The organism is Halospina denitrificans, from assembly GCF_004364635.1.
GTDB lineage: Bacteria > Pseudomonadota > Gammaproteobacteria > Pseudomonadales > Oleiphilaceae > Halospina > Halospina denitrificans.
In genome coordinates this window covers 455,008-682,761 of sequence record NZ_SOAX01000002.1, presented here as the reverse complement: position 1 = coordinate 682,761, position 227,754 = coordinate 455,008, and the positions used below count along the sequence as shown (strand labels likewise).

214 protein-coding genes, 1 tRNA gene and 5 pseudogenes (2 of these 220 cut by a window edge) are annotated in these 227,754 nt (G+C 59.2%); 108 read left to right on the top strand and 112 right to left on the bottom strand.

Annotated elements, in window-relative coordinates; genetic code table 11:
* On the bottom strand, positions 1-298 hold the beginning of the coding sequence (lon, locus tag DES49_RS06825; protein ID WP_133735624.1) for an endopeptidase La. It extends 2,153 nt beyond the left edge of the window; the window shows 298 of its 2,451 coding nt (coding positions 1-298); the start codon lies at positions 296-298; its stop codon lies off the left edge, out of view.
* Between the two features lie 129 nt (positions 299-427).
* On the opposite strand from lon, the gene DES49_RS06820 reads away from it, so the two are divergent.
* The 8 genes from DES49_RS06820 (at position 428) to DES49_RS06785 (ending at position 7,112) form a co-directional block, all read left to right on the top strand.
* Positions 428-1,291, top strand: a complete 864-nt coding sequence (locus DES49_RS06820) for a tetratricopeptide repeat protein (RefSeq protein ID WP_133735623.1) — start codon at positions 428-430, stop codon at positions 1,289-1,291.
* A gap of 111 nt (positions 1,292-1,402) precedes the next feature.
* A complete protein-coding gene (locus DES49_RS06815) occupies positions 1,403-1,855 on the top strand; it encodes a hypothetical protein (protein WP_133735622.1) in 453 nt (150 codons plus the stop codon).
* A gap of 393 nt (positions 1,856-2,248) precedes the next feature.
* A complete protein-coding gene (locus DES49_RS06810; protein WP_133735621.1) occupies positions 2,249-2,728 on the top strand; it encodes a DUF3015 domain-containing protein in 480 nt (159 codons plus the stop codon).
* 86 nt (positions 2,729-2,814) lie between these two features.
* Complete coding sequence (locus DES49_RS06805; RefSeq protein ID WP_133735620.1) at positions 2,815-3,294, top strand: DUF3015 domain-containing protein; 480 nt, start codon at positions 2,815-2,817, stop codon at positions 3,292-3,294.
* A 65-nt stretch (positions 3,295-3,359) separates the two neighbouring features.
* Complete coding sequence (locus DES49_RS06800) at positions 3,360-5,186, top strand: Lnb N-terminal periplasmic domain-containing protein (protein ID WP_133735619.1); 1,827 nt, start codon at positions 3,360-3,362, stop codon at positions 5,184-5,186.
* Positions 5,165-6,001, top strand: a complete 837-nt coding sequence (locus DES49_RS06795) for an alpha/beta hydrolase (RefSeq protein WP_133735618.1) — start codon at positions 5,165-5,167, stop codon at positions 5,999-6,001. Before DES49_RS06800 ends, DES49_RS06795 begins: the two co-directional genes overlap by 22 nt.
* 79 nt (positions 6,002-6,080) lie before the next feature.
* Entirely contained in the window at positions 6,081-6,599 is a 519-nt protein-coding gene (locus tag DES49_RS06790; protein ID WP_133735617.1) for a GNAT family N-acetyltransferase, read from the top strand.
* Between the two features lie 9 nt (positions 6,600-6,608).
* Positions 6,609-7,112, top strand: coding sequence for a hypothetical protein (locus DES49_RS06785; RefSeq protein ID WP_133735616.1), 504 nt, complete (start codon positions 6,609-6,611; stop codon positions 7,110-7,112).
* Here the strand turns inward: DES49_RS06785 and DES49_RS06780 are convergent.
* Positions 7,109-7,684, bottom strand: coding sequence for a hypothetical protein (locus DES49_RS06780; protein WP_133735615.1), 576 nt, complete (start codon positions 7,682-7,684; stop codon positions 7,109-7,111). The genes DES49_RS06785 and DES49_RS06780 overlap by 4 nt on opposite strands.
* Before the next feature lie 221 nt (positions 7,685-7,905).
* Between DES49_RS06780 and aceE the strand changes: the two genes are divergently transcribed.
* The 5 genes from aceE to cysI all read left to right on the top strand — a co-directional run bounded on the left by aceE (position 7,906) and on the right by cysI (position 17,486).
* Positions 7,906-10,578 (top strand): pyruvate dehydrogenase (acetyl-transferring), homodimeric type, encoded by a 2,673-nt coding sequence (gene aceE, locus DES49_RS06775; protein WP_133735614.1) that lies wholly within the window; start codon positions 7,906-7,908, stop codon positions 10,576-10,578.
* 29 nt (positions 10,579-10,607) lie between these two features.
* Complete coding sequence (aceF, locus tag DES49_RS06770; RefSeq protein WP_133735613.1) at positions 10,608-11,936, top strand: dihydrolipoyllysine-residue acetyltransferase; 1,329 nt, start codon at positions 10,608-10,610, stop codon at positions 11,934-11,936.
* Positions 11,937-11,989: 53 nt separating this feature from the next.
* A complete protein-coding gene (gene pyk, locus DES49_RS06765; protein WP_133735612.1) occupies positions 11,990-13,438 on the top strand; it encodes a pyruvate kinase in 1,449 nt (482 codons plus the stop codon).
* A gap of 545 nt (positions 13,439-13,983) precedes the next feature.
* Positions 13,984-15,783, top strand: a complete 1,800-nt coding sequence (locus DES49_RS06760) for an assimilatory sulfite reductase (NADPH) flavoprotein subunit (RefSeq protein ID WP_133735611.1) — start codon at positions 13,984-13,986, stop codon at positions 15,781-15,783.
* A complete protein-coding gene (cysI, locus tag DES49_RS06755; protein ID WP_133735610.1) occupies positions 15,783-17,486 on the top strand; it encodes an assimilatory sulfite reductase (NADPH) hemoprotein subunit in 1,704 nt (567 codons plus the stop codon). Before DES49_RS06760 ends, cysI begins: the two co-directional genes overlap by 1 nt.
* A 277-nt stretch (positions 17,487-17,763) precedes the next feature.
* Here the strand turns inward: cysI and DES49_RS06750 are convergent, their stop codons facing one another.
* Positions 17,764-18,423 carry a peroxiredoxin gene (locus DES49_RS06750; protein ID WP_133735609.1) on the bottom strand — a complete coding sequence of 220 codons (660 nt, stop codon included), beginning with the start codon at positions 18,421-18,423 and terminating at the stop codon, positions 17,764-17,766.
* 204 nt (positions 18,424-18,627) lie between these two features.
* Here DES49_RS06750 and DES49_RS06745 point away from each other — a divergent pair, with 204 nt between their 5' ends.
* From DES49_RS06745 to DES49_RS06735, 3 genes are all read left to right on the top strand, one after another.
* Complete coding sequence (locus tag DES49_RS06745) at positions 18,628-19,143, top strand: ABZJ_00895 family protein (RefSeq protein WP_133735608.1); 516 nt, start codon at positions 18,628-18,630, stop codon at positions 19,141-19,143.
* A 131-nt stretch (positions 19,144-19,274) separates the two neighbouring features.
* Entirely contained in the window at positions 19,275-20,696 is a 1,422-nt protein-coding gene (locus DES49_RS06740; RefSeq protein WP_133735607.1) for an exonuclease domain-containing protein, read from the top strand.
* A gap of 167 nt (positions 20,697-20,863) precedes the next feature.
* Complete coding sequence (locus DES49_RS06735) at positions 20,864-22,072, top strand: acetylornithine/succinyldiaminopimelate transaminase (protein WP_133735606.1); 1,209 nt, start codon at positions 20,864-20,866, stop codon at positions 22,070-22,072.
* Here DES49_RS06735 and trhO read toward each other — a convergent pair.
* A complete protein-coding gene (gene trhO, locus DES49_RS06730; RefSeq protein ID WP_133735605.1) occupies positions 22,058-23,038 on the bottom strand; it encodes an oxygen-dependent tRNA uridine(34) hydroxylase TrhO in 981 nt (326 codons plus the stop codon). The genes DES49_RS06735 and trhO overlap by 15 nt on opposite strands.
* 136 nt (positions 23,039-23,174) lie before the next feature.
* On the opposite strand from trhO, the gene DES49_RS06725 reads away from it, so the two are divergent.
* The 3 genes from DES49_RS06725 to DES49_RS06715 all read left to right on the top strand — a co-directional run bounded on the left by DES49_RS06725 (position 23,175) and on the right by DES49_RS06715 (position 24,575).
* A complete protein-coding gene (locus tag DES49_RS06725) occupies positions 23,175-24,164 on the top strand; it encodes a lysophospholipid acyltransferase family protein (RefSeq protein WP_166646015.1) in 990 nt (329 codons plus the stop codon).
* Position 24,165: 1 nt separating this feature from the next.
* Positions 24,166-24,438 carry an oxidative damage protection protein gene (locus DES49_RS06720; protein WP_133735603.1) on the top strand — a complete coding sequence of 91 codons (273 nt, stop codon included), beginning with the start codon at positions 24,166-24,168 and terminating at the stop codon, positions 24,436-24,438.
* Between the two features lie 61 nt (positions 24,439-24,499).
* A tRNA-Phe gene (locus tag DES49_RS06715) sits at positions 24,500-24,575 on the top strand.
* A 70-nt stretch (positions 24,576-24,645) separates the two neighbouring features.
* Here the strand turns inward: DES49_RS06715 and DES49_RS06710 are convergent.
* Positions 24,646-24,846 carry a hypothetical protein gene (locus DES49_RS06710; protein ID WP_133735602.1) on the bottom strand — a complete coding sequence of 67 codons (201 nt, stop codon included), beginning with the start codon at positions 24,844-24,846 and terminating at the stop codon, positions 24,646-24,648.
* 4 nt (positions 24,847-24,850) lie between these two features.
* Positions 24,851-25,147: a BrnT family toxin gene (locus tag DES49_RS06705; protein WP_133735601.1), complete on the bottom strand. Its 297-nt coding sequence runs from the start codon at positions 25,145-25,147 to the stop codon at positions 24,851-24,853.
* Positions 25,148-25,795: 648 nt separating this feature from the next.
* Between DES49_RS06705 and DES49_RS06700 the strand changes: the two genes are divergently transcribed.
* On the top strand, positions 25,796-26,206 hold the full coding sequence (locus tag DES49_RS06700) for a PH domain-containing protein (RefSeq protein WP_133735600.1): 411 nt from the start codon (positions 25,796-25,798) through the stop codon (positions 26,204-26,206).
* 57 nt (positions 26,207-26,263) lie between these two features.
* Here DES49_RS06700 and DES49_RS15605 read toward each other — a convergent pair.
* Positions 26,264-26,407: pseudogene (locus DES49_RS15605) on the bottom strand (phage integrase); the annotation flags it as partial.
* 155 nt (positions 26,408-26,562) lie between these two features.
* Here DES49_RS15605 and DES49_RS06690 point away from each other — a divergent pair.
* The gene (locus tag DES49_RS06690; RefSeq protein WP_133735599.1) at positions 26,563-26,820 is read left to right on the top strand and encodes a hypothetical protein; all 258 of its coding nucleotides are present in this window, start codon (positions 26,563-26,565) and stop codon (positions 26,818-26,820) included.
* Between the two features lie 90 nt (positions 26,821-26,910).
* Entirely contained in the window at positions 26,911-27,159 is a 249-nt protein-coding gene (locus tag DES49_RS06685; protein WP_133735598.1) for a hypothetical protein, read from the top strand.
* A gap of 325 nt (positions 27,160-27,484) precedes the next feature.
* Here DES49_RS06685 and DES49_RS06680 read toward each other — a convergent pair whose 3' ends face one another.
* From DES49_RS06680 to DES49_RS15600, 3 genes and pseudogenes are all read right to left on the bottom strand, one after another.
* Positions 27,485-27,736, bottom strand: coding sequence for a hypothetical protein (locus DES49_RS06680; protein WP_133735597.1), 252 nt, complete (start codon positions 27,734-27,736; stop codon positions 27,485-27,487).
* Positions 27,733-28,554 (bottom strand): enoyl-CoA hydratase, encoded by an 822-nt coding sequence (locus DES49_RS06675; RefSeq protein ID WP_243864933.1) that lies wholly within the window; start codon positions 28,552-28,554, stop codon positions 27,733-27,735. Before DES49_RS06675 ends, DES49_RS06680 begins: the two co-directional genes overlap by 4 nt.
* Positions 28,540-28,866, bottom strand: a pseudogene (locus DES49_RS15600) (CoA-binding protein); the annotation flags it as partial. The pseudogene DES49_RS15600 and the gene DES49_RS06675, both read right to left, overlap by 15 nt.
* Before the next feature lie 361 nt (positions 28,867-29,227).
* On the opposite strand from DES49_RS15600, the gene DES49_RS06670 reads away from it, so the two are divergent.
* From DES49_RS06670 to DES49_RS06660, 3 genes are all read left to right on the top strand, one after another.
* Positions 29,228-29,650: an MAPEG family protein gene (locus DES49_RS06670; RefSeq protein WP_133735596.1), complete on the top strand. Its 423-nt coding sequence runs from the start codon at positions 29,228-29,230 to the stop codon at positions 29,648-29,650.
* 240 nt (positions 29,651-29,890) lie between these two features.
* A complete protein-coding gene (locus DES49_RS06665) occupies positions 29,891-30,256 on the top strand; it encodes a DUF4174 domain-containing protein (RefSeq protein ID WP_166646013.1) in 366 nt (121 codons plus the stop codon).
* A 128-nt stretch (positions 30,257-30,384) separates the two neighbouring features.
* Positions 30,385-30,645 (top strand): TIGR02647 family protein, encoded by a 261-nt coding sequence (locus DES49_RS06660; protein ID WP_133735594.1) that lies wholly within the window; start codon positions 30,385-30,387, stop codon positions 30,643-30,645.
* A 134-nt stretch (positions 30,646-30,779) separates the two neighbouring features.
* On the opposite strand, the gene DES49_RS06655 is transcribed toward DES49_RS06660, so the two are convergent.
* Positions 30,780-31,892 carry a porin family protein gene (locus tag DES49_RS06655; RefSeq protein ID WP_133735593.1) on the bottom strand — a complete coding sequence of 371 codons (1,113 nt, stop codon included), beginning with the start codon at positions 31,890-31,892 and terminating at the stop codon, positions 30,780-30,782.
* Positions 31,893-32,136: 244 nt separating this feature from the next.
* Between DES49_RS06655 and betI the strand changes: the two genes are divergently transcribed.
* From betI to DES49_RS06635, 4 genes are all read left to right on the top strand, one after another.
* Positions 32,137-32,742 (top strand): transcriptional regulator BetI, encoded by a 606-nt coding sequence (gene betI / locus DES49_RS06650; protein ID WP_133735592.1) that lies wholly within the window; start codon positions 32,137-32,139, stop codon positions 32,740-32,742.
* Positions 32,733-34,196, top strand: a complete 1,464-nt coding sequence (gene betB / locus DES49_RS06645) for a betaine-aldehyde dehydrogenase (RefSeq protein ID WP_133735591.1) — start codon at positions 32,733-32,735, stop codon at positions 34,194-34,196. The genes betI and betB overlap by 10 nt, the downstream gene beginning before the upstream one ends.
* Before the next feature lie 159 nt (positions 34,197-34,355).
* Positions 34,356-36,041, top strand: a complete 1,686-nt coding sequence (betA, locus tag DES49_RS06640) for a choline dehydrogenase (protein WP_133735590.1) — start codon at positions 34,356-34,358, stop codon at positions 36,039-36,041.
* Positions 36,042-36,164: 123 nt separating this feature from the next.
* Positions 36,165-37,367 carry a BCCT family transporter gene (locus DES49_RS06635; protein ID WP_133735589.1) on the top strand — a complete coding sequence of 401 codons (1,203 nt, stop codon included), beginning with the start codon at positions 36,165-36,167 and terminating at the stop codon, positions 37,365-37,367.
* An 86-nt stretch (positions 37,368-37,453) separates the two neighbouring features.
* On the opposite strand, the gene DES49_RS06630 is transcribed toward DES49_RS06635, so the two are convergent.
* From DES49_RS06630 to DES49_RS06610, 5 genes are all read right to left on the bottom strand, one after another.
* Positions 37,454-37,900 carry an SRPBCC family protein gene (locus tag DES49_RS06630; RefSeq protein WP_133735588.1) on the bottom strand — a complete coding sequence of 149 codons (447 nt, stop codon included), beginning with the start codon at positions 37,898-37,900 and terminating at the stop codon, positions 37,454-37,456.
* 115 nt (positions 37,901-38,015) lie between these two features.
* Positions 38,016-38,300 (bottom strand): hypothetical protein, encoded by a 285-nt coding sequence (locus DES49_RS06625; RefSeq protein ID WP_133735587.1) that lies wholly within the window; start codon positions 38,298-38,300, stop codon positions 38,016-38,018.
* Positions 38,301-38,391: 91 nt separating this feature from the next.
* On the bottom strand, positions 38,392-39,201 hold the full coding sequence (locus tag DES49_RS06620; protein WP_133735586.1) for a sterol desaturase family protein: 810 nt from the start codon (positions 39,199-39,201) through the stop codon (positions 38,392-38,394).
* 44 nt (positions 39,202-39,245) lie between these two features.
* On the bottom strand, positions 39,246-39,854 hold the full coding sequence (locus DES49_RS06615) for a hypothetical protein (protein ID WP_133735585.1): 609 nt from the start codon (positions 39,852-39,854) through the stop codon (positions 39,246-39,248).
* A gap of 84 nt (positions 39,855-39,938) precedes the next feature.
* Positions 39,939-40,175 carry a DUF5062 family protein gene (locus DES49_RS06610; RefSeq protein ID WP_133735584.1) on the bottom strand — a complete coding sequence of 79 codons (237 nt, stop codon included), beginning with the start codon at positions 40,173-40,175 and terminating at the stop codon, positions 39,939-39,941.
* 148 nt (positions 40,176-40,323) lie between these two features.
* Here DES49_RS06610 and DES49_RS06605 point away from each other — a divergent pair, with 148 nt between their 5' ends.
* Complete coding sequence (locus tag DES49_RS06605) at positions 40,324-40,581, top strand: DUF4031 domain-containing protein (RefSeq protein WP_133735583.1); 258 nt, start codon at positions 40,324-40,326, stop codon at positions 40,579-40,581.
* 38 nt (positions 40,582-40,619) lie between these two features.
* Here DES49_RS06605 and DES49_RS06600 read toward each other — a convergent pair whose 3' ends face one another.
* On the bottom strand, positions 40,620-40,838 hold the full coding sequence (locus DES49_RS06600) for a hypothetical protein (protein WP_133735582.1): 219 nt from the start codon (positions 40,836-40,838) through the stop codon (positions 40,620-40,622).
* Between the two features lie 4 nt (positions 40,839-40,842).
* Complete coding sequence (locus DES49_RS06595; protein ID WP_133735581.1) at positions 40,843-41,076, bottom strand: hypothetical protein; 234 nt, start codon at positions 41,074-41,076, stop codon at positions 40,843-40,845.
* 108 nt (positions 41,077-41,184) lie between these two features.
* On the opposite strand from DES49_RS06595, the gene DES49_RS06590 reads away from it, so the two are divergent.
* Positions 41,185-41,721, top strand: coding sequence for a 3'-5' exonuclease (locus DES49_RS06590; RefSeq protein WP_133735580.1), 537 nt, complete (start codon positions 41,185-41,187; stop codon positions 41,719-41,721).
* A complete protein-coding gene (locus tag DES49_RS06585; protein WP_133735579.1) occupies positions 41,718-42,416 on the top strand; it encodes an SIMPL domain-containing protein in 699 nt (232 codons plus the stop codon). Before DES49_RS06590 ends, DES49_RS06585 begins: the two co-directional genes overlap by 4 nt.
* A gap of 66 nt (positions 42,417-42,482) precedes the next feature.
* Here DES49_RS06585 and DES49_RS06580 read toward each other — a convergent pair whose 3' ends face one another.
* Positions 42,483-43,292 carry a substrate-binding periplasmic protein gene (locus DES49_RS06580; RefSeq protein WP_133735578.1) on the bottom strand — a complete coding sequence of 270 codons (810 nt, stop codon included), beginning with the start codon at positions 43,290-43,292 and terminating at the stop codon, positions 42,483-42,485.
* A 170-nt stretch (positions 43,293-43,462) separates the two neighbouring features.
* Between DES49_RS06580 and DES49_RS06575 the strand changes: the two genes are divergently transcribed.
* Together DES49_RS06575 and DES49_RS06570 are read left to right on the top strand one after the other, a co-directional pair.
* Positions 43,463-43,975, top strand: coding sequence for a shikimate kinase (locus DES49_RS06575; protein ID WP_133735577.1), 513 nt, complete (start codon positions 43,463-43,465; stop codon positions 43,973-43,975).
* 104 nt (positions 43,976-44,079) lie between these two features.
* The gene (locus tag DES49_RS06570; RefSeq protein WP_166646012.1) at positions 44,080-44,541 is read left to right on the top strand and encodes a DUF1499 domain-containing protein; all 462 of its coding nucleotides are present in this window, start codon (positions 44,080-44,082) and stop codon (positions 44,539-44,541) included.
* A 5-nt stretch (positions 44,542-44,546) separates the two neighbouring features.
* On the opposite strand, the gene DES49_RS06565 is transcribed toward DES49_RS06570, so the two are convergent.
* Positions 44,547-45,812, bottom strand: a complete 1,266-nt coding sequence (locus DES49_RS06565; protein ID WP_133735575.1) for an NAD(P)/FAD-dependent oxidoreductase — start codon at positions 45,810-45,812, stop codon at positions 44,547-44,549.
* Positions 45,813-46,057: 245 nt separating this feature from the next.
* Here DES49_RS06565 and DES49_RS06560 point away from each other — a divergent pair, with 245 nt between their 5' ends.
* Entirely contained in the window at positions 46,058-46,966 is a 909-nt protein-coding gene (locus DES49_RS06560) for an MBL fold metallo-hydrolase (protein ID WP_133735574.1), read from the top strand.
* Between the two features lie 65 nt (positions 46,967-47,031).
* Here the strand turns inward: DES49_RS06560 and DES49_RS06555 are convergent, their stop codons facing one another.
* The 4 genes from DES49_RS06555 to DES49_RS06540 all read right to left on the bottom strand — a co-directional run bounded on the left by DES49_RS06555 (position 47,032) and on the right by DES49_RS06540 (position 50,900).
* Positions 47,032-47,658 (bottom strand): peroxiredoxin, encoded by a 627-nt coding sequence (locus tag DES49_RS06555; protein ID WP_133735573.1) that lies wholly within the window; start codon positions 47,656-47,658, stop codon positions 47,032-47,034.
* A 148-nt stretch (positions 47,659-47,806) separates the two neighbouring features.
* Complete coding sequence (locus DES49_RS06550; RefSeq protein WP_133735572.1) at positions 47,807-49,555, bottom strand: SulP family inorganic anion transporter; 1,749 nt, start codon at positions 49,553-49,555, stop codon at positions 47,807-47,809.
* A 13-nt stretch (positions 49,556-49,568) separates the two neighbouring features.
* On the bottom strand, positions 49,569-50,021 hold the full coding sequence (locus DES49_RS06545) for a protein tyrosine phosphatase family protein (protein ID WP_133735571.1): 453 nt from the start codon (positions 50,019-50,021) through the stop codon (positions 49,569-49,571).
* Between the two features lie 12 nt (positions 50,022-50,033).
* Complete coding sequence (locus DES49_RS06540; protein WP_133735570.1) at positions 50,034-50,900, bottom strand: MBL fold metallo-hydrolase; 867 nt, start codon at positions 50,898-50,900, stop codon at positions 50,034-50,036.
* A 213-nt stretch (positions 50,901-51,113) separates the two neighbouring features.
* Between DES49_RS06540 and DES49_RS06535 the strand changes: the two genes are divergently transcribed.
* Positions 51,114-51,611, top strand: coding sequence for an ankyrin repeat domain-containing protein (locus tag DES49_RS06535; RefSeq protein WP_133735569.1), 498 nt, complete (start codon positions 51,114-51,116; stop codon positions 51,609-51,611).
* 105 nt (positions 51,612-51,716) lie between these two features.
* Positions 51,717-53,777 (top strand): bifunctional diguanylate cyclase/phosphodiesterase, encoded by a 2,061-nt coding sequence (locus tag DES49_RS06530; protein WP_133735568.1) that lies wholly within the window; start codon positions 51,717-51,719, stop codon positions 53,775-53,777.
* On the opposite strand, the gene DES49_RS06525 is transcribed toward DES49_RS06530, so the two are convergent.
* Positions 53,766-54,362, bottom strand: a complete 597-nt coding sequence (locus tag DES49_RS06525; protein ID WP_166646011.1) for a biliverdin-producing heme oxygenase — start codon at positions 54,360-54,362, stop codon at positions 53,766-53,768. The two genes, DES49_RS06530 and DES49_RS06525, sit on opposite strands and share 12 nt — an antisense overlap.
* A gap of 192 nt (positions 54,363-54,554) precedes the next feature.
* On the opposite strand from DES49_RS06525, the gene DES49_RS06520 reads away from it, so the two are divergent.
* Complete coding sequence (locus DES49_RS06520; RefSeq protein WP_133735566.1) at positions 54,555-55,961, top strand: hypothetical protein; 1,407 nt, start codon at positions 54,555-54,557, stop codon at positions 55,959-55,961.
* A gap of 4 nt (positions 55,962-55,965) precedes the next feature.
* On the opposite strand, the gene mutY is transcribed toward DES49_RS06520, so the two are convergent.
* Both mutY and DES49_RS06510 read right to left on the bottom strand, forming a co-directional pair.
* Complete coding sequence (gene mutY, locus DES49_RS06515) at positions 55,966-57,009, bottom strand: A/G-specific adenine glycosylase (protein ID WP_133735565.1); 1,044 nt, start codon at positions 57,007-57,009, stop codon at positions 55,966-55,968.
* A 3-nt stretch (positions 57,010-57,012) separates the two neighbouring features.
* Positions 57,013-59,187, bottom strand: a complete 2,175-nt coding sequence (locus tag DES49_RS06510) for an AsmA family protein (RefSeq protein WP_133735564.1) — start codon at positions 59,185-59,187, stop codon at positions 57,013-57,015.
* 148 nt (positions 59,188-59,335) lie between these two features.
* Here DES49_RS06510 and DES49_RS06505 point away from each other — a divergent pair, with 148 nt between their 5' ends.
* From DES49_RS06505 to hisF, 5 genes are all read left to right on the top strand, one after another.
* Positions 59,336-59,800, top strand: a complete 465-nt coding sequence (locus tag DES49_RS06505) for an SRPBCC family protein (protein ID WP_133735563.1) — start codon at positions 59,336-59,338, stop codon at positions 59,798-59,800.
* 72 nt (positions 59,801-59,872) lie between these two features.
* Positions 59,873-60,466 (top strand): imidazoleglycerol-phosphate dehydratase HisB, encoded by a 594-nt coding sequence (gene hisB / locus DES49_RS06500; protein WP_133735562.1) that lies wholly within the window; start codon positions 59,873-59,875, stop codon positions 60,464-60,466.
* A gap of 1 nt (position 60,467) precedes the next feature.
* Positions 60,468-61,109 carry an imidazole glycerol phosphate synthase subunit HisH gene (gene hisH, locus DES49_RS06495; protein WP_133735561.1) on the top strand — a complete coding sequence of 214 codons (642 nt, stop codon included), beginning with the start codon at positions 60,468-60,470 and terminating at the stop codon, positions 61,107-61,109.
* The gene (gene hisA, locus DES49_RS06490) at positions 61,109-61,849 is read left to right on the top strand and encodes a 1-(5-phosphoribosyl)-5-[(5-phosphoribosylamino)methylideneamino]imidazole-4-carboxamide isomerase (protein ID WP_133735560.1); all 741 of its coding nucleotides are present in this window, start codon (positions 61,109-61,111) and stop codon (positions 61,847-61,849) included. Before hisH ends, hisA begins: the two co-directional genes overlap by 1 nt.
* Positions 61,846-62,616 carry an imidazole glycerol phosphate synthase subunit HisF gene (gene hisF, locus DES49_RS06485; protein WP_133735559.1) on the top strand — a complete coding sequence of 257 codons (771 nt, stop codon included), beginning with the start codon at positions 61,846-61,848 and terminating at the stop codon, positions 62,614-62,616. Before hisA ends, hisF begins: the two co-directional genes overlap by 4 nt.
* On the opposite strand, the gene DES49_RS06480 is transcribed toward hisF, so the two are convergent.
* Genes DES49_RS06480 through gpmI form a run of 4 tightly spaced genes read right to left on the bottom strand, consistent with a single transcriptional unit; the run spans position 62,617 to position 67,624 of the window.
* Complete coding sequence (locus tag DES49_RS06480; protein ID WP_243864917.1) at positions 62,617-63,432, bottom strand: divergent polysaccharide deacetylase family protein; 816 nt, start codon at positions 63,430-63,432, stop codon at positions 62,617-62,619. It abuts the gene before it with no gap.
* Between the two features lie 23 nt (positions 63,433-63,455).
* A complete protein-coding gene (locus tag DES49_RS06475) occupies positions 63,456-64,922 on the bottom strand; it encodes a S41 family peptidase (protein ID WP_133735558.1) in 1,467 nt (488 codons plus the stop codon).
* Positions 64,923-64,942: 20 nt separating this feature from the next.
* On the bottom strand, positions 64,943-66,070 hold the full coding sequence (locus DES49_RS06470) for a murein hydrolase activator EnvC family protein (protein ID WP_133735557.1): 1,128 nt from the start codon (positions 66,068-66,070) through the stop codon (positions 64,943-64,945).
* A 3-nt stretch (positions 66,071-66,073) separates the two neighbouring features.
* Complete coding sequence (gene gpmI / locus DES49_RS06465; protein WP_133735556.1) at positions 66,074-67,624, bottom strand: 2,3-bisphosphoglycerate-independent phosphoglycerate mutase; 1,551 nt, start codon at positions 67,622-67,624, stop codon at positions 66,074-66,076.
* Positions 67,625-67,779: 155 nt separating this feature from the next.
* On the opposite strand from gpmI, the gene DES49_RS06460 reads away from it, so the two are divergent.
* The 3 genes from DES49_RS06460 (at position 67,780) to DES49_RS06450 (ending at position 69,504) form a co-directional block, all read left to right on the top strand.
* On the top strand, positions 67,780-68,199 hold the full coding sequence (locus tag DES49_RS06460) for a rhodanese-like domain-containing protein (protein ID WP_133735555.1): 420 nt from the start codon (positions 67,780-67,782) through the stop codon (positions 68,197-68,199).
* Between the two features lie 92 nt (positions 68,200-68,291).
* Positions 68,292-68,822 carry a protein-export chaperone SecB gene (gene secB, locus DES49_RS06455; protein ID WP_133735554.1) on the top strand — a complete coding sequence of 177 codons (531 nt, stop codon included), beginning with the start codon at positions 68,292-68,294 and terminating at the stop codon, positions 68,820-68,822.
* Between the two features lie 19 nt (positions 68,823-68,841).
* Positions 68,842-69,504, top strand: a complete 663-nt coding sequence (locus tag DES49_RS06450) for a DUF3047 domain-containing protein (protein WP_243864916.1) — start codon at positions 68,842-68,844, stop codon at positions 69,502-69,504.
* Positions 69,505-69,566: 62 nt separating this feature from the next.
* Here DES49_RS06450 and DES49_RS06445 read toward each other — a convergent pair whose 3' ends face one another.
* Entirely contained in the window at positions 69,567-70,424 is an 858-nt protein-coding gene (locus DES49_RS06445) for a hypothetical protein (protein ID WP_133735553.1), read from the bottom strand.
* 204 nt (positions 70,425-70,628) lie between these two features.
* On the bottom strand, positions 70,629-71,390 hold the full coding sequence (locus DES49_RS06440; protein ID WP_133735552.1) for an ElyC/SanA/YdcF family protein: 762 nt from the start codon (positions 71,388-71,390) through the stop codon (positions 70,629-70,631).
* A gap of 74 nt (positions 71,391-71,464) precedes the next feature.
* Here DES49_RS06440 and DES49_RS06435 point away from each other — a divergent pair, with 74 nt between their 5' ends.
* Positions 71,465-72,676: a DUF418 domain-containing protein gene (locus tag DES49_RS06435; RefSeq protein ID WP_133735551.1), complete on the top strand. Its 1,212-nt coding sequence runs from the start codon at positions 71,465-71,467 to the stop codon at positions 72,674-72,676.
* Between the two features lie 3 nt (positions 72,677-72,679).
* Here DES49_RS06435 and DES49_RS06430 read toward each other — a convergent pair whose 3' ends face one another.
* The 6 genes from DES49_RS06430 to DES49_RS06405 all read right to left on the bottom strand — a co-directional run bounded on the left by DES49_RS06430 (position 72,680) and on the right by DES49_RS06405 (position 81,610).
* Positions 72,680-74,659 carry a nucleoside-diphosphate sugar epimerase/dehydratase gene (locus DES49_RS06430; RefSeq protein WP_133735550.1) on the bottom strand — a complete coding sequence of 660 codons (1,980 nt, stop codon included), beginning with the start codon at positions 74,657-74,659 and terminating at the stop codon, positions 72,680-72,682.
* A 98-nt stretch (positions 74,660-74,757) separates the two neighbouring features.
* Complete coding sequence (locus tag DES49_RS06425; protein ID WP_133735549.1) at positions 74,758-76,524, bottom strand: SLC13 family permease; 1,767 nt, start codon at positions 76,522-76,524, stop codon at positions 74,758-74,760.
* A 3-nt stretch (positions 76,525-76,527) separates the two neighbouring features.
* Positions 76,528-77,139, bottom strand: a complete 612-nt coding sequence (gene cysC, locus DES49_RS06420; protein WP_133735548.1) for an adenylyl-sulfate kinase — start codon at positions 77,137-77,139, stop codon at positions 76,528-76,530.
* 78 nt (positions 77,140-77,217) lie between these two features.
* Entirely contained in the window at positions 77,218-79,089 is a 1,872-nt protein-coding gene (locus tag DES49_RS06415; RefSeq protein ID WP_166646010.1) for a sensor domain-containing diguanylate cyclase, read from the bottom strand.
* Positions 79,090-79,227: 138 nt separating this feature from the next.
* Complete coding sequence (locus DES49_RS06410) at positions 79,228-80,607, bottom strand: MBL fold metallo-hydrolase RNA specificity domain-containing protein (RefSeq protein WP_133735546.1); 1,380 nt, start codon at positions 80,605-80,607, stop codon at positions 79,228-79,230.
* Between the two features lie 40 nt (positions 80,608-80,647).
* Positions 80,648-81,610 carry a DUF4351 domain-containing protein gene (locus DES49_RS06405; protein ID WP_133735545.1) on the bottom strand — a complete coding sequence of 321 codons (963 nt, stop codon included), beginning with the start codon at positions 81,608-81,610 and terminating at the stop codon, positions 80,648-80,650.
* Between the two features lie 403 nt (positions 81,611-82,013).
* Here DES49_RS06405 and DES49_RS06400 point away from each other — a divergent pair, with 403 nt between their 5' ends.
* Positions 82,014-82,361, top strand: a complete 348-nt coding sequence (locus DES49_RS06400; protein ID WP_133735544.1) for a hypothetical protein — start codon at positions 82,014-82,016, stop codon at positions 82,359-82,361.
* A gap of 2 nt (positions 82,362-82,363) precedes the next feature.
* On the opposite strand, the gene DES49_RS06395 is transcribed toward DES49_RS06400, so the two are convergent.
* The 19 genes and pseudogenes from DES49_RS06395 to DES49_RS06305 form a co-directional block, all read right to left on the bottom strand.
* Positions 82,364-83,545, bottom strand: a complete 1,182-nt coding sequence (locus tag DES49_RS06395) for a DegT/DnrJ/EryC1/StrS family aminotransferase (protein ID WP_133735543.1) — start codon at positions 83,543-83,545, stop codon at positions 82,364-82,366.
* A 5-nt stretch (positions 83,546-83,550) separates the two neighbouring features.
* A pseudogene (locus DES49_RS06390) lies at positions 83,551-83,866 on the bottom strand (sugar transferase); the annotation flags it as partial.
* A 20-nt stretch (positions 83,867-83,886) separates the two neighbouring features.
* Entirely contained in the window at positions 83,887-84,540 is a 654-nt protein-coding gene (locus DES49_RS06385) for an HAD family hydrolase (RefSeq protein ID WP_133735542.1), read from the bottom strand.
* The gene (locus DES49_RS06380; protein ID WP_133735541.1) at positions 84,533-85,507 is read right to left on the bottom strand and encodes an ATP-grasp domain-containing protein; all 975 of its coding nucleotides are present in this window, start codon (positions 85,505-85,507) and stop codon (positions 84,533-84,535) included. Before DES49_RS06380 ends, DES49_RS06385 begins: the two co-directional genes overlap by 8 nt.
* Positions 85,508-85,523: 16 nt before the next feature.
* On the bottom strand, positions 85,524-86,198 hold the full coding sequence (locus DES49_RS06375) for a hypothetical protein (RefSeq protein WP_133735540.1): 675 nt from the start codon (positions 86,196-86,198) through the stop codon (positions 85,524-85,526).
* Between the two features lie 83 nt (positions 86,199-86,281).
* Positions 86,282-86,929: a sugar transferase gene (locus tag DES49_RS06370; RefSeq protein ID WP_133735539.1), complete on the bottom strand. Its 648-nt coding sequence runs from the start codon at positions 86,927-86,929 to the stop codon at positions 86,282-86,284.
* Positions 86,930-86,995: 66 nt separating this feature from the next.
* Positions 86,996-88,237 carry a glycosyltransferase family 4 protein gene (locus DES49_RS06365; protein ID WP_341776793.1) on the bottom strand — a complete coding sequence of 414 codons (1,242 nt, stop codon included), beginning with the start codon at positions 88,235-88,237 and terminating at the stop codon, positions 86,996-86,998.
* A gap of 168 nt (positions 88,238-88,405) precedes the next feature.
* Entirely contained in the window at positions 88,406-89,506 is a 1,101-nt protein-coding gene (locus DES49_RS06360; protein WP_133735537.1) for a glycosyltransferase, read from the bottom strand.
* A gap of 651 nt (positions 89,507-90,157) precedes the next feature.
* A complete protein-coding gene (locus DES49_RS06355) occupies positions 90,158-91,264 on the bottom strand; it encodes an EpsG family protein (RefSeq protein ID WP_133735536.1) in 1,107 nt (368 codons plus the stop codon).
* 76 nt (positions 91,265-91,340) lie between these two features.
* Positions 91,341-92,381: a glycosyltransferase gene (locus DES49_RS06350; RefSeq protein ID WP_133735535.1), complete on the bottom strand. Its 1,041-nt coding sequence runs from the start codon at positions 92,379-92,381 to the stop codon at positions 91,341-91,343.
* Positions 92,382-92,545: 164 nt separating this feature from the next.
* Positions 92,546-93,412, bottom strand: coding sequence for a sulfotransferase domain-containing protein (locus DES49_RS06345; RefSeq protein WP_133735534.1), 867 nt, complete (start codon positions 93,410-93,412; stop codon positions 92,546-92,548).
* A 16-nt stretch (positions 93,413-93,428) separates the two neighbouring features.
* On the bottom strand, positions 93,429-94,115 hold the full coding sequence (locus DES49_RS06340; protein ID WP_133735533.1) for a sulfotransferase: 687 nt from the start codon (positions 94,113-94,115) through the stop codon (positions 93,429-93,431).
* An 8-nt stretch (positions 94,116-94,123) separates the two neighbouring features.
* Positions 94,124-95,155, bottom strand: coding sequence for a sulfotransferase (locus DES49_RS06335; protein ID WP_133735532.1), 1,032 nt, complete (start codon positions 95,153-95,155; stop codon positions 94,124-94,126).
* Positions 95,156-95,352: 197 nt separating this feature from the next.
* On the bottom strand, positions 95,353-96,546 hold the full coding sequence (locus DES49_RS06330; protein WP_133735531.1) for an ATP-grasp domain-containing protein: 1,194 nt from the start codon (positions 96,544-96,546) through the stop codon (positions 95,353-95,355).
* A 27-nt stretch (positions 96,547-96,573) separates the two neighbouring features.
* On the bottom strand, positions 96,574-97,647 hold the full coding sequence (locus DES49_RS06325) for a DegT/DnrJ/EryC1/StrS family aminotransferase (RefSeq protein ID WP_133735530.1): 1,074 nt from the start codon (positions 97,645-97,647) through the stop codon (positions 96,574-96,576).
* Complete coding sequence (gene rfbA, locus DES49_RS06320; protein ID WP_243864914.1) at positions 97,644-98,513, bottom strand: glucose-1-phosphate thymidylyltransferase RfbA; 870 nt, start codon at positions 98,511-98,513, stop codon at positions 97,644-97,646. Before rfbA ends, DES49_RS06325 begins: the two co-directional genes overlap by 4 nt.
* Before the next feature lie 8 nt (positions 98,514-98,521).
* Positions 98,522-99,556, bottom strand: a complete 1,035-nt coding sequence (locus DES49_RS06315) for an NAD-dependent epimerase/dehydratase family protein (RefSeq protein WP_133735528.1) — start codon at positions 99,554-99,556, stop codon at positions 98,522-98,524.
* Positions 99,557-99,574: 18 nt separating this feature from the next.
* Positions 99,575-101,359 carry an ABC transporter ATP-binding protein gene (locus DES49_RS06310; RefSeq protein ID WP_133735527.1) on the bottom strand — a complete coding sequence of 595 codons (1,785 nt, stop codon included), beginning with the start codon at positions 101,357-101,359 and terminating at the stop codon, positions 99,575-99,577.
* Positions 101,360-101,426: 67 nt separating this feature from the next.
* Positions 101,427-101,756, bottom strand: coding sequence for a MarR family EPS-associated transcriptional regulator (locus DES49_RS06305; protein WP_133735526.1), 330 nt, complete (start codon positions 101,754-101,756; stop codon positions 101,427-101,429).
* Positions 101,757-102,197: 441 nt separating this feature from the next.
* Between DES49_RS06305 and DES49_RS06300 the strand changes: the two genes are divergently transcribed.
* From DES49_RS06300 to DES49_RS06260, 9 genes are all read left to right on the top strand, one after another.
* Complete coding sequence (locus DES49_RS06300) at positions 102,198-103,313, top strand: polysaccharide export protein (protein WP_133735525.1); 1,116 nt, start codon at positions 102,198-102,200, stop codon at positions 103,311-103,313.
* Between the two features lie 11 nt (positions 103,314-103,324).
* Positions 103,325-103,759, top strand: coding sequence for a low molecular weight protein-tyrosine-phosphatase (locus DES49_RS06295; RefSeq protein ID WP_133735524.1), 435 nt, complete (start codon positions 103,325-103,327; stop codon positions 103,757-103,759).
* A 16-nt stretch (positions 103,760-103,775) separates the two neighbouring features.
* Complete coding sequence (locus DES49_RS06290) at positions 103,776-106,016, top strand: polysaccharide biosynthesis tyrosine autokinase (protein WP_133735523.1); 2,241 nt, start codon at positions 103,776-103,778, stop codon at positions 106,014-106,016.
* Positions 106,017-106,275: 259 nt separating this feature from the next.
* On the top strand, positions 106,276-107,220 hold the full coding sequence (locus DES49_RS06285; RefSeq protein WP_133735522.1) for a Gfo/Idh/MocA family protein: 945 nt from the start codon (positions 106,276-106,278) through the stop codon (positions 107,218-107,220).
* Between the two features lie 4 nt (positions 107,221-107,224).
* Positions 107,225-107,803, top strand: coding sequence for an acyltransferase (locus DES49_RS06280; protein ID WP_133735521.1), 579 nt, complete (start codon positions 107,225-107,227; stop codon positions 107,801-107,803).
* 3 nt (positions 107,804-107,806) lie between these two features.
* A complete protein-coding gene (locus DES49_RS06275) occupies positions 107,807-108,094 on the top strand; it encodes a hypothetical protein (RefSeq protein WP_133735520.1) in 288 nt (95 codons plus the stop codon).
* On the top strand, positions 108,081-109,670 hold the full coding sequence (locus tag DES49_RS06270; RefSeq protein ID WP_279591378.1) for an aminotransferase class I/II-fold pyridoxal phosphate-dependent enzyme: 1,590 nt from the start codon (positions 108,081-108,083) through the stop codon (positions 109,668-109,670). The genes DES49_RS06275 and DES49_RS06270 overlap by 14 nt, the downstream gene beginning before the upstream one ends.
* 5 nt (positions 109,671-109,675) lie before the next feature.
* A complete protein-coding gene (locus tag DES49_RS06265; RefSeq protein ID WP_243864931.1) occupies positions 109,676-110,656 on the top strand; it encodes a sulfotransferase family protein in 981 nt (326 codons plus the stop codon).
* Between the two features lie 9 nt (positions 110,657-110,665).
* Positions 110,666-111,856: a glycosyltransferase gene (locus tag DES49_RS06260; RefSeq protein WP_133735518.1), complete on the top strand. Its 1,191-nt coding sequence runs from the start codon at positions 110,666-110,668 to the stop codon at positions 111,854-111,856.
* Between the two features lie 330 nt (positions 111,857-112,186).
* On the opposite strand, the gene DES49_RS15865 is transcribed toward DES49_RS06260, so the two are convergent.
* A complete protein-coding gene (locus DES49_RS15865) occupies positions 112,187-112,651 on the bottom strand; it encodes an IS5 family transposase (RefSeq protein ID WP_481808318.1) in 465 nt (154 codons plus the stop codon).
* A gap of 69 nt (positions 112,652-112,720) precedes the next feature.
* A pseudogene (locus DES49_RS15860) lies at positions 112,721-112,908 on the bottom strand (transposase); the annotation flags it as partial.
* 295 nt (positions 112,909-113,203) lie between these two features.
* Between DES49_RS15860 and DES49_RS06250 the strand changes: the two are divergent.
* The 9 genes and pseudogenes from DES49_RS06250 to wecA all read left to right on the top strand — a co-directional run bounded on the left by DES49_RS06250 (position 113,204) and on the right by wecA (position 122,273).
* Entirely contained in the window at positions 113,204-113,851 is a 648-nt protein-coding gene (locus DES49_RS06250) for a PIG-L deacetylase family protein (protein WP_133735517.1), read from the top strand.
* A 71-nt stretch (positions 113,852-113,922) separates the two neighbouring features.
* Entirely contained in the window at positions 113,923-114,834 is a 912-nt protein-coding gene (locus DES49_RS06245) for a sulfotransferase family protein (RefSeq protein WP_166646009.1), read from the top strand.
* 27 nt (positions 114,835-114,861) lie between these two features.
* On the top strand, positions 114,862-115,974 hold the full coding sequence (locus tag DES49_RS06240) for a glycosyltransferase (protein ID WP_166646008.1): 1,113 nt from the start codon (positions 114,862-114,864) through the stop codon (positions 115,972-115,974).
* Between the two features lie 165 nt (positions 115,975-116,139).
* The gene (locus DES49_RS06235) at positions 116,140-116,559 is read left to right on the top strand and encodes a transposase (protein ID WP_133735514.1); all 420 of its coding nucleotides are present in this window, start codon (positions 116,140-116,142) and stop codon (positions 116,557-116,559) included.
* Between the two features lie 309 nt (positions 116,560-116,868).
* The gene (locus DES49_RS06230; RefSeq protein WP_133735513.1) at positions 116,869-117,960 is read left to right on the top strand and encodes a glycosyltransferase family 4 protein; all 1,092 of its coding nucleotides are present in this window, start codon (positions 116,869-116,871) and stop codon (positions 117,958-117,960) included.
* Positions 117,961-118,803: pseudogene (locus DES49_RS15595) on the top strand (asparagine synthetase B family protein).
* A 77-nt stretch (positions 118,804-118,880) separates the two neighbouring features.
* On the top strand, positions 118,881-119,921 hold the full coding sequence (locus tag DES49_RS06215) for an EpsG family protein (RefSeq protein ID WP_133735510.1): 1,041 nt from the start codon (positions 118,881-118,883) through the stop codon (positions 119,919-119,921).
* A 21-nt stretch (positions 119,922-119,942) separates the two neighbouring features.
* Entirely contained in the window at positions 119,943-121,049 is a 1,107-nt protein-coding gene (locus DES49_RS06210; RefSeq protein ID WP_133735509.1) for a glycosyltransferase family 4 protein, read from the top strand.
* Between the two features lie 126 nt (positions 121,050-121,175).
* Entirely contained in the window at positions 121,176-122,273 is a 1,098-nt protein-coding gene (gene wecA / locus DES49_RS06205) for a UDP-N-acetylglucosamine--undecaprenyl-phosphate N-acetylglucosaminephosphotransferase (protein WP_133735508.1), read from the top strand.
* Here wecA and DES49_RS06200 read toward each other — a convergent pair.
* On the bottom strand, positions 122,261-123,733 hold the full coding sequence (locus tag DES49_RS06200) for a capsule assembly Wzi family protein (RefSeq protein ID WP_133735507.1): 1,473 nt from the start codon (positions 123,731-123,733) through the stop codon (positions 122,261-122,263). The two genes, wecA and DES49_RS06200, sit on opposite strands and share 13 nt — an antisense overlap.
* 81 nt (positions 123,734-123,814) lie before the next feature.
* On the opposite strand from DES49_RS06200, the gene waaA reads away from it, so the two are divergent.
* Both waaA and DES49_RS06190 read left to right on the top strand, forming a co-directional pair.
* Positions 123,815-125,086: a lipid IV(A) 3-deoxy-D-manno-octulosonic acid transferase gene (gene waaA / locus DES49_RS06195; protein ID WP_133735506.1), complete on the top strand. Its 1,272-nt coding sequence runs from the start codon at positions 123,815-123,817 to the stop codon at positions 125,084-125,086.
* A gap of 103 nt (positions 125,087-125,189) precedes the next feature.
* Complete coding sequence (locus tag DES49_RS06190; RefSeq protein WP_166646006.1) at positions 125,190-126,080, top strand: Wzz/FepE/Etk N-terminal domain-containing protein; 891 nt, start codon at positions 125,190-125,192, stop codon at positions 126,078-126,080.
* Positions 126,081-126,085: 5 nt separating this feature from the next.
* On the opposite strand, the gene DES49_RS06185 is transcribed toward DES49_RS06190, so the two are convergent.
* From DES49_RS06185 to vapB, 4 genes are all read right to left on the bottom strand, one after another.
* Complete coding sequence (locus DES49_RS06185) at positions 126,086-127,135, bottom strand: GSU2403 family nucleotidyltransferase fold protein (protein WP_133735504.1); 1,050 nt, start codon at positions 127,133-127,135, stop codon at positions 126,086-126,088.
* Positions 127,136-127,220: 85 nt separating this feature from the next.
* On the bottom strand, positions 127,221-127,703 hold the full coding sequence (gene rfaH, locus DES49_RS06180) for a transcription/translation regulatory transformer protein RfaH (RefSeq protein WP_133735503.1): 483 nt from the start codon (positions 127,701-127,703) through the stop codon (positions 127,221-127,223).
* 41 nt (positions 127,704-127,744) lie between these two features.
* On the bottom strand, positions 127,745-128,146 hold the full coding sequence (gene vapC / locus DES49_RS06175) for a type II toxin-antitoxin system tRNA(fMet)-specific endonuclease VapC (protein ID WP_133735502.1): 402 nt from the start codon (positions 128,144-128,146) through the stop codon (positions 127,745-127,747).
* Positions 128,146-128,376, bottom strand: a complete 231-nt coding sequence (vapB, locus tag DES49_RS06170; RefSeq protein WP_133735704.1) for a type II toxin-antitoxin system VapB family antitoxin — start codon at positions 128,374-128,376, stop codon at positions 128,146-128,148. The genes vapC and vapB overlap by 1 nt, the downstream gene beginning before the upstream one ends.
* Positions 128,377-128,621: 245 nt before the next feature.
* On the opposite strand from vapB, the gene DES49_RS06165 reads away from it, so the two are divergent.
* The 5 genes from DES49_RS06165 (at position 128,622) to DES49_RS06145 (ending at position 134,759) form a co-directional block, all read left to right on the top strand.
* A complete protein-coding gene (locus DES49_RS06165; protein ID WP_133735501.1) occupies positions 128,622-131,135 on the top strand; it encodes an acyl-CoA dehydrogenase in 2,514 nt (837 codons plus the stop codon).
* Positions 131,136-131,186: 51 nt separating this feature from the next.
* Positions 131,187-132,365 carry an acetyl-CoA C-acetyltransferase gene (locus DES49_RS06160; RefSeq protein WP_133735500.1) on the top strand — a complete coding sequence of 393 codons (1,179 nt, stop codon included), beginning with the start codon at positions 131,187-131,189 and terminating at the stop codon, positions 132,363-132,365.
* Positions 132,366-132,370: 5 nt separating this feature from the next.
* Complete coding sequence (locus DES49_RS06155) at positions 132,371-132,841, top strand: tRNA (cytidine(34)-2'-O)-methyltransferase (RefSeq protein WP_133735499.1); 471 nt, start codon at positions 132,371-132,373, stop codon at positions 132,839-132,841.
* Positions 132,841-133,950 (top strand): tRNA nucleotidyltransferase/poly(A) polymerase-related protein, encoded by a 1,110-nt coding sequence (locus DES49_RS06150; protein ID WP_133735498.1) that lies wholly within the window; start codon positions 132,841-132,843, stop codon positions 133,948-133,950. Before DES49_RS06155 ends, DES49_RS06150 begins: the two co-directional genes overlap by 1 nt.
* Before the next feature lie 62 nt (positions 133,951-134,012).
* Positions 134,013-134,759, top strand: a complete 747-nt coding sequence (locus DES49_RS06145; protein WP_133735497.1) for a pteridine reductase — start codon at positions 134,013-134,015, stop codon at positions 134,757-134,759.
* On the opposite strand, the gene DES49_RS06140 is transcribed toward DES49_RS06145, so the two are convergent.
* The 9 genes from DES49_RS06140 to DES49_RS06100 all read right to left on the bottom strand — a co-directional run bounded on the left by DES49_RS06140 (position 134,760) and on the right by DES49_RS06100 (position 143,243).
* Positions 134,760-136,106 carry a conjugal transfer protein TraF gene (locus tag DES49_RS06140; RefSeq protein ID WP_133735496.1) on the bottom strand — a complete coding sequence of 449 codons (1,347 nt, stop codon included), beginning with the start codon at positions 136,104-136,106 and terminating at the stop codon, positions 134,760-134,762.
* Between the two features lie 153 nt (positions 136,107-136,259).
* Positions 136,260-136,718, bottom strand: coding sequence for a SufE family protein (locus DES49_RS06135; RefSeq protein ID WP_133735495.1), 459 nt, complete (start codon positions 136,716-136,718; stop codon positions 136,260-136,262).
* The gene (gene sufT / locus DES49_RS06130; protein ID WP_133735494.1) at positions 136,715-137,254 is read right to left on the bottom strand and encodes a putative Fe-S cluster assembly protein SufT; all 540 of its coding nucleotides are present in this window, start codon (positions 137,252-137,254) and stop codon (positions 136,715-136,717) included. The genes DES49_RS06135 and sufT overlap by 4 nt, the downstream gene beginning before the upstream one ends.
* 17 nt (positions 137,255-137,271) lie before the next feature.
* A complete protein-coding gene (locus DES49_RS06125; RefSeq protein WP_133735493.1) occupies positions 137,272-137,628 on the bottom strand; it encodes a HesB/IscA family protein in 357 nt (118 codons plus the stop codon).
* 10 nt (positions 137,629-137,638) lie between these two features.
* A complete protein-coding gene (locus tag DES49_RS06120; protein WP_133735492.1) occupies positions 137,639-138,886 on the bottom strand; it encodes an aminotransferase class V-fold PLP-dependent enzyme in 1,248 nt (415 codons plus the stop codon).
* The gene (sufD, locus tag DES49_RS06115) at positions 138,883-140,190 is read right to left on the bottom strand and encodes a Fe-S cluster assembly protein SufD (protein WP_133735491.1); all 1,308 of its coding nucleotides are present in this window, start codon (positions 140,188-140,190) and stop codon (positions 138,883-138,885) included. The genes DES49_RS06120 and sufD overlap by 4 nt, the downstream gene beginning before the upstream one ends.
* Positions 140,191-140,201: 11 nt before the next feature.
* The gene (gene sufC, locus DES49_RS06110; protein ID WP_133735703.1) at positions 140,202-140,963 is read right to left on the bottom strand and encodes a Fe-S cluster assembly ATPase SufC; all 762 of its coding nucleotides are present in this window, start codon (positions 140,961-140,963) and stop codon (positions 140,202-140,204) included.
* 196 nt (positions 140,964-141,159) lie between these two features.
* Positions 141,160-142,671, bottom strand: a complete 1,512-nt coding sequence (gene sufB / locus DES49_RS06105; RefSeq protein WP_133735490.1) for a Fe-S cluster assembly protein SufB — start codon at positions 142,669-142,671, stop codon at positions 141,160-141,162.
* A gap of 116 nt (positions 142,672-142,787) precedes the next feature.
* Positions 142,788-143,243 (bottom strand): hypothetical protein, encoded by a 456-nt coding sequence (locus DES49_RS06100; protein ID WP_133735489.1) that lies wholly within the window; start codon positions 143,241-143,243, stop codon positions 142,788-142,790.
* A gap of 309 nt (positions 143,244-143,552) precedes the next feature.
* Here DES49_RS06100 and DES49_RS06095 point away from each other — a divergent pair, with 309 nt between their 5' ends.
* The gene (locus tag DES49_RS06095; protein ID WP_133735488.1) at positions 143,553-143,900 is read left to right on the top strand and encodes a hypothetical protein; all 348 of its coding nucleotides are present in this window, start codon (positions 143,553-143,555) and stop codon (positions 143,898-143,900) included.
* 113 nt (positions 143,901-144,013) lie between these two features.
* Positions 144,014-144,352 (top strand): tRNA-binding protein, encoded by a 339-nt coding sequence (locus DES49_RS06090; RefSeq protein WP_133735487.1) that lies wholly within the window; start codon positions 144,014-144,016, stop codon positions 144,350-144,352.
* Positions 144,353-144,360: 8 nt separating this feature from the next.
* Here the strand turns inward: DES49_RS06090 and DES49_RS06085 are convergent, their stop codons facing one another.
* Both DES49_RS06085 and DES49_RS06080 read right to left on the bottom strand, forming a co-directional pair.
* Positions 144,361-145,527 (bottom strand): MFS transporter, encoded by a 1,167-nt coding sequence (locus DES49_RS06085; RefSeq protein ID WP_243864912.1) that lies wholly within the window; start codon positions 145,525-145,527, stop codon positions 144,361-144,363.
* A gap of 82 nt (positions 145,528-145,609) precedes the next feature.
* The gene (locus DES49_RS06080) at positions 145,610-146,155 is read right to left on the bottom strand and encodes an outer membrane beta-barrel protein (protein WP_243864929.1); all 546 of its coding nucleotides are present in this window, start codon (positions 146,153-146,155) and stop codon (positions 145,610-145,612) included.
* Positions 146,156-146,392: 237 nt separating this feature from the next.
* Between DES49_RS06080 and DES49_RS06075 the strand changes: the two genes are divergently transcribed.
* Positions 146,393-147,427 carry a hypothetical protein gene (locus tag DES49_RS06075; RefSeq protein ID WP_133735485.1) on the top strand — a complete coding sequence of 345 codons (1,035 nt, stop codon included), beginning with the start codon at positions 146,393-146,395 and terminating at the stop codon, positions 147,425-147,427.
* A 45-nt stretch (positions 147,428-147,472) separates the two neighbouring features.
* On the opposite strand, the gene DES49_RS06070 is transcribed toward DES49_RS06075, so the two are convergent.
* Entirely contained in the window at positions 147,473-148,234 is a 762-nt protein-coding gene (locus DES49_RS06070; RefSeq protein ID WP_133735484.1) for a hypothetical protein, read from the bottom strand.
* A gap of 201 nt (positions 148,235-148,435) precedes the next feature.
* Here DES49_RS06070 and DES49_RS06065 point away from each other — a divergent pair, with 201 nt between their 5' ends.
* On the top strand, positions 148,436-149,044 hold the full coding sequence (locus DES49_RS06065; protein WP_133735483.1) for a hypothetical protein: 609 nt from the start codon (positions 148,436-148,438) through the stop codon (positions 149,042-149,044).
* On the opposite strand, the gene DES49_RS06060 is transcribed toward DES49_RS06065, so the two are convergent.
* The 4 genes from DES49_RS06060 to ilvD all read right to left on the bottom strand — a co-directional run bounded on the left by DES49_RS06060 (position 149,045) and on the right by ilvD (position 155,976).
* Positions 149,045-150,562 carry a SpoVR family protein gene (locus DES49_RS06060; protein ID WP_133735482.1) on the bottom strand — a complete coding sequence of 506 codons (1,518 nt, stop codon included), beginning with the start codon at positions 150,560-150,562 and terminating at the stop codon, positions 149,045-149,047. It lies immediately after the preceding gene.
* A 10-nt stretch (positions 150,563-150,572) separates the two neighbouring features.
* Positions 150,573-151,868 (bottom strand): YeaH/YhbH family protein, encoded by a 1,296-nt coding sequence (locus DES49_RS06055; protein WP_133735481.1) that lies wholly within the window; start codon positions 151,866-151,868, stop codon positions 150,573-150,575.
* A 15-nt stretch (positions 151,869-151,883) separates the two neighbouring features.
* The gene (locus tag DES49_RS06050; RefSeq protein WP_133735480.1) at positions 151,884-153,806 is read right to left on the bottom strand and encodes a PrkA family serine protein kinase; all 1,923 of its coding nucleotides are present in this window, start codon (positions 153,804-153,806) and stop codon (positions 151,884-151,886) included.
* Between the two features lie 490 nt (positions 153,807-154,296).
* A complete protein-coding gene (gene ilvD, locus DES49_RS06045; protein ID WP_133735479.1) occupies positions 154,297-155,976 on the bottom strand; it encodes a dihydroxy-acid dehydratase in 1,680 nt (559 codons plus the stop codon).
* A gap of 161 nt (positions 155,977-156,137) precedes the next feature.
* On the opposite strand from ilvD, the gene DES49_RS06040 reads away from it, so the two are divergent.
* The 3 genes from DES49_RS06040 to DES49_RS06030 all read left to right on the top strand — a co-directional run bounded on the left by DES49_RS06040 (position 156,138) and on the right by DES49_RS06030 (position 160,833).
* Positions 156,138-158,744 (top strand): EAL domain-containing protein, encoded by a 2,607-nt coding sequence (locus DES49_RS06040; protein ID WP_208297022.1) that lies wholly within the window; start codon positions 156,138-156,140, stop codon positions 158,742-158,744.
* A 64-nt stretch (positions 158,745-158,808) separates the two neighbouring features.
* On the top strand, positions 158,809-160,131 hold the full coding sequence (locus tag DES49_RS06035; protein ID WP_243864910.1) for a YihY/virulence factor BrkB family protein: 1,323 nt from the start codon (positions 158,809-158,811) through the stop codon (positions 160,129-160,131).
* 81 nt (positions 160,132-160,212) lie between these two features.
* Positions 160,213-160,833 (top strand): response regulator transcription factor, encoded by a 621-nt coding sequence (locus DES49_RS06030; protein WP_166646004.1) that lies wholly within the window; start codon positions 160,213-160,215, stop codon positions 160,831-160,833.
* 6 nt (positions 160,834-160,839) lie between these two features.
* Here the strand turns inward: DES49_RS06030 and DES49_RS06025 are convergent, their stop codons facing one another.
* The 11 genes from DES49_RS06025 to DES49_RS05975 all read right to left on the bottom strand — a co-directional run bounded on the left by DES49_RS06025 (position 160,840) and on the right by DES49_RS05975 (position 173,999).
* Positions 160,840-162,582, bottom strand: coding sequence for an ATP-binding response regulator (locus DES49_RS06025; RefSeq protein WP_133735476.1), 1,743 nt, complete (start codon positions 162,580-162,582; stop codon positions 160,840-160,842).
* A gap of 75 nt (positions 162,583-162,657) precedes the next feature.
* Positions 162,658-163,758, bottom strand: coding sequence for a lipase secretion chaperone (locus DES49_RS06020; RefSeq protein WP_133735475.1), 1,101 nt, complete (start codon positions 163,756-163,758; stop codon positions 162,658-162,660).
* Positions 163,759-163,856: 98 nt separating this feature from the next.
* Positions 163,857-164,780 (bottom strand): esterase/lipase family protein, encoded by a 924-nt coding sequence (locus DES49_RS06015; RefSeq protein WP_133735474.1) that lies wholly within the window; start codon positions 164,778-164,780, stop codon positions 163,857-163,859.
* Positions 164,781-164,885: 105 nt separating this feature from the next.
* Positions 164,886-165,638 (bottom strand): substrate-binding periplasmic protein, encoded by a 753-nt coding sequence (locus DES49_RS06010; protein ID WP_133735473.1) that lies wholly within the window; start codon positions 165,636-165,638, stop codon positions 164,886-164,888.
* Positions 165,639-165,777: 139 nt separating this feature from the next.
* A complete protein-coding gene (locus DES49_RS06005; protein ID WP_133735472.1) occupies positions 165,778-167,007 on the bottom strand; it encodes a DUF445 domain-containing protein in 1,230 nt (409 codons plus the stop codon).
* A complete protein-coding gene (locus tag DES49_RS06000; protein ID WP_133735471.1) occupies positions 167,004-167,756 on the bottom strand; it encodes a 16S rRNA (uracil(1498)-N(3))-methyltransferase in 753 nt (250 codons plus the stop codon). Before DES49_RS06000 ends, DES49_RS06005 begins: the two co-directional genes overlap by 4 nt.
* Before the next feature lie 6 nt (positions 167,757-167,762).
* On the bottom strand, positions 167,763-169,115 hold the full coding sequence (locus DES49_RS05995) for an adenosylmethionine--8-amino-7-oxononanoate transaminase (protein WP_279591377.1): 1,353 nt from the start codon (positions 169,113-169,115) through the stop codon (positions 167,763-167,765).
* 200 nt (positions 169,116-169,315) lie between these two features.
* Complete coding sequence (gene metF / locus DES49_RS05990; protein ID WP_133735470.1) at positions 169,316-170,197, bottom strand: methylenetetrahydrofolate reductase [NAD(P)H]; 882 nt, start codon at positions 170,195-170,197, stop codon at positions 169,316-169,318.
* A gap of 104 nt (positions 170,198-170,301) precedes the next feature.
* Positions 170,302-171,684 carry an adenosylhomocysteinase gene (gene ahcY / locus DES49_RS05985; RefSeq protein ID WP_133735469.1) on the bottom strand — a complete coding sequence of 461 codons (1,383 nt, stop codon included), beginning with the start codon at positions 171,682-171,684 and terminating at the stop codon, positions 170,302-170,304.
* Between the two features lie 81 nt (positions 171,685-171,765).
* Complete coding sequence (gene metK, locus DES49_RS05980; protein ID WP_133735468.1) at positions 171,766-172,953, bottom strand: methionine adenosyltransferase; 1,188 nt, start codon at positions 172,951-172,953, stop codon at positions 171,766-171,768.
* Between the two features lie 53 nt (positions 172,954-173,006).
* Positions 173,007-173,999, bottom strand: a complete 993-nt coding sequence (locus DES49_RS05975; protein WP_133735467.1) for a metalloregulator ArsR/SmtB family transcription factor — start codon at positions 173,997-173,999, stop codon at positions 173,007-173,009.
* 174 nt (positions 174,000-174,173) lie between these two features.
* Here DES49_RS05975 and tkt point away from each other — a divergent pair, with 174 nt between their 5' ends.
* From tkt to DES49_RS05950, 5 genes are all read left to right on the top strand, one after another.
* On the top strand, positions 174,174-176,180 hold the full coding sequence (gene tkt / locus DES49_RS05970; RefSeq protein ID WP_133735466.1) for a transketolase: 2,007 nt from the start codon (positions 174,174-174,176) through the stop codon (positions 176,178-176,180).
* Complete coding sequence (locus tag DES49_RS05965) at positions 176,177-177,211, top strand: glyceraldehyde 3-phosphate dehydrogenase NAD-binding domain-containing protein (RefSeq protein WP_243864908.1); 1,035 nt, start codon at positions 176,177-176,179, stop codon at positions 177,209-177,211. The genes tkt and DES49_RS05965 overlap by 4 nt, the downstream gene beginning before the upstream one ends.
* Positions 177,212-177,579: 368 nt before the next feature.
* Positions 177,580-178,740, top strand: coding sequence for a phosphoglycerate kinase (locus DES49_RS05960; protein WP_133735465.1), 1,161 nt, complete (start codon positions 177,580-177,582; stop codon positions 178,738-178,740).
* Positions 178,741-178,772: 32 nt separating this feature from the next.
* Positions 178,773-179,837, top strand: coding sequence for a class II fructose-bisphosphate aldolase (gene fba, locus DES49_RS05955; RefSeq protein WP_133735464.1), 1,065 nt, complete (start codon positions 178,773-178,775; stop codon positions 179,835-179,837).
* A gap of 127 nt (positions 179,838-179,964) precedes the next feature.
* Entirely contained in the window at positions 179,965-181,728 is a 1,764-nt protein-coding gene (locus tag DES49_RS05950) for a sensor domain-containing diguanylate cyclase (RefSeq protein ID WP_166646003.1), read from the top strand.
* On the opposite strand, the gene DES49_RS05945 is transcribed toward DES49_RS05950, so the two are convergent.
* Positions 181,719-182,804: an AI-2E family transporter gene (locus DES49_RS05945; protein WP_133735462.1), complete on the bottom strand. Its 1,086-nt coding sequence runs from the start codon at positions 182,802-182,804 to the stop codon at positions 181,719-181,721. The genes DES49_RS05950 and DES49_RS05945 overlap by 10 nt on opposite strands.
* Before the next feature lie 216 nt (positions 182,805-183,020).
* On the opposite strand from DES49_RS05945, the gene DES49_RS05940 reads away from it, so the two are divergent.
* The gene (locus DES49_RS05940) at positions 183,021-183,632 is read left to right on the top strand and encodes an IMPACT family protein (RefSeq protein ID WP_133735461.1); all 612 of its coding nucleotides are present in this window, start codon (positions 183,021-183,023) and stop codon (positions 183,630-183,632) included.
* A gap of 4 nt (positions 183,633-183,636) precedes the next feature.
* Here the strand turns inward: DES49_RS05940 and DES49_RS05935 are convergent, their stop codons facing one another.
* Positions 183,637-184,302 carry a hypothetical protein gene (locus DES49_RS05935; protein ID WP_133735460.1) on the bottom strand — a complete coding sequence of 222 codons (666 nt, stop codon included), beginning with the start codon at positions 184,300-184,302 and terminating at the stop codon, positions 183,637-183,639.
* Positions 184,303-184,500: 198 nt separating this feature from the next.
* Between DES49_RS05935 and DES49_RS05930 the strand changes: the two genes are divergently transcribed.
* From DES49_RS05930 to DES49_RS05885, 10 genes are all read left to right on the top strand, one after another.
* On the top strand, positions 184,501-186,807 hold the full coding sequence (locus DES49_RS05930) for a putative monovalent cation/H+ antiporter subunit A (RefSeq protein WP_133735459.1): 2,307 nt from the start codon (positions 184,501-184,503) through the stop codon (positions 186,805-186,807).
* On the top strand, positions 186,804-187,238 hold the full coding sequence (locus DES49_RS05925) for a Na+/H+ antiporter subunit B (RefSeq protein WP_133735458.1): 435 nt from the start codon (positions 186,804-186,806) through the stop codon (positions 187,236-187,238). Before DES49_RS05930 ends, DES49_RS05925 begins: the two co-directional genes overlap by 4 nt.
* An 18-nt stretch (positions 187,239-187,256) precedes the next feature.
* The gene (locus DES49_RS05920; RefSeq protein WP_133735457.1) at positions 187,257-187,604 is read left to right on the top strand and encodes a Na+/H+ antiporter subunit C; all 348 of its coding nucleotides are present in this window, start codon (positions 187,257-187,259) and stop codon (positions 187,602-187,604) included.
* The gene (locus DES49_RS05915) at positions 187,604-189,106 is read left to right on the top strand and encodes a Na+/H+ antiporter subunit D (protein ID WP_133735456.1); all 1,503 of its coding nucleotides are present in this window, start codon (positions 187,604-187,606) and stop codon (positions 189,104-189,106) included. The genes DES49_RS05920 and DES49_RS05915 overlap by 1 nt, the downstream gene beginning before the upstream one ends.
* The gene (locus DES49_RS05910) at positions 189,103-189,576 is read left to right on the top strand and encodes a Na+/H+ antiporter subunit E (protein ID WP_133735455.1); all 474 of its coding nucleotides are present in this window, start codon (positions 189,103-189,105) and stop codon (positions 189,574-189,576) included. The genes DES49_RS05915 and DES49_RS05910 overlap by 4 nt, the downstream gene beginning before the upstream one ends.
* A gap of 26 nt (positions 189,577-189,602) precedes the next feature.
* Entirely contained in the window at positions 189,603-189,875 is a 273-nt protein-coding gene (locus tag DES49_RS05905; RefSeq protein WP_133735454.1) for a monovalent cation/H+ antiporter complex subunit F, read from the top strand.
* Positions 189,868-190,260 (top strand): monovalent cation/H(+) antiporter subunit G, encoded by a 393-nt coding sequence (gene mnhG / locus DES49_RS05900; protein WP_133735453.1) that lies wholly within the window; start codon positions 189,868-189,870, stop codon positions 190,258-190,260. Before DES49_RS05905 ends, mnhG begins: the two co-directional genes overlap by 8 nt.
* An 82-nt stretch (positions 190,261-190,342) precedes the next feature.
* Positions 190,343-191,566 (top strand): GTPase family protein, encoded by a 1,224-nt coding sequence (locus tag DES49_RS05895; RefSeq protein ID WP_133735452.1) that lies wholly within the window; start codon positions 190,343-190,345, stop codon positions 191,564-191,566.
* Positions 191,563-193,086, top strand: a complete 1,524-nt coding sequence (locus DES49_RS05890) for a GTPase family protein (protein WP_133735451.1) — start codon at positions 191,563-191,565, stop codon at positions 193,084-193,086. Before DES49_RS05895 ends, DES49_RS05890 begins: the two co-directional genes overlap by 4 nt.
* Before the next feature lie 26 nt (positions 193,087-193,112).
* Positions 193,113-195,137: a TonB-dependent receptor family protein gene (locus DES49_RS05885; protein ID WP_166646002.1), complete on the top strand. Its 2,025-nt coding sequence runs from the start codon at positions 193,113-193,115 to the stop codon at positions 195,135-195,137.
* A 9-nt stretch (positions 195,138-195,146) separates the two neighbouring features.
* Here DES49_RS05885 and DES49_RS05880 read toward each other — a convergent pair whose 3' ends face one another.
* A complete protein-coding gene (locus DES49_RS05880) occupies positions 195,147-195,692 on the bottom strand; it encodes a superoxide dismutase family protein (protein ID WP_243864906.1) in 546 nt (181 codons plus the stop codon).
* Between the two features lie 84 nt (positions 195,693-195,776).
* On the opposite strand from DES49_RS05880, the gene DES49_RS05875 reads away from it, so the two are divergent.
* Both DES49_RS05875 and DES49_RS05870 read left to right on the top strand, forming a co-directional pair.
* Positions 195,777-197,117: an MFS transporter gene (locus DES49_RS05875; RefSeq protein ID WP_133735449.1), complete on the top strand. Its 1,341-nt coding sequence runs from the start codon at positions 195,777-195,779 to the stop codon at positions 197,115-197,117.
* 211 nt (positions 197,118-197,328) lie between these two features.
* On the top strand, positions 197,329-198,096 hold the full coding sequence (locus DES49_RS05870) for a helicase-related protein (RefSeq protein ID WP_133735448.1): 768 nt from the start codon (positions 197,329-197,331) through the stop codon (positions 198,094-198,096).
* Here DES49_RS05870 and DES49_RS05865 read toward each other — a convergent pair.
* The 3 genes from DES49_RS05865 to DES49_RS05855 form a co-directional block, all read right to left on the bottom strand.
* The gene (locus DES49_RS05865) at positions 198,087-198,539 is read right to left on the bottom strand and encodes a CopD family protein (RefSeq protein ID WP_133735447.1); all 453 of its coding nucleotides are present in this window, start codon (positions 198,537-198,539) and stop codon (positions 198,087-198,089) included. The two genes, DES49_RS05870 and DES49_RS05865, sit on opposite strands and share 10 nt — an antisense overlap.
* 18 nt (positions 198,540-198,557) lie before the next feature.
* On the bottom strand, positions 198,558-199,514 hold the full coding sequence (pbpG, locus tag DES49_RS05860; RefSeq protein ID WP_133735446.1) for a D-alanyl-D-alanine endopeptidase: 957 nt from the start codon (positions 199,512-199,514) through the stop codon (positions 198,558-198,560).
* A gap of 74 nt (positions 199,515-199,588) precedes the next feature.
* Positions 199,589-201,928 carry a helicase-related protein gene (locus DES49_RS05855; RefSeq protein WP_133735445.1) on the bottom strand — a complete coding sequence of 780 codons (2,340 nt, stop codon included), beginning with the start codon at positions 201,926-201,928 and terminating at the stop codon, positions 199,589-199,591.
* Positions 201,929-202,101: 173 nt separating this feature from the next.
* Between DES49_RS05855 and DES49_RS05850 the strand changes: the two genes are divergently transcribed.
* Positions 202,102-203,325: an ATP-grasp domain-containing protein gene (locus tag DES49_RS05850; protein ID WP_208297021.1), complete on the top strand. Its 1,224-nt coding sequence runs from the start codon at positions 202,102-202,104 to the stop codon at positions 203,323-203,325.
* Here the strand turns inward: DES49_RS05850 and DES49_RS05845 are convergent.
* A complete protein-coding gene (locus DES49_RS05845; RefSeq protein WP_133735444.1) occupies positions 203,322-204,368 on the bottom strand; it encodes a PA0069 family radical SAM protein in 1,047 nt (348 codons plus the stop codon). The two genes, DES49_RS05850 and DES49_RS05845, sit on opposite strands and share 4 nt — an antisense overlap.
* A 214-nt stretch (positions 204,369-204,582) precedes the next feature.
* On the opposite strand from DES49_RS05845, the gene DES49_RS05840 reads away from it, so the two are divergent.
* The 5 genes from DES49_RS05840 to DES49_RS05820 all read left to right on the top strand — a co-directional run bounded on the left by DES49_RS05840 (position 204,583) and on the right by DES49_RS05820 (position 212,225).
* Positions 204,583-205,989, top strand: coding sequence for a cytochrome ubiquinol oxidase subunit I (locus tag DES49_RS05840; protein WP_133735443.1), 1,407 nt, complete (start codon positions 204,583-204,585; stop codon positions 205,987-205,989).
* Entirely contained in the window at positions 205,989-206,990 is a 1,002-nt protein-coding gene (gene cydB, locus DES49_RS05835) for a cytochrome d ubiquinol oxidase subunit II (protein ID WP_133735442.1), read from the top strand. The genes DES49_RS05840 and cydB overlap by 1 nt, the downstream gene beginning before the upstream one ends.
* Complete coding sequence (gene cydD, locus DES49_RS05830; protein ID WP_341776779.1) at positions 206,974-208,653, top strand: thiol reductant ABC exporter subunit CydD; 1,680 nt, start codon at positions 206,974-206,976, stop codon at positions 208,651-208,653. Before cydB ends, cydD begins: the two co-directional genes overlap by 17 nt.
* A complete protein-coding gene (gene cydC / locus DES49_RS05825; RefSeq protein WP_133735440.1) occupies positions 208,646-210,325 on the top strand; it encodes a thiol reductant ABC exporter subunit CydC in 1,680 nt (559 codons plus the stop codon). Before cydD ends, cydC begins: the two co-directional genes overlap by 8 nt.
* 193 nt (positions 210,326-210,518) lie before the next feature.
* The gene (locus DES49_RS05820; protein ID WP_166646001.1) at positions 210,519-212,225 is read left to right on the top strand and encodes a tetratricopeptide repeat protein; all 1,707 of its coding nucleotides are present in this window, start codon (positions 210,519-210,521) and stop codon (positions 212,223-212,225) included.
* Here DES49_RS05820 and DES49_RS05815 read toward each other — a convergent pair.
* The 13 genes from DES49_RS05815 to DES49_RS05755 form a co-directional block, all read right to left on the bottom strand.
* Positions 212,222-213,916 (bottom strand): complex I subunit 5 family protein, encoded by a 1,695-nt coding sequence (locus tag DES49_RS05815; protein WP_133735438.1) that lies wholly within the window; start codon positions 213,914-213,916, stop codon positions 212,222-212,224. The genes DES49_RS05820 and DES49_RS05815 overlap by 4 nt on opposite strands.
* Positions 213,913-215,409: a complex I subunit 5 family protein gene (locus DES49_RS05810; RefSeq protein WP_133735437.1), complete on the bottom strand. Its 1,497-nt coding sequence runs from the start codon at positions 215,407-215,409 to the stop codon at positions 213,913-213,915. The genes DES49_RS05815 and DES49_RS05810 overlap by 4 nt, the downstream gene beginning before the upstream one ends.
* Positions 215,406-216,878, bottom strand: coding sequence for a complex I subunit 5 family protein (locus DES49_RS05805; protein WP_133735436.1), 1,473 nt, complete (start codon positions 216,876-216,878; stop codon positions 215,406-215,408). Before DES49_RS05805 ends, DES49_RS05810 begins: the two co-directional genes overlap by 4 nt.
* Entirely contained in the window at positions 216,875-217,198 is a 324-nt protein-coding gene (locus DES49_RS05800; protein ID WP_133735435.1) for an NADH-quinone oxidoreductase subunit K, read from the bottom strand. The genes DES49_RS05805 and DES49_RS05800 overlap by 4 nt, the downstream gene beginning before the upstream one ends.
* Positions 217,198-217,896: a Na(+)/H(+) antiporter subunit B gene (locus tag DES49_RS05795; RefSeq protein ID WP_133735434.1), complete on the bottom strand. Its 699-nt coding sequence runs from the start codon at positions 217,894-217,896 to the stop codon at positions 217,198-217,200. Before DES49_RS05795 ends, DES49_RS05800 begins: the two co-directional genes overlap by 1 nt.
* A complete protein-coding gene (locus DES49_RS05790; protein ID WP_133735433.1) occupies positions 217,893-218,183 on the bottom strand; it encodes a Na(+)/H(+) antiporter subunit B in 291 nt (96 codons plus the stop codon). Before DES49_RS05790 ends, DES49_RS05795 begins: the two co-directional genes overlap by 4 nt.
* Positions 218,176-218,496, bottom strand: a complete 321-nt coding sequence (locus tag DES49_RS05785; RefSeq protein WP_133735432.1) for a cation:proton antiporter — start codon at positions 218,494-218,496, stop codon at positions 218,176-218,178. Before DES49_RS05785 ends, DES49_RS05790 begins: the two co-directional genes overlap by 8 nt.
* Positions 218,489-218,764, bottom strand: a complete 276-nt coding sequence (locus tag DES49_RS05780; RefSeq protein WP_133735431.1) for an MrpF/PhaF family protein — start codon at positions 218,762-218,764, stop codon at positions 218,489-218,491. Before DES49_RS05780 ends, DES49_RS05785 begins: the two co-directional genes overlap by 8 nt.
* The gene (locus tag DES49_RS05775) at positions 218,761-219,282 is read right to left on the bottom strand and encodes a Na+/H+ antiporter subunit E (protein WP_133735430.1); all 522 of its coding nucleotides are present in this window, start codon (positions 219,280-219,282) and stop codon (positions 218,761-218,763) included. The genes DES49_RS05780 and DES49_RS05775 overlap by 4 nt, the downstream gene beginning before the upstream one ends.
* Positions 219,283-219,356: 74 nt before the next feature.
* Positions 219,357-220,490 carry a GNAT family N-acetyltransferase gene (locus DES49_RS05770; protein WP_133735429.1) on the bottom strand — a complete coding sequence of 378 codons (1,134 nt, stop codon included), beginning with the start codon at positions 220,488-220,490 and terminating at the stop codon, positions 219,357-219,359.
* A gap of 10 nt (positions 220,491-220,500) precedes the next feature.
* Positions 220,501-221,856, bottom strand: coding sequence for a magnesium transporter (gene mgtE, locus DES49_RS05765; RefSeq protein ID WP_133735428.1), 1,356 nt, complete (start codon positions 221,854-221,856; stop codon positions 220,501-220,503).
* Positions 221,857-221,871: 15 nt separating this feature from the next.
* Complete coding sequence (locus DES49_RS05760; RefSeq protein WP_133735427.1) at positions 221,872-222,930, bottom strand: FAD:protein FMN transferase; 1,059 nt, start codon at positions 222,928-222,930, stop codon at positions 221,872-221,874.
* A gap of 123 nt (positions 222,931-223,053) precedes the next feature.
* On the bottom strand, positions 223,054-224,223 hold the full coding sequence (locus DES49_RS05755) for a TRAP transporter substrate-binding protein (RefSeq protein ID WP_133735426.1): 1,170 nt from the start codon (positions 224,221-224,223) through the stop codon (positions 223,054-223,056).
* 174 nt (positions 224,224-224,397) lie between these two features.
* Here DES49_RS05755 and DES49_RS05750 point away from each other — a divergent pair, with 174 nt between their 5' ends.
* The 4 genes from DES49_RS05750 to DES49_RS05735 form a co-directional block, all read left to right on the top strand.
* On the top strand, positions 224,398-225,345 hold the full coding sequence (locus tag DES49_RS05750; protein WP_133735425.1) for a TRAP transporter small permease: 948 nt from the start codon (positions 224,398-224,400) through the stop codon (positions 225,343-225,345).
* Positions 225,346-225,412: 67 nt separating this feature from the next.
* A complete protein-coding gene (locus tag DES49_RS05745) occupies positions 225,413-226,672 on the top strand; it encodes a TRAP transporter large permease (protein ID WP_133735696.1) in 1,260 nt (419 codons plus the stop codon).
* Positions 226,673-226,698: 26 nt separating this feature from the next.
* Positions 226,699-227,607, top strand: a complete 909-nt coding sequence (locus DES49_RS05740; protein WP_133735424.1) for an alpha/beta hydrolase — start codon at positions 226,699-226,701, stop codon at positions 227,605-227,607.
* On the top strand, positions 227,604-227,754 hold the start of the coding sequence (locus tag DES49_RS05735) for an alpha/beta hydrolase (protein WP_133735423.1). Its footprint extends 887 nt past the window's final position; 151 of the gene's 1,038 nt are visible here — the first part of the coding sequence; its start codon is at positions 227,604-227,606; the stop codon falls past the right edge of the window. Before DES49_RS05740 ends, DES49_RS05735 begins: the two co-directional genes overlap by 4 nt.

The following is a 227,754-nucleotide window of genomic DNA, read 5'->3' as shown; positions in this document are numbered from 1 at the left end:
CCGGCGCGGCCAGGTCCTGCTCCTCGTCGCTCTCGTTCTCCACGAAACACAGGCCGACGGTCATATGGTCCGTGTTTTCCAGGCGCTGCAGCGTTTCCTCCCAGGGATCCTGGTTCAGGACAACAGGCTGCACCTGTGCCGGCAGAAAGGGTCGCCCAGAAAGGGGCATGACGTAGAGGCGCTTGGGCAGGACATCATAGGGCAGCGCCAGCCCCCGGTTATCACCGTTGCCGTCGTCTTTGCCGATGTACTCAATGGATTCGTCGTCGGTCATGATCCCTTCCGTCTGCGTGAACATCAGATGCCTCTCTTTACATGAAGACGGAAAGTCTTAAATCAAGGGGTTGAGGCCCGATACTTGAAGGTTTCGCCCCGAATCCCCATATAACGCGCACATCCGGAATTCCAGAATCAGAAGGTTATTGCCATGGCTGAATCCCAGTACAGTTTTGACGCGACGCTCGAGAACTTTCAGCAGGAGGTGGCGCAGGCGTCCATGTCCGTGCCGGTGCTGATCTATGCCTGGGCGGACTGGGCCGAGGGTTGCCAGCAGATGACCCAGGTGCTGGAGAACCTGGCCGAGGCCTACCGGGGCAGCTTCCGGCTTGCCCGGGTCAACGTGGACCAGAACCGGGAGCTGGCAGGGCATCTTGGGGTCCAGAACCTGCCGGAGGTGAAAATCGTCAAGCAGGGCCAGCTTGTGGATGAAATTACCCAGGCCCTGCCGGAGGCACAGCTCCGGGAAGTGATCGACAAATACGTTGAGGCGCCGCCGGAAACCGACCGCGAAAAAGCGGGCCGACTCTGGCAGGAAGGCAACCTTGAGGAAGCCGAAGCGGTGCTGACAACGCTGAACCAGGAAAACCCCAAGGACTACGATATCCTTATCGACCTGGCACGGGTGCAGAGCGAGCAGGGCAAGCTCGACAGCGCCCGCCAGATTCTGGACAGCCTGCCCGGGGAGGAAAAGCTCAGACCGGGTGCGAAACAGCTGGCTGCCCGTTTTGAATTCGAGGAACAGGCCCGGGATTTACCCTCCGAAGCCGACCTGCAGGCGAGGCTGGAGAAGGACCCCGCCGACGTCCAGGCCATGAACCAGCTGGCCACTCACCGCATCATGAAGGGTGATAACGAAGCGGCCATGGAGCTCCTGCTGCGTTCGGTACAGACGGAGAAGGACTTCGAGGATGGGGCGGCCAAGGATACCCTGGTCAAACTCTTCGATCTGCTCGGTAACGAGGATCCGCTGGTGCGCCAGTACCGCCGCCGCCTTTTTGCAATGATGTACTGAAGCCGTGCGGCTCTTGCAAGGTACTGTATTTTCAGATTAAATGCGCGGCGCGCTTCAAGGGCGCAATGTATGGAAACTTAACATGGAGTTTTAATGATTAAAGGAGTTAGTATGGATAAGCGTGTAATCGCACTTTCCCTGGCCTCGGTAATGGTCCTGTCTGGTTGCTCAACCACAAGGATGAGTTCCGGGTCCATGTCACTCGACGGCCAGATCAAGTCTGACGTTGAAGCTGATGTGGAAGTAGGGGAGCGGATCAGCGGAAAATCGGAATTTTCGACGCTGTTTTCAGTGATCACGCTTGGCGATGCCCCGACCCAGTTTGTTGATGGTGTCACCTATGGGGCCGCTTCCGGTAACGGTGGTGGACTTCTGGGGAGCGTCCTGGGTGGTGGTCCCGTTGCAAAGGCGAAATCCGCGGCGGCCTATCAAGCCATCTCCAAGTCGGGTGCCGATGTGATCGTGGCGCCTCAATACAGTATTGAGAAGCAGGATTACATGGTCTACAAGACCCTGAAAGTGGAAGTGGAAGGCTATAAGGGAACCATCAACTCAATCGAGTGATCCCCTGGTGTAGAGCTGATATGGGCTGGAAGCCAGGACGCTTCTGGCCCATATGGAGAAAGTGCCTCCCCCCACCCCCTCATTTCGACCTGCTGTCCACACAGGCCTTCCTGGAAAGCCTCGCCTGACCCTTTCAGAAATTGATTCAGTACAGCGGTTGGCTTGAACCTATCGGCCCATAGTAATAGCCAGGTTATTGTATTTTGGCCTTTTTTCAGGTCAAGGAAGGGATGTTTGCCTATTCGGGGCTTTCAGCTTGCCAGACCGTTACAAAACTCCTATCGTTTCAGTAGATTCCTTCCCTCTGAGAAGGAATTTAGCCTTTGCCGTGGCGTGCTTTATCGTTCCACGGTGATGAACCAAGGATGTTTGAGACAGAATCTGGAGATCATCATGAAAAAAACACTATTAGCTCTCGCTCTGGTCGGCACTTCTTTCGGGGCTCAGGCCAATGCGCCCGGCGGTCCCGGTTGTGGTTGGGGCAACATGGTTTTTGAGGGTCAAAGCGGAATGCCGGTGCACCTGGTTGCCACTATTGTTAATGGCACATCCGGCAACAAGACATTTGGCATGACATCCGGAACCAACGGCTGTGACACCAGTGGTGCTCTTGCTTACCATGGCGAGAACATGCTGGCTCAGCAGGGCGTCATGGAAGAGGTTGCCCAGGATATGGCCGTTGGTGATGGTGAGGCGCTGACAGCGCTTTCGGTTTCCATGGGCATTGCGCCGGAAGACCGTGGCCGCTTCAAGCAGACCATGCACGAGAACTTCAGCAGCATCTTCTCTCAAGAAGATGTAACCGCTGACGAAGTCATGAGCAATATCCGCAGCGTAATGAAGAGTGACGAGACGCTGGCAACCTACAGCTGATCGGCTTTTTTCGGGACCGTCCGGTTTCATGGCTCCAAGGCGATGAATCAAGGACACGAGAGACAACAAATTAATTGGAGATCATCATGAGAAAAATGCTGTTAGCTGTTGCTCTGATAGGTAGTTCCTTCGGGGCTCAGGCCAACGCCCCCGGCGGTCCCGGCTGTGGCTGGGGCAACATGGTTTTTGAGGGGAAGAGTGGTTTGCCGGTGCACTTGGTTGCCACCATTGTTAATGGCACGTCCTACAACAAGACCTTTGGCATTACATCCGGCACCAACGGTTGCGATACCAGTGTACCGCTTGCGTATCAGGGTAAGAACATGCTGGCTCAGCAGGGTGTTCTGGAAGAGGTTGCGCAGGATATGGCCGTGGGTGACGGTGAGGCGCTCACTGCGCTGACGGTTTCCATGGGTATCCAGCCCAGGGATCGTGGCCATTTCAAGCAGACCATGCATGAAAACTTCAACACCATCTTTTCCGAAGAAGATGTGACTGCTGACGAAGTCATGACCAATATCCGCAATGTAATGGAAAGTGACGAGAAGCTGGCAACCTACAGCTGATCCGCTTCCTTTCGAGTCCCGCCCGGCTTCCGGGCGGGACTTCTCCCCGCTTGAGCTTCCAGACAATGAAAGGCATTTTTACACTATTGGCGCTGTTGGTGGCCGGGTCCGCCGTTGCCGCGCAGGCCTCCGAATCCGGACTCGCGGACCACCCGCGTTGGAAGGCGCTTCTTCACATCAACCAGGGCACCACCTGGCGTTACCAGGGGCGCAGCTACGTTGATGACCCGGACTTCTTTCTCCATGAAGACGGGGCTACCGAGCCGCAAGCCGAGCTTGAGGCCAATATCGAACAACTCAGGCCACCGGAAAGTGAGGCCCGGTGCCGTTTCCCGGCGCGTTACCGGTTTCTGAGTCAGCAACTTGATTGGACGGACGATGGCGGGCTCTCCCATTGCGCGGATTACGTTGAGTGGCGCAAGGCGATGCCGCAGGCGCGTGTCGCGCTGATCTTTCCGGCTTCCTATCTGAACAGTCCGTCGTCTATGTTCGGTCACACCCTGCTGCGCCTCGACCGTGGCAATGACGAGGACGGGGTCTGGCTGTCCCGGGCCATCAATTTCGGTGCCACGGTTGGCGGCGAAGAGAACTCGATCCTTTATATCTATAAGGGCCTGGTTGGGGGTTACCCCGGCTATTTCAGCAACGTCCCCTACATGAACAAGATCCGTGATTACGCGCATCTTGAGAATCGGGATATGTGGGAGTATCAGCTGAATCTCAATGAAAGCGAGCGTGAATGGCTCGTGGCCCACCTCTGGGAGCTGCAGGATATCCGGTTTGATTACCTTTTCCTGGACGAAAACTGTTCATTCCGCCTGCTTGAGTTGATCGCGCTGACCCGCCCGGAATCCGATCTGATGGACAGTTTCCGGATTGCGGAAATACCGGTTAACACGGTCCGGGCTTTGGACGAGTCCGGGTTTATCGAAAGCAGCAAGTATCGGCCTTCCAAGGCGAAGGAATTGGACGCACTGATCCAGCGGTTGAGCGAGGTTGAGAAGGATCTGGCCCTGGGGTTGTCGCAGGAGGAAAGGGTTTCCGAAACCGAGGCATTCCAGGCGCTGGCTCCCAAGAGGCGTCACCTGGTGGCGAGAACCGCCTATGCGTACCTTCGGCTTAACAACCGCGAAGGGGAGCGCACGCAGGACGTCGCCGCGCGTTCCCTGGCGCTGCTGCGACTCGTGAACAGAACCCCCTCTGTTAAGGAAATTGAGCCGGAACGACCGGTTTCGCCGAAAAAAGGCCACGGCACCAAGATGATTGCGGCCACCGGCGGCACTATGGGTGAGTCCGGTTTCGGAGAATTCCAGGCTCGCCTTTCCTACCATGACTGGCTGGATGCGCCTGCGGGCTTTCTAAAGGGAGCGACCATCGAGGCCTTCAATCTGCAGGTACGGAAAGCGGAATCGGATGACCTGGCACTGGAACGCCTGGACGTGGTGAATGTCCGCTCTCTCGCGCCCCGCAACCAGTTCCGCAAGCCGGTATCCTGGTTTGTGAACGTCGGACTGGACAGGCGTTTTATCGGCAACAAGCGACACCTGACACGGCAGGTTCAGGGCGGTGGAGGACTCAGCTGGGCGCTGGGTCCGGTGATGCCCTACGCTTACGCCACGGGGCGAGCGGAAAACAACAGTGCGCATGACCCGTTCGTCTCCACGGCGGCGGGGGCCAAAACCGGTATACTCTGGTATGCCGGAGCTTTCCAGGCCGGGCTGGATGCCGAAGGCCTCTATTACCAGAACGATGATGTCAGTTTCACGGCATCAGCAACCCTGAACCTGCCCCTGGGGTCGGACCACGCGATTCGTGCCAGCATTGAGCGCGAGGGTGGCCGTGAGCGGGCGGAAACGGAGTTCAGTCTGTCATGGCGTTACTACTTCGATTGAGTGTTATAGCTGCATTACTGCTCCCTCTGGGCGGTTGCAGCGGCCTTTTCTTCTATCCCATGAGTGACTGGGTCCAGAACCCCACGCGTCAGGGGTTGGCCTACGAGGATGTTGTACTGATTCACCCGAGCGGATTGCGCCTCCATGGGTGGTGGCTTCCGTCGGCTACCGATGAGGTCAGGGGCACCGTCTATCACCTCCACGGCAATGCCCAGAACATCAGTACGCACCTTATGAATGTGGCCTGGCTGCCAGAGCAGGGTTACCAGGTCCTGCTCCTGGACTACCGTGGCTATGGTCTTTCGGAGGGCGAAGCTTCCCTGCCGGAGGTCCAGGAGGATGTGCAGCTGGGGCTCGACTGGCTCTATGCGTCCGGGCGCGTTGAGCCGCCACTGGTCGTTTTCGGCCAGAGTCTCGGGGCTTCCCTGACAGCCGGCGTTGTCGGGCGGGATTCGAATCAGGGCAAGGCCGATTGCGTCATCCTTGAGGCGCCCTTTACCGGCTATCAGGACATCACGCGGGATATCATGCGCCAGAGCTGGCTTCTCTGGCCGTTCAGTTTTGTTGTGGCGCCCTTGATGCCGGATGAGGGGCGGCCTCTTGATCGGGTTGCCGGCATTTCACCGCGGCCCCTGCTGGTGATGCACAGCGAAGAGGATCAGGTGATTCCCTTTGAGCACGGGCGTGCGCTTTTTGAGGCTGCCGAAGCGCCTAAAACCTTCCAGCGGCTCAAGGGGGGGCATATCCAGAGCACCCGTTCCGGGGATGTTCGCCAGCGTCTGCTGGATTTCATGGAGAATGACTGCTCCCTTTAATCTGATGAGGAGGTCCCGGGGTGCGAATGGACCGGGTTTTGGCTATGCTTCGGATTCACTCCCGTTATGGTCCGCAGCAATGTCAGAAATTCGAGCCGCGATAAGCGAGGATGTGGCACCGGTTCACAGCCTCGCGGAAGACTGGGTCCTGCAGGATCTCTCACCCAGCGAGGCGGCCGAAAAAGGGTTTCTTGTCTCCAATTTCACGCCAGCGGAATACCGCTGCTTTGTGCAGGTCGCCAATGGTTTTTTCGTGCTTGAGAGCGATGGCCGGATCGAGGCGTTCATCCTTGCATACACCGATGACCGGATCTGTCCGAACGATTCCGTGAGCCTCTCCATCCGCGATTTCCATCCCGGGCCCTTTCTGCTGATCAAGCAGATCTGCGCCCGCAGGGGCAGCCCCCTCAGGGGCTCGGCCGGCCGTCTCTACGAGCATGCGACCCGGGCATTCCCCGGTCTGGCCCAGTATGCTGCCGTGGTCCTGGAGCCGGAAAACACGCGCTCCATCCATTTCCATGAACACCATGGATTTCACAAGTGCTACGAAATCCAGGCGCCCGATGGCCGTATCAGGGGCATCTGGGGCCGTGACTGAGAGGCCGTTATGGACGTAACCCCGCCGGTTCAGCGGCGCAATGTTGAAGATGACCGGGTGGATATACTCATTCACCAGTTCTATATCGCGGCCAGTCTTTATCTCCATGAAGACCAGCTCAACTGGCAGAAACTCCACCACCTGCTCTACATCAACGTGGGGCTGGGCGCGGTAACCGGGTTTGTGCTCGAGAATGGGGTTGGCGACGTCGGCCGTATTGGTCTGAATACCGTTTTCCTGATTCAGGGCACGCTCGGGATTATGGTCGCACTCGCCTTTGGTGTGGCGATCTGGTTCGGAACCCTTTACCTGCAGAATCGAAAGGCAGCCCTGGTCGCGCTTGAGGAGAGTTTGGGAGCACACGGCGGAGAGGCCGTCGTGAATCTTCCGCCCCACCTTCAGGCTATCAACCCGCGTTTTGCGCGGGTCTCACCAACGGTTTGGGTGCTCAGGCTCTTTCCCGTGCTCCTGGCCCTGCTATGGTCCGGGCTGCTGTTGCGGGGGCTGCTCTAGTTACCGGCTGCTTCCCTGAGCAGGCCCCGGGCCTGGAAGTTGAAACCGCGCATAATGGTGGTGTTGCCATTATCAAATACCACCTGCTGGGGAAACCGGACATTGTCCCATTCCAGCTGTTCAATGCGGGTATCGATGGAGAGGCGCAGGGCCGGCCGGTTATCGATCATAACCGGCGTGCTTTGGATAAGCTGCTGGCCGGGCAGGATCACGAAGCTGGTGCTGCCTTCACTGTTAGGGCTTGGTACGCGGCGCTGGGCGGGAACCTCCAGGGTCAACTGCGGGAAGACCAGCGAGAGGATATTCCGATCGCGACGGATATTATCCTCTTCCGGGCGGTTGCTATCCGCGTTCCGCAGGTTAAGTGCCATGGTCAGGCTACTCTGGGTACCGGACGTCTGCTGGATCGGCGGCTCATCACCACCGGCCGCCGTGGGGCCGACAATGTTCAGGACATTGCCGGACTCGATATGGACGCCGCCCATATCCGAATCATTCATCATCTCAACCGCCATGACTGGCTGGGCAAGCAGTGCAGCCAATGCCAGTAGTATGGGTCCCTGGATTTTCATGGCGGATAACCTCGTGTGATTTCAGTGAATGGGAGCCGAAAACCGCCCGCTTTGACTCCATTTCCTACGACATTTCTTTATTGTAACCTTTTGTTAAATCCGGTCAAACAATAACCAGTGATGATCTTCTGAATTGTGACGACATGCGCGCATGTTTTCTGCCATGATCTATGCTTACACTGGTGTCTCCATACCAATAACGTCGCAGGAGGAAAGGCCTGATGAGTCAGGATGATGATCCGGTTGAAACCCGGGAATGGCTCGACGCACTGGAATCCGTAATTCAGTACGAGGGGGTGGAACGGGCCGAGTATCTGCTGGGCAAACTCTCGGATCGAGCAAGTCGCGCCGGCACCCCCATGCCCTACGCCATTACCACGCCCTTCCGCAATACCATCCACCATACTGATGAAGCCCGAATGCCCGGCGATATGTTCATGGAACGCCGCATCCGTTCGCTGGTGCGGTGGAACGCGCTGGTCATGGTATTGCGTGCGAACATGAAGCCGGGCGACCTGGGTGGGCACATCTCCACCTTTTCCTCCGCGGCAACCCTTTACGACATTGGCTTCAATTACTTTTTCCACGGTGGTGACGAGAAGCGGGAGGCGGACCTGGTCTATTTCCAGGGGCACGCCTCTCCGGGCATTTATGCGCGCTCCTACCTTGAGCGGCGTTTTGATGAAGAGCACCTGGATCACTACCGCCAGGATGTGGGCGGTGAGGGCAACGGCCTGTCGTCCTACCCCCATCCCTGGCTGATGCCGGACTACTGGCAGTTCCCGACTGTTTCCATGGGCCTGGGTCCCATCCAGGCGATCTACCAGGCCCACATCATGAAGTACCTGCACGGCCGCGAACTTATCGAGAAGGCGGACCGCAAGGTCTGGTGTTTCCTGGGCGATGGCGAATGTGACGAGCCCGAGAGCCTGGGCGCGATCGGGCTGGCCGGGCGCGAGAACCTGGACAACCTCATATTCGTGGTCAACTGCAACCTGCAGCGCCTGGATGGGCCGGTGCGCGGCAATGGCAAGATCATCCAGGAGCTGGAAGGCATCTTCCGCGGAGCCGGTTGGAACGTGCTGAAGGTGGTCTGGGGGCGCAACTGGGATTCGCTGTTCGAGAAAGACACCAATGGCGTCATGCAGGACGTCATGGACCAGGCCTGCGACGGCGACCTGCAGAATTTCAAGAGCCAGGGTGCGGCCTATACGCGCAAGCACTTCTTTGGTCAGTCACCGGAACTCCAGGAACTGGCGAAGGATCTGACGGACGAGGACATCAGCCAGCTCAACCGCGGCGGGCATGATCCCTTCAAGGTGTACGCCGCCTATCATCAGGCGGTGCATCACAAGGGCCAGCCCACGGTCATCCTCGCCCATACCATCAAGGGCTATGGGTTCGGCAAGGCCGGCGAGGCCCAGAACACGGCCCACCAGCTCAAGAAGCTGGACAAGGAAACCCTCAAGGCCTTCCGGGACCGCTTTGGCGTTCCGGTGAACGATGATGAACTCGAGAACCTGCCGTATTACCGCCCGGCCCTGGACAGCCCGGAAATGGAGTACATGCAGAAGCGCCGCCGGGAACTGGGCGGGCGGATGCCCAGCCGTCGGCGCGATGCGCAGCCGCTGAAGATTCCCGAACTGAAGGCTTTCGACAAGCTGCTTGAGGGCTCCGGGGACCGGGAGATGTCCACCACCATGGCCTATGTGCGCATGCTCACCATCATGGTCAAGGACAAGCGAGTCGGGCAACGGGTAGTGCCCATCGTGCCCGACGAGGCCAGGACCTTTGGCATGGAGGGGCTGTTCCGCCAGATGGCCATTTACACCTCGGAAGGGCAGCAGTACACGCCCCAGGACCGGGACCAGATCATGTATTACCGGGAGGACAAGAAGGGCCAGATCCTGCAGGAAGGGATCAACGAGGCCGGTGCCATGTCCGCCTGGATGGCCGCCGCCACCTCCTACAGCAACCATGATTACCCACTGATCCCGTTCTACATTTTCTACTCCATGTTCGGCTATCAGCGGGTGGGCGACCTCTGCTGGGCCGCCGGCGACATGCGTGCGCGCGGCTTTTTGCTCGGCGGCACCTCCGGCCGGACCACCCTCAACGGCGAGGGACTCCAGCACCAGGACGGCCACAGCCTGGTCCTGCATAACGTGGTGCCCAACTGCCTGACCTATGACCCCGCCTTCAGCTACGAGGTGGCGGTGATCATCCAGGACGGCATGCGCCGGATGTACGAGGAAAACCAGAACGTCCACTACTACATCACGCTGCTGAACGAGAACTACCATCACCCGGCCATGCCCAAGGGGGCCGAGGAAGGCATCATTCAGGGCATGTATCAGCTTGAATCCATTAATGTTTCAGGTAAGGCGAAGACAAAAACGCCCCGGGTACAGTTGCTGGGCAGCGGCGCCATCCTCAATGAGGTGCGTGCGGCTGCGGAACTGCTCAAGGATGACTTCAAGGTGGGGTCGGATGTGTGGAGCGTCACCAGCTTTGGCGAGCTCGCCCGGAACGGGAATCACATCGCACGCTGGAATCGGCTTCATCCGGATGAGAAACCCAAGACCTCCTGGGTGCACGATTCTCTGGCGAAGGCCCAGGGACCGGTCGTGGCCTCAACCGACTACATCCGTCTCCAGGCGGACCAGATCCGTTCCTTCGTGCCAGCCGCTTATCATGTGCTCGGCACCGACGGCTTTGGTCGCAGTGATACCCGCGAGCAACTGCGCGCCTTCTTCGAGGTGGATCGCTACCACGTGGTTGTCGCCGCCCTCAATGCGCTGGCCGAGGAAGGCGAAGTGGACAAGAAGCAGGTGCTTGATGCCATGCGCCGGTACAACATCGACCGCAACAAACCCAATCCGGCGTTCAGCTGATCCGGCGGGCGACAAGGAGACACTGAATCATGAGTGAGCAAGAGATCCGTGTTCCCGAGCTTGGCGGCGCCGATGAGGTTGAGGTGGTCGAGGTTCTGGTCAAGGCGGGTGACAAGGTCAATGCGGAAGATCCCCTGCTTGAGGTGGAGTCTGACAAGGCGACGGTGGAACTACCCGCGCCGGCATCCGGCACCATCCAGCGAATCGATGCCAAGGTGGGTGATAAACTCAAGGAAGGCGACCTCGTTGGGACCATGACAGCGGAAGAAGGGGGCGGTGATGAAGAAGCCGCCGCCGAGGCCGAGGAGGCGCCTGAACCGGAGCAGCCTGAGCAGGAAGCGCCGGAGCCGGAACCTGAAAAAACCGAGCCCGAGAAGAAACCCAGCCCGCAGCCCCAGCCTGAACCATCGACACCGCCACCCGCCGAAACCGGGGAGGCAGCGGCTTCTGGCGGGGCACAGGTGCACGCCGGCCCGGCGGTTCGTAAGATCGCGCGCGAGTTTGGTGCGGACCTGACCCAGGTCCAGGGCAGTGGGCCCAAGGGGCGTATCCTCAAGGAGGACGTGCAGGACTGGGTCAAGCGTCAGCTTCAGTCCGGGGGCGGGGCGCCCGCCAGTGGCGCCGGCATTCCCGGGGTTGAGCTGCCGGACTTCACGAAGTTCGGCGAGATCGAACGCCAGCCCATGAACAAGATCCAGAAGCTGACCGCCACCGGCATGCAGCGAAGCTGGCTCAACGTGCCCCATGTCACCCAGTTCGAAAAGGCGGACATCACCGATCTGGAAGCCTTCCGCAAGGGCCACAAAGCTGAGGGCGAATCCAGGGGCGTCAAGATGACACTGCTGCCTTTCCTGATGAAGGCCTGCGCCTACGTGCTGCAAGCCTATCCCCAGTTCAAGGCCTCCCTGGATATGCAGAACCAGGAGTTCATCCACAAGCACTACTGCCACATCGGCATGGCCGTGGATACGCCCAATGGTCTGGTGGTCCCCGTTATCCGGGATGTGGATCAGAAGAGCATCTGGCAGCTGGCCGAGGAGGCGCAGACACTCTCGGGCAAGGCCAGGGACAAGAAGCTTACCAATGACGACATGAGCGGCGCCTGTTTCACCATCACCAGTCTTGGTGGCATTGGGGGGACCGCATTTACACCGATCGTGAATACGCCCGAAGTGGCGATCCTTGGCGTGTCAAAAGCGGCCACCGAACCCGTCTGGGATGGGTCAGCGTTCCAGCCCCGGCTTATGCTGCCACTGTCGCTCTCCTATGATCACCGGGCCATCAACGGCGCGGATGCCGCCCGCTTCACCACGCTGCTGTCCAGGGTGTTGGGCGATCTGCGTGAGCTGGTGATGTAACGCGGAAATGCGCCGGCAACCGCCGTGCCTCAGCCAATCACAGGAGCAATACCATGCTCAGGCGCACCAAAATAGTGGCGACGCTTGGCCCGTCCACGGACTCCGACGAATCCCTCGCCGCGATCATCAGGGCCGGTGTGGACGCGACCCGGCTCAACTTCTCCCATGGCAGCGCACAGGAACATATCGATCGGGCAACCCGCGTCAGGGAAGCGGCCTCCGCGCAGGACCGGTTTGTTGCGGTACTGGCGGATCTTCAGGGACCCAAGCTTCGGATCTCAAGGTTCAGCGACCATAAGGTAACCCTGGTGACCGGTCAGCACTTCGTTCTGGACGCCGCCATGGACAAAGAGGCCGGTACCGATGAAAGGGTGGGTATCGACTACGAGCAACTGATTGATGACGTGGCACCCGGTGACGTGCTCGTTCTGGACGATGGCCGGATCGAAATGGAAGTGGAGTCGGTCGGCGAGCAAAGCATTACGTCCCGGGTCCTGAACGGCGGCGTGTTATCCGATAACAAGGGACTGAACAAGCGCGGCGGTGGCCTGTCCGCCGATGCCCTGACGGAAAAGGACAGGCAGGATATCGTGACGGCAGCCCGCCTGGGCGCGGACTACGTCGCGGTATCCTTTGTCCGCACTGCGGAGGACCTTCATACGGCCCGTCGCCTGCTGAACGAAGCCGGCTCCGAGGCTGGGCTGGTGGCGAAGATCGAACGGGCCGAACTGGCTCACGATAATGCCGCCCTGGATGCTGTCATCGAGGCCTCCGATGTGGTCATGGTTGCCCGGGGGGATCTGGCGGTGGAGATCGGTGACGCGGAACTGGTGGGGGTGCAGAAACACATCATCGAGCGGGCCCGGGTTCTGAACCGCGGCGTCATCACCGCCACCCAGATGATGGAATCCATGATCACCAGCCCCATGCCGACCCGCGCCGAGGTCTCGGACGTGGCCAACGCGGTTATGGACTACACCGATGCCGTCATGCTGTCGGCCGAAACCGCGGTCGGTGACTACCCGGTGGAGGCGGTGAAAGCCATGGTCCGGATCTGCCTGGGGGCTGAAAAACACCCCTCCATGCACCAGTCCCAGCATCGCATTCACGAGACCATGACACACGTGGACGAAGCGGTTGCGTTGTCCGCGATGTACGCGGCCAACCATCTCACTGGCACTGCGGCCATCATCTGTATGACGGAGTCCGGGGCAACGCCCAGATTGATGTCCCGGATCAAGTCGAGCCTCCCTATCTTCGCTTTTTCCCGGCATCACACCACGCAGCACCGCGTTGTCCTTTTCCGGGGCGTCCAGACGATCCCCTTTGATACGGTGAGCATTCCCAATGAACGGACCAATGCACTGGCTGTCTCCGAGCTGGTGAGTCGAGGGGTGGTTCAGGACGGCGATCTGGTCGTTATCACCAAGGGTGATTACGTGAATGCCCAGGGTGGAACCAATTCGATGAAGGTTGTTCGAGTCGGATCGGAAATCAACTGAGACGAATGCCCCCCGGAGGTGCATCCAGCCACAGGGCTGCCTTTCCATGGCGCAGTGGACGCCGGATGCACTCTTCCCGTGGTTGTTGAAAATCGTTTAAAAACATATAATTGAAGTGTGAGTGGCAGTTGGCACAAGGTATGCAACTTTCAGGGCGTGGGGCCGGGGAAGGCAACCGGCGCGGGTTGGAAACGGAATGTCTTTCCCGGCCTCGCATCCCAGTGTGACAACACAGGCCGTCTCAGGAGGTGGTTATGAAAGCAGCAAGCGACAAGAGTGTCCTTTTCGAACTGACCCACGCCTATGAAGAAAAGGTTGTGAACGAGCTCCATGAATACTTCGACTGGGCTTACCTGAACAACTGATCGAAGCCCGGTCTGCAGTACAGAACCCCGGATCATCCGGGGTTTTTTGTGTCTACCCGCCCAGCCATTAATGCATATCGGTAAAACCCATAACAAAACCCCATAAAATGGGTTAAGTCGATAACTGTACGCTGTTACCATGCGCGCATTAGGTTATTTGGTAACAGGTGCTTATTCCGGATGGAACTAACGACACAGAATTCTCCACTAACGGACGAGCAGGCTCGTCAGCTCAACGAACTGCTCAAGGGGCTGGAAGGCCACCAGGTGGACTGGCTTTCGGGCTATCTGGCTGGTTGGCGTGCGTCCCAGGTGGGCCAGCCGGCAGCGGCGGGCAGTGCGCCTGCGGCCAGCACGGAAGGCCCCAGCCTCACGGTGCTTTACGGCTCCCAGACGGGCAATGCCGAAGGCGTGGCCGAAATGCTGGGCGAGCAGGCCAAGGCCCGGGGCATCAAGGCCAATGTGGTGGACATGGCGGACTACAAGCCGCGCCAGCTCAAGAACGAGTCCTTCGTGGCCATTCTGGCGTCCACCCATGGTGAGGGTGACCCGCCGGACAGCGCGATCGACTTCCACGAGTTCCTGCATGGGCGCAAGGCGCCGGGGCTCAAGGGCGTGCAGTACGGTGTGCTGGCGCTGGGGGATACCAGTTATGAGCACTTCTGCCAGACCGGCAAGGACTTTGATGCCCGCTTCGCGGAGCTGGGCGCCACGCCCCTGACGGATCGGGTCGACTGTGATGTGGACTATGACGATGCGGCGGAAGCCTGGGTCGAGTCCATGCTTGCAGCTATCGAGGAGCAGGCGGGTGCTTCCCAGGCAGCGGCAACGGCCGCTGCTGCCAGTGGCCCTGCGGCCAAGTCGAAGTACGATCGCAGGAACCCCTTCCCGGCGCCGGTTCTGGAGAACCTGGTTCTCAATGGCCGTGGCTCCAACAAGGAAACACGCCATATCGAACTGTCGCTTGAGGACTCGGGCCTGACGTATCGGCCCGGCGACGCCGTTGGCGTCTACCCGCAGAACAACCCGCGACTCGTGGCCAGCATCATCGAGAACCTCGGCCTTGATCCGGAAGAGAGCGTGGGCCTTGGCGAGACCTCGGCCACGCTGGCCCAGGCACTCCAGCATTATCGTGAGATCACGGTACTGACGCGGCCACTGATGGAACAGTGGGCGGGCCACAGCGGTGATGCGGAACTGCAGAAGCTGGTGGAGGACCATGCCGCCCTCACGGAGTGGATGCGTGGCCGCGATCTTCTGGACCTGATCGAGGCCTGGCCCATCGCGGGTCTGGGCGCCGACACGCTGACCGCCATGCTGCGCAAACTGCCGCCCCGGCTCTATTCCATCGCCTCGAGCCAGGCAGCCGTGGAGGAGGAAGTGCACATGACCATCGCGGCGGTGCGTTACGAATCCAACGGTCGGGAGCGTGAAGGCGTGGCTTCAACCTGGCTCTCGGATCGTCTCGAGGAAGACGAGACCGTGCCCGTCTACATTGATCCGAACAAGAACTTCAAGTTGCCGGACGACGATGACGCGCCCATTATTATGATAGGGCCGGGGACCGGCGTGGCGCCGTTCCGGGCCTTTGTACAGGAGCGTGAGGAGCGCGGCGCCAGGGGCCGGAACTGGCTCTTCTTTGGCGAGCAGCATTTCCACACGGACTTCCTGTACCAGAGCGAGTGGCTCAACTGGCGCCGACAGGGCCTTATCGAGCATATCTCCGTGGCCTTCTCCAGGGACCAGGAAGAGAAGATCTATGTGCAGAACCGGATCCGCGATAATGCGACCGAGATCTGGAGCTGGCTGCAGGACGGCGCCTACATCTACGTCTGTGGCGACGCGGATGCCATGGCGCCGGACGTGAACGAGGCCCTGATCGATGTGGTTGCCCACGAGGGCAACAGGAACCGTGATGAGGCCACCGAATACCTGCGGGACCTGGCCCGCGAGAAACGCTACCAACGGGATGTGTACTGATGGCTGATAAACTCCCAGAAGGCGAGATCATCAAGCGCGAAAGCCGCTACCTTCGCGGCACGATTGCGGAAAGCCTGGCCGACGAGGCCACGGGCGCGATTGCCGAGGCGGACACCAAGCTGACCAAATTCCACGGCAGCTACCAGCAGGACGACCGCGACGTGCGCGACGAGCGCCGCAAGCAGAAGCTGGAGCCGCTTTACATGCACATGGTGCGCCTGCGCCTGCCCGGCGGTGTGCTCACGCCGACCCAGTGGCTCGGCCTGGACGAGGTGGCGGACGAGTGCGCCAACCACACCCTGCGCCTGACCACGCGCCAGACCTTCCAGTTCCACGGCGTGTTCAAGCATAAGATGCGAACCCTGATGCAGCGCGTGAACGCCCTGGGCATCGACTCCAAGGGCGCCTGCGGGGACGTGAACCGGAACGTGGTCTCCAACGTGAATCCGCACGAATCCCAGCTGCACGCCGAGATCCATCGTCTGTCGGACGAAATCAGCGAGCGGCTGATGTGGCGCTCCGGTGCCTATGCCGAGATCTGGCTGGGCGAGGAATGCGTGCACCGCGTGGGTGAGGAGGAAGAGCCCTTCTACAGTTATTACTACCTGCCGCGTAAGTTCAAGATTGCGCTGGCGGTGCCGCCGGAGAACGACGCGGATGTGTTCGCCAACGACATCGGCCTGATCGCCATCGTCGAGGGTGGCGAGCTGCGCGGCTTCAACATCGCCGTGGGCGGTGGCATGGGCACCACCTACGGTGAGCCGGAAACCTATCCACGCCTGGGTGAGGTTGCCGGTTTCGTGCCGGCGGACCAGGCGGCGGATGCCTGCGTGGCGATCACTGCCATCCAGCGGGATCACGGCTGCCGGACCAACCGTTCCCATGCGCGCTTCAAGTACACCATGGATGACTATGGCATGGAGTGGTTCCACGAGAAGTTCCGTGAGTACCACGGCCAGGCCATGGAAGACGCACGGCCCTACGAGTTTGACCACAACGGCGACCGCTTCGGCTGGGTCGAGGGCGAGAACGGCAACAGCCACCTGACCCTGCACATCGACAGTGGCCGCATCGCGGACTGGGATGGCTACCCGCTTCGGACCGGTATGCGGGAAATTGCGAAGGTGCATACGGGCGAGTTCCGGATCACCTGTAACCAGAACCTGGTGATCGCGAATGTGACGCCCAGGCAGAAGGACAGGATCCAGTCCCTGGTCGACCAGTATGGGCTGCGCGATGGAACCCGGAGCACACCGCTGGCGCGTAATGCGATGTCCTGTGTGGCGTTTCCGACCTGTGCCCTGGCGATGGCGGAGTCGGAGCGGTACCTGCCGGAACTGGTGGGTAAGCTGGATGAGCTGATGGCGAAGCATGGGCTTTCGGATCAGGCCGTTAACGTGCGCGTGACCGGGTGCCCCAATGGCTGTGCGCGGCCCTACCTGGGTGAGATTGGTCTGACCGGGAAGGCGCTTGGCAAGTACAACCTGTATCTCGGGGCCGACCATAAGGGTGAGCGGATGAACCGGTTGTACCGTGAGAACATTGGCGAGGAGACCATTCTGGGGATTCTGGATCCGATGTTGGAGCGGTATGCGAAGGAGCGGGAGTCCGGGGAGTACTTTGGGGATTTTCTGGTTCGGGCCGGCATTGTTGAAGCCGAGCGGACACCGGCTATGTTCCATGAGGCTCTGGCTACCGAGTGAGGGTTCTGGCATCCCGGGGAGGTTGGTAGTGCTCTCCGGGAATCGCCACGAGTACCTTTCAGCTACGCTGTCCTGCTCCGCTGAAAGGTCCAGGCTCTACCTCCTGTAGACCCGTTTGCGCTCATCCGCGCAAACCCCTGTAGGCTGCCCTCCGCCATCCATGGCTCCGGAGCTTCCCGGAGAGCACTACCAACCTCCCCTCTCCAGTCTGCTAATTAGGTTTCGACCAATAAAAAAACCCGGCCTTGGCCGGGTTTTTGTGTTGCTGCCGGAAGTTTTACTTCGGCTGCTTGACGGTACGCAGGTATGGCTTGAGGGTTGTGAAGCCTTCCGGGTACTTTTTCTTGGCGTCTTCGTCGCTGACGCTCGGTGGGATGATGACGTCTTCGCCAAACTTCCAGTTCACCGGTGTTGCCACGGTTTCCTTGGCGGTGAGCTGGCAGGACTCGAGCAGGCGCAGGACTTCGTCGAAGTTACGGCCGGAGGTCATCGGGTAGGTGAGCATGGCCTTGATCTTCTTGTCCGGGCCGATGATGAATACGGAGCGCACGGTGGCGTTGTCGGCCGGGGTGCGGCCTTCGGCTTCGCCTTCTTCGTCGGCCGGCAGCATGTCGTACTTCTGGGCGACGTTGAGGTCGGTGTCACCGATCATGGGGTAGTTCGGTGCGCAGCCCTGGGTTTCCTCGATGTCCTTGGCCCAGCTGTCGTGGTTGTCCACCGGGTCGACGGAGAGGCCGATGATCTTGGTGTTGCGCTTGTCGAATTCCGGCTTCAGCTTGGCCATGTAGCCGAGCTCTGTGGTGCAGACCGGCGTGAAGTCTTTCGGGTGGGAGAACATGATGGCCCAGCTGTCGCCGATCCACTCGTGGAAATTGATCTTGCCTTCGGTGGTTTCAGCGGTGAAATCCGGTGCGGTCTGTCCGATTCTTAGTGTCATTAAACGTCCTCCTGCGGGTTGTCGATTCCCCTAGGGTATATGGGTCCTGATTTTAATCAAAATGGGATTTATAAATAAGGTTATGCGGTTCCTGTGATGGAACTGGTTTCTGAATACAGCATGCGGGTGCGGCGCTTGTCACCCGGAGCGAGGCACACTAGAATCTGACCCGCTCGCAATAAGTCCCAGGGAAGGAGAAACCTTATGGAAGGACGTTCCAGTTTTGCCCGCTATGTGTGGTTTTTTACCGCCATCAATGTCGCCATCATCATTCTTCTGGGCGCGATCAACGCGATATTCGCAATTGACGCGGGATCCGGCCCGGCGATTGCCGCTTTTTTCGTTTCAACAGCTGCGCCAGCCCAAGCTTTCGTCAAGGACCATCACCGTTTGCCGACCCAAGCCGAGAGAAAGCGGCTGGTGCGCTGGTGCTTTGTGGCCTATCTGGGTCTGACGGCGGTATGGCTCTCCCTTCTGCTCATCCTCCTGATGGCCCAGCCGGGGCCGCTATTGCCGGAACAAGCGCTACCTGAATCCGTCGGGATGGGAAGCATCATCCTGATCCTCCTGATCTCCCTCGCCTTCGGTCTGTTGCTTGCCTACGGCCTTCTGGTGCTCGGTATAAAGATATTCAGCAAGCAGGCTGTAAAGGCGCTGGAGAAGCAGGGTGTGATTGAGCGCCAGGAAAATGAAACCACGGAAAGCCCTGAAAAATCCTGATCATGTCAGGCGACCGGCACAGTCACGCCTCAAACCTGCTTCCTGGCTGGGCTCAATTGGTTTTTTAGCCCAGTATTGGGTGTTGCAGTGACAACGAATACCACTCAGCCCCAGGCAGGTCCGTAACCATCATGAAGCTCGCCTTTATCGACCTTGAAACCACCGGCGGCAGCTCGACCGGCGACCGGATCACCGAGATCGGGCTGCGTCTCTGGGAAGAAGGGGAGGTGATCGAGGACTGGCAGACGCTGGTGAATCCGCAGCAGTCGATTCCGCCCTTTATCGAGTCATTGACCGGTATCAGTAATGCGATGGTGGCGGATGCGCCGACCTTTGAGGAGGTGGCGGAACGGTTTGAGGAGAAGATCGGCGATGCGGTTTTCGTTGCGCACAATGCCCGCTTTGATTATGGCTTCGTGAAGTCGGAGTTCCGGCGGATCGGGAAGGCCTTTGCGGCGCCGGTATTGTGCACGGTGAAACTGTCCCGGCGGCTTTATCCGGAATACCGGCGCCATAACATGGATGCGCTGATCGAGCGCCACGGGCTGGATCCCGGCCCACGTCACAGGGCCATGGGCGACGTGGAGTCGATGTTCCAGTTCTTTGAGCGCACCCGCTCGGAGCATGGTGTGGAGCCGGTGGCGGAGGCCATTCAGGCGCTTCTGAAACGTCCGAGCATTCCTTCCCACATGTCGCCGGATATTCTGGATGAGCTGCCGGACAGTCCGGGGGTTTACCGGTTCTACGGCGAGAATGACGTGCTCCTCTATGTCGGCAAGAGTACGGATATCCGTCAGCGCGTGGCGTCCCACTTTTCCGGAGACCACAACACCAGTCGTGGCGTGCAGCTGTCCCAGAGTATGCGCTGGGTAGACTGGACGGAGACCGCCGGTGATCTGGGCGCGCTGCTGCTGGAGCTCAAGCAGATCAAGGGCCTGAAACCGCTCTATAACCGGCGTTCGCGGGCGGCCAAGCGGCTTGTGACCATTGCGCTGAATCCGGGGGAAGAGGGGTATCTGCAGGCTTCCTTGTGCTGGGGCGTGGATCCCAACAACCTTGGCCAGTACTACGGGTTGTTCAAGAGTAAGCGCGATGCGCAGAAGGCGCTTCAGGGGATTGCGCAGAAGAATGAGCTGTGCAACCAGATGCTGGGGCTGGAGTCGACCCATGGGCCCTGTTTCCAGCGGCGGCTGGGGCGTTGCAAGGGGGCCTGTGAGGGGCTGGAGGATGTGACGCGGTATAACCTGCGGGTGCAGATTGCCTTTCATGAGCTTCAGTTGAAGGCGTGGCCCTGGGAGGGGCCGATTGGGGTGGTGGAGGAGAATGGTTCTACGGGTAGAACGGATATCCATGTGATTTATAATTGGGCGCACATTGCGACGGTGCATGATGAGGCGGAGCTGAGTGAGCTTGAGCCGGGGCGGGAGGCGCTGGCGTTTGATCTGGATTCCTACAAGCTGCTGATCAAGCATGTGTTGGCGCCGGGGCATCGGCTGAAGATTATAGAATGCCCGGGTATGTCCAGGCCTGATGTGGTCTGGCCTGATGAATGAAGAAGCCTGTTGGTTTCGTGCAGGATGCAATGAGGTACCGCTTCCCGGGAACCGCCACGAGTACGTCCCTGTAGGCTGCCCTCCGCCATCCATGGCTCCGGAGCTTCCCGGGAAGCGGTACCTCATTGCATCCTTCAAATCCTTTGCAGATCCGAGAATGAGTTTTTATGAGCGAACAGTCTGTTGACCGCACTACCTTTGATGATGTCATGGTTCCCACCTATGCCCCGGGCGATGTGATTCCCGTTCGGGGTGAGGGGGCCCGGTTCTGGGATCAGGAGGGGAAGGAGTATATTGATCTGGCCGGGGGGATTGCGGTTACCGCGCTGGGGCATTCCCATCCGGGCGTGATGGCGGCGTTGCAGGAGCAGGCGGCGAAGATCTGGCATGTGAGTAATATCATGACCAATGAGCCGGCGCTGAAGTTGGGGCAGTATCTGTGTGAGAACACCTTTGCGGAGAAGGTGTTTTTTGCCAACTCGGGGGCCGAGGCCAATGAGGCGGCGTTCAAGTTGGCGCGGCGGTACAGCTGGGATCATTACGGGGAAGGGCGCCATGAGATTATTGCTTTTGAGGGCAGTTTTCATGGGCGGACGCTGTTTACCGTGGCGGTTGGTGGGCAGCCGAAGTACCTGGATGGGTTCAGGCCCGGGCCGGAGGGGATTCGGCATGCGCGGTTCAATGATCTGGATTCGGTGAAGGAGCAGCTGAGTGACAGCACCTGTGCCATCGTGGTGGAGCCGGTCCAGGGCGAGGGCGGTGTTCGGCCGGCGGATCCGGATTTCCTGAAGGGGCTGCGTGAGCTCTGTGATGAGCATGGTGTGCTGCTGGTGTTTGATGAGGTGCAGTGTGGGGTGGGGCGGACCAGTGAGCTTTATGCTTACCAGTATTACGGTGTGACGCCGGATATCCTGACCACGGCCAAGGCGCTGGGTAATGGTTTTCCCATCTCTGCCATGCTGACGCGCAGTGAGATTGCGGCCAGTCTTACCACCGGGACCCATGGCACTACCTATGGCGGTAATCCGCTGGCGTGTGCGGTCGCTAAGCGGGTGCTGGAGCTGGTGAATACCGGGCAGATCCTGGATGGCGTGGCCGAGCGGCATGTCATGCTGCGTGACTGGCTGATCGGCATGAAGGAGCGTTACGGCTTCTTTTCGGATGTGCGCGGGCTTGGTCTGTTGATGGGCGCGGAAATGGCGGAGCCCTGGTCGGAGCAGACCAAGACTTTCGTGTCCGAGGCGCTCAGGGCCGGGGTCATGGTGCTGGTGGCCGGCGGCACGGTGTTGCGGTTCGCGCCGCCGCTCAACATTCCCCTGGCGGACCTGGAAGAGGCCCTGTACAAGCTGGAAGACGCCTGGTCAGCCCTCGCCTGAGGCCTGTTGCTGGGCCTTCTTGGCCTGGCGCCGCGCCTCGATTACTTCGGCGGCCTCCGCCCCCACGTGGGTCTCGCCGCGTTCGCGGGCAAGGCGGATCTGCTTTTCGCGCTCGGCGAAGCGGGCCTTCTGCTCCTCGGTGAGTGCGTCGTAACAGCGGGGGCAGCTGATGCCCTTCTGGTACTTCGGGGACGCCTTGTCCTCGTCCGTAATCGGGCGCCGGCAGGCGTGGCACTGGTCGTAGTTGCCGCGCTCCAGGTTCTGATTCACCGCCACGCGGTCATCGAACACGAAACACTCGCCATCCCAGAGCGACTCTTCCTCGGGCATCTCCTCGAAGTAGCGCAGGATGCCGCCTTCCAGGTGATACACCTCCTCGAAGCCCTGTTCCTTCAGGTAGGCCGTGGACTTCTCGCAGCGGATGCCCCCGGTGCAGAACATGGCCACCTTGCGGTGCTTGTTCGGGTCCAGGTTTTCCTTCACGTACTCCGGGAATTGGCGGAACGCCTCGGTGTTGGGGTTCACCGCATTGCGGAAGGTGCCCACCTCCACCTCGTACTCGTTACGGGTGTCGATCAGGGTGACTTCCGGGTCCTGAATCAGGCGGTTCCATTCCTCGGGCTTCACGTAGGTGCCCGCGGAGCGTTTGGGATCGATGCCTTCCACGCCCATGGTGACGATCTCTTTCTTGAGCTTCACCTTGGTGCGGTTGAACGGCATGATGTCCGTCTCGGAATCCTTGTAATCGATGCCATCGAAACGGAAATCCTCGGCCAGGCGTGCCTTGAGCGCGGCGATGCTCTCGTGGGGGCCGGCGACGGTGCCGTTGATGCCCTCGCGGGCGAGGAGCAGGGTGCCACGGATCTCATGGTCGAGCAGGAACTGGCGAAGGGAGTCGCGCAGCTGTTCATAGTCGTCCAGGCGCACAAACCGGTATAGTGCGCACACGGCGTAATTCATCTTCATCTCCTTCCATTGCGGACTGGAACGTAAAACCAGAGCAAAGTGAGGGCGGATTGTACCGAAGATACTTCCCCCGTATCCACTGAATGGGTACGCTGACTGTCCCTGAATCACAGACACTGATTGGAAGCCCGCGACCTTGCGACCGATTCATCCGAAGTATTACTACCGCAATTTCATTCACCCGAAGTACTGGCCCACGTGGATCTCGATCGGAATACTGCGCGTGCTGGCCTGGCTTCCCGATTCCGTACTCCAGGCAATCGGGCGTGCGCTTGGCTGGTTGAGTTATCTGGTCGGGGCCGAGCGGCGTCATATTGCGGAGACCAATATCCGACTCTGCTTTCCCGAGCTTTCGGAAAAGGAGCGAAAAAAGCTGGCCCGCGAAAGCATTATTGCCACCATGAAGGGCTATGTGGAAAGCCCCAAGGGCTGGTGGGGGAACATGAAGCCCTATATCGACCGGCTTGAAGTCCATGGCCAGGAGCATCTGGACGAGGCGCGCCGCCGGGGCAAGGGCATTCTGATGCTGGGCGGGCATTTCAGCATCCTGGATTTTGCCGGCCCGCTGGCAAACGCGGTGTTTGAGTTCAACCACATGTACCGCCCCCAGGACAACGCGCTCTTCGATGCCATGATCGAGCGCAATCGGCGTAAGTTCAGCGGTGCGGCCTTTGATAAGCGCCAGCTCCGGGAGATGATCAATTACATCAAGAAAGGCAACATTGTCTGGTACGGGTGTGATCAGGATTTCGGGCGGCGCTACAGTGTATTCGCGCCGTTCTTCGGGATTGATGCCGCGACATTGACCACCCCGGCATGGATTGCCCGTGAAACCGGCGCCAGCGTTATCTTCCTGAGCCAGTTCCGCGAAGGCAACGGGGTCTACAGCATCCATTTCTCGGAAATTTTCGAGAACTACCCGGAAGAGGACGAAGTCGCGAACGCCACGCGCCTCAACCAGGAGATTGAAAAGGCGGTCATGCGCCACCCCGAGCAGTATCTCTGGGTGCACCGCCGCTTCAAGACGCGCCCCAAGGGAGAGCCGAGCCTCTACCCGCCCAAGAAGAAGAAACTCAAGAAACAGAAGCAGAAAGCCAAAGCACGCAATACCCAAGACGGAGCCTGAAATGAGCCGCACCGTATTCTGCCGCAAGTACCAGAAGGAAATGGAAGGGTTGGACTTCGCCCCGCTTCCCGGCGAGAAGGGCCAGGACATCTACAACAACGTCTCCAAGCAGGCCTGGGAGGAATGGCAGGCGCGCCAGACCCGCCTGATCAACGAAAAGCACCTGAACATGCTGGACCCCAAGGCACGGGAATACCTCCAGCAGCAGATGGAAGCCTTCTTCAACAACGAGGGATCCGACGAGGCCGACGGCTTCGTACCCCCTGAAGAATGAAAGGAATCCGGCCATCGCCTCTTGACGATGGCCGGCGAAATCGGTTTAATAGCGCCCCGTTGCCCGGATAGCTCAGTCGGTAGAGCAGTGGATTGAAAATCCTCGTGTCGGTGGTTCGATTCCGCCTCCGGGCACCACTAGATATCAACAAAAAAGCCCGCCTTGTGCGGGCTTTTTTGTTTCTGGGCGCCGTGTCGTGTACTGGCCTTACTTTATACCTTCGATTAAATCGATGTCTTTTTTCAGCAGATCATTAATAAGAGTATTGAGGTCGACGCCTTTGGATTCTGCTTTAGCGGTGAAATACTTGAGGACCTCTTCTTCCAGATAAAGCGGCATATTGTGCCGGGCATTTGGGTCGTAGAACTTACCTCTTTCGGCTTTCGAGAAATCGTATTCGTCCTGCATATCGTCACCCCTGCTCGTATTGCCTGATCTCGTGCCTGGTCGCCCGCCGAGCCGATATCACTCTGATGGTTACGCTTTTTTGGTCCTGGGCTTTATACGTGTGAGCTACAACAAGGTAGTGTTGGCCAGCCACCACTCCCAATGTCACCCAGCGGTCTTCCCCTGGATCAGAGTCTTCATCGTCAAGCTGACTCATAGCCATCGGATCCTTGAAAACCGCCGCAGCCTGTTCAAAGGTAACACCATGTTTTCTAAGGTTTGCGACGGCTTTAGCCGGATCCCATTCAAAATTGTATTCCATCAGCCGTAACCCGTCCGCTCTCGGGCGGTTATTCCTTCGTGCTGTCGCTTTTTCTATAGCATATCAGATGCCGAGTTTACCTTGCTTTGATGATCCATGAACCTGTAATTCATCCGCTCGTTTCAATACCTCTGCCCCTCGGATTGCGCGCCGGAATACAGTCGAATAGCTGACGAAGGGCACTTCCTGGATCAGCTCCAGTCCACGAGCTGTCACCGCAACTGCGGCTCTTTGCGGTCTTGGGTAGTCGTAAGATTCTGGCTGCGCAGAATTATGGTTTGATGTGGTCTTTTTTGGCGGATTGAAAACCCACGTGTCGGTGATTCGATTCCGCCTCCGGGCACCACCAAATTAAGAAGACTCAGCCCGCCTTGCGCGGGCTTTGTTTCTGGCCGTCCACATTTCGTCCACGCCGCTTAGACTTCCGATCACAACGAAGCAGCGTTTACCTCTCCGTCCAGTCTAATCGAATGGGCACAAGCGACAGGCCAAACGATTACGCGGCATAAACTCCCTTTATGCGCTAGGCTGTTCTCCAACGCAGTTTTCTCGGATAGCTGGTGCTATATAGACGTCACAACTATTGAGATCGGTGAATTCCAGCGATTACCTGTTAGAACGAAAAGTAGATCAAAAAGGAGAGGTTTAATGTCATATATCGAGGAGTCGCTTTCGGCGAACGAGGAAGTTGTTGCGAGATTCAAACTCCACTGGTTTGCCTGGGTTCCGATGGTTATATGGATAATCTTGGGGCCTGTTACTGTAGGGATTACCTGGTTGCTAGCGATATACGAATACCTTCGGCTCAAGTTTCTGGAGCATGGATTGACGAATAAGCGCGTTATTCTGAAAAAGGGAATAATTAGTAGGAACACCGAAGAAATGAAACTCCAATCCATAGAGACGGTAGAAATCCTGCAAGGTATTATAGGGCGTATATTTGGGTTCGGAACCGTCAAAATTACTGGTCGCGGAATTAGTGATTTCGTGTTTAAAAACATCGATGACCCAATGTCCGTAAAGCGACGTATCGAAGGCGTGAGCAATCCCGCAGATTAAGCGCTAGCAATGCACTCAAGGTGACGCTCGCAAAATCGAGCGCGCCTGAGTGCAGCATTAAACCGCAGGTCCATATTCTACCGCGTCCCTCAAATGGTCCGGAGAAAGGTGTGCGTAGCGCATCGTGAGCTTAATATCCGAGTGTCCTAGGATTCGTTGAAGCGTCAGGATATCGCCCCCGTTCACCCTGAAGATGCCGGCAGGTATGGGTCATATTGTTCCTGGTGACGTTTGAATTGAGCATGGTTGGTCCTTCTAAACTACGCTTTATTTCACGCCGTTGATTGTGATCACCACCGGGGAAGTGGTCTTACCAGAAGTGATCAACGCGATTCGGTTTAGGGGCGTAAAAAGGAATGGCTGACTCAGGCGGTGATCTGTTTAAGAGGATTATGCTGCGTGGTTTGGGCGTTGGCGCCCTTGTCCACGCATTCTATGCGTTGATGGAAGGCGCGGTCCGCTTTCCTGGTGGTCGTGGGGGAACTGGCGGGGGCTGGGTGTACTGGTCAGAAGATCCAGGTGTATTCCTCGTCATGTTTATCATGTTTGTGGGCCTCGGTGTGACAGGCTTGATTATCAAACCTGTTGGGGAGGATGGTCTCCCGCCTGATTGAGGCCATTGGTAACCCTATAACCATCATCTCAAATCGTTATTTGCTGAAGGGAAACACGGTCAAAAATTCCTGAATTCTGAGAGTGTCGGTATGAAAACAGGAGATTTTGAGTTTTCGGTGTTTCTTTCCTTCAGTGGTTTGATCGTCTTGAGCACCGTTATCTATGGCTTGGCCACTGGAGATATTGTGACCGTTGGAGGTGGGCGATACAGCGCTGACATCATCTGGCTCTCATCAGATAATGAGTCCGACAGGTTCTGGTTTGCTGTTTGTTTCCATCTTTTTATTGCCGGTTTTTGTGCGTACCAAGCTGTGCAAACTGCCAAAGGAAAAGATTAAGCTATTAGCCGAGAAGCGGCAGGTCGCACACCGGTAGCTCAGCGCTTGAAGGTGTCCATGAACTGTCAACATAGCTGGTGGTTATTGCGGGTTTCTGCGGTCTTCGAGAGCTTTAAGTATCTGATTGTGCAGCACTATGGTTTAGCGTGGCTGTCTTTCACTGGATTGAAAATCCTCGTGTCGGTGGTTCGATTCCGCCTTCGGGCACCACCAAATTAAGAAGACTCAGCCCGCCTTGTGCGGGCTTTGTTGTTTCTGGTCCGGAAGATGCTGCCGGCGTGATGCTTCGATGCCCCGCCTGGGTGAGCAGCGAAATTGCTCCGATTTATCCCTGAGTCGTCTTTTCCCAGTAGTCGTAGTACCAGTCTGCCAGGTCGATATCGGCCTCGACGCCTTGTCCGTTCTTGTAGGCCATATGCAGAATCATGGCGGCCCATGGGTAGAGCTCATAGCAGCTTTTGGCGTGGGAAACGGCTTCTTCGTACGCTGAATGCCGCCACAGAACGCCAGCCAGAACGTGTCTTGCTGCTGCCTCTTGATCCGGATATTCCACGGCCTGTCTCAGATACGGTTTCATTCATCCGACCATTGCGGTGTGCGCTTATCGATGAAAGCGTTGATGCCCTCTTCAGCGTCAGGTTTCAGAAGATTATCGACCATGACGTTGGAGGCGTATTCATACGCCTCGGCGAGCGGCATTTCACGCTGCCGGTAAAACGCTTCCTTGCCGGTTTTCAGGATCATGCTGGATTTGGCGGCAATCGTCTGTGCAGTGCCATGGGTGTAGTCACTGAGTTGTTCCTCCGGCACCGTTCGATTGAGCAGCCCAATTGCCGTCGCGTGCTCCGCATCAATCATCTCACCGGTCAGGAGCATCTCCATGGCTGCCTTGTTTCCAACATTGCGGGAAAGCGCCACCATCGGGGTCGAGCAGAACAGGCCGATGGTGATGCCGGGCGTTGCGAAACGCGCAGAGTGGGATGCATAGGCCAGGTCACAGCTGGCAACCAACTGGCAGCCGGCAGCCGTGGCAACGCCGCCAACCTCCGCGATCACGGGTTTGGGATTGGTCACGATCGCCTGCATGACGCCACAGCAAGCGGCCATGGTTTCCTTGAAGAAGGCCCGGCCGCCATCGGGTGCCTGCCGCGCCCGTGTCATCTCCCTCAGGTCGTGGCCGGCGCTGAATGCCCGGCCTTTGGCAGCCAGGATAATGACCCGGATTGAGGCATCCTCTGCGGCCTCGTCCAGAGCCGTCCGCAGTCGTGTCAGCATGTCCATGGAGAGGGCATTGCGCCGCTCGGTGTCATTCAGGGTCAGGCGCAGGACGCCCTCGCTGCTTTTTTCCCGTAAAAGGATGGAGTCAGTCAGTTCGATCTTGGGGCACCGGTCCATCACCACTTTCATGCCATTCTGCTCAGCAATGCGCTCGGCCTCCTCGTCGTGGATTCCGAGCTGCGCCCAGAGTACGCTGGCTCCGATTTCCTGCGCTTCGCGGGCAATGCCTGCCAATTCACCGGATGGCCGGAAGACGTCCACCATATCCACGGTCTGTTCGATGGATTTCAGTGAGGGATAAACCTTGAGGCCACAGATTTCGGTCACGTCCGGGCGGGGATTGACCGGTACAACATCGTACCCGGCCTCGACCAGAAACTGCAGGACCTTGTTGCTTGGCTTGCTCGGGTCAGCGCTGGCTCCGACCATCGCAATGCACCTGACTGAGCCCAGAATCTGCTGAATATAGTCGTTAGAATACTTGTCACCGAACCTGGTATTGGTCATGCGCTCACTCTCAAAATAAGCTGTTCTAGGAATTCGGGGCACTACATAAAGCGGCGTACTGCTCACTTTTTAATGGTGTCACTTCTGCTGGAACTTACGTTTTACTTTGGGTGGTCTCGATGGGTCAAATCATTCAGAGTTTTCCTCCGGCTCAACATTCCCTACCAGCTGTAATGCCATCGCTAGTATCATGCCTTCCCGATCAAGAGACAGGTGTGGCCGCTGAATTCCAGCTATCACCTGTTATGCCGTATTCGTCATTTTGTCATGCAGGAGGTAGGTAATGACTTTTCCAATATGGATGCTGCTGGGTTTTGCTGTTTGGACAGTACTCATTCTGCTTTTCACGGTAGGTATCTACCGTTGGAGTCGTATCCTGCGGGGCAAAACGGAGATCAAATCATTCCGCGCTGACGTCATAGAGGGCGAGGATTGGTATCTTCGTTCGATGCGGGCACACGCCAATTGTGTGGAAAACCTGCCGGTGTTCGGCGCGATAGTTTTTGCACTCTATGCGAGTGGGATTTCAGGTACCGCCACAAACGTCCTGGTCGCGCTTGTGCTGGTCGCTCGGGTATGCCAGTCGATTACCCATGTGGCTCTTACGCAGACAAATGCCGTGGCTTTCGTCCGCTTTATTTTCTTTTTTATTCAACTTATGAGTTTTCTTGGCCTGTCGGGCATTATCCTGTGGGAGTCGCTGTAAAGGGCTTTATGGATGGCGCCGCCACCGGCAGGTGCGGGTAGTGGCGACCTTAGCCGTCTGGATCAGAGGTACTTTTACGGGCCTGAAAAGTGCCTTTCAACCGGTTTTGGCTCTCCGGCGTAAGTTAATGGTGGAGCGTCATGTTTTCCGCTGAAATGGAGTGCCTTATCCATGTTCGTTACAAGGTCCTTGACCATCATCTTGAGCCTGTTTCTGGTTTCGACAGCTGGAGCACAATCAATGGAGTCCCTTTCCGATCTGCAGTGGGAAAATCGAATCATCCTGGTGAAAGCTTCCAGCAATCCTGAAGAAGCGGTTGGACTATTGCACAAGTTCCGCGATGGGGTGGCCGAACGGGATGTCCTGTGGTTCGTTGTTACTGACCAGGCCATTGAATCCAACCTGCAGACCATGACTGCCGGTATGGCCGAGAGTGTCCGTCAGAAGCTTGAAGTCCAGCCCGAGGGTGCAAGCGTAATTCTGGTTGGCAAGGATGGAGGCATAAAGGATCGCGGTAGTGAGCTGGACCTGGAGCGCCTCTTTTCCAGAATCGATCAGATGCCAATGCGACTCAGGGAAATGCGCGAACAGGATGAGGGCGAATAATTAAACCGAGGGAAGAGGCCCTCACTTGCCAGACCGGTCGAAGCCCTCATCAACTTGGGAATTATCATTGTCGCCTGGCGTTTTCTGGCGTACACATGGACATGTGAGCCAAAAACAGGAGTAAACCCATGCCTTTTTCCTCCGAGCACATCGCTGAACTGAATCTGCTGGCGCGGTTTGAGTCACCCTCCTCGCTGGCGGGTATCAAGGTCCACAGTAATCAGGCTGATCCAGAGACCGTTGCTGCGGCTGAACGTCTGTACAGGAAGGGGTTGATTACACAAAAGGACGGCGGCTACCTCACGAGCCAGGGGTGCGAGGCTTTAGAGCACTCGCAGAAGCTGCAGGGTATTCTTTCCAGTGAGCAAACCAATCGGCTTGAGCTATGAGTTGAAGATCGCGTGGCGTCGCTTTTGCTCCGCTTGGCTTACCCTTGCCAGATCCCGAGCATTGCCCCAGTGCCCAGAACGAGGGTGGCGCCACTACCGGCATCTACCGGTAGTGGCGTCCTGAGTCGGCTGGCTCAGAAGTAGTAGTCCATGGTCACGTACATGGCATCGAAGTCGGCTTCGTAGATATCACCATTGGCATCGATATCGCCGTCTGACTTCAGGTATTCAAGGTAGATCCAGCCGGGACCATAGTCATAGGTAACACCGGGCGAGAAGGCGTAGACGGTATCGGCCTGGTTGCCGTCCGTGTCCGTGTTGGCTGCCGTTGCGTCCAGGAACATAAACCAGTTGCCGACGCTGTAGCCGCCCTGGAGGGCATAACGGGTGTTCTCGATGTCATTGGCCACGTTGGGAACATCCCGGTTCACCTGCATGGCCTCCGCCTTGGCCGTGAATGGGCCGTACGCGCCTTCGTAGTAGAGCGCGAGAGCGTTGTGCGAGCCATCATCCAGGTCGGTACAGCTGGTTGTGCAGGCGTTGGCGTGATCCGTTAGGTCCTGGAGCTTGCCGGCCTGGGCCGAGAGGCCGAATGCACTGCTGCCGCCATCACTACCAAAGGTGTAGCTGGCGTCCGCCACGCCGGTCTGGATCTTGCGGTAGGTTGTGGACGAGCCCCAGTGGCCGTTGTCGTCGATAGTGTCCGTGCTGGTCTCGCCCCAGTCATCCTGGTGGTAATAGGCCGCTGCAAGATCCCAGCCGCCAACGTCGCCGGTGAACTTGGCACCCACGTCCATCTGGTCGCCGTAGCCCCCCAGCAGGAGATCGCCGGGCCAGAAGTTCACGGTTTTCCAGCCGAAGGGAACTTCGCTCTTGCCGATCTTCATGTCCCAGTTCTCACCGATGCTGCGACCTGCCCAGAGCTTGTGGACGGCGGTAAAGGAACCGGTTGAGTTATTGTCCGGGTCCGAGAAGCTGCCCGGGCCAAACCGCACTTCGGCGGAAAGGCGCCAGGGGCCGTCCTCCTGGGTGTGATCCCCGTAGAGAATCAGGGACTCACGGCCGATATCGCCGCCGGTTTCCTCGTCCAGGTCGCTGTTGAAGGCGGGCGCTGCAAAATCAGAATCCGTTACATACCGATAGCTGGCCCAGACCCCCGCGGAGATGTTGGTCGATGCCACGGCCAGCGAGGGTGCTGCTGCGGTGACGGAGGCTGCTACTGCTGCCGCTAACAGGTTTCGATTCATTGCTTAAGCTCCTTTGTCTAAGGGATTTCCGAGACGTTCGAGTTGCAGGAGGGTAATTTTATTTTAATTGAGCGTCCAGTTAAAAAAAGAAATATGATCCGGACCGATTTTTTACATTGCGGACAGGTTCCTGATCACACGTCAGTTTTGGGGTTGGGGTACAATCGTTGGAGAACCGGCCTGTTGATTCAGGGTGAACAGCAGGCTATCCTTTAAATTAATTGAACGGTCAATCAATAAAACTATGCCTAAAGTCGGAGTCCAGGAAGAGCGCAGACGCCAGCTGATCGAAGCCACGCTCGAGGTGGTGGGGGAGCTGGGTCTCCAGAGTGCAACCATCGGTGCCATCAGCCGTACGGCGGGGATGTCGTCGGGGTTGATCAGCCATTACTTCGGTGGCAAGCAGGCGCTGATCGAGGCCACGCTGCGCCAGTTGCTCGAAGAACTGAAGATTGCGCTACTGGCGCACACCAAGGCGGCATCCCTCACGCCCCAGCAACGGCTGGTGGCGATTGTTGAGGCCAACTTCAGCGACTTCCAGCGTTCCACTGCCACCACCGGAACCTGGCTCAGTTTCTGGGCGCGCGCCATCCACGAACCCGGATTGGCCCGCCTCCAGCACATCAACAACCGCCGTCTCTACAGCAACCTCTGCTATTCCTTCCGGCAGCTGTTGCCGGCGGAGGTGGCCCGGGATGCCGCCAAGCAGACCTCGGCGCTGATCGACGGGTTCTGGCTGCGCAGTGCTCTCTGGCCCGACCAGGAGCAGGGTTTCCGGGAGAGTGAGGCGCTGTGCAAGGCATTCATCAACGACACACTGAAACAACACGGAGTCGAACCATGCCACTGACCCGCTACCAGAATTTTGTGGCCGGCAAGCCCATGCCCAACAGCACCGGCGAAACCTTCGAGGTGGTCAACCCCGGCACCGGGGAAGTGATCTACGAAGTGGAGGTGGCGGACGAAGGCGTGCGCCAGGCCGCCCTCGAGAGCGCGCGCTTAGGCTTCGCCACCTGGTCCGCCATGACCGGAATGGAACGGGCCCGCATCCTCAACCGGGCGGTGGCGCTGCTGCGCGGGCGCAACGACGAACTCGCGAAGATCGAAGTGCTCGACGCCGGCAAGCCCTGGCAGGAAGCCAGCGAGGTGGACGTGAACACCGGCGCCGACTCCCTGGAATTCTATGCCGGCCTGGCCCCGGCACTGGAAGGCAACCAGCAGGATCTGGGCGGCGACTTCTACTACACGCGCCGCGAGCCTCTGGGCGTGTGCGCCGGCATCGGCGCCTGGAACTACCCGCTGCAGATCGCCTGCTGGAAGTCCGCCCCGGCGCTGGCCTGTGGCAACAGCATGATCTTTAAGCCCTCTGAGGAAACCCCGCTGGGCGCGCTCAAACTGGCCGAGATCTTTATGGAAGCGGGCATGCCGGCGGGCGTGTTTAACGTCGTCCAGGGCGCCGGCGAGGTGGGCGCCTGGCTGAGCCACGAACCGGGCATCGACAAGGTCTCCATCACCGGCGAAGTGGGCACCGGCAAGAAAGTCATGGCCGGCGCTGCCACCACCCTGAAGGAAGTCACCATGGAGCTCGGCGGCAAATCGCCGCTGATCATCTTTGACGACGCCGAGATCGACAACGCCGTCTCCGCCGCCATGCTCGCCAACTTCTACACCCAGGGCGAGATCTGCACCAACGGCACCCGCGTCTTCGTGCACGAGGACCTGTACACGACCTTCATGGAGAAGCTCCTCGAGCGCACCCGCAACAACATCATCGCGGGCGACACCCTGGACCCCGAAACCAACTTCGGTGCCCTCATCTCCAGCAAGCACCGCGATCGGGTCATGGACTACATCCGCAAGGGCATCGATGAAGGCGCAACCCTGGCCTGCGGCGGCGAGGAACTCTCCCCGGCCGGCGTCGAAGGCGGCTACTTCGTCGCACCCACCATCTTCACCGGCTGCACCGATGACATGACCATCGTGAAGGAAGAAATCTTCGGCCCCGTCATGAGCGTGCTCACCTTCCGCGACGAAGACGACGTCATCCGCCGTGCCAACAACACCCACTACGGCCTGGCCGCCGGCGTCTTCACCCGCGACATCAAGCGCGCCCACCGGGTCATCCACCAGATGCAGGCCGGCATCTGCTGGATCAACGCCTACAACGAATCACCTTCAGAAATGCCGGTGGGCGGCTACAAACAATCCGGCATCGGCCGGGAAAACGGTCTGGCAACCATCAACCACTACACCCAGCTCAAATCGGTTTACGTCGGAATGGGAGATATTGAGGCGCCGTTCTGACGGCGTTTTCCCCTGAATTTGATCAGGGGAGGGCGGGGTAGCCTGATCGGGAGTGTCTTGAGCCATGGATGGCGAAAGCAAGCCTACATGGATGTATTCACGGCGTCTCCCGATCAGGCTACCCCGCCCTCCCCGGCACCAGAACCCCGGGTAACTAAAATGAGTAAACACCAATACGACACCATCATCGTCGGCGCCGGCTCAGCCGGCTGCGTACTGGCCAACCGGCTCACCGAGGACCCCCACCACAAGGTCCTCCTGCTGGAAACCGGCGGCAGCGACCGCAGCATCTTCATCCAGATGCCCACGGCGCTGTCGATCCCGATGAACACCAGAAAGTTCGCCTGGCAGTTCCATACCGAGCCGGAACCCTACCTGGACGGCCGGCGCATGCACTGCCCACGCGGCAAGGTACTGGGCGGCTCCTCGTCCATCAACGGCATGGTCTATGTACGCGGTCACGCCAAAGACTTCGATGAGTGGGAAGAACACGGCGCCGAAGGCTGGAACTACCAGAACTGCCTGCCGTACTTCAAAAAGGCCGAAACCTGGGTCTTCGGTGGTGACACCTACCGTGGCGATTCCGGCCCTGTGGGTACCAACAACGGCAACAACATGAAAAACCCGCTCTACCAGGCCTTCATCGACGCCGGCGAGCAGGCGGGTTATCCCGTGACCAGGGACTACAACGGTCACCAGCAGGAAGGCTTCGGCCCCATGCACATGACGGTGAAGAACGGCGTGCGCTCGTCCACCGCCAACGCCTACCTGCGCCCGGTCATGGATCGCCCAAACCTGACGGTCATGACCGGAGCCCTGGTCCACAAGGTGCTGCTCAACGGCAAGCAGGCCGTGGGCGTGCGCTACGAGCGTGGCGGCAAGGTGCAGGATGTGAAGGCCAACAGCGAGGTGATCCTCTCGGCCGGTTCCATCGGCTCACCCCAGATCCTGCAGCTCTCGGGCATCGGCAACCGGGAAGTGCTGGAGAAGGCCGGCATCGAGGTGAAGCACGAGCTGCCGGGCGTGGGCGCGAACCTGCAGGATCACCTGGAGTTCTACTGCCAGTTCCGCTGCAAGCAGCCCACCTCACTGAACGGCAAGCTCAACCTCTGGAACAAGTTCCTGATCGGCGCGCGATGGATCCTGAAGAAGGACGGCCTGGGCGCCACCAACCACTTTGAGTCCTGCGCCTTCATCCGTTCCAAGGCGGGTGTCGAATGGCCCGACCTGCAGTATCACTTCCTGCCGGCAGCCATGCGCTATGACGGTAAGGAGGCCTTCGACGGCCACGGCTTCCAGGTGCACGTAGGGCACAACAAGCCGAAAAGCCGGGGGCACGTGTACGTGCGCTCGGCCGACCCGAAGGCAGCACCGGAGATTCTGTTCAACTATCTGGAACACGAGGACGACCGCGAAGGCTTCCGGGACTGCGTGCGCCTGACCCGCGAGATCATCCACCAGCCGGCGATGGACGACTATCGCGGCGAGGAGATCCAGCCCGGGGCGGACGTGACCACGGACGAGGCGATTGATGCGTTTGTCCGCCAGGCGGTTGAAAGCGCCTACCACCCCTCCTGTACCTGCGCGATGGGCACGGACGAGCAGGCGGTGATCGACCCGGAGACCCGCGTTCGCGGCATCGGTGGCCTGCGCGTGGTGGACTCCTCGGTATTCCCAACCATTCCCAACGGCAACCTGAACGCGCCCACCATCATGGTGGCCGAGCGGGCGGCGGACCTCATCCGGGGGCGTGAGCCCGAGGCGCCGCCTGATGTGCCGGTGGGTATGGACGAGCACTGGCGGGAGCGCCAACGGGCCGGAGAGCCTGCACGCGCGATCCGCTGACCCTTCCCCCCTTCCTGGTGTAACCAGCGCTGAACTGGGCGGCCTGTCAACGGCTCCAGGCCGCCCGGAAGGGGGACTATGTGCATAAAAAAGAGACGCCGCAACCAGCAAAGGAGTTGGTTTATGTTGACCTGGTTAAGTATCGGACTGGTGTTTACCTTCACCATGATCGTGGTAATCCTGCTGCGGTGGGGGAATCTTCAGGTGGTGGGTGTAACCCCGGTCCGCACCTTCACCTTCATGGCAATCCTGTTCACATCCGGCCTCGACGTGGGCCTTATCATGTTCCCGCTCACCGAGTTCGGTGGCTATGCGGAGGACTACAGTGTGACCAACCCGCTCGCCGTCGAGTTCGGGTTCTGGGCCTTCCTGATCTGGGGGTTCTACTTCCTCACCTGCTTCTACTTCTGCGTGATCGAACCACGGGTGAAGTTTTTCGAGATTCCAGTCGTAAAGGTCATCAACAACGTGGTGATCATCGGCACCTGTGCCTTTACTGCCTTCCTTCTGCTGAAGAACCTTCCCTGGTACCTGCCGGAAATGGGCGATAACGAAACCGCGCAGACGGTTTTCTACGGCATTGTCTTTATCTCCATCGGGGCGGCCGTCTACTCCAGTACCAGCCTCAAGTACGTGCGGGTTCTGAGCGTGAGCACAAGCTGGATGTTCATCGGGTTGATCGCGCTGTTCTGGTACTACGCGTTCATGACCGAGCAAGGGAGCTTCGGGGACTTTGCCGGAACCCTGAGCCTGCTGGGCGGTTACTTCGGCAATATCCATGAATTCATGCTGCCGCTGAGTGACTATCACGCCTTCTACCTGTACTGGTGGTTTGCCTGGTCCATCATGATTGGCCAGTTCACCTCCCGCTTCGTGGGTGGTCTGCGCACCTGGCAGCTGCTGCTGGCAATGCTCTTCCTGCCGTCGATCGCCATCGGCATCTGGTTCACGGTGCTCTACTACTACCATCTGGAAGACATCGGCACCACGGGCGTGTTCAACATCCTCATGGTCACAGTAGGCATCACCATGGTCATCAACTCACTGGACTCGCTGATCCGCCTCTATACCGACAACCTGAACCTGACGGTGAAGCGCTTCGGCAAGGGCCGCTACTTTGCGGGCAACCTGGTGGCGATGATCGGCCTGACGCTGCTGTTCCAGCTGGAATTCATCAAGATCCAGTGGGTCGGCGCACTGGTGATCGGAATCTACTTCGCGTGCATCCTGTACATCGTCACTCGCTACTGGAATACGGTGCGTACCATCAACAGCTCGCCGGAAGAGAACAAGCTGGACTACAGCCTGGTCGACTCCGCGAATTGATGAGCTGATGTAGCCCGTGAGGCTGGAATGGCTGGATGACGTCTGAATCCTAATGGCGGGATAGGGCGTTATCCAGCTCCCTCCCTTCAGCCGCCGGCAGTCAGCCGCCGGTCAATCGCCTTGAGCATACTGCCAAAGGCCTTTGTTCCCGCCTTCGCCGCAACCGGTGACAGAACCCGCCCAATCAGTGGAATACGAATGCGGAAGACGGACGTCCAGGTGACCTTCGTTCCCTGCCCGGTCTCTTCCAGGCGGATGCGTCCGCTTTCATGCTCAATCGGTGGGCGTGAGCGCAGGATCCGATAATCCATGGTCGTGGGTCTGTGGAAATTACTGATCTCCTCCTCGAACCAGACCGCGCCCAGATCAATGCGACGCACGGCGCCATCCCCGTTGCGTTCCCGGGGGCCTTCTTTGATAAGCCAGGAATCACGGATGCCGTCGAACTCCCTGTAGTTTGCGTGGTCACTCAGCAGCTCGAAGACCTGCTCGATGGGGGCGTTGATGGTGCGTTCAACGACGATTGTCTGCATTGTGTGCTCTTTTCGGTCTGCGGACGTGGGGTTTCGAAGGTAAGGGGCTGAAAGGAAAGCCGATGACCTGCTTTAACTGCGCAAGCAGCGTCATCGGAACCGGCTGGCTCAGTGTTTACCAGCTGGAATCACCGGCGTGTTCGTCCTCCTCGTCGGATTCAGCCGCCTCGCCGGCATGCTCGTCGGATTCAGCTTTTTCCTCGTCGCGTTTGTCGGACTTGCGCTTCTCATCATGCTCGGACTTTGCTTCATCACCGGCATGCTCGTCTTCCGCCTGCTCTTCGGTTTCGGCACTGTCACCGGCGTGTTCATCGCCGTGGCTGGACGCCAGCGCCGGGCCACCGAATGCAAGACCCGCGAGAATCGCGAGCACTGTCGCTATGGAATGGAAACGTTTCATGCTTTCTTCTCCTTATTGATGGAAAGTATCCTTCGGTCATGCACTTCAGACTGTCGGGGCCTGCGCCTCTTCAGTCAAGCACTTACAGGTTCTACGTCGTTGATTGTCGCTCCGGATCATCCTGGTTCTGGTTGCGCTGGGCGAATGGCTCGGTCAGCCAGGTGACAAACGACAGGTAGTCGTCACGCCCCTCGGCCAGACCGAGTTCCTTCATTTCCGTTTCATCGGGCTCCCTGTAGGTACCGAAAAGGTGATCCCAGATGATGAAGATGGTGGCAAAGTTGGCGTCCCCGGTTCGCCGGGAAACCGTGTGGTGGCTGGTGTGGAAGCGCGGCGTCACGATGAACAGGCGCAGGACACGTTCCCAGCGGTCCGGGAAATCAATGTTCGAGTGATGGAACTGGCTGGCCATGCTTACCGCAATCTCGAACGCGGCGAAGGCCACCAGGCTCGGCCCCCAGACGGCGATCCAGACCAGTTTCACGAAAAAGGAGATGAAGAGCTCACCCGGGTGGAAACGCAGGGCCGTGGTGACGTCCACATGGGTATCAACATGGTGCACCTTGTGGAAGCGCCAGAGCAGTCCAACCCGATGATTGAAGCGGTGCCACCAGTAGTCGAACATATCCAGCACGATGATGGTGGCAATGATGCCGCCAAAACCGCTGTAGCCCAGCATGGGCGCCAGTCCCCAACCCTGGCTGGCAATGTATTCCGTCCAGTACAGGAAGGGCGCCAGGATGATGAGCTTGAGGGCCACAGTGTTGAATACCGCCATACCGGCATGCATCCGGAGCCGTTGTCCGCGCGGTTCCTGCCAGGGGCGTTTGGCCGCCAGGCTCTCGATCAGGAAGAAGAGCGCGAATCCGCCGAGAAAGAGGGGCAGCTTCAGGTCGTCCATAGTGCCAGCTCCGATACGCTCCAGTGCCGCTCGTTCAAGGGCGGCTACCGGAGCAGGTTGATCCGGTCATTCACGAAGTTATAGCGCGGTTGCTGGACCCATTCGCCATGCTCATGCACGGGCAGCTTGTGGACGTTCTCCTCATAGACCACCAGCTCACCGTCATGGACCTGTAGCCAGAAATCCAGGTCATAGGTCTTGTAGGGATCACCAATGGCGGCGAAGTTGGTGCACGCGAAGTAATGGCCATCGCCCATGGTGCGCACCGGGTCATGGATCTTCTGGAAACGGAGCTCGAGCGTCTGGCTGGTTCGCGGGTCCGTGATCTCGAATACGCCGGGGTTGCCCATCTGCGTGCGGTTTTCAATGTGCTCGCGCATCGCGGCCTTGATCTCGCCGGCAGTGAATTCCTCCGGGTCCCGTTTCTTTGTTGAGTCCCCGGTCTGCGCCTGGGTGTCCTGTTTCTCCGGCTCCGGCTCCGGCTCCGGCTCAGTAGCCTGCTGGCTTGCGTTTGGTTCACTTGACTCTTCGGTGGTGGTCTCTTCGCCACTACCGGCCGTGTCACCGCCGCACCGTGCCAGTGCCAGAACCAGTATGACGGGCAGGGCAAGCATCCCCTTTCGAAGCAGCCAGGTTAAGCGGTCCTCCTGCATGGTGTCGCTCCTTTTCCAATCCAGTACCAACCCTGTACGAACAATAGGCGGGCTTCGTGCAATACGTCGCGGTGAATACCCGGTTTACTTGAGCTTGGAGGCCCAGATCGCCAGCTTGTGCTTCATGGCCTTCTGCGAGATCTGGTCTTCCGGAATGGGCTGGATCACGTTGTCGTGCACCAGGAGTCGGTAAATGTACTCGATTTTCTCCTCCTGGGAATCCGTGGCCTCGAACTCCACAACACCCCGGTTTTCGCCATACTTCATGCCTTCATCAATGGCTTTCTTGACCATCTCTTTTTCATTTTTCAGTTTTTTCATGGTCGCCTCACAGGTGAGCTCCGCTATACGCCTGAATCCACTGTAACGCCGTGACTGACGATCAGCCAGCCATTATCCTCTGGGCTCAAGGAAGCCGGGAAGGCATAGTACCGGTGAAGAGCCTTGTTGAGCGGGAAGGGGGAGTTGCTTGGCGGTTTATGTAGATGATGCCGGAATCTGGTGGCGCCAGAAGCGCCGCTACCACATGAGCGCTGATTATCTCAGCGAACTCCATGAATTTGCCCGGCAACTCGGGGTGAACGTACTCTGGTTCGACGGCGTTGAGCGCCACCCCCATTACGACATCACGGCGGAGCAGCGACAACGGGCCATTGCCCGGGGCGCCGTGGCGGTGAGCAAGAGGGAAATGGTGGTTATCGCGCGGGAAATCCGCCGCGATGGGTGAGCGATCCCCGGTTCGGCAACTCTGGCTTGAGCCTGGATTCAGAAAGAGGAGGCAATTTGCTGCTCAACGCTCTCGGGCAATGGCATCCGTATGAACCATGAGGCCGGATAGAGGTAATCTTCACCTGACTCATCGACCACGCGGATCATTTCCTGTTTCTCGGCGCTGGCATCCGGAAGTACTTCATAGAGCTTGCGCGGTTCCAGAGACGCTTCGTAGCCTTCGTTTTTCAGACACATGGCGAAATGATGACTCATCGTGTCAGTCCAGTAATCGTTTAATCTTGAATTCTTTTCTGCCGATTCCGTGAGCTTCGTACCAGTGAAGTTCCGCAAAAGCCCTGGCGCCAGATTCCAGTTCGATTATCGCATGGCCCTTACGCTTTCTCCAATTGCCAGGTCCGTAGACCTTTTTCAGCCGAGCCAGCTCATGTATACCCTGACCGCGAGCAAAGGTTTCAATATTGCGTAATGGGCTGACGATTCGGAAATTCATGGCGCCGTCCCTGGCATTTCAATGTAATGGCGTCTGGTATTGGTACCTTGAAGGCCCGTAGGATACCAAGTCGGGTGCTGAAGGGGCGAGCTTCGTCCTGCGCGACTGATGAGTCATGATACGGGCAAGCTGAAGGACGGTTGTTCCATGTATATTCTCGATATTGAAGCCAGCGGCCTGGGCCCCGAGTCCTATCCCATTGAGATCGCCTGGTGTTCGCTGGACGGCGAGCAGTCCTGGAGTGTGTTTATCAATCCGGAGACAGCGGGCGACTGGGAGGACTGGGATGATTATGCCGAGGAGGCGATCCACGGCATCTCGCGTGATGAGCTGCTGCGTGAAGGTCAGGATGTTGTGACGGTGGCGCGTGAGCTTGAACAGCGGCTGGGCGGGGAGGAGGTGTTTTCGGATGCGGTGCCATTCGATGATTTCTGGCTGCGCCGGCTGTTCGGGGCTGTTGGTAGCCATAACCCGGTGCGGCTCCAGCAACTGGAAACCATCTACTGCAGCCGTTATGCCATTGAAATCGGGGAGGCGCTATCGCGGTTCGAGCCACCCCATCGCGCCCTGGCGGACTGTCGGGGCATGGCGGAACTGGTCCGGTCCGTGATCGGGCAAAAGGGATTTCATGAGGAGGAAGTATGAGTCACCGATTGGTTATGGTGGTTGCTGCCGTGGTGATGCTGGTGGGCTGCAGCGGAGACAAGGGCGCCGAAACGCATAGCGTCGAAGTGAGCGGCACCGGTGAAATCACGCTGCCCGCGGAACTGGCGGATCTGCACCTGGGGTTTGAGGTGACGGCTGATGGCGCCTACGAGGCCAGTGAGCGCCTGCGGGCGAAGGTGAATCCCTTGATCGAGGAATTGCGGGGTTCATTGCCTGAAGGTGCGGAACTGCAGGCGCGCTCCCTGTCTGTTTCCCCGCAGTACCGGTGGGACGAGGGTGAACGGAGCCTGGCGGGCTACCAGGCAACGCGCACTGTTGAGTTGTTGGCGCTGCCGGTTGGCGAGCTGGGGGAGTGGACCGCCCGACTGTCCGAGGCTTCGCCCCAGAGGCTTTCCGTAGCGAACTTCCGGCTGGAGGAGGGCGATACCGCTGAGCAGCAGGCGCTGGCCGGGGCCTTCCGCAGCGCCCGCCGACGTGCCGGCTCCCTGGCGGAAAGCGCCGGCCGTGAACTCGGGCAGGTGATTTCGATCAAAGAGCAACAGGTATCACAGCCCGGACCGCGCCCCATGATGATGGCCGCTGACACCAGGGAGAGCGCCAGTGAGCCGGATGAATTCGAGGCGGGTGAGGTGAGTGCGCAAGCCGAGGTGCGCGTCACTTTCGCCCTTGAGTAACAGCGAACCCCAGTGCTGGCGCATGCCGACCAGCTGCTCGCCAATGTGGATGAGCTTTGAAGGGCGCTACTGCGCTGAATTGGCATCGAAGCGGTCGAACACGGACTGGATGCGACCGTTGGCTTTCATGCGTGCAATCTGTTCATTCAGTGTGCTGACCACTGATTGCGGGTCTGGAAGCGCTCTGGACACCATGATGTGAACAGGGGTCTCGATAGTGCGGCTCAGGATGAAGAAGTCCTCATGAGCCAGCTCCTGTTCGTGGTTGATGATGAATTCGCCCACGCGCTCCGAGACAAGCACCAGATCCACGCGGCCAAACCTGAGCATGTGCATGCAGTTCACCATGGCCCTGGGGCGCTTGATCACGAGACGGGTCTGCTTGAAAAGGCTTTCCGCGACACGGGTGTTATAACCCTGGGGTAAGCAGACGCTGGGGTCCTTAATTGCCTTCAACCGCGTATTCGGCTCGATGTGTTTGCGTGTTGCGAACAGACGGATGGACGTCGTGAAGAGGGGGGCCGTGAACAGGAAGTCCTCGGCGCGCTCCTCGTTGTAGGCGTAAGGGAATGCCCCGAGGTGCATTCCCTTGCGGGCCTCTCGATAGGCACGATTCCAAGGCCGAAACTGGACTGAGACATCCTTGTCAATCGGGGCGAATGCCTCCCTGGCAATGGCGCTTGCAATGCCCCGGTCCGGAAGCTGCTTGCCAACATAGGGCCCCCAGTCTTTCCAGGTGACAATGGTTGAAGGGCGGGCGGCCTGGGCGGGGAGCGCTGTTAACAGCAATATTGCGGCAGCCGTCAGGACTAGGGGGCTGCGACGGATCAAGGGGCGCCAACCGGCAATGGCTCTGTATATTCTGTGCATGTCCATTTGTCTAGATTCCCGCTGATTAATGGAGCAAGTCAAGCTGGTTCTGGTCTCGTGCCCATCTCTATGCGTACGACAATCCGTGGGTCCGCGACCAATCCGTGCTTAATGGGTATCCTGGAATGGGGTTACCATGAAGGTCTCCCTGAGACGCCGCCTGAGGTGCAGCCGTCATGGCAGATAAAAGCAACATCGTTCTGATCGGGATGCCGGGCTCCGGCAAAAGCACGGTTGGGGTCCTGCTGGCCAAGGCAAGCGGAAAAGGCTTTGTGGATACGGACCTGCTGATCCAGAGCAGTACCGGCTGCACCCTGCAGCAGATCGTCAACACGCGCGGCTATGAGGCGTTGCGTGATGAGGAGGAGCGGGTGCTGAGCTCACTGGCGGTGTCCGATCACGTGATCGCCACGGGCGGCAGTGCGGTCTACAGCCACAGGGCCATGGAGCACCTCGGAAAAGACGGCGTTATCGTCTTTCTCGACGTATCGCTGGCCTCAATCAGGCAGCGGATTGGTGATTACAGCCTTCGCGGCATATCCAAGCGCCCGGATCAGACACTTGATGAGCTTTTCGGTGAGCGCCTCGCACTCTATCAGCAATATGCAGACCTGACGGTTGATGGCAACGGTCGGACGCAGCAACAGGTCTGCGATGCCATCCTGGCGCGGTTGAGCCAGGTGCAATAACCCAACAGATTCCCTTATCACAGGAAACCGGAGACAACATGGAGAGACAGGCGAGTACATTCAGTGCAATCCCGGGCAGTAGTGCAGCCAGGAGGCTTCTGCTGATGGCCTTCGTTGGCGCTGGGCTCCAGGGCTGCATGACCACGTCACCGCTGGAAATGGGAAGCGGCGAGCTCACACTGAGCGAATGCCCATCACTTCCAAACTGCGTATCCACTGAGGCGGAAGAAGGCTCCATGCACGCTATCCCGGCCTTTGAGCTTGCCATGCCCGTGGATCAGGCCTGGCCCGAGGTCAGGCAGGCCGTGGCTGAGCTGCCAAATACCAGCATCGTCGAGGAAGATGAATCCAGGCATTACCTTTATGCCAAGGCTTACAGCGATCTGTTCGGCTTCGTTGACTACTTCGAGGTGCTGGCCCAGCCCCAACCGGTTCCGGAATCGGGCGCAGAGCGCCTGGCGGTGCGTTCAGCGGCGATGCTGGGAATCAGCGATATGGGTGTCAACGAGGCGCGTGCCGAACGGTTCCGGGAAGCCCTGCGCCACAGAGGCGTGATCAGGCCCTGACCCCCCTAGCCCCGCGCTGCCGGTTTGGCCAACCATTCCAGGCCTTTCAGCATGAAATACCAATAGAGCGCCGGCAGTTGCTTGGCCTTCAGGAACCAGGCTGCCCGGGTCGCCCTGGTGCCGTCATTGATCCACCTGGGGAAGGTGGGTTGCAGCTGGCCACCGTACCCGAATTCAGCCAGCACGATACGCCCCTTTTCAACGGTGAGCGGACAGGAGCCGTAACCGAGGTAAGCCGCTTTCATCGGCTTGCTGTGCAGCGTCGATACAAGGTTCTCGGCCACCACAGGCGCCTGTTTGCGCACCGCTGCCGCCGTCTTTGCATTGGAGGTTCCGCTTGCATCCCCCAGCCCAAAGACATTGGGGTAATTCCTGTGGCGAAGGGTGTCATCCTCCAGGTTGAGCCATCCGGCATCATTCGCCAGCACGGAATCCCGTATAAACGCCGGCGCGCGCTGGGGTGGAACGGCGTGGAGCATATCGAACTCGACCTCACGGTCCCAGCTGTTGCCTTCCCCGTCCGTCACGCGGAATGTGGCTTTCTTTGCCGGACCGTCCACGGCAACCAGGTTGCTCTGGAAGTTAAGGCCGATGTTGTACCGACGGATATACTCTTCAAGGGCGGGCACGTAATCGCTCACGCCAAATAGCACGGCACCCGCGTTATGGAATTGCACGTCAATGTTGCCAATAGCGCCGCTCCTCAGCCAGTGATCCGATGACAGGTACATGGCTTTCTGGGGAGCCCCGGCGCACTTGATGGGCATCGGCGGTTGGGTGAACAGGGCCCGGCCCCCTTTCAGCGACTGGACCAGTTGCCAGGTGTATTCGGCGCAGCCCAGCCTGTAGTTTGAGGTTACTCCATTCTTTCCGATGGTTTCCTCAAGGCCATCAATGGCGCCCCAGTTCAACTCCAGGCCTGGAGCAAGCACCAGCGCGTCATAAGCCAAGTTTGAGCCATCCTTCAACTGGACCTGGTTCCGTTCAGGATCAACGGAAGCGACAGTGTTCTGGTACCAGTGGACGAATTTCGGCATCACGGTGCGCATGGGCTTGGATGTGCTTTCGGGCCGGAAGACACCGCCCCCCACCATTGTCCAGCCGGGCTGATAATGGTGGACGGATTCCGGCTCAACAACCGCAATATCCAATGAGCGGTCCCGCTTGCGAAGGCTTGAAGCGACCGATATCCCGGCAGCGCCGCCGCCGACGATGACAACGTTGTGTTTTTTTTCGGAAGAACCCGTTGAGCCTTTACTCAAACTACTCATGCTGGAGAGCCTCACTTTTCCGCCTTGATATTGCTCAAACAGTACCAAATTAACGTGCATAACGATAGATTGAAACGTTATATATAGCTTGGTCGTTATTTGAAGAGTGAGGCTATACGGAATTTTTCATCGATAGATTTTTCGAATGGGAGGCATGCCTGTGGCCAATCGATTTATTGAGTAGAATGGTTATAACGTAAGAACAAAATGAAATTAATCGATACGCACAGGCAACAGGAGAAACCATGAGAACCTTCCAGCTTTCCGAGTCCAACGGAAAACAGTCACCCAATGTGGCTGGGTTCTATGACCCGCGCACGTTCAGCGTGCAATACATCGTCAGTGATCCAGAGACAGACCAGTGCGCCATCATCGACCCCGTGCTGGACTACGATGAGAAGTCCGGCGCCACGGCCACGCACCACGCCGATGAACTGCTGGCGTACGTGCGCGAGCACAATCTCGACGTCCAGTGGATCCTGGATACCCACCCCCACGCGGACCACTTCTCGGCGGCCCATTACCTCAGTGAGCAGACCGGCGCGCCCAAGGCCATCGGTGGTTATGTCACGGACGTCCAGGAACTCTGGAAAGGCATCTACAACTGGCCGGATTTCCCGGCTGATGGCCGCCAGTGGGACCAGCTCTTCCGTGCCGGTGACGAGTTCTCCGTGGGCAACCTGAGGGGGCAGGTACTGTTCTCCCCGGGGCATACCCTGGCGTCGATTACCTACGTGCTGGGTGATGCCGCCTTTGTGCACGACACCCTGTTCCAGCCTGATTTCGGCACCGCCCGAGCGGACTTCCCCGGCGGCGATGCGCACCAGTTATGGCAGTCCATCCAGGATATCCTGGCGCTGCCCGATGAGACCCGCGTGTTTACCGGCCACGACTACATGCCCGGCGGTCGCGAGCCTGAATGGGAGAGCACGGTGGGTGAGCAGAAACAGAAGAACCCGCATCTGGTGGGAACCACGGAGGAAGACTACGTGGCGCTTCGAAACAAGCGCGACAGTGAGCTGCCGATGCCCAAGCTGATCCTGCATGCACTGCAGGTCAATACCCGGGGCGGTCGGCTTCCGGAGCCTGAAAGCAATGGCCGGCGCTATATCAAGATTCCTTTGGATACGCTTGAAGGCGCCGCCTGGGATTGATTCACTAAACGATCAACCACAAAAAACCGGGCCCTCGGGCCCGGTTTTTTATTGCCTTTCCGGTATCAGACTTTGGTCAGGCGCAGATAGGGACGAAGCTCTTCCCAACCGTTCGGGAACTTTTCCCTGGCCTCTTCATTGGAGATGGAAGGCGGAATGATCACCTCGCCACCCTTGCGCCAGTCGGCGGGCAGGGCGCAGGTGTACTCATCGCTTGTCTGCAGTGCGTCGATCGCACGGAGGATCTCGTCGAAGTTCCGCCCCACGGTCATCGGGTAGGTCATTGTCAGGCGGATCTTCTTGTTCGGGTCAATGATGAAGACGCTGCGAACCGCGGAGGTCTCACTTTCGCCCGGGTGAATCATGTCGTACAGCTGGGCGACTTCACAGTCGGCATCGGCAACGATGGGGAACTCCAGGTTCGTGTGCTGGGTGTCATTCACGTCTTCAATCCACCGCAGGTGCTCTTCAGTCGAGTCGGTCGAGAGGCCCAGCGGCTTAACGTTGCGTGCGGCAAACTGTTCGGCCAGTTGGGCGGTACGACCCATTTCAGTGGTGCAGACTGGCGTGAAGTCAGCCGGATGGCTGAAGAAAAACACCCAGGAATCCCCAATCCAGTCATGGAAGTTGATGGTTCCCGCGGTGCTGTCCACGGTGAAATCAGGTGCGGTATCGCCAAGTCGAAGTGTCATGATTGCTTTGCCTCTCGCGTAAGGATGTGAATGGAGCAACAGAAAAGCGGGCGATTGCCCTTTCTTTTCATGTATTTATGATAACCGTTCCGACCCATTTATAGAATATGGTTCTATATATAGCATAAATAGTTTTAAAGCATTACGTTCAAGCGGAACTCATGGCTCCAACGGCTGACTTCTGTTGTCTGAGCGTCGTCCAGGCCTCGTAAGTGCTGAGGAAGATCTCGCCTGTCAGCTCCTGGCAGAACGGCGTCGTGCGCAGACGGTCCATCACGGGGCCTTTGACTTCAGCGAGATGGAGCCTGATCCCGGCCTCCTGGAGGCGCCGGTTAATGGCCTCCAGGCTTTCCAGTGCCGAGGCATCAATTTCGTTGACCGCCTGGCAGGCCAGCACGAAATCCTGGACGCTGGTATTTTCCGAGCTCAGCTCCAGGACGGTGTCCTCAAGGTAGCGGGCGTTCGCGAAATACAGGCTTTCGTCGACCCGAAGGATGGTGATTTTGTCGTCGGTTTCCACATCAAAGCGATTGATGTTGCGGAAGTGTTCGGTGCCCGGAATGCGGCCCACCACCGCGCTGTGCGGTTGGCTGGTGCGATAGAGGTGCAGGCCGAGTGATGCAGCCACGCCGACCAGGATGCCCAATTCCACGCCGTGGGCCAGGGTCAGCACAATGGTCGCAATCATCGCCGTTGCATCGGCCCTGGAGTAGGCAAGCGTGCGCCGGACTGCGGCGAAATCGATGAGTGTGCCCACCGCTATGATGATGATCGCGGCAAGGGTGGCCTTCGGAAGGAAAGCGAGGAAGCCGGTTAACGTAAGCGTTGCAAAGGTGATCCCGATAGCGGTCAGTGCCCCGGCCACGGGGGTCCGGGCGCCTGCCTCGAAATTCACCACCGACCGGGAAAAGCCACCCGAGACCGGAGCGCCGCCTCCAATTCCCGCACCCACATTCGCGAGCCCCAGAGCAATCAGCTCGGAGTTGGGGTTGATCCGCTGGCGTCGTTTTGCAGCCAGGGTCTGGGCCACGGAGACGGATTCCACGAATCCGACCAGGCTGATAAGGACTGCCGCTGGCACCAGGGTCGCCCAGAGGCTGGGGTCCAGTGGCGGAAGGCCAACACTTGGCAGCCCCGAGGGAACCTTGCCCACAAGGGCAACGCCATGGGCGCTGAGGTTGAAGAACCAGGCCGCGACGGTCGTGATGATGACCGAGGATACAGGCGCCGCCTTGGTGATCAGGTCGGACAAGCGCTCCGACAGGCCCAGTTTCATCAGTAGATTCTTGAGGTAATTGCGGCAGAGATAGAGATAGATCAGCGCCCCGAGGCCAACAACCAGCGTCAGGGGGTTGATCGCTCCAAGGGTCTGCCACATGTCATGGCCCATCTCGAGGAGATTGCTTCCACCACTTTCAATGCCCAGGATCTTGCCGACCTGGCTGGTGGCAATCAGGATTCCCGAGGCGGTCACGAAACCCGAGATGACCGGGTGGCTGAGAAAGTTGGCGAGAAACCCGAGGCGCAGCAGCCCCATGCCGAACAGAACCAGGCCGGAGAGTGCTGCCAGCACCAGCGCGGCCCCCACATATTCCGGCGACCCGACTTCGGCAACGCCACCCAGCGCGGATGCGGTCATGAGGGAGGCAACAGCAACCGGGCCCACGGCGAGTGTCGCACTGGTGCCGAACAGGGCATAGACAACCAGCGGAATCATGCTCGCGTAGAGGCCAACCTCCGCCGGAAGACCTGCAAGCATGGCGTAGGCGAGTGCCTGCGGGACCAGCATCAGGGTGACGATCACCGCGGCCAGGGCATCGCGGACAAAGGTCTCGGTGGTATAGTCCTGGAGCCAATCCAGAATCGGAAAATATCTGGAGAAACGGTTTACCTTCATGCTGGCCCTTGAATCATCGGGTGTCCGGGTCGGTTACCTGCTCGTCGCTCGCCTGCAACAGCTTGCGGATTGGCTGCGGATCCTGTCCCGCTTCACGCGCCGCCTTGAGCAGCATGGGAATGTTGCACTGGGGCTGCTGCGCTCGGGCCTGGGCCCACAGGTGGGTTGAGCGCCTGCCCGAGCGGCAGAACGCGAGGATGGGGCTGGGCGCCTCTTCCAGGGTGCGCCTGAAAGCGGCCACGTCAGCCTCCGAGTACTCACCCGAGGCGACCGGGATACAGACCCAGTTGAGGCCGAGACGCTCGGCCTCTCTGGAAAATGGCTCCTCACCAGGGTGATCCTCGGCTTCGCCGGGGCGGCGGTTACAGATGACAGTACGGAACCCCTGTCTGCTGACCGTTTCAAGGTCCTCGGGCGAGAGCGCATCCGCAATGGCGAAACCGGGTTCAAGGATTTGCAGATTCATTGGCGACTCCCCTCAGAAACGGTTAACGGGAACCTTGAGATAGACCTGGCCATTGTCCTCGGCGGGCGGCATGTCGCCGGCCCTCATGTTGACCTGCACCGAGGGCAGTATCAGGCGGGGCATCCCAAGTGTGGCATCACGCTCGGTTCGCATCTTCACGAACTCGTCCTCGCTGACACCCTCGCGCACGTGAATATTGCGCTCGCGCTGCTCCGCCACCGTGGTCTCGTGGACGAATTCATCACGCCCCGGCGCCTTGTAGTCATGGCAGAGGAAAAGGCGTGTCTCGCCCGGCAGCGCGAGAACCTTCTGCACCGACTGGAAAAGCGTGTGGGCGTCACCGCCGGGGAAGTCGCAGCGGGCGGTGCCGGCATCCGGTGCAAAGACGGTGTCGCCAACAAAGGCGGCATCGCCAATCACGTAGGTCAGGCAGGCCGGTGTATGGCCCGGTGTGTGCAGGACTTCGCCTTTCAGGTTGCCGATCTCAAAGGTGTCGCCTTCGCTGAACAGTTGATCGAACTGGCTCCCGTCCCGGGCAAACTCGGTCCCGGCATTGAACGCCTTGCCGAAGATTTCCTGGACCTCGATGATCTTCTGGCCGATGCCGGTCTTTCCGCCAAGCTTCTCGTGGAGGTAGGGCGCAGCGGATAGATGGTCCGCGTGGACATGGGTTTCCAGGATCCATTCGACCTTCAGTCCATTGTCCTGAATGAACTGGATGATCTCGTCCGCGGAGCGCACATCGGTGCGCCCCGCCGCATAATCAAAATCCAGAACGGAATCAATGATCGCGCAGGAGGAGCCGTCCGGGTCCTGCACAACGTAGCTGAAGGTGTTGGTTGGTTCATCGAAAAAGTGTTTAACGATTGGGCTTTGCATCGTTGTCCCTCCTGGCTTTGGCCGGTAATTGGCTTTTATTTAACCACAAATTGGGTTATAAGCATAGATTGATATGGAATATTGTGTTGAATGGCTTGCAGGGGTTGGTTTTATCAGTTCTGGCAGGCCCGGCATTGACCCTCGTCATGCGGGTTTGACCGGCGCTGATGCTAATCTGGTCACGACGGGCAGGGGCCCCGGGAGAGGTTGTGCATGAGGTTTTTTGAGCGCTGGGCAGGAACGCTGGGAGTGGTAGCGGCGCTGGCGCTGGTGGGTGCCTTTGTCCTGGTGATGTTCAGCGGTGAGGATCTTGAGGCCCGTGACAACCGGGGGCGCACGCCTTTGATCGTGGCGGCCGAGGAGGGGAATGCGGCGCGTGTGAGGGACCTGCTTGCCAGGGGCGCCCGGATCGAGGCCGAGGACGACTGCCAGTGGACTGCGCTGATGCGTGCGGCGTCCCAGGGTCATACAGAGGTTGTCAGGATGCTCATTGACCAGGGCGCCGCAGTGGACAACCGGGGAAAAATCGGGTTTACCGCCCTTATGGCGGCGGCCATGAACGGCCATTACGACACGGCTGAATTACTGATCGCCCATGGCGCGGACCTGTCGCCAAGGGAAACCGAAACCGGAAAGAACGCCCTGGAACTGGCCATAATGAACGGTGACCAGCGAATGATCGAGCTCCTCATCGAAGCCCGCGAAGGGTGAGCGCGGGGCGCTAGCTCCGTGGCGGTAAGCAGCAGCTTCCATGTATCCCGGCACACAGGCATGCTGTATCCTTGAGTGTGAGATTCATGTCGTAACGGAAGCGAAATGAGCGCGAATTCCAGGCATCAGACTCAGGTTGACCTGAGCGTCTGCGAGAACGAACCCATCCAGGTCCCGGATGCGATACAGCCGCACGGATGTATTCTGGTTGCGGACGCCCAAACCCGGAAAGTGCTTCAGGTCAGCGCCAACATTGGGGCCTACCCGGGGCTTGAGCTTGCGGACCCGGTGGGGCATTTGCTGGATGATGTGTTGCCGGAGACCCTCCTGCGCGAGCTGGAAGCGGCGGGGGAGCTTTCCGGGACCTACCCGCCCCACCGGTGTGATCTCGACCTGACCGCCCGGGGCGGCGCCACCATCCCCACCATGGTGTCCTTCTACCGTTCCGGAACCCGTCTGGTTATCGAGACCGAAGCCTGCCCCGCCCGGTCGGAAACCAGCGCAACGAACTTCCGCTCCCTGGAGCGCTTTCTCTATGAGCTTCGCGCCATCGCGCCCAGCATGGGCGTGCTCCAGGCCGCGGTGGATGAAGTGGCACGCCGCACCGGCTATCAGCACGTTATGGCCTATCGCTTTGACAAGGACTGGAACGGCGAGGTGATTGCGGAGAACAGGCAGGGCGACCAGAATTCGTTCCTGGGCCACTGTTTCCCCGCCTCGGATATCCCTGCCCAGGCGAGGGCCCTCTATGCCGTCAATCCCATCCGTCACACGCCGGATGTGGACTACGAGCCTGTTCCGCTGGCCCCACAAACCGGGCAGTCGCTGGACATGACCTGGTCAGCCGTTCGCAGCATCTCGCCCGTCCACCGCGAATACATGCGCAACATGGGCGTGCGGTCGAGCCTGTCACTGTCGCTGATGGTGGATGGCCGGCTGTGGGGCATGATCCTGTGCCACCATGCAACGGCGCATCAGGTTTCCCCCATGCTGCGCTCCTACCTCCAGATGATGGCCCAGGTAACCGGGGATGCCCTCAGGGTCACGATCCAGAAAGAGGTGGAAGACGACGCTGAGGCGATCTCCGCCCGTATGCGGCACGTCCTCAACGAACTGGATTATGAGGATAAAAGCCTTCTTGAGGCCCTGGAACAGCGCGAGGAACTGCTGGATGCCTTTGAGGCGGACGCGCTGATCGTGCGCCTGCATGGCCAGAAGATCGCCGTGGGGCGGGACGCGCCGTCGGGCACCATGACCCTGGTGGAACAGGAGGTGGCCGAGGAGGCCAAGGAGGCACCGGTTTTCAGTGACCGCATTGGCGAGCGTATTCCGGTGCTGACCGACCCGACGCGCCGTGACTGGTTGGGCGGGTTCCTCTATGCCCGATTGTCCAGCGGGCGCGATGATTCCCTGCTTTTCCTTCGTGCTGAACGGGTGCGCAGTGAAACCTGGGCGGGCGACCCGGACGAGCACCATACGATTGAGAGCGACGGCGAACTTCCCCGCATTCACCCGCGTCGCTCCTTCGAAGCCTGGCAGAAAGAGGTGCGGGGCTGCAGCCTCCCGTGGAGCGAGGGCCACCGCATGGCGGCCGAACGGCTCATGAGCGGGCTGGCTCGCCACCTGGCGGGGGAGGTCGAGCGGCTTCTCCGCCATCGTGCCAACCACGATGCGCTAACCCAGCTCCCCAACCGGGCCCTGCTTTACGATCGCCTGCGGCAGGTTTTCCGGCGGGCCAAGCGGACCAACGAAAAGGTGGTGGTGCTTTTCCTGGACCTGGATGGGTTCAAGCCGGTGAATGACCAGTATGGGCACGAGGTCGGTGATCGGATCCTGCAGGCGGCGGCCCAGCGCTTTGATGATGTGCTGCGCGACGCGGATACGGTTGCGCGGGTGGGAGGGGACGAGTTCGTCTTCCTGCTCGAGGGCTTCAAGGACCTGGATTCAGCCCGTGACGACGGCGCGGCCTGTGCCGAACGGCTGGTGAATGAACTGGAATCCCTGCGGTTTGAATATGACGATATCCGCCTGTCCTGCAGCATCGGCATCGCCATCCACCCGTTGGACGGGGGAGCTCCGGATTCGCTGCTGCGGGCAGCGGACGAGGCCATGTACAGCATCAAGGGCCGGCCGGGTCAACGCTATGCCTTTGCCTCACCGTTCTAGCCAGCGCTGGAGTTCCCGGAATGTTGCCCTGGCTGAATGGATTACACGGTCCTGGTCGGCGCTGCTGCAGCCCTCTCCAAACCCGTCCACTGCCTGTCTGAATTGGCGCCACATCGAGCCACGGTTTTCCCCGTAGCACTGGTAATAATGGTCCTTGCCGCTCAGCCAGTCCTCGAAGCGGGTGCTGAGTTCGCGATGGATCATCGCGCCGCCAAGGGTGGCACCCTCCATGACATACAGGCATCCGAACCCCTCCGCCAGGCTGGAGCAGGGTGGCAGAGTGGGGCACTGGGGTACTGAATCCGCATCGGCGCCACAGGCTTCAAGATCGGTCCTGATCAGCGGCGCCTTGAGGCGTTCGTTAAGGTCAATTCCAGTGCCCTCCCAGTCCAGCCTCAGCAGTGCCTGCTCCAGGGGTAGATAGAATCCATGGAACCCCGAGAGCAGCCTGGTGTAATCCCCGGCGTCCTGAATGGATTGCGGCAGATCCAGCGCAGTCTCGATGGCATTGTGCTCGGGACGGGTTTCGGCGCGTAAACGGTCCGCAAGGGAGCGGGTCTGGGTGGGGGTGTTACTGCTTATCACCTGGGGGCACTCACAATGACTTTCTTCCAGATTCGCACGAATTGCCCGCCGAGCAAAGGGTTGCCGCAATGAGTCGTTTTCCAACATTACTGAAAATTTAGTCTAGACTTCCCTGAGGGCTGCAGAGTTGGACCATCCAGGGTCGGGTGGTGATATCTGCGTACAGGAAATCCAGCATCCCGGGGCATTCCCATGAAATACATTCTGATTGGCGCTGTCGTTGCGATTGGCGGGGGCGTATTCGTAGCCAACTATATGATTGCGGAAGAGATCCGCTCGGACCTGGACCAGGCCAGCGCGGCAATGGCCATGTTCGGTAATCTGACCTATGGCGACGTGTCGGTAACACCCTTTGGCGACGCCAGGGTCGATCAAGTCCGGTTTGAGCCTCATGAAAGCGATGAGAACTACCGTGTCGACAGGATTGCGGTGAAGACCAGCAACCTGTGGACCCTCTACGCGATGACCCACGACATGCAGCAGGGTGAGCCGCCGGACCACCTCCAGGTAGCGTTCGAGGGAATCCACCTGGATCTGGGCGGTGAGCTCATGCAGGCCATTGCCAGGGACATGGAAGCCAGCGGTTCGCGCGTTCCGGCCTTCGACGCGGCTGGCTGCGGGGATCGCACGCGCTTTACTTTCGCCGACATGTCGGCCATGGGATACGGCACAACGGTCTCGGATCTTCTGTTTGAGTACCGGATCAAGCGCGGTGGCGAGCGTTTTGAGTTCAGCGGAACCGTCAGCACCGAGGAGATGCACTCCATCGGCTTCTCGGCGGAGCTGGGTATCGACAGGGAAGCCGCCAATGCCATGGCGGAGCAGGGCGCTGGCGCCAGCATGAATCCCCAGATGGCGGCAGCCATGGGGCTTGCGGCCGTGAATCTGCGCTCGGCGCGGGTTGATGTTGAGGACTGGGGCTATGCTTCCCGCTTTATGGACTACTGTGCCCAGGAAGCGGGCATGGATGCGGAGGCTTTCCGCAGCCATCACCTGGACGCCTGGCAGGCCAACTGGAAGAAACTGCACCTGGAGCCGGGAGAGAATGTGCTGGCGGCCTATGAAACCTACCTCGATGACCCGCAAACCCTCTCGGTGGTGCTCGATCCCCGCCCGCCACTGGAATTGGCTCGTTTCATGGGGCAGCCGGATGGCGGTGAGATCCATGATCGTCTCGACCCCCGGATTGTCGCGAACGGCGGTGAGTCGCGCCCGCTTGATTTCGCCCTGACTGGCGGTATGGATCTGGCCCAGCTGCAGAAGAAGCTGGAGGCGGAGCGTGGAGGCAGTGCCTTTGGCAACATTGAGGAGCAGGAGAGCCTTGCCAGGGAGAATGCTGATTCCACGGAGGCCGAAACGCCGTCGGCCACGCCTGAACCCGAGGAGAGCAAACCTGAAACGCCGAGCGTGATCAGCATCAAGGAGCTACCAAAGCACATGGGTCGGCGGGTAGTGGTTGAACTCAATGACGGTAGTACCGTGGTGGGGAGGGTTGAGGCGCTCGAGGATCAACGGCTCAAGCTGCGCCGGGAGCTTCATGGTGGCGAGATGGTCCAGCCCATCTATTTCCGCAGGATCGACGGGATCGAGTTGCTCTGACGCCCTATTGGCGGATCAGGCCGCGGATGGGCGCGGGCAGTCCGGCCTCCAGGGCCTGCTCGCGGGTCAGCCAGCGCAGCCGCCCGTGCTCCTGGATGCTGATCGTGCGCCGGGCGGACAGCCTCAGCGGCCGGATCCAGAGGTGGTAATGGCTGAAGGTATGCCGGAAGGGCTCCAGGGAATCCGGCATGTTGGTCTCCACGCCCAGCGCCGACTCGCAGTGATCCGGAACTTCCTCCGGCTGCAGGGCCGGGTCCGCCTCCGGCAGGCTCAGAAGCCCGCCCCAGATGCCGGTCGGTGGGCGTTCCTCCAGTAACAGCCGGCCCTCGCCATCCTCGATCAGCAGCATCCAGAGCGTCTTTTCCGGTTTTTCCTTCTTCGGCTTGCGTCCGGGATAGGCTTCCGGATCGTTCCGGGCATAGCCAATACAGCCCGTTCGCACCGGGCAGGAAGCGCAGGCCGGGTTGCGTCGGGTGCAGACCATGGCGCCCAGGTCCATGATCGCCTGGGTGTAGTCGCGAATCCGTTCATGGGGGGTGTGCTCTTCCGCGTGATCCCAGAGTTCGTTGGCCACGGCTGTTTTACCGGGCCAGCCTTCAACGCCGTGGTAACGGGCGAGCACCCGCTTGGCGTTGCCGTCCAGGATGGCCGCGCGTTGGTCGAAAGCCTGGGCGGCGATGGCGGCCGCCGTGGAGCGGCCGATGCCGGGCAGGGATTGCAGCTGTTCCGGGTCCTGCGGAAACTCCCCCTCGAACCGCTCAACCACTTCTATGGCCGCCGCGTGAAGATTGCGCGCCCGGGCGTAATAACCGAGCCCGGACCAGTAACCCAGCACCTCTTCCCGGGCCGCCGAGGCGAGGTCATGCACGGAGGGAAAGCGCTCCATGAAACGCTCGAAATAGGGAATAACGGTGGTGACCTGGGTCTGCTGGAGCATGATCTCGGAGACCCAGACCCGGTAGGCGGACCGGTCACGGTGCCAGGGGAGTTCCTTGCGCCCGTGCCGGTCGTACCAGTCCAGAAGCTGTTGAGAGAACCAGTCACCCATGGATCAGTTGAACAGCCCTTCCAGCTTCTCCTTCGCCTTGTCTTTCAGCTTTTCCTCGCCGCGCTTGATTTCCTTTTCCGCCTTCTCTTCAACTTCCTGACGCTTACGCTCGATCTCCGCCTCGCCCATGGATTTGAGCACTTCGGAGAAACGCGCGCTGTCGAAACCGCAGAGTCCGCCCGGGTCGTCGCTGAACGCGCCCTCGCAACGCACGGGGATCACCACATTCTGGATGCGTTCATTGACGCGGCACGCCTGGTCGCGATGGATCTCGCCCACAATGCGCAGGCCCAGCCGGTAATCCAGGTTCGACTGGATCAGGTCGACCACGCCATCGCCCTCAAGGCGGATGCCCGCGACATCCGCCGTCAGGTTGTCATTGCGCAGCCGCCCCGAATCGATGGTGAAGTTGCCGCTCATGTCGTTGAAAGGTGTGCTCTCGCCCCAGTCGTCATTCTCCAGCGATTCCCCGTGGATGCGGGAAATACCCTGGCAGGCCATGCGGGTGAGGTTGGTGTTCTCCAGGGCGCCTTCCTCGATGTTGAAGTCCGCCTTGCCGCCGGAGTTCTCCAGCAGGGCGTTCACGCTGTTGCCCGTGCTCCGGCCCTCGGCGTTGACGTTGACCCGGCCGGAGATCAGGTCCAGCTCGATCAGGTCCACCAGAAGGGGTTGGCTTTTAACGCCGGAGAGCCGCTCGGTGAAACGCCATTGTGGGTTGTCGGTGCGGGCATCGATCCCGGCGGTCAGTTCAAAGTCACCCTCGTAGAGCTTGCCGCTGACCTCATCCAGCGAGAGCTGGCCCTCGTCGCCGGTGGCGCGGATCAGGATGTCGTTGATGGTCAGGTTTTTGGCGATGAGCTGGTCCAGGCCCAGGCGGATATCCAGGGTCAGGGCGCGGAGCGTTTCCAGCGGCAGGAGTTCGTTATCCCGGTTGCCGGCCGCAGGCTCATCGCCCCCGGTATCCGTTTCGGTTGCAGCCGTTGCCTCGCCGTCCTCTTCCGGTTCCGGTGGCAGGTAACGGTCCAGGTTCAGGCTGTTGCCCTGCAGGTCCGCGCTGATCGCACCGCCGTCCAGGCCATAGCCGGCCGTGCCCTTGAGTTCCGTGTCGTCCATTCGCAGGGTGAAGTTCTGCAGCTGGACGGTCTGTTGCTCCGTGCCGATGTTGGTGTTCATGGCGATGCGTTTCAGAACATCCTCATCCTCGGTCTCGATGGCCGGTTGGCCAAGGTGCTCGAGAAGCTCCACGGCCGAGAATTCGGCAATGGCCAGGTCGCCACTGATGTCCGGGGTGTCCCCGAAACCCTGAATATCGAGGTTGGTGGTCAGTTCCAGATTTTCGAAGGAGGCGACCAGATCGGACACCGAGGCGGTCTCATCGTCCAGGTCTGCCGAAGCCGAGCCGGTGATGCTGGCCGTGGTGGTCTTGCCGTTGAAGGGCTCGCCGGTCATGTTGAACTGGCCGTCCAGATCGTTCACCGAGAAGGCCTGCAGGTTCCCGCTTGCGTTGAGCTGCATGGACAGGCTGCCGTCGAGGTGCAGTTCCGGCTCGCTCAGCCCGACGGTAAAGGCGATGTCGAGAGGGAAGTCCTGGCCGAGGGCAATGTCGTCCGCCTCGAGGGTGGCGTTTTCCAGCAGGAAGGACTGCCCGGTCTGGCGGTCCTCGTAACTGACGCGCGCATTGCTGATGCGTATCTGCTGCACATTGAACTGGATGAGTTCCTCGCCGGTTTCCTCATCGGCCAGGGTGGCCTCAGGAGTCGTCGTTTCCGTGGCTTCCTCTGCCTCGGGCGCCTCCGGCATGATCCGCTGCCAGTTGCCAGTGCCATCCTTGCCCTTGACCAGGTTGGCGTTGAGGCCATCCAGGGTGAAGGTGTGGACACTGGGGCTCATCATGATCAGCGACCAGAGGTCCACGCTGGCCACCAGCTGCTCCATCGCGGCAAACTCATCACCTTCCAGGCGTGCGCTCACCTCATTGACCTCAATGCCCAGCGGGATGAAGGACCAGCCAATGTCACCGGCCAGCTCCAGCTCCAGATTGGTATTGTCGGCCGCTGCCTGCTCGATGTGGCCTTTATAGTCATTGGGATCGATGACGACCATGGCGACGCCGATGGCAGCGATCAGAAGAAGGATCAGTGCAACAATGACGATAAGGATATTGCGTAGGAGTCTCATCAGCCGTCCCTGAGAAAATGGTTGAACAGGCCTCAAGATAACGGTTCTCCCCTGTTTAGGGAATGGGCGGGGATTGACCAAGGGGGCAATTTCGGGGAAGGTGCGCAGTCATTGAACAGCTCCAGCCAACAAGAACAGGAATGTGTCTATGTCCATTACGGTCAGGATTGAGATTCAGCGTGAATTCACCATGAATGGGGGCTACGACAGCGTCTTTGATCTGCTCGCGGATGTGCCGCGTTCGGTCGCGCATTTTCCCAAGGTGGAGAAGCTCACGGATCTGGGTGATAACACCTATCGCTGGGAGATGGAGAAGGTGGGCGTGGATAAGTACAACATCCAGGCGGTCTACGCGTGCCGGTATTCGCCGGACAAGAGTCGTGGCGTGATTACCTGGGAGCCTGTTGAGGGTGAAGGTAATGGGCTGGTCAGTGGGCGCTGGGATGTCCGGGATAATGGGGATGGCTCGACGGGGCTGTCGTTCCGGACTGACGCCGAGATGACGTTGCCGTTGCCCGGTGTTCTGAAGATGGCGGTGTCGCCGGTGATAAAGCATGAGTTCAATGGGTTGGTGGATACCTACATCGAGAACCTGAAGAAGGCATTTGCGTGACGGGCACTGACCAAGAGCCTGTGTTACGCGTATAATAGAGTCCTTTCATTTTGTTGCCAGCGGATCAGACAGATGGCCGATCGCAAAGCGCGCGTGGAGCGCAATACCCTCGAGACACAGATCACCGTGTCACTGAACCTGGACGGGTCCGGCAAGTCGGACTTCGATACCGGGGTGCCGTTTCTTGAGCACATGATGGAGCAGATTGCCCGGCATGGCCTGATTGACCTGGAGGTTAAGGCCAAGGGGGATCTGCAGATTGATGATCACCACACGGTTGAGGACATCGGTATCACACTGGGTCAGGCGCTGGCCCAGGCGGTGGGGGACAAGAAGGGGATTGTTCGTTACGGGCATTCCTATGTGCCGCTGGATGAGGCGTTGTCGCGGGTGGTGATTGATCTCTCCGGGCGGCCGGGGCTGACCCTGGAAGTGCCCTATAAGCGGTCCATGGTGGGTGGTTTTGATGTGGACCTGTTCGAGGAGTTTTTCCGTGGCTTCGTCAATCACGCCATGGTGACGCTGCATATCGATAACCTTCGCGGTACCAACACGCACCACCAGATCGAGACGGTGTTCAAGGCCTTTGGCCGGGCGCTGCGGATGGCTGTGGAGACGGATGCGCGGGCGGCGGATGCCATGCCATCGACCAAGGGGTCGCTGTGACATGAAGCGCGTTGCCATTATCGATTACGGCATGGGCAACCTGCATTCCGTGGGCAAGGCGATTGAGACCGTTGCCCCGGAAGTGCGCGTGTCCATCACGGATGAGCGCGAGAAAGTGCGGGATGCGGACCACGTGGTCCTGCCGGGCGTGGGTGCCATGCGTGACTGCATGGCGGAGATCCGGCGCCTGGGTGTGGACGACTGGGTGCGCGAGGCGGTGGCGGAGAAACCGTTGCTTGGCATCTGTGTGGGTATGCAGGCGCTGATGGCCTCGAGCGAGGAAAACGAGGGCACCGAGGGCATCGGCCTGCTGCCCTCGAAGGTCCGTTTCTTCGGGCACAACCTGACGGAAGACGGTCATCGCCTCAAGGTCCCGCATATGGGGTGGAACGAGGTGTTCCAGTCGGAGCCGCATCCCATGTGGCACGAGATCACGGACGGCACTCGCTTCTACTTTGTGCACAGCTACTACGTGGAAGCGGACCGCAATCCGAACCTGGCCGGCGTTTGCCATTACGGCGTGGATATTGCGGCGGCGGTGACGGCGCCCAACCTGTTCGCGGTCCAGTTCCACCCCGAGAAAAGCCACGACGCCGGACTTCAACTGTTGCGCAACTTTCTGGACTGGGACGGTTCTCTGTAATGCTGATTATTCCCGCAATTGATCTAAAGGACGGCCAGTGTGTGCGCCTTCGCCAGGGGCGCATGGAGGATTCCACCGTCTTCTCCGAGGACCCGGTGGAGGTGGCCGGTCGCTGGGTCGAGGCCGGCGCGCGCCGACTGCACCTGGTGGATCTCAACGGCGCCTTTGAGGGCAAGCCCGTGAACGGCGAGATCGTGAACGCCATTGCCCGGCGCTACCCGGACCTGCCCATCCAGATCGGTGGCGGCATCCGCTCGAAGGAAGTGATCCAGGCGTACCTGGACGCGGGCGTGCAGTGGGTGATCATTGGCACCCAGGCGGTCAAGGATCCGGATTTTGTGACTTCCATGTGCCGGAACTTTCCGGACCATATCATCGTGGGCCTGGATGCCAGGGATGGAAAAGTGGCCACCGATGGCTGGGCCGAAACCTCGCAGGTGGAGGCTAGTTCCCTGGCGCAGCGTTTTGCCAACGATGGCGTGAGCGCCATTGTCTACACCGACATCGCCCGGGACGGGATGATGGAAGGGGTCAATCTGGACGCCACCCGCCGGCTGGCGGAAGCCACCTCCATCCCGGTGATCGCCTCCGGTGGCGTGTCGAGCATGGACGATGTGAAGCAGCTCGCCAGCGTGGCGGGCTCCGGGATTACCGGCGCCATTACCGGCCGTGCCATTTATGAAGGCGGCCTGGATCTGGCCGAAGCGCAGAAGTGGTGTGATCAGGTGGAAACAGCATGAGCCTCGCCAAACGCATTATTCCCTGCCTGGACGTGGACAAGGGGCGGGTCGTCAAGGGTGTGAACTTCGTTGATATCCGCGACGCCGGCGACCCGGTCGAGGTCGCCCGCAAGTACAACGAGCAGGGCGCGGATGAGATCACCTTCCTGGATATCACCGCCAGCCACGAGAGCCGCGACACCACCTATGAGACGGTGGAACGCATGGCCAGCCAGGTGTTCATTCCGCTGACCGTCGGCGGTGGCGTGCGCCACGTCGGCCACATCCGCAACCTCCTGAATGCCGGAGCGGACAAGGTCAGTATCAACACCGCCGCCGTGCACAACCCGGAGTTCGTGCGCGAGGCCGCCGAACGTTTCGGCAGCCAGTGCATTGTGGTGGCCATCGATGCCAAGCGCGTCAGTGAGGAAGGCGAAGAACCGCGTTACGAGATCTTTACCCACGGCGGGCGCAATGCCACCGGCCTGGATGCGGTTGAATGGGCACGGCGCATGACGGAATACGGGGCCGGCGAGATCCTGCTGACCAGTATGGATAAGGATGGCACCAAGAGCGGGTTCGACCTGGGCCTGACCCGGGCCATCAGCGATGCGGTGCCGGTTCCGGTGATCGCCTCCGGTGGTGTGGGCAATCTCCAGCACCTGGTGGACGGGATTCTGGATGGCGGCGCCGATGCCGTCCTGGCCGCCTCCATTTTTCACTTCGGTGAATACACCATTCCCCAGGCCAAGACCTACATGCGCGAACGCGGGGTTGTTGTCCGCTAGTCAGCGGCTGCTGGCTTCCAGGGGAACAAGTGTCCTGCCCGGAATCGGTTGGCGGTCCTGCCTTATGGCCCAGAGACCACTGACTGTTGCCACTGCGTAGCCATACTCATCCAGTTTCGGAAGAATCTTCTCCAGGTAGGCGATGGTCTCCTCGTGGGGGTGGCCGATCCCGATGGCGGTGCCATTCTCCCGGGCCTCCTTCAGGAGCCGGCGGAACTGCTGGTGGATGGAGCGCTCGCTGAGTTCATTATCCAGGAATACATCCCGGCTCATGGTGGGAATATCCCGGGCATGGGCGGTCGTGGCCGCCACCGTTGCCTTGGTGGTCCTGCTGTCGATGAAATAGAGGTTGTGCCGCGCAATCTCATCCATAACCCAGCGCATGGGTCGCTCCTGCCCGGTAAGGAGGCTGCCCATGTGGTTGTTCACGCCGCTGGCGTGGGGCACCGCCTTCAGTGATTCAGACAGGGACTGGACGATCTGCTCCCGGGACATCTCAAGGCTGAGGCCCCCGGGGCCAAGGGCGACCTGCCCCATATTGGCCATGGGCGCGTGGAGCATCACTTCCTTGCCGTGCCGGCTGGCCGCGTTCGCCAGTTCCCGGGTGTGGGGGCGGTACGGGAGAAAGGCCAGGGTGACAGGGGACTCCAGGTCAATCAGCCGTTGGGCGGCTTCCCTGTCGACGCCGAGGTCATCGATGATGATGGCAATGGTCGGGGGCTGTTTTTCCATGGCCTGGGCGCTGCCGCAGAGCAGCAGCAACACCCACGCCAGGGTAGTAAGGCCAATCGTCTTCAACACTGTATCAGGGTTCACACCGTCAACCGCGGTTGCTCATGTCATTCGGAGCCGGAACCGTTGGAGTCCGCGTCACTGGACTGGGGTTTTTCCTTCCGGTTCAGGATACTCATGCCTTTCAGCAGGTTGAGGGCGGAACGCAACTGGTAGTCACGCCGGGCGGCCTCTTCTTCCGCCTCCTCACGCGTCTTTTCACTGTCTCCGTTGTCTTCCTGCTCACCCTGGTTCTGCTCGTCAGGTTGCTGGCCGTTGCCCAGGTGCCCGCGCAGGTCGGCCTCGGAGAAGCGCTTCCCGCTCTGGACGTCTTTCAGTTCCGCCTGCTGCACCTGGATATCCGGCTCGATGCCCTTGGCCTGGATGGAGCGGCCATCCGGTGTGTAATAGCGGGCGGTGGTCAGCTTGATGCCGTAATTGTCGCCAAGGGGCATTACGGTCTGGACCGAGCCCTTGCCGAAGGAGTCCGTACCCATGATCACGGCCCGGCCATGGTCCTGGAGCGCGCCGGCAAGGATTTCCGAGGCCGAGGCGGAGCCGGAATTGATCAGCACCACAATGGGGACGTTCTCCGCCATGTCGCCCTCGGAGGCATCAAAACTCAACTGGCTGCTCTCGATACGGCCTTCGGTGTAGACAATGCGGCCCTCGTTCAGGAGTGAATCGGCGACTTCCACGGCTGCTTCCAGAACACCACCCGGGTTGTTGCGAAGATCCAGCACCATGCCTCTCAGCTTGCCGCCGTTCTCCTCGACCATGTTCTCGTAGGCGGCGGCAAAATCCTTGCCCGTATTCTGCTGGAACTGGCTGATGCGCACGTAGCCGTAATCCGCCTCCAGCATGCGGGTGCGGATGCTGTCCACCTCGATCACCGCGCGCTCGATCTCCACCTCGATCGGTGCGCTCTCGTTTTCACGCCGGATGGTGAGGTTGATGGTTGAGCCCGGTTCGCCGCGCATTTCCTTTACGGCTTCCTCAAGGCTCATGCCCTTGATCGGGGTGCCGTCGATCTCAACGATCAGGTCCCCGGCCTGAATGCCGGCCTCCTGGGCGGGGGTTCCGTCAATGGGGGCGATGACGCGGACAAACCCGTCTTCCATGCCCACTTCAATGCCCAGGCCACCGAATTCGCCGGAGGTGCTCTCCTGCAGATCCGAGAAGGCGTCCGGTTCAAGATAGGCGGAGTGCGGATCAAGGCCGGAGAGCATACCCTTGATGGCCTTGTTCAGCAGTTCACGGTCGCTGACCTCTTCCACATAACCGCGCTTGATGCGTTCGAACACCTCGGTGAACTTGCGCAGGTCGTCCAGCGGCAGCTGCTCTTCCGGGTCGGCCAGCTCCATCTCGATGGTGCCGCCTTCCTGATTGGTGATGGGCGGTTCGCCATCAATCTGCTGTCCCGGGTCCATGGTGCCGTCGCCCTCCTGGGGGTCGGCCGCTCCCACTGGCAGGGCAGAGAAAACACCCAGCGCAAGGGTAAGCGCTGTCAGCAGCGTGAGTCTGGTCTGTGGCATTGGATCAATCCTGTTCTGTGCTACTCAAGCCAGGCTTCCGGGTTTTCCGGCTGGCCATCACGGCGGATTTCAAAATAGAGTCCCGGTTGGCTGCGGCCTCCGCTGTTACCAGCCTGGGAAATGGTGTCACCCGCGCGCACCCATTCACCGGCACTATAGTTCAGTGAGTCATTGTTCCCGTAAAGACTCATAAAACCATCACCATGGTCGATGATGATCATAAGCCCGAAGCCGCGCAACCAGTTGGCGAACACAACGCGTCCGTAGTGAACGGCCCTCACCGGCGCCTGTTTCTCGGTCCGGATCCGGATGCCGTTGGTGCGCATGTCGCTGTCGCCCACGGTTTCCCCGAACTGACGACTTACGTTACCACGAACCGGCCAGGGAAGTTTAGCACGCAGCTCGGAGAAGGGCCTGGCGTCTTCTGGCGGTTCAAGGCTGGAGATTTCCCGCTCCATTTCCCTGAGCAGTTCGCTCAGCCGGTCCCGGTCGTCCTGCAGCTCGGACAGCCTGCTCTCGCGCTCATTGATCTCGGCACGCAGCGCCGTGAGGGCTTCTTCCCGCTCCTCACGGCGCTGGGCCAGTTCGTCGCGGCGCTGGCGGGCCGACTCGCGGGTATCTTCAAGCTCGGTGCGCGCCTGGCGGGTATCCTTGCGGTTCTGTTCGAGGGCCCTGCGGGTTTCCGCCAGTACTTCCAGCTCTTCCCGGGCGTTATCGCCAATGTATTCGTGCCAGGTCATCAGTCGGGCGATGTCCTGGGGGTCGGTCTCGGACAGCAGCAGGCGCAGTGTGGCGTGGTCCCCCTGCATCCAGGCAGAGCGGATCAGGTCGCGCAGGGTTTCCCGGCCCTCGGCCGCGCGGGCTTCCAGCCGGCGATTTTCTTCCCCGAGCCGAGCCAGCTTTTCATCCAGCTCCGCGGCGCGGGTTTCAAGCTCGCCCAGCCGCCGGTTGATGCGGCTGATCGACTGCTCGGCTTCGCGCAGCCTGGCCTGGTACTGGTCCTCGTTCTCGCGCGCTTCTTCCAGCCAGTCCGTGACCGAGCCGATCTGCTCCTTAAGCGCCTCGAGACGTTCCCGGGAGACCTCCTCATCGGCCGCCCAGAGCAGCGGGGCGCTCAACACCAGGAGCAGGGCTAGGGCTCGGCGCATGGATCAGTTCTGGATCCGGACCAGTGAATGCCCGGTCATCTCCGCCGGCTGCTCCAGGTCCATCAATGTCAGCAGCGAGGGAGCGATGTCGCAGAGTGCGCCTTTGTCCTCGAGGCTGACGTTGCGCGGCCCGGAATACACCAGTGGTACCGGCAGCGTGGTATGCGCGGTGTGGGCCTGGCCCGTGCCCTCGTCACGCATCTGCTCGCAGTTGCCGTGATCGGCGGTGACCAGGGCCTGGCCGCCATTGGCTTCCAGTGCTTCGAGTACCCGGCCGACGCTCTCATCCACCGCTTCAGCCGCCTTCATGGCGGCTTCCAGGCTGCCGGAATGGCCAACCATGTCGCCGTTGGCGTAGTTGCAGATCACCAGGTCGTACTTGCCGCTGTTGATGGCTTCCACCAGACGGTCCGTCACCTCCGGCGCGCTCATTTCCGGCTTCAGGTCGTAGGTGGCGACCTTGGGCGAGGGCACCAGGATGCGGTCCTCGCCGGGGAAGGGTTCTTCCCGGCCACCGTTGAAGAAGAAGGTCACGTGGGCGTACTTCTCGGTTTCCGCGATGCGCAGCTGCTGCTTGCCCTGGTTGCTGACGTATTCGCCCAGCATGTTGGGCAGCGACTCTGGCGGATAGGCGCAGCTGGTGTCGATGTTGGATTCGTATTCGGTGAGCATCACGAAGTCCGCGAACTTCGGCTCCTTCCTGCGGCTGAAGCCGTCAAAATCTTTATCCACAAAGGCGTGGGTGAGCTGGCGAGCGCGGTCGGCGCGGAAATTCATGAACAGCACCGCGTCGCCGTCGTCGATGGTTACGGGCGCCTCGTTATCATTCGCGATGATGGTGGAGGCGACGAATTCATCGTCCTCGCCGCGCTCGTAGGCGGCTTCCAGGCCGGCAACCGCGGTCGGGGCGCGATGTTCCGCCTCGCCCAGGGTCATCAGGTTGTAGGCTTTCTCGATGCGGTCCCAGTTGGTGTCCCGGTCCATGGCGAAGTAGCGGCCAATGATGGAGGCAACGCGGCCGATGCCGGATTCGCGCAGCTCGCGGTCGGCTTTTTCAAGGGACGCCATGGCGCTGCGCGGCGGTGTGTCGCGCCCGTCCAGGAAGGCGTGGATGTAGACAGCCTTTGCGCCCTTCTTTGCGGCCATGCGGCAGGCCGCCAACAGGTGATCCTCGTGGCTGTGGACGCCGCCGGGAGAGAGCAGGCCGATGATGTGAACGGCGCCATTACCTTCCACGGCTTTGGTCAGAGCGCCGCCGATGGCCGGGTTCTCGGCCAGGGTGCCGTTTTCCGCGTCGCGGGTGATCCGCGTCAGGCTCTGGTAGACAACGCGGCCCGCCCCGAGGTTCATGTGGCCGACCTCGGAATTGCCCATCTGGCCCTCGGGCAGGCCCACAGCCAGCCCGGAGGTGTTGAGCAGGGTGTGCGGGCACTCCGCCCAGAGCCGGTCAAATACCGGCGTTTTGGCGTTGGTGATGGCGTTGTCGTCGGTCGCTTCCCGATAGCCCCAGCCATCCATGATGATCAGGGCTGTGGTCTGGCGTTTATCACTCATGCGTAATTCCACGGTTGCTTCGCGAAAGGAGTGTGATTCTAACGCTTTTGGGGGGCATCCGGCCACGTGCGCCGCCTGTCGTTGCTCCCGAGGGCCGTGTATAATCGCGCCTGAATTGAAAGGCCGTGAACGGCCCTTAACAGGTGTAGCGTGAAATGGTCGAGCAACTGATTGAATTTGTTACCAATCACTGGATACTGGTTTCTGTCTTCCTGGCCCTGCTGGCGGCACTTGCGGTGGTCGAGAGCCAGCGGGCCGGGCGCAAGGTGGGGCCGCAGGAAGCGGTCATGCTGCTGAACCGGGACGAAGCCGTGGTGGTGGATATCCGCGAGAAGAAGGAATTCTCCGAGGGGCACATCAAGAACGCCATCCATATTCCCATGGCCAAGCTCAAGGAAAGCGACAACCAGCTGCGCAAGCACAGCGACAAGCTGATCCTCCTGGTGGACAAGGCCGGGCAGCACTCGGGGATGGCCGTGAAGGAACTCCCCAAGGAGCACGGCCTGAATGTCGCAAGGCTGTCGGGCGGAATGATGGAATGGCGCAACGCCAACCTGCCGGTCACCACCAAGTAGGCGGCGCTGGCCACAGGCGATAGATTGCGCACAGAATGTGCTCATAGAATCTGTAGAATCGATCCAGTACAGGCACAACAAGGAAAACCGAAATGGCAGAGAATGACACCCAGGAAGGCGCTGCCGGCGCTGGACAGGCGGACGACAACCAGCCCCAGTTCGCCATGCAGCGCGTCTACATCAAGGACAGCTCCTTCGAGTCGCCCGGCGCGCCCCAGATCTTCCAGGAGCAATGGCAGCCGGAAGTCAGCATGGACCTCAACACCAGCCATACCCGTGTTGGGGAGGACCAGTTCGAGGTGGTTCTGACGCTGACGGTGACGAGCAAAATCGGCGAGAAGACCGCCTATATTGTGGAGGTCCAGCAGGCCGGCATCTTCGTCCTGAAGAACTTCGAGGGCGAACGCCTCGGCCAGATGCTGGGCGCTTACTGCCCGAACCTGCTCTTCCCCTATGCCCGCGAATCCATTGATACGCTGGTCACCAAGGGCAGCTTCCCGCCCCTGATGCTGGCGCCGGTGAACTTCGACGCCATCTACCAGCAGGCGGTGGAGCGTAAGAAACAGGAGCAGCAGGGCGCGGCTCAGGGCGAGGGCGACGAGGCTTCCCGCCAGAGCCACTGACGGGTTCCGCGAGGGTGGTATGAAACAGAGCGTCCGCTTCGGGGCCGTCGCAATGGCCCTCGCCACCCTGCCGGCGCAGGGCGATCCCGCCAGGGTGTTCACTCCCGCGGACATTCTGGAATGGGAAGTGCACGCCTTTGCCGATGAAACCCGCTATGAGCTGGTTGAAACCGACCAGGGCAAGGCCATCCACGCCCAGTGCGAGGGCAACAGCGCATCCGGGCTTTACCACCGCAAAACCGTCAACCTGAACGAAACGCCCATCATTGAATGGCGCTGGCGCGTTGAGGACCCCGTCAATCCCGAAGACGAAACCAGCCAGTCCGGGGATGACTACGCCGCCCGTCTCTACGCGGTGGATGAGCATACCTTCCTGCGCTGGCGCACCCGCGCCGTGAATTACGTCTGGGCGAGCCAACAGCCCGTTGGCAGTGACTGGGAGAACGCCTATCAGTCCCGCGCGCAGATGGTCGCGGTACAGTCCGGTGCTCCGGAGGGGGGCGAGGATGATGATGGGTGGCGTACCCAGAGGCGCAACCTGAAGAAGGACTTCCAGCGTTTCCACGACAGGGATCTGGATGAGGTCAGTGTCATCGCAATCATGACTGACTGCGATGACACTGGTGAGCCGGTGGAAGCCTGGTACGGCGAGATCCGCTTCCTGCCGGCGGATGCCGGCTAGAACAGCGGCAGGGCGCGTACCAGGGGGCCGTCTTCGTCTGGAGTCAGTGGCAACCTTCAGCGCTAGTCGGAGATGAAGACTCCCGTAACTTCGCCGTTCTCTGCAATGATAACAAGCCTGTCAGGATCCCTCTGGTCATACATGGCAAGACCTGTGTAAGTGCCGTTTCTGAGGTCATCGCCACAACCGGTAGCTTCAAAGGATACTTCATACACGTTGAAGCGCTCATCAGGGACGCTGACATTGCCGTTGAAAGTGCAGGCTTTTTGGTCGGATCCTGTATGGTAGGAGCCAGTCAGGGTTCCGTCTTTGTCGATCGTTATACTTTGTGAGGTCTCACTGGAGGCGTCTTGCTCAGAGTAGGTGCGGCCGCCCACAGCTTCAAGGCTTGCCCCCTGAGCTGATGCGGGTCCATCACGCGTCAGCGTGAAGCTTGTTCGTGGGTCATCAGAGGTGCTTTTTGCTTCACCTTTGATCACACTTTTGCTGACGGCCTCCCCTTCCAACTTCCCCTCATTCTGAACCCATTCGTCGCCGGAATAATAGATGTCTGTACCAGGCCCTGAGAAGCTCCTATCCTGATCAAAGTCGATCTCGGCTGAAGTTATGGCGTTGCGGTTGTATAAGAGGACAACCCGACCGCTGGGGCTTAGCAAAGCTATCTCCAGGGGGGTTGGTAACTCATCGGGGCGCTCAACATCCGCAACAAAGGCTCCAGGATCGACGGCTTCAAGAAGGTTACTAGTGGAAGTTTCGGAGACGCTATCAGTGGAAGTTTCGGGGTCATTATCTGATGATCCGCCACCACCTCCGCCACATCCTGCCAACAGAAGACCTGATGCAAGAACGCCGAAAATACTGCCTTTATTCAACTGCTTATTAAATCTAGTTAGGATCGTTGCGCTAGCTAGTGATCGCATGACATCTCTCCTTGATACTAGCGATTTTTAGACTGCTCGCTGGGCAAGCAGTATTAGAACCCTGACTACATCAAGACTCAATAGAGATGGAATGCAAATAAGGTGCCATGACTTCAAGAGCCTGAATTTGTTGGCATGCGAATATCAAAGTCTGGGGTATGTGTAAAATAAATCGACGGTTTTCCCTTGTCAGGAAAACCCTCACTAGATATGCCCACGCATCCATGCCCAGGCAATTCCCAGATACTCGTGAATAGCGCGTTCGCTCATGGCCAGGGCGTTGGCCGAGGGCAGGTAGAAGGCCGGGTCGCTGGCGTCGCTCATGGTGGCGGTGCGCATGGCCGTGGGGGCCGGGATGGGGTTCAGGCCCGCCTTGCGGGCCAGGAGCATGGCGCGGGGCATGTGGGAGGCGGAGGTTACGAGCAGGAAGGGTTCCTGCCCCACCGCTTCCCGCATCAACTCGGTTTCTTCCTGGGTGTTACGGGGGTTGGGGTGAATGCGCAGCCGCTTCGGGTCCGCGCCCAGGGATTCGGCGGCCCGGCTCATGACCGTGGCGCTGGGTGCATCCCCGAAAACGCTGCCGCCGGAGAGGATCAGGGTGCTCTCCGGCAGGGCATGGTGGAGTCGCAGCCCCTCAGAGAGCCGCAGGCTGGCGACCCCGGTAAGGCGGGTGGTTGCCGGGGCGTCCGCGTTGTCCGAGGCGCCGGAGCCCAGCACCAGAACCCAGCGGATATCCTTCAGGGCTTCGGGCTGGGTGACAGGGTCGTACCGGCTCTCCAGCGGCAGTATCAGCCAGCGTGCGAAGGGTTCCACCGTGAAGACGATGAACAGGATGATCGAAAGGCTGAGCGCGGCACGCCCGGTACGACGCCAGTCCAGAACAAACAGGAGTGCGGAAAGCAGCGCCGTCAGAACGACCAGTGACAGCGGAGCGAGGAAGGCGGCGATGAACTTTGTGATCAGCATAATCAGGAGGGTACCGGAAATGCAGGGTGTCGGGAAATATTTGACAGCGTCGCTGCGCCAGCCAGAATAACCCCATGATTGCGACCCGGACCCGTCTTGCCAGCCTGGATTGCCTGCGGGGATTTGCCATCCTCGGCATCCTGCTCATCAACATCCGTGCCTTCGGGCAGGTTTCCACGGCCTATGTGAATCCCACCATTGCCGGCTCCTTCGAGGGGGCGGACTTCTGGATCTGGCTCGTGACCCACGTGCTCGCCGAGTACAAGTTCATTCCCATGCTGGCCGCGCTCTTCGGCGCCGGCATGATGATCCAGTCAGAACGCCTGGTGGCGATGGGCCAGGATCCGTCCGACATCCATCGCCGCCGTATGCTGTCACTGGCGGCTATCGGATTCCTGCACATCACCCTGCTCTGGTACGGGGATATACTGCTGCTCTATGCCATCGTCGGCCTCATCGCCTTCCGCTTCCGCGACCGTTCGCCAAGGCGCCTTTTCGGCCTGGCCCTCCTGTTCTACCTGGTGCCCATGGTGTTCGGGGTGCTGATGGGGGCCTTCCTGCATTTCATGCCCGAGGAGGAGTACCGGGAGTTTGTCGCGACGATGTGGTCCGCGGATGCCCGGATGGTTGTGACGGAGATGGAGGTGTACCGCAGCAGCAGCTGGTGGGCCCAGTTCAACCATCGCCTGGACACCCTGGTTGAAGGTTACATCTCGGCCGTGCTGACCGAGGAGGGCTGGCGCGTTCTGGCCATGATGCTGGCGGGCATGGCCCTTTACCGGATTGGTTTCTTCACGGGGGAATGGCCGTTGTCGCCGTACCGGCGTCTATTGATCCTGAGCCTGGGAATCGGCATTCCACTGAGCCTGTTTGGGGTATTCTACAACCTCAGCCATGACTGGGAGATGCGCAAGGCGCTCTACCTCGGGCGGCAGTTCAACCTCTGGGCCGGGCCGCTGGTCTCGCTGGCCTGGGCGTCCCTGGTGATGATCGTTGTAAGGCAGGCACGCTTGCCGTGGCTCATGGAGTGCCTGCGTGCACTGGGGCGAATGGCGCTGACCGGTTACCTGCTGACCACTGTCATCGGAACGGGGCTGTTCTACGGGATCGGGCTGGGGCTTTTTGGCTCTGTGGATCGGGCGGGGCAGATGCTGATCGTGCTCGGCATCTGGCTCTTCCTGCTGGTCCTGGCGCCGCTGTGGCTGCGGTTTTTCCAGTACGGGCCGGTTGAGTGGCTGTGGCGCTGGGCGACCTACGGGGAACGGCCACCGCTGCGGCGCGCCTAGCGGCTATTCAAAGATGCGGCGGATCTTATCGCTCACATTGCCTGTGGCCGGTTCCTCGATGCCATTCTCCCAGCCGTTGCACCAGATCAGGTCCGACACCTCGTTGGGCTGGTAGGCGGTGGGCGCGCTGTTGAGCAGCTCCACGACCTTCTGGCAGTTGAAGGCGCGGCTGGCGAGCATCAGCTGTTCCAGGAGCTGCTCCAGCTCGGGCCAGCCCATGGCCGCCTCCCGGGCCTTCATGATGCGCGGGTGCGCGGTGCCCTGGGGATCGTCACCGATCAGCAGTTCCTCGTACAGCTTCTCGCCGGGTCTCAGCCCGGTAAAGGCCACCTCGATGTCGCCGTGGCGGTTGTCGTCGTGCTTTTCCGTCAGCCCCATCAGATGGATCATCTTGCGGGCCAGTTCGGCGATGCTCACCGGCTCGCCCATATCCAGCACAAAGACTTCGCCGCCTTCCCCCATGGCGCCGGCCTGCAGCACCAGCTGGCTGGCCTCGGGGATGGTCATGAAGTAGCGGATGATGTCCGGGTGGGTCACGGTCACGGGGCCGCCGTTGCGGATCTGTTCGCGGAACAGGGGTACCACGGAACCGGAGCTTCCCAGGACGTTGCCGAAACGCACCATGGAGAAGACGGTGTCCGACTGGCGCTGGGCCAGGCCCTGGAGGACCAGCTCCGCCAGGCGCTTGCTGGCGCCCATGACGTTGGTGGGGCGCACCGCCTTGTCCGTGGAGACCAGCACGAAACGCTCCACGCCGGTGGCGATTGCGGCTTCAGCGGTGTACCAGGTGCCGAAGACGTTGTTCTGGACGCCTTCAATCACGTTCTGTTCCACCAGCGGTACATGCTTATAGGCGGCGGCGTGGTAGACAATCTGTACGCCGAAGGTGCGCATGGCGCTCTCGCAGCGTCGGCGATGGGCGACGCTGCCCATCAGCGGATGGACGGGGATGTCGAGCTGCTCGTTGTCGCTGATCACCGACAGCTCACGCTCCACCTGGTAGAGACCGAATTCGGACTGCTCGAACAGCACAATCGCCGCAGGTTGCTGGCGGATGATCTGGCGGCACAGTTCGGAGCCGATGGAGCCGCCCGCCCCGGTGACCATTACCACCTTGCCGCTCAATGAGGCGGCGACGTCCTCATTGCGATAGCTCACGGGATCGCGCCCGAGCAGGTCGTCGATCTCCAGGTCCCGAACGTCGGTGATGCTGGCACGGCCTGTAACCAGTTCGCTGACCGAGGGCACCGTCTGCACCGGTACCGGCAGACCCTCCAGCTTGCCCAGCAGGGCCTGGCGGTCAATGTCGGCGTTGGGGTCCAGCGCCAGGAAGATGCGCTCGGTCTGGTGCTTGTGCACCGCGCGCTTGGCATGGTCCAGGTCGTAGACGGGCATGCCGTTGATGGTGGTCTTGTGATTGTCCGGCTCCAGGCTGATGAAGGCCATGGGCCGGTATTCAATGCCCTGGCTCAGGGCCGAGGCGAGCTGCAGGCCGGTTTCCCCGGCGCCCACGATCAGCACCGGCATCTTGCTCAGGTGCCGGGGGCGGTTGAGCAGGGTGCGTACGCTGAAGCGCGTGCCGGAAACGAACAGGAAAGCCAGGGCGCCGTAGAGCACGGGCACTGAGCGTGGAATATCAATCTGCAGCAGGAAGGCGATGGCAATGAAGGTGAGCGTGGAGACGGCAATCCCCCCCAGCACCGTGACCAGCGCGCGCTCACTGATATAACGGATAACGGCCCGGTACAGCCCCAGACGGGCGAACAGGAAGACGGTGGCGATGGCGGTCAGGCCAAAAAGGGCGTAATAGCCGGGGTCCCGGGTGAAGAACAGGGTCTCGAACCGGAGCGAGAACGCCGCCCACAGCGAAAACAGTATGAACACCAGGTCGGATATGACGGAAATAATCCGCTTCTGGGGACGTTCCAGGCCGACAAACCGGGAAAAGAGCCAGCGGCTGTAGTGTTTGAGGTGATTTCTCATGATTTTCCCTGAAACGCCTGCTTCAGTTCAGTTGTTGATAGTGAACACTATAGTCCATCCGCCTACCAGTGACACGGCCAACGGGCCTCAATGGTTCCCTAGAAAGACCATACCATCGGGATCAGCGTGATGGCCGTGGCGCCCACGGTCAGGCTCAGGGGAATCCCCATGCGCATGTAATCCGTGAACCGGTAGCGCCCGGGGCCATAGACCATCAGGTTGGTCTGGTACCCGAGCGGCGTGATGAAGCTGGCACTGGCGGCGAACATCACGGCCACCGCAAAGGGCAGGAAGTTTACGCCCAACTGCTCGGAGATGGCCAGCGCAATCGGGAACATCAGCACGGCGGCGGCGTTGTTGGTGATCACCTCCGTGAACATGGCCGTGAGCACATAGATCAGCGCCAGGGCCATCCAGGGCGTCAGCTCGCTGTATCCCAGAAGCCCGCCGGCCAGCCATTGGGCCGCCCCGGTCTCATCCATGGCATTGCCCAGCGCAAAGGATGAGCCGATCACCACCAGCACCGGCAGATCCAGGCTTCGCCGGGCCCGGGAGGCGCTGGTGCAGCCGAAAAAGATCATGGCCCCGCTGGCCAGGAAGGCCGCTTCCATGATGCTGAGTATGCCCGTGGCGCTCAACAGCACCATGCCCGCAAGCACCCCCAGGGCGGCGGGCGCGCGGCTGAAATCGGGCGGCGTCGAGTCGTTCAGGGCGCTCACCAGGAGGAAGTCGCGGCGGAAACGGTACTGCTCCACGAACTCGTGGCTGGTTTCCAGCAGCAGGGTGTCGCCCATGCGCAGGCGCACGTCGCCCAGCTTGCCCTCAACCCGCTTGCCTTCCCGGGAGATGGAGAGGATCGCAGCGTTGAACCGGGAGCGGAAACGGCTCTCGCGAACCGTCTGGCCAACGGCCGCAAATTCGGTCCCCAGCACCACTTCCACAAGCACCCGCTGATGATTGGCGAGTTCCAGTTTCTGGACGCTGGCGTTGGCCGGCTGGAGCCCGTGAATACGGCGCAGCTCAGTGGCGCACTCCGGCGCCCCCACGAAGTAGAGGCGGTCGCCGCCCTGCAGGTCGCGATCCGGCTCAACCGGCGTGATCAGGTGGCCATCACGCTCGATCTCCGTCAGGTAACCGTAATTCAGCGCCCGCAGGCCCGCCTCGGCCACCGTCTTGCCCACCAGCGGCCCGGGGTTGGAGACTTCCACCTCCACCCCGTATTCCCGCACCGCGTCCAGTTCCTCACTGACGCCGCCGCGATCCGGCAGGACCCGGTTGGCCAGCACCACCAGCAGGGTGCCGCCGACCAGCAGCAGGGGAATCCCCACCCAGGCCAGTTCGAAAAGCCCCAGCTGAATGCCCATCCGGGTCTGGAGCATGCCATCCACCACCAGGTTGGTGCTGGTGCCAATAAGGGTGCAGGTGCCGCCCAGGATGGCGGCGTAACTCAGGGGCAGGAGCAGCTTTGAGGCGGGAATCTGCAATCGCTGGGCCCAGTCCTGTACGGCCGGGATGAACATGGCCACCACGGCGGTGTTGTTCATGAAGGCACTGAGGATGCCCGCCGGCGCCACCAGCCGTGCCTGGGCCAGGTAGGGCCCCTTTGGATGGCCGAGCAGGCTGCGGGCAATCCACTGGATGGCGCCGGTTTCCTTGAGCCCCGCGGCCACCACGTAGAGGGTGGCAATGGTGATCACCCCGGGGTTCGAGAAGCCCGCCAGGGCCTCCGCCGGACCCAGGATGCCCGAGATCAGCAGGAAGGCGAGCGCCGTCATCAGCACCAGGTCCGTGGCGATGCGGGTGGTGATCAGTGTTCCCAGGACGGCCACCAGGGTGGCCAGTGTCAAGACTCCGTCCCAACCCATGGATCAGCTGTCGCTGCCGGGCTTCAGCAGGTCCCGTTCCTTCAGGTAGCTCATCAGGTTATCGACGCAGGTCTCCACGCAGAGATTCGACGTATCCAGGGTGATTTCCGGATGCGACGGCCTTTCATAGGGGGAATCGATGCCGGTGAAGTCGTGGATCTGGCCGGAGCGGGCCTTCTGGTAGAGGCCTTTCGGGTCGCGTTCCTCGCAGGTTTCCAGGGGCGTGTCCATGTAGACCTCGATGAACTCCCCGGCGGGGAACATGTTGCGCACCAGGCGCCGGTCGCTGGCGAAGGGCGAGATAAAGGCGCTGAGCACGATCAGGCCGGCGTCGGCAAAGAGCTTGCTAACCTCGCCGATGCGCCGGATGTTCTCCACCCGGTCCTCGTTGGAGAACCCAAGGTCCTTGTTCAGCCCGTGGCGGACGTTGTCGCCGTCCAGCAGGAAGGTGTGGTAGCCCTGCTGGTGGAGGGCTACATCCAGCGCGTTCGCGATGGTGGATTTACCGGAGCCGGACAGGCCCGTGAACCAGAGCAGGCAGGGGTGCTGGTGCTTGAGGCTGGCCCTTTCGGTGCGGGTCAGCTTGTGGTCGTGCCAGACAATGTTTTCGGACAAGGCGTAATCCATCCATTGAGCAGCGGGTGATTTTAACGCGCAATTGTCGCCATTCGCGGGCGTTAGCGCAATGCCCGGTCAGCCGGTCACATCGTCCGGGTACCGGCACACGCGGTTTCGGCCCTGTTCCTTGGCCGCGTAGAGGGCTTCATCGGCGTTCTGGATAAGCTGCTCCGGCTTTTTCAGGTTCGCCGGGGTCAGCACCGCCACGCCAGCGCTGATGGTCACGGGAACCGTCCTGCCGTCGAACTCCAGGGCCAGGTCGGATACTGCCCTGCGCAGGCGTTCCGCCACCACCAGGGCGCCTTCCATAGGGGTATTGCTCAGCAGGACGATGAACTCCTCGCCGCCATAACGGGCCAGGGTGTCGCCGGCACGGGAGATTATCCGGGCCAGGGCCTCGGATACCGCCTTCAGGCACTCGTCCCCGGCGATGTGGCCGTAGGTATCGTTGAACCACTTGAAGTGGTCAATGTCCATCAGGATGACGCTCAGCGGGTACTGGTTGCGCTGGGCGCGCTTGTACTCTTCATGGTAACGGCGCACGAAGTGGTGACGGTTGTGGAGCCCGGTGAGCTGGTCCGTTCTGGACACTTCCTCCAGGAACTGGTTGACCGTCTCCAGTTTCTTCAGCGCCTGTTCCAGTTCCCTGGTGCGCTCCCGGACACGCTCCTCCAGTTCCTGGTTGGCGGCTTCCTTGGCTTCCAGTAGTTCTTCCTGGGCCGATTTCGCTTCCTCGGCCGCCGCCAGCGCCTTCTGCTGCGCCTGGAATCGCTCCGCGCGTTCGTGGTTGATGCGGTCACCCAGGGCGAAGGACAGCAGCACCACCTCCATCACCGCCCCGATCTGGGCGCCGTTGGCCGTAACCGCGTTCCACGGGAGCAGTCCGAACTTGCTCAGCGCGAGGGCCATGGTCCCGAGAATGAGCGCCAGCCAGGCCATGACGAAATACCGTGCATGCCGATATCCCACCCACCACATGCGGATGCTCACAGCCAGGATTGAGAGCATGATGAGTATGCCGTACAGGGAGTTGATCCGGATACTGATCTCGTAGGCCAGAACAAAGCTCAGCACCACCAGCAGAACCGATGCCGCCAGCATGGTACTGAATACCCGGTGCGCCAGCGGCCAGTGCCGGCGCAGCTTGAGGAAGGAATTGGTGAACAGGATGCTCGCGATGCCCAGCGCTGCAACGGAGAAGGTAACGGAGGTTTCCTGCCAGGCCGTGGCGTAGGGCCAGATGTACTGGAAGGCATCCCCATGGAGCGCGCCCATGAAGAGCGTGAACATGGCCACATAGCCAATGTAGTGCAGGTAGCTGCGATCCCGCACCACGAAATAGATGAACAGGTTGTAGAGGAACATTACCAGCATCACGCCGTAGAAGATGCCGGAGGTGACGGCATCCGTCCGGTCCTGTTCCGCGAAGGCCTCCGGCGTCCAGAGTGCCGGGGCTACCTGAAGGCTGCCGTTGGTCTGGATGCGCAGGTAGATCCGGGTGGGCTCCGTCTCGCTTAGGGAGACCGGTGTTATGAAATCCCGGTGTTCGAGGGGGCGTTCCGGGAAGGGCTGGTTGATGCCCATGGTCTCGTGCTGAAGGGCTTCGCCGTTCCTGACGACGAACACCTCAATCCGGTTGAGCAATGGCTCGGGGATCTGCAGGTAGCGCGTTGTCGCCCGGGCGCTGGCAACCGGCGGGACCCTGATGCGGAACCAGTGGGGCGTACTGTTGAAGCCACGGCTGATTCCATCGCCCTGGGTTTCCCGCCAGTCGATCCGGCTCTCGGCGTGCAGCACAGTCTCCAGGTTCGGGTAGGCATTGTCCTGGTCCGCGAACCACTGCATGTCCTGGCCCAGTGCTACACGCTCCGGTGTATTGCCCCACGCCAGTGCTGGCAGCAGTACCGCCGCCAGAAAGACCAGAAGAATCCGGGCCCCGTGAGCCATGAAGGCCCCCATCGTTAGAGAGTGCACTTATTGAGTGTAGTCAAAATGCACCGGAAGTGGGTGCTGGGCTGTGTGAGGGATTGTGACGGGGCAGGGCTGAGGAACTCGGATCGTCCTTTCAAAGACCCGGTTCTGCCTTTATCGAGAAGGGATGGTGACCCTGGCACTGGTCTGATCCCGAAGCTGGCTTGCCAGCGCTTCCTTGGCAGGAGGGTCGCCATGAACAAGGCGGATCTCTTTGGGGGCAGGGTGGATGCCATTCACGAACCGTAGCAGGTCTGAGCGGCCCGCATGGGCTGAAAAGCCGCTGAGCTGGTGAATACCCGCATTTATGGTGTAGCGCTCATCATCCAGTTCCACCCAGCCGCCTCTGGGCCCGTAACGCAGAATGTCGCGCCCCGGCGTGCCTTCGGCCTGATAGCCCACAAAGACCACATCATTGCGGGGCTGGCCCAGCATGGCCTTGAGGTAGTTCACGATGCGCCCGCCATCGCACATGCCGGAGCCCGCCAGCACCACGCAGGGGCGGCCCGTATCATTCAGGTAATCCACGGCCCTGACATGGTCCTCATGGGTATCGATAACGGTGAGCTGCTCGAAGGACAGGGGATGACGGCCCGCATGCACCCGTTCCAGGGCTTCCTCGTCCCAGAACGGCTTGAGTTGGCGGTAAAGGTCCGTGAAGTTCGCCGCCAGCGGTGAGTCCACCACAATCTCCAGGTCCCGCCAGGGCTCACCATGGTTGTCGTGGAAGAGGGTCTCCAGCTCGTAGAGTAGCTCCTGGGTGCGGCCAAGGCTGAAGGCGGGGATCAGCACGGTGCCGCCGTCGTCCAGTGCCTGTTCGATCACCGTGCGGAGTTGGTGGCGCCGGTCATCCCGGTGCTCGTGATCCCGGTCGCCGTAGGTGCTCTCCAGGATCAGCCGGTCGCAGGCCTGCGGCGGCTCGGGTGATGGAATCAGTGGTGTGCCCGGTGCGCCCAGGTCGCCGCTGAACACGATGCGTTCGCGCGCATTCCCTGAACGGGCATCACACTCCACATAGGCGGAACCCAGGATATGGCCGGCACGCTGCAGGCGAATGGACAGCGCCGTATCCCCGTCTTCAAATACTGGCTGCCACTGGTTATAGGGAATGGCCCGGGTGCGCTCGCTGATCAGCCCCAGGACCCGCTCGATGAGCTCATGGTCCCGGGTGAAGCCGATCTTCAGCGCATCCTCGAGCATGGCCGGCAGCAGCCGGGCGGACGGCTCGGAGCACAGGATAGGGCCCTCAAACCCGGCCGCCAGCAGGTAGGGAATGCGGCCCACGTGGTCAATGTGCACGTGGGTGACCACCAGCGCCTGGATGTGGTCAATGGGGAACTCAATGGCCAGCTCACTGGCCGAGGCCCGGCCCTGGCTGTCCGAGCCCTGAAAGAGGCCGCAGTCGACCAGGATGCCCTGGTTGCCGATGGTGAGTTCGTGGCAGGAGCCGGTGACGCCGGTTATGGCGCCGTGGTGTTTGAGGTTGAGTGTCATTGATAAAGTCGCTCAAACAGCTGTTGCCCAGCTCCCATACTCAATGGCGGGTAAAGACATCTTCCAGAGACTGGGCATCCAGAACGTTATTCGCCCAAAGCTCCAGCTCCTCCGTGGACGCGGACTCCAGTTTGTGGCGGGTCGCCTCATCCAGAGGACCAAAACGGTGGCTGAGCTGGAGAAGCAACACAGCTCGCTCGCCGGTTGCTTTACCTTTCTCAAGGCCCTGTTCCAACCCCTTCTCCAAGCCTTGCTCCAGACCCTGCTCCAACCCTTGCTGTACCCCGCGCTGTTCCCCTTCGGCCAGCAGACGCTCTCTCAATCCGGCCATGGTCTTCGTCTCCTGCGGATACTGTTTCTCGTAAGCTTTCATTTCATTATCATCCAGTACTGAGTAGATGTCGATAAAGTCCACGTACTTGAGCTGGCGCTCCCTGTCCGGCTCGAGTTCCATAAGCCCCCTGATGGCGCGGGCATAGACCTCAAGCTTCTGATCCGCGGACCAGCTCATGTTCGGAAGGTTCAGGCGAGCGACCAGGTTGTCGCTGTTCCAATAGTGCTCAACCGGTAACTGGCTGAGCTCGCAACTGAGGTATCGGAATGACAGATAGGTATGTTGGTCACTTCCCAAATGTAGTTGCTCGGGGATGGCTGATGAAGATCGCAGGAAGATGACCACCGGCACAACGCGCTCTGTCTGGTACAACTCAGACAGATCAGTACAGTAGTGAATCAGCCGGTGGATTGAGAAGCGTGAGGGATTGGTTTCCTCCTCCAGAACAAACAGAATTGCCTCGCGGCGTCCATCAGGCCATTCCACCAGCAGCGGAACATCCAGCTCCCGGAATCGTTCTCCGAGCCGTTCCTTCTGCTGTTCCTCGCGAAGCAGCTGAATCTGAACCGAGTCATCCAGCCTCCCCGCCTCGGCTCCGGCAAAAAACGCCAGCGCTTGGCGAGGGTAATCCACAATAAGGTTCTTGAAGTTCTGGTCGTGGCTGGTCATCCCTGAGGCCTACACTAAAACTGGTTAGATATACAGTAATTGTGTAGGTAAAGGGATGCAACCCCTGAAAAGGCTCGCTCTGCATAACCGCCTTCAAAACATCACAAGTCTTCTCAATTTCTTCATCAGTCAGGGTAAGGTGGCGGAGAAACATGTCTGGCGTTGCTCAGCTCATGAGGAGCGGTGAGCAAGCAGTAGACATTGATTCCGGCCAATGTATATACTATGTATATACAAACTGCTAGATTAAGGATGATACGGCAATGGCGCTGAAGTGTTCGCAGAATGTCGTGCAAAAGTTGCGGTTAAAACACGGAGTTAGCCTTGATGAAATGCAGCAGTGTTTCGCAAACAGAAGCGGTAGTCAGTGCACAGGAATACAGCTGTAGTCGGGAGGCTAGGTATGGCAGAAAGTACAGATAAGATTCACGGTACAGAGCAGGCTTGGGAAAATCGGGAACTTGGTGCGGATGAACAGTATGTGCGCGTCTCAACGAGCGTAAATGACAAATCCCTGGACGAAGCGGCGGGGCTGCATCCAATATCCATCCGGTTGCAGAAATCCTTAATTGAAGATTTGAAGATGATCGCGGAAATCAATGGGATCGGTTATCAGCCGCTGATCAGGCAGGTCTTGACGCGTTTTGCTGATGCAGAAAAGAAAAAAATCCTTCAGGAAAAATACCACGAACTGCATGGTGAGAACGGACAGCCCTGCAAACCTGATGACGACCAGAGCGCATATGGTTGAGACTACAGCTCCAATGCCGCCTCCGCCATAACCTCCCGCACAACTGAGCAGGTTTTCCGGATCTCTTCATTGGTAAGCGTTGGGTGGCACAGAAACATCAGGCTGGTGCTGCCCAGTTCGCGGGCAACCGGTAGGGGGGAGGAAGGGGCGAGGTTGGCGTCCTGGAAGTTCTTCTCCAGGTACACCTCGGAGCAGGAGCCGGACATGCAGGGCACGCCGCGCTCCATGATGGCGTGCTGGACGGCGTCGCGGTCCCAGCCGGGGGCGAACTGCTCCGGTTCCACGAACACATAGCACTTGTAGCCGGCATGCTCGATGTCGGCCGGCACCTCCGGCGCGCGCAGGCCGGGGCATTCGCGGGCGGTGCGCCAGATCGCCTCGCAGTTGGCCAAGCGCTGTTCATGCCACTGGGGCATGCGCTGGAGCTGGATGCGGCCGATCACCGCCTGCATCTCCGTCATACGCCAGTTGGTGCCGAAGCCCTCATGGAGCCAGCGGAACCCGGGTGGATGTTCGCGGTTGTAGACTGCGTCGTAACTCTTGCCGTGGTCCTTGTAGCTCCACATGCGGGACCAGAGTTCAGGGTCATTGGTGGTGACCATGCCGCCCTCGCCGCCCGTGGTCATGATCTTGTCCTGGCAGAAGGACCAGCAGCCCACATCGCCCAGGCTGCCCACGGCACGCCCCTTGTAACGGGCCCCATGGGCCTGGGCGCAATCCTCGATCACAGCGAACCCGTGTTCCTCGGCCAGGGCATTGATGCCGTCCATGTCACAGGGCCAGCCCGCCAGGTGCACGCAGATGACCGCGCGGGTGCGTTCCGTGATGCAGGGGCGGATGGTCTCCGGCGTGATCACCTGCGAGTCCCGGTCCAGGTCCGCAAACACCGGTGTGGCACCAGCGGTGACGATGCAGGAAGCCGAGGCAATGAAGGTACGCGAAGTCACGATCACCTCATCCCTCTCGCCAATTCCCAGCCCCTTCAACGCCAGATCCAGCGCCAGGGTGCCGTTGGCCAGCGCGACCGCGTATTCGGTCTCGGCAAAGGCCGCGAATTCCCGTTCAAAGGCGCGGCACTCCTTGCCCGTCCAGTAATTCACGCGGTTGGAAAGCAGCACCCGCTGTACCGCGTCTGCTTCTTCCTGGGTGAAGGAGGGCCAGGGGGAGAATGGGCCATTCAGCATTGCGTCTAATCGCCTTTTACCGTTTTCCAGATATAAATTAGATCGTCCCGAAACCGCCAGTTCCGGATGTACTCCAGGTTGATCCGCACTTTGTCCGGGTAGATCACCTCGTCATTGTACCGCTCCGGATCCGGCTGGGCGGCGAGGATGGCTTCCTCATCGCGGTAGGCCAGGGTGGCGGGGCCGGTGATGCCGGGGCGGACCGTGACCAGCAGCCGTTGTTCGCCTTCGAGGCGGTCCGCGTAACCGGGCACGTCCGGGGCGCGGCCCCACAAAGCTCATGTTGTCCCGGAGCATGCTCAAGAGCTGGGGGATCTGTTCGTTCAGCATGGTGGGAATTGTTATGCGGAGATTAGGTCGCTCAAGTGGTTAATCCAGGCGTCAGGTTTGTAGCTGGCATCCAGTCCGACCATGGATTGATTGTGAGTATTCTTTCCAGAACCGACGAGGCCTATGGTTTGCCACCCCAGGCTGTTAGGGGCAAGAAAATCCTTTTTAGGATTGTCGCCAACATAGCAATACTTTGATGCTTGGAATGATGCTTCGACATGCTCGAAACGCTTGGTATCGGGTTTTGCATCGCCGTAATCCTCAGAGATAAAAACGGGAAAGCGCTCCAGTCCCAGCGCCTTTAATTTCAATCGCTGAGTTACTGAGCGACCATCGGTTAGTATCGCGATACCGGCCTGCGACTGTTCCAGTAACGCGAGGCTATGTTGTGTTGATTGTGTCAACTGGATATCAGGGAAGTGGTTCCGGTAAATCCAGACAAAGGAGTCTTTTCCAGACTCCGATACCCCGAGTTCGCGACAGAGACGTCCGAATGGGTCCCTATCACCTTCATCACGCCACTGGATAAGGGATTCATTGGCATTCCACTTGAACAACCGTTCGCAAAAGGCACCGACGGCGCGGAAGCCGGAGTTCTGGTAGTCGACTTCCGGATACAGGGTATCGTCCAGATCCAGAACCAGGAAACAGGACGGATCAATCATCGTGGGTGCAATAAACGGCAGCGTCGTACCTCAGCATCATGAGCCCGTCCTGCCATTCGCCATTGAATAACAGGGAATCGCCGAGAAAGTATTCGCGGACCAGATAGTCGGTAAAGGGAGCACCTGATTGATGGGTAAGAGGGTAACCTCCGCCGAACCTTGGATTGATCTCCAAGCCTTTGACATCCTGTGTATAAGAATTCACAAAAAACTGGAAGGTGATGCAGCCGACAGCCCCGGGGACAGACTTTAACCGGTTTACGAGGTGCTCATACGCAAAGTCCTTGCGTGTGATTCCTTTGCTAACCTCACCATCCCGCACCTCCAATCGCTCGCGACATACGAGCGCTTTCAACTGGTGGTCAAGGCCATAATACCCATCGACCGTGTACTCAGCGTATGACGATGGAATCAATTCCATGAACATATTTTTCGGGTTGGTTCGGTCCTGCTCGGACAGGGATGACGCACTCTCAATTACCTTTGCCCCGACACTTCGGCTACCGTCAAAAGGCTTACAGAAACAGGGGAACCTCAGTTGGTCAGAATCATAGACTTCGGGATATCCGATTCCGAGTGACAGGAATAAGTTCCCAGTCTTTCGTTTGTCATGACACGCTGACAGCAATTCCGGCTCTGACACGACGGGTTCAACGCCCATCTCCCGGAAGCGGTTCTTTTCGCGCGCCAGGATCTCCAGCTCAGGGTCAATTGTCGGAACGACCAGTCCAACGTCATACTCATGACAGATATCCAGAAGCGCCTCAACGTAATTGGCATCGGTGGCGCGAGGAACAGAAAAAGCCTTTTCTGTGACCTGGCATGCGGCAGATGTTTCAGGAACCATGTCTGTCGTATAAACAGCCCCCTTGCCGACATAATCGGCAAGCGAACGTTGTAGAAATCGTACGAGCTCAACCCGTCGACCTGCAGATAAAACCAGTATATTGGGGCGATTCAATAACATATATAAAGAGATTCTGTTAAACGGTTAACGAATCCAGCTTTTCACGGTGAGGGGCCATGTTTACATAGTCTTCAAGCCTCAGGTCTGGCCTGCTTATATTCGTTCGCTTCCATGGTTGGGCTCCCCGGTCAACCGGAAGACCGACAAAATCCTCCATATCGCTAAGATGATCCGTAATTCGGTCAAGCGGTACAACCAATGTCCTCTTATCCATGGAAGCCTCCTGATAGACTCGTACCCAGTATTGGAGAAGGGCTTCCACCACTTTTGCTTTATCTTCTTCCGAATACTGTTCGAAACGGTCTAGCGGCGGGGTAATATAGCGATCAAAGTAAAGGCGGCAGACGTAGTTGTATCTGATTTTGGACGACAGACCAGAAAAATAACTGATAACTGAAGATACCCAAACCTCAGGTGGGCGTTGTAGGTATACAACCGGAGCCTCTGGGGCAAACTGCCGAAGGCGACTCAATTCACCCGCAAAGAAGCCAGAGCACTCGAGGTCCAGATTGAGATACGCGGCGCGACGCGAAAGATACTCAACATTATCAAGACGCTTCAGCGTTCCGTAGTGTAGAGGTTCATGTTCAACGCGACACCTGCTGTTAAACAATCCTGACAGGAACGTCGTTCCTGTTTTGTAGGGGCTTATGCAGTACGCCGTTCGAACAGGGTCTGGCGGAGTTGACATGACTCGCCTTGATTCCCAACGACTTCTTAATTCGAGTCCAGGTCGATGGAAAGGACTTTTAACTAACCACTCGCTGACTGACATCACTCTTCATTCCGCTGTTCATCTGTTTTTCCCTCATTACGATACGAGTTGTTGTGTTCAGAACCGTAAAAAAAGGGCATAGTTGCCTCGCCTTCCGCTGAGATTCCTTTTGGGCGAATTACCTGCACCGCGGTCAGGATAAGAATTCTAATATCCAGGCAAAGTGAATGGTGGTCTACGTACCATACGTCCAAGTCGAACTTCTCTTCCCAACTCAGCGCATTCCGTCCGTTGATCTGCGCCCAACCGGTTACTCCCGGTCTTACTTCATGCCGTCGGTACTGCCAGGCGTTATATCGCGGGAGGTATTCCATTAATAGGGGGCGGGGGCCCACAAGACTCATATCCCCTTTCAATACGTTCCACAACTCTGGCAGTTCATCAAGGCTAGCTGTACGGAGGAACCGCCCTACCTGCGTCAAGCGTTGGTGATCCGGCAGCGGGTGGCCTTTTTCGTCACCCGCGTCTTTCATCGTCCGGAACTTAACCATCTGAAAGGGTTTACCCCATAGCCCTGGTCTTTCCTGCCGGAAGAATACGGGCCGCCCCATCGACAGAAGGACCGCGATGGCGATAAGAGCCATCAAGGGGAGAAGAAACAACAACGTGAGTGCCGATATCACAATATCCAGTAGTCGTTTCAGCATTTTCGCGTCCCACTCCAGGCAGGCTTCATTTTTGTCAAAGTTTCCTTGGGTCCGTTGGTGAGCTTTTTAGACGGTAGAGCCTGAGTCATGCGAAAGGCTGTAATCCCCCGGCGCAATTGTTGCCGCCTGCTCTGATGTGCCTGCCACTGCAGATTCAAGCACCTGCATCAGTTGCCCGGCGAGTTTGTCTCGGTCGAACTCGGTTTCCGCCAGTTGTCGGGCGGCCTGGCCTGCCTGTTGGAGCCACTCCGGGTTCTGGAGGGCGTGCTCAAGTTCGCGGGCTACAGTCTCAGTAGGCTGTTGCCACATGGCTAGTCCACAGCCATGGACTGATACCAGCTCGTGCATCCAGCCACCACAATTGAGAAGCACAGGGGTGCCTGAGGCAAGGGTGTCAAAGAACTTGTTTGCTGAGTTTGCGCGAGCTTCAGGGATATCAATAACCAGGTTCGCTGCCATCGATGCAGCAGAAAGCATGGCCGGAACATCGTGTTTCGGAATCTTCGACTCGAAGAAAACCGTGCGCTCATACACCCCAGCCGATTTCGCTTTTCTGATGACCGACTCTCGTTCTGCGCCGTCACCGACGAGAAGAATTCGGATGTCGGAATTCATTTCCAGAAGATGGATTGCAACATCAATGATGTAATCAACACCATTAACCTTACCGAAAGCTCCCGCATATACCAGAAGAGGCCTTTCACCGAGCCAAGGGCGAGCAGCCCGGAATTCGGACGCTGCTTCCGCATCGTGGGCGAACTCAACATTGTCACTGCTGTTCGGGATGACTGCGACATTTGATTCGGGGTAGCCGGTTCTGAGCACCCCCTTCTTCATACCGGGGGAAAGAGCGACGACTGCCTGAGCGTTGTGGTAAGCCCAGTACTCCAGTTTATGCGCCGCCCATCGCAGCACAGGGTTGTTGAGTGCCCCCATAGCGATTGGCATTTCTGGCCACAAATCGCGCACTTCAAACACCATCGGGATCTTCTTCTTTTTGGCCGCCGGAACTGCCGGCAGAGCGATGGTGAGAGGAGTGCTGGTAGCGAAAATGACATCTCCATCCAGCTCAATCGCCTTCTTGCGGGACGCAAGAGCGAATGCCAGAAACGCTTTGATGCGCTGGGAGTAGCTCATATGATTGGAATACGGAACTGGAAGCCAATGAACTTGAATACCGGCCTCTTCCGTCGCAAACCACCTTCCATCCGAGGCATCTTTTTCGCGGTAGCTGGTGACTATATGAACGTCGTGACCGGCTGCCACCATACGGCGGGCCATCTCATAGGAACGGGTCCCTCCCGCCATTTCGGGGGTATTGAAATATTGATGAAGGTAAATTATTCGCATAAATACAAAAAATCGCTACGTTGAAGGTTATTAGCGTGACACTGCTGTCTTGAATTCCCTACAACTTTAAAGTTGTTTGCTCAATATCACTGCCTGATATGTAAAAGCACTCCCTGTATCAGATGTCTAGGTTAAGAGTGAGTTGTATAATTTGACTAAGGCACGCTCTTGACTAGACCAATTATATAACTCTTGTGCCAAACTTTTTCCTCGGGCTCCCATGCTCTTAGCCTTCTCTGGATGATCACGTAACCATGACAATGCATCGGCGATACTTTTAATGTCATTAGGGGAGACGCAGATTCCAATCCCTTGCTCCACTATAAACCGGCGCCAAACTGGAAAATCAGACGCTATAATCGGTAACCCGACTGCCATGTATTCAAAAAATTTTGTAAGCTGTTTCTGTCGGTAGTGATGAGTGTCAGGGAATAAGGCCAAACCAGCCAGCCATTCTTCAGAGTAGTAAGTGACTATTTCGTCAAAAGGCACATATCGACCTTCTGCTGGAAGGTGAAACCGGAAGCTCCCACCACCCGCTTTCATTCGTATCTCCTTTGCAAGATCTTGTGGACAGCGGCCCACCGCGGTGATGGAGTAATCGGGTATTTGGCGGACCAGTTCCGCCATTATTAAGGCACCTCGGTCAGTGGAAATGGTGCCTGTGTATAACAATCTTGTAGATTCCGGGTTGTGTGCGAGTTTCTTTTGAAGTTTTTGAGTTTGGGGGTAATTAAGTATTTCATGAGCCCTTGGAAACCTTTCAGAATAATATTTCTCCGCAATGACATGTGTAAAAGGATAGCTCAGTAATTTTTCAAAAAAATAAGTTAAAAATGCCAGGACAAACCGGGCCCATACTGGAAGGTAACTTTTTTGGGATACAGAGGTATAATAATCTTCATGAATGTCGTAAATGATCGGCTTTCGTGTTAGAAGCAATAACCAGGCCCATGGCAGCAGTTCAGGGTCATGAAAATGATAGATGTCTGGTTTTTCTTTGAATGCGGCCCATATAACCTTTGGTGAGGTTAGTAACATCCTAGTCAGGCGTTTTTTTCTGCCGGGTGACACTCGTTTGATTGTAATTGTATCACTTTCTTTGGCGTCGGTATCGCCTGTAATAAATGTAATATCGAATCCATTATTAGCTAGGGAATCAATTTGCTTGAGGCGTATGCGAGGATCATTCGCGGGGTGAACGGAGCTGATATGGCAAGCTTTCAAGATAAAACCTTCAATTATTGTATTGAGAACTATGATTAAGTTTTGTTTTTAGGTATTTCAGTTTTTGCGAATAAGTCGTGGTGGAGTCACTTGTTTATTAACTTGAGGGGGTGCTTTAATGGATCAGAAGTCTGACCCCTACGTTGTAGTTGTAGCCCTTCCCGAGAAAGAGTCATTGAAAAATTTGATTGTAAGCGACTGTACTGTCGCTTTTTATTTTAGGGGTGTTTTATGAAAAGGCGAAGGCATAGCTAATATAATTGTTGGATATGTAAATGTAAGAATCTAACATGCAGTAAGAAGTCAATAATATTGCTGTTTGCCGGTCGTGTTCAGTCTTTATGGTTTTATGCAGTAACCAAGAAGGATTGAAATTCCCCCCAGTTAGGAATATGCTACCCCTTAATTTTAATTAAAGGCGCTGTCGATCGGAGTCTTTGCAAAATTAGGGCTGAGAGGCATACATAAACAGCTGTTATGAAGAAGCTGGGCATTGTTTATTTCTGCTGATGAACGGTGGAAATGTAATAAGGTACTGGAGTTCTATACGTCTAATAAATGACCGAATTAAAGGGTAGCTGTCTGAAGCTTCTCGTAGCAGGCACCAGTGTGATCGGGTCGGGTTACCATGCAGTTTGCTTTATCTGATAGTCAACACTGAGGTTCTCCCCAAGGAAATGTGCAAATTGGCCCAAGTATCGTTTTGTAATGATACTCCCCAACAGGAAATCCTATTACCTTTATAAGAAAAGGTGCTATAACATAAATTACGACAAATGGAGCTAGCTGTCTTGTTCGTTTATCTGTGAGAATATAATAAATCGGGAGTAAGTGGAAGAATGCTATATAGTGCCAGGCCCTAAAGAAAATAACGGGGGCGGTTAGCAACCCTAGATAGATGCCTGACGTTAGTATCCATAGCCCAACGAAATACCTTTGATTTTTAGGGACAGGACTCGGTTCTTTTTGGAGCAAATATAAAAAAATTAGGTTTAGTGGGATGTAGTATGCTTTGGTTGCAATATTGATTATGTCAGCTGGCTCGAATATTTCTTTGCTTAAGTAATGGTTATAGAAAGGGAATAAACTGTTTATGAGCGGACCTAGAATATAGGGGGTGGCTAGGAAGGCGGTCGCTACAAATGAAAATAGATAAAAGCGTAAAGGGTACTGTTGTAAAATATGAAGAAGTTTTTTTGGAAGTATCAGTAGAATAATCGCAAATATATAGGTTTGGTGAGAAATAATTCCGATTAATGAAAAAACTATTGCTTTTAAGTTTTTGTCTTCGGAGCGACACAGTGCAGCATTAATAAAACAAAACACCGCTGTATAGGTCCGAATAATGTTCATTTGGTTCTGGTAGAGCCCGAAAGTTGTTAAAAATAAGAAGACTATGATATAGGCTGAATAACCTTGAGCTTTCAATTTAATGAGGGCGTTGACGATTAAGGCAGTATTAATAAGATATGCTATAACAAAAAAGGAATGAGCTGGGAGGTTCTCTTTTACGATGCTGAATATTGTATAGTATAAGTATTCTCCTTTTTGGTAATAAATAGATATATTGTGATTTCCTTTAGCAGTTTCTAAATAGCTAGAGTAATCTGCGCCAACCTCTAATTGTAATGCGGGCAAAATGAGCAAGATAACAAAGAGTAGAAACAAGGATACGCTGGATGCTTTGCGGTCGAACCTCTGAGATTCCCAGACATAAGAGGCAAGAAAGGCTATTAAGGCGTGGAATGCGTATGCCATGTAAAATGGTGCCTTGAAGTTAGGTTGTTTTTGCAAATGGATTTGAGGATTGGTTATTTCTAGTTTTTTGAGGCAACTATTTAATAGTGTTTCGCACTATTTTTTTTATTTTCCGATATTTATTTTCTCCAATAGCTTTCCTTGCTAAAGGTTTTAGCCTTTCTATAAATATTAATTTTGATAAAAATGCTTTTAGAAGCTCCGCGAAGGTAGCTTTCTGCAAGACGTGTCTTTTGAATTCTTTTCTATAAAATGCGGATAGTTCTTTTTCTTCTTTTCGCTTGTAATAACGATACATCCAAAATAGCGTATTGATCATATCATCCAGCTTAGAGTCGGAACCTGAATAGGACCATACACCGCCTGAATGGATTCGATATGCGGCTGGTTGTATTTCATCATGGAAGTGACTTTTGCCGTAGCGGCCAAGGATAGAGATCAAGAACTTGTCGCCATTTCTAACAAAATTCCGTTCGGGCGCGAAGTCCGGAATTATATTTCTGTATACCCAACTCATAGTCAGTATCAAGGCATTACTTTTTGAAAGCTCATCGCCCGTATAGTCTTTTTTGTGCGAATTGGATAATTTTGAGAGTGTTAGTTCCTTGCTGTTTTCGTCAATAACAAAGGCATCATGGCCAGAGATTACATAGTCGGGATGACGTTCTAAGAAATCTACTTGGATTTGTAATTTTTTCTTGTCCGTCCAATAGTCGTCGCCTTCGCAAACGGCAATGTATTTTCCGTGCGACTTATGATGCAGAAAGCTTAAGGCTCTTCTGCCCTGGGAGTATTGGTTCTCGCTTTGCAGTACGGTTTTTATAATTCGGGGATATTTTGCTTGGTATTCCTCAATTAACTCACGGGTTCCATCAGTGGATGCATCATCATGGATCAATATCTCAAACGGAAAATTAGTCTCCTGCATCAGGAAACCATTTATTGCATCATCTAGAAATGATCGATGGTTGAAAGTTATGCATTGGATGGTGACTAGGGGATCCTCGGGGCCAGAGTTCCACTGCGCTAATATTTGATGTTCTGTTTTTGGTTTCGGTGGTTTAGGGGGTATATCGGCGGAATCGGTTTCTTGGCTCGTTGCGCTTAGATTAGCCATGCATCAAACTCTGAAATAGAATAAAAGACTGGTTATGGGGCGTTCTTTATTATTATTGCCGATAGAGGTATTGGGCCACTTTGAGAACTTTGAAAACGCAAAAAGTCTCCGCCCAATATATTAGAGCTGGAACCGGATTGGTCTAGCGTTGAGTGCTAATGCAACTACCAGTCTGGGCGGTACCCAAGATAGTTGAACAAATCATCATTCGCAGGAGCGTACCATTCCTGAAGTGTCTTAAGATCTTCGGGAGATATATTTGAGGGGTACGTCCGTTTATTTTTAATCTCCCCGGGAGGTGTTTTAGACAGTTCGCTGCAGGGCACCCCTAGGAAGTCGTAACATTTTTTGAGTACGGTTTCGGGGGCAGTTTTGAGTTCATTAAAACCGAGCACAAGTACGCGTTTACTCCCAAAGGCATCAATATACCGTTCGATCTGCGGTTTGTAGATCCCGCGTCTCAACAAAGTTGGTTCGTCTTCAGCATCGCCCTCGTTAATAAGGTCCATCTCGATATTGATATAATCAGAGAAAGAAGGGCATCCATTTTTGAAAAAGACCTGATATATTCGGCTTTCTTTTCGGCCATAAGGATCATTTTGAATTGCCCAAGGAACAAACCCTTCTTCACTCCACTGTCGATACATGTTCCATGCAGAGTAAGCGCGGCTTATCGGCTCGCGGAGGAGGATTATTATCTTGAGAGTTGGGTTATATTCATACAGGCGTTCTGGGACCTTAGGTCGGAATAGATAAGTTGGTGATGCTTCGTAGTGCAAACCGTTTTTTCCGGGAGGCTTGATGAAATGACTTTCATACCAGCCGAATCCTTTTTTATAGTTATCTTCTCTATCAAAAAAGTGGACTTCCTTAGGTAAGGAGCCTAAAAATCCCTCTCTTTCCTGCAAGTAACTGAATAGGGAGGTAGTTCCGCTTTTTTGAGCACCAACAATCAGGAAGTCTGGCTGGTGTCCTCCCCAAACTTTCCGTTTAAAATTCCTGAAAGCAAGGGCAGCTGTTTTCTTAACCATAGCTTATTGTTCTCTGTTAAGTTCGGTTTGCCCATGGAAAATTGTCATACGGAGAGTCTACATCCAAAAAATTCTCGAACTTTTGATATGCGCCTTTTTCGGAAACATTAATCACTAGCAGGTCATCCGGACGATTTTTGAAATACTCCATAACGTCTCTGTTGTAACGTAGGTAATGTGAAATCATGATATCTTTGTTATAAGGATCGCTATCTGGTGTGCCGTGCACCCTGACTACGTTATACATGAAGCCAGGCCATACGTAGCGGGCAGCTTTTAGGTCTCCTGCTGTAGGTATACATCCGTTTTTTCCGAAATTTTTAGCGTGATAGCGAGTAATGGATTGGTACCATTGCTCAGCATCGTCCCTAACAGTCAATATAAATTTACTTCCCGGGTATGCCTTGTCTAAATATTTGTACGTTTCAGGGTAGCTGAAGGGGACGTCCTGAAAAACCTGCGCCGTTTTACAGTAATTGATGATGGGCTGAAAATTGCCCTCGAAATAGTATTTGCCAGTAAGGATTTCAGCTTTCCGTTGATTTCCAAGCGGGTACCCCAAGTCTTCAAACGCGCGCTTCAAAGAAGTTGTACCAGTTTTGTTTCTCCCGATACAGAAATACTTGACCTTACCTTTGGCTTTTCGTCGGTTCCGGATATCTATTGCTAGCCGGATGGCTCGATTTTTGATTCTGTGTAACACGGTTTTTCTTATTCCTTGTCATCCTTAAATGCTTTATAGGCTCGCGCAGCTTCTTCCTGGCTATACTCCGCCAACTTCCAAACATTAGTATTAGAAAAGCTGGTTTCACCAGAAAGCTCAGGAACTACAGCATCACCGATGGCGCTCTGTGTGAACACGCGCTGAGTGATTTCGTTAAAGTAGTATTCTGGACGTTGGCAGAAGTCTTCATACTGAATTACTAACTTATTTTGAGCTGGTAGATCAGCTATGCCTTTTTCGACTGAGCGATTGATTGAGGCGACTTGACCTGCAACGGAAGCTAGAGGGTCGAGATTTTTAAGTTGCGGGTACTCTTTGATCTTGAAAGAGTACCACTGATTCATATTGCCGTACTGACGGTCACGTGCCAGCAGCAGCGATTGGATATTGTACTCTGGTTGTCGGCGAAGCCATATAAAGATGGCGGTGGGGAATAGCTCTGCCATGTAGGGGATGTTCTCGTTGAAGATCATTCCTTTGCAGGCGAAAGGTTTTGCGAACAGGTCAGTCATACCTGCGATTTCGGCGCGCAGCGTTGCACTATCTACTATGCGTTCGAGCTCCTCGCGGGACCTGTATTCGTTGCCAGGCAAAAAGCGTCTCCAGAAGTACCAGAATTCGTTGGGTGACAACGCGCCGGCAGTCTTTCCGTGGTGGGATTCGAAGTTGGTATTGCCCTTAAGGTCATGAAGCTCGTCACGGAAGTCGTAGGCCGGATCAGTTAGAGCTTTCTGGATACGGGCGCCGGTAATAGGTGCGGCCCAGAAACGCGAGAGTAGATTGCTCGGATATGCAAAGACGCCGGTAGATGCCAGCCATTGCATAAATAAAGTCGAGCCACAACGAGGCGCACCCATGACGAAAACAGGTGGGAAAGGTGGCGTTTGCTCACGATAGGGCTGCATAGCCTTAGCTTCGGCCGACGCCAAATCCTCATTGAGGGTGCGGAGCAGAGATTCCAAGTCGTCATTCCGGGCGAATTCCGAACGACGTTTTCGAATACGTTCGTCAGTTGGCATAGTTCTCTCTGGGTCAGCTGTTGTTCAATAAAGCGGTAGAGCAGTGCATGTGGTCAGGGTCGCTGTGTTTGATCATTGGCATCGGTGGATTGGCAGATTAGTTTAGCGGAATACTTGCATAGGCCAGCTGAGTGGTGAGTATTTTATTGCACAGTATTGCGTTGGGGCCTGTTTAGAATAGCTGTCGATGCCCCCTACTATAGGTATTCCACAAATATTTCGCTATTCATGTCATCCATGAGTGCGCACATCTCCTGTGCGGTCTGGAAGCGAAGAATCATAGTGCCGACTGTGTCGTTCGAGCCTCTGAAGAGCTTTACTGGATCGCCTCGCTGCTTCCAAATATCTTGTTCGACGATACGGGATTGCAGTTGCTCTGAAATATGCAGATCACCATATGAGCCGTCGGCCAGTGCATGAACGATGTAGGAGGCCCAATAACCTTTAAACGGCGAGTCATCAGGCAACTCATAATCGTTTCCAAGAGCGGCTTCGACGGTTGCGGCGATCAAGTCTACACCCGTTCCGTACCGGATAACCTGGGGAATCAGGTTGCCGCCATTACGTGGACCAATCTCTAAGAAATATAGCTTTTCCTCTTCAGTGAAGATGAAGTCGAAATTCAGAGCTCCGGTCTGTATATCAAGCAGATTGAGTAGCCGCTGGGTCTCGGAATGGGCATGGTCGAGCAAGCGATCCGGCAGCACCGATGGGAAACTTTCTCCAATCGGTACAAGTCCGTTGCATTGGTAATCAAAATGTTCGTTGGCCCAGCAACGAAAAGCGAGACGCCCATCGCGGACAAAACCATCACCGGCAACTTGGTAACCGGCGCGTACGAGCTCAGTTTCTACAATAACTCTGCCGGAACGCGAGAAAGCAGCCGCATACTCGAACGCATCCCGAAATTGTGCTGCATCCGTTACGCGGGTAACGCCTTTGCTCCCGGATGAGTCCACCGGTTTTGTAAAAACATTGCCATCTATGCTTTCGGCGAATTCGGCTGCCGCACTGGCGCTGGTAAATGATTGGGCTGCGGGGACGTTAAATCCGTTTTCCTGAAGAAAAGACCGAAATTTATCTTTCTCAGCGAGCGTGCAGACCGACTCGTATGGATTGGACGGCAGGTCCATGGCATTTCCTACGTAGGCGGCCGTCGGCGCGGCAGGATCGGAGGCATACGCAACGATACCGTCAATGGCCTCCTTGCGCGCGATTTCCAGTACGCCATCGAGATCCGTAGTACTGCAGTCATACCATCGTTGGGCCAAACGGTGCCCCGGATTATCCGGTTTATAGTCAACCGTTATAATCTCGTAGCCCTTTTCGCTCGCGTACTCAATTGGCGGCATTTGCATGGGGGCCGCTCCCAAAAACATTACCTTTTGCACTTTCAGATCCTTGAAACCTGTTTCAGCTTATAGATTCTTACAAACGTGCTCACAGACCCACTTAACTTGGTGGGTCGTAAGCTCCGGATAGAGCGGAAGGCAGAGGATTCTGTCCGCAATGTCACTCGCCACCGGGCATGCATCATCATTACCGTAGGTTGTGGTTTCGTGTAGTGCAGGTGAGAAATAATGCCGAGGGCGAATACCGGCTTGCTGCAGGGAGGAGTCAACCGCACTTGCCTGCTCTTCGGAGGCAAGCAGAATCGGCATATAGGCGCCATTCTCACTCCCTCGGCGTTGCGGGAATTCAACATGTCCTTTAAGGCAGTGGTGATATTCCTGAATAAGCGCTGCACGTTGGGTGATGATCTGGTCGATTGAATCCAGCGTGGCCAGCCCCATGGCGGCATGCAGTTCGCTCATTTTTGCGTTGATGCCGACACTGGCGATGTCATTTGGCGTTTCAGGGGATTGGCCAAAATTGATCATCGACCGGGCTCGTTCAAGATCATCCCGGTTTTTGAAGACGATGCCTCCCCCCTCCACAGTGTGAAAAAGCTTCGTGGCATGGAAGCTGAGAGTTGCTGCGTCGCCACAACTAAGAAGGCTTTCACCTTTGTACTGCACACCAAAGGCGTGCGAGGCATCGTAAATCAGGGGAAGGTTATAGCGGCTCGCAATATCCTGGAATGAATCGTGATCGCACGCGTTGCCATAGACATGAACGGGTACCAGGGCCTGCGTCCTTTCTGTGATGGCCTTTTCAGCTTGGGAGGGGTCAAGGTTCAAGGTGTTCGGGTCGATATCCGCAAAGTGAGGCGTAATGCCCTGCCACTTCATGGAGCCGGGGGTCGCGGCGAAGGTAAAGGGGGTGGTCACTGCTTCGTCTTCAACGCCCAACGCTTTATAGGCAACCTGAAGAGCAAGCGTGCCATTGGCGACCAACAGCAGATTCTGAACGCCAAGGTAGTCTTCAAGGCGTTGGGTTAGTTCCTGAACCAGAGGGCCATTATTGGTGAGCCATGCGCGTTCGCAGATACCATCCAGGTACTTGTCGAGTGTTTTGCGGTCCGGGATAAACGGTTTGGTGACCTGAATCATGATTCCTCAGCGATGTCTTTGAGATAAGCCCCGTAAGCGGTCTTCTGGAGGGCATGTGCCGTTTCGAACAAAAGGTCCAGCGAAATCCAACCCTGTTTATAGGCAATTTCTTCGAGACAGGCGATCTTGTAACCCTGTCGCTTTTCGACGGTCTCAACGAACTGCGCGGCCTCTAGAAGGCTTTCATGGGTGCCTGTATCCAGCCACGCGAAACCGCGACCTAGCACTTCAACATTGAGATCACCACGGGAGAGGTAGGCTTCGTTCACAGACGTAATCTCCAATTCGCCCCGGTCAGATGGTTTCACCGAACGGGCAATATCGACAACGTCATTGTCGTAGAAGTAAAGGCCCGTCACCGCGTAATGGGATTTTGGATGTTTCGGTTTTTCTTCGATGGAAATGGCCTTTCTGTTTTCATCGAATTCGACCACCCCGAAACGCTCTGGATCCTTGACCTGGTAGCCGAAAACTGTAGCGCCAGTGGTGCGCGCCGCAGCTTGTTGCAGTTTAGGAGTAAAGCCCTGTCCATAGAAAATGTTGTCGCCAAGGACCAGGCAGACTGGATCGTTGCCGATGAAAGGCGCACCAATCGTAAATGCCTGAGCAAGACCATCTGGAGAAGGTTGTGCTGTATAGCTCAGGTTAATGCCAAACTGGCTGCCATCGCCGAGGAGGTACTGGAAACTGCTCTGATCCTCTGGGGTCGTTATAATGAGGATCTCCCGTATACCCGCGAGCATGAGTACGGAAAGGGGATGGTAGATCATGGGTTTGTCGTAGATCGGGAGCAGTTGTTTTGAGACCCCCTTGGTAATGGGGTGGAGTCGTGAGCCGCTACCGCCTGCCAGTATGATGCCTTTCATTGGAGTACTCATTCGATATCCAGAATGCCGCCGTGACGTTCAATGTCCTTGATGATGCGGTGCCATTTAGTGAGTTCCTGGTACCAATTGAGCGTCAGTGTCTGGTCCGTTTTATCCAGTTCACCAGACTGGAGCTTCTCAACGATCTCGCGGGTGCCTGTCTCTGCGGTGCGGGAGGCTTTCCAGCCGAGTGTTGACTCGAGTTTTTCAAATGAGACCCGGTAACTGCGATGATCCGGCTCGCCGTACCACTCAATACCAATGCTTTCGCCGAGGAGCTCACCTACGGTAGCGGCGACCCGTTTGCCCAGGTCACCCAGCTGATAGGTGTTTTCCGCGCTGCCCACATTGAAGATTTCACCGTTGATCTTTTCCGGCTCTGCTTGAAGCAAGAGGGTCATGACATCCGTTGTATCCTGGACGTGGAGCATGGGGCGGTACTGTGTACCGTCCCGCATAAGAGGCAGATTTTTATTGGTGTAAGCCCCATAGGTCATACCGTTAATAGCCAGGTCAAACCGCATTCGTGGGCTGTAGCCGAAAACGGTAGCTTGGCGCATAATGGTGACGACAAAATCCTGATCGGCCAAAGGAAGTGTGTCATTTTCCGCTTTCTCGTTGGCGCGGGCGTATACCGTCAGTGGGTTGGTACCTGCTGTTTCATCCACGACATCATCCTGAAAGCCATAGATGCTGCAGCTTGAGGGGAGGATGTAGCGTTTGACGCCGGCTTGTTTGGCCATTTCGGCTGTTTTTGCGCGGCTTTGGTGATTGATCTGCCACGTAGGCTCTGAAAAGAGCTCGCCACTGGGGTCGTTTGAGATTGCGACCAGGTCGATAACATGATCGATGCCCTTGAAGTGCTCCGGTGTTAGCCTCCGGCTATCTTCTTTAACGATTTCCAGCCCTTCGTGAGGCGTCAGCTTGTCGTCACCGAAAAAATATCGGTCGATTGCCCGCACGTGGTAGCCGTTGGCGAGTAATTTGGGAACTAGAACGCTGCCGATGTATCCGCCGGCGCCGGTTACTAACACGGTTTGCATGAGTGCTTTCCTAATCACTTACACGGCCATCTTCTGAAAGGCCGCACTGTTGTTGAGTAGTTCGTTGTAGGTGCCCTTGGCTGTGATGCCACCCTGCTCAAGAAGCACGATCTGATCGCACTTTTCCACAGTGCTGAGCCGGTGGGCGATCATGATGATGGTCTTGTCGTGGCTCAATGCGTTGACGGCATCCATCACGGCTTTTTCCGTAGCGTTATCCAGTGCACTGGTTGCCTCATCGAACACCAGGATGGCCGGATCGTGATAGAGCGCACGGGCGATGCCAATGCGCTGGCGCTGGCCGCCTGAAAGACGCACGCCTCGCTCGCCCACTTCCGTTTCGTACTGCTGTGGCATCTGGTTGATGATGAATTCGTGCACCTGCGCCATGCGGGCGCACTCTTCCACTTTCTGGTGGTCAATCTTCGCTTTTGGGATACCCAAGGCGATATTTTCAGCAACGGTGGCATCCACCAGGAAGATGTCCTGTGGTACATAGCCGAGGGAGGCCTGCCACTGGCGCAAGTTTTCATCCGTGATGGGGGTATCATCCACTTCCAACTGCCCTTCTGTGGGGCGGAGCAGGCCCAGGATGAGGTCCACCAGGGTGGTTTTGCCAGCGCCAGTGCCGCCCACAAGGCCGATGGCACTGCCAACCGGGACGGTAAGGTTGATGCTGTTCAGGGCCGGGGTATCTGCCGCTGGGTAAGTGAAGCTGAGATTGTTCAGGGTGATGGCGTTGTTGGCTTCCAGCCGGTCATTGGGGAGGTTACGGATTTCGGCCAAGGCTTCCCGTTCGCTGAGGTCGCTGTAAATCTCATCCACGGCAGCGGCGCCAAAACGGAGCTTGGCAAAGCCCTGGTAGATGCGTTGGGCAGCCGGAAGGAGTTTGTAACCTGCAAATGCATAGAGGCCCAGCACCGGCAACGCCTGGCCCACGTTATCGTTGCGTGCCATCAGCAAGAGTGCCAGCACGATGACGCCGCCAACACCAATGGCCTCAATGAAATAACGCGGCACCTCGGCAAGCGTAGCGTTGGTGGCCTGGTGTCTGGAAAAACGGGCAGAGGAAGGACGAAAGCGCGTAAGGTAGGCCTGCTCCCGGCCCAGCAGTTTGATGTCCTTGATGCCACCCAGGGCCTCTCCGGCTGCCGTGAACCGTTCCTTGTTGGAGATTGCCCGTTCCTTGCCAATTTTTGTCAGGTGCTTCTGGACCACACCGAAGATCATCAGATAACTGCCGCCAATAACAACACCTACCCCAAGTGCGAGCCACGGATCCTGGATGATGAGGAACAGAATGATCGCCAGGGCCACCACGCTGTAGGCGATGGCATCGAAGCCGGGTTTGATGACATTCATGATGAGCTGGTCGACCTCTGAGAGAATGCTCTTGGCCATATCCCCGCTGTGGCGGTTCAGAAAGAAAGCGTAGGGCTGGCGAAGGTAAGTTTCCAGCAGGCGCTCCCCCACGCTGTGCCGGCGCATCTGCGCATAGCGATTGATGGCATAGGTAGTGACGATGCGCACGGCAGCGCCGATGAGCACGATACAGAAGGCACCAATGCCCAGCGCCATCAGGAAGCCCTGTTTGGACTGGAAGCCAAAGAAGTTGTAGGTGGCCAGCAGGTAGGGGGTGTTTTCAACGGCTTCGGGGTCGCCCATGACGGATAGAAACGGCATGATTGCGGCGACGCCGACGGTTTCCATGATGGCCATGAGGATGACCATAGCCATGACGAGGGCACCCCGGCGGCGTTCCTTAGGGGATAGTAGGGCCAGGATTTTTCTGAAAGTAGTCATTCAAGCCTTTCGGTAGGTGTCGCGAACAGGGTCCGCTTTGCATTTCAGGGGCGTACGCAACAAGCTCCTAAAGCTGTTGCTGGGCGACTTCCTGTTTCAACGCCTCTATCTCCTGCTCAATCTGCTCATACTCCTCCAACTTCCGCTGCAGAAACCGCCGAGTAACCCGCGCCTTCTCGGTCACCCCAGCCGGCGTAAGCTGATAGAAGTAAGCACTCTTATTCTGGCTGTTCCGGAAGTTCTCCGCCTTCACCCACCCCTTCTCTTTAAACGCACGCAGGCAATAGTTCAGCTTCCCCAGACTATAGCCGAGCTCAATGGCGAGCTGGCGCTGGGAGAGGTTGGGGTTCTGCTCCAGGGCGCGGAGCAGTTGGTAGCGTTCGTTGTCTGTGAACATGGTGTCCGGGCACGCTACCGCCCCAGGGCGTGCCCCCCTGTTGCCAAATCCGTGCCTGCCGGGTTTTGAAAGGTTTCTGTGTTCATTGGTTGAACACGGATTCTAGCACCTGCTCAACATATGGCAAAGTTACTGAGGGTCTGGGGGAACATCCCCCCACAACCCCCATACACTTAGCTTTGTCACTTGTTTGCCATGCAGGATGCCGTAAAATTGGCGCCGTTCGTTACACCCAATTCATAAAGGCTGACAGGGATTAAGCTCGGGAACGGCATTGATCCCCCAACAGAACAGAAGCTTATGGCCTCAAAACACCGGGCTCGGGTCGGTGGGGCGGTAGCGTGCCCGAAGCGGTAGCCGTGACCACCTCCCTGGGTTTGTTCAGCCCGCTGATTCTCTCTTGAAACGCATCGAAATCTGATCCGAAGGAAGTTCTGCTGGATGAAAGCTCTAATCGCACTGATTCTGTCAATCAGCCTGGCTGGCTGTGCTTATGCCCCCGGCTCCCACATCAGCGCCGGCGGCTGGACATCCGACTACAGCAGCCCGCCAGAGGAAGACTACAGCGATCTGGTGGAAGTCAGCCGTATCGGTCCGGCCGATCTGCGGCAGGCTATGACCACTCAGGCATCGCCCCCGGCCGAAGAACTCCTGTTGGACGACAGCGATTTCGAGTACCGCATCGGCATAGGCGACGTACTGCAGGTCATCGTATGGGACCACCCGGAACTTACCATCCCTGCCGGTTCCGAACGCAGCTCCCAGGAAAGCGGCAACGTTGTTAACGAAAACGGCGACATCTACTATCCCTACATCGGGTACGTCCACGTGGCCGGAAAAACCACCCAGGAAGTGCGGGAAGTAGTCGCCGACCGTCTCGCCCACTACCTTGAGTCTCCCCAGGTAGACGTATCCGTGGCCGCCTTCCGCAGCCAGCGTATCTACGTCACCGGTGCCGTAGAGAAGCCCGGCGTCTACCCGCTCACCAACGTGCCCACCCGACTGGTCGATGCGATCAGCCAGGCGGGGGGGCTGGAGGAGAATGGCGACTGGCGCCACGTCGTGCTCACCCGTAACGGCCGCGAGTATAGCCTGTCCCTGAAAGACGTCTATGAAGAAGGCAACAAACAGCACAACGTACTGCTCAAAAGCGGCGACGTGATCAACGTTCCCCAGGGTGCCGACCGCAAAGTGTTCGTACTGGGCGAAGTGGGCCGCACCCAAACCCTGCCCATGGGCCGTAACGGCCTGACTCTGGCCGAAGCCATCTCCAATGTGGGGGGGCTGGACGAACGCAGGTCCGATGCCACCGGCGTATTCGTGGCAAGAAAGGCAGATGATGCCGGGCCAGACAGCGAGCACCTGATCGACCTGTACCAGCTGAACCTGAATGACGCCACCGCCATGGTAATGGCAGACAGTTTCCACCTGGAGAACAGGGACCTCGTCTACGTTACCGCCGCGCCGCTGGCCCGCTGGAATCGCGTAATCACTCAATTAGTACCGTCATTGAGTGCCGTGTTCCTGGGTGAGCGTGCCGCTAACACCGTGGAATAAACCAAATCGCCATGTTTAACCACATACTGGTACTCTGCGTCGGCAACGTCTGCCGCAGCCCCGTGGCCGAAGCCCTGCTGAAAGCCAACCTGCCCGGCAAAACCATAGAGTCTGCCGGGCTGGGCGCACTGGTGGACCATGAGGCAGACCCGACCGCCGCCGAACTGGCCAGGCAGGCCGGGCTGGATCTCAGCGAACACCGGGCAAGGCAGGTAAGCACCGAACACCTGCGCCGGGCAGAGCTCATCCTGGTCATGAGCGAAGGCCAGCGCGCCCAGGTGCGGGCGCAAGACCCAACCGCCGCAGGCAAAACCATGCTGCTCAGCCACTGGCTACCCGGCAAGCCGGACATTCCGGACCCTTACAGAAAAAGCCATATAGCTTTTGAACACGTACACGACATGCTGCAGAGTGCCGTACAGGCCTGGCTGCCCAAGCTGAAATAACCACCAAGAGCAACGAATGAGCGAAACCAACACCATTGCCCCCGGCAAAACAGGCCGCCAGAACGACGACGAAATCGACATCGGTTTTCTGCTTGGCAGCCTGTGGGATCACAAAATCTTCATCGCCGTGCTCACCCTGGTCTTCGCCCTGGCCGGGCTTGTCTACGCCACCCTGTCTACCCCCATCTACCAGGCCGATGCCCTGGTGCAGATCGAGAAAAAGTCCGGCACTATCCCCGGGGCGGACATGACAGAAATGCTGGGCGGACAGGAGAAAGACAGCGAGACCAGCACCGAAATCGAAATCCTCGGCTCGCGCATGATCCTCGGCCAGGTGGTCGACCAGACCGACCTGGACATCGAAATTCAACCCACCACCCTGCCCATCATCGGTGACTGGCTGCGACGCAAAGGCGTCACCCGCCCGGATTTCATGGAAGGCCACGCTTCCGTGTGGGGTGGCGAAACCCTGGCGATCAGCGAACTGGTTGCCAGCCACGAAAGCAGCACCCTGAAACTGTCACTGGAATCGCTGGGCAATGGCCGCTACCGCCTAAAAGACGCCCAGGGCAATGAACTGGGGCAGGGCACGGTCGGCGAGAAGCTGGTCGTCGAAGAGCCCTGGCTGGAGCTCACCGTAGCGGAACTGGACGCCCCGGCCGGTGCCACATTCACAGTGATCAAAAAGAGCCGGCTTGCCGCCACCAACGATCTCAAGAGCCGTCTGCAGATCGAGACCCAGGGCAAAGAAACCGGCATTCTCAACCTCACCCTGCAGGGCCCGGACCGCCAGGAGCTGGTGAAAAGCCTGAACGCCACCAACCAGGTCTTCCTCTCCCAGAACATTGCCCGGCAGGCCGCCGAAGCGGAAAAGAGCCTGGAATTTCTGGAAGAGCAGGTCCCCAAGATTCGAGAGGAGCTCAACGAAGCGGAAAACCGCCTGAACGAATACCGCCTGGAGAGCGACAGCATAGACCTCAGTGCTGAAACCAGGAACGCCCTCGACAAAATGGTGAGCATCGAAGCCAGCCTGAACGAGCTGGAACTGAAGGAATCCGAACTGGCCCGGCGCTACACCGAGAATCACCCGGTATACCGCGCCCTGCTGGAAAAGAAAGAACAGCTGATGCGGGAAAAAGCCCGCCTGGAAGAACGCACCGACAACCTGCCGGAAACCCAGCAACAGGTATTGCGCCTGAGCCGGAATGTTGAAGTCAACCAGGAAATCTACGTGCAGCTGCGCAACCGCATGCAGGAGCTGCGCCTGGTACGTGCCGGCACCGTCGGCAACGTACGCATACTGGATGACGCCGTAGCCCAGGGCCAGGTCGCCCCGCGCCGCAACCTGATTGTTGCCGTGGCCGGCGTGAGCGGCCTGCTGCTGGCCATGGTGATTATCCTGCTGCGCGCCGCCCTCAATCGGGGCGTCGTCTCGCCGGAACAGCTGGAAGAGCTGGGCCTGCCGGTGTACGCCACCGTACCCCTCTCCGACTCTGAAAAACGCGGTTCCGGAAAACGCCGCAGCAAGCCCGGAGGCCTGCGCCACGACCGCAGGAAAAAGGATGGTTCCGCCAAGAGCCTGCTGGCCTTTCGTAACCCCGCAGACATGTCTGTCGAAGCCATCCGCGGCCTGCGCACCTCCCTGCACTTTGCGATGATGGAAGGCAGCAGTAACCGCCTGGTGATCACCGGCCCGAGCCCGACGATCGGCAAGAGCTTCCTGTCTACCAACCTGGGCGCCGTATGCGCACAGGCCGACCAGAAAGTGGTGGTGGTAGACGGCGACATGCGCAAAGGCCACGTACACGAAGCCTTCAAACAGGATGCCCATGGGGGACTCTCGGAGGTCCTCTCCGGTAAACTGGAATTCGGGCAGGCCGTACGCACCTCAGAAGTCGAGAACCTCAGTTGGGTCAGCCGCGGCAGCGCCCCGCCCAATCCCTCGGAACTGCTGATGCAGGCCCGCTTCAGCGAATTCCTGGATTATCTGAGCGAAAACTTCGACCTCGTCATCATAGACACCCCGCCGATCCTGGCCGTCACCGACGCCGCCATCATCGGCAAACAATGCGGCACCACGCTCATGGTCGTGCGCTTTGGGATCAATACCCCGAAAGAAATCCAGATCGCCGAACACCGCCTGGCCACCGGTGGCGTCACCCTCAAAGGCACCATCCTCAACGCCATGGAAAAGAAAGCCGCCACCAGTTATGGCTATTACGGCTACTACTACAACTACTCCTACAAATCGGAGTAGGGCAGGGCACCATTTTCAGACCAACACCCAAAACCAGCATCACCGCCACCCTCATCGGCGGCGTCCTGGGTGTGCTTATCGTCTTCGTCCGCGAATTCCTGAAACCCAAAAATCCCTGCTTTTTGGGATCTCAAACCAACGTAGGAACGCGTTCTACACGCGATGAGGGGCTGTTCCTCCGTCATCCCTTCGATATCGTGAGCGAATGTTCCTCCCGCACGAGTAGAACACCGCAACCTGATACCCACTGGAGCCCCCATTGAAAAACTTTGCCCTAATCGGCGCAGCCGGTTTCGTTGCCCCGCGCCACATGAAAGCCATCCATGACACAGGCAACAACCTGGTCGCCGCCCTCGATCCCAACGACTCCGTCGGCATCATCGACAGCTACTTCCCCAATGCCGACTTCTTCACCGAGTTCGAGCGGTTCGACCGGCACCTGGACAAGCTCCACCGGCTGAACAAGGGCAATCAGGTCGATTACGTCTCAATTTGCTCCCCCAACTACCTGCACGACTCCCACATGCGCTTTGCCCTGCGTACCGGTGCCGACGCCATCTGCGAAAAACCGATCGTCCTCAACCCCTGGAACATCGACGGCGTGCAGGACATTGAGCGGGACACCGGTCGCAAGGTGAACACCATCCTCCAGCTCCGGGTGCATCCCTCCATCATCGCCCTGCGCGAGAAGATCCAGAACGAGGCGAGCGACCACAAGCACGACGTGGACCTCACCTACATCACCTCGCGCGGCCACTGGTACACTCAGTCCTGGAAGGGCGACGTGCACAAGTCCGGCGGTATCGCCACCAACATCGGCGTGCACTTCTACGACATGCTCCACTACCTATTTGGTAAGCTCCAGTCGAACGTTGTCCACCACCGCGAAGACCGCTGCGCGTCGGGTTACCTTGAATACGAAAAGGCCCGCGTCCGCTGGTTCTTGTCACTGAACTACGAAGACGTGCCCGAAGCCGCCAGGAACGATGGCCAGCGCACCTTCCGGTCGATCACGGTGGACGGCGAGGAAATCGAATTCTCTGGTGGTTTTGCAGACCTCCACACCCGCAGCTACGAGGGAATTCTAGCCGGCCGCGGCTTCGGCCTGGAAGAAAATCGCACCGCCATCGAAACCGTCGCCCACATCCGCGACGCCGAAATCACCAAACCGGAAGGCGATTACCACCCCTTCCTGAAGGCGTAACAGCATGAACTACAAAGTCCACGACACTGCCATAGTCGACGAAGGCGCCCAGATCGGCGAGGGCTCGCGCGTCTGGCACTGGGTCCACATCTGCAGCGGCGCGCAAATCGGCAGGAACTGCTCCTTCGGCCAGAACGTCTTCGTTGGCAACAAGGTCACCATCGGAGACAACTGCAAGGTGCAGAACAACGTCTCCGTGTACGACAACGTGCACCTTGAGGAAGGCGTGTTCTGCGGTCCCAGCATGGTGTTCACCAATGTCTACAACCCGCGTTCGCTGATCGAGCGCAAAGACGAATACGTGGACACCATCGTCCGGAAAGGTGCCTCACTGGGCGCCAACTGCACCATTGTCTGTGGGGCTACCGTGGGCGAGTTCGCCTTCATCGGCGCAGGGGCCGTCATCAATAAGGACGTGCTCGCCTACGCCCTCATGGTCGGCGTCCCCGCCAAACAGATCGGCTGGATGAGCGAATACGGCGAGCAGCTGGATCTGCCTCTGAACGGCGACGCTGAAACCACCTGCCCCCACACAGGCGCTCGTTATACACTCAGAGATGGACGAGTCCAGAAAGAGGGTTAAGCCATGCAAGTCGATGCCGTCTACGACAATGGATCGGTCAAGCTTCCAGACCATCTCCGATTCAAGCACCAGCGTTTTACGCTAAGGATCGAAATTCCTGACGAGGAAGTTGTTAGCGCCCCCTCAGAAACGGAAAGCCAGGATCCAGAGCCAGGCTCAGGCGATATCAGGGATCAGATACGCGCCATCCTTGGTCCTGATCATGAAAAGCTGACCAGCCCTCCCACCGCCGAAGAGACGAAGGAAATCTGGCACCGACACCTGGAGGAAAAACACCTTGGCGGCCGCTGAACATTACATCCTCGACGTCAGCACTCTTGTCGACCTCTGGCTGGAAGGAGAAAGCAGTGAAGCGATAGCGCAGCTGTTCAGTGCAGCCCAGTCTGGTGAGGCCCAGCTCTGGATCGCAGCCAGCAGCCTCCCTACGCTGGACTACGTCGCCCGCGCCCTCATGAAGCAGGCCGGCATTGCTCCGGACCGGGCGAAACAGCATGTACAGGCACTGATGAACGACCTCCTTCAGCGCGTTGGCGTATTGAGCACACACGGCTTCGAACAAAGTGACGTTTACACCCTTGCCCGTGATTTTGAAGACGCCCAGATCGCCGCAGCCGCTCGATCACTGCCAGGCCGTAACCCAATACTCGTAACGCTGGATAAAACCTTCGACGCTCTGGGCGAACTCAACGTACAAACCCCAACCGAAGCCGAAGATGCGCGCCTCGCGGGCGATTCGGCTAATGAACCCAACGCCGACAACCCAATCCCCTTCATAGACCTGGCCGCCCAACAGGCCCGGATCCGCCCCCAGATCGAACAGCGGATCGAAAACGTCCTGCGCCACGGCAAATACATCCTGGGCCCGGAAGTCACGGAACTTGAAGAAAAGCTCGCCGACTACACCGGTGCTAAATACTGCATCTCCTGCGCCAACGGCACCGATGCACTCCAGGTCGCACAGATGGCACTGGGTGTGGGCCATGGGGACGAAGTCATCGTACCCGGCTTCAGCTACATCGCTACTGCGGAAACACCCGCACTGCTCGGCGCCAAACCGGTCTATGTGGATATTGATCCCCGCACCTACAACATGGATCCAGCGCTGATTGAAGACGCCATCACCGAACGCACCAAGGCCATCATTCCCGTCTCACTCTACGGCCAGTGCGCGGACTTCGACGCCATCAACGCCATCGCCGAAAAACACAACCTGCCCGTCATTGAAGACGGCGCCCAGAGCTTCGGTGCTAGTTATAAAGGCAGGAAGTCCTGCAACCTTACAACTATCGGCTGCACCAGCTTCTTCCCGGCCAAGCCACTGGGGTGCTACGGAGACGGCGGCGCAATCTTCACCAATGAGGAAGAACTGGCCACCGCCCTCAGGCAGATCGCGCGCCATGGCCAGGACCGGCGCTACCACCATTGCCGCGTAGGGGTAAATAGCCGGCTCGATACGCTGCAGGCAGCCATCCTTCTACCCAAACTCGGTACTCTTGACGAAGAGATCCAAGCCAAACAGAAAGTAGCTGACCACTACACCGATCTCCTCCTTAAGAGCGCGTCTAGTGCGCAATCAGAGCTCACTACCCCGTACATCGAACCCCACAACCAAAGCGCCTGGGCCCAGTACACAATCCGCGTTCCAGATCGGGATAAGCTCCAGAAAGCTCTAAAAGAAGCAGGGATTCCAACGGCTGTGCATTATCCAATACCTCTCAATCACCAACCTGCAGTATCCGATTCCCAAGCAAACGTGCCGGTAGGGAACCGAGTATCTGAGCAGGTAGTCAGCCTTCCAATGAACCCTTTCCTGAATAGTCAAGGCCTTGATTACATTGAAATGACTACATCGGAATCTTTCAATTGACCAAAATGTTTAGTTCTCAACAAAAAAAACTTTTACAGTCTCAAGTACAGGACATTCCAAGGCTCTTTTGGCTATTGAGTGATATTCGCGCTTTGCTGGGCGTTTTCTTCAATCCATTAACGACATTCAATAAAACGAGAGGCAACCCTGGCAAACCTTTTCTCTTTATTATTGGTTCTGGTCGTTCAGGCAATACACTGCTACGTCGTCTTTTAATGGAACGACTCAGCATCTACATACCGCCAGAAACCTACGTACTCCCCAAGATTGCTGATTACAGAATTCGTGCGAAGAACCTTGAATGGCGAACTTTTGTTGACCTAACAGTCTCCTCGTTTGAGTATTATCCAGAATTTGAAACATTCAATATCCCATCCTTACGCAAATTTGCAACCGAAGCTAAGTCTTGGCCTCCTGAACAGCGCAACCTCTCCGACTTACTTCAAGGAATTTACTGTCATTTTTCCGAAAGCGCAGAAGTCGATTCGACATGGCTAGGAGACAAAACCCCCCTGAATACTTTGCATATTGGGCGTATAAACAGAATCATACCCAACGCAAATTACATTTATCTTCTACGGGATGGGGTAGATGTAGCAAAATCCTACGTAAACGCCGGTATCTATGAGCATCTTGAAGATGCTGCCACCCGGTGGGTAAGAAGTCATAAAAGCTGGGAGGCTTTCCGAAAAAAGCTGCCTGAAGACCGCCATCTACAAGTACGTTACGAGGATTTGGTCTCTAGCCCAGAAGAGAATGTAAATCACATCGCATCACACTTTGGAATTCCACAGCGAGAACCCGTCGCCCAACTCGAGTCACTATTAGGGGATGTTGAACAACGATCTCACCATAGCAATGTCACTCAAGCTCCCACCCCAGGCTCCATCGGGAAGGGGCGTAGTGAAGTTTCTGAAGACGATGCCAAACGTCTACGCCCGGTGCTTTCAACATGGTTACGGCGTTACGGGTACGAGCCAATATAAGAGCCTATTTTGCATATCCTAATTCTTCCATCCTGGTACCCCAACCACGCAAACGACATTAAAGGCGTCTTCTTTAGAGACCAAGCCCAAGCTTTAGCCCATTACGGGCATACTATTGGCGTCATTGCCCTCCAAAGGCGCTCACTGCGAACGCTATTCCCAAAGAAACAGAACAACAAAGCACCACATTTTGAATTGGACGAGGGCGTACCAACCTACCGCTGTCAGGTTTTAGAAGCCCTCCCAAAAATCCCTTACGGAAATTACTTCTTATACAAACGGGCTGCTAAAACTCTTCTGGCGAACTATGTTGAAGAAAATGGTTGGCCGGACCTCATCCACGCCCACTCAACACTGTTTGCGGGAGCCGTCGCTTCAGAGTGGGGCAATGAAAACAACATCCCTGTTGTCATTACCGAACACAACTCAGGCTTTGCGCTTAACATATATCGTCCCTGGCAATTAAAAGTAGCTGATAAGGCCACCCAAGGTGCGCAAGCGTGTATAGCAGTCAGTCCGTCACTCGGGGAAGTTCTGGATCAACGGCTACCATCCAGCAAAGGTCGTTGGGAATGGATTCCAAATGTGGTGGCAGAACGCTTTAATGCTCCAGCCTCCAAAAAGTATAGCGCGGGACCGACACGCTTTCTGAACCTTGCCTTAATGACTGAGAAAAAAGGTCAATATGATCTTCTTTACGGCTTTTCCAAACTGATAGGAGGAGGGACAAAGGCAGAGCTTTGGCTCGCTGGCGATGGCCCAATACGTGCAGCACTACAGGAATTGGCTAACCAATTGGAAGTTTCAAGCCAGGTTCGTTTCCTCGGGCAGGTCGCTCCAAACCAGGTTCCATCATTGCTGCAGCAAGTCGATGCAATGGTGGTCTCCAGTCACTATGAAACGTTTGGAGTTGTAGCGGCAGAAGCACTCATGGCAGGCCTTCCAGTAATTGCAACCCGTTGCGGTGGTCCAGAGTGTATCGTGGCTGAAGGAGATGGTTTATTGGTCCCGCCACGCGATCCTCAATCACTGGCGAGCGCAATGGACCATATCGCCAAAAATCTCTCAGAATATAGCCCGCACGCTATTGCAGAGAGATCTAAAAGCCGTTTTTCTGGCGCCGCTGTCGCTGCCCAGTTAACATATCTCTATACGCGCCTTCTGACTTCCAATTCCAAGGTATCTCAACCCAAGTCATGAGCTCAATAACCACGAGGCTGAGTCAGTTCACATCTGGCTCGCAACTTAGACGAAACATAAGCATGACGTTCGGGCGTCAACTCCTTGCGTCGGTCGCTCAACTTCTTACAGTAGTGCTGGTCGCACGCAATCTAGGACCCGAAGGCAATGGCTTTTACGCCATGGCAATTATTGTCCCCACAATGTTAAGGAACCTCTGAATAACGGGCTTTGAACACCAATTCCCGGTTTCGAGCCGGAGATGAACCGGTTTCACCTACAAATTCCCGGTCTATTTGTTCATCTTTTGTCCGGTTCCCGCCATTTTTGCGGAAACCGGACACACTTCCCCTACGCGGAGAAATAACGTTCACCGATAAGCATGTTGCTGAACGCTGCCAACAGGTAGAGCCGATTGGCGTTCTTGGCTAGGCCGCGAGAACGGACCTTGGCGTAACCGAACTGACGTTTGATGGTACGAAACGGATGCTCGACCTTCGCCCGAACACTGGCCTTGATCTTTTCCGCCCTGGCAAGGTTGCTTCCTTCCGGCAGCTGGCGTGTCACGCCGGGGCGCCGCGCGATGAACCAGTTTACGTTGTGATGCCGGTGTTCCTTGCGCTTTTCGATGCCTCGATACCCCGAGTCGCCAAACACGCGTGTTTCATCACCATGGAGCAAGGCGCTGGCCGCATTCAGATCGTGCTCATTGGCAGCAGTGACTTCCAACGAACGGATCATCCCAAAACCGTCATCCACCCCGGTGTGCGTCTTCATTCCGAAATACCACTGGTTGCCCTTGCGAGTCTGGTGCATCTCCAGAAAATGACGGAAGTTGAGAATGGTGGTTTCATCCCGAATCGAATCGGCCAGGGTCAGCCCAGCGAAGCGGCGCATGGATTCAATCTCGTAGAGCTCGTCTTCCATCGCCGGATCGGACAAGTTATAGAACAGCTGCATGCAGTGGATGAGCAGCATACCTGCAACGGATAGGGTTGGCGGCCGTTCTCGCCCTTGGGATAGTAGCGGGCTACCTTTTTCTCCAGCTTCTTCCAGTGGATCAGTTGGTCCATGCGGTCCAGGAACTTCTCGCGACGGGTCTTGCGCTTCTTGTTCTGGTATTCGGCTTCGGCAAAGCTGATCTGGCTCATGGTGTGGCGACCTTCCCGGTTGATGACTCTGATGCTATTGTCGCAAATCTGAGGGCTTTTTCAGAGGTTCCTTAACAGCTCGCTTTTAATTTAAATTCGCTATTAAAAACAATATTCCATTTAAGTGTGTTTTCTGGAATAAATCTCTAATTTTTTGCCTGGAAGTAGTGTTTTTAACTTCTGTTATCGATAAAATCAAGCGATAGGTAAAGTATAAATGTCACGTTTTTTTGGCTTTAAAGACGTTTTGGTTCTAGCCCCCCATACAGATGACGGAGAAATTGGTGCAGGAGGTGTTATAAAAACACTTTCCGATTCGGATGTTAGGGTTCATTATGTTGCGTTTTCATCCTGCTCAGAGTCTCTACCTCAAGGCTTCCCTAAAGATACCCTAATTAAAGAGTGTTCGGTAGCAACAAAAATGCTAGGGATCCAAGAAGATCGGGTTTTAATAAAAAATTATCCGGTAAGAAGATTTTCGGAGTGGAGGCAAGAAATTTTGGAAGAGCTCGTTCAGATCAAGAAAGAAATCGATCCTGATTGCGTATTGGTACCATGTTCATACGATATACATCAAGACCATGAAGTTGTGTCAAACGAGGCTAAAAGGGCTTTTAAAGCAATAACTATTTTAGGGTATGAGTTGCCGTGGAACTGTTTTAGTTTTAAAGGAGATCTTTTTTTTGAAGTCCAAGAGAATGCAATAAACACTAAAAAAAAATCCATTTCATCCTATAAAAGCCAACAGTTTAGGAGCTATGGTGATGGTAGCGATATTGTTAAGCTGTCTGAGTTGAGAGGAAGTCAAGTAGGGGTAAAATATGCTGAAGTATTTGAAGTGATAAGGTGGGTTTGGAAGATATAATGACAAGTCCGCGGATGGTATTAATAGGGGGGGCCGGGCGTACGGGGACCAACGTCCTTAAAGATGCATTCATGGAACATCCTAGAGGAAAAGCTCTGCCCTTTGAAACTAGATTTACAGTAGATCCAGATGGGGTTATTCATACACTGAATAGCTTGACGTCTTGTTGGACTCCTTTTGTTGGTGACCTATCAGTCAAACGCCATATTCGATTGTTAAGAAGAGTTAATAGGAAAAGTTTTTTAGATAGAGTCGCAATATTGGCAGGTAGGTTGGCGACGGAGATCGGAATTTCCAAGAACATAAGGGCTTATAAAGAGTGGGAGCTTGGAAAGGTTTTTCCTAATTTTGAAAAAAATATAAATCTCTTAGAAAAAAGATTAGAAAATGTTAGATATTTAGGGAGCTGGGCGGGAGGCTCCGATATCAGGAAAAAGTCTTTGTTGAAAATTCCTGTATCAAATTCTTCTACTCTCGCTTCTGAGTTGTTTCGTTGGTTCCTTGAGGAGAATTATAGAGATCTTTTGTGTGCTAGTGGGAAGGACTTTCTTGTTGAAGACAATACTTTTAATTCTCTCCAGGCAAAAAGTTTGCTGGATCTGCTCCCTGGGGCCACATTAATTAATGTTGTTCGAGATCCGCGTGATGTAATAGCTTCCTACTTGCAGCAAAGGTGGACCCCAAGTAAGACAGTGGATGCTGTTAGGTATCATAAAGAAATAATGAATCGGTGGTTTGAGGTAAGGGATACTTTGGATTCTAACAGATATATGGAGCTTAGGTTAGAGGATCTATCTTCTGATCCCGGTAAGTATTTAAAAAAGGTATGCGAACATGCGCAAGTTAATTTTAGTGAGGAAATGCTAAGGGTAAACTTGGCAAAATCAAATACTGGGCGGTGGTATGGTGACCTTCATTCCTCTCATCATTCATGGGTAGAATCCGAGTTGGGATTTATTTTGAATGAGTACAATTATACATAAATTATATTGTCGATCGGAGAAGCGTTTGTGAAAATTCTTTATGCTTTTGCGGTGCAAAAAAACATTCCTGGCATTATTAATCAGGCGTTATCGGAAAAAGAAACTGCGGTAAATTTGAAGGGATCTTGGGATGTTTATGTCTTTTCCCCGAAAGGGAGGGGCTCTTTAAAGAGGTCGGAAGTTGAGCCTGCTAAGTGGGTTGAAAGTTTATGGGGAAGGTCTCTTTTTTTTAGAATAATTCAGTCGATCATCTTTAAATATAAATTTTATAGGTGGCTTCAAAATAAACAAGCAAAATACGACGCTTTGGTTCTTCGTTATCAGTCATGTGATCCTTTTCAGCTTTTGCTTGTTTTGAAATCTAAAAAGCCAGTTTACTTTGTGCATCATACGTTTGAAGAAGACGAACTTTCTTTGAGAGGCGATTCTTTAGTTAACGTGAGAAAGAGTATAGAGATTTTTTTGGGGCGAAGAGCGATTAAGAAAGCTAGAGGCGTCGTGGGAGTAACGAATGAAATAGCAAATTATGAAAAAAAAAGGGCTTCTGTCCCGGACAAACCTTCTTTTGTTTATCCAAATGGAGTTTCTAAATCTAGTGTGCCTGTTAAAGATTTGCGAGGTAATATTCCTGAACTTCTCTTTGTCGCAAGCACATTTTCTTGTTGGAGAGGGCTAGATCTTCTGATTGAGAGCGTCGAAGCTTCGAGCGATCAATTTGTTCTTCATTTAGTTGGTGAAGTCCTAGAATTAGAGGAGGAGCGGGCACGTAATGATGTAAGAATAATTGTGCATGGAGTAAAGACAGAAAGTGAAATCAGGGAAATAGCCCAGTCGTGTTGGCTGGGATTAGCGTCATTTGCTCTATACCGTAAAGGGATGAAAGAGGGGTGTAATCTGAAGGTAAGGGATTATCTAGGAATGGGGTTGCCTGTTTATGGAGGCTATCGTGAGGTTTTTCCGGATAGCTTTCCTTTCTTTGTCCAAGGGCCGCCTTCAATTACAAATATCCTTGCTTTTGCGCATAAAAATAGAGCTATCGATCGAGCCGTAATTGCGGAAAGATCGGTGGAAAATTTCTCCAAAGAAATGATTCAGAGAAATCTATATAAAAATATTTGTGATGATTTGAGGATGCGATAAATATAAATGTTTTCCTGTCTTGGGCAGAAAACTTCATCAGTTAGTTGTATTGGAGTTCGGAAGGCATTGTTATACTGTAAGATTTTGAGTTGAGCGAACTCTGAAAAGGCCTCAGATTTTCGACAATAGCACCAGAGTCACCAACCGGGAAGATCGTCAATTCAGATGTACAGCCGCGCGGATGACGGTTTTGGGATTATCCATTCGTTGGAAGTCACCGGTGCCAATGAGCACGAGCTCAATGCGGGCGGAAGCTTGCCCCATGGCGATGAAGCACGCGTGTTTGACGACTCGGGCTATCGAGGTATCAATAAGCGCAGGGAGCACCAGCATCGCAACGTCGATTGGTTCATCGCCCGGCTTCCTAGCGCGACACGCCAGCTGCCGGAAGGAAGCAACCTTGCCAGGGCGGAAAAGATCAAGGCCAGTGTTCGGGCGAAGGTCGAGCATCCGTTTCGTACCATCAAACGTCAGTTCGGTTACGCCAAGGTCCGTTCTCGCGGCCTAGCCAAGAACGCCAATCGGCTCTACCTGTTGGCAGCGTTCAGCAACATGCTTATCGGTGAACGTTATTTCTCCGCGTAGGGGAAGTGTGTCCGGTTTCCGCAAAAATGGCGGGAACCGGACAAAAGATGAGCACATAGAGTGCGGATTTATCGCAGAAATCGGTCTATCTCCGAATCAGAGTCGGGGGCTGATATTTAAGCCCGGTTATTCAGAGGTTCCCTAATTGTTCAGAATTGTTTATCAGCAGTTGCGTCGATTGCAGAAAATACCGTAGGTGCTGAAGTCATTCTCTAGCATCCCGAACTAACATATATATTTAGCTGTTGATCGCTTCATTTATTTAAAATTAATAACTTATTTAGATATTAAGTTTAAGCATATACGTCTATGAGAATACTTCATTTTATTTCAGCGCCTGCTGCTGGAGGCGCTGAGATCTATGTTAAAGACCTTTCAAAATATATGTCCGCGAATGGTCATTTGGTTACTGTTGTTTTTTTGGAGCACGCGGCCGAGATTGGTCGATCAAAAGAGTTTGAAAAACAATTTTTGTATGAACTTGCTCGAGAAGGCGTGACCTATGAGTTTTTAGGCCACCATGTGCGAAGAAATCCCATCCAGGGGGGTTTAAAATTTCGTGACATCGTGAGCAGATTTGGACCGGATATAACACATATTCACTTATATTATGGGCTCGTTTTTGCCGCTTTTTCTTCGTCAAAGTGCACGGTTTATACACATCATAATATAAGATTGGCTGTTCCCTGGTGGTTCTATAGGATATTCGATCTATGGACCGATCACTATGTTGGAATTTGTCATGTATGTACGGATAAGCTCAAAAGGGTATCTGGGAGACAGGTTAGTCGTATTGATAACGGAGTTGATTGGTCTAGGGTTAACCTCGATACCAATAATAGTGAAAAAAAATGCAAGACGGTGAAAATTGTAGCTGTTGGGAGTTTAGTTGAGCAGAAGAATTTTGAGCTTCTTCTAGAGGCGCTGGCATGCAATGAAGATCTTGAATGGGAGCTTACTATACTGGGGGAAGGTACGGATGAAGAGCAACTTTCTACCCGGGCGGATCAACTTGGTATAGGGAGACGAGTAAAATTCCCAGGAGCCGTTTCCGATGTTGCCGAATGGTATCGGGAGGCCGATGTGTTTGCGCTGTCCTCTGTATGGGAAGGATTGCCAATATCACAGATTGAGGCGTTGCACGCCGGACTGCCGATGATTGTGACGAACGTTGGAGGATGCGCGGAGATCATTCATCGCTGTTGCAATGGAATTGTGGTTGACAGTTTGGAAGTTGAGGAATATGCGAATGGGTTGCGTAAGCTGATCAAAGATCCTGAGTTTCGGCGTGCTTTGAGCGAGAATGCTCTTAAATGCTCGGGGGCGTATTCGATAGAGGAATCAGTCAATAAGCACCTGGAGCTTTATCACGAGCTGGCAGGTCGTGGATGTGCGGAATAACTGGGATTATCTCACCTGAATAGGGAGCATGTAACGGTGATTCTTTCCGGGGATGGTGGCGATGAGCTTTTTGCCGGCTATAACCGGCATGTGATGGGGCCGACCGTTTGGAGCCGTGCTTCCCGTCTTCCTGATGGGGTGCGTCATGCGTTGGGTGCGGGGCTGGGAAAGCTCAAGGGCCTTGATTGGCAGCGCCTTATGAAGATGCTTCCCAAAAAAGCCCGGGTTTCCGATCTGGAATTGAAACTGGAAAAGGTGGCGAATGCGCTCAAAGCCAACAAGGGTACGGATTCCTACAGGGATTTTGTTTCCCATTGGAAAGAGCCGGAAAGTCCGGCCTTGGGCGCCCGGGAACCGCAAACGCTGTTCGATACCCCGGAGAAACTTCTGGCTCTCCCGGGGCTTCGGGAGCAGATGCTGTATCTCGACATGATGACCTACCTGCCGGATGACATCCTTACCAAAGTGGACCGAGCCAGCATGGGGGTGAGCCTGGAGGCGCGGGTGCCGTTGCTGGATCATCGGCTGGTTGAGTTTGTCTAGCGTGTGCCCACGGAATACAAGTACCGGGACGGGAAAGGCAAATGGCTGTTGCGCCAGGTGCTGTACCGTTATGTGCCTGAGTCCCTTATGGAGCGCCCGAAGATGGGGGTTGCCGTTCCGATTGGCGAGTGGTTGAAGGGGCCTCTTCGTGAGTGGGCGGAGACTCTGTTGGACGAACAGCGGTTGCGGGATGAGGGGGTCTTCAGCCCTGAGCCGATTCGGAAAATGTGGCAGGACCACCTTTCCGGAAAAGGGCGATTTGAGGAACAGCTCTGGTGCGTTCTGATGTTTCAGGCCTAGCTTGAAGGTGAGCGTTGATTGTACATAAGCTAATGTTCTCCGCTATCAAATATTCTCCACCGAGCATCAGGTAATTCATGCTGCCTTATTGGCTGTTTTTTCTTATTCCCGCGGGCGTAATTTTTGCTAATCAGCGCTTGACCGAGCGCTCCCAGGTATGGGCGTGGGCCTTGATCTGGTTGTTCTTCTCTCTGGCCATTGGTTTGCGGTTTCAGGTGGGCGGTGATTGGGATGCTTATATCCGAATACTGGAGAGCCAGGCGGTTAAGAGTCTGTGGGAGGTTGTCGCGGGTGGTGATCCCGGGTATTACCTGCTGAATTGGCTGGTTGTGCAGGCGGGTGGCTCCATTTACTGGGTGAATACTGCCTGCGGCATGATCGTGATGGCCGGGGTGGTGCGCTTTGCCCGCAGCCAGCCGTTACCCTGGCTTGCCCTTCTTGTTGCCGTTCCCTACCTGATTATTGTGGTGGGTATGGGGTATACACGGCAGTCCGCGGCTTTGGGCTTTTTGCTGATTGGTCTCGTTTCGCTGGGCAACGGCAAGATGGCCTGGTTTGTGTTCTGGGTGATGCTTGGGGCTACCTTCCACAAGTCGGCTGTACTGATGTTGCCGGTGGCGGCGCTGGCTTCAACTTCAAACCGCGTTTGGAGCCTGCTCTGGGTTGGCCTGATGTCGCTGGTGGGTGGCTACCTGTTTGTATTCGATTCAGCAGAGCGGCTATGGACCCATTACGTTGAGGCAGACTATCAATCCCAGGGCGGTTTGATCAGGGTATTGATGAATGTCGTTCCTGCTCTGTTGTTCTTTGTATTCCAGCGCTATTTGAGATTGTCTGAGGCCGAGCGGAGGCTCTGGTTCTGGATGTCCTTACTGGCGCTGGTGTGCATTCCGCTTGTTGTGATCTCTTCCACAGCCACGGATCGCGTTGCGCTCTACCTGATTCCCATCCAGATGTTTGTTTTTGCCCGTTTGCCGTATGTGGTGAGTGATCCGCGGCATCGTGCTCTGGTCACGTTTGGTGTGGTTGGCTATTACGCGCTGGTGCAGGCAGTCTGGTTGTTTTTTGCGGGGCATTCGTATGCCTGGTTGCCGTATCGGATCGTTTTGGCGGTCTGACATTTCACCTGGCTTTTATTCATGCAAACGGTTTTTCTGACCTCCAACACTTCCTGGTACCTCTACAACTTCCGCCGCAGCACCATCCAGGCGCTGCATGAGCGTGGTTGCCGTGTTATCTGCCTTTCTCCTCCGGACGACTTCAGCTCTCGCCTGGTTGATGAACTGGGCGCGGAGCATCTTCCCCTGCCTCTGGACGGCAAAAGCACCGGTGCTGTGCAGGAGCTTCGTAGCCTTTGGTTTATTCGTAAGGTGATGCGTCAATACCGGCCTGATTTTGTGTTCAACTTCACGGTGAAGATGAACATCTACTGTGGCTTGGTATGCGCAATGCAGAAGATTCCCTTTGCCAATAATATTTCTGGCCTGGGTACCGCCTTTATCCACGATTCCTGGCTTTTTCGCCGCGTACGGCAGGTGTACGGCATGGTGAACCGTCGGGCTGAACGGCTGTTCTTCCAGAACAGTGAGGATCAGGCGGTTTTCCAGCGGTACGGTCTGATGGGCAATGTGCCGACCACGCTGCTTCCGGGCTCCGGTGTGGATCTGGCGCATTTTGAGCACGCGCCTATGCCGGAGTCGGGGCCTGTGACCTTTCTGCTGATCGGGCGTCTGCTGGGGGATAAGGGCATCCGTGAGTACGCCGATGCCTGCCGCCAGCTTAAGCACGATGGTGTTCCCTCGCGTTGCCTGTTGTTGGGGCAGCTTGGCGTGAGCAACCGCACCGCGATTGAGCGTGCGGAGGTCGAGGGCTGGCAGAGCGAGGGCATTCTGGAGTACCTGGGAGAGACCGACGATGTGCGCCCCATTCTGCGCGAGGCGCATGTGCTGGTGCTGCCTTCCTACCGCGAGGGCATGCCCCGGACGGTGCTGGAAGCTGCGGCTATGGGCCGCCCAGCCATCGTGACGGATGTGCCCGGGTGCCGGGAGGCCGTCGAGCCGGACGTGACCGGGTGGCTCTGCGAGGTGCGGGATTCAGCCTCATTGGCCGCTCGGATGCGGGAGTGTTGTGAGCGGCCTCTTTCAGACCTTGCCGGATTTGGGGCAAGTGCCAGGGAGCGGATGGAGGCCCGGTTTTCAGAAACAATTGTCGTGAACGCCTACCTGAAATGTCTTGGTGTGTCGTAACCGCCAGTCATCCGCACGTAACCTCTTGCGGATAATGTGCCCCTCAAGCAGAATCACGCCCGTAGTCATTACCGACCTTTAAGGAGTTGGTAAGGCTGCGTCCATCAATTATGGAAGGAAGTACTCATGGAGTATTTCGGATCAACAGGCCTCTTGGCGGGTCTGATCGCGTTTTTGTCTCTCTTCCCCCTCCGCCCCTTCTCCCGCTTCTCCGGGCTGCTGGACGAGCCGGACCACCGTAAGACGCACAATGGCGCTGTGCCGCTGATTGGTGGGTTGAGTGTCTTCATTGGGCTGTTTGTGGCCTGGCTGCTGCTGGCTCCCTTGGGTAGTGGGTATGGTGTGTTTCTGCTGTGCTCGCTGTTGCTGGTGGTGATGGGGGCGGTGGATGATGCCCGCCATCTGCCGGCAATGTTCCGCCTCGGGGCACAGGTGGCGCTGGGGGCGTTGCTGGTGTTTGGTTCCGGGGTCTGGCTGGATCAGTTCGGCAATCTCCTGGGCTTTGGAGTGATTGAGCTGGGCTGGCTGCTGGGGCCGGTGGTGACGATCTGCGCGGTGATTGCCGCGACCAACATGTTCAACATGATCGATGGCATTGATGGGCTGGCGGGCAGCATGTCGCTGGTGGCGCTGCTGGGCCTGCTGGCGCTTCTGGTGTCGGCGGAGGGCTTCCGGCTGGAGATCACTCTGGCGCTGGCGTTGGTGCTGGCAATGGTGCCGTACTGGCTGGCGAACCTGCGGGTGCCGCCGTTCCGCAGCCGAGTGTTCATGGGGGATGCTGGCTCGCTGTTTATTGGTTTCTCGCTGGTATGGCTGCTCACCAAGAGCACCCAGCTGGATGGTGCGGCCTTTCGTCCGGTCACGGCGCTGTGGCTGGTGGCCGTGCCGCTGATGGATATGGTGGCGATCATGCTGCGCCGGGCCAGGAAGGGCCAGTCCATGATGCGCCCGGACCGTGAGCATCTTCACCACATCTTCCTGCGTGCGGGCTTCACGGACCGCCAGGCGTTGGTGGTGATTGTGGTGGTAGCCATTGTCATGGCGATGATCGGCCTGGCCGGCGAGTGGCTGGCGGTGCCGGCCTGGATTATGTGTGGGGCGTTCGTGCTGCTGTTCTGCGGTTACATGTGGGCGCTGGCGCATGTGTGGCGGCTGCTGGTGGTGTTCCGCAGCCATAGGCGCCATAGGGAAGAAGCGCCAGCGGAGGCGGTTCAGAAGCGGTAGCGCCACTCGCTTGAAACTTGCCACTGGTCCAGCTCGGTACCGTCTCTGAGCACGAGGGCTTCGTCTGAGAATTGTGCTTCCACGTCGAGCCAGCCGCTCAGGATCTCGGTGCCGTAGCTCAGGGTGGTCTGGGTGAGGCTCTGGTTCGGGGCTGGCGTGAGGTAGTCTACGCTGTTGCCGGGTGCCTGGCCGCCGATGGCGCCGAACTGGTTGAGTTTGGCGTGGGTAATGCTGGCGCCGATCTGTGAGCCACCGGGCAGGAAGTGCCAGCCGCCGAGGGTGGCTGTTTCGGCGTCGCCGCCCTGGCTGGCGGCCATGCTGCGCCCCCGGTAGCGGTAGCCGGTGGTGTAGATGCTGTGTTCGTAGGTGACGCCCGGCAGGGGCTCGCCGAAGAGGTCATCGGTAACGGTGTTGGTGGTTTCCAGGTACCATTGCTGTTCCCCGCCTGCCAGCGCCGAGGTGGCGTCCATTCCAAAGAGCCAGGATTTCTTGGCCGGCAGGCGCCCGGCTTCGTCTTCGCCCACCATCTGAGTATAGAGCCCGAGGGTGGTGGTTTCTCCCGCCTGGAACCCGTAGCGGATGTCGATGGCGCCGAGCTGGTTGCCGGGGTCGTTCGCTTTGCCTTCCTGCCGATTGTCTTTGCCCACCAGCGCATCCCAGTAGGTGCTTGCGCCGTCGGGGCGGCCTTCGCCGTCCAGCTGCATGATGCGCGATAAACCAATATCCAGGCCCTGAATGGGGCGCAGTGTGAAGCGCATGCCAATGAGCCGTGCCTCGCGTACCGTGCGGCTGCTTTCCATTTCTCCGGCGAAGAGGGTGAAGTCCCAGGGGCCGATCCAGCTGAGCCACTCGTTTTGGGGCGCGTGGGCGTTGCGGCGGTTGAGCCAGACAGCGGGCAGGGGCCGGGCGTTGTTGGAGAGGATCAGGCTGGACTGCCAGCCGGGGCCCCACCAGCGGTCCAGGTTGCCGGCGCCGATCACCCAGTTTCCGGCGGTGGCGGCAAGATAGGAGCCGTCCAGGCGCCAGTCTTTGTTATCCTGTGGGTTCTGGGTGTGTGAGGGCGAGAGGCCGGCGGCCCAGTGTTCTCCTTGCCATTGCAGCGTCACGCCGAGCTGGCCGCTTTCATCCGGACTGGCGCTGAAGCCACGCACCACACGCCGCTCCGTGGCGCCACTTAGTGAGACGGTGCCGCGCAGGCCCTGCTGGGCCTGTTCCCGCCGCTCAAAGGCGAGATAGGCGTGGGCGGTGCCCGTGGCGTCTTCCGGGGCTTCGCGCCGCTCCTCAAGGTTGTCCCACATGAGTGGCCAGGTGGAGGTGGTGCGGTTGAGGCTCCCGCTGTCCGCCAGCGCCTGGGCGGCGTAACGCGCCCGGGCATCGCCGGGGGCCAGCCAGGGTGCGGCCAGGGTTGGCGCGGGCAGGCTGATGGCGGTGGCCACAAGCAGAAGCGGGGCGGTGCGCATACGGCGTCATCCTTGGTGCTGACGAAAAGGCCGGATAATAGCATGTTGGCAGTACAGTGTGAGAGGAGGAGCTAGACAAGCATGGGGCGATGGCTGTATTCACTGTGCCTGTACCTGGCATTGCCCTGCGCCTTGGCGTTTCTGGGGTATCGGAGTCTGCGCGAGCCGGGGTATCGCTCCAACCTGCGCCAGCGCTTCGGGCATGTAAAGCCGGATGGGGAAGAGCCCATCTGGGTGCATGCGGTCTCCGTGGGTGAGGTGCTGGCAGCGGCGCCCATGGTCCGGCGCCTGATGGCCCGGTTCCCCGAACGCCCGGTTCTGATCACGACCGTGACGCCCACTGGTGCAGACCGGGTGCGGGATCTGTTTGGTGAGGAGGTCGCTCACCGTTACGTGCCCTACGATCTGCCACACATGGTGAACCGGTTCCTCTCGCGGGTGCAGCCGAGCATCCTGGTCATCATGGAGACCGAGGTCTGGCCCAATCTGGTGCATGCCTGCGATGACCGGGGGATTCCTGTAATTCTTGCTAACGCCCGGCTCTCGGAAAAATCCGCTACCGGCTATTCCCGGTTTGCGCCCCTGGCTCTGCCGCCGTTCCAGAAGCTGGACTGGATTGCGGCCCAGGCGGAGGCGGATGCCGAGCGATTCGTGAGCCTGGGGGCAAGGCCGGAGCGTGTAACCGTGACAGGGTCGATCAAGTATGACGTGAGGATTGGTAACCAGGCGCGTGCGGCAGCAGCAGGGCTGCGTGAACTGATTGGGGGTGAGCGGCCGGTGTGGATTGCGGCCAGCACCCATGACGGCGAGGAAGGGCTGGTACTGGATGCCCACTGCCGGTTGCTGGAGCAGTACCCGGAGGCGCTTCTGGTTCTGGTGCCTCGCCATCCCGAGCGGTTTGATGCGGTGGCCCGTCTGGTAGCTGACCGGGGGTTGGTAACGGCACGTCGCGCAAGCGGGGATGATCCGGCTGGTGCCCAGGTTTATCTGGCGGACACCATGGGCGAACTCCCGATGCTGTTCGGCTGCGCGCAGGCGGCTTTCATGGGCGGCTCACTCATTGCGCGCGGCGGGCATAACCCCCTGGAGGCGGCGGCCTGGTCGCTACCGGTGCTCTCGGGGCCACACGTATTCAACTTTTCCAGTGTGTACCAGCAGCTCAGCACGGAGGGGGGGATGTCCTTCGTCATTGGGAGGGACGATCTGGCACGGGAGCTCGGGTATTTTTTCGGTCATCCGCAGGTGCGCCGGGTTGCGGGCACGCGCGCCGGGGCCGTGATGGATGCCAACCAGGGCGCCCTGGATCAACTCTATGAGGGCGTTTGCTGGCGCCTGGCCGGGTCGTTCGTGTAATGCAAACGCTTTCACCTTTGCCTATAATGCGAAACCTGTTTCATTATCCTGTAAACCTGAAGTGGTAGAGGGCGCTCTTATTTCTGATCACGATTCCCCCCAAATGCACGATGACGAGATCGATCTGGTTGATATAGCGCGCGTGCTGTTGCGCCGTAAATGGTGGATCATTGGAACCTTTCTGGTCGTTACCCTGGGTGCGCTGGCTTATGGCCTTCAGCAGCAGCGGGTCTACGCCTACACCACCAGTATTGAGCTCGGTGAGTTCGGCCCGGAAGAGTTTGTGGCGGGTGCGGCCAGTACGGCCAGCACGATCAGTGATCGTATTCTGCTCAGTACCAAGCGTGCTTTCCTTCAGGAGCGGGATCTTGAGTCCATGCCGTTTGATGTGTCTGTGAACACGCCCGAGGAAAGCAGCTTTGTGAACCTGGTTTCGGAGGCGCCGCTGGAGGACCAGTCGCTGGTGGCGGAGTTCCATAAGCGGGTATTTGAGCGGCTGCGGGATGAGCATCAGTCCCGGCTTTCCATCATGGAGAATCAGAGCGACGCTAAGCTCAAGAATCTGCGCAGTGCGCTTGAAACCCAGGAAAAGCGGCTTTCCATGCTTGAGGAACTCAGTGTGATCCGTAATAAGGGGTCTGGTGATGAGGGGAATGTGCGAGCGGAAGCCCGTTCCGGTGAAGAAAACATGCAGGCGGAGCTTGCCAGTACGGATGCTGCGCTGACCATGCTGTTGAGCCAGCTCCAGCTGAGTGAGCGCATTTCGGAGCGGGAGCAGGCGATGAACGAGCTTCAGGGTGAAATCCGCGACGAGGAAACCAAGCGCTCCTGGATCAAGCCCACCCGCGCCGAGGACGTTGCCGTGGCCTCCCTGAGCCCGGTCGGCACCAGCCGTGCCCTGATTGCCGTGCTGGGCGCCATTCTTGGCGGCATGCTGGGGCTCTTTATGGCCTTTATGGTGGAGTTTGTGGCTAAGGTGCGGGAGTCTGAGTAATTACCTCATTCGTCCCAGAGCTCTTGGAGCTTAAGGGCGGCGTCGCTGTGCTCAGTTTCCAGTTTTGCGTGCGCATTATGCAGCCGCTTCCGCCATTTTGGACCCTGCTCCAGCGCGGCTCCGAGTGCCTCTGTTAGCGCATCCGGTGCTTCTTCGGCCAGTACCTGGATCAACTGCGCCGCTTGTCTGCGGTCCTTTTCTGCCTTGGCGGCCATGGCTGATGGGCGGGATTGGGAAACCAGCAGTTTGTGAATGGCCAACCGCTCCGGACTGGGAACGCTGACAAGCGCCATACGGCTTGGCCCGAGGAGCGGCACTATGACTGGTGATTCGATCAGGTAATCCAGAAAGCGGACGGCTTCGGCGCTGGCGTTGAGTGCAGGCACGAACACGGGACTTTGGGGTTTTCCGGTCATCGGCGTGAGAAGATCCACTCGCAACTGGCGACCACGCACCTGGAAAGAGGTTGAAGGGGTGCGGGGATCAAGCTGGGGAACCGGGATAAAACCCATCCTTAGGTTTTCCAGGATGGAGTCGGGCGGCTCTGATGGCCCCGCAGCCAGGGCGATGTTCGAAGGGCTTGCGAGGTCGATATCCATGGTCTGCATGCCGGTGTCCCACCGCACGCCTAGAAGGTTGCCCAGGGCATTGAAGGCGTGTGTTCCAATCAGGATCGCGCGCCGCTGCTGGAATACGCCGGCCTGGGCAAACGCCTCAATCACCCGAAAGACACTGCTTTCCACGGTCAGCGCGCCCGCGCTGCGACATGCTGCCGCAATCCGGGCTATATCCGTTGTTGTCAGCTCTTCCGTGGCGTTGAGTCTGCTCCGTATGGTTTCGACCTCTTCGGACTCGGCGGGGCCGAGGTAGTATTGACGGTAGCGTTGTGAGGCAATGTCCCTGAACTGGTAGTAGGCGTAGCGGCAGCCTTTGATCGTCTTTTCCACGATGCTCCCTTTCGGGAGCGGCTGCTCTTCCGAGACTGCCTGGGCAAGCGCCAGTTCCCGGAGCTCGGCAAGCAGTGTCTTGGTTGTGAGGGGGAGTGATTCAGGCATTGCGGCGGTTATACGTTATTTCATTTAATGTAACGTATAACGGTTTTAGAAGGATTGCAACCGCCGGAGAATGCTCGCGGGATCGCTAACCGGGCCGCACGCTCTGCAGATCCATACTCACCCGGTGCTGCTTCTGCAGGAAGTCGATCAGCACCATGGCGCGGGCTTCGCCATCGTATTCCTGGAAGATGGCGTTCAGGCCGCGGAAGGGGCCTTCCAGGATCTCCATGCGGTCACCGGCCTTGATGCCTCCCACTTCTTCGGCCTGGTTCAGCCCTTCCCGGATCTGGTTGATGATCGCGTCTTCGATCACGGCCGGCTTGTTCGCGAAGCTCACCACTTTAGCCACCCCCCGGGTGGAGCGCAGCTTGTGCCAGATGGGGTCGGTCAGTTCCAGGTTGATGAAGAGGTAACCCCGGAACAGCGGCTCGCGCTTGATGGTGCGCTTGCCCTGGCGGATGGTCTCCACATCGATTTCCGGATAGAAGCACTCGATGCCCTGGTATTCCAGGTTGGCCAGGGCTCGCTTGGGCTGAGCTGGTTTATGTTGGACGGCGTACCATGCCATAAGTGTGAGGTCCTTTCCGGTCTTGGTTGCTGGGCGTCAGTTCAATTCACCCAGTTTGTCACGCGAATGCCCGGTGCGTCTTCGAACTGTCTGACGTTGTTGGTTACCACCACCAGCCCTCTGGAGCGGGCATGGCCGGCAATCATCTCGTCATAGGGGCCGATGGGGCGGCCTGCATTTTTCAGTTCCGCTCGCAACTGACCCGTGTGTGCCGCCGCCTGGCTGTCATAGGCCAGCACGTCCAGCCTCGCCGCAAACGCTTCAACATCCCTTAAATTACGGTCAACGGCGGCGGACGCCTCCGCGCCGTGGAGCAGTTCCATGAGTGTGACGGTGGAAATGCACATCTGGCCATCATGGGCCTTAAAGGCTTCCCGCACTTCCGCGGGGCGACTCTTGATCGTGTAGATGGCGATGTTGGTGTCCAGCATATACTTCAGCATCAGAGCGACTCGCGATCCTGGGCGCTGGGTTCATCGCGGGTAGCCATGAAATCCTCGGATACACCCTCACCTTCAAACCATGAATCCCAGGACTCTCCTGCAGGGGTTATAATGCGGGCCTTGCCGATTACCACTATGTCCACCTGTTTTACGGAATCCGGGTAAGCTACGGCTTTGGGCAGGCGAACCGCCTGGCTTCTGTTGCTGGTAAAGAGGGTTGTTTTTTCCACTTCTGCCATTCTCTCTGCGTTTTGGGATATGCCTATAGTATATCCCACTCTAGGGTGCAGGGTTGAGAAGTGTCAACGGCTTCAGGCGGGCGGTGTATTCTCGGTTGTCGTGTTCAAATCCTTTCCTTTCTGGGCAATTGCCCTTTATTGTAAGTGGGAACGCGGCGGGATTTAAGCGGTCTCCCGAGAGGCGGAAGGGACACGAAGGGACACAATGACATCGATCCTCGCGTAAGGAGCACATCATGAGCATCGTACTACTGATTCTGGCGGCACTGGTTCTGCTGTATCTGGGCGTGAGCTGGTGGCTTGGCGCCATTGGGCTGGCTGTCGCCACCCTGGCGGGTATGTGGCTGGATGCCTTTCACTGGGCCAGCGTGGTCTTTGGCGGGCTGATTCTGATTGCGGCGCTGGTGGTGATGATTCCCTCGCCGGTGCGCCGGAGCCTCTTGAGTGCGCCCCTGCTGGGGATGGTGAAGGGCATGCTGCCCAAGCTGTCGGATACCGAACAGGAGGCCCTGAACGCCGGCAGCGTGGACTGGGACGGGGAGCTGTTCTCCGGCAATCCGGACTGGGAAGAGCTCCTGGGGTATGAGCACCCGAAGCTGACCGATGAGGAGCAGGCCTTCCTGGATGGCCCCGTGGAAGAGCTCTGCGGCATGCTCGATGACTGGTCCATTACCAACGAGCGCCTGGACCTGCCGGAAGAGGCCTGGCAGCTGATCCGCGAGAAGGGCTTTTTCGGGCTGGTGATCAGCAAGGACTATGGCGGTCTGGGCTTTTCGGACATGGCCCATTCCGAGATCGTGATGAAGCTTGCCTCGCGGGGCGTCTCCGCCGCCGTGACCGTGATGGTGCCCAACTCCCTGGGCCCGGGTGAGCTGATCACCTATTACGGCACCGATGACCAGAAGAACTATTACCTGCCGCGCCTGGCGAAGGGCGACGAGATTCCCTGCTTTGCCCTGACGTCGCCGGTGGCGGGCTCGGACGCCGGTGCCATTCCGGACAGCGGCATCATCTGCCGGGGCTACTGGAATGGCCAGGAAACCCTGGGCATGCGGGTGACCTGGAACAAGCGCTACATCACCCTGGCGCCGGTGGCCACGCTCATTGGCCTGGCCATCAAGGTGTATGACCCGGAGGGACTGCTCGGGGATGAGCACGACCTGGGCGTGACCACCGTGATGGTGCCGGCCGACACCGAGGGTGTGAACCACGGCCCGCGCCATCTGCCCATGAACACGCCCTTCATGAACGGGCCCACCTGGGGTGAGGATGTGTTCATCCCGCTGGACCAGGTGATCGGCGGCCGGGACATGATCGGCCAGGGCTGGCGGATGCTTCTGGAATGCCTGTCCATCGGCCGCTCCATCTCGCTGCCGGGTCTGGGCACCAGCGCGGGCAAGATGGCCTGCCTGACCACGGGCTCCTACGCGGCCGTGCGCGAGCAGTTCGGGCGCTCCATCAGTGACTTCGAGGGCGTCCAGGAGGCCATGGAGCCGATGGCGGGCTACACCTGGATGATGGATTCCGCGCGGATCTTCACGGCCGGCATGCTGGATCGTGGCGTGAAGCCCTCCGTTCCCTCCGCGCTGCTGAAATACCGCAACACGGACCTGATGCGCACCGTGGTGAACAACGCCATGGACGTGGTTGCCGGTCGTGGTGTTATCCGCGGCCCGCGCAACTTCCTGGCGCGCATCTACCAGGCCATTCCCATCGCCATTACGGTGGAGGGCGCGAATATCCTGACCCGCAGCCTGATGGTCTTCGGCCAGGGCGCCATCCGCTGCCATCCGTACATTGTTCAGGAGATTGAGGCGGCGGGCATGGAGGACAGGAGCAAGGCCGTCAGCAAGTTCGACGGGGTCTTCTTCGCCCACATTGCCCATACCACCCGCAACGTACTGAGGGCCCTGCTGCTGGGGCTGACCGGTGGCCGGCTCGAGCCCACGCCCAGGCAGGGCAACCTGCGCCGCTACTATCGCCAGCTCTCGCGCTTCTCAGCGGCCTTTGCGGTGCTGACGGATGTGAGCCTGATCAGCCTCGGTGGCGGCCTCAAGGCCCGGCAGCGCTTCACGGGCCGGATGACGGACTGCCTGGTGGGGCTCTATTACGCCTCCGCGTCCATCAAGCAGTGGCACGAGGAGGGCTACCCGGAGCACATGCGCGATGTGGTGGAGTGGAGTCTTGAGACCTCGCTGCACGACATCCAGACGGCCCTCTACGAGGCCACCACCAACTTCCCGGTCAAGCCGTTGCGCTGGCCGCTGAAGTTTATGGCGCTGCCGCTGGGCGTGCGCCTGCGTAAGCCGGATGACGAGCGGGGCAAGCGTGTGGCCCTGAGTATTGCCCGGCCTGGGCCGGTCAAAGACCGGATCGTGAAGGGCGTCTACATGGACGATAACCCCAATGACGCGGTCGGGCGCATTCTCAACGCCCAGAAGCTCGCGGGTGAAACCAAGCCGGCCCGGGATCGCATCAACGAGGCCATCCGCAAGGCGGACCCGGACGAGCTGCAGGACATTGAGATGCTGCTCGGCCACCAGCGCGAGGAACTGCTGGACTGGGCCCAGGAGCGTGAGCTGATTGACGACAGCGAGCGCAAGGCGGTGTCGGAGGCCATGGCGGCCATGTACGACACCATCCGCGTGGATGCATTCTCCAAGGAGAGCGTGGCGGAACTGGGCAAGGACGCTGTAGGGCGCCTGAAGCTGGTGGAGCGGCCCAAAGCCGAGGATGAGCCGACGAACTGAAGGCCGGTCTGGTAGACTCGGCTGCATACATTGATTGGAGGATTTGCACTCATGCGTGACGTGGTTATTGCGGCGGCAAAACGCACAGCGGTCGGCACCTTTGGCGGCGGGCTGGCGGGGCAGAGCGCCTCCCAGCTTGGCGCCACGGTGATCCGCCAGCTCCTGACAGACACAGGGGTTACCTCCGAGCATGTGGACGAGGTGATCCTCGGCCAGGTGCTCACGGCCGGCGTTGGCCAGAACCCGGCGCGCCAGGCGTCCATCGGCGGCGGGCTGACGGAAGCTGTGCCGGCCATGACCATCAACAAGGTCTGCGGTTCCGGCCTCAAGGCCCTGCACCTGGCGACCCAGGCCATCCGCTGCGGCGATGCGGAGCTGATCATTGCCGGCGGCCAGGAAAGCATGAGCCAGGCGCCCCATGTGCTGCCCAACAGCCGTAATGGACAGAAGATGGGCCACTGGCAGCTGATCGACAGCATGATCCAGGACGGGCTCTGGGACGCCTTCAACGATTACCACATGGGCGTGACCGCCGAGAATATTGCGCGGGAATACAGCATCGGCCGCCAGGAGCAGGACGAGTTCGCGGCCGCATCCCAGCAGAAGGCGGAAGCGGCGATTAACAGCGGACGCTTCGCGGACGAGATTGTTCCGGTGAGTATTCCCCAGCGCAAGGGCGACCCCAAGGTTGTCGAGAACGACGAGAACCCGCGCCCGGGCGTGACTGCCGAGGGGCTTTCCGGGCTCAAGCCGGCCTTCCAGAAAGACGGTGGTGTGACTGCCGGTAATGCCTCGGCGCTGAACGATGGCGCCGCGGCCGTGGTGGTCTGTTCCGCCGAGAAGGCCAAAGAGCTGGGTCTGGAACCGCTGGCGACCATCAGTGGTTATGCCAACGCGGGCGTGGCGCCGGAAGTCATGGGCACGGGCCCGATTCCGGCCACCCGGCGCTGCCTGGAGCGTGCCGGCTGGTCCGTCAATGACCTGGACCTGGTGGAAGCCAACGAGGCCTTCGCCGCCCAGGCAATCGCGGTCAACAAGAACCTCGGTTGGGACACCAGCAGGGTGAACGTGAACGGCGGGGCCATTGCCCTGGGGCATCCGATCGGCGCCTCCGGCTGCCGGATCCTGGTGACGCTGCTGCACGAGATGCAGAAGCGCGATGCCCACAAGGGCCTGGCAACACTGTGTATTGGCGGTGGCATGGGAGTCGCGCTCGCGCTTGAGCGCTGATCCCGATGCTCCATATTGCGCTGTTCGAGCCGGAAATTCCCCCGAACACCGGCAATATCATCCGCCTGGCGGCCAACACCGGCTTCAGCCTGCACCTGATCCGGCCACTGGGGTTCACCCTGGATGACCGGCGGATGCGGCGGGCCGGGTTGGACTATTCCGAGTTCGCCAGTATGCGGGTGCACTCGGACTATGAGACCTTCCTGGCCGAGGCCGGCGTGGATCCCGGGCGTGTGTTCGGGGTTTCCACGAAGGGCAGCACCGGTTACCACCAGGCCACCTTTCAGCCCGGCGATACCCTCCTGTTCGGCCCCGAAACCCGGGGCCTGCCCGATGCCGTGCTCGATTCCCTTGCGAAAGGTCACTGCCTGCGCATTCCCATGCGGCCGGAACGGCGCAGCCTGAACCTCTCCAACGCGGCGTCCATTGTGGTGTACGAGGCCTGGCGGCAGCTGGGGTTTGAGGGAGCGGAGTAATGAAGCAGTATCTGGTCGGCGGTGCGGTCCGTGATGAACTTCTGGGAATCCCGGTAAAGGATCGGGACTGGGTAGTGGTGGGCGCCACACCGCAGGAGATGCTGGATGCCGGCTATAAGCAGGTGGGGGCGGACTTTCCGGTTTTCCTGCATCCGGAGACAAATGAGGAGTATGCTCTGGCGCGCACCGAGCGCAAGCAGGGGCATGGCTACCATGGGTTCACGGTGCATGCCTCCCCGGATGTGACCCTGGAAGAGGACCTGCAGCGCCGGGATTTGACCATCAATGCCATGGCCAAGTCCGTGGATGGGGCAGTGGTTGATCCTTTTGGAGGCAGGGAAGACCTTGAAGCTCGCCTGCTTCGACATGTTTCAAGTGCCTTCTCCGAAGATCCCTTGCGCATTCTGCGTACCGCCCGCTTTGCAGCCCGTTTCGCACCCTTGGGATTCCAGGTGGCTGAGGACACCATGGCGTTGATGAAGCGCATGGTCGCTGAAGGGGAAGCCGACCACCTGGTGGCCGAGCGGGTCTGGCAGGAAACCTGTCGCGCCCTCCATGAGAAAGCGCCTGCCGTTTATTTCGAGGTCCTTGATGCCTGTGGCGCACTGGCCGTTGTGATGCCGGAGATTGGCGCGCTGTTTGGCAGGGAAGGGCGCGAGCCCCTGGATCATCTGGAAAAGGCAACGGAGCGCAGCGATGATACCGACGTCCGTTTTGCAGCCCTGGTTTCCGGTCTCGATTCCGGGGAACGCGAAGCGTTGAACAGCCGGATGAAGGTGCCCAATGACTGTAAGGAACTTGCCGCGGCATCCGGATCGCTACTGGAGCGGTTTCCTGCTGATGACAATCCCTCTGCAGAGCAGATTCAGGCGTTGATCGATGAAGGCGACGGCTGGCGGCGCCCCGAACGATTTGAACGGATTCTGCTGGTGCTGGAATCTGTTGGTATTGGAGCAGATTGGACGACGATGCTTGCTGAGGCCCGTTATCAGGCCAGCCAGGTCGATCCCAAGGCGTTGATGGCAGAGGGTTATAAGGGCAAGGCATTGGGCCAGGCTATCCAGCGTGAGCGGCTCAGGTGCATCCATGATGTTGTAGTATCTAAATGATCAATCAAGGTCCATGGCATGAAAGAATGGATCCGACGTACCACATGGAATAGGGGGCGATCATGTCTGAGAATACGGGAGTAGCACTGGTAACCGGCGCTGCCCATAGACTCGGCGCTGCAACGGCCAGGGCCCTGCATGCGCGGGATTACCGGGTGGTTGTGCATTATCGGAGTCGCCAGCATGATGCGGACGCGTTGGTGGCGGAGCTTAATGAACTGCGCCCTGGCTCGGCGGTTTCGCTCCAGGCGGACCTGGCGGACCCGGAAGAAATCCAGCGGCTGGCACGGCAGGCAACGGATTACTGGTCGCGCCTTGACGTGCTGGTGAACAACGCCTCGGTCTTCTTTCCAACACCAACGGGTGAACTACGACTGGATGACTGGGACCGCCTGGTGAATACCAATCTGCGGGCGCCCGTACTGCTGGTCGAACACCTGGTGGAAGAGCTGAAATTGCAGGGCGGCTGTATCGTGAACCTGATCGATATCTATTCGGAACGCCCTCTGGTGGATCACCCGGTCTACAGTGCCACCAAGGCGGCCCTGGCATCGCTGACCCGTTCCTGGGCCCGCGATCTCGCACCCGAAATCCGCACCAACGGCGTCTCACCGGGCGCAGTACTCTGGCCGGAGAATGATGCCGAGCCGGATAGTGAATCAAAGAAGGCGTTGCTGCAGAAAGTACCCATGCACCGCACCGGCGAGGCAGGGGATATTGCCGGCGCGGTGACATGGCTGGTGTGCGATGCGCCCTACGTCAACGGCCAGATCATCAGCGTTGACGGCGGGCGCAGCATCTCCATGTAGTCAGAAGGACATTCCGAGCTCGGCCGCAGCACCCACTTCCTCGCTGCTGACGAGCGCGCCCAGTTCCACTCGCAGTGCCCAGGGCGAGAGCGCCAGGCCGGCGGTGAACTGGGTTTCCTCTTCAATACCCTCCTGGCCGGTGTCGCTGGCCAGGTTCTGGCGCGCGCCGGCGCGGACGTTGACCCAGTTGTAGACGTTGAATTCACCGCCTACGGAGAGGAACTGCTGGTCGCCGGCTGGGCCGATGCCTTCGTTCTTGGTCAGGTCGAGATCCGCCGTCAGCGTGTGCCAGCTGCTGGTGTGCGCGACACCCACGGTGACAAGGGGATCCAGTTTCATTTCTTCCTGGCCGTAGAAGAGGCTGTTGTTGTTCTCCACGGTCTTCAGGGTCTGTGGGATCAGGTTGCGTACGGAGGCGCCCAGCTGCCATTGGTCTTCCGCGCCAAGCTGGGTGCTGGCGCCAATATCCAGGTTCAGATGGGTGTCGTCGGTTTCGAAGTCGGAGGCGTCAAAGTCGTTCTCATCAAACTCGTTGACGTCCTGGACGTAGTCGAAGGTCCGCATCTGCACCATCTTGGGGGTGACGCCGATGTTGACGTCATGACCCTGGATGCTGAACCGCCGTGCCAGGCTCAGGCCAACCTCGGAAACCGCGCTGGCCAGCACGCGGCCATCGGACTCCAGTCCATCCACCTGACCGGTATTCGGGTCATAGACGTCGCCCAGCGCAGTTTCTATGTCGTTCTGGGTCGATGTGTTGGGGTCCAGACCCGCAAACTCCTCAAGGGCTCCGGTGTCATTCTCGGAGATACGGCCCTGAACCGTTGCCCGAAGCTGGGCATTGGCATGGACGCCCACGGCCAGCTTCGGCGAGGGGACGGCAAAGAGGGTGCCCAGCCCGGCGTCAACCCGCATGCTTTCCTGGTTGATGCCGCGCAATTGCTCCGCGAGCGTCTGCGCGTCGTTCTGGGCGGTTTCAAGGTCACTCGGGTTCGTCGTGTTCAGCGCGGTGCTGATCGAGGTTTCAAGCTGCGCGACGGTATCCTGGATCTGGTCTATCTCGTCCGTGACTTCATCATTTTCGGCAACGCGCGCGTTCACGGACGGCAGTGTCGCGGCGAAGCCGTCGTTCCAGCCACTATGATCGGCCGAGAGCAGGGCCGGGTTGAACAGGGCTGCGCCGCTGGGCCGTGCCGCTGCCACACCCGTGCCGCCCATGCCGAGAGCGCGGACGTCCTGGAACGCCGGTGGTGCGGCATGGACGGATGTGGCCGTAGCGGCTACGAGTGCAACGGCCAGTGTGAGTCGGGACTGACGGAACAGGGTGGAATGCTGGTGCAGGGTCATGATGATGGTCACCGTTATGCTTGATGGGAAAACCGGATGTGAGTTTGAACTCAGAATAGCGGTTTCCCCGGATCATTCCAGTTGGAAAACGGTGTGGAAACAACTTTTTACAAAGGGCTACCCTGCCCTTACCTGGATTGCGTGAGGGGTGCCTCAGGCCGCCTCGGCCTGGGCGATGTTCTGGATCCTGCCGACCATGGCGCGCAGGCCGTTGCCTCGGGTTGGGGAGATGTGGCGCATCAGGTCCAGGTCCTGGAAGATTGACTCGATGTCCACCTTGAGCAGCTCATCCGGCGTACGGGCGTTGAAGGCGGTCATGATGATGGCGGCCAGGCCGCGCACGATCATGGCGTCGCTGTCGATCAGCAGGTAGAGGCGGCTGGTGTCCGGGTCCAGGTGGTGGATCAGCCAGACCTGGCTCTGGCAGCCATGCACGTAGTTCTCTTCCCGGCGCTCTTCGTCGGGGAAGGGCGGCAGTTTCTTGCCCAGGTCGATGATGTAGGCGTAGCGCTCTTCCCAGTCGTCGAGCAGCTCAAAGCCGTCCCGGATCTCATCAATCGTGAGTTCGGTGCCGAGTTGGGTGTTGGTGAAGGCGTCTGTGGATGTGGTCATAGCAATCCGAGTTCCAGCTTGGCTTCGTCGGTGAGCATCTCGCTGCTCCAGGGCGGATCGAAGGTCAGTTCCACTTCCACGTCGTCCACGTTGGGGACGGCTTCCACCTTGGTCTTGACGTCGTCGGCGATGACCGGACCCATGCCGCAGCCCGGCGCCGTGAGCGTCATCAGGATATAGGCGTGGTTGCCTTCGCTGTCGCTCCAGACCTTGCAATCGTAGATGAGCCCCAGGTCCACAACATTAACCGGGATTTCCGGGTCGTAACAGGTCTGCATGGCTTCCCAGACCTGGTCCTCGCTGATGGACCCGTCGCTCGGCGTCTCGAACTGGCTTTCGGGAACTTCCTTGCCGATGGCGTCGGCATCCTTGCCGTCGATGCGGGCCAGGTTGCCGTTGACGGCCACGGAGAAGCTCCCGCCCAGGGCCTGGGTCAGGGTGACAAAGGTGCCTTCCGGGATCTGGATGGATGTTCCGGAGGGAACCAGCTTGGCTTCCACGTCGCGCTGGGTCACGACAACTTCACGATCGTGCATGTTCGGGCCTGTTCGGTTCAGGAAACCGCAAAGCTCTCGCCGCAGCCGCATTCGGCGGTGGCGTTGGGGTTGCGGAATTCAAAGACGCTGTTGATGCCTTCGGTAACGAAGTCGATCACCGTGCCGCTCACCATGGGTAGATCCTGATGGCTGACGTAAACGGTCACATCGTCCGCCACCGGGAAGGCGGTGTCGTCGCTGCCGGGTTCGGCCACGAAGTCGGTCGTGTACTTGAAGCCGGAGCAGCCGCTTTTCTTGGTGCCCAGGCGGATGCCGGCCATTTCCGGGCGCTTGCGGAGCTGGCCGCGAGCGTGTTCGATGGCCGCCGGCGTCATATTCACGCCGGTCTGGGGTGTTACGGTTTCCGTGGTCATGCTTGCCCCCTTATTCTGCAAACAGACGCTGAATTTTCTGCAGTCCCTGGAAGAATGTATCCACCTCTTCCACCGTATTATAGAACGCGAAGGAGGCCCTGGCAGTACCGGGAACCCCGAAACGCTCCATCAGCGGCATGGTGCAGTGGTGACCCGTGCGGATGGCAACCCCCTGCTGGTCAAGCAGGGTGCCCACGTCGCTGGGGTGGAGGCCGTCCAGGGTAAACGACAGCACCGGGACCTTGTTGCTGCTGGTTCCGATGGGGTGCAGGCCCGGGAAGTCGGCGGTCCATTCGTTGACGCGCTGCTGCAGTGTCTTCTCCGCCGCCTCAATGGCATCGCGGCCCAGTCCGTCCAGGTACCGGATGGCTTCGCCCAGGCCAACGGCTTCGGCGATGGCCGGCGTGCCGGCCTCGAAGCGGTAGGGTGAGTTCTGGAAGCTGGTGCCCTCAAAGCTCACCCGGTGGATCATCTCGCCACCGGTCTGGTAGACCGGCCATTCGTGCATCAGTTCTTCCCGCCCATAGACCACGCCGATGCCGGTGGGCCCGAATACCTTGTGGGAGGAGAACACCAGGAAGTCGCATCCCAGCGCCTGAACATCCACGCTCATGTGGGGCACGGCCTGGGCGCCATCCACCACGGTGAACGCGCCGGCTTCCTTCGCTGCCGCCACCATCTCCGTGACCGGATTGATGGTGCCCAGAGTATTGGAGACCTGGGTGATGGCGAACACGGCGGTGCGTTCGGAGAGCTGTTCCCGGAAGCTGTCCTGGTCCAGTTCACCCTCGTCGGTTACGGCAATGACCTTGAGCGTGGCGCCGGTCTTCTGGGCCAGCATCTGCCAGGGCACGATGTTGGCGTGGTGTTCCATGTGCGAGATCAGGATCTCGTCCTCGGGGCCGAGGCGGTCATAGAAGCCGTTGGCGATCAGGTTGATGCCCTCGGTGGCGCCGCGCACCCAGACGATTTCACTGATGCTGTTGGCATTCAGGAAGCCACGTACCGTGTCCCGTGCACCCTCGAAGGCCATGGTGGCACGGTCGCCCAGGGTGTGGGCGCCGCGGTGGACGTTGGAATGGGACTCACGGTAATACTGGTCCATGGCGTCCAGAACCGCCTGGGGCTTCTGGGCCGAGGCGGCGTTGTCCAGGTACACCAGCGGCTTGCCGTTGACGGACTGGTTCAGCGCCGGGAAGTCCCGGCGGACCTGCTCTATGTCCAGCGCCTGTGGTGTCCGGGGTGCGGCCTGGTTCATGCGTTGGTTTCCTTGAAGCTTGCCTCGATAAACTGGTTCAGCCGCACATCCACCACCTCACGCACGTCCTCCAGCGGCACCTGGCCGACCAGTTCGTGCACGAAGGCCATGCTGAGCATGGAGGCGGCGGTCTGGCGATCCACGCCACGGGCCATCAGATAGAACAGCGCGGTTTCATCAAGCTGGCCGACCGTGGCTCCGTGGGTACAGGTGACGTCGTCCGCGTAGATTTCAAGCTCGGGCTTGGTGTCGATCTCCGCGTTCGTGGACAGCAACAGGTTCTTGTTGTTCATGTCCGCGTGGGACTGCTGGGCATCCTTGTGGATATGGATGCGCCCGTTGAAGACCGCGTGGGACTTGTCGCCAGCCAGGCAGCGGTAGGTTTCCTCGCTGTCGCAGTGCGGCACCACGTGCTCGATGGCGGTGTGGTTGTCGAAGTGCTGGCGGTTCTGGGTCAGGGCGATGCCGTTGAGCCGGGCGAAACCGTTCTCACCTTCCAGTCGCACCTGCAGGTCGTGGCGGCGCAGGTCGCCGCCGAAGCCGATGGCGTGGCTGTCCAGGTTGGCGCCGTCGGCCATGCGCACGCCCGTCGCGCCCACGTGGCGGACGTTGTCCGGTTCCATGCAGAGGCGGATGTAGGTGACGTTGGCGTTGCTGTCCAGGGTCATCTCGGTGACCGCATCCACCAGCACGGGTTCGTCACCCTCACAGAGGTATTCCTCGACCAGGGTCATTTTACTGCCGTTGCCGGCCTCGACCAGCACGCGCGGGTAATTGGAGCCGCTCTGCTGGGCATCGGTGACGCACTGGACGTAGATGGGGTGGTCGACGCTGGTGTCCGGCGCCACGCGAATCAGCAGGCCATCCTCAATGCGCGCCGTGTTCAGGGCCGCGATCTGGGTGGTCGAGTTGTCGATGACGGTGTCGAGCTTGCGTGCCACGCTCTGGGCGGTGACTTCGTCCAGGTCCGTGAAGCGCTGGATCTCGACGCCTTTCTGGTCGGGCAGGACGCTGCTTTCGCGGTCCACAACGCCGTTGCGGATGACCACCCGGTAGGCGCCTTCCACGGCGCGGCCGACGGCCATGCCGGAACCCTGGGTCAGCGGCGCCAGGCTTTCGTCCAGCTTGAGGTACTTGCTGGAGTACTTCCAGTTCTCGGTGCGGCGGTTGGGCAGCACCATTTCCGTGAGCGCCTTGCTGCGGATGTCGCGCAGGTGGCGCAGCGGCTGGGGCAGTAGTTTGCCACCCTCGGGCGTGAAGGCCGGCTCGAGGGTGACCTGGGGTGTTTTATGGGCCAGTGTCATCGAATCCTCCTTCAGCCGGTGGCTTCGGCATCGTCGATGCCGAGCCCGGTGTAGCCGTGTTCTTCGAGTTCCAGCGCGAGCTCCTTGCCGCCGGTCTTGATGATTTTGCCGCCGGCGAGGACGTGGACGACGTCCGGGACGATGTGTTCGAGCAGGCGCTGGTAGTGGGTGACCACGATGAAGGAGCGGTCGTCGGAGCGCATGCTGTTGACGCCATTGGCGATGACCTTGAGGGCGTCGATGTCGAGGCCGGAGTCGGTTTCATCGAGGATGCCGAGGCGGGGTTCGAGCATCAGCATCTGCAGGATTTCGTTGCGCTTTTTCTCGCCGCCGGAGAAGCCTTCGTTGACGCCGCGCTTGAGGAAGTCGGGGCTCATGTCGACCTGCTTGGCTTTCTCTTTCGCCAGCTTCATGAAGGAGACGGAGTCCAGTTCGTCCTGGCCGTTTGCCTTGCGCCGGGTGTTCAGTGCTGTGCGCAGGAACTGGAGGTTGCTGACGCCGGGGATTTCGACCGGGTATTGGAAGGCGAGGAAGAGGCCGGCCAGGGCGCGTTCTTCCACTTCCAGGTCGAGCAGGTTCTGGCCGTCGAAGAGGACTTCGCCTTCGGTGACTTCGAAGGCTTCGTGGCCGGCGAGGACCTGTGCCAGTGTGCTTTTGCCGGAGCCGTTGGGGCCCATGACGGCGTGGACTTCGCCGGGTTTTATTTCGAGGTCGATGCCCTTGAGTATGGGGGTGCCTTCGACGGTGGCATGGAGGTTTTTGATCGTCAGCATTTGGGTGCTCTCTTCAAGTTCAATAATCTTAAGCTGTTCGGATTCGGTGCCTTCGGCGGGTGGGGTACTGCTCCCCGGGAATCGCTGTAAATACGTCCCTGTACGCTGCGCCTCCGCCATCCATGGCTCCGGAGCTTCCCGGGGAGCAGTACCCCACCCGCCTTGTTCGAATTTTGTGCGGGCCGCCGGTAGGCTTTTAGCCTACTGAGCCTTCCAGGCTCACTTCCAGCAGTTTGCCGGCTTCCACCGCGAATTCCATGGGGAGTTCTTTGAAGACTTCTTTGCAGAAGCCGTTCACGATCATGGAGACGGCCTGTTCCGGGTCGATGCCGCGTTGGCGGCAGAACATCATCTGTTCGTCGCTCACCTTGGAGGTTGTTGCCTCGTGTTCGACGGTGGCGTTCTGGTTCTTGCTTTCGATGTAGGGGAAGGTGTGCGCGCCGCACTTGTCCCCGATCAGCAGTGAGTCACATTGGGTGAAGTTCCGTGCGCCCTTGGCGGTGGGCTGGAATTTCACCAGGCCGCGGTAGCTCTGGTCGCTTTTGCCGGCGGAGATGCCCTTGGCGATGATGGTGCTTCGGGTGTTTTTCCCGATGTGGATCATCTTGGTGCCGGTGTCGGCCTGCTGGTAGTTGTTGGTCAGGGCTACCGAGTAGAATTCGCCGACGCTGTTGTCGCCCTTGAGCACGCAGCTGGGGTATTTCCAGGTGACGGCGGAGCCGGTTTCGACCTGGGTCCAGGAGATCTTGGAGTTTTTGCCCTGGGCCATGCCGCGCTTGGTGACGAAGTTGTAGATGCCGCCCTTGCCGTTCTCGTCGCCGGGGTACCAGTTCTGGACGGTGCTGTACTTGATCTCGGCGTCGTCCAGGGCGATCAGTTCGACCACGGCGGCGTGGAGCTGGTTTTCGTCGCGCTGGGGCGCGGTGCAGCCTTCGAGGTAGCTTACCGAGGCGCCTTCGTCGGCGATGATCAGGGTGCGCTCGAACTGGCCGGTGTTTTCGGCGTTGATGCGGAAGTAGGTGGACAGCTCCATGGGGCATTTGACGCCCTTGGGGACGTACACGAAGGAGCCGTCACTGAAGACCGCGGAGTTCAGCGAGGCGAAATAGTTGTCGCCACGGGGCACGACGGTGCCCAGGTACTTCTTCACCAGTTCCGGATGCTCCTGGAGGGCTTCCGAGATGGAGCAGAAGATGACGCCGGCTTCGGCGAGCTTTTCCTTGAAGGTGGTGACCACGGATACCGAGTCGAAGACCGCGTCCACGGCGACGTTGCTGTAGGCGCCACCGCCGCCGCTGCCGGCTTCAGCCTCGGCCGGTGTGCCGGCGCCGGCCACGCCCGCGAGCGCTTTCTGTTCGTGCAGCGGGATGCCGAGCTTTTCATAGGTGCGCAGCAGTTCCGGGTCCACTTCGTCCAGGCTCTGGGGCTTGTCGGTGTCTTTCTTGGGCGCCGAATAGTAGGAAATTGAGTGCAGATCGATTGGGTCAAAGCTGACCTTCTGCCAGTTCGGCTCGGTCATTTCCTGGAACTTGCGATAGGCTTCGAGACGCCATTCGACCATCCATTCCGGCTCTCCCTTGATCGCGGAGAGTCGGCGGATGACGCTTTCATCGAGACCCGGCTCAAACGTATCCGCCTCGATGTCGGTCACAAAACCGGCCTCGTATTCGTGCCTTACAAAGTCTTCAGGCTTGTTGGATTCCGCCATGGGAGTGACTCCGTCTGAGTTGGGTCTGTAATGGTTCAAATTGTACAATACCTGAGTGTTTTTGTCAGGTATTGATGGTTTTGCCGCCTATTATACCTGATCCGGCATGGGCTCGCTTAATCGCGCTGATAGAGGGGCTCTAGGTCGGTGGAGTAGCTCACGCCCACGAGTACCCATTCATCCGCTGGCCGGTAGAAGCTGAACTGCCAGTGCAGGGCGGCGGATTCGAACTTCTGCAGGTAGCTCTGGCGGTGGAAGTGGTCATCGATTGATTCCTGGCGGACAAGTTCGCCACCCAGCGGCTTGCCCACGCGCTCTCGGACCTGGCCAAAAAACTGCCGAGCCTTCTCCGCGTCTTCCATAAAGGGGTCGGTATCCACGCCCAGCACGCCTTTCATATTCCTGTAGGCGGCCAATACATGACCCTCTTCGAGCCGTTCCATGAAGCTGGCGGTCTTGTCTCGAATGGCCTCTTTGTCCGCGAGGCCGTCGGGCTCATCATTCGCCTGGGTGCTGATGCTGAACAGGAGGGGGAATAGCACCAGGGGGAGCAGAATGGGCAGCAAGCGCATTGGGAAATTCTCCGAAGTCGGTTCAGGTACCGGGATTCTGTCGTATATCAGGGGCAGGCGCAAAGCGGGCAGCCGCTTACCGATTGTTTATTATTGTCCGCCCTGGAACTGAAAGCGCTGCTCGCAGGAATCCTGTGAGCACGCATATACCGGCGACGCATAGTTCATGTTGATTAAAGGCTGTAATGATCTAACCGTATGTATTAAAAGGAATTAAGCAGTTAACTGGTGGTAAGTTGATGGGGCGGTGGTCAATTGCCAGATTTGTTCCCGGGTTGAACAAAGCAATAGACCAGAGGAGGAAAACCCATGACACTGAAACAGCAGTTCCTTGCACTTGCATCCGCCACTCTGATCGCCGGGGCGCCTATGGCATTCGCCCAGGATGGTGGGGCATCCGGTAGTGCGGAAGGTCAGGGCCAACAGGAGGGGCAGGGTCAGCAGGAAAGCTGGGGCTCCGGCCAGGAAGGTGGTTCCGGTCAGGGGGCTGGCCAGAGTGGTAGCGGTCAGACTGGCAGTGGCTCGTACGGGGCCGAGGGCAGCGGGGACGCGGGAGCCTCCGGTAGCGCCGGCAGCGCAGGCGCGGCCGGCAGTGAAAAGGACAGGGATAAAGACGGCGATGATGACAAAGAGGGCGATGGTGGAAGCGAGTGGTAAATCCGCGCCCAGCCTTTCGGGTGGCAGCTCCGGCTGCCACCTGTTCCCTTCAGACTTTCCCCCCGAATGTGCATAATTGGCCTTCCAATCATCGACGTTGACGGAAGAGTAGCGTGGAAACCATTAGTTGGGACGATTTTGCGCGCGTGGAAATCCGTGCGGGCACCATTGTCAGTGTCGAGGACTTCCCCGAAGCGCGACGCCCTGCCTACAGGCTTCAGGTGGACTTTGGTCCGGAGCTTGGGGTGCTTAAATCCAGCGCCCAGATCACGGATCTTTATGAGCGCGAAGCGCTGGAAGGGCGCCAGGTGCTGGCGGTGGTGAATTTCCCGCCCAAGCAGATCGGCCCGATGCGGTCCGAGTGCCTGGTGACAGGGTTGCACAATGAAGACAGCGCCGTGGCGCTGGCGGTGCCCGATAAGCCGGTGCCCAATGGCGCAAAACTGGCCTGATCCGGGCTTCAGTCGGGAAGCTTGAGCCGCAGGGCAATGGGTACGGTGATGGCCGCGAAAGCGAGAATCAGCCATACGGCGGCCAGGCTGTTGCCGGTGACGTCGGCCAGCGCGCCCCCCAGCAGGGGCACGAAGAAGGCCAGGGTATAGCCGATGGTGAAGTTGCCCGCGGACAGCCGGCCAGCGTGGCCGCTGTCCGCCAACTGTGGCGGCAGGGCGACGATCAGTATCAGCAGTACACCGGCGAAGAAGCTCATGGTGACGGCAAAGGCCACACCGGGCCAGCCCTCGAGAAGCAGGAAGCCGAGCATGGCGGCCACACTGATGCCCGCGCTTGCGATGACGGGGCTGCGGCGGGCGACCCAGCGATGGGCCATGACCAGCATCAGCAGAGAGGCTCCTACTTGGGCCAGGTTGAAGAAGAACAGGGTGGTATCCAGCCGTTCAATTTCCCCTCGTTGTTCCAGGACGCTGGCCATATAGGCATTGGTGCCGAAGAACAGGGAGGCGGTTCCGCCGAGCAGGAAACCCAGCTTCCACATCAGCGGATCGCGCAGTTCCGGGAGCCATTGGGTGCTTGTGCTTTTCTCTCCGTAATCGCGGCGCGGAAGCGTCAGTGCCAGGGCGACGAGCAGTGCCGGGAGCGACCAGACGGCCAGCGTGGCCCGCCAGCTGTCACCGGTCAGGGGCATGATGACCGGGAGGGTCAGGCCGGCACCCGTGAACTCGCCCATGAGCATGCCGTTCATGTAGCAGGCGGTTCCCAGGGCGATTCGTGTTGGTGTCAGCCAGCGGGGCAGAAGTGCTGGCAGTGACGGCTGCATGACCGCAATGCCGAGCCCCATCAGGCCGCTGAAGACCAGTAGTGTTGTGGGCGTGTGGGCAAGTCCCCGCGCAGCGGAACCAAGTGCGACCACGACGAGTGCAAGGATGAGCGCATTACGCGCCCCGAGGCGCATGATAAGCAGCGAGCCCATCAGCGCCCCGAGCGCCAGCATGAAGACCGGAAGGGTGGTGAGTGCCCCGATGTGCGTCTGGCTCAGCGCCAGTTCATCCGCAATGGCCGGAGACAGTGCCGGCGCCACCAGTATGGGCAGGCGCATGTAAAGCCCCGCGAACCACAGCAGGGCAAGGACGCCAAGATCCGGAAAGCGGTTTTTTACCCCTTGAGCCACAGACTGCCTCCTTTAATGCACCACGATGGGGCAGTCTCGTTCAGGGGCTGGGCGGATTGCTATGGGGAGAAACCGAGATGGATCAGAAATGGAACTCAACGGCGCCCGATATCTTCTGCATCTCACCAACATCAAATCCGAGGACTTCAATTTCCGGGATATAATCGTAGTCGGCGCGCAGAGAAATGGACTCAGTAACACCAAAGCGAATACCAGCGCCCACCTGAACATCACTTCCCTGGTCGTTGGTGTTTCCGACTTCCATATCCCAGAAAAAGGCTCCTGCTTTGGCAAAGACATCCAGGCGGTTGCCCATGGGCAGGTGGAACAGCGTAGTCAGGTCAATGCCCCTGGGCCTGACCGGGACGGTGCTGATGCCCATGTTATCGGTATGGGTATACCCGACCTCGAATCCGAAGGCGGGAAGCAGGCGTGCACCCGAGTAGATGCGGTAAAAGTTGGCGCTGTCATCGCATCCGGAGCCCGATCCGGCCCCGTCACAGAGCTCGGTCAGCTCGGCGGAACCACCGGAAATGCCCGTATAGGGGTATTCATAATTGTCGGCAGCCGCCACCTGGAAGGAACACAGTGCTGTCGCCATTGCCAGTCCGGGCAGGATTCGGTTCATTGTCACGCCTCGTGTCCGTGGAAATTCGTTGGGGAACCCACCCCCAATACCTGCCGGAATGTATAGTCTTTGCGGGTGAATCTGTCAATTGCGGGGGTGCTGTATGCTGCCTGCGTCGGTTTGCGGCCCCGCTGACGTTATTGCGGGGCACCGCGGCATGGACGGGACGGCGGCCCTGAGCTGTAAACTGGCCCGCAATACCCAAATACGCAAGCGAGTCCTCCGGGAGGAGACAGCATGACAAAGGATGAAGCACGCCAGCTGGCGGAAAGGCTGCTGGAGCAGCATGTTCAGCATGAGCTCGAGTATTTTTCACGGAGCCGGGTTCTCGAGGATCTGGGGCGGGACCTGGATCTTCTGCTGGAGGCGGCGGACGCGGTGACGCTTCGGCAACTGGTGGGGCCGGAGACGATCAAGGCCATTATTTCCCGGCACACGGCGGAGCGCGAAATTCCGGCCATTGTTCCTGAGATGGCGGCGGAGTTCACCAACTACCTGGTCAGTCAGCCCTTCCACCAGCAGGCAACGCCGGCGGATATTATCAGCCGTGACCGGATTGAGGGCTTTGTGGATGAGCTGCTGTTGTTGAAAGAGCAGCGCGAGGAATTGATTGACCGGCTTCTGGAGCAGCCTGTCTACAAGGACCTGGTGGCAAAGCTCACCTTCGATGCCATTGTCCGGTATGTTTACGAGGAAAACCTGTTCAGCCGGCGGGTTCCCGGGGTGAGTTCAGCCCTGAAATTCAGCTCCCGCATGCTCAACAAGGCGGTTTCCGGACTGGATGAGGTCTGGGAGAAGAGCATCAAGAGCTATATTGCCCGCAACGTTGAGAAGTTCGTGAAGGAAAGCGCCGATTTCCTCAGTGAACACCTGACCGATGACGAGCTCAAGACCAGCATCATGGATGCCTGGGACAGCTTTTCCGGCAAGTCCCTGGACACGCTGCAGAGCGGGCTCGGCGAAGTCGAGTGGAGCGAGTTCGTGGTGATGGGGTACGACTTCTGGCTGTCGTTCCGCCAGACCGAGTATTTCCGTCACTGTTACGGGACGGTTGTGGACCGGTTGTTTGAGCAGTATGGCGATTACCGCCTGTCGACCCTGCTCCAGGAGTTCAATATTGACCGTGACACGGTTATGACGGAGCTGGAAGCGATATTACCGGATGCGCTTGAAGCACTCCATGCGAGTGGGGTTGTTGAGGCCATGCTGAGACGTCGCCTGGAGCGGTTCTATACCAGTGATGCGGCGCTGGAGTTGCTCAGGAAAGGGTAGTCGGGCAAGGGCGGCGCTGGAGCGCCGCCCTGATGCAGGCTGGTTTCAGAACGCCGCGTTGAGGCGAACGAAGCCGGGTATACCGAAAGCGGTGGCACCGGCATCCGCGTAAACCATGAAATCCATGGAAATACGGTCATTGAAGGCCCAGCGGGTCCCGGCTGTCAGCAGGTTGTCGTCCTGGACATCAGCACTGATTACGGTGTATTCGATCCCCGGCGAGAAACGCCCGAAGTCCGTATCCGGCAGCTGATAGTGGGCGCCAAAACCAAATTCGAACCGGGTGTCGCGGTCCGGTGTGGTGTCGTCCAGGACCAGTTGTGGATTGACGTTGAGCTTCAGCGCGTCGATATCCATGGTAAATGCCGCGCCGGCACCCAGGTTGAGGTAATCCATGCCCTGGCCCTGTCCCGCTGGATCAATATCGATGTAGGACAGACCCCCATAGACGTTCCAGTCGATGTTGTTGCCGTTCATGTTCAGCGGCTTCATGCCAAGCTTCAGGAACATGTCCGTATTGGTGCCGTTGGCGCCGCTCATGTTGCTCTGGTTGATGATGACTTCGGAGTTCGGTGTGCCGAGGCGGATGCCGCCGGCGCTCCCGCCAAGCTGGTTGACATTGCCCATGGCGCCAATACCCGTGGCCAGGTCGACCGACGCCGAGCCTTCTTCGGCAATGCTGCCACGCTCCAGTGTGAAGCCGCGGGTGGGCTCGTTGTAGTTCTGCTGCTGCGCCACGGCGTTGCCCGCGAACAGCGAGGCGGCTGCCGTGGTGATAACGGCTGATGCAAGGATGGACTTGTGCATGGAAATACTCCTTTATTGGGGGTTGGTTCCCTTAGTGCGCTGAATGGATGCGCCCATTAAATCGAGAACGAATGTTAATCCGGTTTTGTGGTTGCTGCAATTAACGCCCCGAAATAAACCACGCAGTGTGAGGCGGTCGCTTTACGGCCGTGATGGAACCCGTATGGTTATCGGAGTGGATTCCATGACTGAGGAGGTAATGTGAGCGCGATACAGACACTGATTGGCCGGCTGGTCGTTACGCCGGTGCTCGTTTTGTCCGCGTCGGCCGCCCTTGCCCAGGGGCCTTCCTACTCCCTTGCTGAGGCGGGGCTGGCGCTTTACCCAACCTTCGAGGGCGAACCGGCCATCGGCGCGGATATTCGCGCGAGCAAGGCGCTGAGCACGGACTATTTTGCGTTCGGCGGCTTAAAGGCCCTGGCCGGAGATGTGGAAGTGACCGCGCTGCATGCGGGGGCCGGTTACCGCCATCCGCTGGATCATCGCACGGATGCCTGGGCGGGTGTCACCGCGGAATACCAGGAGATTCAGGTGGAAAGCTGCGAAACGGATCCGTTGCAGAACCAGACAGTGTGCTCCGACGTCAGCACGGATGATGTCGCTCCGGGGCTGCGTGGCGGGATTCGCCGACAGGTGCACCGGGACTTCGAGATAGGCGCTTCGGCGCGGCTGATTACCGGGGATATGGATTATCTGGGTTTTACAGCCACCGGGCGCTATCGCTGGCAGCAGGACATCCATGTCCTGGTCGAGGCGGATTTCTACGACGGTAATTTCGGCCTGATTGGCGGCCTGTCGGTTCCCTTCTGATCAGGCGGCGGTGTTCCGGCTGTCGGAATCGGGCGGAACCCGATAGCGTTCCGCCACTTCGCCGTTGTCCATGCTCTCCAGTATCACGTCGAAGCCCCAGAGCCGGTGCACATGCTTGAGCACTTCCTGGGTTTCCTCGGCCATGGGGATGCCGTTGACCCGGGTGTGGCGCAGCAGCAGTGAGCGGTCGCCGCGGGTGTTCACGTTCCAGACCTGGATATTCGGGTCCCTGTAGCTCAGGTTGTACTGGCGCGCGAGCTTCTCGCGCACGCGCCGATAGCCGCGATTGTCGTGAATGGCCTTGATCTCGTAGGCGTCGTCGTCTTCCTCGTCGGCAATGGCGAAGAGCTTCAGGTCCCGCATCACCCTGGGCGAGAGGTACTGGAGGATGAAGCTCTCGTCCTTGAAGTTGCGCATGGCGAAATCCAGGGTCTGCTTCCAGTCACTGCCGGCGATGTCCGGGAACCACTCGCGATCCTCGTCGGTGGGGTTCTCGCACATGCGCTTGAGATCCGTGTAGATGGAAAAGCCGAGGGTGTAGGGGTTGAGCCCGGAGTAGTAGGGGCTGTCGAACGATGGCTGGTAGATCACGGCGGTGTGGTTCTGGTAGAACTCCAGCATGAAGCCGTCGTCCACCAGGCCTTCCTCGTACATCTGGTGAATGATGGTGTAGTGCCAGAAGCTGGCCCAGCCTTCGTTCATGACCTGGGTCTGGCGCTGCGGGTAGAAGTACTGGGCAATCTTGCGCACGATGCGCACGAGCTCGCGCTGCCAGGTCTCGAGCAGGGGCGCGTTCTTCTCGATGAAGTAGAGCAGGTTTTCCTGGGGTTCGGCCGGGAAACGCCGCTGCTGGCCTTCGCCGTCGTCGTCACCCCCCATCTCCGGGATGGTGCGCCAGAGGTCGTTGACCTGTTGCTGGCGGTATTCCTCGCGTTCCTTCTGGCGCCGGCGTTCTTCTTCCGCCGAGATGGGCGGCGGACGCTTGTAGCGGTCCACGCCCTGGTTCATCAGCGCATGGCAGGAATCCAGGATGGCTTCCACCTCGTCCACGCCGTAGCGCTCTTCGCATTCGGCCACGTAGTTCCGGGCGAACATCAGGTAGTCGACAATAGAGCTGGCATCGGTCCAGGTGCGAAAGAGGTAGTTGTTCTTGAAGAAGGAATTGTGGCCGTAGCTGGCGTGGGCGATGACCAGCGCCTGCATCATCATGGTGTTTTCCTCCATGAGGTAGGCGATGCAGGGGTTGGAGTTGATGACAATTTCGTAAGCCAGCCCCATCTGGCCCCGCCGGTAACCCTTCTGGGTCTGCACGAACTGCTTGCCGAAGGACCAGTGGTGGTAGCCCACGGGCATGCCCACGGAGCTGTAGGCGTCCATCATCTGTTCGGCGCTGATCACCTCGATCTGGTTGGGGTAGGTGTCCAGGCCGAAGTCGGCCGCAATCCGGGCAATCTCCCGGTCGTATTCATCGATCAGATCAAAGGACCAGTCCGAGCCGCTGGAGATGGGTTTCGTCATGGCGGCCTCCTCAGGTCGTCTTCTGCTCGAACAGCTCACGGAAGATCGGGTAGATCTCGCTGGCATCCGTGAGCTGCTGCATGGCAAAAATTTCGGGAAATTCCTCCTGCACGCTCTCGTACTCGTACCAGAGCGCCTGGTGCTCATGCGGCGTGATCTCCACATAGGCGTAGTACTGCACCAGCGGCAGTATCTTCTCCTTGAGCAGCCGGCGGCAGATGGGGGAGTCGTCGTTCCAGTTGTCGCCGTCCGAGGCCTGGGCCGCGTAGATGTTCCAGTCCTCGGTGGGGTAGCGCTCCTCGATGATGCGGTGCATCAGCTTGAGGGCGCTGGAGACGATGGTGCCGCCGGTTTCGCGGGAGTAGAAGAATTCCTCCTCGTCCACTTCCTTGGCGGCGGTGTGGTGGCGGATGAACACCACCTCGATGCGCTTGTAGTTCTTCTGCAGGAAGAGATACAGCAGGATGAAGAAGCGTTTGGCGATGTCCTTGTGCACCTGGGTCATGGAGCCGGAGACGTCCATCAGGCAGAACATGACGGCGCTGGTGGAGGGCTTGGGCTCCTTGCGGTGCTGGCGGTAGCGCAGGTCGATCTCGTCGATCCAGGGGATGCGCTTGACCTGGCGCTTGAGCTCGTCCCGCTCTTCCCGGAGTGTCTCGAGCGGGCGCTCCTTGGAGAAGGCGGGGTCTTCCGCGTCCGGCTCGGCTTCCAGGGCCGCAATCTGCTGTTCCAGCTCCCTGATCCGGCGCTTGCGTTTGCCGGCCAGGCTGATGCGCCGGGCATAGGCCTTGCGCAGGGAGCGGACCACGTTGAGCTTGGCCGGGGTGCCGTCGGTGGTGAAGCCGGCATGCACGTACTGGAAGGAGTCGGTGTCCTTGAGTTTCTTGCGCACCAGAAAGGGCAGCGCCAGGTCGTCAAAGAGGAAGTCGAGGAATTCCTCCTGGGTGATCTGGAAGACGAACTCGTCCATCCCCTCGCCCTGGTCACTGGCCTGGCCCTGGCCGCTGCCGCCACCACCGCCGCCGGGCGGCTTCGGGAGACGGTCCCCGGCCACGAATTCCTTGTTGCCCGGGTGGACCATCTCGCGGTTGCCGCCAGCGCCGTGGTGGAAGACCGGCTCCTGGATGTCCTCGTTCGGAATACTGACCTGCTCACCCTGCTCCATGTCGGTAATGGAGCGGTTGTGAACGGCTTCGGACACCGCTTTCTTGATGTGCCTGCGGTAGCGCCGCAGGAACCGGTTGCGGTTCACGGCGCTTTTGTTCTTGCCGTTCAGGCGACGGTCAACAACGTGACTGATCCCCATTAAGACACCTGCTGGTTACTGGGATTTCCGGACGCGCAGATACCACTCGGCAAGCAGCTTGACCTGCTTCTCGGTGTAACCGCGCTCGATCATCCGGTCCACGAACTGCTGGTGCTTCCGCTGATCTTCTTCCGAGCCCTTGGGGTTGAACGAGATAACCGGGAGCAGCTCCTCGGTGTTCGAGAACATCTTCTGTTCGATCACGCTGCGCAGCTTCTCGTAGCTGAGCCATGACGGGTTCTGGCCGTTGTTGCTGGCCCTTGCGCGCAGCACGAAGTTGACCACCTCGTTGCGGAAATCCTTGGGGTTGCTGATGCCCGCCGGTTTCTCGATCTTTTCGAGTTCCTCGTTGATGGCGGCGCGGTCGAACATCTCCCCGGTTTCCGGGTCCCGGTAATCCTGGTCCTGGATCCAGAAGTCCGCATAGGTGACGTAACGGTCGAACAGGTTCTGGCCGTACTCGGAGTAGGACTCGAGATAGGCCGTCTGGATTTCCTTGCCGATGAACTCCACGTACTCCGGCGCCAGGAATTCCTTGATGAAGCGCAGGTAGCGTTCGTGGGTCTCCGGCGGGAACTGTTCCTGCTCGATCTGCTTCTCGAGCACATAGAGCAGGTGCACCGGGTTGGCCGCCACCTCGGTGGTGTCGAAGTTGAACACCTTGGACAGGATCTTGAACGCGAAGCGCGTGGACAGCCCGTCCATGCCCTCGTTCACCCCGGCTGCATCGCGGTATTCCTGGATGGACTTGGCCTTGGGGTCCGTATCCTTGATGTTCTGGCCGTCGTAGACCTTCATCTTGGAGTAGATGCTGGAGTTCTCCGGCTCCACCAGCCGCGACAGCACCGTGAACTGCGCCAGCATGCTCAGGGTGTCCGGTGCGCAGGGGGCGCCCGCCAGGGAGCTTTCCCGGAGCAGTTTCTGGTAGATTCTGGTTTCCTCGGTGACGCGCAGGCAGTAGGGCACCTTGACGATGTTCACGCGGTCGAGGAAGGCCTCGTTGTTTTTGTTGTTGCGGAAGGTCTGCCACTCGGACTCGTTCGAGTGGGCCATGATGATGCCGTCGAACGGAATCGAGGACATGCCTTCGGTGGTGTTGTAGTTGCCTTCCTGGGTGGCGGTCAGCAGCGGGTGCAGCACCTTGATGGGCGCCTTGAACATCTCCACGAATTCCATGATGCCCTGGTTGGCGCGGTTCAGGCCGCCGCTGAAGCTGTAGGCGTCCGGGTCGTCCTGGCTGTAGTCCTCGAGCATCCGGATGTTGACCTTGCCGACCAGTGCCGAGATGTCCTGGTTGTTGTCATCACCGGGCTCGGTCTTGGCAATGGCGGTCTGGTCCAGGATGGAGGGGTATTTCTTGACCACCCGGAATTGGCTGATGTCGCCGCCGTATTCGTGCAGGCGCTTGACCGCCCAGGGCGACATGATGCTCTTGAGATACCTGTGGGGAATCCCGTACTCCTCTTCGAGGATGGGGCCGTCTTCTTCCGGGTCGAACAGGCCCAGGGGGGATTCGTTCACGGGCGAGCCCTTGATGGCGTAGAAGGGTACTTTCTGCATCAGGGACTTGAGTTTTTCCGCGAGCGAGGATTTGCCGCCGCCGACGGGGCCGAGCAGGTACAGGATCTGCTTCTTTTCCTCCAGGCCCTGGGCGGCGTGGCGGAAGTAGGAGACGATGTTCTCCACGGCTTCTTCCATGCCGTAGAACTCGGAGAACTCCGGGTAGCGCTTGATGACCTTGTTCTGGAAGATCCGGGAGAGGCGTGGATCGAGTGAGGTGTCCACCAGTTCCGGTTCGCCGATGGCGAGGAGCATCCGCTCGGGCGCCGTGGCGTAGGCGGACGGGTCTTGCTTGCAGATGGCCAGGTATTCTTCCAGGCTCATCTCTTCTTCCTGGGTCGCCTTATAGCGATCCTGATAGCGCTGCAGTATTGTCATGCTCGGCCCCCTTGCTGTGACCACATGTGGGAGCGGGGCTTTCCAGCCGCACGTCTCCCTTGATGGTGTCAGTTCATCATGATCTCTTCCTGGATTCTGGTTCTTTTTTCAATTCTAGAGTGTGGCGCACCAATAACGAGCCCGATTGTGGGCTTTGTGAACTGGGTGCAGCCGTTGGTCTTCTATTGAGAATAGTAGAAGGGGGCGGGATTGAATAGGGGGATAGTGGGTGTCTTTTTGTTCAGCTCTGGGTTTCGAGGGTGCTGTGTGTTGGGTACAGCTCCGGGGGCGGGTGGTGCTTTTAGGGCTGGTTGATCGTGCTTGGGTGCGCGCTGGTTGGTTTCGTGCAGCTCCGGGGCCGGGTAACCCTTTCAGGGACCGCTGTGAACCCATCCCTGGGCGCTGGCGCGATGACATCCTGTCATCGAGCCTCCCTGAAAGGGTTACCCGGCCCCGGAGCGTCAACCTCGGGAGTTTGCCGTCTGGCCTTTCAGTCCGGCATATCCGTTACCGCGCCTTCGGAGGCAGAATTTACGGTTTTAGCGTATTTTGCCAGGGTGCCGCGCCGGTATTTGGGGGCGGGTTTCTGCCACTGTGCCCGGCGTTTTTCCAGTTCTTCGTCGCTGAGGGCCACGTCGATGCGGTTGGTTTCCGCGTCGATGGTGATGGTGTCGCCGTCCTGGAGGAGGGCGATGGGGCCGCCGTCGACGGCTTCGGGGGTGACGTGGCCGACGACGAAGCCGTGGCTGCCGCCGGAGAAGCGGCCGTCGGTGATCAGGGCGACGTCGTTGCCCAAGCCGCGGCCCATGATGGCGGAGGTGGGGGTGAGCATTTCGCGCATGCCGGGGCCGCCCTTGGGGCCTTCGTAGCGGATGACGACGACGTCGCCGGCGGTGACGGTGCCATCCGTGATCTTTTCCTGGGCTTCTTCTTCGGACTGGAAGCAGCGGGCGGTGCCGGTGAATTTGGTGCCTTCCTTGCCGGTGATCTTGGCGACTGAGCCGGTGGGGGAGAGGTTGCCGTAGAGGACCCGCAGGTGGCTGTCGGCTTTGATCGGGTTGTTGAAGCTGTGGATGATGTCCTGGCTTTCGGGGTAGGGCTCAACATCGGCCAGGTTTTCGGCCAGGGTCTGGCCGGTGACGGTGAGGCAGTCGCCGTGCATCAGGCCGCGCTCCAGCAGCATCTTCATCAGGGGCTGGATGCCGCCGATGGCGACGAGTTCGGACATCATGTACTGGCCGCTGGGTCGCAGGTCTGCGAGAACCGGGACGCGCTTGCCGATTTCGGTGAAGTCGTCCAGTGACAGTTCGACGCCGACGGTGTTGGCCATGGCCAGCAGGTGGAGGACGGCGTTGGTGGAGCCGCCGAGGGCGATTACCAGGGTGATGGCGTTTTCGAAGGCCTTGCGGGTCATGATGTCCGAGGGCTTGATGTCCTGTTCGAGCAGTTTCAGAACGGCAGCGCCCGCGTCGTGGCAGTCCTTGGCCTTGGTCTGGGAAACCGCGTTCTGCGCCGAGCTGTTGGGCAGGCTCATGCCCAGCGCTTCAATGGCGGATGCCATGGTGTTGGCCGTGTACATGCCGCCACAGGAACCCGGCCCCGGAATGGCGGTTTCCTCGATCTGCTTGACCTCGATCAGCGACTTGTCGCCCTTGGCGTGGGCGCCAATGGCCTCGAACACGGACACGATGTCGGTATGCCCTTCTCCGGGCTGGATGGTGCCGCCATAGACGAAGATGGACGGACGGTCGAGGCGCGCCATGCCCATGAGCAGGCCCGGCATGTTCTTGTCGCAGCCACCGATGGTGACAAGCCCATCAAAGCCTTCACAGCCCGTAACGGCCTCGACGGAGTCGGCGATGATCTCCCGCGAGACCAGCGAGTACTTCATGCCCTCTGAGCCGTTGGCAATACCGTCGGAGATGGTGATCGTATTGAAGATCACGCTCTTGCCACCGGCCTCATCCGCTCCCTCGCCGGCATGTTCCGCCAGCTTGTTGATGTGCATGTTGCAGGGGGTAACCATGCTCCAGGTGGAGGCAATGCCGACCTGCGGCTTTTTGAAATCCTCGTCGTTGAAACCAACGGCGCGGAGCATGGCACGGCTGGCGGATTTGCCAACGCCGTCGACAATCTTGCTTGAGTAGCGGCGGTTACTGTTTTCGGCCATCGCTGGGAGGTCCTCCAATGTTTGGGTTTGGCTGCCCGACTGAAAGGGTCAATGAAAGCGAGTCAAAGTTGGTGTAAAATCAGTTGAAAATCAAAATGTTAATAAATATTTCCGCATGTAATCACAGTGTAACATGCGGCTATTGATTCGAAGGAATGAGCATGGAATCCAGTTCGTCGGACTCCGTTTCCCGCAGGGGAGTTTCGCGCCTCCGATCGGCTTTATGGGCATTCCGCACAGGGCTCTGGACGCCATTGCTTTTCATGGCCGCAACCCTGCTGGCGGGCGCGCTGCTTCTTATGCCCGCGAGCGAACCGGGCAGTCCCGCCTCGGCCTCGGTTGTTGATCGGGGCGGGTGGCCCATCCAGTACGAGCCTACAGAATACCGTAAACAACCACTGTCGGAAATTCTCGCCGGTGATCTGGCCCGGGATGAGGGGTGGGCTGAGCTGCAGTCGAACTGGTCCGGCCTGGGATATCTGGAAAAACCTGCCACCTTCCGGGTGAGCATCAAAAACAGTGGGACCAGTCCGATTGAGCGTTGGGTGGTGGTGCCGGCACCCTTCCTGGATCAGATCCGGCCGGTGCGTATCGACTCGAAAACGGGGCGCGCGCTGCCGATGGCAACCATGGGTTCACTGAAACCCAGAAGTCAGCGTCTGCTGGATCTGCCTTTCTGGGCCTGGCCGGTGAATGTGCCGCCGGATTCGGAAACCCTGCTGCTTTTTGAGGTCAGCAATGATGGGCCTGTCATGTTGCCAGTGTCGGTTCAGCGCACCTGGGAACTTGCCGGCGTGGCTGCCCGGATGGTGGCCTGGGAGAGCCTGCTGATTGGGCTGTTGCTTTTCGGGCTGGTCATCAACCTGGCGGTTATACTGTTTTTCCGGCAAAAAAGTATTGCCTGGCTTACCGTTCTCCTTGTCAGCATCCTGCACAGTGAGCTGGTCCTGAGCGGGTTTGGGCTCTGGCTCCTCTGGCCGAACCTTCCGTGGATCAATGCGCTGACTATTGTCACCATGCCGGTGTGCCTGGTTTCAATCAGCCAGTTCGCGCGCCACCACCTCAGCCTGGGAGGCTGGGAAGATGCCGGCATGCAGCTGCTGTCATTTATCGGCGTGGGCATCATTGGCGCGGAACTCCTCGGGTGGCCTTTTCCCGGGCAGGGCACATTACTGGTTGTGGGCATCGGCGGATCTTTCCTCATTCTTGCCCTCTCCCTGCGCCGGCTACAGTATTCGCTTAATGCCCGCTATTTTGCACTTGCCATGATGATGGTGGGGGCGGGCGTGTCCGTTGCTTCACTGCGCACCGTGGGCTGGCTTCCCATCAACACCATTACCAATGCGGGTTTCTCGATCGGGGCGGTCCTTGCCACCCTGACCCTGACTGGATCCATGGCCCACCTTTTCATTCGCGAGCAGCGTGAAAAGCTGCGCCTCAAGCGCGAGGCGAGACAGGAGCAGTCACTGCGCAGCCGGCTGCAGAGTGATTACCACCGTCTGCTGCGAACGCACCGGGCTACCGGCTACCCCACAAGGCCTGTTTTTGAAGAAGCGCTGGCGGGGCTTGATCCCGATCGGGAGCCCTATACGGTGGTCTGTTTCTACTTTGATCGTTACTACGAGATTGAGCGCACCGTTGGCTATCAGCACGCTGAGGCTCTCCTGCGGACCTACCTGGGTCAGCTTGAATACTTTCTGGAGGACTGGCTGGGTGAGTCGCTTATAAGGATCGAGGGGGCATGCCTGGCTACCTTTGATCTCGCCAGCCATGCGTTCGCATTCCGGACCAGTGCCGGAGCCGGACAGGAGGATTTCTGGGTGGCATTATCAGCCTGGTTTGAGCAGGATTTCATCAGTGAGCATTTCGTATTCAGTTGGGGCGCCTCGGCGGGCGTCGCATCCGCGCCCGAGCATGCCAGCCTGGCATCCGACATGCTCTCCTGCGCGGGCTTTGCGAGCCATGACCCGGAAAGCCAGCTGACCTTCTATGAACCCACTCGAGCGGAGAAACACCATAATCGCCAGCTCCTGATGCTGGATCTGGAGAGGGGATTGGGCAGTGGGGATGTCCAGCTTCATTACCAGTATAAGGTGTGCCTGGCGACCGGCGAGGTGGTGGGGTTCGAGGGCCTGGCCCGCTGGAATCACCCGGAGTTTGGTTCTGTGTCACCGGATGACTGGATTCCGGCGGCGGAACAGTTGGGCGCGATTCACCAGGTCACAATGTGGGCGCTTGATCGCGCCGCAGCCGATCTTCCGGTGCTGAGTGAGCGGTACGGCAATCGCATCCGGGTTGCGGTGAACATCTCGGCGCGCGATCTGGTTGAACCGGGGTTCACGCAGAAAGCGGCGTCTGTGGTACGTGCGCGCGGCGTCGAACCCGAACGGATGCTTCTGGAAATTACGGAAACCGCTGTTATGTCCGATGAGGAGACGGCCCGTTCCGTCATCAAGGCCCTGGGCAGGGAAGGGTTTCATATTGCATTGGATGATTTCGGTAAGGGTTATTCTTCGCTCGGGACACTCGCGGGGTTGGACCTGGATGAGCTCAAGATTGATCGCAGCTTCCTTGCGGACATTCTGGAGAGTGAATCCCGCCAGAGGGTCTTCCTGAGTGCCATTGAGCTTGCCGATTCGTTGGGTCTCACAGTGGTTGTTGAGGGCGTGGAAAGCGAAATGGTCGTGGACTGGCTCAAGCGTTTGCCCGGCTTGAAGGGGCAGGGATTCTACTGGGGAGTTCCGCTATCCGTTGAAGAACTTCATTAATCTGTGTTTTCCAGCCCCTTCGGTAGGGTAAAGTCGGATACAGCGAATCAAAAAGGAGCTTTGCGTGATCCCTGAATCCCTTCGCGACCAATGGAACGGCTGGAAATACTGGCTCCTGCAGCGCCAGGAACAACCCATGTCGCGCGCTGCCGCGATTGCGCGGCGGCAGGCCCGTATTGCCTATGCCGTTGTCAGGGACCTGAGCACGGGCATCCTGAATCTGCATGCCATGAGCCTGGTCTACACCACCCTGCTGTCCATTGTGCCGCTGCTGGCGCTGAGCTTTTCCGTGCTCAAGGCCATGGGCGTTCACAACCAGCTGATGCCCTTCCTGTACCAGTTCTTCCAGCCCCTGGGCGCCCAGGGCGAGGAAATGGCGGAACAGGTGATCGCGTTCGTGGATAACATCGAGGTTGGCGTGCTGGGTTCCGTCGGCCTGCTGCTGCTGGTTTACACCGTGGTTGCCCTGGTGCAGAAGATCGAGGGCTCGTTCAACATGGTCTGGCGGGCGCCCCAGGGGCGACCCCTGGGCCAGCGTTTCTCCAACTACCTCAGCGTAATCACCATTGGGCCACTGTTGATGGTGGCGGGTATCGGCGTCTCGGCCACCATCTTCGGGTCCGAGGTGGTCCAGGACATCCGGGCCATAGAACCGTTCGGAACGCTGGTTGCTCTCATTGGACGTCTCACTCCTTTCCTGCTGACGGTCGTTGCGTTCACCTTCGTCTACATCTTTGTGCCCAATACCCGGGTAAGGCCCCAGAGTGCCTTCGCCGGGGGCCTGGTAGCGGGCGTGGCCTGGCAGGCCGCAAGCATCGCCTTCGCCTCATTCGCGGTGAATGCCACCCGCTACGAGGCTATCTACTCCAGTTTTGCCATCGGGATCCTGATGCTGATCTGGCTCTACATCAACTGGATGATCCTGCTGACCGGCGCCAGCATCAGTTACTACCACCAGCACGAACAGGCGATCTCCGCGCGCCGTGACGTGCGTTCCTCGCCGCAACTGGAGGAGCGTCTGGCCCTGGTGATCATGCGCTGGGTGGCCACGGCCTTTGATCGGGGGGATAAGCCGCCCCGTCAGGAGTTTCTGTCCCTCGACCTGGGAGTGCCCGGCGATATTACCCAGAAGGTCAGTGACAAGCTCATTCGCGGAGGCCTTCTGCACCCGGGAGGCGACGACGGTGAGGAGCTGATCCCCGCGCGCTCGCTGGACCGTATGCGGGTTGTTGATGTCCTGGATGCGGTTCGTGCGGATGAGGACGGTCTGGTTGAGCGTCTCCCTGAGGTGGATTGCCCCGAATGGACCGCCATGGGCGGCGAAATGCTTCAGCGTACACTGGCCCAGTGGATCCGGGATGAAAGCGCCTGTAACTCGATAGCGTGATCCATTTCCGCACAGGGCGTTTGCTTGGGGGTAAACTGGTAAGTCCAATAACAATAGTGTAATGGGCTTATGGGTACTCCGATGAAGCAGGCGATAATACGCCGGGTTCTGATCGTGGATGACCATCCCTTTTTTGTGGCCGGACTCGCCCAGGCGCTGCAGGTGACACACGGTGTTGAGGCGGTGGCTACGGCGGATTCCCTGGGCGAAGCAACACGGGTGCTGCAGTCGGGTCCCCATCCGGACCTGATCCTGCTGGACCTGAGCCTGCCGGATCGGGGCGGGTTGGGGCTGTTCGGGACCCTGGAAACCATGGGGCTGCCGATCCCGGTGGTGGTGATTTCCAGTCGCGATGATGAGGAAGCCGTGAATGCGGCGCGCGCGGCGGGGGCGATGGGCTTCGTGGCCAAGTCCTGTGATCAGCAGTCGCTGGCCCGGATGCTGTCCACCATTGCGGGCGGGGGGCTGTTCTTCCCGGATGCCATGGTGACTACGAGCCAGACCCCGATGTCACTGACGCCAAGGCAGCGCGACGTGCTGGCTCTGCTGGCGGAAGGCTATCCGAACAAACGGATCTGCCAGAAGCTGAGCCTCACTGACCATACGGTCAAGACCCATCTCAAGTCGCTCTATTCCACCCTGGGCGTTCACAACCGCACCGAATGCGCGAACCTCGCCCGCAGCATGGGGCTCGTGGACTAGTCACGCTCAGGCCACGCCCATGATCTGCCTGATGGCGGTGTGCAGGCGTGCCGGGGCAAGGGGTTTGTGCAGGATTCGCAGGCTCTGGTCCGTGGGAACGTCGTCGACGGTCTCGGCATCGCCGGTGATGACCAAGGCGGGCAGCTGCGGGTAATGGCTCCGGAACTCCTGAATCAGCTCCATGCCGCTGCCGTCGGGAAGGTTAAGGTCCGTCATCACCAGCGCGAAGGGGCCGGTTTCATCAACGGCGTCGCGGGCGCTCTGGCAGTCGGGGCAGGCAACGGCCGTGTAGCCCCAGTTACGGATCATTGACTGGAGCCACTGGCGCGTATCGCTCTGGTCTTCCACCACCAGAACGCCGTCCTCCACAAGGGCGGTGCGGCCTTTGATGGCGGATTCCGGGAGGGCGTCCGGGGGTGGCGGCCGGGAGGGCAGCTCCACCCAGAAATCACTGCCGCTACCGGGGGCTGACTGGACACCACATCGACCGCCCATGAGTTCGGTCAGTTCCTTGACGATGGCCAGGCCCAGTCCCAGCCCCTTGTCTTCGACGGGCCCTTCCTCGGGCCGGTAGAACGCCTCGAAAAGGCGGGACTGGATGGCTTCCGGAATGCCCGAGCCATTGTCCGAGACCTGGAACCGGATCCGGGCGCCGGACTGGACGGCGGACAGGCGCACGTTGTCCGCGCCGGCATGTTTCAGGGCGTTATAGACCAGATTGACCAGTACCCGGTGCAGCAGGGTGGGATCGGCGGCAACGCCGGATGCCTTCGGCATGTCCTCGATGGTGAAGGCTACGCCGTCCGCCTGGGCCCGTTCCTCAACACTTAAACGGACCTGCTCCAGGATATTGGTAATCAGCAATGGGCGGATATCCGGTTGGACCATGCCCTCCTTGATGCGTGAGATATCCAGAAGCGTGTGCAGCAGGCGGTTCAGCTGTGTGGTGGAGTGGCCCAGGCGCTCAATGATGGCCTCTCTGCGGGTCTCGTCGCTTTCTTTCTGCAGGTTGTCGACCAGCAGATTGATCACGTTCAGCGGCTGTCTCAGGTCATGGCTGGCGGCGGCAATGAAGCGGGTCTTCTGGTGGCTGGCGCTCTGGGCCTGCTGGCGGGCGCGTTCCAGCATTGAGCTGTCCAGGTAGTGGTGGCGCCCCGCGTGTTCCTGGAGCCAGGCCCCCACCATGCCGATGGCATGGGTCGTCAGCAGGAAATAGCCGTTGGCGGTGGCGGAGATCCCGGGCACCTTCATGGAGGTTTCCATGGCGATGTACGCCGCGACGATTCCGCTCGCCATAAGGGCTGCCCCCCGGAATGGCAGACCCATGACCAGGTAGCCGAACATGAGCATGATGTGGAGGCCGTCATAGGGGAGCGGGTCTCCCTGGCGCCGTGCCAGATAGAGAATCAGCACGATAAAGAGGCCGCCGATCAGGAAGGACAGGGTGTAGCACCGGGCGAAATGGATGGGGTTGAGCTGCGAGTAGCTCAGCGCCAGGATGGCAATGATCAGCGGGCAGATCAGGAAAAGGCGGACCACCACCGTCTGTTCGGCCAGTTCCAGGGGCAGGGTCTGGAAGTCCAGCAGCGCATAGACGATGAACAGGACCAGGGCGCTGGCGGCCACGGGGCGCGCACGCAGGCGCATGTTCTGTGCCCGGTGCTGCTGGTAGGCGGTCTCCAGGGGTTCGCTGAAGCGTAGCCCCTTAAAGCCCTGCTGCTTCTGTTTCTGGAGCTGTTCGTAGGTCATTCGGGAACTGCCCTGTCTCCGGAAAGGCTTTATTAAAGCAGTTCCCGAACCGCCCGTACCACCCTGATGCGCGGATCAGCCATCAAGATCCCGGAATTGTGCCTTGCTTCGCGCCTGCCGGCTTTCAAAGTGCTTCTTTCGCAGGCGTTCCAGAGTCTGCTCCCGGTCCTGCTCGCTGAGGCCGGATTCCAGAAGCTCTTCACGCTTGCGGCGATAGTCGGCGTAGCGATCCTCAAACTGTTCGTCGCTGTGCATCTGCTCGGCAATGCTTTCAACCTGTTCGTCGGAAAGTCCCAGCCGTTTGAGCTGATCGGCTGCGTCATCCGGCGACGAGGCCCGGTCGATGGTCTGTTTCACCTGTTGCTGGTAGTCATTGGTTTCCTGGATATGGCGCTCCGTCTCCCGGATGGGCTCCGGAAGCTGCTCTTCGGCGAGGCGCAGCTGCTGCTGTTTTTCCTGCGCGGACAGTTCGCTGTTGCGCTGGATCTGCATGCGCTGGAGGGTGAATTCGCCATAGGCTTCCTCCAGGGAGAAGAAGGCATCGACGGCCTCCGGTGGCAGGGTGTCTCGCCGCGCGCGCTTCATGTCCGCCAGTCCCTGCTCAAGAATCCGCATCTGCCCCTGTGGGCTCTGCGCGGCTTCCCGGTCCACAGGCTGGCTGTTGATGGCAATGGCCTCTTCCTTGTAATCGATATAGTGCTCGAGAAGATCCATCGCTTCCATGACGGCGGATTCAGGCAGGTGGGACTCGGCAAGCGCCCGGATCTGGTCCACGGCCTCGCCTTCCTCGACCTCACCGACGGTGTTGAGGAAGTAGTCAAAGAAATCGCGGGTTTCCAGATCCACGATCAGGCGGCCCTGGGCATCCGCCTTGAGGCTGCCATCAATCTCGGTGCCCTGCAGCGAAGAAGTAAAGGGCTCGCCCTCCCACTCCTTACGGGTGGCGTAGGCGGCTTTCACATCCTTGCGGTTGGCATTGACGATGCCTGGCTCCTCCCCCGGGGAGGTGCTGTCTTCGGCAGCGGTTTCAGGCCCGGTCCCGGCTGGCTCTGTAGACTCCGCTCTCTCGCTGGATCCCGAGGACTGCGCAAGCAGCGCAATGATTCCGATCAGCAGCGTTGCGGCGAGAACAGCGGTTCCGAACAGTATGGGTTTGAAGGTTGTTGTCTGACTCACGACGTGGCTCCCATGAAGCAGTCCTGCACAACTGAAAACCGGCCGGGACCGGAACTGCTTTATCCGGTGCCGGCCGGCAAGGCCTTAAGGATGACGTTTTACAGACCGCGATTCTTCAGGCGGTTTGCGTGACTGCGGTACAGCGAGACGGGGTTGGTCCAGATGGAGCGCAGCCCGAACAGGTGATTCACCGCGTCGATGTGGTTCATGGTGTAGTGGGTGCCAATGACGTTGCCCAGTTTCATGGAGCAGGTGCTGACCAGACCGTCGTTCCTCTGATTGAAGACCAGCCCCGTGGTCACAAGGAACGGATCGGTTGCGTCCAGGGCGTTGGTCCAGCGACCACCGCCACCCCAGGAGAAGTAACGAACCGGATGGCCGTTGATGTGATAGGTTTCCTGGGTCCCGGCGCAGCTGCCGCGGTTGACCCCGCGCCACTGGGTTGCGTCATTGATGGCGTTGGTCCCGGGGGTGGTCAGGGTTTCGAGGGCCGCAACACCATCCTGCGGGTTGTCGCTGCCGGTGAGTTCATTGATCAGGCTGCCAGCCGCGTCCGCGATGGCGGAGACGCCCCCTTCAATGGAGCTGTCCGGCGGGAGAACACCCCTGAGCACGTCGGCGACCTTCGAGCCCTTGTTTACCCCGTTTACGGAGGTAACGGATGCCACCTTCTCCGGAGCAAGGTGGGCGGCGACTCGTGAGGTGGGAGAGCCCTGGCTGTGGCCGATCAGGTTGAACTTCTGGCCGGGGAGGGCGTAGAGCTGGTCGCGCAGCTGCTCGCCGCGGGTCCAGCTGTCATTCACGAAGGAGACGCTGACCGTGTGTACGGTAGCGCCCGAGCGCTCCAGTTGATACGGAATCGAGTGGAAATAGTTGACCAGGCCGCCAACCGTGTCAAAACCGGCAAGGCCGTGAACCAGAACTATGGGGTGCTTCGTGTCCGTATAGGACGCGAGGGCCGAGGATGGGGCGCCGATGATTACGGCACACAGGAGTAACAGGGAAAGCTTGAATTGTCGCATTATTGAACCTCTTTGTTGTTGTTAAGCAGGTGCAACTATTCTTGCCCTTAACGGCCACGATCGCCCATCCCCCATTCAGGGGAGATGGGTGCGAGCTGGTGGGTGCTACTCGAATTTCTTGTAATAGTGGAAGGTTGGAAGTCCATCGTTCTGCTTCAGCTTCCTGAGGTGATGGTCCCACTGTTCAATGATTTGCTGTGCACCGTCGGTCTGCCGGGAGACAAACAGGTGTATGGGGGTTTTTCCAATAACCTGGCCTTTCAGGCCACTGAGGCCATTCCGCGCAATGACGGTTTCCGCGGGGATCTGGTAGTTGAGCAGGTAATCCGCGCGTTCGTAGAGAAGCATCTTCAGCGCCGAGACATGGGTGCGCGCATAGTTGATCTGCATGTTATCCGCTTCTTCCTCAAAGAAACGACGCAGTCGCCCGTAGGAATAGCCCTGCATGAGGACAACCCGCTTGCCCTTGAGGTTCTCCACGCTGAAGACGGGGTCAGTATCCTGGCGGTGGTAGATGGCAAGGGTGAGGGTTATTGCCGGCTCCTGGCTCTCGAGGGCCGCCCGACGCAGCTGGTGCAGACCCGCAGGCCCCATGGTCAGGGCCGTATCGCCGGTTTTCAGCTGATGGTAGAGCCGGGAAGCCGGATGCTGCTGATAGTGCACCGGCAGCCCCATTTCCTGGAAGACCTGTTTTGACAGCTTGGCCAGATAGCCGCTGGCTTCGCCCTCGCTGTTTGTGTACCCAAACGGGGGGAGTTCGATGTAGCCGAACTCGAGTGGTTCCGCCTGCACATTGGCGGATAGTCCCGCGATAGCGGACACTGCGATGAGCAGGAAGGAAAGGCTGTACCGCGTCATCTGGGCCTTCTGGATTCCCGGATATCGTTATGCGCACCCCTGGGGCTGCGTCTGTTTAGTAACCGGAATCATACACCAGCGCTTTCACCGAATGGGTAACAGCTTGTAGGCGTGTGCGCTCCATCAAACCCATGGCTGCTCAGAACATCGTCGCCCCGAAGATAAAGGTCAGCTGCGCCAGACCGGCCAGGAAACCCAGTGCGGCGCCGGCGGCGATGAGCTTGATCTCGTCCTCCTGGAAGCAGGGGCGCAGCAGGTCCTGGAATTCCTCGGGGGAGAGCTCTTCCATCCGGCGCCGCATGATCTCTTCAACCGCCTGGGCCCGGTCGTTGGCGAACATGGGGTCGTCGAAGGTTTCCCCGGCGATTTCAATGGAGAGATCGCCGACCCGCTGCTTGAGGTTCGCGAATGACGTCGGGCCGAAGGCCACCTGGGTGAAAGCCTTGCCCATTCCGGCGGTCTCATCCACCAGCTTCTTCATGTGCTTGCGCACCAGATTGCGGGCACGGTGCGATTTGGACCCGTTGAGGATAGCGTCCACGAGATTGCCCACGGTCAGGATTTCATGGGTGACAATGTGGCAGAAGGACTGGGCAACTTCCGGCTGGCGCCTCAGGAACTGGCCCTGCAGGCGGAAGGGGCCGATCTTCACGGGGTAGAGGGGCCGGAAGATGAAGTTCAGGGCGATCCAGTTGGTGGCCCATCCGACCAGGAGGCCGAAGGCGGGCAGGATCCAGCCGGCCGGAAAGAAATACCAGGTCGCCATCTGGATCAGGCCGAAGCCAAAGCCGAAATAGAGGCCGGAGTTGATGATGAAGCGGAATTCCTTTTCGCCGCACTCCAGGAAGATTCGGTTCAGCAGGGTCCGGTCCTCGCCCAGTTGCTCTACAACCATCGACTGGATGTCCAGGAGGTCTTCGGCATTGTCGGAGAAATCGTCGACCAGGTTGTCCACCAGCTCCGGTGAGCGCTTGCGAACCCGTTCATAGACCATTTCGCGGGCCCGCTGGGGGAGGTTTTCCCAGAAGGTGGGGTGTTCCGCGAGCATGATCTCATCCACGTACTCTTCGGTGCGCGGTACGGTGTGGTCGACCACGTACTGGGTCAGTACACGCGGGTCGATGTATTCGAAGATTTCCTGGACGGTACCGATCTTGGCGATGGTGGCGTCCACGGCAATGGTGGCCATTTTCTCGGCCTTGGAGGGAATGATGCCCTGCCAGCCGAGGAAGGGGCGGATGCCGATGAAATCCAGCGGATAGAAGGTCAGCTTGATGGCCATCCAGTTGGTGACCCAGCCGATCAGGGCGGCGATGACGGGGATGCTGAGGTACTTCCAGAGTTCCGGATTGGCAAGCAGGTCCATCATGCAGTTTCAGCCTTATTTGATTGGTGGAAGTCGCCCCAGAGCCATTGGCAGAGGCTGAGGGCGGCAACAGGCGCCGTTTCGGTACGCATCACGCGGGGGCCAAGGGCCAGTGGCAGGAAACCCGCGTTATGAGCGGCTTCGATTTCGGGGGATGCAAGACCCCCCTCGGGCCCGACAAGCAGGGCGATTGAGTCGGGCCGGGCAATGTCGCGGCCGAGTGGGCGGCCCTGGTCGTGCAGCACCAGGCGCAGGTCCTGGTTGCAGGCGCTTAACCAGTCTCCGAGCTTGATCGGAGGCGCGATGTCCGGAATCCGGGCGCGGCCGCACTGTTCGGCGGCGCTGATGGCAACCTGCTGCCAGTTGGCGACCCGTTTGCGCTCCCTGTCTCCGCTGAGCTTGACTTCGCAGCGGTCACTGGTCAGTGGCTGGATATGGGTAACGCCGAGTTCCGTCGCTTTCTGGATGGCGTAGTCCATCCGGTCACCCCGCGACATGACCTGGCCCAGGGTGATGATAAGAGGGGATTCCGTGCCCGGAGCTTCGGATTCCGTTATCCGCACCTGCAGAGACTTGCGTCCCGCTTCGAGGATTTCCGCGTGGTAATCCAGGCCGTCGCCATTGAACAGGGTGAGCCACTGCCCAGCTTCCATGCGCAGGACGCGCCCGGCATGGTGGGCGGCATTGCCGGTCAGCATCTGCTCGGTGTTGGCGGTCAGCGTTTGCTCGGTGTAGATCCTGGGAATCCGCATCCACTCTCAGTCCCGCGTTGCGATATCAATGCCTTCGGTTGCCACCTGTGCCAGATGGCGAATCTCGTCCTCATTTATGACGTAGGGCGGCATGAAGTAGGTGACGTTGCCCAGCGGGCGCAGCAGTGCCTCGCGGGTGATGGAGTGCTGGTAGACGCGCAGCCCGCGGCGTTCCTGCCAGGGGAAGGGCTCCATGGTGGCCTTGTCCTTCACCAGCTCCATGGCCAGGATCATGCCGTGCTGGCGGATATCGCCCACATGGGGATGGTCACGCAGGTGCTCCACGCTTTCCCCCATGACCTGCGCCTTGCGCCGATTGCTTTCCAGGACATTGTCGTCCCGGAAGATGTCCAGGGTGGCCCTGGCCACGGCACAGCCGATGGGGTTGCCCGTGTAGCTGTGGGAGTGCAGGAAGGCCTTCATGGTGTCGAAGTCGTCGTAGAAGGCGTTGAAGACGTCGTCCGTGGTCATGGTGATGGACAGCGGCAGGTAGCCGGCGGTTAGGCCCTTGGACAGGCACATGAAATCCGGCGAGATGTTGGCCTGCTCACACGCGAAGAGGGTGCCGGTACGGCCGAAGCCCACGGCGATTTCGTCGGCGATCAGGTGGATGTTGTAGCGGTCACAGGCTTCGCGCAGCTTTTTCAGGTAGACCGCATCGTACATGCGCATATGGCCGGCGCACTGGACCAGGGGTTCAATGATGACGGCGCAGACGTTGTCCGCATTCTCGGCCATCAGCTTTTCCATGTGCTCGAACTGGCGCAGGGCATAGTCTTCCCAGCTTTCGCCCTTTTCCCGGTGGAAGGCATCAGGTGCCGGAGCCGTCAGCATCTCCATCAGCAGCGGTTCATAGGTCTTGCGATACAGGCCCACGTCGCTGAGTGCCAGCGCGCCCAGGGTTTCCCCGTGGTAGCTGTTGGAGATGTTGATGAAGTTCTTTTTCTCGGGCTTGCCGGTGTTGCGGAAATAGTGGTAGCTCATCTTGAGCGCCACCTCGATGGCGGACGACCCGTTGTCCGCATAGAAACACCGGTTCAGCCCCTTTGGTGTGACGTCTATGAGTCGTTCGGACAGGTCAATTACTGGCTCGTGGGTAAAACCCGCAAGCATGGCGTGCTCAAGCTGCTGCGTCTGCTGGTTGATGGCCTCGTTGATGCGCGGGTTGGCATGGCCGAAGAGGTTGACCCACCAGGAGCTGACCGCGTCGATGTAGCGGTTACCGTCGAAATCATGGAGCCAGACGCCCTTGCCGCTCTTGAACGGAATAAGGGGCAGGGTTTCATGGTCCTTCATCTGGGTGCAGGGGTGCCAGACGGCTTTCAGGTCCCGTTCAATCATCTCGCGGTTGGATGTCACACCAGACCTCCTGGATTGGCAATCAGTAATGCGGGTGGGGGCTGATGATACGGTGGAAAGGTGGTCAGGGGAAAGGGCTGTAGTGACGGGAACTCGCGCGTGGCGGGCAGGGAACCGGAAATGGAGATGAAAAAAAGCCCGCCGGAGACATCGCTGTCTCCGGCGGGCTTTTTCGGATCGTCATTACCCGAGGTTTCAACTCAGAATGCGATTTTTTCGGCCCGTTCCTTGTCCAGACCCAGGTTATGCCAGATATTGAGGCTGGCGTCGGCCTGGTTCAGGGTATAGAAGTGGAGGCCCGGAGCGCCGGCGTCAAGGAGCTCCTCGCACATACGGGTAACCACTTCTTCGCCGAACTTCTTGATCGACTCCGAGTCATCCCCATAGGCTTCCATCTGCTTGCGGATCCAGCGTGGGATGTCAGCACCGCACATCTCGCTGAACTGCGATATCTTCTGGAAGTTGATGATGGGCATGATGCCCGGTACCACGGGAATGTTCACGCCCATCTTCTCCAGCCGATCCATGAAATGGAAGTAGGCTTCGGCGTTGAAGAAGTACTGCGTGATGGCACTGTTGGCACCGGCGTCGATCTTGCGCTTGAAGTTCAGCAGGTCTGCCTCGGCATTGGGCGCCTGGGGATGGAACTCCGGATAGGCGCCGACTTCCAGAGAGAAGTGGTCGCCGCTGTGTTCACGGATGAATTCCACCAGCTCGTTGGCATAGCGCATTTCGCCGTAACCGGTATTGCCCATACCAGATGGGATATCGCCACGCAGCGCAACGATCCGATCAACACCGTTGTCTTTATAGGTGTCGAGCAGTTCGGAAATGATCTCTTTATTCGACCCCACGCACGAAAGGTGCGGTGCCGTTGAGATGCCCTGACTGTTCAGGTCGATCACGGTGTTCTTGGTACCCTCACGGGTTGAACCGCCGGCACCAAATGTGACCGAGAAAAAATCCGGGTTCAGCTCAGCAAGCCTGTCCCGTGTTGTCTGCAGTTGTGTCACGCCCTTGTCGGTCTTCGGGGGGAAGAACTCGAAGCTGAAGCGTCTCTGGAACTGCTTTTGGCTTTGCATGGTTCTGTTCCTTCCGGGCTCCTGGCCCGATGTTCACTGAATCAAAACCGGGCAGCCGGAGCGCGTAGCGCCCCGGCTGCTGCCATCCATACTGATCCCGGGGATCAGTACTTGTAGGCTTCCGCCTTGAACGGACCGGTAACCGGAACGCCGACGTAGTCGGATTGTTCCTTGGTCATCCGGGTGATCACGCCACCGAAGCCTTCGACCATGTACTGGGCAACTTCTTCGTCCAGTTCCTTCGGGAGGACGCGAACGTAAAGGTTGTCCTTCTTCTGGTCTTCCGGCAGGTCGGCGAACTTGCGCTCGAACAGGTACATCTGTGCTGCAACCTGGTTCGCGAAGGAGCCGTCCATGATCCGTGACGGATGGCCTGTGGCGTTGCCCAGGTTAACCAGGCGGCCTTCAGCCAGCAGGAAGAGATGGTCGTCCTTGGACTTGTCACGATAGATCTTGTGAACCTGCGGCTTGATCTCGTCCCATTCCCAGTTCTCGCGCATGTACGCAGTATCGATCTCGTTGTCGAAGTGACCGATGTTGCAGACGATGGCGCCGGACTTGACCGCGGCCAGCATGTGCTTGTCACACACATCAACGTTACCGGTAGTGGTTACCAGAACGTCAGTGTCCTGCAGCAGCTGCTTGTTGATGGAATCGGCATTGCCCTTGTTCTCGCCATTGATGTAGGGAGAAACAACTTCGTAGCCGTCCATGCACGCCTGCATGGCACAGATCGGGTCGATCTCGGAGATGCGAACGATCATGCCTTCCTGACGCAGCGACTGCGCGGAGCCCTTGCCAACGTCGCCATAGCCGATGACCAGCGCTTTCTTGCCGGACATCAGGTGGTCGAGTGAACGCTTGAGTGCGTCGTTCAGGCTGTGGCGGCAGCCGTACTTGTTGTCGTTCTTGGACTTGGTGACCGAGTCGTTCACGTTGATCGCCGGCACCTTGAGGCTGCCTTCTTCGATCATGTGCTCGAGACGGTGAACGCCCGTGGTGGTTTCCTCGGAAATGCCGTGGCAGTTCTTGAGGATTTCCGGATACTTCTCGTGCAGCATCTCGGTCAGGTCACCGCCGTCGTCCAGGATCAGGTTCGGTTCCCAGCCGTCAACGTCGGCGCCGATGGTGCGCTCGATGCACCACTCGTACTCTTCTTCAGTCTCACCCTTCCAGGCGAATACCGGAACGCCAGTCGCGGCGATGGCGGCAGCGGCCTGATCCTGGGTGGAGAAGATGTTGCAGGAAGACCAGCGCACGTTGGCGCCCAGTGCGGTCAGGGTCTCAATCAGCACGGCCGTCTGCACGGTCATGTGAATGCAGCCCATAACATTGGCGCCTTTCAGCGGCTGATCCTTGCGATACTTTTCACGCAGCTTGATCAGCGCCGGCATTTCGCTCTCGGCGATGGCGATTTCCTTGCGGCCCCAGCCGGCAAGGTCGATGTCAGCTACTTTGTAGTCAGTAAAATTACTGTCCAAAGGCATTGTTAATACTCCTGATTCGTTTGGGTAAATCTGTGCCGCAACAGGGGCGGCCCGAGGCCGTCCCTGCAGGGTAGAGCTGGATTACTTGGCTGCGGCCTTCAGTTCGTCCGCCTTGTCTGTCTTTTCCCAGGGGAAGGTTGTGAAGGTCTGGCCGTTAACAGTCTTCTGGACCGGCTCGCGGCCGAAGTGACCGTAGGCAGCTGTTTCACGGTACATCGGATGCAGCAGATCCAGTTGCTTGGTCAGTGCATAGGGACGCAGGTCGAAGGTCTTGCGAACCAGCTGCTCGATCTGACGGTCATCCATCTTGCCGGTACCGAAGGTGTTGATGGAGATGGACGTCGGCTCGGCAACGCCGATGGCGTAGGAGATCTGGATCTCGCACTTGTCGGCCAGGCCGGCAGCAACGACGTTCTTGGCAACATAACGGCCAGCGTAGGCAGCGGACCGGTCAACCTTGGACGGATCCTTGCCGGAGAATGCGCCGCCGCCGTGGCGTGCCATGCCGCCGTAGGTGTCAACGATGATCTTACGACCAGTCAGACCCGCATCACCTACCGGACCACCGATTTCGAAGTTGCCGGTCGGGTTGATGTGGAACTTGGTGTCGTTGTGGATCAGGTTGGACGGGATCACGTCCTTGACGATCTCTTCCATGACGGCTTCACGCAGCTGCTCCAGGGAAACGTCCGGGCTGTGCTGTGTGGAAAGGACAACGGCGTCGATGCCGGTTACCTTGCCGTCTTCATAACGGCAGCTGACCTGGCTCTTCGCGTCGGGACGCAGCCAGTCAAGCTTCTTGCTCTGCAGCAGTTCGGCCTGCTTTTCGCACATACGGTGCGCGTAGCAGATCGGAGCCGGCATCAGGACGTCGGTCTCGTTACAGGCATAACCGAACATCAGGCCCTGGTCGCCAGCGCCCTGATCTTCCGGCTTGGAGCGGTCAACGCCCTGAGCGATGTCGACGGACTGCTTGCCGACAACGTTGATGAAGGCACAGGTGTTGCCGTCAAAGCCAACGTCGGAGTGGTTGTAGCCGATGTCGGTGATGGCCTTACGCGCTACTTCTTCGAACTCGACGTTCGTGTTGGTGGTGATCTCGCCTGCGATCAGGCACATGCCGGTCTTGACCACGGTTTCGCAGGCGACACGTGCATAGGGGTCGTCCTGCAGGATGCGGTCGAGAATGGCATCGGATACGGCGTCGGACAGCTTGTCCGGATGGCCGGCTGTTACCGACTCGGATGTGAAGAGACTGTAGTCACTCATACTTGCTTTCCTCCTTTTGAAGGTCGTTTAAGGTCATTAAAGGAAGCCGGTTTCTAGGCCGTGAATTCCCTGACCTGGATCTGAAAACCGTTGCGCAGTCCGATGAACAGGGTTTCGCCCTGTTTCAGACCCGCGTCTGTTGCCCACCCCGTAAGCTCTTCCGGTTCGAAGCCCTGCCAGATGTCGCCACAGTTGTCCCTGACCCAGCTCTGTTCGTGCCGGCAGAGTTCACTGATGATCATTCGGCCGCCGGATTCCAGCAGCTGGGCGCTGTCGCGAAAGATGTTCGCGGGGCTGGCCACGTGGTGAAGCACCATGTTGGCCACCACCAGATTGAACGTTTCGTGCTGTTCAATCACATCAGGACACTCGCCATGTACAAGCCGTACATTGCCGAGTCCCTTCTGTTCACAATACTGTTCGGCGCGATCAAGCATGGCGCGAACGTTGTCCACCGCTACGAGCTCTTCAAAACAGCCCGAGAGCATCGGCAGAAAAGGGCCCTCGCCCGGCCCGATCTCAAGTGCCTTCCCGGTTCCGTCACAGGGGAAGCGGCGGCGGATGAGCTCCGCCACGGGCTGGGCGTAGCGTTCATGGCCCGCAATCAGCTCCTGCTGCTCGCGGAACCGACGTGCGTATCGGGCGAAAAAGACCTGGGACTGCTCCGAGCGCTGGCGCCGGATATTGCGGATTCGGTCGAGCACCGCGTCGGAAAGGGCAATCTGGTCGACAGCATCAAATACTGCCTTGACCGCCGTGTATCGGGGCTCGTCGCCGATCCTGAGCAGGGGGCGACGATAGAAGGTCGCATTGCCTTCCCGTTGCGGCTCAAGCAGCCCGGCCTGGGTCAGCACCTTAAGGTGATGGCTCATACCGGACTGGCGCATGTTAAAGAGCTGGCACAACTCCATGACCCCGAAGGTGTCGCGCTGGAGAACCCGCAGGATATCGAGCCTGAGCGGGTCACCGCCCGCTTTGTACAGCGTCGCCAGGGACTGGAGCGCTGTCTCGGTATTTGCGGATTTGACGGGTGCCGTTGAATTCATTGGCGAGAGTCTACGGCTGAAGCGGGTGAGGGTCAACGGCTATATCAAAAAAAATTGATATAGGTGGTTGCTAATTATTTGCTCAATGGCGTGCTGATCGGTGAAAATACGCGCCTTTAATGGGGCCCGACCTCCGGGCACCACCCGAATCCAGTTAATGGGGAGATTCCGTTAATGCCCTCGCGTAAAGACCTTGCCAATGCCATCCGTGCCCTGAGTATGGATGCGGTTCAGAAGGCCAAGTCGGGCCATCCAGGGGCCCCGATGGGAATGGCCGACATTGCCGAGGTGCTCTGGAACGACTACCTGAACCATAACCCGTCCAATCCGTCCTGGCCGGACCGTGACCGTTTCGTCATGTCCAATGGCCATGGTTCCATGCTGCAGTACAGCCTGCTTCATCTGACGGGCTATGATCTGGGTATCGAGGATCTCAAGCAGTTCCGCCAACTGCATTCGCGCACACCGGGGCACCCGGAATACGGCTATACGCCCGGCGTTGAAACAACAACCGGCCCGCTCGGCCAGGGGCTGGCGAATGCGGTTGGCATGGCGGTGGCGGAGAAAACGCTGGCGGCGCAGTTCAACCGCGAGGGTTACCCGGTCGTGGACCATTACACCTACGCCTTCGTGGGGGACGGTTGCCTGATGGAGGGGATCTCCCACGAAGCCTCGTCGCTGGCCGGCACCCTCGGACTGGGCAAGCTGGTGGTGTTCTACGATGACAATGGTATTTCCATTGATGGCGATGTCAGCGGCTGGTTTACCGAGGATACCCCCAAGCGCTTTGATGCCTACGGCTGGCAGGTGATTTCCGATGTGGACGGGCACGATTCCAAGGCGGTGAAGACGGCCATTGAAAAGGCACGAGCCAACACCGCCCAGCCCACGCTGATCTGCTGCAAGACGGTGATTGGTTTCGGCTCTCCCGGTAAGGCCGGTTCCGAGAGCAGCCATGGTGCGCCTCTCGGGGATGATGAGATTGAGGCCACCCGCCAGAACCTGGGGTGGACCCACGGGCCCTTCGAGGTTCCGGACGATATCCGAAGTGCTTGGGATGCTCGCGAGCAGGGCGCCAGTGCCGAGAAACAGTGGCAGGCACTTTTTGATGACTACGAAAAGGCCTATCCGGAGTTGGCAGCGGAACTCAAGCGCCGCCTGGCGGGCGACCTGCCAGCGGACTTCGCTGAAAAAGCCGACGCCTACATCCGCCAGTGCCAGGAAACCGGGGAAAGTATTGCGACCCGTAAGGCCTCGCAGAATACCCTCAATGCATACGGCTCTGTGCTTCCCGAGCTCCTGGGAGGGTCCGCGGACCTGGCCGGCTCCAACAACACGATCTGGGAAGGCTGCAAACCCATTACGGCCGAAGACGCCAGTGGTAACTACATCTATTACGGCGTGCGCGAGTTCGCCATGACCGCCATGGGCAGCGGTATGGCGCTGCACGGTGGCTTCGTGCCCTACGTCGCGACCTTCCTGATCTTCATGGAATACGCGCGCAACGCCACGCGCATGGCCGCGCTCATGAAACAGCGCAACATCCTGGTCTACACCCACGACTCCATCGGTCTCGGCGAGGACGGCCCGACCCACCAGCCGGTGGAGCAGCTGGCAAGCCTGCGCCAGACTCCCAACATGAGCCTCTGGCGCCCCTGTGACACCGTCGAGACGGCGGTTGCCTGGAAAGCGGCACTGGAGCGTAATGACGGCCCAACTGCTCTGGTGTTCACCCGTCAGGGACTGGCCCACCAGGATCGTGACGAACAGCAGCTGGCCAATATCGCCCGTGGGGCTTATATCCTCTCGGATTCGGACGCAGAGCCGGAACTGATCTTCATCGCCACGGGTTCCGAGGTGGCACTTGCACAGGAAGCGGCCTCACAGCTGCGCGAGCAGGGCCGCCAGGTGCGCGTGGTGTCCATGCCGTCCACCGATGTATTCGAAGCCCAGGATGCGGCCTACAAGCAGGAAGTACTGCCTGCCCAGGTAACCTGCCGCATTGCGGTTGAAGCCGGTATTACCGATTACTGGTACAAGTACGTTGGCATCGACGGCCGGGTGCTCGGCATGACCACCTTCGGGGAGTCCGCGCCGGCAGGGCCGCTGTTCGAGGCCTTCGGGTTTACGGCGGATAATCTTCTTTCCATGGCGGAAGAACTCCTGGAATCCATCGAGTGAGCGAGGCGGGCAGCGTGGTGGCACGGGTCGCCATAAACGGGTATGGGCGTATCGGGCAATGCGTCCTGCGCGCGCTCTACGAAAACGGCTACCGGGACCGCTTGCAGGTGGTGGCCATCAATGAGCTGTCCGACCCGGATACCATCGCGCACCTGACAAGCTTCGACACCACTCACGGCCGGTTTGCGGGCCGGGTGGCGGTGGACGGTGAGAACCTGATCGTCAACGACGATGCCATCCGCGTCGCGCGCGAACCCTCACCGGCGAAGCTGCCCTGGAAGGAGCTGGACGTGGACCTGGTGCTGGAATGCACCGGCGCCTTCACCAGCAGGGCCTCTGCGGAAGAACATATTGCCAGCGGCGCCCGACGGGTCATGTTTTCACAGCCGGCCGAGCCGGATGTGGACCGGACGTTGGTGTACGGGGTCAATCATGACACCCTGGGCCCCGAGGATCGCATCGTCTCCAACGCCTCCTGCACCACCAACTGCATCGTACCCATCATCCAGCGCCTGGATGAAGCCTACGGCATTGAATGCGGCTCCATCACCACCATCCACTCGGCCATGAACGACCAGCCGGTCATCGATGCCTACCACCACCAGGACCTGCGCCGCACCCGAAGCGCCTTCCACAACATGGTGCCGGTCCAGACCGGCCTGGCACGCGGCATTGAACGCCTCCTGCCGGCCATGAAGGACCGCTTCAGTGCGGTCGCCGTGCGTGTGCCAACGATCAACGTCTCGGCCATCGACATGACGGTGACTGTGCGCTCGACGACAGATGCAGCGGCGGTGAACGAGCTGCTCCGCAATACCGCGGCATCGTCCCTTGAAGGTATTATTGGGTACAGCGACGAACTCCTGGCCAGCACGGATTTCAATCACGATGCCCGGTCCGCGATTGTCGACGGCGGGCACACTCGGGTGAGTGGGGGGCAGATGATCAAGGTGCTGTGCTGGTTCGATAACGAGTGGGGGTTTGCGAATCGGATGCTGGATGTTGCCGGTTATTGGACAGCATTGAAGTAGAGATAGCAGCCTGCACGGAGCTTGGAGCATTGGAGCGGGGCAACGCTTTCAGGGAGGCTCTTCGTCAGGGATGACGAAGCGCCAGCGTCCATGGATGGACTTGCAGCGGTCCCTGAAAGCGTTGCCCCGCTCCGATGCCGGCACTGGAATTGGACGGCTTGTTGGGTGCGGGCACCGAAGTGTGGTGGCCCTTTCAGGGACCGCTGTGAACCCATCCCTGGGCGCTGGCGCGATGACATCCTGTCATCGAGCCTCCCTGAAAGGGCCACCACACTCCGGTGCTTCAGGCAATGTGCAGGTCGCCGGTAGTTTGAGAGTTTTGGGCAGATTTAAAGACTTAAACCCTTAAAGACTGAAGGAAGGACACCATGACCATTAAACGCATGACCGATCTGGATCTGAGGGGCAAGCGGGTACTGATCCGCGAGGACCTGAATGTTCCCATCAAGGACGGCAAAGTCACCAGCGACGCACGCCTGCGCGCCTCCCTGGAAACCATCCGTGCCGCAACGGACGCCGGTGGCCGGGTCATGCTGATGTCCCATCTTGGCCGCCCCGAGGAAGGCGTCTATTCCGAGGAGGACTCTCTCAAGCCTGTTGCCGCTCGGCTGGGTGAGCTGCTTGGCCAGGAGGTGCGTGTTATCCAGGATTATCTGGATGGCGTTGAGGTGGACGAGGGCGAGGTTGTCCTGTGTGAGAACGTCCGTTTCAACAAGGGCGAGAAGAAGGACGACGAAGCCCTGGCGAAGCGTTACGCGGCGCTTTGCGATGTTTTTGTTATGGATGCCTTCGGGACGGCCCATCGGGCCCAGGCGTCCACCCACGGGGTGGCCAGATTTGCGCCGGAAGCCTGCGCCGGGCCATTGCTGGCCGGGGAGCTGGATGCGCTGACCAAGGCGCTGGAGCATCCGGAGAAGCCCGTGGTTGCCATTGTGGGCGGCTCCAAGGTTTCGACCAAGCTCACGGTGCTGGAGCAGCTTTCGAAAGTTGTCGACAAGCTGATCGTGGGTGGCGGTATTACCAACACCTTCCTGGCGGCCAGTGGTAAGCCGGTGGGCAAGTCCCTGTGTGAGCACGATATGATGGACGAAGCCCGCGCGTTGATGGAGAAGGTGGACATTGCCCAGCCCACGGACGTGGTTGTCGCCTCCGAGGTGTCCGAGACTGCAAGGGCCACCACCAAGTCGGTGGACGAGGTGACCGATGACGACATGATCCTCGATATCGGGCCCAAAACCGCCTCGGCCTTTGCGGATCTGCTGGTGGATGCCAAGACCATTATCTGGAACGGGCCGGTTGGCGTGTTCGAGATCGATGCATTCTCTGGCGGCACGCGGCGCCTTGCCAATGCGATTGCGGACAGTGATGCGTTTTCTCTCGCCGGTGGCGGTGATACCGTAGCGGCGATTGACCAGTTCGGGGTAAGCGACCGGATTTCCTACATTTCCACCGGTGGCGGCGCCTTCCTGGAATTCGTGGAAGGGCATACCCTGCCGGCGGTTGCGGTACTCGAGGAACGCGGCGCCTGAGCGTCATTCAATTACCATTAAGGAGATGCCCCATGGCTCTGATTTCCATGCGACAGTTGCTCGACCATGCTGCTGAGCATGGCTACGGCGTTCCAGCGTTCAACGTGAACAATCTGGAACAGATGCGCGCCATCATGATGGCCGCGAACAAGACGGACAGCCCGGTGATCGTCCAGGCCTCAGCCGGTGCGCGCAAGTACGCGGGCGCGCCTTTCCTGCGCCGCCTGATGGAAGGGGCGGCCGAGGAATGGCCGCACATCCCGATCGCGGTGCATCAGGACCACGGCACCAGCCCGGCCGTCTGCCAGCGTTCCATCCAGCTTGGTTTCACCTCCGTGATGATGGACGGTTCCCTGGGCGAAGACGGCAAGACGCCCATGGATTACGACTACAACATGGGCGTGACACGCAAGACCGTCGAGATGGCCCATGCCTGTGGCGTTTCCGTAGAGGGCGAGCTGGGCTGCCTGGGGTCGCTGGAGTCCGGTGAAGCCGGGGAGGAAGACGGCGTGGGTGCGGCCGGCAAGCTCAGCCATGACCAGATGCTGACGGACCCGGAAGAAGCTGCCCAGTTTGTAAAGGACACCTACTGTGACGCCCTGGCCATTGCCATCGGCACCAGTCACGGCGCCTACAAGTTTACCCGGCCGCCCACGGGCGACATCCTGGCAATCGACCGGATCAAGGAGATCCATGCGCGGATTCCCGATACGCACCTGGTCATGCATGGATCCTCCTCCGTGCCCCAGGAGTGGCTCGACATCATCAACCAGTATGGTGGCGAGATTCCGGAAACCTATGGCGTGCCCGTTGAGGAGATCGCGGAAGGCATTCGCCATGGTGTGCGCAAGGTGAACGTGGATACGGATCTGCGCCTGGCCGCGACCGGTTCGGTACGCCGCTTCCTGGCCGAAAACCCGGCGGAGTTTGACCCCCGCAAGTTCCTCAAGGAAGCCCTGGCGGGCATGTATGATGTGTGCGTGAAGCGTTATGAAGCCTTCGGCACCGCCGGTAACGCCAGTAAGATCAAGCCCATCAAGCTGGAGGACATGGTCCCGCGCTATGACAGCGGCGAGCTGGATCCGAAGGTCAATTAACCGGTTGTCAACGTAATTTTACACGAGAAAATGTGAGCTGATTCACGTTCTGGGCTAGGCTGCTGTCATGAAACCATTGCGGCAGTCTGGTCCCAACGTCAGTGCCATTATCATTTGCATGCTGGTAATGGTACTGACTGCTTCGTCTGTCACTGCGGCGGATCTTCAGAACGTCTATCAGATGCCGCTCAACAGCCATATCGAATTCCTGGAAGACCCGTCCACCAATCGGGATCTGTCGTCCGTCAGACACCGGGATGACTGGCAACAGCAGGGTGAGGGCGCCTTCAACCAGGGGTATTCGGATTCTGCCTGGTGGCTCCGGTTTACTCTGACCAATGATGCGGATACCGGTATTGAGCGACTCCTTTCCCTGGAATACCCGGTTCTGGGTGATGTGCAGGTCCATGTAGTATCGGATCGCAACGATCGCCAGTTCCACCAGCTTGGTCACAACTACCCCTATAATCAGCGCCCCGTGGATCACCGCTTCTTTGTTATCCCCCTCGAGTGGCAACCGGGTGAGACGCTGTCGGTCTATATGCGTGTCAGATCCCAGACGTCGGTACAGGTACCGGCAACCCTGTGGGAGCGGGATACGTTCCGCAGCCACGATATGACTGCAAACATCCTCCAGGGGATCTATTTCGGGGCCTTCCTGGTTATTGCGGTCTACAACCTCCTGCTGTATTTCGCGCTGGGCGAGCGTAACTACCTCTATTACGTCGGTTTTGTGATGAGCATGGCGCTACTCATGGCGTCACTCACGGGCTATGGGTTCCGCCATCTATGGCCCGGCGCAACGGTATGGAATGATCAGGCAATACTGGTATTCATTTCCGGTATTCTCGGGTTTGCAGGGCTGTTCATTCGCCGCTTCCTGGAGCTCAGTAGAATCTCGGTCATGCTGGATCGACTGGCTCTGGCGTTCGTTGTTGTCAGTGCTGTCTGTGTCGTCCTTGCCTTTTATCTGAGCTATTTCACCCTGATTGCGGTGCTGATTCCCCTGGTGGTTGCCGGCTGTATTTTTGCGTTCCTGGGCGGGATCTATGCCTGGGGGCAAGGTCAGGCAACGGCCAAGTATTTCGTGATGGCCTGGACCTTTATCCTGGCCGGAGGGTCGATTCTGGCCCTTTCAAAGGGGGGCGTTCTGCCGTCGAACTTCTTCACGGATCATGCGGCCCAGCTTGGCTCCATGATTGAGGTGGTATTGCTGTCGTTTGCACTGGCACAGCGCATCAACGTGGAGCGCCAGTTGCGTTACCAGGCTCAGTCGGAAACCCTTGAGACCGCCCGGCGTCTGAACCGGGAGCTGGAAGAGCGTGTCCAGGAACGCACCCAGGAACTGGAAAAACTGAATGAGAAGCTGAATGAGCTCAGTGTTACGGATGAGCTGACGGGGCTGCGTAACCGGCGCTTTCTGGATCAACAACTGGAACAGGAGGTCGGGCGCGCGTGGCGTTCAGGGAGTTCCCTGGCGGTTGCGATGCTGGATATTGATCATTTCAAGCCGGTTAATGATACCTATGGTCATCAGGTGGGGGATGCGTGCCTCAGGATGGTTGGCGAGATCCTGCGTGGGTCGCTGCGCTCGCCTTCGGATACCGGGGCGCGGTACGGCGGTGAAGAGTTTGCGCTGATATTACCGGATACGGATTGCGAAGAAGCACTGGCGGTGGTCGAGCGCGTGCGTGCGCGGATCCATGCCACCCGGGTTGAGTCTGACGGGGTGGTTCTGGAATTAACGTTGAGCGCCGGGGTTACGGCTCACCCGGTGAATGAGTCGGTCACCCCGGATCAATTTCTGGTGGAGGCGGACGAAGCGCTCTACCGTGCCAAGGAAACCGGACGTAACCGGGTCTGTGCCTACGGGGATCAGGCTCAGTCCTGATCCGCCGCGTCGCTAACCATGCTTTCTGAGGGCTCAGGGCGTTTGAAGTCCCGGATGAATATACCCCAGAAAGCGGTGAAAAGGGCGGCGATCAGGGGGCCGATCACAAAGCCGTTGATGCCGAAGAGCATCAGGCCGCCCAGGGTCGAGAGCAGGACAATGTAGTCCGGGAGCTTGGTATCGCGGCCGACGAAGACCGGGCGAAGCAGGTTGTCGATGAGGCCGATGACAACGGTCCCGAACAGAACCAGAACGATGGATTCGATCCATGCGCCGACGGCAAAGAGATAGATGGCCGCTGGCACCCAGATCAGGCCCGCACCCACGGCGGGAATCAGTGACAGCACGCCCATGACAACCCCCCACAGAATGGCCGCAGGCAGTGACAGTGCCCAGAAAATGAATCCTCCCAGTGCGCCCTGGATGGCGGCGATCAGTATGTTGCCCTTGATGGTGGCCCGGGTAACCTCGGCAAACTTGCCCTGGAGCAGTGCGCCCCGCTCCTGGCTCAGTGGCAGGGCCTGTGCCAGCAGGTTCTTGAGGTAATCGCCGTCGCGCAGCAGGAAAAAGGCGAGATAGAGCATGATGGTGAAATGGATGAAGAACCGGACGGTGTTCTGGCCGATGTTCAGGGCACTCTGCGCGAAGAACTGGCTGCCCTGCATCAGGGTGTTGATGGCGCGCTCCCGAAGGTTGTCCAGGTTGATGCCGGCTGCTTCCATGGCGGAGCCGATGAAGGGGACGGTTTCGCCGATCCGTCTGATGAACTGTTCGGGGTCGATTTCACCGGCCTGCATCTGCTGGTAGAACTTGACGCCTTCGTACACAAAGGAGGCGGTGACGAAGAGCGTGGGCATGATGACGATGAACAGGCAGAAGCCCAGTGTGGCGAGGGCGGTCAGGTTGGGGCGTTCGCCCCAGAAGCGGGTAAAATACTTCTGGATGGGGAAGAAGATGATGGCGAGGGCGCAGGCCCAGAAGATGGCGCCGAAGAAGGGTTTCATGATGTAGAAGAACAGGGCGGTGACGATGGCCAGCAGTAAGAGGAAACTGCGTTGTTCCAGGCGAGCCTGCATTCGGGGCCTCCGTGCGGTGGTTGATATTGTGCACGGTGAAGGATGGAGGCCGGTGGTCCTTTCCGGGAATCGCTGTAAATACGTCCCTGTACGCTGCGCTTCCGCCATCCATGGCTCCAGAGCTTCCCGGAAAGCACCACCGGCCTCCATCCTTCACCGTTTCTGGTTGTTGATGAAGTGAGGGCTGAGGATACTGCGACTGATGGACATGCACAAATGAATGACGCCGCACTTTATCCGGTGCCCGCCAGCACAGGCCGGGCAGAGACCGAGGTTCGCAAGAGTCGTTTCATTGCGGTGGCCGCGCGTGCCGAGACGCGGGAGGAGGCGTTGGCCGTTGTTGAGGAGGCGCGGGTGGCGCATCCGGAGGCGCGGCATCATTGCTGGGCTTATGTGTTGGGGGAGCCGGGAGCGGCGACGAGTGCGGCCATGAATGATGATGGGGAGCCTTCGGGGACGGCGGGGCGGCCGATTCTGAGTGTGATTGAGCACAAGGGGATCGGGGACGTTGTTGTTGTGGTCAGTCGTTATTTTGGGGGTGTGAAGCTGGGGGCCGGTGGGCTGGTGCGGGCCTACGCGGGGGCGGCTGAGGCGGTGCTTTCGGAGCTGCCGGTGACGCAGCGGGAGCCGGTTGTGACACTGAGTCTGAGCGGTGGCTTTGCTGATGAACAGCCTCTTCGCCACGAGGCGGACCAGCTTGGTGGCTCGGTGGATGAGGTGCGTTACGGCGATGGGATTGAGGTGATCATGACGATTCCCTCGGCGGCCCGCGAGACGCTGGTGGCGATGTGCCAGGCACGCCAGTTGGAAGTGGTGGAACTGGGCTGAGGCCCTAGAAGCGCACTGACAGGCCGATGCCGTGGCGCGTTGCGTAGATATTGGATTGGATGGGGATGGTGGTTCGCCCCATGGTGATCTCCGATGCGTCGCTGAAGGTGGTGGGGGCGGTCCATAGTTTGAATTCGTTGACCAGTAGGCCTATGGCTGCTGTGCGCAGGCCGTCATCCGGTCGATCATCACCCTCGGCGATGGCTGCGTAGGCGCCCGCGTTCACGATCAGCGAACCTATCCGCCCGCGCCAGCCACGGAGCCGGGCTTCGGAACCGGCGGCTTCCCGGGCGATGGCGCTGGCCTTGTCCGATGTGTCCCGGTCGTCGTGTGAAAGTGCGTGATAGTCCCGGTAGGCCTGGGTCTGGGGCGGGGTGGTGATCAGTGTATCGATCAGGCCCAGGCCGGCGGTGACGGCGCCGACACGGCCGTCGTAGCGATCGTCGGGGTCGTCGGCGCTGGTGCCGAGATACAGGTTGTAGGTTGCCGATCCGGCGAAGAAGGCAGCCCACCCCCAGCGCCAGGTTTCAGCGGATTCCATACCCTCCACCATGAGTGCGCCCAGCTTCCCGCGCTCAAGGTTAGTCTGGGCGAATGCCTGGGGCAGGGTGGCAGCCAGTAACAGTATGCTGGACATCAGCAATCGGCAGTAGCGCATTCCGGCTTTCATTCGGGCGGTGATCCAGCGTTGGTTTTGGTGACGTACTCAGGCACTCACTTTATAGTAAATGGGTACGCGCCTGGCGTGATCCAGTACCGACCCGGGCTTTCTTGTCATCGATCAAGGGCTTCGGTATCCTCGTCTGGATTTTCAGGGCCCTGAGGCGGTTGCTCGGGAAAGTGGTACGGGAAGGAGTTTACTGATCTCATGCTGATAGCCGTACTGTCCGGATTCCTGCTGGCCCTGATCGCTCCCGCTGTCTGCGCGGTATCCAGGGAGTGGGCGGGGTGGACGCTGGCTCTGCTGCCTGCGGCGCTCTTTGCCTGGTTTGCCAGCTACCTTCCCGGTGTAATGGCGGATGGCGCCCAGGTCATAACCTATCCCTGGTTCCCCGCGCTCGATATCCAGCTCAGCTTCCTCATCGACGGCCTGTCGCTGATGTTTGCGCTGCTGATCAGCGGCATTGGCACCTTCATCCTGATCTATGCCGGGGGCTACCTGAAGGGGCACCCCGACATTGCGCGTTTCTACGTGGTGATGCTTGCCTTCATGGCGTCCATGCTGGGGGTGGTGCTCTCTGACAACCTGATCAGCCTTTTTGTGTTCTGGGAGCTGACCAGTATTACGTCCTACCTGCTGATTGGTTTTGACCATGAGGATATGAATGCCCGCCGCAGTGCCCTCCAGGGGTTGTTCGTAACCGCTGCAGGGGGGCTGGCGCTGATGGCCGGGCTGGTCATGCTCGGGACGATTACGGGTAGTTATGCCCTGAGTGACGTGCTGGCATCGGAAACCGTCCTCTCGGAGCATCCCTGGTTCACGCCGTTACTGCTCTGCGTCCTGGCCGGCTGCTTTACCAAGTCCGCCCAGGTGCCCTTCCATTTCTGGTTGCCCAATGCCATGGCGGCGCCGACACCGGTATCCGCCTTCCTCCACTCGGCCACCATGGTCAAGGCGGGGGTCTACCTGCTGGCGCGGCTGAGTCCGGCGATGGGAGACAGTGAGCTCTGGACGCTGTTGCTGTCACTCTTCGGCGGGATGACCATGTTCCTGGGTGCTTTCATGGCGATTACCCATACCGGGGCCAAGAAGCTGCTTGCCTACTCCACCATCATGGCGCTGGGGACGCTGGTCATGCTGATCGGTATTGGTACCCACTACGCCATGGTGGCCTTTGCCACTTTCCTGATCGCGCATTCCCTCTACAAGGGCGCGCTCTTTATGATCGCGGGCATTCTTGATCATGAGACGGGGACCAAGGACGTTTCTGAAATGGGGGGGCTGGCTCGGCTGATGCCGATAACAGCGATTTTCACGGTCGTGGCGGCCCTGTCACTGGCTGCTGTTCCGCCCCTGCTTGGTTTTGTGGGCAAGGAGCTGATGTTCGAGGCGGTTCTGGGTGCCCCGGTTCTTGGCGGGCTGCTGATCGTGCTGGCCGTCGGGGCCGGGGTTGGCGTGATGGTGGCGGCCGGCGTGATTGCGATAAAACCCTTCTTTGGCGAGCGGCGTGAGACCCCGAAGCATCCCCACGAGGCGCCCGTTTCCATGCTGGCCGGCCCCGTGGTTCTGGCCTCCCTGTCGCTGCTGTTCGGGCTGGCGCTGTTCATCCCGGAGCAGGCACTGGTCGGCCCCGTGGTGACGTCATTGGGAGGCGCGGCGGACAAGGTGCATCTGTCGCTATGGCACGGGATCAATGTGCCGCTGATGCTGTCCGGGCTGAGTCTGGTCATTGCCCTGGCGATCTTCGCCTTCTGGTCGCGGCTTCAGCCCTCCCTTGCCATCCTGCGTGAGGCGGGCGGGCGTTTTGGGCCCGAGGCCGGGTACTTCCGCATCATGGAGTGGCTGACCCGGATTGCGTCCTGGCAGACACGGGTGCTGCAGAACGGCACCATGGGGAACTACCTGATCACCCTGGTGATGACCACGGTCCTGATTACGGGCTATACGCTGCTGTCCCAGCATGGTTCCACGCTGCGGGTGCCGGTTCCGGCCCTGGACTCCGGTTTCGCCTGGTCGATTGCGCTGTTGATGCTTGTTTCGGCGCTCTTTGCGAGCATCACACGCTCCCGGCTGGGCGCCGTGGCGTCCATGGGGGTCATGGGGTTCAGTGTCGCCCTGATCTTCATTCTGTTCAGTGCGCCGGACCTGGGTATCACCCAGATCCTGGTGGAAACCCTGACCGTGATCCTGCTGGTACTGGTGCTTTTCCGGCTTCCGGGTTTTATCCGGCTGTCGTCACCGCTCGAGCGGGGCCGCGACATTGTGGTGGCGATCTTCGCCGGTGTGCTGATGACACTGCTTATCCTTGCGGCGACTGACCTTCAGTTCTTTGATCCGATTTCCGCGGAGCAGGTCGCTCGCAGTGCGCCGGACGCCCATGGTCGTAATATCGTCAACGTCATCCTGGTGGACTTCCGGGCGCTGGATACCCTGGGTGAGATCTTCGTTCTGGCGCTGGCGGCGGTTGGGGTCTACTCCATGATCAACCTGCGGGCGGAGGATCAGCGCTCATGAACGAAAGCAATACGCTGATACTGCGAACGGCGGCGCTGTTCCTGATGCCGCTGCAGTTGCTGTTTTCGGTCTTTCTGCTCCTGCGGGGTCACGATGAGCCCGGAGGCGGTTTCATCGCCGGGCTTGTGGCCTCCGGGGCTGTGGTGCTGTTTCTGTTCTCCTACGGGGTTCGCGAGGCCCGTTCCCTGCTGCGGGTGGATCCGCGCGATCTTCTGGCTGCGGGACTGTTGTTTGGGCTCGCCTCCGTATTTCCGGCGCTTCTTGTGGGCGACCCCCTGATGACCGCCCAGTGGTGGTATCTGCCCATGCCCGGCGGTGGCACGCTGAAGCTCTCGACGCCCCTTATTTTTGACATCGGTGTCTACCTGACGGTGGTTGGGGCCATCCTGACCATGGTATTCGCGCTCTCCCAGGCCGAGTCGGATGCCTGAGGCAGAAGGAGGGATCTAATGGAAACACTCATGGCCTATGTGGTGGGAGTGATGTTTGCAGCCGCTGTTTACATGATGCTGCGGCGCTCCATCGTCAAGCTCGTGATTGGGCTGATGCTGCTCAGCAATGCTGCCAATCTGCTCATCTTCACGGTGGCAGGTATGAAGCAGGGGGCACCACCACTGATTCCGGAAGGCGCGGAAGCGCCCGCGACGGCCGTTGCCGACCCGCTGCCCCAGGCGCTGATCCTGACGGCCATCGTGATTGCCTTCGGCGTGCTTGCCTTCTCCGTGGTCCTCATCCACCGGGCCTATGAGGTGGTTGGAACCGATGATCTGGACCAGATGAAGGATACCGATACCTGATGTCCCTGGCCGCACTCCCCATACTGGTTCCCCTGGCCGCGGGCGCACTGTCCGTGGCGTTCTGGCGTTCAGTGGCCGCCCAGCGGGCCATCGCGCTGGCCGGGACCCTCATCCTGCTGTTTGTGTCCATACTGCTGATGCAGCAGGTGCACAGCGAAGGCTTTGTGGTCCTGCACATGGGGGGCTGGCAGGCCCCGCTTGGCATTACCCTGGCGGTGGACATGCTGGGGGCCATCATGGTGTTGCTGACCGGCATCACGGGGTTGGCGATTGCGTTGTTCTCGCTGGGGGACACGCCCGAACGCCATGAGAAATTCGGCTACTACCCGTTGATGCACCTGTTGCTTGCCGGTGTCGCCGGCTCCTTCGTCACGGGGGACATCTTCAACCTCTATGTCTGGTTCGAGGTGATGCTGATCGCCTCCTTTGCGCTTCTGACCCTGGGCGGTGAGCGTGCCCAGATGGAAGGGGCCATCAAGTATGTGACCCTGAACCTGTTCTCCTCGGCGATTTTCCTGTCGGCCGTGGGCATTCTCTACGGGCTGGTGGGGACCCTGAACATGGCGGATATCGCCCAGAAGCTGGGGCAGGTGGAAGACACCGGCATGGTCAATGTGGTCGCGGTCATGTTCATGGTGGCCTTCGGCATCAAGGCCTCGGCATTTCCGCTGTTCTTCTGGCTGCCGGCTTCCTATCACACCCCGCTGGTGGGCGTTTCAGCGCTGTTCGCGGGGCTGCTGACCAAGGTGGGCGTCTATTCGCTGTTCCGCATGTTCACCGTGGTGTTTGATCATGATGTGGCCTATACGCACACCATCCTGCTCTGGGTGGCCGCCCTGACCATGCTCTCCGGGGTTCTCGGGGCCGCCGCCCAGTTCGAGTTCCGGCGCATCCTGTCGTTCCACATCATCAGTCAGATCGGCTACATGATACTGGGACTGGCGCTCTACACCCCGCTCGCGATCATCGGTGGTGTTTTCTACATCATGCACCACATCATTGTTAAGACAACGCTGTTCCTGGTCAGCGGGGTGACCTATCGACTGACCGGCACCCACGAGTTGAGCGAGCTGGGCGGTTTCTACCGCGAACGGCCCATGCTCTCGGTCCTGTTCCTGATTCCGGCGTTCTCGCTCGCCGGAATGCCGCCGCTGTCGGGCTTCTTTGCCAAGCTCATTGTGATCAGGGCGGGCATTGAGGCCGAGGCATGGACCGTGACTGCCGTGGCATTGCTGGTGGGGCTGCTGACGCTTTATTCCATGGTCAAGATCTGGGCGGAAGTCTTCTGGAAGGCGCGCCCGGAGGCGGAGGACGGCGTCCAGCGTCCTGAACCACGCACCGAGGGGCTGGTCTGGATGTATGTTGCCATTACGGGGCTGGCGGCCTGTACGATCTTCATTGGCCTGAACGGGCAGCCCATCTACAACCTGGCTGAGGTGGCCGCCGAGCAGCTCATGCAGCCGCAGGGCTATATCGATGCGGTTCTGGAGGGCAGGCCATGATCGGATTTTTCTGGAATGTGGTGCTGGCCCTGCTCTGGGTCGCTCTGACCGGGAGTTTCTCCGGCGGTAACCTGGTGGCAGGGTTTGTGTTCAGTTACTTCGCCGTGGCGGTTATGCAGCGCCACGTCCCGGCGCTTCGCGGTTATTCACAGCGGGTGCCCCGCTTTATCCGGTTTGCCGTGTTCTTCATCAAGGAACTGTTCGTGGCGAACGTCCGGGTGGCGTATGACGTGATCACCCCCGTCTGGTACATGAAACCGGGCGTGATTGGCTATGAGCTCGAGGCGAAGACGGACATCGAGATTACCCTGGTTGCGAACCTGATTTCCCTGACGCCGGGCACGCTCAGTCTTGACGTTTCCGATGACCGGCGGGTGCTCTACATACACGCAATGTTCATGGCGGATGAAGCCGAGCTGCGGGAGAGCCTGCATGAGCTCGAGCGGCGCATACTGGAAGTATTGCGCTAGATGCGCTGTTGCTGGAGGTGCACTGGATGAATGGTTTTGTGTTTTCCCTGGTCTACGCCATGCTGGCCCTGGCGCTGTTCATGGCGACGATCCGCCTGTGCAAGGGGCCGTCGTTGCCGGACCGAGTGGTGGCGCTGGAGTTGATCAGTTCCATCGTGGTTGGCGTGATCGGGGTGCACGCGATTGATACCGGGGTTCTCAGCCTTCTGGATGTGGCCATTGTCGTGGCCCTGATCGCATTCCTGGCCGCCATCGGGTTTGCCCGATTCATCGAACGGGGAGGGCCGCGCAGTGATTGATCTTTTTATTGCCGTGTTCCTGCTCAGCGGTGCTGCCTTCATGTTCCTGGCTGCACTGGGCATTCTGCGTCTGCCGGATCTGCCGACACGCATGCATTCGTCCACCAAGGCCGGTGCTCTGGGCGCCATGCTGATCATGGTCGGTGTTGTTATCGGATTCGCCGAGTGGCTGGCGTTTGCCCGTGGCGCCGCCATCGTTCTCTTCATCATGCTCACGACCCCGATTGCGGCCCATGCCATAGGCCGTGCGGGTTACATGGTGGGGGTTCCGCTGTGGGATGGCACGATCAAGGACGAGCTGCGCGATAATTACGACCTCCAGAGCCACAGCCTGCAGAGCGAGCGGCGTGAGCAGGAGCCCGGCAAGGATCGCGAAGAGCCCTGAAAACAGCTGACGTCCTCTATTGAAACCGTTATGGTTGCACTAGCAATGCTTTAACGGTACCAGTCGGAGGTTGATCGCAATTATGGGCGCGGAATCCAGGTGGCAGTTCCCTGTGTTGCAGCGGGTCCGTGAATGGCTGCTCAATCCCCGCATCAATGAACAGCGGCTTGGGGAAGCACTCGATACCGCAACCGAGAGACAGCCGCCGCCTGTCATCTGGCTCCTGGGTAAGGCCCAGTCCGGCAAGACGTCTGTGATCCGGGCGCTCACGGGCAGTTCCCGCGCCGAGATCGGTAACGGCTTCCAGGCCTGTACGGCCACCGCCAGTTTCTATGATTTCCCCCAGGAGGCTCCCGTCATCCGTTTCCTCGACACCCGGGGACTGGGTGAGGTCGACTATGATTCGGGGGAGGACCTTGCCTTCTGCGAATCCCAGTCGCATCTGGTGATGGTGGTCATGAAAGTGTCGGATCCGGACCAGCAGGCCGTGATCCGGGCGCTCAGATCCGTTCGCCGCCGTCATCCCGAGTGGCCCGTCGTGGTCCTTCACAGCTGCCTGCACGAACTCTACCCGGATGACAGGGACCACGTTGAACCCTGGCCCTTCGGGCAGTCGCCACTGCCGGAGTCCGTTCCGGAGGATCTGCGCCGCGTTCTCGCCGAACAGGGCCAGTTGCTTGAGGGCTTGCCGGGCTACGGGCCGATCGTGCGCGTGCCGGTGGACCTGACATTGCCCGAGGACGGCTTCAGCACGCCCTGCTACGGCCTGGAAGCCCTCTGGGATGCCATCGAGGAAACCTCCACCTTCGAGCTGCGGGCCCGCCTCCAGCATGACCCCGCCATCCGCGATGTATTCAGCCGGGCGGCCCATCCGCACATCATGGGGTACAGTCTCGCCGCCAGTGGCGTTGGTGCTCTGCCTCTGGTTGACGTGGCGCTGCTGCCTGCCCTGCAGGTCAAGCTGCTGCACACCCTTGCGGAAATCTACCAGCAGCCGTGGAATGCGCGCACCACGTCCGAGTTCTTCGGCCTTCTCGGCGCGGGGACACTGGCCGGGTATGGTCTGCGCTGGGCAGGGCGAAGCCTGGTGAAACTGGTTCCGGGATGGGGGCAGACCCTGGGTGCGGCCTGGGGGGCCTCCAGTGCCGCGGCGGTTACCTATGCGCTGGGTAAAGCCGCGGACTTCTATCTGTCGCGTACCGGCCAGGGTCTGCCGGTTGAGGCGGACTCGGTGCGCCGCATCTATTCCGAAGCCTTTGCCCGGGGCGTGCCCTTCAGCCGTGATGACGATCAGGCGGCCTCATGAGCGCCCTGTTGCGCGAATTCGGTTATCTTCGGCTGCTGGCGGTGGTCGTGGCCTTCCTGCCCATGGTCGTTCTGCCCCTGCTGGGTATCGCGGCACTGTGGGAAACAGGGTATCTATGGTACTGGCTGGCCGGGCTTGCCCTGTGTGGCCTTGTCGGTTATGGACTGCACGCACTGAGCCGCTGGCATAACCGCAACCGCATGGAAGAGGCCATAACCGGGCCGGATCCGAACTGGGCTCCCGGGGCCACCTCGGCCTGGGCCATGGTGGACGCAAAGGCAGCGTCCGTGACGCCAGAGCAGTGGCCGCTCAATGATGCCTCCGGGCTTTTCCGCCTGGGACGGGATACCCTGGAAGACGTGGCCCGCCATTTTCACCCCAGGCGCCAGCGTCCGCTCCTGGAACTCACCGTGCCCCACATGCTCCTGATTATTGAGCGGGCCAGCGCTGAGCTGCGCCAGGAGATTACCGATCATATCCCGCTGAGTCACAGGCTGACGCTGGGCCGCATGGCCCGGTTCCGCCAGTGGAAGGATACTGCGGCGCGACTGGAGAACCTGTATCGCCTGGGGCATGCGGCGGTTGATCCCACCAGCGTGGTGTTCCGCGAACTGCGCCGTGACATGGGCAACCGGATCCTGGGCTATGGCTCGGAACAGGTCCAGACCTGGCTGCTTCGCGAGTACGTGCGCAAGGTGGGCTACTACGCGATTGAACTCTACAGCGGGCGCCTGCTTCTCGATGACGCGGGCCGGGTTGAGAAGCTGACCGACGCCTCACGGATGCAGTCAGAGGAGGACGAGCCTGAGGCGGAACCGCTGCGGATACTGATCCTGGGGCGCTCCGGCAGCGGCCGTTCGAGCCTTGTGAATGCGCTCCTGGGTGGGCAGCGCGCGGCAACGGACGCGGTTACCGGCATCACGGAAGGGATTCAGGGCTACCGCTGGGAGCCTGATTCGGGCACGGGCGCCCTTATGCTGGATACCCCGGGGATTGAGACAGACACCATGGATACGGCGACCCTGCGCCGGGAAGTGTTACGGGCCGACCTGATCCTGTGGGTCACGTCCGCGGTGAGGGCGGACCGGGCCATCGAACGGGAAACCCTGGACCGGATCCGCGAGTGGTTCCGGGATGATCCCCGGCGGCGGCCTCCGCCGATCGTCGGCGCACTGACCCATGTGGACCGGTTGCGCCCCCTGCGTGAATGGAACCCGCCCTATGATCTGGCGGACCTCTCCTCGGCAAAGGCCTCATCCATACAGGCGGCAGTCACGGCTATCGCCGACGAACTGGCGATTCCCACGCAACGCCTCGTCCCGGTCTGCCTTCGCCCCGAGGCAATCTACAATGACGATGCGCTGCTGACCGTGATCTGTGGCGAGTTTGATGAAGCTCGGCGCGTGCGTTTTCTGCGCTGCCTCAAGGATCGGCACCGGGATGAGAACTGGCGTTACCTGTGGCGCCAGCTGGGTAACGCCGGGCGTTTTGTGGTTGAGCAGAGTCGGCGCATGGGTTGATTCGGATGTCAGGGAGAGCAATGGCCATGCGGAGCAGGGTGGGCACGATCGGCGTCCTTCTGGGTGTGTTGGCTGGCGGGGTCCAGGCTTCGGACACCCAGCTTGACCTTGATCCCATCGAAGTTACCGCGCCCGGTCTGATTCGCGATCAACTCGATACCCCGGCGGCGATCAGCGTCGTTGAAGCTCCCGAGCTCCAGAGAGCACGCCAGCGCCTGGCCCTGGACGAAACCCTCAACCAGGTGCCGGGCGTGTTCTTCCAGAACCGTTACAATTTTGCCCAGAACCTGCGCCTGTCGATCCGTGGCTTCGGCGCCCGGGCGCCTTTCGGTGTGCGCGGGGTGCGTGTCCGTGTTGACGGTATCCCGGAGACGCTGCCGGACGGGCAGTCCCAGGTGGATACCATCGACCTGGAAACCGTCGAACAGGTGGAGGTGCTGCGGGGGCCATCCTCGGCACTCTACGGCAATGCGGCCGGTGGCGTGCTCAATGTGCGGACCCGCTCGGGCGATACCGAGCCCTATGTGCAGGGGCGCATGACCAGTGGCAGTTATGGTCTGCGACGCACCACCGTGATGGGCGGCGGGGAACAGGGCGCATGGCGCGGTCATGCCAGTGCCTGGCACATGAACTACGACGGTTATCGCGACCAGAGCGAAACCGAGAAGATGATGTTCAACGGCAAGACCAGCTATAAGGTCTCGCCGGGGCGGCGCCTGACAACGGTCTTTACCGCCTACGATCAGCCCAAAGGGGAGGACCCGGGCGGCCTGACCCGTGAGGAACGGCGCGATGACCGGCAACAGGCCGCGCCCAACGCGGATCGCCTGGACACCGGGCAGGTGGTTGATCAGCAGCGCCTTGGCCTGATCTATGAAGACAGCAGGGCACTGCCCGGTACCCTCAATCTGACCGCGTTCTACACGGCCAGAGACTTTGAGCAGCAGTTGCCTTTTCCAGGCCCCAGCCTGCTTGGTTACGATCGGGATTTTTACGGGGTTTCATCGGAGTACCGGCACGGCCTGGCGCTGGGCGGAATGCCCGTTGATTGGGTGCTTGGCGCCGAGGTCCGTGAGCAGCGGGATGACCGGGAACGGTACCTGGTCGATGCCGATGGCAATCGGGGTGACCGGATCCAGGATGCGTTGGAGAAAGCCACCAGCAGCGCGGTCTACGGCCAGCTTGAAATCAAGCCCACCTCGGGCTGGCGCTTCAGGCTGGGTGGTCGCTATGACCGGGTGCGTTTCCGGATTGAGGATCGGCGCGGGCAGGGGCAGGCCTCCGGAAGCCGGGTTTATGATGAGTTCAGTGCCAGCGCCGGCGCCCTCTGGCGGTTTCACCCACGCCACCGCCTTTACAGCACTGTTGGAACCGCCTTTGAGACGCCTACCTTCACGGAATTCTACGACCCGACCACGCCAGACGAGGGTTTTGATCCGGACCTGGTTCCCCAGCAAGCCCTCAACCTGGAGCTTGGCATGAAGGGGCAGCTGGGCGACCGGACACGGTATGACCTGGCGGTTTTCCGCATCCGGACCCGGGATGAGATTGTCCAGGTGGACAGCGAGCCTGATCGTTTTGCGAACCTGGGGGAAACGCGCCGGGACGGCCTTGAACTGGGGATTCAGCACTTCCTTGATTATGGACTGTCACTGAGTGGCGCCTATACCTGGTCGGACTTCCGTTTCCGGGATGATTCGGGGGCCGGTAACCGAGCGGGTAATCGTCTTCCGGGGCTGCCCGAACATAACCTGTTCCTGGAGCTTGCCTGGCGTCAGGGCGGATGGTTTGCCGCCATTGATGGCCTTGCGGTCAGCCGGGTTTATGCCGACGATGCTAACCGGGAGGCGGTGGCCGGATACGGGGTTCTGAATGGCCGTGTGGCTCGCACCCTGGACCTTCAGGGTGGTGAGTTCGAGCTTTCAGCCGGGATAAACAATCTGATGGACCGTGACTACAACAGCAATGTGCGGATCAATGCGGCGGCGGATCGCTTTTTCGAGCCGGCCCCGGATCGTAATTTTTACGTCGGGGCCCGGCTGCGGTTCTAGAGCCCGGGGTCAGCTCTTTTGAATCACACCACAGGCAACCCGCGCACCCGCGCCCCCGATGGGCTGCGCCTTGTGATCATCCGGGTTCTCATGGATCACCAGGGCGGCACCATGGTCATTCAGGATTTTGGCGCCGGTGTTGCCCTCCAGGCTGGCGCGCTCATTCAGCAGTTGAACTTTGGCCGTGCCGTCGCTGTTTACGTGGAAATTGGCAAAATCGCCGGCATCCGGGCCATCGTCGTTGAGAAGGCCGTGCTTGCGGTCGTCCGGATTCAGGTGGCCGCCGGAGGCCTTGAAGCCACTGTTGTTGTCTGAACAGGTCCCATTACCGTGGATGTGGATTGCTTTCCATCCCGGTTCAAGCCCCTGGATTTCAAGGTCGACCACGATGCCGGCGTTGCCTTCACGGATGGTGGCTTCTCCCACTTCGGAGCCATCGGTACTGATGAAACTGGCGCTGGCCGTGTCGCCATGATCGTCGGCTATCGCCGTGCCAGTGGCCGCCAGCATGCCGGCCATGAGTGTCGAGATGACGAGCTGTCCTGAAATGTGCATACAATGACTCCTTTCGTCCTGCCGTGAGTGTCAAAGAGAAGCCTCAGATTGAATGCATTCAGGCCAACAGTAAAGGGGTAAGCAATGGTGGAAGCCCGGCGTGCGCCAGCGCGGGAGATTTTTGGCTGGGCCATGTTCGACTTTGCGAATCAGGCCTATACCCTTCTCATCATTACCGTGGTCTTTGGTGATCTCTTTACCCGTGTGATTGTGGGGGACGGCCCGGACTATCGCCTTGGCAATTTCCTGTGGAGCCTGGCTCTGGCCATCAGCTACCTGATGGTGGTTGTGGCCAATCCGGTGTGCGGCGCGGTGATGGATCACACGCGCTCGCGCAAACGCTTTCTGTTTGCCAGTTATCTGCTTACCGTTGGCGCCACCGGCCTGCTGTACTTTGTCGAGCCGGGATGGATTGTCACGGCCGTGATCCTGATCATTGTCTCGAACTTTGCCTATGCCATCGGCGAGGGGTTTATCTCCAGCTTCCTGCCGGACCTGGGGCCCCGTGACGAGCTGGGCTGGATTTCCGGGCTCGGCTGGAGCCTGGGGTATGTGGGCGGCCTGGTGGCCACGGCCTTCACGCTGGCGTTCCTGGGCGATGTCTCGGCGGAGAACTATGACACCATCCGCTGGGTTGGACCCTTTGCCGCGGTTTTCTTCCTGGTAACGGCCATCCCGACCTTTGCATGGCTCAAGGAACGGGGCCACGCCAGGCCCATTCCAAATGGCCAGTCACTGGTGTCCCTGGGCATGCACCGGATGCTGGAAACCGCCCGCGCGGTGACCTATTTCCGGGACCTGAGAGCCCTGCTGGTCTCCATTTTCTTCTCGATGGCCGGGATCTACATCATTGTCAGTTTCTCGTTCATCTACGGCTCCCAGGTGATCAAGTGGGACGAGGCCACCCGGGTGTTGATGTTCATCACGGTGCAGATCACGGCGGCCATTGGCGCTATCCTGTTTGGCTGGCTGCAGGGGCGCATCGGGGCCAAGACCACCTATCTGATGACGCTCGTGCTCTGGGTGGTGGCCATACTGGCCATCTGGCAGACGCCAGCCGTGACCCCGCTGATCAACGCGGCCTTTGGGGTCGCGCTTGAGGCCCAGGACGTGTTCCTCTTCGCCGGGGTGCTTTCCGGGCTGAGTCTCGGCTCGGCCCAGTCGGCGGGTCGAGCCCTGGTTGGGGTGCTGACGCCCTCCGGCAAGGCCGCCGAGTTTTTCGGGTTCTGGGGCACCGCCTCCAAGCTGGCGGCCATTTTCGGGATCCTGGGCCTGGGCTTTATCCAGTGGGCGCTGGGGCTTGCCGATGCCATCCTGTTCTGCCTGGTGCTTTTTGTGCTGGCGATGGTCACCGTGCTGCCGCTGAACGAGGCGCGCGGTCGCGCGGCGGCCGAGGGCTGGCGTGACAGCGAGGAGGCGGCCTGACGGCGACGCAGGTTGGGTTTTTGTAATGCCGGGTTAATGGGCGCTTCGATGGATGTGTGTTATCTAATGCCCTCAGATATGGCGCTGGTCCCGGCCCCCGTAATCAACCAGTTTTGCATAACCGGGCTGGGAGGCGGATCATGTGATTGAACTCACCACGGCTGAGCCCACATCAGCCCGAGGCGGCACGAACAATGGAGGTCACGTTGCCATGACAAAGGAACCTATCGCAGAAGTAATGCCCACCCAGGCGTTTTTCCGGGTTGCGGGCGCACGACGGGAGAAAACGCTGGAAGCGCTCCTCGAGCATCATCATCGCGGCGCCACGCTGGTGCTCTGCAACATGAAGCAGCAGTGTGAGATAGTGGCGCGCAACCTGCGCGCCGGTGGCTGGTCCGCGCGGGCACTGCACGGCAATCTTGAACAGCGCGATCGCGAACAGGTGCTCGTCCAGTTCGTGAATGGGAGCTGCAACGTGCTCGTGGCCACGGATGTGGCGGCGGAGGCCCTGGGTGAGACAGCGCTGGGGCTGGTGGTGAGCTTTGATCTCCCGCGTAACCCGGCCATTCATGCCGTGCGTGCCGGCTTTGTCTCCGATAAGGGGCTGATGGCGAGCCTGGTGGCACCGGACGAACGCCAGCGCTTCGAACGGCTTGCGGAGCAGTATCCCGGCGTCAGCGAGCCGGAAAACCTGCCGTTTCCGGACGAGATGCACCCCCAGGTCCGGCGCGAAGCACCGATGGTGACATTAATGCTCGATGGGGGTGAAAAGGACCATATTTCCTCAAGAGCGGTGGTCGATGCACTGACCAAACAGGGCGGCCTGGAAGCGGACGAAGTGGGGCGTATCGATGTGCGCGATTTCTGTGTCTACCTCGCGGTCTCCCGGGAGCATGCGCGCGAAGGCCTGCAGTCACTGCGCACGGCCCGTCTTCATGGCAAGACCTTCGGCGTGCGCAGCCTGTCTCTTTACCAGTAGCGGCCTCCGGCTGCAACAAGAATGACGATCAGGCCAATCAACAGGTTGATCCCGACAAACTGGCGTATCTGACCCACACGTCGGGAGCCCTCATCCATGTCGCCGCTGTGGACGGCCTGCTTCAGGCGCCGGTAGGGAGCGAAGAACAGGTGCAGGAAAATCAGCATCATCAGCAGGCCGAGCCCGTGCATGACATGGATATGCCAGTTAACTGACCCCATCCCGCCAAGGGCATGAATAAGGCCGTAGCCGGTAACCAGGAGCACGCCAACACAGCCCCAGACATACCGGAAGAAGAGTGAGAGGGTGTGGCACCAGAGCTCAGGCCGGCGTGACGGTTCGATGACTCTGATGACGGCTGGTCTCATGGCCATGTAGGCGAAAAACATGCCACCGACCCAGATGACGGCTGCCAGAGCATGCAGTGCAATGGAAATTCCCATCGTGGTAATCCCTGCGGGTTACTGTGAATTGTCGGTCAGTGCGTGCTCGGTGTTACCAGCGGAATTCAGGGCCTGTACCTGTTCCCGTTCGTAACGCCGGGCTGCGCCCGCAACGGCACCGCTGTTGCCGGTTTCAATCCAGCGCCGGACGCGGCCGGCATCACCCAGCGGGGTGCGCTTGCCGAAGGAGTCGAGAAAGACCATTCCGAGCGTGCGACCATCCACGGTCGTGGCCATCATCAGGCAGCGACCGGCGGCGTCGAGGTAACCGGTCTTGGTCAGCTCAAGGTCCCAGCGGTTGCGGTGCACCAGTACATTGGTGTTGCCGTAGCGGAGCTCGTAACGCGGGTTCTGGAACCAGATGCCGAAGTAGCGAGTCGTTGAGAGCTCCCGGATTTTCTCGTGTTTCCAGGCGGCCGCCAGCAGGCGTGCCATGTCAGAGGCACTCGCGCGGTTATCGGATGACAGGCCGGCGGGGTCGACGAACCGGGTGTTGCTCATTCCCAGGGACTGGGCCTTGTCGTTCATGGCATTGATGAAGGCATCGAAGCCACCGGGGTAATGGCGCGCAAGCACGTGCGCCGCCAGGTTTTCCGAGGCCATCAGGGCGATCCGGACCAGGTCCTCGCGTTTCGCTTCGGAGCCGATGCGGATGCGCGAATACGCATTGACCGGCGTGGGTCGGTGGCGCTCGACGATGGTGATGTATTCATCGAGGGGTTGATCCGATTCCAGGATAACCAGGGCCGTCATGATCTTGGTCAGGGATGCGATGGGCACCGCCGTGTCCGCGTACTTCTCGTGCAGCTTTTCACCGGAGTCCAGATCCACAACGGCCGCGTGGACGGATGCCAGGTTCAGGTTCTGAACGCTTGGGGTCTGCGCTGCCAGCGCATTGATCGGCATCAAGCCGGCAACGAGAAGGAGGATGCCGGCCAGGGTGAAAGACAGACGCTTGAAGTGCCAGAATTCCATTGCAACCCCTTTGAGCTGGAAAGCCCATATTGTTCCACAGCTAACCCGGCGTGGGAACCGGTTTTCCGCTGATGTCAGCGAACGTCCACGACTCGGCTCGCACGCCGGTAGCGGACCTTCCAGCCCTGCCATGCCGGGAGCTCCCAGCGTTTGGGTTCGGCCTTACGGGTTCCGTGACGGTAATCAAGTGTAATGCGCTTGAGTGTCGGCTGGTAGGACACGTCCATGACCAGGTCACCGAGTGACACCCGTCTCGGGTACTGGCGGTCAAAACGCTCGCGCTCCCATTCGGGAATCCCATCGAAGCGCAGGTCGTCGGGCTCCAGCAGGCCCTCATCTCCGGGCTCTTCCACACCAAGGCGCTCAAGCTCCGCCTCCAGCCAGGCTGCGGCGCTTTCCGGGACTTCGCCGTCGGCATGGCCCAGCCCAACGTAGAGCGACCACTGCGCGACATCGGTTTCCAGTTGTTCCCCGGACGGGTGAAGAAGCTCGCCCCTGAGGATCAGGTCGGCGAGCGCCCGGCGCAGTGGCGCTCCGGAAGGGGTGGTTTCGCGGCGCTCAATTACCCGGCCCGCATAGTGGCGCTCCTGGGTCGTGCGCGGTTCACCCTCCTCAATCGAGACCGGGCCCATCCGGACCTCGCCCAGGCCGGCCCGGGACAGCCATTCCACAGGGATCGGCGCCAGACAGGTGGCGATGGTGATGGTCTGGCGGTGGCCGCGTTTGCCTGGTGTGCTGTGTTCGTCCAGCACCAGGGCCGCTTCGCTGTCTTCGGGAAAACGGGATGCTTCGTCGGGAATGACTTCACGCTGGTCATTGCCCATGGCCTGGCGTCGTTTTTCCCGGCGTATGAACGCCAGCTCCGGGGCGGCTTTCAGTATGGCGTTCATCAAGGCATTCCGGTCGCCCAGTGGTTCATCCGGAATGCCCGGAAGTTCAAGGGTCTCGCGGATCCGGCTGGCCAGAGTCCGTGCCTCCCGGCGGGCGTTCTGATGGGTCGCCAACGGGGCAGGTGGCTGCTGGCGCAGCATACTGATCAGCGTTGCCGCGTCGCAGGGCTCCGGAAGCCAGTCCCCGAGCGCCCGCCTCTGATCCTCTTTGTCAGGGAAGCGGAACAGTCGCGGGCGCGTGCTCAGCGCCGCCGTCAGGTCCACCATCGCACCCCGGGTGCTCGCATCGGGCATGCTGGAAATGAGATGCGCGAAGAAGCTGTCGATGGGGAGAGCAAAGAGTCGCTGGCCATGGGTCGTTGCGAGCCCTTCGTCATCGATGGCGCCCATCCGCTGCAGTTGTTCGAGCGCACTGTTGAGGGATTTCCCGGGAAGCGGGTCGGGGAATGACAGCTCATGGACCGGGACGCCGGAACAGGCGGCGGCCAGCACCAGCTCGGTCAACTCCTCACGCTGGACTTCCGGGGCTGTCCGCTCCTCGAGCGGCGCGTGTTCACCCCAGAGCCGTAATGCCGTCCCCGGGGCGGTTCGCCCGGCGCGGCCACTGCGCTGATCCGCCGCTGCGCTGGAAATGGGGGCCAGGGTCAGCACGGTACGGCCATTGCGCTGATGGGTGCGCCGTTCAAGGCCACTGTCGATAACAGCGGTTACACCGGGAATTGTCAGCGAGGTTTCGGCCACGTTGGTCGCAAGAATGACCCGTTGGCGCCCATCATCGGCGAGCGCCGCCCGTTGTTGTTCGTTGCTGGCGCTGGCATGCAGAGGCTGGACAGGCATAGCCAGATCCCGCAGCGCGCTCGCCGCATCGTTGATCTCGCCCCGCCCGGGGAGGAAGACGAGTATCTGGCCCTCCGTTTCCTTCAATGTCTGGCGTACGGCTGCGGCAACACGCTCGGCGAGCTTTCTGCTGTCCGGCATGTCGTGGCTTTCGCGGGCCTGGTGACGCACCGAAACGGGGTAGCGGCGGCCTTCTGCCTGGATCAGAGGGGCTGCCAGGTATTCGCCGAGGTCCTCCGCGGCGAGCGTGGCGGAGGTGACCACCAGCCGGTGATGGCCGGAATGGCGCAGCAACGCCAGGAGCAGGTCCGTGTCCCAGCGCCGCTCATGGAATTCGTCCAGGATAATGGTGCCGAAGCGCTCAAGATCGCCCTGCCCCAGCCAGCGCAGGGCCATGCCGGGTGTCGCAAAGATCAGGCGGGTTGCCGCTCGGTAGCGCGCATCAAAGCGGATGGCGTAACCCACTTGGTCACCGGGCTCCGTGCCGTGCTGCTGAGCCAGGTAGCCGGCCAGGGCGGTACAGGCCACGCGCCGGGGTTCAATCACCAGTGTGGGTGAGCCTTCACTGGCCCAGACGGGAAGGCGTGTTGACTTGCCTGAACCCGTATCCGCAGTTACCACTACATGCCCGTTTTCAAGGGCATTCTGGAATTGCTGATAGTGGTCATCAATGGGTAATGGGTGCATTATAGCCTTAAGCTGGATCGTTTGAGCGAATGCCACGAACGGTTTGCAAAGATGGCCCTGAGTGGCCCACGGTGGGCTTAATAACATTTTTGAGGGTATCACGTAAGCTTGCCGGGGCCCGAGATCATGAACCTCCGGCTTTGACAGAATCAATACACGCAACGGAGTGGATAATGGAAAAGAATCCCAATAAAGGCTACGTGGCCCTGCTGGGCTGGAGCCTCAGCGCCGTCGAGGCACTGGACAAGTTTGACCGCCGTTACATTGTGGTCGCGCCCCCCTGGGCTGAGGATTACTGCAAGCAGCATAATATTCCCTACACCCCCTGGGATTTCGAGCGCCTGAACGACCGCTCCCTTGAAATCGCGGAACGGCTGAAAGACGAGGGCGTGGATGTCGCCATCCCGCTTTTCGAGGAAACCGTGGAATGGGCCGGCGCCATCAACTCGGTGCTCATGGGTAATCCGCGTCTCCACGGACAGGCCGTGCTCATGCGCGACAAGGCCCTGATGAAGCGCCGTGCGCAGCTCGGCGGCATCCGGGTGGGGATCTTTGAGGAAGCCCACGACCGTGACGACGTGATCCGCTTTCTCAAGCGGGTCAACCAGACCCTGCTCAAGCTGGATGGTGACCCGGATGACCCGATTCACCTCAAGGCGTTCGACAAGGCGGGTTGCCTGGGGCACCGCGTGATCCGTACGCCCGAGGAAGTGGATAACATCCCGGAGGAAGAGTTCCCGGTATTGATGGAAAGCCACCTGGATGGCTGGGAATTCGCGGTCGAGGCCTGGATTCACAACGGCAAGATCCGTTTCCTGAACATCTCCGAGTACGTCACTCTCGGGTATTCCGTGTTTGTTCCGGCAACACCGGAGCTGGAAAGCTGGCGTAACCTGATCACCCAGGAAATCGAGAAGCTCATCAAGGCGTTCGATATCCAGTTCGGGTTTATCCACCCCGAGTACTTTGTGACCAGTGATGGCACCATGTACTTTGGCGAAGTGGCCTATCGCCCACCGGGTTTCAAGGTCTTCGAGCTGCTTGAGCGCGCTTACGGGTTCAATGCCTATCAGGGCATGGTCCTGGCATTTGATCCGAAGACCACGGAGGAAGAGATTGAAGCCTTCTTCCCGAAGGAAGTGACGGATGCCAAGGGTGTCGCGGGCTGTTTCGGGGTTTACCCGAGACGCCGGGTTGTCAGTAAGCTGGAGATTCCGGAAGAGACCGAAAACCACGAGTATTTCGAGTGGCATGAGCTGACAGCACCTGCGGAGCAGACGGTCACCAAGCGTACCGCCTTTGGTACCCACTGGGGGCTGATCTACTTCTTCGGCGATGATCCGCATAAGATGCGCGACCTGCTCAAGCACCAGGAAGAACTGGACTTCTACATCTAGAAAAGTCCCATCTGCTCACCCGCTGGACGCCGGAATTGGCCGGTGTCCAGCGGTTCCTCCCCCGCCTTGTTAAGACCCAGTGCCCGACACTTGCGGTGAAATCGCTGCCGGTACAGATCCGCCAATGGCCCCGTTCCCCGCATCCGTTCCCCGAAACTGCTGTTGTTGGTACGCCCGCCCCGTAGGTCGCAGATGCGGTTCATGACGTGTCCGGCCCGATCCGGGTAGTGCGTTTCAAGCCAGGTTTCGAACAGGGGCGCGACCTCATGGGGGAGTCGCAGAAGTACCCAATCCGCTCGCTCAGCGCCGCTGTCCGCCGCCGCTTCCAGCATGGATTCCATCTCATGATCGTTTATGAAGGGGATGATCGGAGCGGTCAGCACCCCGACGGGGACGCCGTGTCCCGCCATCTCCCGAACCACCTTCAGGCGGGTGGCCGCTGCCGTGGCCCTGGGTTCGAGTTGGCCCTTCAGGCGGTTATCGAGGGTTGTCAGGCTGACGCTCACCGAGCAAAGGCCCCTCGCCGCCAGCGCTTCCAGCAGGTCCAGATCCCGCAGGATCAGGCCGCTCTTGGTGATAATGGATACCGGGTGACGGTATTCGAGAAGCACTTCAAGAATCTCCCGGGTGAGCCGGTAGCGCTTTTCCAGGGGCTGATAGGCGTCGGTATTGACGCCCAGGGCAATGGGCGAGGGCCGGTAACCGGGTTTGTCCAGGGTAGCGCGGAGCTGCTTCGCGGCATTGGGCTTGGCAATAATCCGGGTTTCAAAGTCCAGCCCGGGGGAGAGTTCCTGGTAACTGTGCGTCGGTCGGGCAAAGCAATAGATGCAGCCGTGCTCGCACCCCTGATAGGGGTTGATGGACTGACTGAAGGGCACATCCGGCGACTGGTTGGTGCTGATGATGCGATCAGCCCGGACTTCCCGGACCTCGGTGGCGATGGAGTCCGGCTCCGCCTCCCGGTGCCAGCCATCATCGACCGGGTCTACCGAATCCGGTTGGAAACGGTGTGCAATGTTGCCGTGGGTGCCTCTGGCGCGCATGGGGTTAAACCTTAGCTGTATATAAAAACAGTATAAGGGAGGCTTGCCTCAGCTGGCAATGATGGCTGTCAGCGGTGAGGTGTTGGGTCGCAATTGCGGGTGAGGATGTCCATTATTGAATCGGTTCATACGGGTTCTGAGTCTTTTATATTAGTTAAAGCTAAATTAGTATTGGCGACTGAAACAGCACCTTTCCCCTTGCCCGGAGGCGCATATGGAGTTAGATCCCGTCCTGATTTCCCGCATTCAGTTCGCCTTTGTCGTGTCTTTTCATGCGATTTTCCCGGTCTTCACCATTGGCCTGGCTTCCTTCATCGCCTTCCTTGAGACGTTGGCCTTTCGCACGGGCAATCCGATATACACCCGGCTCTCGAAATTCTGGATCAAGGTCTTTGCAGTGGTGTTCGGCATGGGGGTCGTGTCCGGCATCGTCATGTCCTTCCAGTTCGGGACCAACTGGAGCAACTTTGCCCAGGCGACGGCCAACTTCATGGGGCCGGTGCTCAGCTACGAGGTGGTGACGGCCTTCTTCCTGGAGGCGGCGTTCCTGGGGATCCTGCTTTTCGGGCGGAACAAGGTTCCGGCGGGCGTCTATCTGTTTGCCTCCTTCATGGTGGCCATCGGAACCTTCATTTCGTCATTCTGGATTCTGTCCGCCAACAGCTGGATGCATACCCCGGCGGGCACGGAAATGGAGAATGGCATGCACCAGGTGGTCTCCTGGAGCGCGGCGATCTTCAATGATTCGTTCTGGTATCGGTTCGCTCACATGGGGCTTGCCTCGTTTCTCACGGGCTCCTTCGTGGTGGCGGCGGTCAGTGCCTGGTTCCTGCTCAAGGGTCGGGAGGTTGAGGCCAACCGCAGGGCCCTGTCCATGTGCCTCTGGCTGCTGCTGATCATCGCCCCGGCCCAGCTCTGGGTGGGCGACCTGCACGGGCTCAATACCCTCGAGCACCAGCCCACCAAGGTGGCGGCGATGGAGGGCAACTGGGAGACCTCCGGCAATGTGCCGCTGCTGCTCTTTGCCTGGCCGGACCAGGAGGCCCAGACCAACCACTTCGAGGTGGGCATTCCCGGGCTGGCGAGCCTGATCCTCAAGCATGACGTGGAAGGCGAGGTGCCGGGTATTTCCGCGGTGCCCCGCGACGAGCAGCCGCCGGTGGCCATCGTGTTCTGGTCGTTCCGCGTGATGGTTGGGCTCGGCATGCTCATGATCGCCTTTGCCGTCGCCGGGCTGCTGTTGCGCCCCGGTGGCCGCTACTGGCAGAAGCGCTGGTTCCTGAAGGGGCTGGTGCCCATGGGTGTTGCGCCCTTTATCGCGGTGCTTGCCGGTTGGTTCGTCACCGAAATCGGCCGCGTTCCCTGGCTCGTCTATGGCCAGATGACGCAGGCCGAGGGGGTAACCCCATCGCTCAGTGGTGGCGTGGCGCTGTTCAGCCTGATCGGCTACATGCTGGTCTACGCGGTGGTATTCACCGCCGGTGTCTACTATCTGACCCGGCTTTTCGAGGCCGGGCTGGAGGCCGACGATGCCGAGCAGGCGCATGATGACGCCGAACGCCCCAAGCGGCCTTTCTCCGCCGCCCACGTACCACTTGAAAGCACAGGAGGGCAGGCCTGATGGAACCTTTCGACCTGACACTGATCTGGGCCGGCATTATTGCCTTCGGCGTTATCATGTATGTGCTCATGGACGGATTTGACCTGGGCGTGGGCATCCTCTTTCCATTGGCGCCGGACGAGGAGTCCCGGGACCTGATGATGAACTCGGTGGCCCCGGTCTGGGACGGCAACGAGACCTGGCTGGTTCTCGGGGGAGCAGGGCTGCTGGCAGCGTTCCCCATGGTCTATACAATCATGTTGCCGGCGCTCTACATTGGCGTTTTTCTGATGCTTGCCGGGCTGATTTTCCGGGGGATTGCCTTTGAATTCCGGTTCAAGGCCAACCGCTCCCGCTATCTGTGGAACATCGCCTTTGCCGGTGGTTCCACGGTGGCCGCTTTTGCCCAGGGTGTGGTTGTGGGCAAGTATATTGAAGGCATCCAGGTGGCGGATGGTGTCTTTGTGGGCGGCCCCTTAGACTTCCTGACACCCTTTACCGTACTCACCGGCCTCGGACTGGTGGCCGGTTATGCCCTGCTTGGCAGCACCTGGACCATCATGAAGACCGAGGGCACCACCCAGGCCTGGGCTTACCGGATCACACCCTGGTTGCTCGGTGCCGTGCTCGCGGTATTCCTGCTGATTAGTATCTGGACGCCCTCCATCGACCCGGCAGCCTATGAACGCTGGTTCTCGACAATTCATGTTATCTGGGTCCTGCCGGCCCTGGCGCTGTTCTGTGCCTGGAAGATCTGGCGATCGGTTCGCCAGGGTCGGGAAGGTGTGCCTTTTGTGGCCACCATGGGGATGTTCGTATTCACCTACCTGGGCCTGCTGGTGAGCAAGTGGCCCTATGTGGTGCCGCCCGATATCACGCTCTATGACGCGGCATCCGCCTGGGAGTCCCAGCTGTTCCTGCTGCTCGGCCTGCTGTTCGTGCTCCCGTTTGTGCTCATCTATACCGCCTGGACCTACTGGGTATTCCGGGGCAAGGTGCGTGCCGGTGACGGCTACCACTGAGCCACGGGCCGCTGGCCACTGGCTGGCAGCGCAGGCCCGTGGAGTCCGCGGAACGCTGACTCTGTCCGTGGTGGCGGGGGTAATCAACGCCCTGGCCACCATCGCCCAGCTTTTCCTGATGGCTTGGCTGGTGCACGAGGTGGTTGTGGGCGGAGGTTCGTTCAGCCTCCTCTGGCTTGGTGGTGTACTTCTGCTGGCAGTCGCCATCCGGGCCCTTGCCCAGGCGGTGCAGGAAATTGCCGGCGCCCGGGCCAGTGACCAGGTCAGGGCCGGGGTGCGTCAGTCGTTACTGGCGGCCTGGGCCGGCGCTGGACCGGTTGGCCTGGCAGGAACGGATGCCGGGCGGCTGGCGAGTGAATGGGTGGAGCAGGTTGACGCGCTTCACGGCTATTTCGCCCGTTTCCGGCCCCAGGTCATCCTGGCGGTGGCGGTTCCAGTCATCATCCTGGTATTGGTGTTCTATCTGGACTGGCTCGCGGGCCTGTTCCTTCTGGCGGCCGCGCCCCTGATTCCTCTGTTCATGGCGCTGGTCGGCATGGGCGCCGAGCGTGTCAACCGCCGTCATTACGAATCCCTTGCGCGTCTGTCCGGGCATTTCCTGGATCGCATCCGGGGCCTGACCACCCTGCAGCTGTTCGGCGCCACCACGGCGGCCGTTTCCGATGTGGCGGAAGCCGCTGAGGATTATCGCCGCCTGAATATGGCCACGCTCCGGATTGCCTTCCTGTCCTCGGCGGTATTGGAGTTCTTTGCCTCCGTGGCCATCGCGGCCGTTGCCATCTACGTGGGCTTTGCGTTGCTGGGTTCGATCGAGTTCGGGCCGGCGGCGGACATGACGCTGTTTTCAGGTTTGTTGGTGCTGTTGCTCGCGCCAGAGTTCTTCCAGCCCCTGCGATTGGTTTCCCAGTACTATCATGACCGGGCTGCGGCGCTGGGGGCGGCGTCCCATCTGATGGCGCGGCTGGATACAGGCGCCGAGAGGTCCGCTGTCAGGGCGAATGTGGAGGATCAACCAGATGGTGACATGGGGCAGGGGATTCACGCCGCCGGGCTCAACGTCTCTCACCCCAGGCGGCCCCCGGTTCTCACGGACGTCAGTTTCGACCTGAATCCGGGCGAAACACTGGTCGTGTCGGGCGCCTCGGGATCCGGGAAAACCACACTGCTGGCGGTGCTTGCAGGCTTTATCCGCCCGGACTCAGGGGAGGTCCGTGTACTTGGCCACCCGCCCGGCTCCTTCCCGCTGGGCTGGATGGGGCAGCGTCCCTGGCTCATCACCGGAAGCTGGCGGGAGAATCTGCAACTCACGGCACCCCGGGCCAGCGATGCTGAGATGGAGGAGGCGTTGCAACGTGTCGGTATGGGCAAGGTACTGGCGGCGCAGGAGGCAGGGTTGGATGCGACCCTTGGCGAGGGCGGCGTTGGACTTTCCGGAGGGCAGGCCCGGCGCCTGGCCCTGGCACGACTGTTCCTGACGCCCTCGCCAGTGATGCTGCTGGATGAGCCCACCGCCGGTCTCGATGCCGCGACGGAAGCGGAAGTCCTTGAGGGATTGAAGGGAATCATCGGGGGCGGCCGGATCTGTGTGCTTGCGACCCACCGCCCTGCTGCCATGGCTCTGGCGGACCGCCACCTGTTGCTGGGAGATTGTCGCAATGACTGAGCTCAGACCCTGGCTCAGTCTGCTGCTCCGGCATCGAGGGAGGCTGGTGCTGGGGGCGCTTCTGATGACGGCGACGCTGCTGTCAGGGGTTGGCCTCCTGGCCTTGTCCGGTTGGTTCATTACCGCCACCGCCGTGACCGCGCTGGCCTGGGGAGCCGGTCTGCAGGCCAGCCTGAACCTCTATGTGCCCGGCGGCGGTATCCGTTTCTTTGCGCTGTCCCGCACGGCTTCCCGGTATTTCGAACGCCTCCACAATCACGATACCGTCCTGCGCCTTCTCGCGGATCTCCGGGTATGCCTGTTCCAGAATCTGGTGTGCCTGGATGAGCGCGCCCGCTCCGGGTTGCGATCGGCCCAGCTCCTGAACCGGTTGGTCAGCGATGTCGATACGCTGGATAACCTTTACCTGCGCCAGATTGCTCCGCCTGTTGTGGCCCTGGTTGCCGTGCTGGCCGTCACGGGCTTGATTGCGTTCTTTGCGCTGCCTATTGCCCTGTTTGCGGGGGTGGTTCTGCTGCTTCTGCTGGGCGTAGTGACTGTTGGTGTCGCGCTGGTGACACGTCGGCTCAGTGCCAGGGAGGGGCGAGCCCGTGACCTGATACGCAGTCGTGTTGTGGATCAGCTTCGGGGCCTGGCTGAGTTACAGGCGGCGTCGCAGCTGGTTTCCCACCAGGAGCAGCTGTTGAGGCTGGAGGCCGGGCAGCGCCACTGCCAGTACCGTCTTGCGAAAAGAACTGCGCTCGCGCAGGCCCTGAGCACCCTGGGGGTTCAGGCGCTGGTGGTTATTGTCCTGATTCTTGCCGCTCTGGCCTGGCAGGCAGAGGTTGTCTCAGGGCCCGTGATGGTCATGATGCCACTGGCGGTGATGGCTCTCAGTGAGGGATTCTCCGTGTTGCCCGCTGCCTTTGCCCAATGGGGCGCCACTGAGGCCGCCGCCTCGAGGCTCAATGAACAATCGTCCCTGACGGGGTGTCTTCCCGAGCCGGATGAGCCGGCTCCCGTTCCCGCTCACCCCGCAATAACCTGGTCCGGAATCGCGGTGGCGCGGGGAACGCCTTCGGTCTTTGATGATTTCAACCTCTCCCTGGCACCCGGGGAGCATATCGCCATTACCGGGCCCTCCGGGAGCGGGAAGTCCACCCTGGCGCTGCTCCTGGCTCGTCTCCTTGAACCGGATGAGGGAGCGGTTCTTGCTGATGGGCGGGATATTCGCCAATTCCATGGTGATGAATGGCGACAGCGCATTGCACTCCTCTCCCAGGACGCCCACCTGTTCAATGAATCCATAGCGGAAAACCTCCGGCTGGCGTTGCCCCAGGCCACGGATGCGCGGTTATGGGAGGTGCTGGCAGCGGTTCAGCTTGATGAAACGGTGCGTGCGTTTTCCCTTGGGCTCGAAACCCGTGTGGGCGAAATGGGTGGTCAGGTTTCCGGGGGTGAAGCGCGCCGCCTGGCGCTGGCCCGGGTACTGCTGAAACAGGCGCCCATTGTTGTATTGGATGAACCCTTCACCGGCCTGGACCGGGGCATTGAGGAGCGCGTGCGCACCAGTATCCAGCCCTGGCTGGCAGGGCGGAGTGTGGTATTTCTGCTACATGAGGGCCCAGGCCCAGACTCCGTTCAGCGGGTAATACGCCTGCCCCTGGATCCGGGATGGCAGAGTCCAGCCTGAAGTGTCGGATTTCCTTACACTTGCCCTGTTCCAGGATTTCCCGTCCTTTCCCAACCCTTTGTTTGACCCGAAAATGCCCTTTCACGGCCCGCTCTATGCTTGATGGTTACAGGGGTATCCTGGTCCTGGTCCCATTGGTATTCCGGAGTCGTTGAAGGACAAGCGGCCCCTATCTGTTTCGATGGGAAAGCGTATGCGCATTCGTAGTTCTGCTGCTTTACTGGCACTGATGCTGTTGACGCTCTCATCAGCCCATGCTCTGGTCATTGATCGGTTTTTTCCGCAGCCACCGTCGCAATACCGGCCTGGTATTGAAGCGCTTGAGAATGAGCGTTATCAGGAAGCAATCTCGCTGGGCGAGGAGTACGCGCGCCTGGCACCAAAGGATGAGCGAGCCCACCTGATTCTTGTGTTGGCCTGGTACGGACAGGGTGGACACACGGCGATTGATCGCCACCTTCGCGAACTGGATGCGCGTTTCCCTGATATTGCGCAGTCCATACGGTCGTCACTGATGACGCTTTATGCGCGGGACGGACGCAGTGAGGCTGCGTTGAGGCATTTCGGGAACTTGCAACCGGAGGCGAAAACCACCGACCTCTACGTATTGGCAGGGGATCTGCATCATCAGGGCAATCGCATGGACCTTGCGGTCGTTAACTACGAAAAGGCTCTGGAGCAGGCGCCACGGCATGAAGGGGCACGCCTGGGCCTGGCACGCACTCACCTCGTCAGCGGTCGCTTCCCGGAAGCGGCCGATCATGCAGAACGGCTCTTGGATCAATATGCGGAGCATCGCGGCGCGCTTACCGTTGCCAGCACGGCCTACCTCAAGCTCAATCAACCCCAAAAGGCCCTGGCCAAAACACGTACCTTCAGGGAACGCGCGCCGAACCCCGCCGCCCTGTCCAATATCGCACTGAGCGAGTTTGCCACCGGCCATTATGAACGGGCGCACGAGGCGTTTTCAGCGCTGGGCCGGTATTCGGAGTGGGGCGATGACGCCGTGGTCGGGCGGGCGCTGTGCGATATTGCCCGGGAGCGTATCGACCAGGCGCGCAGCGTCCTGAATAATGCGGACACCCGGGATGCGCCCCTGTCGACCATCCTGGCCGCCAGCCTGATGACCAATGAATCCGGGAACGATGGCGTGCAGCATACGCTGAAAGCCGGTTCTCCCGTCTGGCTTGACCTCCAGCGGCCGTTGCTGTCGCTGTCCGGGCTGGTTGGGTCCTCGCCCATGAGCGAGGCCGATTATAATCAGGAGCTTGTGGCTGTGGTCACCGCTCAGCTTTATCTGAATCAGGGGTTTCCGGAACTGGCATTATCGCTTTCGGAGCCGGTGGGAAACCTGAAGGCGTCCGCGTTTGGGCGTCTGGTCCTCGGGCGGGCGTACGGGAAGATGGAGAGAGCCGATGAAGCCGTCCATACCCTTGAGGCCCTTGTCCGCGACTACCCGAAACTGCTGGCGCCCCGTCTGGAGATTGCTGACATTCATTTTCACCAGGGCGACCATGCTGAAGCTCTGGCCACCTATGAGAATGCCGTAATTCGACATCCGGAACTGCCGGAGCTGCAGGTGCGGCTCGGCGATCTCTATAACGAGCTGGGGAATCCGGCATCGGCGCTGCTTCAGTACGAGCGTTTTCTGGAGCAGGAACCGGATTCTCCCTATGCGCTGAAGCAGGCTGCCGCGACTCTGGCACGGCTGGATCGTCCGGAGGAAGGACTGGAACTGGCAGAGCGGGCCCATGAGCTGGCCCCGTATGATGCCAACATTGCCGATACCCTGGTCAGCGTGCATCGAAAGCTGGGTAATGAGGCTGCAGCCGCAAAAATACAGTCGTCGTTCAGCAGGACCCACGGCGAGGACGTGCCATCCAACTCAACCCTGTACTAAAGGAGGCTGAGCAACAGTACGAGCAGCAGCATCGTCAAACCCATCCCCTGGCGGAACTGTCGCTCCTTGGCCTCCAGGATTTCCCTGAGTCTCCCGAATAGATTCATATAGGACGGTTTTTGCCCGCGCGTCATTCGCGGCCTGGTGGGTGCCCTGAGCACCCCTGTGCCAATGGACGACGCCAGCCGCTCGATCAGTACGATGCCATCCCCTGCGGGCACTGATGGAGTTCCGGGCGCGGATCGGGATACCATCCAGGCCAGCACCAGTGCGGTCAGCATGGGCCAGCCCAGCTTCCAGAGCTCGTAGGGCGAAGGGAGAAATCCCGGGGCGTTGGCCAGGTTCCATGGCATCAGCCAGAAGCCCAGCAGGCTGATCAGGACGGTTGCCAGCCATCCCATCAGAACGGCGCGATGGTTTGGTGCCGTGCGGGTGTGCTTATGGAGCACCCACAGATAGCGCAGGACCAGCAGCAACGTCGCAATGGCACCGGCGCTTATCAGGGGCGCCAGCAACGCCCTTGGCCCGAGTTCCAGAGCCTCCGGGGCCAGCGCCTCTTTCATGGCGAGCTTGGCAACAGCGCCACTGGTAAAAGGGAGGCCGGCAAGCGCCAGGCCGGGAAGCGTGATTAACGCCCACATCAACCAGCGTTCCTGTTTATGGGCAGGGATTGAGAGGCCGGCAGAGAGAAAGAGGCTGCCCTTAGCCAGCCCGTGATGCAGCGCATAAAGGCCGATGACCGGGATAATGACCGGAGCACGTTCCGGATCAGCGAGCGCCACCCCCAGCATGATGGTGATCAGCCCCATCTGGCTGATACTCGAGTAGGCAAGGACGGCTTTTGCCTGTTGCTGGCAGACACCGATAAGGGCCGCACCGATGGACGCCAGGGCGCCTGCCATGATCATGACGGTTCCCCACTGTGGCAACGCCGTTTCCGCCAGCGGCAGTGTCAGCAGCCAGCCCAGAAGCCCCGCCTTGATCATTGCGCCGCTGAGCACGGCGCTTGCCGGCGTCGGCGCTACTGGGTGGGCCAGGGGCAGCCAGAAGTGAAGCAGTGGCAGACCCGCCTTGACGCCAAAACCGGTGATCAGGAGCCCAAGGATGAGGTCCCGGTGCTCAGCCTCCGCGATGGCGGGTGGCAGATCCTGCAGCATGCCGCTCTGCGCTTCGGAGGCGGAAAAGATGAGGCCCGCCAGCAACGCCATTTCCCCCAGAACCGCCATGACCAGATAGATCCGCCCGGCACGGAGCGCCTGAGGTGAGCCCTCATGCACTACCAGGCCATAAGCGGCAAAGGTCATGAGGGCAAAGAAGCTGTAGAAACTGGCAATGTCGCCTGCCATGATCAGCCCAAGGTTGCCGGCCAGGGTAAGCCCCCAGAACGCGCAGAACCGACGAAGATGTTCTCCATGCAGGTAACCGGCGGCATAGAGCCCCGCGGTTGTCCAGAGGCAGGCAGTCAGCAGCAGGAACACCCGTCGCAGTTCATCCAGCAGCCAGACACCCCCGTTGAGCAGGTAGGGAAGCTCGAGTGTCCAGCCGGGCCCGGACAGAAGCGCCACCGTCAGTGCTGGCAGCGGTAATAGCGGTAACCCGTAGCGCATGATGCGCCCCGAGTCGGGCACCAGGGCCAGCGCGGGAAACAGCAGGGGCAGAAGAACGGCGGCAGGAACCAGCACCGGCATCATGGCAGATACTCCCTTGCCGCGATCAGCTCAGCCCAGCTGAGGGGACTGAAGGGCATGGAGGCCAGCACCCCGACCATGATGGTCATCAGGGCCGTGATCAATGGGGGCCAGAAGAGCCAGGCACTGGTTTCCAGACGCCCCCAGAAACGCTCATGGGGCCAGTCGTTTACCGCCTCCCGGAACCAGAGTCGTTGGACGACGGGCAGGAAATAGGCGGCATTGAGAATGCTGCTGAGTAGGAGAACCGCGATGGCCCAGTGCATGTTCGCGGCAATGGCCCCGGAAGCGATGGTCCACTTGGTGATGAAGCCAGCCAGCGGCGGGGTGCCAATCATGCCAAAGGCGCCAATGGTGAAGGCAATTGAGGTGCCCGGCATTCGTCGCCCGGCACCGTCGAGTTCGTCAACCCGGTGTATGCCCAGGGTTTCGGCGTAGTTGCCGGCGCAGAAGAAAAGCGTGATTTTCATGATTCCCTGATGCAGCAGGTGCACCAGTCCTCCGGCCGTACCAATGGGCCCAAAGAGGCTGATCCCCAGGATGATGTAGGACACCTGGCTGATGGTGGAAAACGCCAGTCGTCGCTTGAGGTCCGCCTGGCTCAGGGCACGGACCGAGCCGTAGAGAATGGTGAAGGCAGCCAGCCAGGCCAGTGGCTCCAGCAACCCAAGTGCTGCGACCGATTCAATCCCATAGATATCGTAGACCACCCGGACAATGCCGAAAGCCCCCGCCTTGACCACGGCAACCGCGTGAAGCAGGGCACTGACGGGGGCGGGCGCCACCATGGCCTGGGGCAGCCAGCCGTGCAGGGGGAAAATGGCCGCCTTGACCCCGAGACCTGCTATCAACAGCACAAAGATCAGTGTCAGCGGTGTCTCCAGGTCCGATGCCGCCTGCTGGAAATGACCTCCCTGCCGGAATGGAAGATCCCCGACGAGCCCGTGGAGCCAGGCAATGGCGACCAGCAGCACCGCGCCACCCGTCAGCGTGTAAAGGATGTAGGTGCGCCCCGCGCGCAGGGCCTCAACGGTACCCCGGTGTACCACGAGCGGATAGGTGGCCAGGGTCAGCATTTCGTAGAAAAGCAGGAAGGTGAACAGGTTGCCGGCCAGGGCAATGCCCATGGTGCTGGCGACACAGAGACTGAAGAAGCCGAAGAAACGGCTGCGGTTGGGCGAGTCCTCGAGGTACCCCACCGCATAGACGGTTGTCAGCAACCAGAGGATGGCTGACAGGCCGGCGAACATCACGGAGAGCGCATCGGCTTTCAGGGTAAACGCCACCCCGGGGAGCATGGTAAACGTCAGATGGTAGTCGACGCCCTGGAAGACCCCCCAGACCATGATGGCCACCAGGAGCAGTTTGATCAGGGCTGCCGTCAGATTGATGGTGGTCCTGAGCCCTGAACGGTGTTCCGGGGTGGCAAAAATGAGCACGGCCGCCAGAAGGGACGTCATCAGGGTAATGGGTGGCAGCAGGGCGCTCAGGCTCATGGTGCCCCTCCAGTTTCAAGCGACAGCGCCATAACCGACAGTAACGGTTCAGCTACCAGTGCCAGCCCCAGCGACATCAGGGCCAGCAGCAGGGGGATGACCTCAAGGCTCCCTGGTGGGTGGTAGAAGTCATCGACACCGGTTTTCGCAACAAAGGATGCCTGGTAGATCCGGAATACATAGGCCGCCGACAGCAGGCTCCCCGCTACCAGGACCACAATCCACCACCACTGTCCGCTGGCAAGGCTGGCCTGGAGGAGCATCCACTTGGCGGCAAAGCCGCCGGAAGGCGGCATGCCCATGAGCGATACGCCGGCCAGCCCGAAAGAGAAAAGCGAAAACGGCAGGAAGTGGCTGACGCCGGCGAGCCCTGCGACCTGATGGCTTCCCGTGGCAAGGATCAGGTTGCCTGCTGCCAGGAACATGGCCGCCTTGGCCAGGGCATGGCTGACCACCTGAAGGGTCATGCCCTGCTGCGCCTGCAGGGAAGCCGTATCGCTTACCGCAAACGTCAGCGGAAACAGCAGGAAGAGGTAACCGATCTGGGCCACGGATGAGTAGGCAACCACCTGCTTGAGCTGCGACTGACGGCAGGCCAGCCAGCTCCCCCAGATAACCGCGGCGCCCCCAAGGCCGCCAATAAGTTGGGCAACGGCCGTTGAGCCCAGCTCATGGCCGAACTCAAGCCAGAGCCGCGCCGCAATGTAGAAGGAAGCCTTCACGACCAGTGCCGAGAGCAGTGCGCTGACCGGTGATTTTGCGATTCCGTGGGCGGGGGGCAGCCAGCCATGCAGCGGAAAGAGGGCCGTTTTCAGGGCCAGCCCGGAGAGCATGAGTGCCATTGCCATGCCGGGTCCGACCAGCGCCTGGGTTTCAGGTAGAAGCGAGGCGATGCCGGCAATGGACAGGGTGCCGAACTGGCCGTACATCAGTGCCACACCAAGCAGGTAGGCCATGGAGCCAAGCAGCGCGGCCAGGAGGTAGCGCAGCGATGCACGCAGGGCATTGATGCCACCGCCAAGGGCGACGAGACCAACAGCCGACAGGCTGAGCAGTTCCAGCCCCACATAGAGGTTGAACAGGTCGCCACCGAGCCAGACGCCATTCAGTCCCGCCCAGAGGAACCAGAACAGGGGCCAGAAATAGCGGTACCAGGCGTTGTCCGGCGCCAGATAGACACTGGCATGAAGGCCGCAGGCACCAGCGACGATGGCCGTAAGGAGGATAAAGGTGACGGCCAACCCGTCCACGCGCAACTCAATACCGAGTGGCGCCTCCCAGCCGCCAAGTCCGTAAAGGAAACCGCCCTCGCGGGCGACTGCCACCCAGAGCCCCAGTGACACCAGAACCTGTACCGTGATACCCAGACAGCTGACCAGGCGCCCCCGTGAAAAGTCGAGGAGCAGACAGAGCACCGCCCAGGCCAGAGGCGTGAACAGAAGGCCAGCCATAAGCCATGCCGTGATCATTCAGCCCCTCCCTGCCCGGAATCACTGTCATCGGCCTCCAGGGACGTATGGCCGGAGAGGTGGAAGTAGCGACGTATCAGGACAATGGCCAGGGCCGTGGCGGCAATGGATACCACGATGCCCGTCAGGACCAGTGCCTGGGGCACGGCATCGGGGCCCTGGCCGTGCTGGGCCAGCCCCACCAGTACCAGGAAGGTACCCGAGCCGATCAGGTTGAAGGCGAGAAGCTTGCGCAGCAGGTGTCGGAGCTGGATGAAACCGAACATGCCAATGCCGCAGAGCCCCGCACCGGCAAAGGCGTACAGCAGGGATGGCGTCATCAGGAATCGTCCTCCCCGGGAGCCCCGGCGTCATTCACGGGTGCGGATACAAAAAGAGCCAGCAGCACCATGGCGATGGAGAAGGTCAGAACGGTTTCGATCGTGATGATCAATGGCTTGGTCATTCCTGGCGGATAGGCCAGGAAGGCCTCGCCGGCCATGGCGCTGAGCACGGCCACCAGCAGAAAGACGGCAAAGCCGAGGCCAAGCCCCACCCTCAGCAGCAGCCCGGGACGAAGAAACCCCAGGGGAATGCCGCCCAGACGCATCAGCACCCCGCAGCCGGCGAGCACGGCCCCGGCCTGAAAGGCGCCGCCAGGGCGATCGGCCCCGGCCCACAACAGGTAGCCCGCAAGCAACAGCATCAGCGGAATGAACCAGCGCTGGAGGGCGTAGAGGAGCGAATCCGAGGTTCGCAGCTCGGGATCTTCCAGCGACGCGGTCCTTGCCATTGATATGCCCGTGATGCCAGCGATGACAAGAACGGCGATTTCCAGGAGGGTGTCGTAGCTGCGGAAGTTCAGCAGCACGGCGGTAACGGGATGATTCACACCGCTTTCGTTCATTTTCCCGGCAAGAAGCTCTGGAAGATTAACCGGTGTCTGGCTGCCGGCAATGCTCCAGAGACTGGCCCCAAGGAGCAGGACCAATGCCATTGAGGCCAGCAGCGGGAGGGTAACCGCGAGAATCCGCTTCATTGCTCCCTGCCTCCTGCCGCGTCGGAACGCCCTGATGCTGCAACGGTCCCGCCGCGCCGGAAGTGGCTGACCGCGTCAAGCAGCAATACGCCGGTCAGACCCGCGCCGATAGCGGTTTCCGCCAGGGCGATGTCCGGCGCCTGGAGTCGCACCCAGGCCACTGCCATCAGCAGGCCGAAGGCGATGAAGACCACGACCGCGCGGAAGAGATCCCGGGAACTGAGTGTGGCGATGGCCGTGGTCAGTAGAGCCGTGACCAGCAGGAGATCCAGGAACCATTCAAGCATCGGGACCCTCTCCGCCTTCTGTTCCCCTCTGTTCAGAGACCACGGCCCGTGCCACGAGGTGGGCGGACGTGGCGCTGGCGGCAAGCGCCACCATCCAGATCAGCAGCACTTTAAGGCCCACAGTGGGGGAGGCAACCTGTGGCAGCAAGGCAATGACCAGAAAGCCGAGTCCGAGGTTGTCCACCTTGGTCAACGCATGAATCCGGCTGAGGGTGTCGCGGAAGCGGAAGAGGCCAAGCGTGCCGATGGCAAAGAACAGACAGCCGGTAATGAGAAGCAGGACCTGAACCAGTTGGATTGTGAACTCAATCATCAGCCGGACTCCGGTCTATTCGAACCACCCGTGTCACAAAGCCGGCAATGGCCAGCACCGAAAGCATCGCCAGCACCAGCGCCACGTCCCTGAGTGCCGGCATTGCCTGGGCCTCCGCCAGTACCAGCATCAATGCCACGCCGGTGGTGCCGAACAGTTGCGAGGCCAGCATCCGATCCGCCGGATCCGGACCGAGCCATATCCTGACCAGGGCAATCATCAGCGTCAGCAGCAGGAAGGCGGCCACAGTGTTCAGCAACAGCGTCATGATTGGGCTCCGCTGTCGTCTGGCGGGGTGATGCCGTACATGGCCGCAATGCGCGCTTCGGTCTGGCGCACGAAGGCGGTGACGGGCATGCGCTGGTCCAGGCAGTGCAGTTCGAGTTGGTCATCAATAAGGTTGACGCTGAGCGTGCCAGGCATCAGTGAGAGCGCATTGGCCAACAACCACCGGGGGCTGCCTTCGGGGAGTCTGGTCGTCAGCGTCAGCGACCCCGGATCGACTGGGAGCCGGGGCAACAGCAGTCGCCGGGCGACATCCACGCCCGCGATGACGGAGTTTCCGACAAAGTGGCCTGTGAAGGACAGGACGCCCAGAATACGGAGCCGGTAGCTGCCCGGACGGACGGCATAGGTTCCGGGCGGAAAAAGCCGGATCGAAACCAGTGCAACAAGGAGGGATACCACAGCCCCGAAGACTGCCCCGGAGCTGTCACCCTCGGTCAGGGCCCACCAGACGATGAAAAGGCTGAGGGTGCGAAGCAGGGCAGTCTTGATGGTTTGCATGGTCCGGCGTCCGGAAAAGCGTTTGATGAACGGGAAAAGGCTAACACAGGCGCGCCCCGGGGATAATCCGGTTATCAGAGGCCTTCCCGGAAAGGCAGTTCCTGGCGCGCCTGCTGGGCGTAAGCCCTGACGGCTCGGGCCTCCCGCCGGCAGAAATCGGCAACCGCAGGGCGAAGCCGGGGATCCTGGATCCAGTGAAAGGACTCGAACAGGTGCGGGCGGAAGCCCCGCTTGAGTTTGTGCTCTCCCTGCGCACCCGCATCGAACCGGTGCAGCCCCCGTTCAATGCAGAAATCAATGCCCTGGTAATAGCAGGCCTCGAAATGCAGCTGGTCGTATTCCTCAAGGCAGCCCCAGTAGCGGCCGTAAAGCCGGTGTTGATCGTGCAGGAAGAGGGAGGCGGCGCAGAAGCGGCCTTCGTGTACGGCCATGACCAGGAAAAGCTGCTCGGGCATGGCGTTGACAAGGTGCTCGAAGAAGGCCCTGTTGAGGTAGGGGCGCTGGCCGCGCTTGAGATAGGTGGCCTGGTAGAACAGGAAGAAGGCGTCCAGGGCCTGTTCCGTGATCTCGTTACCCCGGAGTTTCTGAAAGTGGATGGACTGCTCGGTAACCGCGCTGCGCTCCTTGCGTATCTGCTTGCGCTTGCGGGATTTCAGTGACCCCAGAAAGTCTTCGAAGCTGCCAAACCCCTCGTTGTGCCAGTGGAACTGGCAGCTCAGCCGCGTCATCCATTCCTCGCGGTGGAGGCTCTGCCGTGCGGTTTCATCCGGAAACAACAGGTGCCAGCCGGAGGCGGACTGCGCCAGGACTTCATCAAGCATGGCCTGAGCGGCACGGCTTCCGGGCCCGGACGGATTCTCTCCGGGCGCGACCAGGAGCCTGGGCCCTTCACAGGGTGTAAAGGGGATGGCGCTGAGCAGCTTGGGGTAATAGTCGAGTCCGTACTGGGCCCAGGCTTCGGCCCAGGCCCAGTCGAAGACATATTCCCCGAAGGAGTGAGTCTTGAGGTAGCAGGGCAGGGCGGCCTTCAGAACGCCGTCGTCATCCCACTCAACCCAGTGGTGGGGCTGCCAGCCGGTTTCGGCTGTTACACAGCCCGTGGATTCCAGCCCCGACAGGAACTCGTGCCTGAGGAAGGGGTTGCCGGTTCCCTCAAGACGGTTCCATTGGTCCGGGCTGAGGTCAGAAATCCGTTCAGCGAATGCCATGCATGGCCACCTAGGCGCCTGGTACCGAAAGCAGTGCCGAGGCGATGGCGAAGTAGACAAGGATCCCGGTTACGTCTGCGATGAAGGTAACCACTGGCGCGCTGGCCGTTGCGGGGTCGAGGTTCAGGCGGTTGAGCACGAACGGCAGAGACATGCCCACCAGGCTGCCGCTGAGGACCACGATGATCATGGTCAGGGCAACCACCATGGCCATTTCATACCCGCCGCGATAGAAACCGATAGCGGCCACCGCAATGGCCATGGTCAGGCCGAGCAACATGCCGACACTGATCTCGCGAAACAGCATGCGGAGCCAGTCCCGGCTGACCACATCGCCGGTGGCGATGGCGCGAACCATCAGTGTCGAGGACTGGGCACCGGCGTTACCAGCGCTGGCAATCAGCAGCGGCAGGAAGAAGACCAGGCCAACATGGGCCTGGATGGTGTCCTCGTAGAGGGCAATGCCGCCGCCTGAGAACACGTTGGCGAAGACCAGCAGAACCAGCCAGAGGATGCGCTTCTGGTAGAGGGTGGTCAGCGCGGTTTCCTTGAGGCTGCCGGGGAGATTGCCGACCGTGGCACCCTTGTGGATGTCCTCGGTGGCCTCGGCCTCCTGGACGTCCATGGCATCGTCGTGGGTCACGATCCCGACCATGCGCTCATTGTCATCCACCACGGGAATGGCGAGAAGGTCGTAATCCGCGATCAGCCGGGCAGCCTCGGCGCTGGGGGCGTCCGTGTGCACATTGACCACCTCGGTCTGCATCAGGTCCTCGACCGCTTCCTGGGGTGAGGCGACCACCAGCCCACTGAGCGTGACGATGCCCAGGAGGCGCCGATCCGAGTCGAGCACATAGGCAATGTAGATGGTTTCCTTGTTCAGGGCCTGGAAGCGCAGCCGTTCGATGGCCTGACGTGCCGTGATGTGGGCCGGGACCGTGGCGTATTCGCTGGTCATGACCGACCCCACCGTGCCCTCCGGGTAGCTGGTCAGGCGCAGCAGGTCTTCCCGCTCCGCCTTGGCCAGGGCGGGCATCAGGGTTTCCTGAACCTCCTCGGGCAACTCCTGGTAAAGGTCGGCACGCTCGTCCGCGTTCATGTCCGTCAGCAGGCGGGCCTGGGCGTGGCGGCTCAGGTGCTGCACCATGCTGAGCTGGTGGGACTCCTGCATGTAGGGCAGGATGCGTGCCTGGGTGCGGCGGTCCAGGCGGTCAAACAGGAAGAAGGCCGATTCCGCTTCAAGCTCGTCAATAACCCCACCAATCTCTGCCGGGTGACGGTTATTGAGGAGCTCGACAACGGTATCGATGTCTTCCTCTTCAAGCAGCGCCCGGACCTCGGACTGCAGTTCGGTTACTTCAGTCATGGCAGTCTCTCCGGGTCAGTCGGTTAAAAGTCGCTCAACGTCTTCCCCGGCAAGCATCTCTCGCAGTGCCGGGGATATGCGTGTACGGAAATCTCCCCGACTCCGTTCAATTACCAGCACCGGGATCTCGTTCTTCCGGGCATAAGTCAGGGTATCTTCCGTCCCCATCACCATGAAGGCGGTTGCCAGGGCATCCGCCATGGTGTTTTCCGGATGGAAAACACTGACCGACGCGAGTGTGTGCTGCACGGGTCGCCCGTCCCGTGGGTCAATGGTATGCGAATATCGTTGGCCATCGACTTCAAAATAGTTCCGGTAGTCCCCGGATGTTGCCAGTGACATGTTCAGTAATGGCAGTGCATGCCGGGCGACCTGTTCCCCATCGCGCGGCAGCTCGATACCAATCCGCCAGGGTTCGCCGGAACGCTTGCGGCCGTTGGCCAGTAGGTCGCCGCCGATATTGACGAGATAGGCCTCATAACCAGCCTCCTCGAGCAGCATGGCGAGACGGTCAACAGCGTGCCCCTTGGCGATTGCCGAGAGGTCAGCGTAAATGTCGCTCAGCCGGCGGGCCCTGCCCGCGTCCTGGTCCACGTCGAGCTGCTGGAATCCGACCTGTTCAAGGCGCTGTTGCAATGCCTCGTCGGAGGGTTTTTCCCGGGGGCGTGCCTCGGGCCCGAAACTCCAGAGGTTAACCAGTCCACCCACGGTAATATCAAAGGCGCCGTCTGTTGCTTCCGAGATCGTCCGGGACAGGGCGAGCAGCTCGATGACGGGGTCGGGCAGTGCGACCCACTCGCCGGTCTCGGCGCTGTTGAGTCGGTTCAGGTCGGAGTCCTCACGGTAGGTGGACATCTGCCGGTCCACCCTGTCCAGTTCAGCCTCAAGCTGGCTGCGAAGCGTATCCTTCTGCTCATCTGCCAGGTCGTTGGCCACACTGACCTGATAGAAGGTGCCAAAGGTCTCCCCCTGGATTCGGGTGGGACTGGTTTCGGGTGGGGCATCGCTACAGGCGGCGAGCAGGATGAGCAGGATGGGGCTCAGCAGGCGGGCCGTTGCGGCATTAGGGCTCATAGTCCGCTCCCGGAATCAGTCTAAGAGTGGACGCATTATAGCGGCTGAAGGCCCGCTTCTCATCCGTTTTCCAGGCAAAAAAAACCCGGCGCATGGCCGGGTTTCATGGGATGGTGGCCGGGTTCAGGCCGCGTCATCCATTTCTTCGTCTTCGTCTTCGTCTTCGCCTTCAGATTCGCCTTCAGATTCGCCTTGGCTTTCAGCGTCGGCTTTCTGGGTCCTTTCGAGGAGACTGTTGAGGATTTCCTCCCCTTTCTCACCAGCCTGCTCCAGATAGATCTGGCGTACGTTCTTGCTGGCTTCACGGAAGACGTCACGCTCGTCTTCGTTGAGCTCAACAAATTCAGTACCACCCGCGTCCAGGATTTTCTGCAGCCGTTCTTCGTTGTATTCACGCTGCTTCTCATCAATCCAGGGCACCATGTTGTCACGAACCTCCAGGATCAGTTCCTGTCGCTCGTCCGACAGACCTTCGAACCAGTCGTTGCCCGCCGCAAAGGTGGAGATGAACTGCGCGTGACGTGCCGAAGTGAGCACATCCTGCTCTTCATAGAAGCTCATTTCCTCGATCGCGAAGATCGGGTTGACCTGGCCGTCGATCTGACCGAGCTGCAGGCCGCTGTAGACTTCCGAGTAGGGCGTTGGCGTCGGGTCGGCGCCATAGGCCTTGTAGGATTCCACCAGGATCGGAGACGTCATGGTACGAATCTTGAAGTCCTCGAAGTCCTCGGGGCTGCGCAGCGGCTTGTCCGCGCTCCAGACCATCCAGCCTTCCTGAACAATGTCCAGAAGCTGAAGATCCTGCTCTTCATAGAGCGGCTGGAACAGGTCGTAGGTCTGCGGCGAAGAGAGTACTTCGCGGTTTACATCCGGATCCTGGGACAGGATGAAGTGCAGGGTGAAGATACCGACTTCGGGAATCGCGTCCGCGAGATGGCCGGGTGATGCGAATGCCAGTTCCACCGCGCCATTCTGCATGAGCTCGGTGAGCTGGGAGGAGGTTCCGAGTGTGCCGTAAGGGTAGACTTCAACCGTTACGCCACCATCGGTTTTCTCTTCGATGCGCCGCTTGAATTCCTTCGCGTAGGCGTCCTGAACGCTGCCTTCCACTTCTTCAAGCGCGAAGCGCCAGGTGTCGGGTTCGCGTTCCGCAGCCAGTTCCTCTTTGGTCTTGCCCTCGTCACCGGAATCACCGGATTCACTGGAATCGGAATCACCGGAATCCGAGCAGCCATAGAGGCCCAGTGCAAAAATCATCATCAGGCCTGTCAGCCATTGGCGAGATTGGATCATAACGTGTCTCCCTGTATGGATTTTTTTTCGTTATCCCTGTTAAACATAACACAGTTTTTGTTCAGCAAAAGTCCTATATCGAATTTTGCGTTTGCAGAATCTATTTACAGCCGTTGTTGCCCAACAGCAGGTCTACCCGCTATTGTTACCAAGGGCTGATTGAGGGAGTATCCAATGACCGACCGGGGCAGGACCGGTTCAGGACCGGTATGGAAGGCGGTTTCCAAGAGTTCATTCGAGTGGGTGGACACGGGGCTCGACTGGTTTGAGCGAAGCGCTCTTATTGCGTGCGTGATCGCCATGGCGGTGGTAACCGTCGCCAATGTCCTCGCCCGGAACCTGATGGGTTTCAGTCTTCAGTTCGCCAATGACGCCGCCCAGATACTGCTGGTCATGGTGACCTTTCTGGGTATCGGGATCGGCGCGCGTCACGCCCGCCACATCCGCGTCTCGGCGGTGCACGATCTGCTGCCGCCGCTGGGCCAGAAGATTCTGCTGATTTTCGTCAGCTTCACGACTGCCGGCCTGCTGTTCGTGTTTGCGGATTACGCCTGGAACTACGCCGGGGCGGCGCAGCGAAGCTGCCGGGTTCTGCCGGAAGCCGTGAACCTTGGCCTGTTCAATATGCCGGTCGGCGGCATGCCCCTGACCGCTGGGGTCATTATCACTGTGGTGGCACTGGCCATTGCTGGCCATGGCATCCGGCTCGTTGAAGCCCTTTATGCCCGACTGGTCAACCTGTTTACGGGGTGGCAGCGCAGTGTTGCCCTCTGGATTTCCATTCTTGTGGGCCTGTTGCTGGCCTACTGGCTTTTCAGCCTGTTCATCGGCCTCGTGGAGGCGCGTTCCGGCCAGTGTCGTGTCACTTCCTCCACGGGTTTCCCTGTCTACCTCTACTATATGGTCGTTCCTCTCGGGTTCCTGCTCGGGGGTATCCAGTTTTTCCTCGCCGGGGTCCGCAACCTGATCAGTCGTGAGAACTACCTGTCCTGGTATCAGAAGGACGAGTACGAGGAAGAAGGTATTGACCCTGGGTTGGCGACGGCCAGTGGCCTGAGTGACGAGGAACTGGAAGTGGCTGAGGAGAATAATAACAGCGAGGGAGGCGACAACCGTGATTGATTTTCTCGAGTGGCTCAACATCGCATCCCTGGCAACTTCCGATGCCGCACTGCTCGTGGGCGTTGTGATGATCGTTCTGCTGCTCATGGGCTACCCCATGATGGTGCCGCTCACAGTGGGCGCGCTGCTGCTGCTGATGGCGAAATTCTCGGGGCTGCACCCCTCCAACCTGGTTCAGCAGATGATCGGTGGGGTGGAGCAGACCGTTCTGGTGGCGGTCCCCATGTTCATACTCGCCGCCGATATCATGATCAAGGGCAACACGGCGAACCGGCTGCTGGATCTGGTCAGCAAGTTCGTGGGCCATATCCGTGGCGGACTGCCCGTCACCACCGCCATTTCCTGCACCATGTTCGGGGCGGTTTCAGGTTCGACCCAGGCCACGGTTGTAGCCATGGGGCGACCACTCAGGCCCAGACTGATCGAGGCCGGTTATACGGACCGGTTTTCCATCGCCCTGATCATCAATGCCAGCGACATTGCGCTGCTGATTCCGCCCTCCATCGGCATGATCATCTACGGTGTTGTCTCCGGCACCTCTGTCGGTGCCCTTTTCATTGCCGGTATCGGGCCTGGGCTCATGATCCTCGCGCTTTTTGCCGCCTACTGTTACGGCATTTCCGTCTGGAAGGGCATTCCAGTGTTGCCCAAGGCGAGCTGGTCCGAGCGGCTCCTTGCGCTCAAGCGATCCATTCTCGCCGGTGGTTTCCCGGTCATCATCATCGGTGGCATTTATTCCGGTACCTTCAGTCCCACGGAAGCGGCTTCGATGTCCGTGGCCTATGCGCTGCTGCTGGAAATGGTCATCTACCGGCAGGTGAAGATGTCCCAGATCCCGGAAATCGCGCTTTCAACCGGAATGATCACGGCTGTGGTCTTTATCCTGGTGGCGGCGGGTATGGCATTTTCCTGGATGATTTCGTTCGCTCAGATCCCCAGCCTGTTGCTCGGGGATATGCTCACGGCGGCGTCGGAGCACCCCTACCAGTTGTTGATCCTGATCGCCGTGGCCTACTTCGTGGGCTGCATGTTTGTGGATCCCATCGTGGTCATCCTGGTGCTGACACCTATCTTTTCTCCCGCAATCGCCACCGCCGGCCTGGATCCGGTTCACGTCGGGACACTGGTAGTGCTGCAGGCGGCGATCGGGTCTGCGACACCACCGTTCGGATGTGACATATTCACTGCCGTGGCGATTTTCAGGCGACCCTATATGGAGGTGATACGCGGGACACCACCCTTTGTGGCGATCCTGCTGCTCTCCACCGCCCTGCTGATTATTTTCCCGCAGATTGCTCTCTTTCTGCCTGAACTGATGCGTAACTAGTCCAGACGCGACGGAGATTATCACTGATGGAACTGCAACAGACGGATGTGCGCTTTCGGGTGGACGGTGATGCCGTCGCTGCCTGGTGGTTCTGGCCGGAGACACCGGTTTCGAAGCCGGCGCCCTGCATCGTTATGGCACATGGTCTTGGCGGGACCCGGGATGCCGGACTGGTTCCCTATGCCCGTGTCTTCGCGGAAGCTGGTTTTCCAGTACTGCTTTTTGATTACCGCCATTTCGGTGACAGCGAGGGTGAGCCGCGTCAGCTGGTTTCCGTGTCCCGCCAGCTTGCCGACTGGCAGGCGGCGATTGATTTTGCCCGTCAGCAGGAGGGGATTGATCCCGAGCGAATCGCGCTCTGGGGCTCATCGTTCTCCGGCGGGCATGTGATTGTTGCCGCGGCCCGCGACAGGCGCGTAGCCGCGGTTTCCTCCCAGGGTCCGATGATGGATGGTCTGGCGGCGGTCACCAATGTGCTTGGATACGCCGGTCTCGCGGGACTCACGAAGCTCAGTGGGCTGGCGGTGCGGGATCAGTTCCGAGCGTTGCTCGGCCGTTCACCTTTGTACGCGCCCATCGTCGGCGCCCCCGGGGAAACCGCCGCCATGGCCACCGATGATGCGCTTCCCGGCTATAAGAGTATTACGCCTGAAAACTGGCGCAACGAGCTGGCAGCCCGCATTGCGCTGCAGCTGCCGTTCTATCGCCCGGTGCGCCATGCGAAGCGCCTGCCCTGTCCGGCGCTGATTATCACCTGTTCCGAGGATTCAGTGGCGCCACCGGAGGCGGCTGAAAAGACCGCCCAGCGGGCCGGTTTCCGGGCGGAACTCCGTCGCTATGATGGTATGGGCCATTTCGATATCTATACGGGTGAAGGCTTCAAGCGCTCGTCCTCGGATCAACTGGATTTCTTCAGGCGGCATCTTCTGGAATGACCTTATACAGCGAAGAGCCTGAAGCGACCGTCTACGCATCATCGTGGGACCGTGACGCCGTGGTGGCCGCCATGCCGCCGTTCCGCTTTGCGGAAACCGAGGCACCCGGCGAACCGGTTTACCCCTACCTCCAGTTCTACGGCCTGG

Excerpts from the sequence above, each read along its gene's own strand:
- DES49_RS06820 (WP_133735623.1), top strand. The coding sequence starts at position 428 with ATGGCTGAATCCCAGTACAGTTTTGACGCGACGCTCGAGAACTTTCAG.
- DES49_RS06815 (WP_133735622.1), top strand. The coding sequence starts at position 1,403 with ATGGATAAGCGTGTAATCGCACTTTCCCTGGCCTCGGTAATGGTCCTG.
- DES49_RS06810 (WP_133735621.1), top strand. The coding sequence starts at position 2,249 with ATGAAAAAAACACTATTAGCTCTCGCTCTGGTCGGCACTTCTTTCGGG.
- DES49_RS06805 (WP_133735620.1), top strand. The coding sequence starts at position 2,815 with ATGAGAAAAATGCTGTTAGCTGTTGCTCTGATAGGTAGTTCCTTCGGG.
- DES49_RS06800 (WP_133735619.1), top strand. The coding sequence starts at position 3,360 with ATGAAAGGCATTTTTACACTATTGGCGCTGTTGGTGGCCGGGTCCGCC.
- DES49_RS06795 (WP_133735618.1), top strand. The coding sequence starts at position 5,165 with ATGGCGTTACTACTTCGATTGAGTGTTATAGCTGCATTACTGCTCCCT.
- DES49_RS06790 (WP_133735617.1), top strand. The coding sequence starts at position 6,081 with ATGTCAGAAATTCGAGCCGCGATAAGCGAGGATGTGGCACCGGTTCAC.
- DES49_RS06785 (WP_133735616.1), top strand. The coding sequence starts at position 6,609 with ATGGACGTAACCCCGCCGGTTCAGCGGCGCAATGTTGAAGATGACCGG.
- DES49_RS06780 (WP_133735615.1), bottom strand. The coding sequence starts at position 7,684 with ATGAAAATCCAGGGACCCATACTACTGGCATTGGCTGCACTGCTTGCC.
- aceE (WP_133735614.1), top strand. The coding sequence starts at position 7,906 with ATGAGTCAGGATGATGATCCGGTTGAAACCCGGGAATGGCTCGACGCA.
- aceF (WP_133735613.1), top strand. The coding sequence starts at position 10,608 with ATGAGTGAGCAAGAGATCCGTGTTCCCGAGCTTGGCGGCGCCGATGAG.
- pyk (WP_133735612.1), top strand. The coding sequence starts at position 11,990 with ATGCTCAGGCGCACCAAAATAGTGGCGACGCTTGGCCCGTCCACGGAC.
- DES49_RS06760 (WP_133735611.1), top strand. The coding sequence starts at position 13,984 with ATGGAACTAACGACACAGAATTCTCCACTAACGGACGAGCAGGCTCGT.
- cysI (WP_133735610.1), top strand. The coding sequence starts at position 15,783 with ATGGCTGATAAACTCCCAGAAGGCGAGATCATCAAGCGCGAAAGCCGC.
- DES49_RS06750 (WP_133735609.1), bottom strand. The coding sequence starts at position 18,423 with ATGACACTAAGAATCGGACAGACCGCACCGGATTTCACCGCTGAAACC.
- DES49_RS06745 (WP_133735608.1), top strand. The coding sequence starts at position 18,628 with ATGGAAGGACGTTCCAGTTTTGCCCGCTATGTGTGGTTTTTTACCGCC.
- DES49_RS06740 (WP_133735607.1), top strand. The coding sequence starts at position 19,275 with ATGAAGCTCGCCTTTATCGACCTTGAAACCACCGGCGGCAGCTCGACC.
- DES49_RS06735 (WP_133735606.1), top strand. The coding sequence starts at position 20,864 with ATGAGCGAACAGTCTGTTGACCGCACTACCTTTGATGATGTCATGGTT.
- trhO (WP_133735605.1), bottom strand. The coding sequence starts at position 23,038 with ATGAAGATGAATTACGCCGTGTGCGCACTATACCGGTTTGTGCGCCTG.
- DES49_RS06720 (WP_133735603.1), top strand. The coding sequence starts at position 24,166 with ATGAGCCGCACCGTATTCTGCCGCAAGTACCAGAAGGAAATGGAAGGG.
- DES49_RS06710 (WP_133735602.1), bottom strand. The coding sequence starts at position 24,846 with ATGCAGGACGAATACGATTTCTCGAAAGCCGAAAGAGGTAAGTTCTAC.
- DES49_RS06705 (WP_133735601.1), bottom strand. The coding sequence starts at position 25,147 with ATGGAATACAATTTTGAATGGGATCCGGCTAAAGCCGTCGCAAACCTT.
- DES49_RS06700 (WP_133735600.1), top strand. The coding sequence starts at position 25,796 with ATGTCATATATCGAGGAGTCGCTTTCGGCGAACGAGGAAGTTGTTGCG.
- DES49_RS06690 (WP_133735599.1), top strand. The coding sequence starts at position 26,563 with ATGGCTGACTCAGGCGGTGATCTGTTTAAGAGGATTATGCTGCGTGGT.
- DES49_RS06685 (WP_133735598.1), top strand. The coding sequence starts at position 26,911 with ATGAAAACAGGAGATTTTGAGTTTTCGGTGTTTCTTTCCTTCAGTGGT.
- DES49_RS06680 (WP_133735597.1), bottom strand. The coding sequence starts at position 27,736 with ATGAAACCGTATCTGAGACAGGCCGTGGAATATCCGGATCAAGAGGCA.
- DES49_RS06675 (WP_243864933.1), bottom strand. The coding sequence starts at position 28,554 with ATGGACCGGTGCCCCAAGATCGAACTGACTGACTCCATCCTTTTACGG.
- DES49_RS06670 (WP_133735596.1), top strand. The coding sequence starts at position 29,228 with ATGACTTTTCCAATATGGATGCTGCTGGGTTTTGCTGTTTGGACAGTA.
- DES49_RS06665 (WP_166646013.1), top strand. The coding sequence starts at position 29,891 with ATGGAGTCCCTTTCCGATCTGCAGTGGGAAAATCGAATCATCCTGGTG.
- DES49_RS06660 (WP_133735594.1), top strand. The coding sequence starts at position 30,385 with ATGCCTTTTTCCTCCGAGCACATCGCTGAACTGAATCTGCTGGCGCGG.
- DES49_RS06655 (WP_133735593.1), bottom strand. The coding sequence starts at position 31,892 with ATGAATCGAAACCTGTTAGCGGCAGCAGTAGCAGCCTCCGTCACCGCA.
- betI (WP_133735592.1), top strand. The coding sequence starts at position 32,137 with ATGCCTAAAGTCGGAGTCCAGGAAGAGCGCAGACGCCAGCTGATCGAA.
- betB (WP_133735591.1), top strand. The coding sequence starts at position 32,733 with ATGCCACTGACCCGCTACCAGAATTTTGTGGCCGGCAAGCCCATGCCC.
- betA (WP_133735590.1), top strand. The coding sequence starts at position 34,356 with ATGAGTAAACACCAATACGACACCATCATCGTCGGCGCCGGCTCAGCC.
- DES49_RS06635 (WP_133735589.1), top strand. The coding sequence starts at position 36,165 with ATGTTGACCTGGTTAAGTATCGGACTGGTGTTTACCTTCACCATGATC.
- DES49_RS06630 (WP_133735588.1), bottom strand. The coding sequence starts at position 37,900 with ATGCAGACAATCGTCGTTGAACGCACCATCAACGCCCCCATCGAGCAG.
- DES49_RS06625 (WP_133735587.1), bottom strand. The coding sequence starts at position 38,300 with ATGAAACGTTTCCATTCCATAGCGACAGTGCTCGCGATTCTCGCGGGT.
- DES49_RS06620 (WP_133735586.1), bottom strand. The coding sequence starts at position 39,201 with ATGGACGACCTGAAGCTGCCCCTCTTTCTCGGCGGATTCGCGCTCTTC.
- DES49_RS06615 (WP_133735585.1), bottom strand. The coding sequence starts at position 39,854 with ATGCAGGAGGACCGCTTAACCTGGCTGCTTCGAAAGGGGATGCTTGCC.
- DES49_RS06610 (WP_133735584.1), bottom strand. The coding sequence starts at position 40,175 with ATGAAAAAACTGAAAAATGAAAAAGAGATGGTCAAGAAAGCCATTGAT.
- DES49_RS06600 (WP_133735582.1), bottom strand. The coding sequence starts at position 40,838 with ATGAGTCATCATTTCGCCATGTGTCTGAAAAACGAAGGCTACGAAGCG.
- DES49_RS06595 (WP_133735581.1), bottom strand. The coding sequence starts at position 41,076 with ATGAATTTCCGAATCGTCAGCCCATTACGCAATATTGAAACCTTTGCT.
- DES49_RS06590 (WP_133735580.1), top strand. The coding sequence starts at position 41,185 with ATGAGTCATGATACGGGCAAGCTGAAGGACGGTTGTTCCATGTATATT.
- DES49_RS06585 (WP_133735579.1), top strand. The coding sequence starts at position 41,718 with ATGAGTCACCGATTGGTTATGGTGGTTGCTGCCGTGGTGATGCTGGTG.
- DES49_RS06580 (WP_133735578.1), bottom strand. The coding sequence starts at position 43,292 with ATGGACATGCACAGAATATACAGAGCCATTGCCGGTTGGCGCCCCTTG.
- DES49_RS06575 (WP_133735577.1), top strand. The coding sequence starts at position 43,463 with ATGGCAGATAAAAGCAACATCGTTCTGATCGGGATGCCGGGCTCCGGC.
- DES49_RS06570 (WP_166646012.1), top strand. The coding sequence starts at position 44,080 with ATGGCCTTCGTTGGCGCTGGGCTCCAGGGCTGCATGACCACGTCACCG.
- DES49_RS06565 (WP_133735575.1), bottom strand. The coding sequence starts at position 45,812 with ATGAGTAGTTTGAGTAAAGGCTCAACGGGTTCTTCCGAAAAAAAACAC.
- DES49_RS06560 (WP_133735574.1), top strand. The coding sequence starts at position 46,058 with ATGAGAACCTTCCAGCTTTCCGAGTCCAACGGAAAACAGTCACCCAAT.
- DES49_RS06555 (WP_133735573.1), bottom strand. The coding sequence starts at position 47,658 with ATGACACTTCGACTTGGCGATACCGCACCTGATTTCACCGTGGACAGC.
- DES49_RS06550 (WP_133735572.1), bottom strand. The coding sequence starts at position 49,555 with ATGAAGGTAAACCGTTTCTCCAGATATTTTCCGATTCTGGATTGGCTC.
- DES49_RS06545 (WP_133735571.1), bottom strand. The coding sequence starts at position 50,021 with ATGAATCTGCAAATCCTTGAACCCGGTTTCGCCATTGCGGATGCGCTC.
- DES49_RS06540 (WP_133735570.1), bottom strand. The coding sequence starts at position 50,900 with ATGCAAAGCCCAATCGTTAAACACTTTTTCGATGAACCAACCAACACC.
- DES49_RS06535 (WP_133735569.1), top strand. The coding sequence starts at position 51,114 with ATGAGGTTTTTTGAGCGCTGGGCAGGAACGCTGGGAGTGGTAGCGGCG.
- DES49_RS06530 (WP_133735568.1), top strand. The coding sequence starts at position 51,717 with ATGAGCGCGAATTCCAGGCATCAGACTCAGGTTGACCTGAGCGTCTGC.
- DES49_RS06520 (WP_133735566.1), top strand. The coding sequence starts at position 54,555 with ATGAAATACATTCTGATTGGCGCTGTCGTTGCGATTGGCGGGGGCGTA.
- mutY (WP_133735565.1), bottom strand. The coding sequence starts at position 57,009 with ATGGGTGACTGGTTCTCTCAACAGCTTCTGGACTGGTACGACCGGCAC.
- DES49_RS06510 (WP_133735564.1), bottom strand. The coding sequence starts at position 59,187 with ATGAGACTCCTACGCAATATCCTTATCGTCATTGTTGCACTGATCCTT.
- DES49_RS06505 (WP_133735563.1), top strand. The coding sequence starts at position 59,336 with ATGTCCATTACGGTCAGGATTGAGATTCAGCGTGAATTCACCATGAAT.
- hisB (WP_133735562.1), top strand. The coding sequence starts at position 59,873 with ATGGCCGATCGCAAAGCGCGCGTGGAGCGCAATACCCTCGAGACACAG.
- hisH (WP_133735561.1), top strand. The coding sequence starts at position 60,468 with ATGAAGCGCGTTGCCATTATCGATTACGGCATGGGCAACCTGCATTCC.
- hisA (WP_133735560.1), top strand. The coding sequence starts at position 61,109 with ATGCTGATTATTCCCGCAATTGATCTAAAGGACGGCCAGTGTGTGCGC.
- hisF (WP_133735559.1), top strand. The coding sequence starts at position 61,846 with ATGAGCCTCGCCAAACGCATTATTCCCTGCCTGGACGTGGACAAGGGG.
- DES49_RS06475 (WP_133735558.1), bottom strand. The coding sequence starts at position 64,922 with ATGCCACAGACCAGACTCACGCTGCTGACAGCGCTTACCCTTGCGCTG.
- DES49_RS06470 (WP_133735557.1), bottom strand. The coding sequence starts at position 66,070 with ATGCGCCGAGCCCTAGCCCTGCTCCTGGTGTTGAGCGCCCCGCTGCTC.
- gpmI (WP_133735556.1), bottom strand. The coding sequence starts at position 67,624 with ATGAGTGATAAACGCCAGACCACAGCCCTGATCATCATGGATGGCTGG.
- DES49_RS06460 (WP_133735555.1), top strand. The coding sequence starts at position 67,780 with ATGGTCGAGCAACTGATTGAATTTGTTACCAATCACTGGATACTGGTT.
- secB (WP_133735554.1), top strand. The coding sequence starts at position 68,292 with ATGGCAGAGAATGACACCCAGGAAGGCGCTGCCGGCGCTGGACAGGCG.
- DES49_RS06450 (WP_243864916.1), top strand. The coding sequence starts at position 68,842 with ATGAAACAGAGCGTCCGCTTCGGGGCCGTCGCAATGGCCCTCGCCACC.
- DES49_RS06445 (WP_133735553.1), bottom strand. The coding sequence starts at position 70,424 with ATGCGATCACTAGCTAGCGCAACGATCCTAACTAGATTTAATAAGCAG.
- DES49_RS06440 (WP_133735552.1), bottom strand. The coding sequence starts at position 71,390 with ATGCTGATCACAAAGTTCATCGCCGCCTTCCTCGCTCCGCTGTCACTG.
- DES49_RS06435 (WP_133735551.1), top strand. The coding sequence starts at position 71,465 with ATGATTGCGACCCGGACCCGTCTTGCCAGCCTGGATTGCCTGCGGGGA.
- DES49_RS06430 (WP_133735550.1), bottom strand. The coding sequence starts at position 74,659 with ATGAGAAATCACCTCAAACACTACAGCCGCTGGCTCTTTTCCCGGTTT.
- DES49_RS06425 (WP_133735549.1), bottom strand. The coding sequence starts at position 76,524 with ATGGGTTGGGACGGAGTCTTGACACTGGCCACCCTGGTGGCCGTCCTG.
- DES49_RS06415 (WP_166646010.1), bottom strand. The coding sequence starts at position 79,089 with ATGGCTCACGGGGCCCGGATTCTTCTGGTCTTTCTGGCGGCGGTACTG.
- DES49_RS06410 (WP_133735546.1), bottom strand. The coding sequence starts at position 80,607 with ATGACACTCAACCTCAAACACCACGGCGCCATAACCGGCGTCACCGGC.
- DES49_RS06405 (WP_133735545.1), bottom strand. The coding sequence starts at position 81,610 with ATGACCAGCCACGACCAGAACTTCAAGAACCTTATTGTGGATTACCCT.
- DES49_RS06400 (WP_133735544.1), top strand. The coding sequence starts at position 82,014 with ATGGCAGAAAGTACAGATAAGATTCACGGTACAGAGCAGGCTTGGGAA.
- DES49_RS06395 (WP_133735543.1), bottom strand. The coding sequence starts at position 83,545 with ATGCTGAATGGCCCATTCTCCCCCTGGCCCTCCTTCACCCAGGAAGAA.
- DES49_RS06385 (WP_133735542.1), bottom strand. The coding sequence starts at position 84,540 with ATGATTGATCCGTCCTGTTTCCTGGTTCTGGATCTGGACGATACCCTG.
- DES49_RS06380 (WP_133735541.1), bottom strand. The coding sequence starts at position 85,507 with ATGTTATTGAATCGCCCCAATATACTGGTTTTATCTGCAGGTCGACGG.
- DES49_RS06375 (WP_133735540.1), bottom strand. The coding sequence starts at position 86,198 with ATGTCAACTCCGCCAGACCCTGTTCGAACGGCGTACTGCATAAGCCCC.
- DES49_RS06370 (WP_133735539.1), bottom strand. The coding sequence starts at position 86,929 with ATGCTGAAACGACTACTGGATATTGTGATATCGGCACTCACGTTGTTG.
- DES49_RS06365 (WP_341776793.1), bottom strand. The coding sequence starts at position 88,237 with ATGGCGGGAGGGACCCGTTCCTATGAGATGGCCCGCCGTATGGTGGCA.
- DES49_RS06355 (WP_133735536.1), bottom strand. The coding sequence starts at position 91,264 with ATGGCATACGCATTCCACGCCTTAATAGCCTTTCTTGCCTCTTATGTC.
- DES49_RS06350 (WP_133735535.1), bottom strand. The coding sequence starts at position 92,381 with ATGGCTAATCTAAGCGCAACGAGCCAAGAAACCGATTCCGCCGATATA.
- DES49_RS06345 (WP_133735534.1), bottom strand. The coding sequence starts at position 93,412 with ATGGTTAAGAAAACAGCTGCCCTTGCTTTCAGGAATTTTAAACGGAAA.
- DES49_RS06335 (WP_133735532.1), bottom strand. The coding sequence starts at position 95,155 with ATGCCAACTGACGAACGTATTCGAAAACGTCGTTCGGAATTCGCCCGG.
- DES49_RS06325 (WP_133735530.1), bottom strand. The coding sequence starts at position 97,647 with ATGATTCAGGTCACCAAACCGTTTATCCCGGACCGCAAAACACTCGAC.
- rfbA (WP_243864914.1), bottom strand. The coding sequence starts at position 98,513 with ATGAAAGGCATCATACTGGCAGGCGGTAGCGGCTCACGACTCCACCCC.
- DES49_RS06315 (WP_133735528.1), bottom strand. The coding sequence starts at position 99,556 with ATGCAAACCGTGTTAGTAACCGGCGCCGGCGGATACATCGGCAGCGTT.
- DES49_RS06310 (WP_133735527.1), bottom strand. The coding sequence starts at position 101,359 with ATGACTACTTTCAGAAAAATCCTGGCCCTACTATCCCCTAAGGAACGC.
- DES49_RS06305 (WP_133735526.1), bottom strand. The coding sequence starts at position 101,756 with ATGTTCACAGACAACGAACGCTACCAACTGCTCCGCGCCCTGGAGCAG.
- DES49_RS06300 (WP_133735525.1), top strand. The coding sequence starts at position 102,198 with ATGAAAGCTCTAATCGCACTGATTCTGTCAATCAGCCTGGCTGGCTGT.
- DES49_RS06295 (WP_133735524.1), top strand. The coding sequence starts at position 103,325 with ATGTTTAACCACATACTGGTACTCTGCGTCGGCAACGTCTGCCGCAGC.
- DES49_RS06290 (WP_133735523.1), top strand. The coding sequence starts at position 103,776 with ATGAGCGAAACCAACACCATTGCCCCCGGCAAAACAGGCCGCCAGAAC.
- DES49_RS06280 (WP_133735521.1), top strand. The coding sequence starts at position 107,225 with ATGAACTACAAAGTCCACGACACTGCCATAGTCGACGAAGGCGCCCAG.
- DES49_RS06275 (WP_133735520.1), top strand. The coding sequence starts at position 107,807 with ATGCAAGTCGATGCCGTCTACGACAATGGATCGGTCAAGCTTCCAGAC.
- DES49_RS06265 (WP_243864931.1), top strand. The coding sequence starts at position 109,676 with ATGTTTAGTTCTCAACAAAAAAAACTTTTACAGTCTCAAGTACAGGAC.
- DES49_RS15865 (WP_481808318.1), bottom strand. The coding sequence starts at position 112,651 with ATGCACCAGACTCGCAAGGGCAACCAGTGGTATTTCGGAATGAAGACG.
- DES49_RS06250 (WP_133735517.1), top strand. The coding sequence starts at position 113,204 with ATGTCACGTTTTTTTGGCTTTAAAGACGTTTTGGTTCTAGCCCCCCAT.
- DES49_RS06245 (WP_166646009.1), top strand. The coding sequence starts at position 113,923 with ATGGAACATCCTAGAGGAAAAGCTCTGCCCTTTGAAACTAGATTTACA.
- DES49_RS06235 (WP_133735514.1), top strand. The coding sequence starts at position 116,140 with ATGTACAGCCGCGCGGATGACGGTTTTGGGATTATCCATTCGTTGGAA.
- DES49_RS06230 (WP_133735513.1), top strand. The coding sequence starts at position 116,869 with ATGAGAATACTTCATTTTATTTCAGCGCCTGCTGCTGGAGGCGCTGAG.
- DES49_RS06215 (WP_133735510.1), top strand. The coding sequence starts at position 118,881 with ATGCTGCCTTATTGGCTGTTTTTTCTTATTCCCGCGGGCGTAATTTTT.
- DES49_RS06210 (WP_133735509.1), top strand. The coding sequence starts at position 119,943 with ATGCAAACGGTTTTTCTGACCTCCAACACTTCCTGGTACCTCTACAAC.
- wecA (WP_133735508.1), top strand. The coding sequence starts at position 121,176 with ATGGAGTATTTCGGATCAACAGGCCTCTTGGCGGGTCTGATCGCGTTT.
- DES49_RS06200 (WP_133735507.1), bottom strand. The coding sequence starts at position 123,733 with ATGCGCACCGCCCCGCTTCTGCTTGTGGCCACCGCCATCAGCCTGCCC.
- waaA (WP_133735506.1), top strand. The coding sequence starts at position 123,815 with ATGGGGCGATGGCTGTATTCACTGTGCCTGTACCTGGCATTGCCCTGC.
- DES49_RS06190 (WP_166646006.1), top strand. The coding sequence starts at position 125,190 with ATGCACGATGACGAGATCGATCTGGTTGATATAGCGCGCGTGCTGTTG.
- DES49_RS06185 (WP_133735504.1), bottom strand. The coding sequence starts at position 127,135 with ATGCCTGAATCACTCCCCCTCACAACCAAGACACTGCTTGCCGAGCTC.
- rfaH (WP_133735503.1), bottom strand. The coding sequence starts at position 127,703 with ATGGCATGGTACGCCGTCCAACATAAACCAGCTCAGCCCAAGCGAGCC.
- vapC (WP_133735502.1), bottom strand. The coding sequence starts at position 128,146 with ATGCTGAAGTATATGCTGGACACCAACATCGCCATCTACACGATCAAG.
- DES49_RS06165 (WP_133735501.1), top strand. The coding sequence starts at position 128,622 with ATGAGCATCGTACTACTGATTCTGGCGGCACTGGTTCTGCTGTATCTG.
- DES49_RS06160 (WP_133735500.1), top strand. The coding sequence starts at position 131,187 with ATGCGTGACGTGGTTATTGCGGCGGCAAAACGCACAGCGGTCGGCACC.
- DES49_RS06155 (WP_133735499.1), top strand. The coding sequence starts at position 132,371 with ATGCTCCATATTGCGCTGTTCGAGCCGGAAATTCCCCCGAACACCGGC.
- DES49_RS06150 (WP_133735498.1), top strand. The coding sequence starts at position 132,841 with ATGAAGCAGTATCTGGTCGGCGGTGCGGTCCGTGATGAACTTCTGGGA.
- DES49_RS06145 (WP_133735497.1), top strand. The coding sequence starts at position 134,013 with ATGTCTGAGAATACGGGAGTAGCACTGGTAACCGGCGCTGCCCATAGA.
- DES49_RS06140 (WP_133735496.1), bottom strand. The coding sequence starts at position 136,106 with ATGACCCTGCACCAGCATTCCACCCTGTTCCGTCAGTCCCGACTCACA.
- DES49_RS06135 (WP_133735495.1), bottom strand. The coding sequence starts at position 136,718 with ATGACCACATCCACAGACGCCTTCACCAACACCCAACTCGGCACCGAA.
- sufT (WP_133735494.1), bottom strand. The coding sequence starts at position 137,254 with ATGCACGATCGTGAAGTTGTCGTGACCCAGCGCGACGTGGAAGCCAAG.
- DES49_RS06125 (WP_133735493.1), bottom strand. The coding sequence starts at position 137,628 with ATGACCACGGAAACCGTAACACCCCAGACCGGCGTGAATATGACGCCG.
- DES49_RS06120 (WP_133735492.1), bottom strand. The coding sequence starts at position 138,886 with ATGAACCAGGCCGCACCCCGGACACCACAGGCGCTGGACATAGAGCAG.
- sufD (WP_133735491.1), bottom strand. The coding sequence starts at position 140,190 with ATGACACTGGCCCATAAAACACCCCAGGTCACCCTCGAGCCGGCCTTC.
- sufC (WP_133735703.1), bottom strand. The coding sequence starts at position 140,963 with ATGCTGACGATCAAAAACCTCCATGCCACCGTCGAAGGCACCCCCATA.
- sufB (WP_133735490.1), bottom strand. The coding sequence starts at position 142,671 with ATGGCGGAATCCAACAAGCCTGAAGACTTTGTAAGGCACGAATACGAG.
- DES49_RS06100 (WP_133735489.1), bottom strand. The coding sequence starts at position 143,243 with ATGCGCTTGCTGCCCATTCTGCTCCCCCTGGTGCTATTCCCCCTCCTG.
- DES49_RS06095 (WP_133735488.1), top strand. The coding sequence starts at position 143,553 with ATGACACTGAAACAGCAGTTCCTTGCACTTGCATCCGCCACTCTGATC.
- DES49_RS06080 (WP_243864929.1), bottom strand. The coding sequence starts at position 146,155 with ATGAACCGAATCCTGCCCGGACTGGCAATGGCGACAGCACTGTGTTCC.
- DES49_RS06075 (WP_133735485.1), top strand. The coding sequence starts at position 146,393 with ATGACAAAGGATGAAGCACGCCAGCTGGCGGAAAGGCTGCTGGAGCAG.
- DES49_RS06070 (WP_133735484.1), bottom strand. The coding sequence starts at position 148,234 with ATGCACAAGTCCATCCTTGCATCAGCCGTTATCACCACGGCAGCCGCC.
- DES49_RS06060 (WP_133735482.1), bottom strand. The coding sequence starts at position 150,562 with ATGACGAAACCCATCTCCAGCGGCTCGGACTGGTCCTTTGATCTGATC.
- DES49_RS06055 (WP_133735481.1), bottom strand. The coding sequence starts at position 151,868 with ATGGGGATCAGTCACGTTGTTGACCGTCGCCTGAACGGCAAGAACAAA.
- DES49_RS06050 (WP_133735480.1), bottom strand. The coding sequence starts at position 153,806 with ATGACAATACTGCAGCGCTATCAGGATCGCTATAAGGCGACCCAGGAA.
- ilvD (WP_133735479.1), bottom strand. The coding sequence starts at position 155,976 with ATGGCCGAAAACAGTAACCGCCGCTACTCAAGCAAGATTGTCGACGGC.
- DES49_RS06040 (WP_208297022.1), top strand. The coding sequence starts at position 156,138 with ATGGAATCCAGTTCGTCGGACTCCGTTTCCCGCAGGGGAGTTTCGCGC.
- DES49_RS06030 (WP_166646004.1), top strand. The coding sequence starts at position 160,213 with ATGAAGCAGGCGATAATACGCCGGGTTCTGATCGTGGATGACCATCCC.
- DES49_RS06025 (WP_133735476.1), bottom strand. The coding sequence starts at position 162,582 with ATGACCTACGAACAGCTCCAGAAACAGAAGCAGCAGGGCTTTAAGGGG.
- DES49_RS06015 (WP_133735474.1), bottom strand. The coding sequence starts at position 164,780 with ATGCGACAATTCAAGCTTTCCCTGTTACTCCTGTGTGCCGTAATCATC.
- DES49_RS06010 (WP_133735473.1), bottom strand. The coding sequence starts at position 165,638 with ATGACGCGGTACAGCCTTTCCTTCCTGCTCATCGCAGTGTCCGCTATC.
- DES49_RS06005 (WP_133735472.1), bottom strand. The coding sequence starts at position 167,007 with ATGATGGACCTGCTTGCCAATCCGGAACTCTGGAAGTACCTCAGCATC.
- DES49_RS06000 (WP_133735471.1), bottom strand. The coding sequence starts at position 167,756 with ATGCGGATTCCCAGGATCTACACCGAGCAAACGCTGACCGCCAACACC.
- metF (WP_133735470.1), bottom strand. The coding sequence starts at position 170,197 with ATGCAAAGCCAAAAGCAGTTCCAGAGACGCTTCAGCTTCGAGTTCTTC.
- ahcY (WP_133735469.1), bottom strand. The coding sequence starts at position 171,684 with ATGCCTTTGGACAGTAATTTTACTGACTACAAAGTAGCTGACATCGAC.
- metK (WP_133735468.1), bottom strand. The coding sequence starts at position 172,953 with ATGAGTGACTACAGTCTCTTCACATCCGAGTCGGTAACAGCCGGCCAT.
- DES49_RS05975 (WP_133735467.1), bottom strand. The coding sequence starts at position 173,999 with ATGAATTCAACGGCACCCGTCAAATCCGCAAATACCGAGACAGCGCTC.
- tkt (WP_133735466.1), top strand. The coding sequence starts at position 174,174 with ATGCCCTCGCGTAAAGACCTTGCCAATGCCATCCGTGCCCTGAGTATG.
- DES49_RS05960 (WP_133735465.1), top strand. The coding sequence starts at position 177,580 with ATGACCATTAAACGCATGACCGATCTGGATCTGAGGGGCAAGCGGGTA.
- fba (WP_133735464.1), top strand. The coding sequence starts at position 178,773 with ATGGCTCTGATTTCCATGCGACAGTTGCTCGACCATGCTGCTGAGCAT.
- DES49_RS05950 (WP_166646003.1), top strand. The coding sequence starts at position 179,965 with ATGGTACTGACTGCTTCGTCTGTCACTGCGGCGGATCTTCAGAACGTC.
- DES49_RS05945 (WP_133735462.1), bottom strand. The coding sequence starts at position 182,804 with ATGCAGGCTCGCCTGGAACAACGCAGTTTCCTCTTACTGCTGGCCATC.
- DES49_RS05940 (WP_133735461.1), top strand. The coding sequence starts at position 183,021 with ATGAATGACGCCGCACTTTATCCGGTGCCCGCCAGCACAGGCCGGGCA.
- DES49_RS05935 (WP_133735460.1), bottom strand. The coding sequence starts at position 184,302 with ATGAAAGCCGGAATGCGCTACTGCCGATTGCTGATGTCCAGCATACTG.
- DES49_RS05930 (WP_133735459.1), top strand. The coding sequence starts at position 184,501 with ATGCTGATAGCCGTACTGTCCGGATTCCTGCTGGCCCTGATCGCTCCC.
- DES49_RS05925 (WP_133735458.1), top strand. The coding sequence starts at position 186,804 with ATGAACGAAAGCAATACGCTGATACTGCGAACGGCGGCGCTGTTCCTG.
- DES49_RS05920 (WP_133735457.1), top strand. The coding sequence starts at position 187,257 with ATGGAAACACTCATGGCCTATGTGGTGGGAGTGATGTTTGCAGCCGCT.
- DES49_RS05915 (WP_133735456.1), top strand. The coding sequence starts at position 187,604 with ATGTCCCTGGCCGCACTCCCCATACTGGTTCCCCTGGCCGCGGGCGCA.
- DES49_RS05910 (WP_133735455.1), top strand. The coding sequence starts at position 189,103 with ATGATCGGATTTTTCTGGAATGTGGTGCTGGCCCTGCTCTGGGTCGCT.
- DES49_RS05905 (WP_133735454.1), top strand. The coding sequence starts at position 189,603 with ATGAATGGTTTTGTGTTTTCCCTGGTCTACGCCATGCTGGCCCTGGCG.
- DES49_RS05895 (WP_133735452.1), top strand. The coding sequence starts at position 190,343 with ATGGGCGCGGAATCCAGGTGGCAGTTCCCTGTGTTGCAGCGGGTCCGT.
- DES49_RS05890 (WP_133735451.1), top strand. The coding sequence starts at position 191,563 with ATGAGCGCCCTGTTGCGCGAATTCGGTTATCTTCGGCTGCTGGCGGTG.
- DES49_RS05885 (WP_166646002.1), top strand. The coding sequence starts at position 193,113 with ATGCGGAGCAGGGTGGGCACGATCGGCGTCCTTCTGGGTGTGTTGGCT.
- DES49_RS05880 (WP_243864906.1), bottom strand. The coding sequence starts at position 195,692 with ATGCACATTTCAGGACAGCTCGTCATCTCGACACTCATGGCCGGCATG.
- DES49_RS05875 (WP_133735449.1), top strand. The coding sequence starts at position 195,777 with ATGGTGGAAGCCCGGCGTGCGCCAGCGCGGGAGATTTTTGGCTGGGCC.
- DES49_RS05870 (WP_133735448.1), top strand. The coding sequence starts at position 197,329 with ATGACAAAGGAACCTATCGCAGAAGTAATGCCCACCCAGGCGTTTTTC.
- DES49_RS05865 (WP_133735447.1), bottom strand. The coding sequence starts at position 198,539 with ATGGGAATTTCCATTGCACTGCATGCTCTGGCAGCCGTCATCTGGGTC.
- pbpG (WP_133735446.1), bottom strand. The coding sequence starts at position 199,514 with ATGGAATTCTGGCACTTCAAGCGTCTGTCTTTCACCCTGGCCGGCATC.
- DES49_RS05855 (WP_133735445.1), bottom strand. The coding sequence starts at position 201,928 with ATGCACCCATTACCCATTGATGACCACTATCAGCAATTCCAGAATGCC.
- DES49_RS05850 (WP_208297021.1), top strand. The coding sequence starts at position 202,102 with ATGGAAAAGAATCCCAATAAAGGCTACGTGGCCCTGCTGGGCTGGAGC.
- DES49_RS05845 (WP_133735444.1), bottom strand. The coding sequence starts at position 204,368 with ATGCGCGCCAGAGGCACCCACGGCAACATTGCACACCGTTTCCAACCG.
- DES49_RS05840 (WP_133735443.1), top strand. The coding sequence starts at position 204,583 with ATGGAGTTAGATCCCGTCCTGATTTCCCGCATTCAGTTCGCCTTTGTC.
- cydB (WP_133735442.1), top strand. The coding sequence starts at position 205,989 with ATGGAACCTTTCGACCTGACACTGATCTGGGCCGGCATTATTGCCTTC.
- cydC (WP_133735440.1), top strand. The coding sequence starts at position 208,646 with ATGACTGAGCTCAGACCCTGGCTCAGTCTGCTGCTCCGGCATCGAGGG.
- DES49_RS05820 (WP_166646001.1), top strand. The coding sequence starts at position 210,519 with ATGCGCATTCGTAGTTCTGCTGCTTTACTGGCACTGATGCTGTTGACG.
- DES49_RS05815 (WP_133735438.1), bottom strand. The coding sequence starts at position 213,916 with ATGATGCCGGTGCTGGTTCCTGCCGCCGTTCTTCTGCCCCTGCTGTTT.
- DES49_RS05810 (WP_133735437.1), bottom strand. The coding sequence starts at position 215,409 with ATGAGCCTGAGCGCCCTGCTGCCACCCATTACCCTGATGACGTCCCTT.
- DES49_RS05805 (WP_133735436.1), bottom strand. The coding sequence starts at position 216,878 with ATGATCACGGCATGGCTTATGGCTGGCCTTCTGTTCACGCCTCTGGCC.
- DES49_RS05800 (WP_133735435.1), bottom strand. The coding sequence starts at position 217,198 with ATGACGCCATCCCTGCTGTACGCCTTTGCCGGTGCGGGGCTCTGCGGC.
- DES49_RS05795 (WP_133735434.1), bottom strand. The coding sequence starts at position 217,896 with ATGAAGCGGATTCTCGCGGTTACCCTCCCGCTGCTGGCCTCAATGGCA.
- DES49_RS05790 (WP_133735433.1), bottom strand. The coding sequence starts at position 218,183 with ATGCTTGAATGGTTCCTGGATCTCCTGCTGGTCACGGCTCTACTGACC.
- DES49_RS05785 (WP_133735432.1), bottom strand. The coding sequence starts at position 218,496 with ATGATTGAGTTCACAATCCAACTGGTTCAGGTCCTGCTTCTCATTACC.
- DES49_RS05780 (WP_133735431.1), bottom strand. The coding sequence starts at position 218,764 with ATGACGCTGTTGCTGAACACTGTGGCCGCCTTCCTGCTGCTGACGCTG.
- DES49_RS05775 (WP_133735430.1), bottom strand. The coding sequence starts at position 219,282 with ATGCAAACCATCAAGACTGCCCTGCTTCGCACCCTCAGCCTTTTCATC.
- DES49_RS05770 (WP_133735429.1), bottom strand. The coding sequence starts at position 220,490 with ATGGCATTCGCTGAACGGATTTCTGACCTCAGCCCGGACCAATGGAAC.
- mgtE (WP_133735428.1), bottom strand. The coding sequence starts at position 221,856 with ATGACTGAAGTAACCGAACTGCAGTCCGAGGTCCGGGCGCTGCTTGAA.
- DES49_RS05760 (WP_133735427.1), bottom strand. The coding sequence starts at position 222,930 with ATGAGCCCTAATGCCGCAACGGCCCGCCTGCTGAGCCCCATCCTGCTC.
- DES49_RS05755 (WP_133735426.1), bottom strand. The coding sequence starts at position 224,223 with ATGATCCAATCTCGCCAATGGCTGACAGGCCTGATGATGATTTTTGCA.
- DES49_RS05750 (WP_133735425.1), top strand. The coding sequence starts at position 224,398 with ATGACCGACCGGGGCAGGACCGGTTCAGGACCGGTATGGAAGGCGGTT.
- DES49_RS05745 (WP_133735696.1), top strand. The coding sequence starts at position 225,413 with ATGATCGTTCTGCTGCTCATGGGCTACCCCATGATGGTGCCGCTCACA.
- DES49_RS05740 (WP_133735424.1), top strand. The coding sequence starts at position 226,699 with ATGGAACTGCAACAGACGGATGTGCGCTTTCGGGTGGACGGTGATGCC.